221 protein-coding genes, 3 tRNA genes, 2 pseudogenes and 2 riboswitches (2 of these 228 running past the window's edge) are annotated in these 230,686 nt (G+C 56.9%); of the genes and pseudogenes, 93 read left to right on the forward strand and 133 right to left on the reverse strand.

Annotated elements, in window-relative coordinates; translation table 11 throughout:
- A protein-coding gene (gene sigE / locus C5L39_RS08105; RefSeq protein ID WP_425453872.1) for an RNA polymerase sigma factor SigE crosses the window boundary here: on the reverse strand, window positions 1-436 show its 5' portion. It extends 197 nt beyond the left edge of the window; only the first 436 of its 633 coding nucleotides appear in the window; its start codon is at window positions 434-436; its stop codon lies beyond the left edge, outside the window.
- 141 nt (window positions 437-577) lie between these two features.
- On the opposite strand from sigE, the gene C5L39_RS08110 reads away from it, so the two are divergent.
- Entirely contained in the window at window positions 578-1,222 is a 645-nt protein-coding gene (locus tag C5L39_RS08110) for an O-methyltransferase (RefSeq protein ID WP_123048391.1), read from the forward strand.
- Window positions 1,223-1,287: 65 nt separating this feature from the next.
- Here the strand turns inward: C5L39_RS08110 and glgC are convergent, their stop codons facing one another.
- Complete coding sequence (gene glgC / locus C5L39_RS08115) at window positions 1,288-2,505, reverse strand: glucose-1-phosphate adenylyltransferase (protein WP_123048392.1); 1,218 nt, start codon at window positions 2,503-2,505, stop codon at window positions 1,288-1,290.
- Window positions 2,506-2,630: 125 nt separating this feature from the next.
- Here glgC and glgA point away from each other — a divergent pair, with 125 nt between their 5' ends.
- The gene (gene glgA, locus C5L39_RS08120) at window positions 2,631-3,803 is read left to right on the forward strand and encodes a glycogen synthase (RefSeq protein WP_123048393.1); all 1,173 of its coding nucleotides are present in this window, start codon (window positions 2,631-2,633) and stop codon (window positions 3,801-3,803) included.
- A gap of 14 nt (window positions 3,804-3,817) precedes the next feature.
- Entirely contained in the window at window positions 3,818-5,272 is a 1,455-nt protein-coding gene (locus C5L39_RS08125; RefSeq protein ID WP_123048394.1) for a GH32 C-terminal domain-containing protein, read from the forward strand.
- Here C5L39_RS08125 and C5L39_RS08130 read toward each other — a convergent pair.
- The 7 genes from C5L39_RS08130 to dapE are packed head-to-tail and all read right to left on the reverse strand — an operon-like array spanning window position 5,223 to window position 10,220.
- Complete coding sequence (locus tag C5L39_RS08130) at window positions 5,223-6,116, reverse strand: methyltransferase domain-containing protein (RefSeq protein WP_123048395.1); 894 nt, start codon at window positions 6,114-6,116, stop codon at window positions 5,223-5,225. The two genes, C5L39_RS08125 and C5L39_RS08130, sit on opposite strands and share 50 nt — an antisense overlap.
- A 46-nt stretch (window positions 6,117-6,162) precedes the next feature.
- Window positions 6,163-6,330 (reverse strand): DUF3117 domain-containing protein, encoded by a 168-nt coding sequence (locus C5L39_RS08135; RefSeq protein ID WP_123048396.1) that lies wholly within the window; start codon window positions 6,328-6,330, stop codon window positions 6,163-6,165.
- A gap of 45 nt (window positions 6,331-6,375) precedes the next feature.
- Window positions 6,376-6,672, reverse strand: coding sequence for a DivIVA domain-containing protein (locus C5L39_RS08140; protein WP_123048397.1), 297 nt, complete (start codon window positions 6,670-6,672; stop codon window positions 6,376-6,378).
- A gap of 33 nt (window positions 6,673-6,705) precedes the next feature.
- Entirely contained in the window at window positions 6,706-7,443 is a 738-nt protein-coding gene (locus C5L39_RS08145) for a glucosyl-3-phosphoglycerate synthase (protein ID WP_123048398.1), read from the reverse strand.
- Entirely contained in the window at window positions 7,440-8,276 is an 837-nt protein-coding gene (gene folP / locus C5L39_RS08150; protein WP_123048399.1) for a dihydropteroate synthase, read from the reverse strand. The genes C5L39_RS08145 and folP overlap by 4 nt, the downstream gene beginning before the upstream one ends.
- Window positions 8,277-8,302: 26 nt before the next feature.
- Window positions 8,303-9,091 (reverse strand): LOG family protein, encoded by a 789-nt coding sequence (locus C5L39_RS08155; protein WP_123048400.1) that lies wholly within the window; start codon window positions 9,089-9,091, stop codon window positions 8,303-8,305.
- A 43-nt stretch (window positions 9,092-9,134) separates the two neighbouring features.
- Window positions 9,135-10,220 carry a succinyl-diaminopimelate desuccinylase gene (gene dapE / locus C5L39_RS08160; RefSeq protein WP_123048606.1) on the reverse strand — a complete coding sequence of 362 codons (1,086 nt, stop codon included), beginning with the start codon at window positions 10,218-10,220 and terminating at the stop codon, window positions 9,135-9,137.
- A gap of 68 nt (window positions 10,221-10,288) precedes the next feature.
- Here dapE and C5L39_RS08165 point away from each other — a divergent pair, with 68 nt between their 5' ends.
- From C5L39_RS08165 to dapD, 3 genes are all read left to right on the forward strand, one after another.
- The gene (locus C5L39_RS08165) at window positions 10,289-11,215 is read left to right on the forward strand and encodes a DapH/DapD/GlmU-related protein (RefSeq protein ID WP_123048401.1); all 927 of its coding nucleotides are present in this window, start codon (window positions 10,289-10,291) and stop codon (window positions 11,213-11,215) included.
- Window positions 11,216-11,286: 71 nt separating this feature from the next.
- Window positions 11,287-12,681, forward strand: coding sequence for an amino acid permease (locus C5L39_RS08170; protein WP_123048607.1), 1,395 nt, complete (start codon window positions 11,287-11,289; stop codon window positions 12,679-12,681).
- Entirely contained in the window at window positions 12,678-13,652 is a 975-nt protein-coding gene (dapD, locus tag C5L39_RS08175; RefSeq protein WP_123048402.1) for a 2,3,4,5-tetrahydropyridine-2,6-dicarboxylate N-succinyltransferase, read from the forward strand. Before C5L39_RS08170 ends, dapD begins: the two co-directional genes overlap by 4 nt.
- A gap of 38 nt (window positions 13,653-13,690) precedes the next feature.
- Here dapD and C5L39_RS08180 read toward each other — a convergent pair whose 3' ends face one another.
- The 8 genes from C5L39_RS08180 to typA all read right to left on the reverse strand — a co-directional run bounded on the left by C5L39_RS08180 (window position 13,691) and on the right by typA (window position 21,572).
- A complete protein-coding gene (locus C5L39_RS08180; protein ID WP_123048608.1) occupies window positions 13,691-14,257 on the reverse strand; it encodes a GtrA family protein in 567 nt (188 codons plus the stop codon).
- Window positions 14,258-14,302: 45 nt separating this feature from the next.
- Complete coding sequence (locus C5L39_RS08185; RefSeq protein ID WP_245974940.1) at window positions 14,303-15,136, reverse strand: pseudouridine synthase; 834 nt, start codon at window positions 15,134-15,136, stop codon at window positions 14,303-14,305.
- Window positions 15,129-16,241 (reverse strand): succinyldiaminopimelate transaminase, encoded by a 1,113-nt coding sequence (gene dapC / locus C5L39_RS08190; protein WP_123048404.1) that lies wholly within the window; start codon window positions 16,239-16,241, stop codon window positions 15,129-15,131. The genes C5L39_RS08185 and dapC overlap by 8 nt, the downstream gene beginning before the upstream one ends.
- Window positions 16,242-16,256: 15 nt before the next feature.
- A complete protein-coding gene (fdxA, locus tag C5L39_RS08195) occupies window positions 16,257-16,580 on the reverse strand; it encodes a ferredoxin (RefSeq protein ID WP_123048405.1) in 324 nt (107 codons plus the stop codon).
- A gap of 47 nt (window positions 16,581-16,627) precedes the next feature.
- On the reverse strand, window positions 16,628-17,020 hold the full coding sequence (locus C5L39_RS08200) for a hypothetical protein (protein WP_123048406.1): 393 nt from the start codon (window positions 17,018-17,020) through the stop codon (window positions 16,628-16,630).
- On the reverse strand, window positions 17,017-17,916 hold the full coding sequence (gene mshB / locus C5L39_RS08205) for an N-acetyl-1-D-myo-inositol-2-amino-2-deoxy-alpha-D-glucopyranoside deacetylase (RefSeq protein WP_123048407.1): 900 nt from the start codon (window positions 17,914-17,916) through the stop codon (window positions 17,017-17,019). Before mshB ends, C5L39_RS08200 begins: the two co-directional genes overlap by 4 nt.
- The gene (locus tag C5L39_RS08210; protein ID WP_245974941.1) at window positions 17,913-19,511 is read right to left on the reverse strand and encodes an ABC transporter family substrate-binding protein; all 1,599 of its coding nucleotides are present in this window, start codon (window positions 19,509-19,511) and stop codon (window positions 17,913-17,915) included. The genes mshB and C5L39_RS08210 overlap by 4 nt, the downstream gene beginning before the upstream one ends.
- Before the next feature lie 150 nt (window positions 19,512-19,661).
- Window positions 19,662-21,572, reverse strand: coding sequence for a translational GTPase TypA (typA, locus tag C5L39_RS08215; RefSeq protein WP_123048408.1), 1,911 nt, complete (start codon window positions 21,570-21,572; stop codon window positions 19,662-19,664).
- Between the two features lie 337 nt (window positions 21,573-21,909).
- Here typA and C5L39_RS08220 point away from each other — a divergent pair, with 337 nt between their 5' ends.
- From C5L39_RS08220 to C5L39_RS10735, 3 genes are all read left to right on the forward strand, one after another.
- The gene (locus tag C5L39_RS08220) at window positions 21,910-22,668 is read left to right on the forward strand and encodes an Rv1157c family protein (protein ID WP_245974942.1); all 759 of its coding nucleotides are present in this window, start codon (window positions 21,910-21,912) and stop codon (window positions 22,666-22,668) included.
- A gap of 5 nt (window positions 22,669-22,673) precedes the next feature.
- The gene (locus C5L39_RS08225; RefSeq protein ID WP_123048409.1) at window positions 22,674-23,210 is read left to right on the forward strand and encodes a ribonuclease FAU-1 family protein; all 537 of its coding nucleotides are present in this window, start codon (window positions 22,674-22,676) and stop codon (window positions 23,208-23,210) included.
- 97 nt (window positions 23,211-23,307) lie between these two features.
- Entirely contained in the window at window positions 23,308-23,475 is a 168-nt protein-coding gene (locus C5L39_RS10735; RefSeq protein ID WP_165858016.1) for a hypothetical protein, read from the forward strand.
- A gap of 177 nt (window positions 23,476-23,652) precedes the next feature.
- Here the strand turns inward: C5L39_RS10735 and C5L39_RS08230 are convergent, their stop codons facing one another.
- From C5L39_RS08230 to C5L39_RS08275, 10 genes are all read right to left on the reverse strand, one after another.
- Complete coding sequence (locus tag C5L39_RS08230) at window positions 23,653-25,371, reverse strand: ABC transporter ATP-binding protein (RefSeq protein ID WP_123048410.1); 1,719 nt, start codon at window positions 25,369-25,371, stop codon at window positions 23,653-23,655.
- Window positions 25,368-26,354, reverse strand: coding sequence for an ABC transporter permease (locus C5L39_RS08235; protein WP_245974958.1), 987 nt, complete (start codon window positions 26,352-26,354; stop codon window positions 25,368-25,370). The genes C5L39_RS08230 and C5L39_RS08235 overlap by 4 nt, the downstream gene beginning before the upstream one ends.
- A gap of 1 nt (window position 26,355) precedes the next feature.
- Window positions 26,356-27,282, reverse strand: a complete 927-nt coding sequence (locus tag C5L39_RS08240) for an ABC transporter permease (protein WP_123048412.1) — start codon at window positions 27,280-27,282, stop codon at window positions 26,356-26,358.
- A 117-nt stretch (window positions 27,283-27,399) separates the two neighbouring features.
- Window positions 27,400-28,998, reverse strand: coding sequence for a peptide ABC transporter substrate-binding protein (locus tag C5L39_RS08245; RefSeq protein WP_123048413.1), 1,599 nt, complete (start codon window positions 28,996-28,998; stop codon window positions 27,400-27,402).
- Window positions 28,999-29,220: 222 nt separating this feature from the next.
- On the reverse strand, window positions 29,221-29,694 hold the full coding sequence (locus C5L39_RS08250) for a nucleoside/nucleotide kinase family protein (protein ID WP_197714733.1): 474 nt from the start codon (window positions 29,692-29,694) through the stop codon (window positions 29,221-29,223).
- Entirely contained in the window at window positions 29,695-30,459 is a 765-nt protein-coding gene (locus C5L39_RS08255) for an energy-coupling factor transporter transmembrane component T family protein (RefSeq protein WP_123048414.1), read from the reverse strand.
- Window positions 30,456-31,772 carry an ABC transporter ATP-binding protein gene (locus C5L39_RS08260; RefSeq protein WP_123048415.1) on the reverse strand — a complete coding sequence of 439 codons (1,317 nt, stop codon included), beginning with the start codon at window positions 31,770-31,772 and terminating at the stop codon, window positions 30,456-30,458. The genes C5L39_RS08255 and C5L39_RS08260 overlap by 4 nt, the downstream gene beginning before the upstream one ends.
- Window positions 31,772-32,362, reverse strand: coding sequence for an ECF transporter S component (locus C5L39_RS08265; RefSeq protein WP_123048416.1), 591 nt, complete (start codon window positions 32,360-32,362; stop codon window positions 31,772-31,774). Before C5L39_RS08265 ends, C5L39_RS08260 begins: the two co-directional genes overlap by 1 nt.
- Window positions 32,356-32,464: riboswitch (TPP riboswitch) on the reverse strand. (Overlaps the previous gene by 7 nt.)
- 30 nt (window positions 32,465-32,494) lie before the next feature.
- Entirely contained in the window at window positions 32,495-32,830 is a 336-nt protein-coding gene (locus C5L39_RS08270) for a DUF2218 domain-containing protein (protein WP_123048417.1), read from the reverse strand.
- 9 nt (window positions 32,831-32,839) lie between these two features.
- The gene (locus C5L39_RS08275) at window positions 32,840-33,718 is read right to left on the reverse strand and encodes a 2-dehydropantoate 2-reductase (RefSeq protein WP_123048418.1); all 879 of its coding nucleotides are present in this window, start codon (window positions 33,716-33,718) and stop codon (window positions 32,840-32,842) included.
- Between the two features lie 90 nt (window positions 33,719-33,808).
- On the opposite strand from C5L39_RS08275, the gene C5L39_RS08280 reads away from it, so the two are divergent.
- Both C5L39_RS08280 and C5L39_RS08285 read left to right on the forward strand, forming a co-directional pair.
- On the forward strand, window positions 33,809-34,741 hold the full coding sequence (locus C5L39_RS08280) for a DUF808 domain-containing protein (protein WP_123048419.1): 933 nt from the start codon (window positions 33,809-33,811) through the stop codon (window positions 34,739-34,741).
- Between the two features lie 11 nt (window positions 34,742-34,752).
- On the forward strand, window positions 34,753-35,940 hold the full coding sequence (locus C5L39_RS08285) for a chloride channel protein (protein WP_123048420.1): 1,188 nt from the start codon (window positions 34,753-34,755) through the stop codon (window positions 35,938-35,940).
- Window positions 35,941-35,974: 34 nt separating this feature from the next.
- On the opposite strand, the gene C5L39_RS08290 is transcribed toward C5L39_RS08285, so the two are convergent.
- A complete protein-coding gene (locus tag C5L39_RS08290; protein WP_123048421.1) occupies window positions 35,975-36,874 on the reverse strand; it encodes an SDR family oxidoreductase in 900 nt (299 codons plus the stop codon).
- Between the two features lie 318 nt (window positions 36,875-37,192).
- Window positions 37,193-37,999: a zinc transporter ZupT gene (zupT, locus tag C5L39_RS08295; RefSeq protein WP_123048422.1), complete on the reverse strand. Its 807-nt coding sequence runs from the start codon at window positions 37,997-37,999 to the stop codon at window positions 37,193-37,195.
- 76 nt (window positions 38,000-38,075) lie between these two features.
- Here zupT and lplB point away from each other — a divergent pair, with 76 nt between their 5' ends.
- Both lplB and C5L39_RS08305 read left to right on the forward strand, forming a co-directional pair.
- Complete coding sequence (lplB, locus tag C5L39_RS08300; RefSeq protein WP_123048612.1) at window positions 38,076-39,134, forward strand: lipoate-protein ligase small subunit; 1,059 nt, start codon at window positions 38,076-38,078, stop codon at window positions 39,132-39,134.
- Window positions 39,135-39,214: 80 nt separating this feature from the next.
- Entirely contained in the window at window positions 39,215-41,581 is a 2,367-nt protein-coding gene (locus tag C5L39_RS08305; RefSeq protein WP_123048613.1) for an ATP-binding cassette domain-containing protein, read from the forward strand.
- A 21-nt stretch (window positions 41,582-41,602) separates the two neighbouring features.
- On the opposite strand, the gene C5L39_RS08310 is transcribed toward C5L39_RS08305, so the two are convergent.
- A complete protein-coding gene (locus C5L39_RS08310; RefSeq protein WP_123048614.1) occupies window positions 41,603-43,402 on the reverse strand; it encodes a BCCT family transporter in 1,800 nt (599 codons plus the stop codon).
- A 386-nt stretch (window positions 43,403-43,788) separates the two neighbouring features.
- On the opposite strand from C5L39_RS08310, the gene C5L39_RS08315 reads away from it, so the two are divergent.
- Together C5L39_RS08315 and C5L39_RS08320 are read left to right on the forward strand one after the other, a co-directional pair.
- On the forward strand, window positions 43,789-44,607 hold the full coding sequence (locus C5L39_RS08315) for a hypothetical protein (protein WP_123048423.1): 819 nt from the start codon (window positions 43,789-43,791) through the stop codon (window positions 44,605-44,607).
- Window positions 44,608-44,690: 83 nt separating this feature from the next.
- A complete protein-coding gene (locus C5L39_RS08320; protein ID WP_123048424.1) occupies window positions 44,691-45,953 on the forward strand; it encodes a flavin monoamine oxidase family protein in 1,263 nt (420 codons plus the stop codon).
- A gap of 35 nt (window positions 45,954-45,988) precedes the next feature.
- Here the strand turns inward: C5L39_RS08320 and C5L39_RS08325 are convergent, their stop codons facing one another.
- Both C5L39_RS08325 and C5L39_RS08330 read right to left on the reverse strand, forming a co-directional pair.
- Window positions 45,989-46,408, reverse strand: coding sequence for an SRPBCC family protein (locus tag C5L39_RS08325; protein WP_123048425.1), 420 nt, complete (start codon window positions 46,406-46,408; stop codon window positions 45,989-45,991).
- A gap of 57 nt (window positions 46,409-46,465) precedes the next feature.
- Window positions 46,466-47,563, reverse strand: coding sequence for an alkene reductase (locus C5L39_RS08330; RefSeq protein WP_123048615.1), 1,098 nt, complete (start codon window positions 47,561-47,563; stop codon window positions 46,466-46,468).
- A 138-nt stretch (window positions 47,564-47,701) separates the two neighbouring features.
- On the opposite strand from C5L39_RS08330, the gene C5L39_RS08335 reads away from it, so the two are divergent.
- Window positions 47,702-48,763: a tocopherol cyclase family protein gene (locus tag C5L39_RS08335; RefSeq protein WP_123048426.1), complete on the forward strand. Its 1,062-nt coding sequence runs from the start codon at window positions 47,702-47,704 to the stop codon at window positions 48,761-48,763.
- Between the two features lie 131 nt (window positions 48,764-48,894).
- Entirely contained in the window at window positions 48,895-49,119 is a 225-nt protein-coding gene (locus C5L39_RS08340; RefSeq protein ID WP_126268747.1) for a hypothetical protein, read from the forward strand.
- 91 nt (window positions 49,120-49,210) lie between these two features.
- Here C5L39_RS08340 and C5L39_RS08345 read toward each other — a convergent pair whose 3' ends face one another.
- On the reverse strand, window positions 49,211-50,956 hold the full coding sequence (locus C5L39_RS08345) for a SulP family inorganic anion transporter (RefSeq protein WP_425453874.1): 1,746 nt from the start codon (window positions 50,954-50,956) through the stop codon (window positions 49,211-49,213).
- Window positions 50,957-50,994: 38 nt separating this feature from the next.
- Window positions 50,995-52,896 carry an alkyl/aryl-sulfatase gene (locus tag C5L39_RS08350; protein WP_123048428.1) on the reverse strand — a complete coding sequence of 634 codons (1,902 nt, stop codon included), beginning with the start codon at window positions 52,894-52,896 and terminating at the stop codon, window positions 50,995-50,997.
- 314 nt (window positions 52,897-53,210) lie between these two features.
- On the opposite strand from C5L39_RS08350, the gene C5L39_RS08355 reads away from it, so the two are divergent.
- Window positions 53,211-53,672, forward strand: a complete 462-nt coding sequence (locus tag C5L39_RS08355; RefSeq protein WP_123048429.1) for a hypothetical protein — start codon at window positions 53,211-53,213, stop codon at window positions 53,670-53,672.
- A gap of 91 nt (window positions 53,673-53,763) precedes the next feature.
- Here C5L39_RS08355 and C5L39_RS08360 read toward each other — a convergent pair whose 3' ends face one another.
- Together C5L39_RS08360 and C5L39_RS08365 are read right to left on the reverse strand one after the other, a co-directional pair.
- Window positions 53,764-54,384, reverse strand: a complete 621-nt coding sequence (locus C5L39_RS08360; RefSeq protein ID WP_123048430.1) for a hypothetical protein — start codon at window positions 54,382-54,384, stop codon at window positions 53,764-53,766.
- Between the two features lie 201 nt (window positions 54,385-54,585).
- Window positions 54,586-55,881 (reverse strand): annotated as a pseudogene (locus tag C5L39_RS08365) (condensation domain-containing protein); the annotation flags it as partial.
- 57 nt (window positions 55,882-55,938) lie between these two features.
- Here C5L39_RS08365 and C5L39_RS08370 point away from each other — a divergent pair.
- Complete coding sequence (locus C5L39_RS08370; protein ID WP_123048432.1) at window positions 55,939-56,715, forward strand: alpha/beta fold hydrolase; 777 nt, start codon at window positions 55,939-55,941, stop codon at window positions 56,713-56,715.
- Between the two features lie 184 nt (window positions 56,716-56,899).
- Here the strand turns inward: C5L39_RS08370 and ychF are convergent, their stop codons facing one another.
- On the reverse strand, window positions 56,900-57,985 hold the full coding sequence (ychF, locus tag C5L39_RS08375) for a redox-regulated ATPase YchF (protein ID WP_123048433.1): 1,086 nt from the start codon (window positions 57,983-57,985) through the stop codon (window positions 56,900-56,902).
- 204 nt (window positions 57,986-58,189) lie between these two features.
- On the opposite strand from ychF, the gene C5L39_RS08380 reads away from it, so the two are divergent.
- From C5L39_RS08380 to C5L39_RS08395, 4 genes are all read left to right on the forward strand, one after another.
- Window positions 58,190-59,836 (forward strand): sodium-dependent transporter, encoded by a 1,647-nt coding sequence (locus C5L39_RS08380; RefSeq protein WP_123048434.1) that lies wholly within the window; start codon window positions 58,190-58,192, stop codon window positions 59,834-59,836.
- Entirely contained in the window at window positions 59,833-60,000 is a 168-nt protein-coding gene (gene metS / locus C5L39_RS08385; RefSeq protein ID WP_123048435.1) for a methionine/alanine import NSS transporter subunit MetS, read from the forward strand. The genes C5L39_RS08380 and metS overlap by 4 nt, the downstream gene beginning before the upstream one ends.
- An 84-nt stretch (window positions 60,001-60,084) precedes the next feature.
- Complete coding sequence (locus tag C5L39_RS08390) at window positions 60,085-61,533, forward strand: AI-2E family transporter (protein ID WP_123048436.1); 1,449 nt, start codon at window positions 60,085-60,087, stop codon at window positions 61,531-61,533.
- A 61-nt stretch (window positions 61,534-61,594) separates the two neighbouring features.
- The gene (locus tag C5L39_RS08395; RefSeq protein WP_123048437.1) at window positions 61,595-62,311 is read left to right on the forward strand and encodes a DUF6542 domain-containing protein; all 717 of its coding nucleotides are present in this window, start codon (window positions 61,595-61,597) and stop codon (window positions 62,309-62,311) included.
- A 15-nt stretch (window positions 62,312-62,326) separates the two neighbouring features.
- On the opposite strand, the gene C5L39_RS08400 is transcribed toward C5L39_RS08395, so the two are convergent.
- Entirely contained in the window at window positions 62,327-63,280 is a 954-nt protein-coding gene (locus C5L39_RS08400; protein ID WP_123048438.1) for a 4-hydroxy-3-methylbut-2-enyl diphosphate reductase, read from the reverse strand.
- A 96-nt stretch (window positions 63,281-63,376) separates the two neighbouring features.
- Between C5L39_RS08400 and xseA the strand changes: the two genes are divergently transcribed.
- Window positions 63,377-64,618 (forward strand): exodeoxyribonuclease VII large subunit, encoded by a 1,242-nt coding sequence (gene xseA, locus C5L39_RS08405; protein ID WP_123048439.1) that lies wholly within the window; start codon window positions 63,377-63,379, stop codon window positions 64,616-64,618.
- Between the two features lie 40 nt (window positions 64,619-64,658).
- Window positions 64,659-64,904 carry an exodeoxyribonuclease VII small subunit gene (locus C5L39_RS08410; RefSeq protein WP_123048440.1) on the forward strand — a complete coding sequence of 82 codons (246 nt, stop codon included), beginning with the start codon at window positions 64,659-64,661 and terminating at the stop codon, window positions 64,902-64,904.
- Between the two features lie 2 nt (window positions 64,905-64,906).
- Here the strand turns inward: C5L39_RS08410 and C5L39_RS08415 are convergent, their stop codons facing one another.
- Window positions 64,907-65,482 carry a DUF4245 domain-containing protein gene (locus C5L39_RS08415; protein ID WP_123048617.1) on the reverse strand — a complete coding sequence of 192 codons (576 nt, stop codon included), beginning with the start codon at window positions 65,480-65,482 and terminating at the stop codon, window positions 64,907-64,909.
- Between the two features lie 205 nt (window positions 65,483-65,687).
- Here C5L39_RS08415 and glpX point away from each other — a divergent pair, with 205 nt between their 5' ends.
- Together glpX and C5L39_RS08425 are read left to right on the forward strand one after the other, a co-directional pair.
- Window positions 65,688-66,701, forward strand: coding sequence for a class II fructose-bisphosphatase (gene glpX, locus C5L39_RS08420; RefSeq protein ID WP_123048441.1), 1,014 nt, complete (start codon window positions 65,688-65,690; stop codon window positions 66,699-66,701).
- A gap of 118 nt (window positions 66,702-66,819) precedes the next feature.
- The gene (locus tag C5L39_RS08425; protein WP_123048442.1) at window positions 66,820-68,223 is read left to right on the forward strand and encodes a class II fumarate hydratase; all 1,404 of its coding nucleotides are present in this window, start codon (window positions 66,820-66,822) and stop codon (window positions 68,221-68,223) included.
- A gap of 86 nt (window positions 68,224-68,309) precedes the next feature.
- Here the strand turns inward: C5L39_RS08425 and C5L39_RS08430 are convergent, their stop codons facing one another.
- Window positions 68,310-69,341 (reverse strand): hypothetical protein, encoded by a 1,032-nt coding sequence (locus tag C5L39_RS08430; protein WP_245974943.1) that lies wholly within the window; start codon window positions 69,339-69,341, stop codon window positions 68,310-68,312.
- A 74-nt stretch (window positions 69,342-69,415) separates the two neighbouring features.
- Here C5L39_RS08430 and C5L39_RS08435 point away from each other — a divergent pair, with 74 nt between their 5' ends.
- Complete coding sequence (locus C5L39_RS08435) at window positions 69,416-70,075, forward strand: TetR/AcrR family transcriptional regulator (protein WP_165858017.1); 660 nt, start codon at window positions 69,416-69,418, stop codon at window positions 70,073-70,075.
- Complete coding sequence (locus C5L39_RS08440) at window positions 70,069-71,631, forward strand: MDR family MFS transporter (protein ID WP_123048445.1); 1,563 nt, start codon at window positions 70,069-70,071, stop codon at window positions 71,629-71,631. Before C5L39_RS08435 ends, C5L39_RS08440 begins: the two co-directional genes overlap by 7 nt.
- A gap of 80 nt (window positions 71,632-71,711) precedes the next feature.
- On the opposite strand, the gene C5L39_RS08445 is transcribed toward C5L39_RS08440, so the two are convergent.
- The 6 genes from C5L39_RS08445 to C5L39_RS08470 all read right to left on the reverse strand — a co-directional run bounded on the left by C5L39_RS08445 (window position 71,712) and on the right by C5L39_RS08470 (window position 77,838).
- The gene (locus tag C5L39_RS08445; RefSeq protein WP_123048446.1) at window positions 71,712-72,764 is read right to left on the reverse strand and encodes a S66 family peptidase; all 1,053 of its coding nucleotides are present in this window, start codon (window positions 72,762-72,764) and stop codon (window positions 71,712-71,714) included.
- A gap of 206 nt (window positions 72,765-72,970) precedes the next feature.
- Complete coding sequence (locus tag C5L39_RS08450; RefSeq protein WP_165858018.1) at window positions 72,971-73,642, reverse strand: GAP family protein; 672 nt, start codon at window positions 73,640-73,642, stop codon at window positions 72,971-72,973.
- Between the two features lie 18 nt (window positions 73,643-73,660).
- Complete coding sequence (locus C5L39_RS08455) at window positions 73,661-74,626, reverse strand: DUF1254 domain-containing protein (RefSeq protein ID WP_123048448.1); 966 nt, start codon at window positions 74,624-74,626, stop codon at window positions 73,661-73,663.
- Window positions 74,627-74,917: 291 nt separating this feature from the next.
- The gene (locus C5L39_RS08460; RefSeq protein ID WP_197714734.1) at window positions 74,918-75,454 is read right to left on the reverse strand and encodes a GNAT family N-acetyltransferase; all 537 of its coding nucleotides are present in this window, start codon (window positions 75,452-75,454) and stop codon (window positions 74,918-74,920) included.
- A gap of 58 nt (window positions 75,455-75,512) precedes the next feature.
- Window positions 75,513-76,886, reverse strand: coding sequence for an RNA 5'-3' helicase PhoH2 (gene phoH2, locus C5L39_RS08465; protein ID WP_123048450.1), 1,374 nt, complete (start codon window positions 76,884-76,886; stop codon window positions 75,513-75,515).
- 247 nt (window positions 76,887-77,133) lie between these two features.
- Window positions 77,134-77,838 carry a LysR family transcriptional regulator substrate-binding protein gene (locus C5L39_RS08470; RefSeq protein WP_123048451.1) on the reverse strand — a complete coding sequence of 235 codons (705 nt, stop codon included), beginning with the start codon at window positions 77,836-77,838 and terminating at the stop codon, window positions 77,134-77,136.
- Window positions 77,839-77,901: 63 nt separating this feature from the next.
- Between C5L39_RS08470 and C5L39_RS08475 the strand changes: the two genes are divergently transcribed.
- Window positions 77,902-78,246 (forward strand): DUF5997 family protein, encoded by a 345-nt coding sequence (locus C5L39_RS08475; protein WP_123048618.1) that lies wholly within the window; start codon window positions 77,902-77,904, stop codon window positions 78,244-78,246.
- Between the two features lie 112 nt (window positions 78,247-78,358).
- On the opposite strand, the gene C5L39_RS08480 is transcribed toward C5L39_RS08475, so the two are convergent.
- On the reverse strand, window positions 78,359-79,561 hold the full coding sequence (locus C5L39_RS08480) for an alpha-amylase family glycosyl hydrolase (RefSeq protein WP_123048452.1): 1,203 nt from the start codon (window positions 79,559-79,561) through the stop codon (window positions 78,359-78,361).
- Between the two features lie 72 nt (window positions 79,562-79,633).
- On the opposite strand from C5L39_RS08480, the gene C5L39_RS08485 reads away from it, so the two are divergent.
- Window positions 79,634-80,236, forward strand: coding sequence for a TetR/AcrR family transcriptional regulator (locus tag C5L39_RS08485; RefSeq protein WP_245974944.1), 603 nt, complete (start codon window positions 79,634-79,636; stop codon window positions 80,234-80,236).
- A 41-nt stretch (window positions 80,237-80,277) separates the two neighbouring features.
- On the opposite strand, the gene C5L39_RS08490 is transcribed toward C5L39_RS08485, so the two are convergent.
- Genes C5L39_RS08490 through C5L39_RS08500 form a run of 3 tightly spaced genes read right to left on the reverse strand, consistent with a single transcriptional unit; the run spans window position 80,278 to window position 82,192 of the window.
- A complete protein-coding gene (locus tag C5L39_RS08490; RefSeq protein ID WP_123048454.1) occupies window positions 80,278-81,264 on the reverse strand; it encodes a M56 family metallopeptidase in 987 nt (328 codons plus the stop codon).
- Window positions 81,261-81,632, reverse strand: coding sequence for a BlaI/MecI/CopY family transcriptional regulator (locus C5L39_RS08495; RefSeq protein ID WP_281270228.1), 372 nt, complete (start codon window positions 81,630-81,632; stop codon window positions 81,261-81,263). Before C5L39_RS08495 ends, C5L39_RS08490 begins: the two co-directional genes overlap by 4 nt.
- Window positions 81,629-82,192: a hypothetical protein gene (locus C5L39_RS08500; RefSeq protein ID WP_123048455.1), complete on the reverse strand. Its 564-nt coding sequence runs from the start codon at window positions 82,190-82,192 to the stop codon at window positions 81,629-81,631. Before C5L39_RS08500 ends, C5L39_RS08495 begins: the two co-directional genes overlap by 4 nt.
- A gap of 125 nt (window positions 82,193-82,317) precedes the next feature.
- On the opposite strand from C5L39_RS08500, the gene C5L39_RS08505 reads away from it, so the two are divergent.
- Window positions 82,318-83,079, forward strand: coding sequence for a DsbA family protein (locus tag C5L39_RS08505; RefSeq protein WP_123048456.1), 762 nt, complete (start codon window positions 82,318-82,320; stop codon window positions 83,077-83,079).
- Between the two features lie 2 nt (window positions 83,080-83,081).
- Window positions 83,082-84,011 (forward strand): cytochrome c biogenesis CcdA family protein, encoded by a 930-nt coding sequence (locus C5L39_RS08510; RefSeq protein WP_123048457.1) that lies wholly within the window; start codon window positions 83,082-83,084, stop codon window positions 84,009-84,011.
- Window positions 84,012-84,027: 16 nt separating this feature from the next.
- On the opposite strand, the gene C5L39_RS08515 is transcribed toward C5L39_RS08510, so the two are convergent.
- From C5L39_RS08515 to glyA, 3 genes are all read right to left on the reverse strand, one after another.
- Window positions 84,028-84,756 carry an aminotransferase class IV gene (locus C5L39_RS08515; protein WP_123048458.1) on the reverse strand — a complete coding sequence of 243 codons (729 nt, stop codon included), beginning with the start codon at window positions 84,754-84,756 and terminating at the stop codon, window positions 84,028-84,030.
- Window positions 84,753-86,708: an aminodeoxychorismate synthase component I gene (gene pabB / locus C5L39_RS08520; protein ID WP_123048459.1), complete on the reverse strand. Its 1,956-nt coding sequence runs from the start codon at window positions 86,706-86,708 to the stop codon at window positions 84,753-84,755. Before pabB ends, C5L39_RS08515 begins: the two co-directional genes overlap by 4 nt.
- 149 nt (window positions 86,709-86,857) lie before the next feature.
- The gene (gene glyA, locus C5L39_RS08525) at window positions 86,858-88,156 is read right to left on the reverse strand and encodes a serine hydroxymethyltransferase (protein WP_123048620.1); all 1,299 of its coding nucleotides are present in this window, start codon (window positions 88,154-88,156) and stop codon (window positions 86,858-86,860) included.
- A 120-nt stretch (window positions 88,157-88,276) separates the two neighbouring features.
- Between glyA and coaA the strand changes: the two genes are divergently transcribed.
- Window positions 88,277-89,203 (forward strand): type I pantothenate kinase, encoded by a 927-nt coding sequence (coaA, locus tag C5L39_RS08530; protein WP_123048460.1) that lies wholly within the window; start codon window positions 88,277-88,279, stop codon window positions 89,201-89,203.
- On the opposite strand, the gene C5L39_RS08535 is transcribed toward coaA, so the two are convergent.
- From C5L39_RS08535 to mca, 5 genes are all read right to left on the reverse strand, one after another.
- Window positions 89,200-89,727 (reverse strand): flavodoxin domain-containing protein, encoded by a 528-nt coding sequence (locus C5L39_RS08535; RefSeq protein WP_123048461.1) that lies wholly within the window; start codon window positions 89,725-89,727, stop codon window positions 89,200-89,202. The two genes, coaA and C5L39_RS08535, sit on opposite strands and share 4 nt — an antisense overlap.
- A gap of 46 nt (window positions 89,728-89,773) precedes the next feature.
- The gene (locus tag C5L39_RS08540; protein ID WP_123048462.1) at window positions 89,774-90,538 is read right to left on the reverse strand and encodes an isoprenyl transferase; all 765 of its coding nucleotides are present in this window, start codon (window positions 90,536-90,538) and stop codon (window positions 89,774-89,776) included.
- Between the two features lie 12 nt (window positions 90,539-90,550).
- Window positions 90,551-91,663 carry a 3-deoxy-7-phosphoheptulonate synthase gene (locus C5L39_RS08545; protein WP_123048463.1) on the reverse strand — a complete coding sequence of 371 codons (1,113 nt, stop codon included), beginning with the start codon at window positions 91,661-91,663 and terminating at the stop codon, window positions 90,551-90,553.
- Between the two features lie 243 nt (window positions 91,664-91,906).
- A complete protein-coding gene (locus C5L39_RS08550; protein ID WP_123048621.1) occupies window positions 91,907-92,167 on the reverse strand; it encodes a hypothetical protein in 261 nt (86 codons plus the stop codon).
- A gap of 72 nt (window positions 92,168-92,239) precedes the next feature.
- Window positions 92,240-93,142: a mycothiol conjugate amidase Mca gene (gene mca / locus C5L39_RS08555; RefSeq protein WP_123048464.1), complete on the reverse strand. Its 903-nt coding sequence runs from the start codon at window positions 93,140-93,142 to the stop codon at window positions 92,240-92,242.
- A gap of 137 nt (window positions 93,143-93,279) precedes the next feature.
- On the opposite strand from mca, the gene C5L39_RS08560 reads away from it, so the two are divergent.
- The 4 genes from C5L39_RS08560 (at window position 93,280) to C5L39_RS08575 (ending at window position 95,139) form a co-directional block, all read left to right on the forward strand.
- Complete coding sequence (locus C5L39_RS08560; protein WP_123048465.1) at window positions 93,280-93,732, forward strand: DUF4307 domain-containing protein; 453 nt, start codon at window positions 93,280-93,282, stop codon at window positions 93,730-93,732.
- Window positions 93,733-93,871: 139 nt separating this feature from the next.
- The gene (gene greA, locus C5L39_RS08565; protein WP_123048622.1) at window positions 93,872-94,390 is read left to right on the forward strand and encodes a transcription elongation factor GreA; all 519 of its coding nucleotides are present in this window, start codon (window positions 93,872-93,874) and stop codon (window positions 94,388-94,390) included.
- A gap of 48 nt (window positions 94,391-94,438) precedes the next feature.
- Entirely contained in the window at window positions 94,439-94,690 is a 252-nt protein-coding gene (locus C5L39_RS08570; RefSeq protein WP_123048466.1) for a hypothetical protein, read from the forward strand.
- An 8-nt stretch (window positions 94,691-94,698) separates the two neighbouring features.
- Complete coding sequence (locus tag C5L39_RS08575; RefSeq protein WP_123048467.1) at window positions 94,699-95,139, forward strand: hypothetical protein; 441 nt, start codon at window positions 94,699-94,701, stop codon at window positions 95,137-95,139.
- 91 nt (window positions 95,140-95,230) lie between these two features.
- Here the strand turns inward: C5L39_RS08575 and C5L39_RS08580 are convergent, their stop codons facing one another.
- Window positions 95,231-96,046 carry a Bax inhibitor-1/YccA family protein gene (locus C5L39_RS08580; RefSeq protein ID WP_123048468.1) on the reverse strand — a complete coding sequence of 272 codons (816 nt, stop codon included), beginning with the start codon at window positions 96,044-96,046 and terminating at the stop codon, window positions 95,231-95,233.
- 223 nt (window positions 96,047-96,269) lie between these two features.
- Between C5L39_RS08580 and C5L39_RS08585 the strand changes: the two genes are divergently transcribed.
- Window positions 96,270-97,631 carry a hemolysin family protein gene (locus tag C5L39_RS08585; protein WP_123048469.1) on the forward strand — a complete coding sequence of 454 codons (1,362 nt, stop codon included), beginning with the start codon at window positions 96,270-96,272 and terminating at the stop codon, window positions 97,629-97,631.
- Window positions 97,628-98,695 carry a CNNM domain-containing protein gene (locus C5L39_RS08590; RefSeq protein WP_123048470.1) on the forward strand — a complete coding sequence of 356 codons (1,068 nt, stop codon included), beginning with the start codon at window positions 97,628-97,630 and terminating at the stop codon, window positions 98,693-98,695. Before C5L39_RS08585 ends, C5L39_RS08590 begins: the two co-directional genes overlap by 4 nt.
- Before the next feature lie 10 nt (window positions 98,696-98,705).
- Here the strand turns inward: C5L39_RS08590 and C5L39_RS08595 are convergent, their stop codons facing one another.
- From C5L39_RS08595 to C5L39_RS08630, 8 genes are all read right to left on the reverse strand, one after another.
- Entirely contained in the window at window positions 98,706-99,602 is an 897-nt protein-coding gene (locus C5L39_RS08595; protein WP_123048471.1) for a quinone oxidoreductase family protein, read from the reverse strand.
- 1,109 nt (window positions 99,603-100,711) lie between these two features.
- Window positions 100,712-101,236 carry a hypothetical protein gene (locus tag C5L39_RS08600; RefSeq protein WP_123048472.1) on the reverse strand — a complete coding sequence of 175 codons (525 nt, stop codon included), beginning with the start codon at window positions 101,234-101,236 and terminating at the stop codon, window positions 100,712-100,714.
- A gap of 443 nt (window positions 101,237-101,679) precedes the next feature.
- A tRNA-Leu gene (locus C5L39_RS08605) sits at window positions 101,680-101,752 on the reverse strand.
- A gap of 56 nt (window positions 101,753-101,808) precedes the next feature.
- Window positions 101,809-102,768: a Ppx/GppA phosphatase family protein gene (locus C5L39_RS08610; protein ID WP_123048473.1), complete on the reverse strand. Its 960-nt coding sequence runs from the start codon at window positions 102,766-102,768 to the stop codon at window positions 101,809-101,811.
- Window positions 102,765-103,322 carry a DUF501 domain-containing protein gene (locus C5L39_RS08615; protein ID WP_123048623.1) on the reverse strand — a complete coding sequence of 186 codons (558 nt, stop codon included), beginning with the start codon at window positions 103,320-103,322 and terminating at the stop codon, window positions 102,765-102,767. Before C5L39_RS08615 ends, C5L39_RS08610 begins: the two co-directional genes overlap by 4 nt.
- 5 nt (window positions 103,323-103,327) lie before the next feature.
- Window positions 103,328-103,846 (reverse strand): septum formation initiator family protein, encoded by a 519-nt coding sequence (locus C5L39_RS08620; RefSeq protein ID WP_245974945.1) that lies wholly within the window; start codon window positions 103,844-103,846, stop codon window positions 103,328-103,330.
- Between the two features lie 81 nt (window positions 103,847-103,927).
- Window positions 103,928-105,205 (reverse strand): phosphopyruvate hydratase, encoded by a 1,278-nt coding sequence (gene eno / locus C5L39_RS08625; protein ID WP_123048474.1) that lies wholly within the window; start codon window positions 105,203-105,205, stop codon window positions 103,928-103,930.
- Between the two features lie 166 nt (window positions 105,206-105,371).
- A complete protein-coding gene (locus C5L39_RS08630) occupies window positions 105,372-106,160 on the reverse strand; it encodes a lytic transglycosylase domain-containing protein (RefSeq protein ID WP_245974946.1) in 789 nt (262 codons plus the stop codon).
- A 203-nt stretch (window positions 106,161-106,363) separates the two neighbouring features.
- Between C5L39_RS08630 and C5L39_RS08635 the strand changes: the two genes are divergently transcribed.
- Window positions 106,364-106,918, forward strand: coding sequence for a hypothetical protein (locus C5L39_RS08635; protein WP_165858020.1), 555 nt, complete (start codon window positions 106,364-106,366; stop codon window positions 106,916-106,918).
- Window position 106,919: 1 nt separating this feature from the next.
- Here the strand turns inward: C5L39_RS08635 and C5L39_RS08640 are convergent, their stop codons facing one another.
- Window positions 106,920-107,549: a MazG nucleotide pyrophosphohydrolase domain-containing protein gene (locus tag C5L39_RS08640; RefSeq protein ID WP_123048477.1), complete on the reverse strand. Its 630-nt coding sequence runs from the start codon at window positions 107,547-107,549 to the stop codon at window positions 106,920-106,922.
- A gap of 64 nt (window positions 107,550-107,613) precedes the next feature.
- Between C5L39_RS08640 and C5L39_RS08645 the strand changes: the two genes are divergently transcribed.
- Complete coding sequence (locus C5L39_RS08645) at window positions 107,614-109,080, forward strand: amino acid permease (protein ID WP_123048478.1); 1,467 nt, start codon at window positions 107,614-107,616, stop codon at window positions 109,078-109,080.
- 86 nt (window positions 109,081-109,166) lie between these two features.
- A complete protein-coding gene (gene nadA / locus C5L39_RS08650; protein ID WP_123048479.1) occupies window positions 109,167-110,210 on the forward strand; it encodes a quinolinate synthase NadA in 1,044 nt (347 codons plus the stop codon).
- Window positions 110,211-110,231: 21 nt separating this feature from the next.
- Here the strand turns inward: nadA and mfd are convergent, their stop codons facing one another.
- From mfd to C5L39_RS08670, 3 genes are all read right to left on the reverse strand, one after another.
- Window positions 110,232-113,819 (reverse strand): transcription-repair coupling factor, encoded by a 3,588-nt coding sequence (mfd, locus tag C5L39_RS08655; protein WP_123048625.1) that lies wholly within the window; start codon window positions 113,817-113,819, stop codon window positions 110,232-110,234.
- 80 nt (window positions 113,820-113,899) lie between these two features.
- Window positions 113,900-114,532, reverse strand: a complete 633-nt coding sequence (locus C5L39_RS08660) for a TetR/AcrR family transcriptional regulator (RefSeq protein WP_123048480.1) — start codon at window positions 114,530-114,532, stop codon at window positions 113,900-113,902.
- 197 nt (window positions 114,533-114,729) lie between these two features.
- A complete protein-coding gene (locus C5L39_RS08670) occupies window positions 114,730-115,749 on the reverse strand; it encodes an isopenicillin N synthase family dioxygenase (RefSeq protein WP_123048481.1) in 1,020 nt (339 codons plus the stop codon).
- Between the two features lie 144 nt (window positions 115,750-115,893).
- On the opposite strand from C5L39_RS08670, the gene C5L39_RS08675 reads away from it, so the two are divergent.
- The 8 genes from C5L39_RS08675 (at window position 115,894) to C5L39_RS08710 (ending at window position 123,634) form a co-directional block, all read left to right on the forward strand.
- On the forward strand, window positions 115,894-117,132 hold the full coding sequence (locus C5L39_RS08675; RefSeq protein ID WP_123048482.1) for a DUF6637 family protein: 1,239 nt from the start codon (window positions 115,894-115,896) through the stop codon (window positions 117,130-117,132).
- 53 nt (window positions 117,133-117,185) lie between these two features.
- Window positions 117,186-118,658 carry a bifunctional UDP-N-acetylglucosamine diphosphorylase/glucosamine-1-phosphate N-acetyltransferase GlmU gene (glmU, locus tag C5L39_RS08680; protein WP_123048483.1) on the forward strand — a complete coding sequence of 491 codons (1,473 nt, stop codon included), beginning with the start codon at window positions 117,186-117,188 and terminating at the stop codon, window positions 118,656-118,658.
- A gap of 10 nt (window positions 118,659-118,668) precedes the next feature.
- Complete coding sequence (locus C5L39_RS08685) at window positions 118,669-119,646, forward strand: ribose-phosphate diphosphokinase (protein ID WP_123048484.1); 978 nt, start codon at window positions 118,669-118,671, stop codon at window positions 119,644-119,646.
- Between the two features lie 94 nt (window positions 119,647-119,740).
- Entirely contained in the window at window positions 119,741-120,412 is a 672-nt protein-coding gene (locus tag C5L39_RS08690; protein WP_123048485.1) for a DNA alkylation repair protein, read from the forward strand.
- A 203-nt stretch (window positions 120,413-120,615) separates the two neighbouring features.
- On the forward strand, window positions 120,616-121,227 hold the full coding sequence (locus C5L39_RS08695; RefSeq protein ID WP_123048486.1) for a 50S ribosomal protein L25/general stress protein Ctc: 612 nt from the start codon (window positions 120,616-120,618) through the stop codon (window positions 121,225-121,227).
- A gap of 90 nt (window positions 121,228-121,317) precedes the next feature.
- Window positions 121,318-121,875, forward strand: a complete 558-nt coding sequence (gene pth / locus C5L39_RS08700; RefSeq protein ID WP_123048487.1) for an aminoacyl-tRNA hydrolase — start codon at window positions 121,318-121,320, stop codon at window positions 121,873-121,875.
- A 200-nt stretch (window positions 121,876-122,075) separates the two neighbouring features.
- Window positions 122,076-122,906 carry a fumarylacetoacetate hydrolase family protein gene (locus C5L39_RS08705; protein WP_123048488.1) on the forward strand — a complete coding sequence of 277 codons (831 nt, stop codon included), beginning with the start codon at window positions 122,076-122,078 and terminating at the stop codon, window positions 122,904-122,906.
- Complete coding sequence (locus C5L39_RS08710; protein ID WP_123048489.1) at window positions 122,903-123,634, forward strand: maleylpyruvate isomerase family mycothiol-dependent enzyme; 732 nt, start codon at window positions 122,903-122,905, stop codon at window positions 123,632-123,634. Before C5L39_RS08705 ends, C5L39_RS08710 begins: the two co-directional genes overlap by 4 nt.
- Window positions 123,635-123,733: 99 nt before the next feature.
- Here the strand turns inward: C5L39_RS08710 and C5L39_RS08715 are convergent, their stop codons facing one another.
- Entirely contained in the window at window positions 123,734-125,200 is a 1,467-nt protein-coding gene (locus C5L39_RS08715; protein WP_281270229.1) for a glyceraldehyde-3-phosphate dehydrogenase, read from the reverse strand.
- A 52-nt stretch (window positions 125,201-125,252) separates the two neighbouring features.
- On the reverse strand, window positions 125,253-126,224 hold the full coding sequence (locus C5L39_RS08720) for a nitronate monooxygenase (protein ID WP_123048491.1): 972 nt from the start codon (window positions 126,222-126,224) through the stop codon (window positions 125,253-125,255).
- Between the two features lie 30 nt (window positions 126,225-126,254).
- Between C5L39_RS08720 and pth (C5L39_RS08725) the strand changes: the two genes are divergently transcribed.
- From pth (C5L39_RS08725) to C5L39_RS08740, 4 genes are all read left to right on the forward strand, one after another.
- Complete coding sequence (gene pth / locus C5L39_RS08725) at window positions 126,255-126,884, forward strand: aminoacyl-tRNA hydrolase (RefSeq protein ID WP_245974947.1); 630 nt, start codon at window positions 126,255-126,257, stop codon at window positions 126,882-126,884.
- Between the two features lie 89 nt (window positions 126,885-126,973).
- Entirely contained in the window at window positions 126,974-127,804 is an 831-nt protein-coding gene (locus C5L39_RS08730; protein ID WP_197714735.1) for an SDR family NAD(P)-dependent oxidoreductase, read from the forward strand.
- 62 nt (window positions 127,805-127,866) lie between these two features.
- A complete protein-coding gene (locus C5L39_RS08735; RefSeq protein WP_123048494.1) occupies window positions 127,867-129,498 on the forward strand; it encodes a peptide chain release factor 3 in 1,632 nt (543 codons plus the stop codon).
- Window positions 129,498-129,863: a hypothetical protein gene (locus tag C5L39_RS08740; protein ID WP_123048495.1), complete on the forward strand. Its 366-nt coding sequence runs from the start codon at window positions 129,498-129,500 to the stop codon at window positions 129,861-129,863. The genes C5L39_RS08735 and C5L39_RS08740 overlap by 1 nt, the downstream gene beginning before the upstream one ends.
- Window positions 129,864-129,980: 117 nt before the next feature.
- Here the strand turns inward: C5L39_RS08740 and rraA are convergent, their stop codons facing one another.
- Together rraA and aceA are read right to left on the reverse strand one after the other, a co-directional pair.
- Entirely contained in the window at window positions 129,981-130,478 is a 498-nt protein-coding gene (gene rraA / locus C5L39_RS08745; protein WP_123048496.1) for a ribonuclease E activity regulator RraA, read from the reverse strand.
- A 113-nt stretch (window positions 130,479-130,591) separates the two neighbouring features.
- Window positions 130,592-131,887, reverse strand: coding sequence for an isocitrate lyase (gene aceA / locus C5L39_RS08750; RefSeq protein ID WP_123048497.1), 1,296 nt, complete (start codon window positions 131,885-131,887; stop codon window positions 130,592-130,594).
- A gap of 465 nt (window positions 131,888-132,352) precedes the next feature.
- Here aceA and glcB point away from each other — a divergent pair, with 465 nt between their 5' ends.
- Window positions 132,353-134,551, forward strand: a complete 2,199-nt coding sequence (glcB, locus tag C5L39_RS08755; protein ID WP_123048498.1) for a malate synthase G — start codon at window positions 132,353-132,355, stop codon at window positions 134,549-134,551.
- A 254-nt stretch (window positions 134,552-134,805) separates the two neighbouring features.
- Window positions 134,806-135,912, forward strand: coding sequence for a DUF6882 domain-containing protein (locus C5L39_RS08760; RefSeq protein ID WP_126268748.1), 1,107 nt, complete (start codon window positions 134,806-134,808; stop codon window positions 135,910-135,912).
- On the opposite strand, the gene C5L39_RS08765 is transcribed toward C5L39_RS08760, so the two are convergent.
- Complete coding sequence (locus tag C5L39_RS08765) at window positions 135,905-136,924, reverse strand: 3-hydroxyisobutyryl-CoA hydrolase (RefSeq protein ID WP_123048500.1); 1,020 nt, start codon at window positions 136,922-136,924, stop codon at window positions 135,905-135,907. The genes C5L39_RS08760 and C5L39_RS08765 overlap by 8 nt on opposite strands.
- A gap of 32 nt (window positions 136,925-136,956) precedes the next feature.
- Here C5L39_RS08765 and C5L39_RS08770 point away from each other — a divergent pair, with 32 nt between their 5' ends.
- Window positions 136,957-137,742 (forward strand): HAD family hydrolase, encoded by a 786-nt coding sequence (locus C5L39_RS08770; protein ID WP_123048501.1) that lies wholly within the window; start codon window positions 136,957-136,959, stop codon window positions 137,740-137,742.
- Here the strand turns inward: C5L39_RS08770 and C5L39_RS08775 are convergent.
- The 4 genes from C5L39_RS08775 to C5L39_RS08790 are packed head-to-tail and all read right to left on the reverse strand — an operon-like array spanning window position 137,739 to window position 141,261.
- Window positions 137,739-138,461, reverse strand: a complete 723-nt coding sequence (locus C5L39_RS08775) for a DUF1648 domain-containing protein (RefSeq protein WP_123048502.1) — start codon at window positions 138,459-138,461, stop codon at window positions 137,739-137,741. The genes C5L39_RS08770 and C5L39_RS08775 overlap by 4 nt on opposite strands.
- A gap of 6 nt (window positions 138,462-138,467) precedes the next feature.
- Window positions 138,468-139,358 (reverse strand): polyphosphate kinase 2, encoded by an 891-nt coding sequence (gene ppk2 / locus C5L39_RS08780; RefSeq protein ID WP_123048503.1) that lies wholly within the window; start codon window positions 139,356-139,358, stop codon window positions 138,468-138,470.
- Window positions 139,359-139,380: 22 nt separating this feature from the next.
- Window positions 139,381-139,704: a putative quinol monooxygenase gene (locus C5L39_RS08785; protein ID WP_123048504.1), complete on the reverse strand. Its 324-nt coding sequence runs from the start codon at window positions 139,702-139,704 to the stop codon at window positions 139,381-139,383.
- Window positions 139,705-139,713: 9 nt separating this feature from the next.
- Window positions 139,714-141,261 (reverse strand): PucR family transcriptional regulator, encoded by a 1,548-nt coding sequence (locus C5L39_RS08790; protein ID WP_123048505.1) that lies wholly within the window; start codon window positions 141,259-141,261, stop codon window positions 139,714-139,716.
- Window positions 141,262-141,389: 128 nt separating this feature from the next.
- Between C5L39_RS08790 and gabT the strand changes: the two genes are divergently transcribed.
- Genes gabT through C5L39_RS08805 form a run of 3 tightly spaced genes read left to right on the forward strand, consistent with a single transcriptional unit; the run spans window position 141,390 to window position 145,492 of the window.
- Window positions 141,390-142,718 (forward strand): 4-aminobutyrate--2-oxoglutarate transaminase, encoded by a 1,329-nt coding sequence (gene gabT, locus C5L39_RS08795; protein WP_123048506.1) that lies wholly within the window; start codon window positions 141,390-141,392, stop codon window positions 142,716-142,718.
- A gap of 31 nt (window positions 142,719-142,749) precedes the next feature.
- Window positions 142,750-144,216, forward strand: a complete 1,467-nt coding sequence (locus tag C5L39_RS08800; protein WP_123048507.1) for an NAD-dependent succinate-semialdehyde dehydrogenase — start codon at window positions 142,750-142,752, stop codon at window positions 144,214-144,216.
- A 52-nt stretch (window positions 144,217-144,268) separates the two neighbouring features.
- Window positions 144,269-145,492 carry an aromatic amino acid transport family protein gene (locus C5L39_RS08805; protein ID WP_123048508.1) on the forward strand — a complete coding sequence of 408 codons (1,224 nt, stop codon included), beginning with the start codon at window positions 144,269-144,271 and terminating at the stop codon, window positions 145,490-145,492.
- A gap of 33 nt (window positions 145,493-145,525) precedes the next feature.
- Here C5L39_RS08805 and C5L39_RS08810 read toward each other — a convergent pair whose 3' ends face one another.
- The 5 genes from C5L39_RS08810 to C5L39_RS08830 form a co-directional block, all read right to left on the reverse strand.
- A complete protein-coding gene (locus tag C5L39_RS08810; RefSeq protein WP_123048509.1) occupies window positions 145,526-147,328 on the reverse strand; it encodes an ABC-F family ATP-binding cassette domain-containing protein in 1,803 nt (600 codons plus the stop codon).
- A 17-nt stretch (window positions 147,329-147,345) separates the two neighbouring features.
- Entirely contained in the window at window positions 147,346-148,317 is a 972-nt protein-coding gene (locus C5L39_RS08815) for a 4-(cytidine 5'-diphospho)-2-C-methyl-D-erythritol kinase (protein WP_123048510.1), read from the reverse strand.
- Window positions 148,314-149,198: a 16S rRNA (adenine(1518)-N(6)/adenine(1519)-N(6))-dimethyltransferase RsmA gene (gene rsmA / locus C5L39_RS08820; protein WP_123048511.1), complete on the reverse strand. Its 885-nt coding sequence runs from the start codon at window positions 149,196-149,198 to the stop codon at window positions 148,314-148,316. The genes C5L39_RS08815 and rsmA overlap by 4 nt, the downstream gene beginning before the upstream one ends.
- 179 nt (window positions 149,199-149,377) lie before the next feature.
- Window positions 149,378-150,526 (reverse strand): resuscitation-promoting factor, encoded by a 1,149-nt coding sequence (locus C5L39_RS08825; RefSeq protein ID WP_123048512.1) that lies wholly within the window; start codon window positions 150,524-150,526, stop codon window positions 149,378-149,380.
- A gap of 167 nt (window positions 150,527-150,693) precedes the next feature.
- Complete coding sequence (locus C5L39_RS08830; protein ID WP_123048513.1) at window positions 150,694-151,536, reverse strand: TatD family hydrolase; 843 nt, start codon at window positions 151,534-151,536, stop codon at window positions 150,694-150,696.
- Window positions 151,537-151,578: 42 nt separating this feature from the next.
- On the opposite strand from C5L39_RS08830, the gene C5L39_RS08835 reads away from it, so the two are divergent.
- Complete coding sequence (locus C5L39_RS08835) at window positions 151,579-152,313, forward strand: cyclase family protein (protein WP_123048514.1); 735 nt, start codon at window positions 151,579-151,581, stop codon at window positions 152,311-152,313.
- A gap of 75 nt (window positions 152,314-152,388) precedes the next feature.
- Window positions 152,389-154,176, forward strand: coding sequence for a hypothetical protein (locus C5L39_RS08840; protein ID WP_123048515.1), 1,788 nt, complete (start codon window positions 152,389-152,391; stop codon window positions 154,174-154,176).
- Between the two features lie 23 nt (window positions 154,177-154,199).
- Here C5L39_RS08840 and C5L39_RS08845 read toward each other — a convergent pair whose 3' ends face one another.
- From C5L39_RS08845 to rsmI, 4 genes are all read right to left on the reverse strand, one after another.
- Window positions 154,200-156,287, reverse strand: coding sequence for a RecQ family ATP-dependent DNA helicase (locus C5L39_RS08845; protein ID WP_123048516.1), 2,088 nt, complete (start codon window positions 156,285-156,287; stop codon window positions 154,200-154,202).
- Window positions 156,288-156,357: 70 nt separating this feature from the next.
- Window positions 156,358-158,190 carry a methionine--tRNA ligase gene (gene metG, locus C5L39_RS08850; RefSeq protein WP_123048517.1) on the reverse strand — a complete coding sequence of 611 codons (1,833 nt, stop codon included), beginning with the start codon at window positions 158,188-158,190 and terminating at the stop codon, window positions 156,358-156,360.
- Window positions 158,191-158,200: 10 nt separating this feature from the next.
- Window positions 158,201-159,952, reverse strand: coding sequence for a BCCT family transporter (locus C5L39_RS08855; protein ID WP_123048518.1), 1,752 nt, complete (start codon window positions 159,950-159,952; stop codon window positions 158,201-158,203).
- Window positions 159,953-160,125: 173 nt separating this feature from the next.
- Complete coding sequence (gene rsmI / locus C5L39_RS08860) at window positions 160,126-160,968, reverse strand: 16S rRNA (cytidine(1402)-2'-O)-methyltransferase (RefSeq protein WP_123048519.1); 843 nt, start codon at window positions 160,966-160,968, stop codon at window positions 160,126-160,128.
- A gap of 24 nt (window positions 160,969-160,992) precedes the next feature.
- Between rsmI and C5L39_RS08865 the strand changes: the two genes are divergently transcribed.
- Entirely contained in the window at window positions 160,993-162,576 is a 1,584-nt protein-coding gene (locus C5L39_RS08865) for a dolichyl-phosphate-mannose--protein mannosyltransferase (protein WP_245974948.1), read from the forward strand.
- A 15-nt stretch (window positions 162,577-162,591) separates the two neighbouring features.
- Here the strand turns inward: C5L39_RS08865 and C5L39_RS08870 are convergent, their stop codons facing one another.
- From C5L39_RS08870 to C5L39_RS08875, 3 genes and pseudogenes are all read right to left on the reverse strand, one after another.
- Complete coding sequence (locus C5L39_RS08870; protein ID WP_245974961.1) at window positions 162,592-163,113, reverse strand: hypothetical protein; 522 nt, start codon at window positions 163,111-163,113, stop codon at window positions 162,592-162,594.
- Between the two features lie 78 nt (window positions 163,114-163,191).
- Window positions 163,192-163,308: pseudogene (locus C5L39_RS10890) on the reverse strand (zf-HC2 domain-containing protein); the annotation flags it as partial.
- Window positions 163,286-163,693, reverse strand: coding sequence for a DoxX family protein (locus C5L39_RS08875; protein ID WP_123048522.1), 408 nt, complete (start codon window positions 163,691-163,693; stop codon window positions 163,286-163,288). The gene C5L39_RS08875 and the pseudogene C5L39_RS10890, both read right to left, overlap by 23 nt.
- 42 nt (window positions 163,694-163,735) lie before the next feature.
- Here C5L39_RS08875 and C5L39_RS08880 point away from each other — a divergent pair, with 42 nt between their 5' ends.
- Both C5L39_RS08880 and C5L39_RS08885 read left to right on the forward strand, forming a co-directional pair.
- Window positions 163,736-164,203, forward strand: coding sequence for a methylated-DNA--[protein]-cysteine S-methyltransferase (locus C5L39_RS08880; RefSeq protein WP_245974949.1), 468 nt, complete (start codon window positions 163,736-163,738; stop codon window positions 164,201-164,203).
- Between the two features lie 16 nt (window positions 164,204-164,219).
- Window positions 164,220-164,822 carry a DNA-3-methyladenine glycosylase I gene (locus C5L39_RS08885; RefSeq protein WP_123048627.1) on the forward strand — a complete coding sequence of 201 codons (603 nt, stop codon included), beginning with the start codon at window positions 164,220-164,222 and terminating at the stop codon, window positions 164,820-164,822.
- 63 nt (window positions 164,823-164,885) lie between these two features.
- Here C5L39_RS08885 and C5L39_RS08890 read toward each other — a convergent pair whose 3' ends face one another.
- From C5L39_RS08890 to C5L39_RS08930, 9 genes are all read right to left on the reverse strand, one after another.
- The gene (locus tag C5L39_RS08890; protein ID WP_123048523.1) at window positions 164,886-165,509 is read right to left on the reverse strand and encodes a response regulator transcription factor; all 624 of its coding nucleotides are present in this window, start codon (window positions 165,507-165,509) and stop codon (window positions 164,886-164,888) included.
- Window positions 165,506-166,696 carry a sensor histidine kinase gene (locus C5L39_RS08895; RefSeq protein WP_123048524.1) on the reverse strand — a complete coding sequence of 397 codons (1,191 nt, stop codon included), beginning with the start codon at window positions 166,694-166,696 and terminating at the stop codon, window positions 165,506-165,508. The genes C5L39_RS08890 and C5L39_RS08895 overlap by 4 nt, the downstream gene beginning before the upstream one ends.
- Before the next feature lie 12 nt (window positions 166,697-166,708).
- A complete protein-coding gene (locus C5L39_RS08900) occupies window positions 166,709-167,524 on the reverse strand; it encodes an ABC transporter permease (protein ID WP_123048525.1) in 816 nt (271 codons plus the stop codon).
- Between the two features lie 27 nt (window positions 167,525-167,551).
- On the reverse strand, window positions 167,552-168,481 hold the full coding sequence (locus tag C5L39_RS08905; protein WP_123048526.1) for an ABC transporter ATP-binding protein: 930 nt from the start codon (window positions 168,479-168,481) through the stop codon (window positions 167,552-167,554).
- A gap of 462 nt (window positions 168,482-168,943) precedes the next feature.
- Window positions 168,944-169,016: transfer RNA gene (locus tag C5L39_RS08910), tRNA-Ala, on the reverse strand.
- Window positions 169,017-169,092: 76 nt separating this feature from the next.
- The gene (sepX, locus tag C5L39_RS08915) at window positions 169,093-170,208 is read right to left on the reverse strand and encodes a divisome protein SepX/GlpR (protein ID WP_123048527.1); all 1,116 of its coding nucleotides are present in this window, start codon (window positions 170,206-170,208) and stop codon (window positions 169,093-169,095) included.
- 117 nt (window positions 170,209-170,325) lie between these two features.
- On the reverse strand, window positions 170,326-171,018 hold the full coding sequence (locus tag C5L39_RS08920) for a GNAT family N-acetyltransferase (RefSeq protein ID WP_123048528.1): 693 nt from the start codon (window positions 171,016-171,018) through the stop codon (window positions 170,326-170,328).
- Window positions 171,019-172,293: a molybdotransferase-like divisome protein Glp gene (gene glp, locus C5L39_RS08925; RefSeq protein ID WP_123048529.1), complete on the reverse strand. Its 1,275-nt coding sequence runs from the start codon at window positions 172,291-172,293 to the stop codon at window positions 171,019-171,021. It abuts the gene before it with no gap.
- Window positions 172,294-172,312: 19 nt separating this feature from the next.
- Complete coding sequence (locus C5L39_RS08930; protein WP_123048530.1) at window positions 172,313-173,266, reverse strand: UTP--glucose-1-phosphate uridylyltransferase; 954 nt, start codon at window positions 173,264-173,266, stop codon at window positions 172,313-172,315.
- 65 nt (window positions 173,267-173,331) lie between these two features.
- Here C5L39_RS08930 and C5L39_RS08935 point away from each other — a divergent pair, with 65 nt between their 5' ends.
- From C5L39_RS08935 to mscL, 3 genes are read left to right on the forward strand one after another with little or no spacing between them, the layout of a single operon-like run.
- Window positions 173,332-173,925, forward strand: coding sequence for a 5-formyltetrahydrofolate cyclo-ligase (locus C5L39_RS08935; RefSeq protein WP_123048531.1), 594 nt, complete (start codon window positions 173,332-173,334; stop codon window positions 173,923-173,925).
- A 38-nt stretch (window positions 173,926-173,963) separates the two neighbouring features.
- Window positions 173,964-174,593 carry an SAF domain-containing protein gene (locus tag C5L39_RS08940; protein ID WP_123048532.1) on the forward strand — a complete coding sequence of 210 codons (630 nt, stop codon included), beginning with the start codon at window positions 173,964-173,966 and terminating at the stop codon, window positions 174,591-174,593.
- Window positions 174,594-174,646: 53 nt separating this feature from the next.
- Entirely contained in the window at window positions 174,647-175,048 is a 402-nt protein-coding gene (gene mscL / locus C5L39_RS08945; protein ID WP_123048533.1) for a large conductance mechanosensitive channel protein MscL, read from the forward strand.
- Window positions 175,049-175,054: 6 nt separating this feature from the next.
- Here mscL and C5L39_RS08950 read toward each other — a convergent pair whose 3' ends face one another.
- From C5L39_RS08950 to C5L39_RS08980, 7 genes are all read right to left on the reverse strand, one after another.
- A complete protein-coding gene (locus tag C5L39_RS08950) occupies window positions 175,055-175,270 on the reverse strand; it encodes a hypothetical protein (RefSeq protein WP_123048534.1) in 216 nt (71 codons plus the stop codon).
- Entirely contained in the window at window positions 175,263-175,841 is a 579-nt protein-coding gene (locus tag C5L39_RS08955; RefSeq protein WP_245974950.1) for a MogA/MoaB family molybdenum cofactor biosynthesis protein, read from the reverse strand. The genes C5L39_RS08950 and C5L39_RS08955 overlap by 8 nt, the downstream gene beginning before the upstream one ends.
- A gap of 54 nt (window positions 175,842-175,895) precedes the next feature.
- Entirely contained in the window at window positions 175,896-177,131 is a 1,236-nt protein-coding gene (locus C5L39_RS08960) for a S1C family serine protease (RefSeq protein WP_123048536.1), read from the reverse strand.
- A 66-nt stretch (window positions 177,132-177,197) separates the two neighbouring features.
- A complete protein-coding gene (locus C5L39_RS08965) occupies window positions 177,198-178,649 on the reverse strand; it encodes a sensor histidine kinase (RefSeq protein WP_123048537.1) in 1,452 nt (483 codons plus the stop codon).
- Complete coding sequence (locus tag C5L39_RS08970) at window positions 178,646-179,341, reverse strand: response regulator transcription factor (RefSeq protein ID WP_123048628.1); 696 nt, start codon at window positions 179,339-179,341, stop codon at window positions 178,646-178,648. Before C5L39_RS08970 ends, C5L39_RS08965 begins: the two co-directional genes overlap by 4 nt.
- A gap of 100 nt (window positions 179,342-179,441) precedes the next feature.
- Complete coding sequence (rpmF, locus tag C5L39_RS08975; RefSeq protein WP_123048538.1) at window positions 179,442-179,615, reverse strand: 50S ribosomal protein L32; 174 nt, start codon at window positions 179,613-179,615, stop codon at window positions 179,442-179,444.
- A gap of 11 nt (window positions 179,616-179,626) precedes the next feature.
- Window positions 179,627-179,893, reverse strand: coding sequence for a type B 50S ribosomal protein L31 (locus tag C5L39_RS08980; RefSeq protein WP_123048539.1), 267 nt, complete (start codon window positions 179,891-179,893; stop codon window positions 179,627-179,629).
- 380 nt (window positions 179,894-180,273) lie between these two features.
- Here C5L39_RS08980 and rpmB point away from each other — a divergent pair, with 380 nt between their 5' ends.
- From rpmB to C5L39_RS09010, 6 genes are all read left to right on the forward strand, one after another.
- Complete coding sequence (gene rpmB, locus C5L39_RS08985) at window positions 180,274-180,513, forward strand: 50S ribosomal protein L28 (protein ID WP_123048540.1); 240 nt, start codon at window positions 180,274-180,276, stop codon at window positions 180,511-180,513.
- Window positions 180,513-180,677, forward strand: coding sequence for a 50S ribosomal protein L33 (rpmG, locus tag C5L39_RS08990; protein WP_123048541.1), 165 nt, complete (start codon window positions 180,513-180,515; stop codon window positions 180,675-180,677). The genes rpmB and rpmG overlap by 1 nt, the downstream gene beginning before the upstream one ends.
- 3 nt (window positions 180,678-180,680) lie before the next feature.
- Window positions 180,681-180,986, forward strand: a complete 306-nt coding sequence (gene rpsN / locus C5L39_RS08995) for a 30S ribosomal protein S14 (protein ID WP_123048542.1) — start codon at window positions 180,681-180,683, stop codon at window positions 180,984-180,986.
- Window positions 180,987-181,001: 15 nt separating this feature from the next.
- A complete protein-coding gene (rpsR, locus tag C5L39_RS09000; RefSeq protein ID WP_123048543.1) occupies window positions 181,002-181,253 on the forward strand; it encodes a 30S ribosomal protein S18 in 252 nt (83 codons plus the stop codon).
- Between the two features lie 178 nt (window positions 181,254-181,431).
- Entirely contained in the window at window positions 181,432-182,322 is an 891-nt protein-coding gene (locus tag C5L39_RS09005; protein WP_165858021.1) for a putative nucleotidyltransferase substrate binding domain-containing protein, read from the forward strand.
- A 107-nt stretch (window positions 182,323-182,429) separates the two neighbouring features.
- Window positions 182,430-183,107 carry a TetR/AcrR family transcriptional regulator gene (locus C5L39_RS09010; protein ID WP_123048545.1) on the forward strand — a complete coding sequence of 226 codons (678 nt, stop codon included), beginning with the start codon at window positions 182,430-182,432 and terminating at the stop codon, window positions 183,105-183,107.
- 144 nt (window positions 183,108-183,251) lie between these two features.
- Here the strand turns inward: C5L39_RS09010 and purH are convergent, their stop codons facing one another.
- From purH to C5L39_RS09025, 3 genes are read right to left on the reverse strand one after another with little or no spacing between them, the layout of a single operon-like run.
- Window positions 183,252-184,826, reverse strand: coding sequence for a bifunctional phosphoribosylaminoimidazolecarboxamide formyltransferase/IMP cyclohydrolase (purH, locus tag C5L39_RS09015; RefSeq protein WP_123048546.1), 1,575 nt, complete (start codon window positions 184,824-184,826; stop codon window positions 183,252-183,254).
- Window positions 184,819-185,427: a phosphoribosylglycinamide formyltransferase gene (gene purN, locus C5L39_RS09020; protein ID WP_245974952.1), complete on the reverse strand. Its 609-nt coding sequence runs from the start codon at window positions 185,425-185,427 to the stop codon at window positions 184,819-184,821. Before purN ends, purH begins: the two co-directional genes overlap by 8 nt.
- Before the next feature lie 10 nt (window positions 185,428-185,437).
- Window positions 185,438-186,952 carry a cell division protein PerM gene (locus C5L39_RS09025; protein ID WP_126268749.1) on the reverse strand — a complete coding sequence of 505 codons (1,515 nt, stop codon included), beginning with the start codon at window positions 186,950-186,952 and terminating at the stop codon, window positions 185,438-185,440.
- A 211-nt stretch (window positions 186,953-187,163) separates the two neighbouring features.
- Between C5L39_RS09025 and C5L39_RS09030 the strand changes: the two genes are divergently transcribed.
- Window positions 187,164-187,943 (forward strand): M23 family metallopeptidase, encoded by a 780-nt coding sequence (locus tag C5L39_RS09030; RefSeq protein WP_123048549.1) that lies wholly within the window; start codon window positions 187,164-187,166, stop codon window positions 187,941-187,943.
- A 197-nt stretch (window positions 187,944-188,140) separates the two neighbouring features.
- On the opposite strand, the gene pcrA is transcribed toward C5L39_RS09030, so the two are convergent.
- Entirely contained in the window at window positions 188,141-190,537 is a 2,397-nt protein-coding gene (gene pcrA / locus C5L39_RS09035) for a DNA helicase PcrA (RefSeq protein WP_123048550.1), read from the reverse strand.
- 57 nt (window positions 190,538-190,594) lie between these two features.
- Here pcrA and C5L39_RS09040 point away from each other — a divergent pair, with 57 nt between their 5' ends.
- The gene (locus tag C5L39_RS09040) at window positions 190,595-190,903 is read left to right on the forward strand and encodes a chorismate mutase (protein ID WP_123048551.1); all 309 of its coding nucleotides are present in this window, start codon (window positions 190,595-190,597) and stop codon (window positions 190,901-190,903) included.
- Window positions 190,904-190,957: 54 nt separating this feature from the next.
- Here the strand turns inward: C5L39_RS09040 and C5L39_RS09045 are convergent, their stop codons facing one another.
- Together C5L39_RS09045 and C5L39_RS09050 are read right to left on the reverse strand one after the other, a co-directional pair.
- Window positions 190,958-192,427: an NAD-dependent succinate-semialdehyde dehydrogenase gene (locus tag C5L39_RS09045; RefSeq protein WP_123048552.1), complete on the reverse strand. Its 1,470-nt coding sequence runs from the start codon at window positions 192,425-192,427 to the stop codon at window positions 190,958-190,960.
- 17 nt (window positions 192,428-192,444) lie between these two features.
- Window positions 192,445-192,756 (reverse strand): antibiotic biosynthesis monooxygenase family protein, encoded by a 312-nt coding sequence (locus C5L39_RS09050; protein ID WP_123048629.1) that lies wholly within the window; start codon window positions 192,754-192,756, stop codon window positions 192,445-192,447.
- 98 nt (window positions 192,757-192,854) lie between these two features.
- On the opposite strand from C5L39_RS09050, the gene pgi reads away from it, so the two are divergent.
- Both pgi and C5L39_RS09060 read left to right on the forward strand, forming a co-directional pair.
- A complete protein-coding gene (pgi, locus tag C5L39_RS09055; RefSeq protein ID WP_123048553.1) occupies window positions 192,855-194,492 on the forward strand; it encodes a glucose-6-phosphate isomerase in 1,638 nt (545 codons plus the stop codon).
- 60 nt (window positions 194,493-194,552) lie between these two features.
- A complete protein-coding gene (locus tag C5L39_RS09060; RefSeq protein WP_123048554.1) occupies window positions 194,553-196,043 on the forward strand; it encodes a glutamate-cysteine ligase family protein in 1,491 nt (496 codons plus the stop codon).
- A gap of 85 nt (window positions 196,044-196,128) precedes the next feature.
- Here C5L39_RS09060 and C5L39_RS09065 read toward each other — a convergent pair whose 3' ends face one another.
- Window positions 196,129-196,752, reverse strand: a complete 624-nt coding sequence (locus tag C5L39_RS09065; RefSeq protein WP_123048555.1) for a TetR/AcrR family transcriptional regulator — start codon at window positions 196,750-196,752, stop codon at window positions 196,129-196,131.
- A gap of 164 nt (window positions 196,753-196,916) precedes the next feature.
- The gene (locus tag C5L39_RS09070; RefSeq protein WP_123048556.1) at window positions 196,917-197,330 is read right to left on the reverse strand and encodes a YccF domain-containing protein; all 414 of its coding nucleotides are present in this window, start codon (window positions 197,328-197,330) and stop codon (window positions 196,917-196,919) included.
- Between the two features lie 54 nt (window positions 197,331-197,384).
- On the opposite strand from C5L39_RS09070, the gene C5L39_RS09075 reads away from it, so the two are divergent.
- A complete protein-coding gene (locus C5L39_RS09075; RefSeq protein ID WP_123048557.1) occupies window positions 197,385-197,858 on the forward strand; it encodes a DUF1707 SHOCT-like domain-containing protein in 474 nt (157 codons plus the stop codon).
- Between the two features lie 177 nt (window positions 197,859-198,035).
- Here C5L39_RS09075 and C5L39_RS09080 read toward each other — a convergent pair whose 3' ends face one another.
- Both C5L39_RS09080 and C5L39_RS09085 read right to left on the reverse strand, forming a co-directional pair.
- Complete coding sequence (locus tag C5L39_RS09080) at window positions 198,036-198,842, reverse strand: DNA-formamidopyrimidine glycosylase family protein (protein WP_123048558.1); 807 nt, start codon at window positions 198,840-198,842, stop codon at window positions 198,036-198,038.
- A gap of 256 nt (window positions 198,843-199,098) precedes the next feature.
- On the reverse strand, window positions 199,099-203,760 hold the full coding sequence (locus C5L39_RS09085) for an ATP-dependent helicase (RefSeq protein ID WP_123048559.1): 4,662 nt from the start codon (window positions 203,758-203,760) through the stop codon (window positions 199,099-199,101).
- A 34-nt stretch (window positions 203,761-203,794) separates the two neighbouring features.
- On the opposite strand from C5L39_RS09085, the gene C5L39_RS09090 reads away from it, so the two are divergent.
- From C5L39_RS09090 to C5L39_RS09105, 4 genes are all read left to right on the forward strand, one after another.
- Window positions 203,795-204,553, forward strand: a complete 759-nt coding sequence (locus C5L39_RS09090) for a 3'(2'),5'-bisphosphate nucleotidase CysQ (RefSeq protein ID WP_123048630.1) — start codon at window positions 203,795-203,797, stop codon at window positions 204,551-204,553.
- Window positions 204,554-204,720: 167 nt separating this feature from the next.
- Window positions 204,721-205,530 carry a thymidylate synthase gene (locus tag C5L39_RS09095; protein ID WP_123048631.1) on the forward strand — a complete coding sequence of 270 codons (810 nt, stop codon included), beginning with the start codon at window positions 204,721-204,723 and terminating at the stop codon, window positions 205,528-205,530.
- The gene (locus C5L39_RS09100) at window positions 205,530-206,081 is read left to right on the forward strand and encodes a dihydrofolate reductase (RefSeq protein WP_123048560.1); all 552 of its coding nucleotides are present in this window, start codon (window positions 205,530-205,532) and stop codon (window positions 206,079-206,081) included. The genes C5L39_RS09095 and C5L39_RS09100 overlap by 1 nt, the downstream gene beginning before the upstream one ends.
- Window positions 206,078-206,350 carry a mycoredoxin gene (locus tag C5L39_RS09105; RefSeq protein WP_123048561.1) on the forward strand — a complete coding sequence of 91 codons (273 nt, stop codon included), beginning with the start codon at window positions 206,078-206,080 and terminating at the stop codon, window positions 206,348-206,350. The genes C5L39_RS09100 and C5L39_RS09105 overlap by 4 nt, the downstream gene beginning before the upstream one ends.
- Window positions 206,351-206,365: 15 nt before the next feature.
- Here the strand turns inward: C5L39_RS09105 and C5L39_RS09110 are convergent, their stop codons facing one another.
- Window positions 206,366-206,644 carry a cg0963 family protein gene (locus C5L39_RS09110; protein ID WP_245974953.1) on the reverse strand — a complete coding sequence of 93 codons (279 nt, stop codon included), beginning with the start codon at window positions 206,642-206,644 and terminating at the stop codon, window positions 206,366-206,368.
- Window positions 206,645-206,762: 118 nt separating this feature from the next.
- Here C5L39_RS09110 and C5L39_RS09115 point away from each other — a divergent pair.
- A tRNA-Arg gene (locus C5L39_RS09115) sits at window positions 206,763-206,835 on the forward strand.
- A gap of 459 nt (window positions 206,836-207,294) precedes the next feature.
- Here C5L39_RS09115 and C5L39_RS09120 read toward each other — a convergent pair.
- From C5L39_RS09120 to C5L39_RS09135, 4 genes are all read right to left on the reverse strand, one after another.
- Complete coding sequence (locus C5L39_RS09120) at window positions 207,295-208,395, reverse strand: hypothetical protein (RefSeq protein WP_126268750.1); 1,101 nt, start codon at window positions 208,393-208,395, stop codon at window positions 207,295-207,297.
- Window positions 208,396-208,947: 552 nt separating this feature from the next.
- Complete coding sequence (locus C5L39_RS09125) at window positions 208,948-209,781, reverse strand: hypothetical protein (RefSeq protein WP_126268751.1); 834 nt, start codon at window positions 209,779-209,781, stop codon at window positions 208,948-208,950.
- A gap of 972 nt (window positions 209,782-210,753) precedes the next feature.
- Window positions 210,754-211,506, reverse strand: a complete 753-nt coding sequence (locus C5L39_RS09130; RefSeq protein WP_126268752.1) for a hypothetical protein — start codon at window positions 211,504-211,506, stop codon at window positions 210,754-210,756.
- 663 nt (window positions 211,507-212,169) lie between these two features.
- A complete protein-coding gene (locus C5L39_RS09135; protein ID WP_123048566.1) occupies window positions 212,170-212,751 on the reverse strand; it encodes a hypothetical protein in 582 nt (193 codons plus the stop codon).
- A 370-nt stretch (window positions 212,752-213,121) separates the two neighbouring features.
- On the opposite strand from C5L39_RS09135, the gene C5L39_RS09140 reads away from it, so the two are divergent.
- Window positions 213,122-213,991 carry a DUF1906 domain-containing protein gene (locus C5L39_RS09140; RefSeq protein ID WP_123048632.1) on the forward strand — a complete coding sequence of 290 codons (870 nt, stop codon included), beginning with the start codon at window positions 213,122-213,124 and terminating at the stop codon, window positions 213,989-213,991.
- Here the strand turns inward: C5L39_RS09140 and C5L39_RS09145 are convergent.
- From C5L39_RS09145 to C5L39_RS09160, 4 genes are all read right to left on the reverse strand, one after another.
- Window positions 213,988-214,845, reverse strand: a complete 858-nt coding sequence (locus tag C5L39_RS09145) for a hypothetical protein (protein ID WP_425453877.1) — start codon at window positions 214,843-214,845, stop codon at window positions 213,988-213,990. The genes C5L39_RS09140 and C5L39_RS09145 overlap by 4 nt on opposite strands.
- Before the next feature lie 82 nt (window positions 214,846-214,927).
- Entirely contained in the window at window positions 214,928-216,571 is a 1,644-nt protein-coding gene (locus tag C5L39_RS09150; protein ID WP_123048567.1) for a solute symporter family protein, read from the reverse strand.
- Window positions 216,572-216,574: 3 nt separating this feature from the next.
- Window positions 216,575-216,856, reverse strand: coding sequence for a DUF485 domain-containing protein (locus C5L39_RS09155; protein WP_123048634.1), 282 nt, complete (start codon window positions 216,854-216,856; stop codon window positions 216,575-216,577).
- 412 nt (window positions 216,857-217,268) lie between these two features.
- Window positions 217,269-218,123, reverse strand: coding sequence for an aldo/keto reductase (locus C5L39_RS09160; RefSeq protein WP_123048568.1), 855 nt, complete (start codon window positions 218,121-218,123; stop codon window positions 217,269-217,271).
- Between the two features lie 71 nt (window positions 218,124-218,194).
- On the opposite strand from C5L39_RS09160, the gene C5L39_RS09165 reads away from it, so the two are divergent.
- Window positions 218,195-219,376 (forward strand): NAD(P)-dependent malic enzyme, encoded by a 1,182-nt coding sequence (locus C5L39_RS09165; protein ID WP_123048569.1) that lies wholly within the window; start codon window positions 218,195-218,197, stop codon window positions 219,374-219,376.
- 3 nt (window positions 219,377-219,379) lie between these two features.
- On the opposite strand, the gene C5L39_RS09170 is transcribed toward C5L39_RS09165, so the two are convergent.
- Together C5L39_RS09170 and C5L39_RS09175 are read right to left on the reverse strand one after the other, a co-directional pair.
- Window positions 219,380-219,748, reverse strand: a complete 369-nt coding sequence (locus C5L39_RS09170) for an FKBP-type peptidyl-prolyl cis-trans isomerase (protein WP_123048570.1) — start codon at window positions 219,746-219,748, stop codon at window positions 219,380-219,382.
- A gap of 110 nt (window positions 219,749-219,858) precedes the next feature.
- Window positions 219,859-221,151 carry a citrate synthase gene (locus tag C5L39_RS09175; protein WP_123048571.1) on the reverse strand — a complete coding sequence of 431 codons (1,293 nt, stop codon included), beginning with the start codon at window positions 221,149-221,151 and terminating at the stop codon, window positions 219,859-219,861.
- A 506-nt stretch (window positions 221,152-221,657) separates the two neighbouring features.
- Between C5L39_RS09175 and serC the strand changes: the two genes are divergently transcribed.
- The 3 genes from serC to C5L39_RS09190 all read left to right on the forward strand — a co-directional run bounded on the left by serC (window position 221,658) and on the right by C5L39_RS09190 (window position 224,678).
- A complete protein-coding gene (gene serC, locus C5L39_RS09180; protein ID WP_123048572.1) occupies window positions 221,658-222,788 on the forward strand; it encodes a phosphoserine transaminase in 1,131 nt (376 codons plus the stop codon).
- A 100-nt stretch (window positions 222,789-222,888) separates the two neighbouring features.
- Complete coding sequence (sepH, locus tag C5L39_RS09185) at window positions 222,889-223,806, forward strand: septation protein SepH (RefSeq protein WP_123048573.1); 918 nt, start codon at window positions 222,889-222,891, stop codon at window positions 223,804-223,806.
- Window positions 223,807-223,817: 11 nt separating this feature from the next.
- Window positions 223,818-224,678, forward strand: coding sequence for a DUF6928 family protein (locus tag C5L39_RS09190; RefSeq protein ID WP_123048574.1), 861 nt, complete (start codon window positions 223,818-223,820; stop codon window positions 224,676-224,678).
- On the opposite strand, the gene C5L39_RS09195 is transcribed toward C5L39_RS09190, so the two are convergent.
- Window positions 224,675-225,508, reverse strand: a complete 834-nt coding sequence (locus C5L39_RS09195) for a TrmH family RNA methyltransferase (RefSeq protein WP_123048575.1) — start codon at window positions 225,506-225,508, stop codon at window positions 224,675-224,677. The two genes, C5L39_RS09190 and C5L39_RS09195, sit on opposite strands and share 4 nt — an antisense overlap.
- Before the next feature lie 4 nt (window positions 225,509-225,512).
- Entirely contained in the window at window positions 225,513-226,976 is a 1,464-nt protein-coding gene (locus C5L39_RS09200) for an NCS2 family permease (RefSeq protein WP_123048576.1), read from the reverse strand.
- Between the two features lie 119 nt (window positions 226,977-227,095).
- Between C5L39_RS09200 and C5L39_RS09205 the strand changes: the two genes are divergently transcribed.
- On the forward strand, window positions 227,096-227,800 hold the full coding sequence (locus C5L39_RS09205; protein WP_165858022.1) for an aminotransferase class IV: 705 nt from the start codon (window positions 227,096-227,098) through the stop codon (window positions 227,798-227,800).
- Here C5L39_RS09205 and C5L39_RS09210 read toward each other — a convergent pair.
- Window positions 227,797-228,525 carry a DUF3027 domain-containing protein gene (locus C5L39_RS09210; protein ID WP_123048578.1) on the reverse strand — a complete coding sequence of 243 codons (729 nt, stop codon included), beginning with the start codon at window positions 228,523-228,525 and terminating at the stop codon, window positions 227,797-227,799. The two genes, C5L39_RS09205 and C5L39_RS09210, sit on opposite strands and share 4 nt — an antisense overlap.
- A gap of 18 nt (window positions 228,526-228,543) precedes the next feature.
- Between C5L39_RS09210 and C5L39_RS09215 the strand changes: the two genes are divergently transcribed.
- Window positions 228,544-229,335 (forward strand): glutaminyl-peptide cyclotransferase, encoded by a 792-nt coding sequence (locus C5L39_RS09215; RefSeq protein WP_123048635.1) that lies wholly within the window; start codon window positions 228,544-228,546, stop codon window positions 229,333-229,335.
- A 10-nt stretch (window positions 229,336-229,345) separates the two neighbouring features.
- Window positions 229,346-229,870 carry a DUF2771 domain-containing protein gene (locus tag C5L39_RS09220; protein ID WP_123048579.1) on the forward strand — a complete coding sequence of 175 codons (525 nt, stop codon included), beginning with the start codon at window positions 229,346-229,348 and terminating at the stop codon, window positions 229,868-229,870.
- 13 nt (window positions 229,871-229,883) lie between these two features.
- On the opposite strand, the gene C5L39_RS09225 is transcribed toward C5L39_RS09220, so the two are convergent.
- Entirely contained in the window at window positions 229,884-230,273 is a 390-nt protein-coding gene (locus C5L39_RS09225) for a cold-shock protein (RefSeq protein ID WP_123048636.1), read from the reverse strand.
- 341 nt (window positions 230,274-230,614) lie between these two features.
- Window positions 230,615-230,686, forward strand: a riboswitch (cyclic di-AMP (ydaO/yuaA leader) (it continues 122 nt past the right edge of the window).

Raw genomic sequence — 230,686 nt, forward strand, 5'->3', positions numbered from 1 at the left:
GATCATCCAATGCGACCTGGAGCGCCGGATCTAGATTGGCGATGTTATAAGCCTGTTCCGGAGTCATATCCGTGCCAGGAACACGCTCATAGTCCTCGGGCAACGCTTCCATCCGGATTTTACTGCGATGACGCACCATATCCAGGAATAAGTTGGTGGTAATTCGATGCAGCCAACCCTGGAAAGTTCCTGCTCGATAGTGCTTGAGGGAACGGAACACGCGCATAAAGGTCTCTTGCGTCAGGTCCTCTGCGTCATGTGGATTTCCCGAGAGGCGGAAGGCCAAGCGATAGACGCTATCGGCATGCTCTGCGACCAGCTCCCCCCAGGAAGGCATGTCCCCGCTGCCCGCGTCAAAAGCAGCGGTTCCGGCCAGTTCTTCCATAGACGGGACCTCGGTGCCTGCGGCGCTCAAGCTCTTCTTCATGATGATCATTGTGCTATAGGAAGCTCCATAACTCTACCCAGCACTCTGGCAAATACCTGTGAAAAATGCCCCTCTAGTAACATTTGCCCCATTTACCCCATCCGCGCGTGTCCGCTCCACCACATCCAAAGGAGATCTAGAATCAATTAGGTGACTGACACGGTTTATGATGCACTGCGCTCCTACATCGAAGCTACCTCGGAGATTCCTGAGGCATTGGCGGCCGCGCGCCGCGATGCCGAGGAGTTTGGCCTGACTGTCCCTGATGAGGTGACCGGCCAACTGCTGGCCACCTTGGTGGCAAACTCGGCTAATCCGAAATCTACGGGCGCCGTAGCAATCACTCCGGCTGCTGGCGTGGTTGGCCTCTATTTACTCCGCGGACTTGGCAAGCAAGGAACTTTGACCTGCATTGACCCAGAGGCCGAGCACCAATCTCAAGCACGCTCTGCTTTCCGCGCAGCCGGGTATGCACCCTCCCGAGTGCGCTTTTTACCTTCCCGACCACTCGATGTCATGGGACGCCTAGCCAGCGGATCTTATCAGCTGGTCTACGCGGAGGTCTCCCCCATCGAGCTAACTGCCGCGATCAACACTGCATGGCCCCTGCTGACCTCTGGCGGCACGTTGGTGCTAGCCGATTCGCTCCTCGAAGGCACCCTCAGCGATCAATCACGCAAGGACCGCGCCACAGCGGCAGCCAGGGAAGCTGACGAGCTTGCCCGGACATTGGACAATGCCCTGGTGACCCGACTACCCCTGGGAGCTGGTCTAACCCTCATAACTCGCCTCTAGTTGCGAAGGTTTCTCAAAAAAAAGAAACCCTTACCTTCCACTAGCTAGAAGGTAAGGGTTTCTACTTAGAGGACTTCGTTTTTGCCTACCGCAACAACGCCGCCTGCAGAGACCTTGAAGCGAGCTTCATCACGAACCCGGTCAACGCCGATGATCTCGCCTTCGCGAACATAGACGTTCTTATCCAAGATCGCGTGGCGAACAACTGCGCCCTTGCCCACTCGGACACCTGGCATGAGCACCGAACCTTCCACAGTCGCACCCTCTCCAACATGAACATCACTGGCTAGGACAGAGTTACGGACGGTACCTCCAGAAACGATCGACCCTGGGGCCACGATTGAGGACTGTGCGATACCACCTTGGGTGAACTTCGCCGGCGGGAAGTTTTGGTCATCGGTGGAGTGGATGGGCCAACGGCGGTTATAGAGGTTAAACACCGGATGGACCGAAATCAGGTCCATATGAGCCTCGTAGAAAGCGTCGATGGTGCCAACGTCGCGCCAGTATCCCTGGTCGCGATCAGTCGAACCGGGGACCTCGTTGGCAGAGAAGTCATAGACGTGAGCGTCATCCCTGTTGACGAAATAAGGGATAATGTCGCCGCCCATATCGTGCTCGGAATTATCGTCTTGTTCATCTTCCAACAGGGCCTTGATGAGCGCGTTCGTGGTGAACACGTAATTGCCCATCGACGCGAAGGTCATGTCAGGGTCATCTGGAGTACTCGGAGGATTGGCTGGCTTCTCCAAGAATTCAGTGATGTTTCCCTCATCATCGGCCTGAATACAACCAAACTCCGAAGCTTCAAAGCGGGGTACTCGAAGACCGGCAACAGAGCAGGACTTGCCTGAGGCGATGTGCTCTTCCACCATCTGGGAGGGGTCCATGCGGTAGACATGGTCTGCACCGAATACTAAGACATAATCCGGGCTCTCGTCATAAATGAGATTGAGGGACTGGACGATAGCATCGGCAGAACCGGTGTACCAACGCTTACCGCGGCGCTGCTGCGCCGGCACCGAAGCGATGTACTGGCTGGTAGGACCATGCAGCGACCATGCTTGAGAGATGTGCCGGTCGAGAGAGTGCGACTTGTACTGCGTCAACACGGCAATCTTGAGATAGCCGGCATTGACCAGATTCGATAGAACGAAGTCGATGAGACGATAAGTTCCGCCGAACGGGACAGCAGGCTTTGCGCGGTCCTCGGTGAGCGGGAACAGTCGCTTACCCTCGCCGCCGGCGAGAACAATGGCTAGTACATTCGGCTGAGTTTTCACATCTTCCAATCTATGTCGCCAGCGATCTTTTTGCGCGAGAAGTACCCGATCGTTTCCACTCGGACTGCCCCTTTACCCCCGAAACCCCCTGCATCGGGGGATCGACGTCGCTAGGCTGGACAGACATGAGAGTCGGAATGATGACGAAAGAATATCCCCCGGAGGTCTACGGAGGCGCGGGTGTCCACGTCACGGAGTTGACCAGATTCATGCGTGAAATCACGGAGGTAGATGTCCACTGCATGGGCGCCCCTCGAGATCTCCCAGGAGTCTATGTTCACGGCGTTGACCCTGCATTGGACGAGGCTAACCCCGCAATCAAGACTCTCTCCACCGGCCTAAGGATGGCTACTGCTGCATCTAACGTCGATGTCGTGCATTCGCACACTTGGTACGCCGGATTTGGTGGCCATTTGGCTGCCAAACTCCACGGCATTCCGCATGTTGCTACTGCGCATTCGCTCGAGCCCCATCGCCCGTGGAAACGCGAGCAGCTCGGCGGCGGCTATGAGGTTTCTTCCTGGTCAGAGCAAAATGCCATGGAATACGCCGACGCTGTCATCGCTGTTTCGGCACGCATGCGGGATTCAATCCTTGAGGCCTACCCCCGAATCGAACCAGATCGAGTGCATGTGGTGCTCAACGGTATCGACACCGAGCTCTGGCAGCCCCGCCCGACCTTCGATGACGCTGAAGATTCAGTCCTGACCGAGCTGGGGGTAGATCCCAACCGTCCGATCGTGGCCTTCGTTGGCCGTATCACTCTACAAAAGGGGGTAGAACACCTTGTAAAGGCTGCCCGACACTTTGACGAGGGAGTTCAGTTGGTCTTGTGTGCTGGTGCCCCCGATACCCCGGAGATTGCCGCTCGCACCACCGCTCTAGTTGAGGACTTGCAGGCGCAGCGAGATGGCATCTTCTGGGTGCAGAATATGCTGGATAAGCAGAAGATCCAGGAGATTCTCACCGCTGCTGATGCTTTCGTCTGTCCCTCCATCTACGAGCCACTAGGCATCGTCAACCTCGAGGCCATGGCCTGCGGAACGGCTGTCGTGGCCTCCGATGTAGGCGGAATTCCTGAGGTGGTAGTCGACGGTGTCACGGGCACTCTTGTCCACTATGACGAGAATGATTCGGACGCCTTCGAACGTGATATTGCCGCCGGAGTCAACGACATGGTCGCCGATTCTGCGAAATGCCGTACGTTCGGTGAAGCAGGCCGTAACCGAGCCGTCAATGATTTCTCTTGGACGGCTATCGCCCAGCAAACGGTCGACATCTATAAATCCTTGGTCTAGGAGGACACCCACCCGTGAGCATCCGCTCTTATCGGCCGGAACTACACATCACTGCTGAGTCGGGGGTCCTTGAGGCCCCGGCTGGGGTGTTGTTGGACGGCGACACTTGGCACCTGTTCTACCAGTACCGCCCCACCCCAGATAGTCCTTCCCGTTGGGCCCATGTCATCTCCGAAGATGGCCCCTTCGACTGGGAGGTCTGTGAGGATGCAATCGCTCCGACTGATCAGGAGTTAGAGCTACGGGCTGGCTCGGTGGTTTCCGCCGAAGACGGATTAGATCTCTATTTCACCTCTATTACCAGCACTGGGGCCTCCATTCAGGTGGCTCACCTGGCAGATCTTTCCTCCCCATATTTGCTCTCCGAAGATGAACTGGCAGTTGACCCGCGGGTTAGTCGAGTCGGTGAGGTGGTCAATGATCAAGCTGGCCATATTCGGTTCCGTTCTCCGTGTGTGGTTCCCGACTGGGAATCACCGGATAACCGTGACGCTGGTTACGACGGTTGGCTCATGCTGGCGGTTACTGGCCCCAGTGGCCAACCATCTCCGATGGTTCTCAGCAGCGACAATGGTCGTGATTGGGATTTGGTAGGCCCGTTGACCTACGAAGGTGATCCAGGCTTTGAGGCTGCATCTATAGTCGTCGGTCCACGTCTGATTCATCTACGCGATGAAGTCGACGAACAGATTTACGACGTCCTCTTGGTCACTCTGGAGACTTCTGGGCTCGATGTCTCCGGATATCTGGTCGGCACGCTGACCGGAGCAACCTTCAAGGTTCGCACTGGGTTTAATCGCATTGATTACGGCCATGATTTCACTCGCCCACGCAATACCAATGTCACCCCAGACACGATTAACGTCGAGCAGCACCACCGACACGCCACCTTATTTGGGTTGCTCAACGGTATCGGCCGGTTGGATTCACCTGATCAGCATCTTTCCTTCCGTACAGAAGGTTGGAGCAATATTTTATCGCTGCCACGAGTAGCCACTTTGCAGGGCGGCTTACTCTTCCAGACTCCGCCGGCGGGGCTTCCAGAAGCAATAACTCGCACCCAAGGTGCTTGCTCTTGGACTGGACTGTGTGAGGTAGACGATGGCTCACGCCTCACGGCCGAGATTATCGATGGAACTGGCCAGATCGGGGCCGTCATCACCCATTCCGGTACTCATCTCAATCTTGACCGTTCGATGAACCCTCACCATGCCGGAGACTTAGCCAGTAGCGTCAAGCTTGTCGAAGCAGATACTGACTCCCTCTCCATCTTCGTCGATGGCTCGGCAGTGGAAGTTTTCGCCGACGGTGGTGCAGTGACTATGGCCAGCCGTGTCTATCTTGAGAGCGGCTGCCGAGAGATCCGAGTAACTACCACCGGTAACGCGGAGGTCATCCGCTCCTGGGAGCGGAAACCACTCAGTTCTGCGGGACTTCCTGATTTTGGGGAGCCTTCGCCAGACGAGTAACTCGGGCCCGAGCGGTGACAATCATCGACTCGGGAAGCTCTGCCACTCGCTGAGCTAAGAGTTCCGCACCAATATGCCGAGCGGAGGGACTCATCCCGATCTGAGCTGCGATAGATTTCTTATCTAGGTTCATCGGGAACTCCACCACCTCAGCCTCCCCTACCTGCTGAAGGTAACCACTGAATTGCTCCAGCAGCCGCTCAACTTTTCCATCTTCAACGTCGATGATCCCCAGCGGATCACGGAGTTCAGAGAGATGGCCACGGTCAGCCGTGAGAATCACTGCTTGCCCGCCGGGGACCAACACACGAGCGAACTCGGCGGGATTACGCGGGGCAAATACAACGGTTATGGCATCGACCGATTCATCCGCTAACGGCAGCCGTTCCCAAGCATCAGCGACCACGGAGCCAGCCCGAGGATGACAACGGGCTAGGTGCTTAGCGGCATAAACGGAGACATCTAGGCCTACCCCCCGCGAGCCATCAACGTCATCAAGGGTGTGTGAAAGGTAATAGCCAGTTCCGGCCCCAATTTCCGCAATGACGGGGCGCGCCTCAAGGGGAAGAGCATTATCTTCCAGCGCTTGATGTACCCCCGCCGTCACCGCCTCAACAAACGGGGCGAAATGACCTCCGGAGAGAAATGTCTCACGGGCCAAAACCATTTCCATGCTGTCGCCGGAGTGGCGCAGTCCTCGGCCGCCAGCGAGAGTGACATAGCCCTGTCTGGCTATGTCATAGGAATGGCCGGAGCTGGAAACCAAGCGAGAAAAATCATCCACGCCAGACAGCGATGAGCCGTCTACGGGATCAGCGAGCACGTCGATGATGTCTGAAAGCATATAGATAGACTACCTGCCCGACAGATCAAACGAAGATCCCAGTAGGTTAGTTTGCTGCGGCGATGAGCAGCTCACCGAGCTCAGCAGCCTCTTCCTTGGTCAACTCAACGACGAGACGTCCGCCGCCATCAGAGGGAATACGCATGACGATCTTTCGACTCTCCTCGACCGCTTCCATGGGACCGTTGCCGGTACGCGGCTTCATTGCTGCCATGTTGAATGGGCTCCTTGCTACTGGGATGGAAATACCCTGACCAGTTTAGTCTTTTTCTGGCAGAGACAGGCTTTCAATCCTCATGTGGGCTTGCTCGATCTGCCAGGACAAGTGCGCAATCACATCATCGACCTGCTCTGGCCGATACCCCCGTGGTACCACCTCGAACCGAACTGAGTCGAGATCCCCCGTAGCGATCGATTCACGATTGTTCTCGATCAACTTCTGCTGATCCTCGATCGGGGGGAGGACTTCCGCCCTGCCAAACACTCGGCCCCAAAACCATGTGCCCAGCACGACGAAGGCTGCCAGCACCACGATGAGCAGAATCCAGGTGAGCACAGCATGCCTTTCGATAGCGGGAAGTAATCAAGTTCAAAGGATACTGGAGAGTGCCGGACGCTCGAGCACGTCCATCCCTTCTATCCCAGATCGCTGCAGGAGGGTAGCAACAACCACCTCTGCCATCGGAGCTAGCTCCGAAAGCGGACGGTTTCGATGTCGACGAACCCCTAGATCGACCTGAGTGATCGACGCTGCACCATGGGAATTAGCGACGTCGACAAGCAATCCAGCTTCTACCCCATATCCAGCGACGAAGGGCAGGTCCATTGCCGTGGCCCGGCGGATGGCGTACTCGCCGGCCAATGGCTGACGGATATGCGCCAGGGCGGGGAAAAGCTGAAGCAACAAAGGCCGGGCACTGAGCTCGGTAACTCGCCCGCCTCCGGTCGGTTGTCCGTTGAGGGTTCGCTGATAGTTGGCCTTCACTAGATGCACATCAGGATCGACAAAAGGACTGGCTAAGGCGGTGACCATCCCAGGTTGCGGGGCGATCAAATCGGCGTCGATAAACACCACGATCTCACCCTTAGCAGCCCATACCCCGCGCCACAAGGACTCGCCCTTGCCAGGCTGGGTCGGAATCTCTGGAAAGATCTCCCGCCAATTGAGCACCTCAGCCCCAGCCTGCAGCGCACGCCGTGCAGTGTCATCGGTGGAGTCAGCGTCGATGACCAGAATTTGATCAGGGTGGTCCTTGGCTACTGCCTTGATGACCTCAACAATCGTGTCTTGCTCGTTGAGCGCTGGGATGACCACAGTTACTCTCATGCCAGTCCTCGAATAGTATTCAGCGGAGCAACTTGACCTTGGATAGCTGCAGTCATCCGCAAAACATCGACAGTTTCAGCTACCTCATGGACACGGAAAGCAGCTACTCCCCGGGCTGCTGACCACGCAGTCGCTGCCAACGTGCCAGCTACCCGTTGACCCACCGGGCGGTCGAGGGTCTCGCCGATGAAGTCTTTATTACTCAACGCCATCAATACTGGCCAGCCGGTGGCCACCAATTCATCGACTCTGCGTAGCAGTTCCAATCCATGAAAGGTGTTTTTCCCAAAATCATGGGTCGGATCAATAAATACCTGCTGCTCTGGCACCCCGCAATTGACCGCGTGCTCTGCCATTCGAGTGGTTTCGGCGATCACTTCTGCAATCACGTCATCGAAATGGACCCGATGCGGACGTGTCCGCGGTACTACTCCCCCGGTATGGGAGCAGACATAACCCACTCGGTGCTCGCCCGCGACCTCCACTAACTCAGGATCATGCCCAGCCCACGTGTCATTGACCAGTCGTGCGCCAGCCCGAATCGCCTCATCCGCGACCTCAGCCCGCCAGGTATCTACTGAGATGATGACCTCTGGATGGCGGGTGGCTACAGCTGCGATCGTGGGCACCACCCGTCTGATTTCTTCCGCGACATCCACCTTCGCTCCCGGTCCGGCTTTAACCCCACCGATATCGACGATCCCGGCTCCCTGAGCGACGACCTCATCGCAGCGAAGCAGCGCATCTTGGTCGGCGAACGTGCTCCCTTTATCGTAGAAGGAATCGGGAGTTCGGTTAACGATCGCCATGACGATCGGGAGCTGAAAGCTCATCGTGTAATCCTCAATCTTTTTCAGGCCTAAGCGTCCCGTTGTGTGCCCAGATGAGTTTCGACCAAGGCGCGGTGAGCCTCAAAGATATGTTCAACAGCCTCGTCGACGGAATCAGTCACCAAGAAGAGATCTAGGTCCTCAGGAGAGATCAGTCCATCAGCCAGCAGACGCTCCTTGATCCAATCGAGCAGACCTCCCCAGAACTGTGTTCCCAAGAGCACAATCGGGAAATGGGTCACCTTCCGGGTTTGAACCATGCACAAGACCTCGAAAAGTTCATCGAGGGTGCCAAATCCGCCCGGCAAACAGACGAAAGCCTGAGAATACTTCAAAAACATCGTCTTGCGAACAAAAAAGTAACGGAAGTTCAGTCCAAGGTCGACCCAGTTGTTGAGGCTTTGCTCATGTGGAAGTTCAATGCCCAGTCCCACTGACAACCCTCCGGCATCGTGAGCGCCGCGGTTAGGAGCTTCCATCAGGCCAGGCCCGCCACCGGTGATCACGGCGTAATCGGCCTCTGCGAGTTTGGTTCCTAGTTCACAGCCCATCTCATACCAAGGATGTCCCTCTTGGATTCGGGCGGAGCCAAATACGGTGACCGCCTTGCGCATATGCGCAAGTGCATCAAACCCGGAGACGAATTCACCTTGGATTCGAAGGATCCGCCAGGGATCGGCGTGCAACCAATCATGGTCAGCACCAAGCTCAAGGAGTCTCTGGTCATAAGTGGAGTCTTGTTCGCCATTGGTACGCAAGAGCATCGGACCGCGAAGCATGCGTGCTTTGTCCGGGTCAGGAGTGATATGGGGTGCCATGCTTAAAAGAGAACCTATCTAATCGGGGAAAGGACTCATCTGGTCACTCAGGCTGGGAGACCAGGAATTTATGCAATTGATCGGAGACGAGACCAACTTGATCGACGGGAAGCTGTTCGTCGCGTTTGTGGGCAAACCCAGGATCTCCGGGGCCGAAGTTGACCGCGGGAATCCCCAGTTCTGCGAAACGGGAAACATCGGTCCAACCGAACTTGGCCCGAACATTTCCGCCGACTGCTTTTACTAAAGCAGCAGCGGCAGGCTGATGCAGCCCGGGCAATGCCGCCAGCGCAAGATCATCGACTTCTAGGGTCATATCCGCACCCAGATCAAGGACCTCCTGCAGATGCTGCTGCGCATCAGGTCCAGTGCGATCCGGTGCGAAACGGTAGTTGACCAACATGCTGGCTTCATCCGGAATGGAGTTGGTGGCAACGAAAGACTCAAGCTTGACCACGTTGATGCCCTCTCGATAGAGACAGCCATCAATGTCGACCTCGCGCGGTTGGTAGTCGGCAATCCGCCCGATGACCGCGGCAAGCTTATGTGCCGCGTTATCTCCCAGCCAGCTGCGAGCAGAATGTGCTCTGACACCAGTAGCAGTCACACGCACCCGCAAAGATCCCTGACAACCAGCCTCGATCATCGCTCCGGAAGGTTCTCCTAGCAGTGCTAGATCGCCATGTACCCATTCAGGGTGAGCCGCAGCAAGTTGACCGAGGCCGTTGAAACGACCATCAACCTCCTCACAGTCATAGGCGATCACGGTGAGATCATGGGCCAGCTCAGGTGATTGCGCAAGTACTGCGAAATTGTGGAGGTAGACCGCCATCCCTGATTTCATGTCGACGGTTCCACAGCCATGCATCACGCCTTCGCTGAGGCGGTGCGGGAGATTATCAGCCACGGGCACAGTATCGGTGTGACCCGCGAGAATGACTCGGGAACCTAGCCCACGGTTAGTCCGAGCAGCGACCGTGTTGCCATGTCGAATTACCTCAACACCGGATAGGCCATGCAAAGCGTGCTCTACGGTATCGGCGATCTCCTGTTCATGATGAGAGGGACTAGGAATATCAACCAACGCAGCGGTCAGGTCGACGGGATCTGAAGTCAAGTCAAGTCGTATCACCTCGCCTACAGTACCGGCGTCTCCCCGGTGTGTGGGACTCACCGGCGCACCGTAAGATTGATCCTATGAAGACTCAGGGAGCGATCGCCGTCGGGATCGCAAACATTGCCATGGACGGAACTATTCTTGATACCTGGTATCCCGAACCGGAACTGATCGACGGTGACGATCTAGTCCCCGGCACCGAGCGTCTAGGCGCCCAGGATCTTCCAGCCAACCTGCTCAAACTCGTGCTTCTCGACGAGGACCGCATGGTCGAACAAGTTGCTGTACGCACCACCATCGCCGATTTACATGCCTCTCCGATCGATGCCCATGATGTTTACCTCCGGCTTCATCTATTATCGCACCGGATAGTTCGGCCGCTAGAGATGAACATGGACGGTGCGATGCGCCGCTTGTCCACCGTGGTCTGGACCAACAAGGGGCCGTGTACCCCTGACAACTTCGAGTTCGTTCGCACGACCTTGCGTTCACGAGGATTGATCCATGTTTATGGCATCGAGAAGCTTCCTCGGATGGTCGATTTCGTTGTACCCTCCGGAATCAGTATCGCGGAGGCCGAGCGAGTGCGGCTGGGTGCTTACCTAGCCCCAGGCACTCGAGTGCTGCGTGAGGGATATGTCTCCTATAATTCCGGCTCACTAGGTGCCTCCCGTATTGAGGGCCGGATGTCATCCGCTGTCGTCATAGGCGAGGGCACCGACGTTGGACTCTCCGCCTCGATCATGGCTCAGCGCCGATCCGATGGAATGCGCGAGCCCATCTCCATCGGAGATAACTGCGTCTTCGGTGTTTCTTCCGGAGTGGTGGGAATCCGTCTCGGCAACAATTGTTCCATCGGTGCCAATATCGTGCTGGAGCCGGAATCACAGATCTTCGACTATGACACCGGTCAACATATCGAGGCCATCAGGCTCAATGGAGAATCCGATTGGCAGGTCCGTCAAGAGCGTGGCTATTCCGAGCCAGTTCTGCGCCGCACGTGGTAGCCGTTTCAATTCAGTTGCTCTGCTGACCCTGGCGATAGGTAGCCACTGGCCCGGGCACTATCGTCATGGGCATGGATAATGCGCACACTCGGCAGAGCGCCACTTCTCTTGGCACTGGATTAAAGACTCGCCATCTGACCATGATGGGGCTTGGTTCGGCTATCGGCGCTGGCTTGTTCTTGGGCACTGGTGTTGGAATTCGTGCAGCTGGGCCGGCAGTCCTGCTCGCCTATCTCGCGGCCGGCTTGATCGTGGTCATGGTCATGCAAATGCTCGGCGAAATGGCCGCTGCTCGCCCATCCTCAGGATCGTTTTCTACCTATGCCAAGGACGCTTTCGGCCACTGGGCCGGTTTCTCCCTTGGTTGGTTGTATTGGTTCATGCTGGTGATGGTCATGGGCGCAGAGATGACCGGTGCCGCCGCCATTTTGAGTTCTTGGTTCGGGGTTGATCCATGGATCCCAGCGCTGTGTGCCGTGGTGTTTTTCGCGGTGGTCAACTTCGCCAAAGTCCGAGGCTTTGGCGAATTCGAGTTCTGGTTCGCGTTCATCAAGGTCGCAGTGATCATTGGCTTTTTGATCGTGGGCTCCCTCTTGGTCTTTGGTCTGCTTCCTGGAACCACCTTCATCGGGACGAGCAATTTCATCGGCCAAGACGGCTTCATGCCCAATGGTTGGCCGGGGATGGCCGCAGGCTTGCTGGCTGTCGCCTTCGCCTTCGGCGGTATCGAGTTAGTCACCATTGCCGCCGCGGAGTCGGAAGACCCAAAGTCCGCTATTTCTACGGCCGTGCGTGCCGTGATCTGGCGCATCTCGGTGTTCTACCTTGGCTCGGTCTTGGTTATCACCTTCTTGCTGCCCTACCAGCAGCTCGGCAGCGCTTCCACCGCTGCTGAGTCCCCCTTCACCGCGGTGTTGGCTATGGCCAATCTTCCCGGAGTCGTCGGATTCATGGAAGCCGTTATTGTCTTGGCATTGCTATCAGCCTTCAACGCACAGATCTATGGCACCTCCCGGCTAGTTCACAACCTGGCAGTGGCCGGGGACGCACCAAGAATATTTGCGGTGACCAACCGGGAAAGCGTTCCGATCAATGCGGTGGTGCTGTCGATGTTCTTTGCAGTGGTCTCGGTAGGACTGCAGTATTGGAATCCCGAGGGTTTGCTTACTTTCCTACTCAATGCCGTCGGTGGCTGTTTGATCGTCGTCTGGATCATGATTACGGCTTCCTATTTGAAGCTTCATCCGGAGCTGGTAGCCAATGGCGAGATCTCGACCGTAAAGATGTGGGGTTGGCCATGGTTGGCGTGGCTGACGATGGCTGCATTGTGGGGCTTGGTCATTCTCATGCTTTTCGACACCGCCGCACGCTCCCAGGTTTTCGCCGTCGTGGTGGTAGTGACCGTGTTGTTCGTGTTGTCTATTGTCACGAATCGGACTCGTGGTCAGGTAGTGTCTGGCACATGACTTCAGCTACAGCTCGTGGACTTGCCACCATCACACATGACGGAACCATCCTGGATGCTTGGTTCCCCTCTCCTTCGTTAAGCCAAGAAGAACTCTCTGCTGGCACGGAACAGCTCGCAGAGGTGCCCCAGCAGTTCGCTGCTATGGCTGGCCCGGATGAAGACCGTGGCGTGGCTCGGGTGCCCATCCGTACTTCGATTGCTTCTCTTGAAGACGCACCGATCGATGCCTACGATGCCTACCTGCGCTTGCACCTGCTCTCCCACCGCTTGGTCAAGCCCCACGGACTCAACCTTGATGGTGTGTTCGGCCTGCTGGCTAATGTCGTTTGGACCAACTACGGCCCCTGTGCGGTGGCTGATTTCCAGATGGTCCGTGGCCGTCTCAACGCCCGCGGCCCAGTCACGGTGTTCTCGGTGGACAAGTTCCCCCGGATGGTGGATTACATCGTTCCTACCGGAGTACGCATCGCTGATGGTGACCGCGTCCGACTCGGTGCCCACTTGGCTGAGGGCACGACCGTCATGCATGAGGGCTTCGTGAACTTCAACGCTGGCACTCTGGGAAACTCGATGGTCGAAGGCCGAATCTCCGCCGGAGTTGTCGTAGGCGAAGGCTCCGACGTCGGTGGCGGCGCCTCGATCATGGGCACTCTCTCCGGTGGTGGCCAGCAGGTTATCTCCATCGGTCAGCGTTGCTTGCTAGGCGCGAACTCCGGAATTGGTATCTCGCTGGGCAATGACTGTGTGGTCGAAGCCGGTCTTTATGTCACTGCTGGTACCAAGGTCACGGTCTTGGGCAGCGTTGCAGTAGCTTCCGAGGTCGCTGAAGGCTCTCAGATCAAGGCTGGCACGCTTTCCGGTGCCAATGGGGTGCTCTTTAGGCGCAACTCCATCACAGGCGCTGTAGAGGCCACCGCCTATGCCAAAGCACAGGGTGTAGAGCTCAACGCTGCGCTGCACAACAACTGATCTATCAGCAGGCGGTCTAGCACCTTGCGGGGAAGGTGCTAGACGGGCTCCTGCTCAGAAATCACTGTGCTCTTCCAACGGGAGCCTTTAAACGCCCAGAGCTTATTGATGATGAAGTTAATCGGCATCGCTACCAGAATCGAAATCGCTGATGCCCAATAAAGTCGGGTCCGCAGACCTGTCGAATCATCGAAGATATCGATGGGCAACGCCAGTGGAGAACTCGGGTTCATCAGCAGTGTCGCTACTATCTGGCTGACGACGAAGGCTCCGATGCCAGCCATCAGGAAGGGGAAGAATCCCCGCCACCAACTGCGTTGCTCGTAGCCACGGAAAGTCCAGCTTCTATTGAGCTGGTAGTTCCAGGTGTTGGCGACCAAAAACGCCACCATCAAGATGATATTGAACCACCGGATATTGAACTCCGTGCCGAATAGGTTCATAAATACGTCATGCTCAGAGATCTCTGAAGTATTCTCCAAGACCTTATTGAACAAAAAAACCACCAGGAGATTAACCAGGGTGCCTGAGCCACCAACGAGTCCGAACTTGAAAAACTGTCGGAGGTTATTGACTAGGCGCTCGCTACGCCGGGTCGATGCGATGGTCACAGTCTTGCCCTCATTTCCTGGACTATTAACTCCTCAACTCTACCGGGGCAATGGCCTGCGACTATAAAAAACCCGGTGATCTCCACTGAATGGATCATTTAATGACACCTTCGTAGCCCATAGATGTAGCGGAGTAGAGAAGTCATAGAGGGCCAGACCTCGGTCCACAGGATAGGTATCATCCCCCACAATCGGAGCACCCAGGTGGTTGAGTACCGCACGAATCTGGTGGGTATGACCGGTCAGGGGCTCAACTTCCACGAGGTTTTTACCTACCGGCCGAAAGCTAGTTACCGTTGGTTTGCCCTGTCCATTGGCAACTACCTGCACGTCTCTTCTCCCAGGAATCTTGTGTAAATCGAGCTTTGCCTGCCCTTCAGGAGGTGTGCCATGAACCTGGGCGAGGTAGGTCTTATGCACCGCGCGTTCTTGGAAGAGACGTTGATAAGCACCACGAGTAGCCGCTCGCCTAGAACAGATCAAAACCCCACTGGTCAGCCGATCCAATCGGTGGAGAGCGACGATCTCATCTTGGCCAAAATGCAGGCGCAAACGGGTTTGGACGGTCTCCCGCACGATCCTTCCATTGGAGGTAGAAGGCAGGAAATGTGGCTTATCCACTACGACCAGGTCGTCATCGATGTGGATTAGCTCATAGTTAAAGGGAATCTCGGGCTCAGCTGGAACTTCGGGATGAAACCACGCAGGGATTGCCTGTTGCAACACCGTGCCAGGCAGCAATCGCTGGCCCGGTGGAAAAGGGCTATCGCCTGCCTGGCCGGCGAATAGTTCCGGAGTCTCCGGCACCACCCCACGGAGGATGACCCGCTGCGGGGAAATCCCGGCTTGGGCCGGGATTGGTGGTCTAGGCAAGCGCAGTAAGACGGGCCACGGCGGCGTCGATACGCTCATCGGTGCCGGTCAGCGCCATTCGGATATAGGCAACTGCGCGGGGACCATAGAAATCACCGGGGGCCACAAGAATGCCCAAAGAAGCGAGGAAATTGACGGTGTCCCGGCAGTTCTCACCGCGAGTAGCCCAGAGGTAGAGACCTGCCTCGGAGTTATCGACGGTGAATCCAGCCTCTAATAACGCGCGCATGAGCTTCGCCCGCCGGACTCCATAGCGACTCTTTTGAGCAGCTTCTTGATCATCATCTTCTAGCGCCGCGATCATCGCTGCTTGAATAGGCCCAGGCACCATCAGCCCGGCGTGCTTGCGCACCTCAAGTAGTTCAGAAATCAGTGCCTGGTCACCGGCCAAGTAGCCTGCCCGATAGCTAGCCAAGTTCGAGGTCTTCGACAGGGAATGAATAGCCAGCAAACCAGTATGATCGCCATCGCAGACCCGCGGATCCAAGATGGAGACTGGTTCATTCTCATCGTCCCAGCCCAACCCCAAGTAGCACTCATCAGAGGCAATAATGACTCCGCGTTGCCTAGCCCAGCCGACTACCTTGCGTAGGTGCTCGACGCCTAGGACTTTGCCAGTGGGGTTGCCTGGGGAATTGATGAAGACCAGATCCGGGGTCTCCGGCCCGAGTTTCAACAACGAATCAGACCGTAACACCCGATTATCGGCCAACAGTGCACCCACCTCATAGGTGGGATATGCGACCTCTGGAATGACCACCAGACCGCCACGAATACCCAGCAAGGTAGGCAACCAGGCAATAGCTTCTTTGGTACCTACCACCGGCAGCACCGCATCCGGGCTCAGGCCCGTCATCGAATACCGACGAGCCAAGGCAGCGACAATGGCATCCCGCAACTCTGGGGTACCCGCAGTCTGCGGATAGCCGGGAGTCGCTGCAGCTTCTGCCAATGCGAGCTGGATGCCCGGAGCAACCGGATCAACCGGAGTGCCCACAGAGAGATTGACGATGCCCTCTGGGTGCGCTGCTGCGCGTTGTTTCGCCTCTTGGAGGGAGTCCCAGGGAAAATCGGGCAAGTGGGTACCGAGCGGGGTGCGTGTCATCGTGGGAAACCGAACCTATTCCTGAGTCTGAGGGGGCAACACAGCAATGAGCTTGGCATCAAAGTCCTGCGGACCCAGCTTGGCAGCGCCACCTGGTGAGCCAAGATCATCAAAGAAGGCAGCGTTTGCGTCGTTGTACTCAAGCCATTCATCGGGGACATCGTCCTCATAGAAAATGGCCTCAACGGGGCAAGCTGGCTCGCAAGCACCACAGTCGACGCATTCGTCGGGGTGGATGTAGAGCATCCGCTTTCCCTCGTAGATGCAATCGACTGGGCATTCTTCAACGCAAGCTCGGTCGAGCAAGTCAACACATGGCTGGGCAATGGTGTAGGTCATCGAAACTCCGGCGCTCCTGAACTTAACGAAAATTTGCTATCAGTATGTCACTTACCTCTGGCCAGTGGCCAGAAGCCTCCAGCAATTCCAGCTAGCAGCAACCCGATGGTTCTAAAGCTGGACAAAATCAGCTGGTCTCCGGTGATCTCAACTCCGAACATGAGCAGGAAAAACCCAGCAATCCACGCATATAACGGGATGAGCGCAGTACCCGGACTATCGGTCCATAGCCGGGCAGTTCGGGTCAAAACCATGTTGAAAAGAAATGCCAGAACAATGGTGTAGGGGAACGCAATCTGGGTTCCGCCGGGCAAGCTTATCCACGTGCCGAGATAGACCACTTGAAGCAATAAGCCAAACAAGGATCCTACAGACAGCCAGACAAGAGCGCTGATAGCTTCACCGCGGGTGAAATCAGCATTGACGATTCGCTGTGTCACTGCTTTTCCCCCACAAAATCGCGGTCAATGTCGCTGAGCAGGCTGCCGGATAACGGCTGCCCCGCTCCGAGCTGGTAATGCTCTCGGCGCAGCAATGGCTGGGCTAATAGATTCGATAGCGAAAATACTGGGTCGGGCCCAGATCCCAGAGCAACGTCCGGATTAGTCACTGAGGATTGCCCATCAGCGAACCAAATCTGGGTGGCGTGGGCACGCATGGCTCTCGCTTTGGCCTGAAAATCCGGTTCTGCCAAATCAATCGCCAGATCAGAATCTACTACCCCAGCATTGCGGAGATAGTCTTCATCCGGGCGCGACCAACCCTGCGGGATGGTCTCGATATTACCCACTCCAGCGACCGTTTCTCCCAGGTGATTAACTGCCCAGAGAATCCGCGGAATAGCGACCTGTTGTGCTGCCGCATGAGTGATGTGATGGGCACGAATATGGTCAGGATGCCCATATCCCCCATCTGGCCCATAAGTAATGACCAGATGTGGACGCAACTCCTGGAAAATCTCGACCAACAGCGCCACGGCATGTTCCCCAGAATTGACGAAGGCTCGAGGATTCTCGTGTGCCGGGCTCCCCATCATTCCGGAATCGCGGAAGGCTCCCGCCCCACCCAAAAATGCCCCGTTGACGTTCAACGCTGCCAAGGAATCTTGCAGCTCACGGATTCGAAAACCACCGAGTTGATCAGCCTCATCAGCCACTAACCCCTGAAAAGGTTCTCCGATGACCTCACCTTCTTCACCCAGGGTGCAGGTCACTACCGTGACGTGGGCACCGCGCCGGGCTAGGTTGGCCAGCGCGCCGCCCGTCCAGATCGCCTCATCATCGGGGTGCGCGTGGACCGCGATGACACGGTATCCACTCAGGTCAGGCGAGCTCATTGCATCCTCCAGGTAGCGACTGTCGAGAGTCCGGCAGTCCAATTCTCCAGATCCGGGTCCGGACCAACGATACCCTCTCCTAAGACCATCACTCGACGTTCGCCCAACAGGGGGACAACCAGATGCTCACTGGCATTGATCTCTCTAAATTGCTCGGCGGCGGTTTCTTGGTCGACCTCCCCTGCCAATAGTTCCGCAGCCAAGGTATCGCTTTCTGGAGTGCAATAGCCCGAGAGGTTTCCCGAGCGCAAGGAGGTCTCTTGAGACGGGCAAAGCCAATCACTAGCAAGCGTGATCGACCCTTCATCCGATTCATCCCAAGAAATCACCGCATCTATCTCGCCATCAGGCAGCAGCTGACCAGTAATGCGGTCTAAGTCATCGCTCACCATCTCCGCGGCCACTCCGTAGTTGGCGAGCATATCGACGATCGTTCGAGCAGCTGCGACCGCCGTATCATCGCCGGGATCAACCCCCAGCGTCAACGGACTATCCGTAGTTGCTTGGATCAATAATTCGGGCGGCTCATCGTCTAGACCTCGAGCAGGTGCGTATTCGGGAATGCTCAGATCAGAGCTGCGCCCGGCGGCAAGACGGGCGACCAACGGGACGTCGATAAGCGAATGCAACTGCTCACGAGCAGCTTGCTCCATAAGAATCGGAGAGTTCACTGACATGGTCAGCTGTAGCTCTCGAGGATCTTCAACGGTGCGCACTTGGGTGCCCTGCATCAAAGAGTAGGCATCGACGGAAGTCTCTGTGGGAATGATATCGAGAAAACTCATCTGCCCAGTACGAAGCTGCTGTACGCCTTGGGTCTCAGAGCGGATCTCTTGGAAGGAGACTTGGTCAATCTGGGCTGGATCCTCGCCCCAGAAGCGGTCATTGCGATTGATCACGATCACGCCACGCGCATGATCAATGGAGCTGACTTTATAGCGGCCAGCAGAAGCCGGAACGCTATCACTCATGGCATTGGCAAAATCAGTGGCTCCAGATCCCAAGAGATGACTGGGCAACAGGTTGTCGAACATGTCCCGCCATTCAGCTACCGGCTGCTCGAAATCGACGTCCACGGTCCGACCATCAGCTGATACCTGGATATCCGAAATGGCACGATAGCCTGCTGGGTCAATCACTCCGGGTGTAGTGGACATCCCCAGCCACAAATAGCGAAAGTCTGCGCCGGTAATTGGGGTGCCATCTGACCATTGAGCAGAAGGGGAAATGAGATAGCGCAATGACTGCGCCACTTCCGAATCCTCCGACTCAATCATCGAAGCCGATTCGAGGACATCAGTGTCCATAACTCCATCACGGAATGCGCTGGGCAGCACCAACGAGGCCAGAGAATTCACAAAATAGGAAGAATCTGCAATCAAATGTGGGTTCAAGCCCTCATTTTGAACCCCAATTCCGACGCTAATAACTTCTTCCGAGAGAATCGGTGTTGAGGTAGCTTCCGCTGAGGTCTCGGTGCTAGAGAGATTGGTTTCTTCCGTTACCGGATCCTCGACGGGAGCTGGTCCTGGGTTGGCGGAGCAGGAGGTCAACGTCACCGCGACAACGATGGCTAACAGCGGACTGATTTTCACAAGCCTAAGTATGTCAGGTTCAAAGCCCTCGGATGTCACAGTGCCCAGCTGTGGCCCCTAACCAACGCAAGGAAATACTAAAGGGGCAGCCCCGCCGGCTGCGTGTAATACGCGTTCTCCGGCGGGGCTGCCCCTTTTACTGAAGCGAGCTTACTTGTTCATGGCTTTCGCCTTGGAACGAGCACGGTTGCGCTCAGTAGCGTTGAGCAAGAGCTTGCGCACGCGCAGAACGTTCGGGGTGACCTCGACGCACTCGTCCTGGCCACAGAACTCCATTGCCTCGTCCAGAGACAGTGCCCGAGCCTTGGCCAGGGTAACGGTGGTGTCGGCGCTGGCGGCACGCATGTTGGTGAGCTTCTTCTCACGCGTGATGTTGATGTCCATGTCCTCGTCGCGGTTGTTCGCGCCAACGACCATGCCCTCGTAAGCATCGGTGCCGGGCTCGACGAAGAAGGAACCACGGTCCGTCAAGATCTGCAGAGCATAGGCAGTGATCTGACCGGTACGGTCGGCGATCAAAGAACCAGAGGCGCGACCCTTGATTTCGCCGGCCCACGGCTGCAAGCCTAGAGAGTAGCTGTTGGCGATGCCGGTACCGCGGGTATCGGTCATGAAGGTGGTACGGAAGCCGATCAGGCCACGTGCTGGGACGTCGAATTCCATCCGAACCCAGTCGCCTGCACCGGTAGCCATGCTGGTCATCTGACCCTTACGGGCAGCCAACAGCTGGGTAACGGAACCCTGGTGCTCGCTAGGAACATCGATGATCATGTGCTCGAAGGGCTCGTGGATCTTGCCATCAACCAACTGAGTAACAACCTGTGGCTTGCCGACGGTGAGCTCGAAGCCTTCACGGCGCATGGTCTCAACCAAGATGGACAGTGCCATCTCACCACGGCCCTGAACCTCCCACGTGTCGGGGCGCTCTGTAGGCAGCACGCGCAGGGAGACGTTACCAATCAATTCCTGATCCAAGCGAGCCTTAAGCACACGTGCGGTGAGCTTGTCGCCGCCACCGCGTCCGGCCAGCGGCGAGGTGTTAACACCAATGGTCATGGAGATTGCGGGCTCATCGACGGTAATCCGCGGCAGTGCCATCGGGTTTTCAACGTCAGCAAGAGTATCGCCGATCATGATCTGATCAATGCCGGAGATCGCCGCAATGTCGCCAGCGATAACTTCCGAGGCAGCCACACGGGTCACACCAACGGTACGCAGCAGCTCAGCGATCTTGACGGTCTTGGTGTGCTGGACGCCTTCATCGTCGTAATGGATCCAAGCAACCTGCTGACCCTTCTTCAAGGTGCCAGCGTGGACACGGACCAGACCGATACGACCCAAGAAGGAAGACGAGTCAAGGTTGGTCACGTGAGCCTGCAGCGGGGCATCAATTTCTGCGGAGGGCTCAGGAAGAACCTCGTAGATAACATCGAATAGAGCCTGCAGGTCTTCGGCCTCAGGGGCCTTGCCGTTGCCGGGGTTCTCAGTGGAGGCTTTGCCTTCACGGCCGGAGGCGTAGAGCACCGGCAGATCAAGGAGACGCTCGGCGGCCTCTGCGGCCTCCGGGTCCTCAAGGGAAGCGGCCAACTCCAGGAGCAGGTCCTGAGAATCTTCGACGACCTCGTCGATGCGGGCGTCATGGCGGTCAGTTTTGTTAACCAGAATGATGACCGGCATTTTGGCCGCCAGTGCCTTGCCAAGCACGAAGCGAGTCTGCGGGAGCGGGCCCTCAGAAGCATCGACGAGCAAGACGACGCCGTCGACCATGGACAGTGCGCGCTCAACCTCGCCACCGAAGTCGGCGTGGCCGGGGGTGTCGATGACGTTGATGATCAGGTCATTGCCATCTTTACCGGCAGCTTTACGGCGAATAGCAGTGTTCTTAGCCAGGATGGTGATGCCTTTTTCGCGCTCCAGGTCGCCGGAGTCCATCACCCGGTCGGTGATCTCGCCGTGGTCGCTGAATACGCCGGATTGCTCCAGCATGGCGTTGACGAGGGTGGTCTTGCCGTGGTCGACGTGCGCGACAATGGCGACGTTACGGAACTCGGGGTGGGACACGGGTGGGCTACTCCTAGCGCAAGAGACTTCGGGCCCACTAGGGCCACGATGGTGAACAGCAGCCAAGAATACTCCCGATGTCCACTATCTGCAGCATTGACCGTCCCGACCGGCGATTCAGTGCTCAGTTTCGCTTAGTTGAAGGCCTTCCAGTGGTGTTTTCCATTCACCAACTGAACTCCCCGATGTGACTAGGACGAAGGTCGCCTCTACGATCATCTCCGAGCTCTTTGTAACGAAATGATCACTGTCACCGAAACCATTAATAGATCTTCACATCGTGTTGACAGGGTCATTCAAGTGAATATTGATTCTCAAGTAAACTACTGTGACTATTGTGACTCGCCCGAAATGTCCGGAAAGGTTCCCCGTGGGACTACTTAACAGCCAGGCCAGGAATGGCTTTGCCACTGCGGCTATGGCCGCTGCCGTGGCCGCTGCCGCACTCAGCATGAGTGTGCTAGCAACCCCGACAGCTGCGGCTAGCTCGATAGCTCCGGAGTCTTCTGAATCATCACTACCTCCCTCCCCTGTTGACGAACTCGGCCGCCCCACCCCGGAGACCGTTGAACGAGTTGAAGATCTAGCAGCACAGCCATGGATGCCCGAGCAGGCCAGCAACGCAATCCTCTCAGCCTTAGCCTTTTCCACTGGCATGGGCGAGTCTGAGTCTGGCGTTGATCTTCCGGAAGACGGCCCGGGTTTCACTCAGTTCATCTGGCCGACGGTCTCTGGAAACTGCATTGGCGGCGAGTCCGACTCGGTGGCCTCGGCTATCGCGGTACCCGGCCCAGCTGAGATTCCCTTTCCCGGAGCCGAAGCCGGACAAACTACGTTCCTCTTCACTGCACTAGGCACTGCACCCGCTGCCGCTGAGCAGGGCGGAATGTACGTCCACTGGTTCAATCTTGACTCCTTTGAACATGGCATAACTTCCCTAGAAAACAACAACATCAATCCGGATGGCCCAGCCACCATTTCAGGCACCGGCGACACCGGAAACGGCACTCTCGTAGCCGTCGCTTCCGGCGAAGTCCGCACCCTAGATGCCAATTGTTCCTTCCTGCCCACGGCAGCCATCATCGACGCTAGGTAACCTCTGTGACCACTGACCTTCACCCAGTGAAAAACGAGACCTTCGACATCCCCGGTCGAGTTAATCTCGATCCCAAGGGATTTCGACGGGATGTCGATTCCTATCAGGAAACCGACTTCGGCCTCTACATGGCCCGCGGTGCTGACCACCCCCGATTCGGATATCTCGAATCATGGCTGCTTCCGGAACACCTGCTACGCGTTAATATTTTCCACTTCCGGGACGGCATCAATGAACGGCAAGACTTCTACATCGATATTGCCGATATCACTGTCCAAGACGAAGTCTGGTCCACCCGCGACCTCTACGTGGATTTGGTTTCTATCACCGGCGAACCGCTGTCCATCCTTGATATTGATGAACTAGCAGCAGCTACTTCTGCCGGCCTGATCACTGCCGCAGATGCAGAGCGTGCCATTGATGCCACTCTGGCCGCAGTAGAAGGGATTACCCGCCACGGCGATGACGTCTCAGCCTGGTTAGAAACTCTCGGCATCGATCTGACGTGGGCAGAATCAGTGGAGCTTAGCCCCTCAGAGTAGGGGTTAAAGGCGATGTCCTAGAACACATTGTACGGGTAGGCTCGGGTTTATCACTCGGGAACTTCCCGAGGTTGCTTCACCGTTGAGAGGACACACCATGACTGACACGCCTAAGCCGATCAGCTGGGAATTCCCAGACGATAAGCCCTTCACTCACAACCATCCTGACACCCCTGGCAAGGACACCGCTGAACAAGAAGGTGAACTAGTCGAGGAATGGGGACAAGAGTCTTTCCCAGCTAGTGATCCCCCGGCAAATTACTGATCCGCCGTCGTCGTTGCTAGCTTAGGAAGCCAAACTGAACTGGCATCCGGTATAGCTAGAAAATCTGCCGGGCCCCATTGTCACGGGGCCCGGCAGATCTCATGTTCCGAACTTTTTCTAGACCCAAGCGACTCAACCGAGAGATACTCGGAGACGCTTGGGGCTCACACACCAAAATTATCTAGGCTGAGTCCCTGTGTCGGGGACGAAAGCTTCACCGGTGCCCAGTTCAATATTCAAACCCGGAACCGAGTCGATGAGATCACGAGTGTAGGCCTCTGCCGGATGAGCGAAGACCTGGTCCGCACTCCCATGTTCGACTACCTTGCCCTGCTGCATCACTACGATCTCATCGGCGGTCTGTCTCACCACCGCTAGGTCGTGGGTAATAAACAGGTAGGTCAGGCCCAAATCTTCCTGAAGCTGAGATAGCAACTGAATAATCTGATTCTGCACCAGCACGTCCAAAGCAGAGACCGCTTCATCCAGCACTAAAACCTCGGGTTTAAGCGCCAAAGCACGGGCGATCGCAATACGCTGGCGCTGACCGCCAGAGAGCTCATTGGGGTAGCGACGCATTGCGGAACGCGGCATAGAGACGATATCGAGCAGCTCAGCTACTCGCTCCTCACGCTCCTTACGGCTTCCGACCTTATGCAGTGCCAACGGTTCTTCAATGCATCGGAAGATCGAATACATCGGGTCGAGCGAGCCATAGGGGTTTTGGAATACCACCTGCATCTTGCGACGCATATCAAACAGATCCCGCCCTTTGAGGGTGGACAAATCCGTCCCCTTGTAATAGATGAAGCCACTCGTGGGATCCAATAGGTTCAGCACCATATTGGCCACCGTCGACTTACCGGAGCCGGATTCACCCACCAGCGCCATGGTCCGTCCCTTTTTGAGGGTAAAACTCACATCATCTACGGCGCGGAGGAGCTTCTTATCGCCGCGGGAGCCGCGGACGTCGAATTCCTTGGTGAGGTTTTCAACGCGGATGACTTCCTCAGTGCTGCTTTGATCCCCCTTGGCAATCAGCTCCTGAGATTTCGCCCCAGCTGCCTTAGCCGACTGGATACGAGAAGAAGCTAATGACGGCGCAGCCGTAACCAAACGCTTGGTATAGGGGTGCTGTGGGTTTCGGAGAATTTCCAGGCTAGGCCCAGATTCCACAATGCGTCCACGGTGCATCACTACCAAGTGGTCTGCTCGCTCAGCAGCTAGCCCCAAATCGTGGGTAATAAACAGCACAGCGGTGCCTAGTTCACGGGTCAATCCACCCAGGTGATCAAGGATGCGCTTTTGCACCGTCACGTCCAACGCCGAGGTCGGTTCATCGGCGATCAACAGGCGAGGTCGAGCCGCCAGCCCAATCGCGATCAGCGCGCGCTGGCGCATACCACCGGAGAACTCATGCGGATACTGGCGCGCACGACGAGCGGCATCTGGGAGACCAGCCTCGCCGAGGAGCTCGTTGACCCGGTTATCAACCTCGGATCCAGGCACCACATTATTGGCCTTCAGCGATTCCGCGACCTGGGTGCCGATCCGCCATACGGGGTTGAGGTTAGACATTGGATCCTGTGGCACGAGACCAATATCCGAACCACGGTAGTGGCGCATTTCTTTCTCAGAAAGCTTAGTAAGGTCCTCACCATCGAAGAGGATCTCGCCCTCAGTTACTTTGCCTGTTCCTGGAAGCAGGCCCAGAATCGACATTGCCGCAGTCGATTTTCCTGAACCGGATTCGCCCACGATCGCGACTGACTGTCCTGGGTAAATGGTTAGGTCGATGCCGCGGACGGCTTCAACCACACCGGTGGAGGACGTGAAGGCGATTTTGACGCCCTTCATATCCAACAACGGCTTTTCGGATGTCTGTGCGTCGGTCATCGTTTCCTCGCTTTCGGGTCCAGCGCGTCGCGTACGACATCGCCCATCATGATGAAGCTGAGCACCGTCAGTGCCAAAGCCGTAGCCGGGTAGAACAACACTTCTGGACGAGTACGCAGGCTGGCCTGGGCGCTAGAGATATCGCCACCCCAGCTAACGATTGAGGGTGGGAGACCAATACCCAAGAAGGACAACGTCGCTTCTGCGACGATGAAGGTACCCAGGGCGACTGTGGCATAAACAATGATTGGTGCCGCAGCATTGGGAAGAATATGACTGGAGAGAATCTTCCACTTCGAAGCTCCCACTGCTCGAGCAGCGGTGACGAATTCCTCGTTTTTGACTCCCAGCACTGCTCCACGAGTAATACGCGCAATGTTGGTCCAGCCAAATAGTGCCAAGACCAACACCACGGTAGCCACGGTGCGGTAATCCTTGAATACCTGCATGACCACAATGGCAGCCAGAACCAGCGGGACCGCAAAGAAGATATCGGTCAAGCGTGACAGCAACGTGTCAAGGATACCGCCAAAGAAGCCGGCCAATGCGCCGATAGCGGTACCGATCAAGACCACCAGAATCGTGGTCAGCACACCAACAGCCACTGAAGCCCGCGCACCGTAGATGGTGCGGGCATAAATGTCACAGCCCTGCCGGTCAAAACCAAAGATATGGCCGGGTTCTGGCTCGCCGAGGGAATCTGATAGCTGACACATCCGAGGGTCAACGGAGGTAAACAGCTGCGGGAGCAAAGCGATGAGCACTGCAAAAATGATCAGCGTTCCAGAGACCCAAAACAGTGGTCGCTTGCGAAGGTAATTCCAGGCCTCTCGCCACTGGGATGAGGGGGCGGATTCATCTGAAACAGCATCGACTGCCCCAAGGCCTGCTTCGTCGGTCTCAGCGATGAAATGTTCCTGGCCCGGTCGAATGGTGGCCGGAAGGCCTTCTTCGCCGGCCGGATTGGATACGTTTTGGTTCATGTCAGGCATAGCGAATCCTCGGGTCGAGAACGGCGTAAATCAAGTCAACAAGAAGGTTGGCAATGATGTACACGATGACGAGCACGGTGGTAAATGACACAACCGTCGTCGGCTCACCCTTAATGATGGCCTGATAGATAGTGCCACCCACGCCGTTGATGGCGAAGATGCCCTCGGTGACAATGGCTCCACCCATTAACGCGCCGAGATCGGCGCCCAAGAAGGTAACCACCGGGATCAAAGAGTTACGCAGAACGTGTCGCCCCATCACCCGGTTATTGGTCAGTCCCTTGGCACGCGAGGTACGCACATAGTCTGCCTGCAGATTCTCGCTGACTGACTGACGAGTCAATCGGAGCACATAGGCAAAAGACACTGCGCCCAACACGACCGCAGGCATCAGTAGCGCTGTGAAACTCTCATTTGAACCAACGGTAACTGGTAATAACCCCCATTTGACGCCAATGACGAATTGGAGAACAAAACCGATAACGAAGGAAGGCACGGCGATGACCACCAGAGAGACCACCAAGACGGTGGAATCGAAAATTCCGCCACGACGGATACCGGCAATAACGCCGAAGCCGATACCGAATATCGCTTCAAAGACTAGGGCCATGGCCGCTAATTTGATGGTCACGGGGAAGGCTGCGGCCATGACCTCAGAAACCGGCTGACCAGAAAATGTCGTACCAAAATCGAGGGTAAAGATGCCCTTGATGTAGAGCAAGTACTGGATTATAAAGGGTTTATCCAGGTTATATTCAGCCTCGATACGGGCGCGGGCGGCCTCGGTCAGGCCGCGATCACCGCCCAGGGCCTCGACGGGATCGCCGGGCATGAGGAAAACGAGTGCATAGATGAGCAGCGTGGCTCCGAAGAACACGGGGATCATCTGGAGCAGCCGTCGCCCGATATAGCGCAACATAGCTATTCCTTAAACTTGTTCCGGTCGCGGATATGTCCACACCCCGCGCAGAGTGTCTCTCACGCGGGGTGTGGACTTAAAGTGACTCCACGATAGTGGTCGGTTGAGTCGGTACTGCTACTGCTTGGTGATTTCGTAGTACACAGGGACAGACTTCCAAGAGAATACGACGTTGTCGACGTTTTCGCTAAAGCCGCCAGCAACGTTGGAGTACCACAGCGGAGTAGCTGGCAGATCGCTCAGCAGGATCTCCTGGGACTCGTTGAAGATGCGGGAAGACTCTTCAGTGGAAGATGCGCTGTTGGCTTCAGAGAGCTTGGCGTCGAACTCGGGGTTGGAGTAGTCACCGTCGTTGGAGCCGGCACCGGTGCCGTAGAGCGGGCCGAGGAAGTTACCCTGGGAGGGGTAGTCTGCCTGCCAGCCGGTACGGAAGGCGCCTTCGATGGTGCGGTTAGTCACATCATCGCGCAGGGACTTGAAGTCCGGGTAGGGATTGCCGATGGCTTCAATACCCAAGGTGTTCTTGATGGAGTTGGTTACTGCGTTAACCCACGCATCGTGGCCACCATCAGCGTTGTAGGACAGGGTGAACTCGCCGCTCCAAGGATCAATCTCGTCAGCCTGTGCCCACAGCTCATTGGCCAGCTCGGGATCGTAGTCAAGGACTTCACTGCCGGGGATCTCATCATCAAAGCCGGGCAGAACCGGAGTGGTGAATTCGCTAGCCGGGGTGCGGGTGTCCTGGAAGATCGTCTCAGTGATCTCCTCACGGTTGATTGCCAGTGAGAGCGCCTGACGACGAAGCTGGCCCTCTTCGCCGCTGAAGTGCTCGGCCTCCATCGGAATGGTGAAGGACTGGAAGACGGCAGCGGGCTGGTTAACTGCCCGGTCGCCGAGTTCTTCATTGAAGGTGGCAAAGGCGCTGTCCGGAATGGCATCCAGCGTATCCAAGTTGCCAGCGAGCAGGTCGTTATAAGCTGCGTCCTGCTGAGCGTAGAAGACAAACTTCACGCCGTCATTCTGCGGGGTGCGCTGACCTTCGTAGGTCTCAGAGGGGACGATGGTGGCGTCCTGGTTGTGGTTCCACTCGGACAGCTTGTAGGGGCCGTTACCGTTCGGGGTCTCACCGAAAGCAGCCATGTCATCGAAGGCTTCCTCCGGCAACGGGTAGAAAGCGGAGTAACCCAAGCGCGTCGGGAAGTCAGCCTGGGGCTCAATCAGCTCGATGGTGAAGGTCGTGTCATCAATGACGGTCAGACCTTCCATGGACTCCACGCCCTCTTCGTAGCCGAGGATCGGCTCGAAGAAGTAGGAGGAGAGCTGGGAGTTTGCCACGGCGTAGTTCCACGCATTGACGAAGCTGTCAGCGGTAACTGCAGATCCATCGTTGAAGGTCCAGCCATCCTGCAGAACTACTCGGTAGGTCTTATCGCCTTCGAGTTCAATCGACTCAGCGACCTCATTATGGATTTCACCATCAGCGTCGTAGTAGACCAAGCCGGAGAAGATCAGGTCAATGATATTTCCGCCGCCCACCTCATTGGTGTTTGCTGGGATGAGCGGGTTCTGCGGCTCGGAACCATTGGCGAGGACATAGTTGCCGCCATCGGAACCATCGCCAGTGGCGCTTGAATCGCCTTCGGAATCGGAGCAGGCGACGAGGCTCAGTGCCAGGGTGGTGGCAGTCAGAACCCCTAGCGTCTTTCTGTAAGTCATTGAGGTGGACCTCCAGGTAGGTGGATGTTGATAACCACCTTAAACTGTGACCCCTGCGACATAGAATGGCAAGAACGCGAAATATTACTTTCTTTCCCAAACATAATACTGGCCACGCAGCGTACATTTTCTGTTTACCTGCAGAAAGCCTGCCTAGCCCCTCAAGGAAAGCTGGAAGAAAATGATCACCCCCACTCACCCCCACTGGTGAGACGAATGCGGTTATATCACCGATACGTTGATAGAAATTCTTCCGTTGTCAGCAAAAAACTCCGCCTCCTGAGCCGCCCACATATTCCACCACGGCTCATAATTGGGATCCCGAATCAGTGCGCGCCGTCGACGAATGCTCACGGGGGCATTAATCCGCACTGTGAGCACTTGCCCTCGCCGCTTTGCTGCTGCGACAGAAGCCTCGGTGATCGCCCCAACGCCCTCAATAATTAGGTTTTCCCGAGGATCAAGAGCCACCCAATCGGCAGCCTGATTCTGCTCCCAATCCCAGCGGCGAAACCCAGGAGAGCTCGGATGTAGAACGTCCTCGGTCACCATCACCGCAGCCTGCGCTAATCCACCCCAACCTGGATAGAAATCTTCTAGGTGAACCACTGAAAAGCCGGTATGCCGAGACAAAGCCTCAGCGTAGGATGTCTTTCCGGCTCCCGAAGGGCCATCGATAAGCACGGTAAACACCATCTAAACCACTCCCAGAAACCGGAACGAGCCCACTGCCACAGCCACGACGATGGCAGCTGTAGAAGCACTCAAACAAACCGACATGACCACCCAATCGCGGAGGGAAAGAGTCGACTCGCGGGCCCACGTCCTACCATGTTCGGCAACTCGGTTAAAACCCCTAGCCTCCATCGCTGTGGCCAGTTTCGAACCACGGCGCAACGACAACACCAACAGTCCAAAGGCCAGCGTCAGCAGATGCCGAATCCGACCTTGATCGGCGATGCCTCTAGACCGCCGCGCCCGCCGCATAGATGCCAGATCATCTTGAAATAACGACACCAATCGCGCCGCTGCAACCGCACCAAGAACGAAACGCTCGGGCAGTCGGAGTACCTGGGCCAAACCATCTCCCAAGTCGGTGGGATCAACATCGGCAGAAAGGACAATGACTGGCAAGCCCACCGCCAGCACACGGACGAAGATTGCTGCCGCCAATTGCAGAGAATTATCCGTCACGTGTGCAAAGAGAAATTCCAGATATACCTGCCCCTCCGGACGCCCATACAGTGCCATCGGAATCGCAGCCAAGGGCGCCGCCAACATAATGGGCCATCCGCGACGCAGCAGTCGCGACCAACTGACTCCACACAGTGGCGCCACCAGCACGGTAAAGGCCAAGGCCACGCTGGCCGAGACCACATCGACAGAGAGCAAGAGTGGTGTAGTTAGCAATATCAACGCCAGGATGCGGGTTACCGGGTTGATGCCTTCTAGAAGATTCACCGCAATTCCACCTCATGATCGCCGAGGGAACCGATGAACACCTCATCATGAGTAATAGAGGCCACGGTCACCCCTTGATCAGTCAATTCGCGCAGGAGCTGCACCAACTCCACAAAAGTGGTGGTGTCCTGACCAAAAGTGGGTTCATCAAGAACCAACAGCCTAGGGGTATTGACTAAGGCAGTAGCCACCGAAAGCCGACGTTTCTCTCCACCGGAGAGAGTAAAGGGATTGGCCTCCACGAGATGCTGCAATCTCAGACGTTCAAGGAGTTCATCGATCCGGCTTGGACTACCACCTGAGACCGCCATTTCTTCGGCAACCGTACGGGCCACAAATTGGTGCTCTGGATCTTGAAAAACAAATCCGATGCGCTGCGCAAGCTCCTTCGAGCGCCAGCGATGTGGCGGCGTGGACAGACCCGCACGCAGTTCTGCGGAATAGAGCAATTGTCCACCTTCTGGTTCCACCAGACCTGCCAAGGTCAGCGCCAACGTTGATTTTCCGCACCCATTGGGTCCAGTAATCACCGTTGAAGCACCTTCCGGCAGATCCAGCGTCCGCGGCGGGCCCCAGATGGTTTGTAGCTCACGGGCAGAAACCAGCGCGACCTGATCAGGAGATACTGCGTGAGCAGGCGGCAAGTCTGGCGCTGCTGGCAACTGTTCTACGCTGATCTCCATCATTCCAGCGGAATCAAGATGCAAAAATCGATCGACGATCGGGGCCCAGAGCTGCGGGCGATGCTCGACTACCAACAGTGTCGCGCCAGTCTCAGCCACAACTTTGTCCACGGCCTCGATCACATCCCGCTGCCCTTCCGGGTCCAGGTTGGCGGTTGGTTCATCGAGCAAGATCAGCTCCGCGCCCATAGCGATGACTCCAGCCAGCGCTAGACGTTGCTTTTGCCCGCCAGAGAGATACCTAGTGGGATGATCTAGCGGCATGTTCAGTCCAACTAGGTCCAAAGCTCTTCTGACCCTGGGCCAGATCTCCTCGCGAGGAATGGAGAGATTCTCGCAGCCAAAGGCCACATCATCGCCGATGCGAGAAGCGATGACCTGAGAATCAGGATCTTGCAACACCAATCCGACGGTCGCGTGCACTGCAAGGCTGCCGGTGAGTTCACCGTCTTCCTCATCACCGAGTACTCCGGCTAAAGCAGCGAGCAGGGTGGATTTTCCAGCACCAGAATCGCCCACCAGTAGAGCTCGCCCCCCTGGTTCCAAACTGAGGTCGACACCGCTCAACGCCGGCTGAAGACGTGAAGCATGCCGCCAGCCGAGGCCCGATGCCTCGACTACCGCTGGCATCAGACGCGCTTTCTACCTGCAGCGAAACGGTCAAGTGCACCAGTTTTTGCCAATGCTTGAACCAACCAATGGCCCAGGAATCCAGCCAGCAATACTCCCGAGATGATCAGGGTGCTCAGGTAGATGGAATTGAAGGTGAGAGATTTAGCGAAGTTGGCGCTGGTAAAGAGCTCCAATACGAATGCACCGATAGCGGCACCTGCGCCAGCGAGCATTGCCACCGGCAAAGTGAAACGTCGGTAGCCGAAAGCGGCGAAAACCAATTCTGCGCCGAGACCTTGGGCGAGCCCGGAATACAGGGTCTCAATCCCCCACTGGTTTCCCAATAGTGCAGAGACAACGGCTGCCAGCACCTCAACAAACAGGGCCGCACCTGGTTTACGGATGACCAGACCACCGATGACACCACCGATGAGCCACACTCCGACGGCTAGACCGCCGAAACCTGGAGTGAAAGCTTCCATCGCGGTCCACCACGCGTAGCCGATGGAGTTCCACAGCCAGAAGATTAAGCCGCAGGCCACGCCCAAAACGGAGGCAATGATGATGTCGATGACGCGCCAAGACGTGCGCGAAGACGTAGTGTTCACGAGAAGATTCTCCCTATCGCCGGTACTAACCGGATCAGGTTCAACGGTCCGCCATTTCGACGTCTCAGCCCAGAGTTTCACTGGGTACCCGTGGATTAAGTTTGGATGTTCGGTGATCTAGTCTAGCCCTACCTAGGCACGCGCTGTCCACCGAGTGCCATCAGTGCCACCTGCGCGACGCCATTGGACGTGGAGTTCTTCTTTGTCGCCGATTTCTACGACGGCGATGCCGATGATGGCCTCAAGCTGCTCTACTTGTTGGACTGGGCACTCCAAATGCAACAAGAGGACACCGTCCCCAGCGATCATGTCTACTTCTACTTCTTTACCCCAAGCGAACATGAGCGATCCTCGGCCCTGTTGCTTATTCCATTCCGTGCGTGCGGAGCGGGCAAATCTCTCGGTCAAGAACTTGGCGTAACGGCCCGGTTCCGCGCAGCGGATGCGGGCGGTGGATGAGGCACTCATAATCCCACGCTACCCCAGCACCGACAGCAATAAATTGTGCAACCGAAGATCCACATCACGGGAGGCACCCATCCGACACAGAGCACCTACCTGCGAGTCCAGCTCGTGCGAGCGACCGTCGATAAGATCGCGTTGCATGGAGCTGGTGGCATCCGCGGGCATCCGATCTGCGAAGTAGAGCGCCCGTTGCACGGCGTTATCTGGCAATGCCACCCCACTGGCCAAAGCTGCCTCATAGACCTCACGCATGAGTGCCTCAAGTGAGCCGCGGTGCCGGGTGCGCAGCACTCCGAGCGGGCTCTGAGTCAGTGCGCCGAGGGCTCCGGTGGTGGTAACAAACATCGCCTTTTCCCACACGTCAACAAAGATCTCTGGGTGAACAGTAGAATCCACACCCGCTTCCACCAACGCAGCAGAAAAGCGCTCAGCTAAGTCATTCGTGGAGCCATCCCAGGTGCCGAACGTATAAGAGGTAGGGCCGCCATGAAACTCCACTCGAGCAGGCCCGGTGTGGTGGAAATAGCCGCGCACGACCCCCGGCCACGTTCGATCTTTACCTACTACCTCAGCCACCGACCACGGGACCTCAACGGAGTTTTGAGTTACTGCCACCGGAACATCGGTGGGCAGGCCTCCTAACAGAGAGGTGAGGTCGCTCTCATTGGTCACTTTCACGGCGAGGAAGACAACATCTACCTGTCCGACCTGAGATACCGAGTCCACAGCGGTGACGGGGATCGGTGGTGAGTCATTCAGTCGCAGGCCTTCGCTAGCCAAGACCTCCAGGGTTTTTCCCCTGGCAACAAAGACCACCTCATGGCCTGCCTCAATTAAGCCCCCGCCGAACCAGCCACCCACAGCCCCTGCACCAATAATCGCAATTCTCATGCCCGCCGAGTATAGGTGCGCGCCACCAGTTCAGCGCGTAAGATTCCTCATTTCAACGACTCTGTTTTAGCCAATAGTGAGGTATTGACCATGGCCGGTGGCCTGATCGCTCTTCTCGACGACGTCGCTCTGATTGCCCGCAACGCCGCCGCCAGCCTTGATGATGTCACTGCCGCCGCAGCGAAGACCTCGGCCAAGGCTGCCGGAGTAGTAGTCGATGATGCTGCCGTGACCCCGCGTTATCTCCACGGAGTAACCCCGGCGCGCGAATTGCCCATGATCTGGCGGATCACCAAAGGCTCGCTGGTTAACAAGCTGGTGATCATCCTGCCGATCATCTTGCTGTTGAGCCAGTTCGCTCCGTGGGCGCTGACCCCGATTCTCATGGCTGGCGGAACCTACTTGTGTTTCGAGGGCGCAGAGAAGGTCCTGGGAAAACTCCTCGGCCATTCTAAGAAGGAACAAGCACACTCAGCCAAGACTGCCAACGATGAAGATCAGCTGGTCAAAGGGGCAATCACCACTGACTTGATTCTCTCCGCGGAGATTATGGTTATCTCCCTCAACGAGGTCGCCGATGAAACCTTGGCGATGCGCACGGCCGTGTTGATCATGGTGGGCGTTGGCATCACCGCCCTAGTCTATGGCGCGGTTGCCCTGTTGGTGAAGATGGATGACCTAGGGCTGCGGATCGCTGAGCGCGGCGGAGCAAGCGCTGGTTTTGGCCGCGGCATGGTCACCGCCATGCCCAAGGTCCTATCAGCCATCGCGGTCATCGGCACCTTCGCCATGCTTTGGGTTGGTGGCCACATCATGGTCGCCGGTCTCGATGAATTCGGCTTGAGCTGGCCTTATGAGAGCATCCATGCCATGGAGATGGCCGTCGGTGGCGGCTTCATAGGTTGGTTGGTCAATACCTTCTTCTCACTAGTAATCGGTTTGATCTGGGGCATGTTTGTGGTCCTGATCGTCGAAGGTGTGCGGAAAGTTACCGGCCGCTCCACAGCGTCAGCTAGCCACTAGAATCAAAAGATGTGTTTCCACGCAGTCTGGTCTTTCCCGCCCTCGTGGTCCTCGGTGGCCTATGCGCTGGAGTCATCGGCGGATCTATGGCTTGGTTGGTTCATCAGATCCAACACCTAGCCACAGGCTTGGGTCTGGTCTCTCCGATTATCGTTGCTGGTCTCGGCGGAGTTCTCGCCGGTTTAGGCTGGTGGTGGCTACGCCGTCAGGGACCAGTCCGCCATGTGGAAGAGGCCCTACTGACTGATCACCAGCGGCTGCCACTAGGAAGAACCACCGTTGATGGTCTCCTTCAGCTGTTGGTGGTTGGTTCTGGCGCCTCCCTCGGTCGGGAGCAAGCGCCTCGTCAGGTTGCTGCAGCAGCAATCGACGCGCTCTCTGCGCGTTGGCACACCAGTCAGGAACAACGTCGCAGGCTCATCGCCGCCGCGGCTGGGGCAGGATTGGCCGCGGTCTACAACGTCCCCCTAGCTGGGATTCTCTTTAGCATCGAGGTGCTGCCTGCTCGTCGCGATTGGCGCACCGTGGTGGCAGCAATCACCATGTCGATTATCGCCACCGTCACCGCGTGGCCGATCGTAGGCAACCAGCCGATCTATCAGTTCCCCTCTCCAGATTTCCGCTTATCGACGCTCGCTTGGGTCCTGCTCGCCATCCCCCTTGCGGTCGGCGCAGGCCGCCTATTTACCGCGATGATCGAACTGGCTCAACGCCGAAGCATCCAGGACCCTAGGTGGCTACCAGTGACGGTAGGTGCGGCCACCGCACTTGTCGTCGCTGTGTCTACCGCACTTCCCGGAGTTACTGGCAACGGTGAGGAGATTCTGCGCGGGGCGTTTGCCCCGGAGTCCGCACTCTGGGTATTTGGTGCCCTGTTGCTAGCCAAGCCACTGCTCACGGCATTCTCGCTGGGTGCGGGCGCGGTGGGTGGAACCATGACCCCGGCGCTAGCGATCGGCGCAGCCCTAGGAGCGATGGCTGGGCTGATGCTGGGAATCGATCCAGATCTGGTGGCTGTCTTCGCGTTGATTGGTGCCGCCGGGGTGCTCGCGGTAGTCCAACATGCCCCTATCTTCGCCGCGATTATCGCTTGGGAGCTGACTGGCTCGCCACTGTGGACCTTGCCGCTACTACTAATGGTCACCGGTGGTGCTTGGCTGATAACCAAAGCAATCAAGGCCAGAGGCGAGCCTTCCTAGCTTGAGAGCAACAGCCCGCCTTGCGCAGGATCTACTAAGGGGTCGGGCTGCTGCCACCATTGACGTTCAAGGTCTCGCCTACGACGTAGCTGGATTCAGCCGAAGTGAGGAATACGTAGGCAGGTGCGAGTTCAGTAGGTTGCCCAGCACGCCCCAGTGCCGTGTGCTTGCCAAACTTCGGCAAGGCATCCTTAGGCTGTCCGTCGGAGACTTGCAACGGGGTCCAGATGGGGCCAGGTGCCACGGCGTTTACTCGGATCCCGCGGGGAGCAAGCTGCTGACTAAGGCCCTTGGTGAAGTTGTTGATCGCGGCCTTGGTCGAGGCGTAGTCGATGAGATGTGATGACGGAGCATAAGCCTGAATCGAGGTTGAGTTCACGATCGTGGCACCTGGTGTTAGATGAGGCAGTGCTGCCTTGGTGACTCGGTAGATGGCCCGGACATTTGCATCAAAGGTCGCTTCCCACTGCTGATCATCGAGATCTTCAATGCTCTCGACCGCGATCTGGCGACCTGCGTTGTTGACCACTGCGTCGAGTCCACCCAGTTGCGAGACTGCGTCCTCGACCAGGCTGGTGCAGTAGTCCGCATCTCGGAGGTCACCTGGGATCAGAAATGCTCTACGACCGGAGGCCTCGATGATCCGGCTGATTTCCTGGGCATCTTCTTCTTCCTCAGGCAGATAAGCCAACGCGACGTCCGCGCCCTCTCGGGCGAATGCGATCGCGACCGCTGCACCAATGCCTGAATCTGCGCCAGTGATGAGCGCTCGGCGGCCCTCAAGCCGGCCAGTGCCCCGGTAAGATTCCTCCCCGCGATCCGTCTGGGGGATGAGGTCGGCATCAAGCCCAGGTTCAGCTTGGTCCTGCTTCGGCGGGGTGATATCGGGGAACCGATGGACGGGATCCTGAAAAGTCAGCTGGTTATTCGTCATAATCAATCCTCTCGTCGTTCCGGAAAAGGGGTGAGACGAGCCGCACATAAATCACGACGTCGTCGTGGCCCCGGGGCCCGCCAACGTAGCAGGATCAGAACTATTGGGCCACCGTTCCTAACAAATTTTGGCCGCTCCCACTCCCGAGACTCCAGCTACTCCGGTGAGAAAACACCGACATTGATTGGTGCAGCACGCAGCTCGTCACCGCAACTAGAGCCACGCAACGCACAAGGCGGGATCCCTGTGATTCGGGCCAGGTTCCCCCCGAGAAAGTTCACAGCTCATCGGCTTCTAAGAAGCGCCCTGTAGTTAGTTTTAAATAAATAGCAACAAAGAAATCGCCATCACGGCCATTCCCAAGATCAGCCCGTAGACCGCAGTGTGGTGGCGACCAGTGGCCTGCGCGGTGGGAAGCAGCTCATCCAAGCAAATAAACACCATGATTCCAACGATGACGGCAAAGGAAAGGCCCAGGGTCGCCGGGCCCATAAATGGCATGAGTAGTAAGAATCCGATCAGCGCACCGGCCGGTTCTGCCAAACCAGACAGCGTCGACCATTTCAGAGCTTTTGCGCGAGAGCCAGTGGCCTGCCGGATGGGCACCGCTACTGCCACTCCCTCGGGAATGTTGTGAATGGCAATAGCCACCGCCACCGGAATAGCGATGGTGGCGTCTTCTAAACCGGCAATGAAGGTGGCAAAGCCCTCTGGAAAATTGTGGAACGCGATCGCCCCGGCGGTGAACATGCCCGTCTTCATCAAATTGCGGCGTTCAGCATCCAGGTGTGGATCCGACCCAATGCCGCGTTCATGCGGATTGATCGGCTCAGGAACCAACGCATCGATGACTGCGATGAGTGCGATACCAGCGAAAAATGCTCCCACCGCAGCCCAATTACCGATGGAATCGCCCCAAGCCTCAGAGAGATTATCGATGCTCTTAGGCAAAATCTCCATGAAGGAGACATAAAGCATAACTCCGGCAGAAAACCCGAGGGCGCCAGCCATAAAGCGATCGCCGGGGTCCTTTTTCAACACGGCGATTAATCCACCAATACCCGTGGCCAATCCCGCGAATACGGTCAGCCCGAGCGCGAAGAGCACGGTGGAGAGATCATACATGGGTGGAAATGCTACCGGAGAGCGCTTTCTCACGCTGAGCGGCCTGGTTGGATTTCTCCGGGTAGTCTCGTCGATTATGAATCATCATTTCGAGATCAAGGTACCTGGCGGCAAGCTCGTCGTCGTCGACGTCGAGACCAATGACTCCGTTATCACTGCCGCGCAGGTGTCCGGGGATTTCTTCCTCGAACCCGACGAGGCCTTCCATGCACTGGGCCCGGCGCTAGTGGGCGCTTCTTTGAGCGAAGACGCCGAAGCGTTGACCAAGCGTATCGACGCTGCGCTCGCCCCCATCGAAGACCTTGCACTACATGGCTTTTCTTCCCATGATGTCGCCGTCGCCGTGCGCCGTGCAGTAACCGGAGCGACCGATTTCACCGACCACCAGTGGGAGATTATCAACCCAGGTCCCCTGCCTACCCCGGTCAATGTTGCGCTCGATCAGGTCCTGCTGGATCAGGTAGCAGACGGCACGCGCAAACCCACCCTGCGGTTTTGGGAGTGGGAAGACAAGGCGACGGTGATTGGTTCCTACCAGTCCTATGTCAACGAGGTGGAGCCGGCGGGCGTCGAAAAGCACGGGATCACCGTGGTCCGCCGTATCTCCGGTGGCGGAGCGATGTTCATGGAGGGCGGCAACTGCATTACCTACTCGCTCTACGTCCCCGATTCCCTGGTCGCTGGCCTGAAATACGAGTCATCCTATGAATACTTGGACCAGTGGGTACTGGCCGCCCTTGGCCGCCATGGCGTCAACGCCTGGTACGAACCGATCAACGACATCACCTCTGATGGTGGCAAAATCGGCGGGGCAGCGCAGAAGCGTCGCCGTGGCGCAGTACTGCATCACGCGACCATGAGCTACGACATTGACGCCAACAAGATGATGGAAGTGCTGCGCGTAGGCAAGGTCAAGCTGGCATCGAAGGGACTGCGTTCAGCTAATAAGCGCGTCGACCCCTTGCGCCGGCAGACCGGAGCGCCGCGCTCCGAGGTCATTGACACCATGGTGACCGAGTTCGCCAACCGCTATGGCGCTCAACTAGCCCAGCTCAGCGACGAAGATCTCGCTACTGCCCAGGAACTGGTGGACCAGAAGTTCGGCACCGAAGCCTGGACCCACCACGTGCCCTGAGCCACTGTGCTTGTGCCCCTCCGGTGAGGGAACTCGTGGGTTTTCTGTCAACTACTGCAAACACCAATTGCGAGGATCCCATGACTATCCCCACCGCTGATTCACATGATGTCATCCGAGTCTTTGGCGCCCGAGTAAACAACCTCCGAGATGTTTGCGTAGAGATCCCTAAACGCCGGATAACGGTGTTTACTGGGGTCTCCGGCTCGGGAAAATCCTCGCTGGTGTTCGATACCATCGCCGCGGAATCTCAGCGACTGATCAATGAGACCTATTCCGCTTTCGTCCAAGGTTTTATGCCTACTTTGGCGCGTCCTGATGTCGATCATCTGGCAGGCATCAGCACGGCAATTATCGTCGATCAAGAGCCCATGGGGGCAAATACTCGCTCCACGTTTGGCACCGCCACCGATGCCACCGCTCTGCTACGGATTCTGTTTTCTCGCATCGCGGAGCCTTGCGCTGGTGGTCCCGGTGCCTATTCATTCAATGTGCCTAGTGTCAGTGCTTCGGGAGCGATGGCGGTAGGTAACCGTAAACGAGAACGCACGGATTTCACTCGCACCGGCGGGCAGTGTCCTACCTGCGAAGGGATGGGCAGGGTTTCCGAGATTGAGCTCAACAAGCTGGTCGATGAATCCCTTTCCTTGGACCAAGGCGCCATCTTGATCCCTGGGTACAAGGTGGGGTCGTGGAGCATGCGCAGTTATGCCGAGTCCGGGCTTTATCCGGCGGAGATTCCGGTGGCAGATTTCTCCGAGGAACAAAAGCACGCTCTTTATTATTCAGAGCCCATCAAGATCAAGTTCTCCGGGTTCAACGCCACCTATGAGGGTTTGGTGCCGAAGATTGAAAAATCGATGCTCTCCAAGGACCGAGCGGCGATGCAAAAACACATCGGTGCCTTCGTTGATCAGGCTGTGGTCTTCGTGGAATGCCCCGATTGTGGCGGTACTCGGCTGGCACGTCACGCCCTGGAATCTACGATCAATGGCCGAAATATCGCCGAGCTCTGTGCCTTGGAGGTTCGGGATTTGCAGGAGTGGATCACAGGTGTGGAGGCAGGCGCTATCTCTCCACTGCTGGATGCGATCCAAGACTCTTTGGACAAGACCGTCGACATTGGATTGGGCTATCTCACTCTCGACCGTCCTACCGGCACCCTCTCCGGTGGTGAGGCTCAACGAACGAAAATGATTCGACATCTCGGCTCAGCACTGACCGATATCACTTATATCTTCGATGAACCCACTGCCGGGTTACATCCCTATGACATCACCCGCATGAATCGTCTCTTGTGCGAATTACGCGACAAGGGAAATACCGTGCTGGTAGTCGAGCACAAGCCAGAAACCATCGCCATCGCCGACCATGTCATTGATCTTGGGCCAGGTGCCGGACGGCATGGAGGTCGAGTCCAATTCGAGGGTGACGTCTCCGGTCTGGCAGACTCCGAGACGATAACCGGCAGTCACTTGAACGATCGCGCCCAGCTCAAACAAGCGGTGCGGGTCAGTCACGGAGCACTTGAAATCCGTGGTGCCAGCCGCAATAACTTGCAGGGAATCGACGTCGATATCCCGCTGGGCGTGCTCAGCACCATCACCGGGGTAGCCGGATCAGGAAAATCCTCATTGGTGGCGTCCTTGCCACCCCAGGCAGATCTGGTCGTGATCAACCAAACCCCCATCCGAGGTTCCCGCCGCTCCAATCCGGCAACTTATACCGGAGCGTTGCAACCGATTCGGAAGGCTTTCGCCAAGGCTAACCAGGTCACTCCCTCGCTCTTTTCCGCCAATTCCGAGGGTGCTTGCCCGCAATGCAAAGGCACCGGGATAGTGAGCATGGAGCTAGGCATCATGTCCGGAATTGAGCAAGTTTGTGAGGTCTGCCAAGGACAGCGGTTCGACGCCACCGTCTTGGGCTATCACTTCGGCGGCCTGAATATAGCCCAAGTCTTAGCCCTGCCGGCCACAGAGGCTGCCGATTTCTTCACCACTGTTGAGTCAAAAGTCCCAGCAGCGGCCAAAATCTGCGCCCGCCTAGTCGATGTTGGGTTGGGTTATCTCACCCTCGGACAGCCCTTGAGCACGCTGTCTGGAGGGGAACGCCAACGCCTTAAGCTTGCGGCTCAACTGGCAGAGCAGGCCAACGTGTTCATACTCGATGAACCGACCACTGGCTTGCATTTAGCGGATGTCACAACGCTGCTTAATCTCTTGGATCGTTTGGTCGATTCCGGCAAGACTGTGGTCTGCGTCGAGCACCACTTGGCGGTGCTGGCGCATGCCGATTGGGTCATTGATCTCGGGCCAGGGGCAGGCACCGACGGCGGGCAGATCGCCTTTATCGGCACCCCAGCGGAGATGGTTGCTGATGCCACCACCCTCACTGGCAGGTACCTGGCGGAGTATGTCACCGCTGCCCCTGACATTGGTGCAATCTAGCCTTGGTCAGTCAGAGTGAGATCAGGCTGAACCTTGTGGACGCTCGGTATCCGAATCTTGCTTGTCGGTTCCGGGCTCACTGATTTCGTCAGGATGCTGCTTGGCGTATTCCTCCATAGCCGCTCCGACTACTGCTGGGCTAATCAGCGTGGAGTCATCCTCCTCATCGGGGATGTGGTGAATCGGGCCGATCGGTTCTGGCGAGGGGGACTCCTCATTGCGTTCCCAATCCTCGGGAGTATCGGCGGAATCCCATTGCCGGCTGACCGTAGGTACTGGCTCTCCAAGGTCGTTTTTCAACGCAACTCCGAGGCTGAACATCATGATAAAGCCCATGATGAAGAAGGGCAGACCAATAACGATGATGGTCTCCTGAAGCGCGGCAAGCCCTCCCCCGCCACTGGCACCGAGAAGCACTGCGGCCACCGCACCCATCAAGCCCGTCCAAATCAGCTTCTGGTGGGTGGGGGCAAGTGCCGGCTCTTGACCTGAAGCGATCATGTCGGTGACCATGGCCGCCGAGTCAACAGAAGTGGTGAAGAACAGCACGACGATGACAATTGCCAGCCCAGAAAGGAAGGTCGCTGCTGGGTAGTGTGAAAGGAACTCAAAGAGCGCACCTGGGATATCTCCGTCGACGGCGACCGCTTGGACCAGTCCGCCACCCTCATTTTGTTCAATGTTGAAGGCAGAGGTGCCAAAGGCTCCGAACCAGATCAGCGAGAAAGCAACTGGGAGTCCAAGCACGCCGGTAACGAATTGGCGGATCGTGCGGCCACGGCTAATCCGGGCGATAAAGATGCCCACGAACGGCGACCACGTGATGGTCCAAGCCCAGTAGAACACGGTCCAGGTGTTTTGCCAGGTTGCGTTATCCGGCGAATTGGGCACGGTATTGTTCCAGAAAGCCAGCTCTGGCAGTTCACCAAAATAGATACCGATTGACTCGATAGTGCCTTTAAGCACGAGCACAGTCGGGCCAGCGATGATAATGAAAACCAACAGGCCAATAGCCATGAGGATATTCAGGTTAGACAGGAATTTAATTCCCCGGTCTAGGCCCAAGGCAACAGACACGCTGGCGATGCTGGTGACCACGACAATGATCAAGATCTGGACGGTCGGGTTCACATCTACCCCGAATAGTTCCGCCAGGCCCGCGTTGATCTGCAAAGTGCCCAGACCCACCGAGGTAGCGACACCGAAAATCGTTCCGATCAAGGCAACGATGTCAATAGTCTTGCCGATCGGGCCATAGACCCGAGTTCCCAGCAACGGAGAAAAGATCGAGCTAACGCGCGGGGGCATCTTGCGCTTGTAGATGAAGTAGGCAAAACACAGAGCGGGCAGGGCGAAGATGGTCCAGGTGTGCAGTCCGAAGTGATAATGCGTAATCGCCATTGCCTCGCGGGCTGCCTCCGCGCTTTCAGGAGCCATATCCCCGATGGGCGGGTTGGCATAGTGCGAGATCGGCTCTGCCACTCCCCAGAACATCAAGATGGTTCCGATTCCAGCGGCGAAGAGCATGCCGAACCATGCCCTAGTGGAGTATTCGGGACGTTCGTCATCCCCACCTAGGCGAACATGCCCATAGCGGCTAAAAGCAACGAAGATCAGGAAGAACAAAAAGACAGTGACGCCGAGAATATAGAACCAACCCAGATCAGACAGGATCCAGGTGGAGGCAGTGCCAAAGATCTCGCTGACCGAATCACCAAACAAGATGGTGATAATAACGAAAGCCAGCACAATACCGACGGTGGCGAAATAGACCGGAGGATCAGTTTTCAAGCGGAGTAATCTAGCCAGGCGTTCAGTCAAGGAAGGCTCCTTGCTAATAGAGGTATTTGAATAACAAAACATTTCCAACGTATCGCCGAACTGCACTCGGCGGTGGGCAGCTACGGCAGGTGAACACGCCCTAGGGGGTGCCTGATTTAGAGGTTCACCTGCTCTGATTGGATACATCACAATCGGCTAACGAATGGCTACATCACCCTTATCGGCATGCTATCTCCCCCACCTGGGTGGTCCCTACAGCAAGAGAATTATCTACGGATTAGAAAACCTCAGGGGGTTGCGCTTGGATTCATCAGTGCTTTGACTCCGCTGAGGTTTGTTGAGATTTGCTGAACACATCTGAGCAAGTTCACTATGAGTACCGCAGCTTTACCGCTTGTCTTGAATCTGCGAACTAGGCTGGCACTATGCCCGATTCCACCTATCCCCTGGCGCTGCCACCCGCTGGCACCGATGTCCACTCGATGCCCATCGAGCGAGTCAACCAGGCGATTTTATTTTCTCAACTGCGCACCGCGGAACTCATCGCCCCGACTGGAACGCTCATTGACGTCACTTTGGTCCCCAACCTGGCTGATGGTGGCTGGCGGGTGCGATGGGGCTATGGCACGATCGGGGCGCTACCTGCCGGAATCCGTAGCATTTTTTCCGACATCGACCGAGTCAACGCCATCCATTCTCAGCCAGAGACCAAAGCGCGGGTGTGGATGGACAAAGAGGTTGGACTGCTACGCGTTGCTGTTGAGCTACCTGCTCCAGAATTGGTCATGCCACTGACTTCTGCACCCGATGGCACTTTAATACTGCCCCAGGGTGAGCTGATAAAAATTGACGCTGACCTGCCCAAAGGTCAATATCTCGTGTTCCTGCGCGCTATTGAAAACCACGTAGAGCTGCTTATCGACGGCCAGGTGATCGCCGTCCTCACTGGCTCGGACGTAGCACTAGTGCGCGCACGCTTATTCGGCATTGATCTGCCCGGCGCGCGGGTGTTCTCTCTCGGTGACCAGGGCGAGCAGGTAGTGCTCGATGTAGGTCCAGGTAGTGCCATCGCGGTGCCTGCACTGCCGGCTCCCCTTCAGCCACCTGAGTCCAAGCCAGTTCCGGAGCCTGCCTCAGTGATCACTAGTGATTCTTGGGCGGTGACTATGTCTGGCGAGCAGCTGGCTGAACCTGCACCTTCAGGTACCCGGCCGATCAGCTTGCCCAAGGCTGACTTGAGCTGACTAACTGTCTGGATGAAGAGCTCATCTGATCCGTCCAGTAGGCAAAGCCCGCTACACTCGCGATTCCGAGACGAGGAGAATCCATGGATGCAGATGTCATCATCATCGGAGCTGGGTTAGCCGGGCTACAGGCTGCGCGCAGACTGCAAGACAGCGGATTAAGCGTCATCGTGTTAGAAGCATCTGATGCAGTCGGTGGCCGCGTGCGGACCGATCGAGTCGATGGGTTCCTCCTCGATCGAGGATTCCAGCTTCTCAATCCCGCTTATCCGGCCGTGCGTGAGTGGATCGATATCGAGGCGTTGCGGCTGCAGCATTTCGGTGTAGGTGCTCTCATCCGCAATGGCGAAAGTCTCACGAGGCTGGCGCATCCACTCCGGCACCCGCAGTATCTGCCGGAAGCTCTCCGCAGTGGCTATCTCCAGCCCAGAGAAGTGTTTGCGTTGTTGAAATGGCTAGCTCCCACACTGATCCGCGAAACAGCCTCATCACGGGCTCAGCAGGATATGACGCTGGCTAGCTCACTAGATTCGGCTGGAGTCACCGGTCCTTTGCGCACCAGCGTCATCGATACTTTCCTCAGCGGTGTGCTTGCCGACGCTAGTGGTACCACCTCAGCTAATTTCGTACGTCTACTACTTCGTAGCTTCGCCTTTGGCGTTCCTGGGCTGCCAGAGCAAGGTATGCAAGCGCTACCTGAGCTCATGGCGGCAGAGTTGGTTCACAAGCCACAAACTCAGATCCGGGTCACCTCAGTAGCCGAAACCACCGTGGGCGTCGAAGTTGGAACCGACACCGGTTTCTTGCGCGCACAGATGGCAATTGTCGCAGCAGGACCACCGGAGGCCGCCGAATTAACGGAAACCGCGGAACCAAAGATGAATGGTCTTTCGACATGGTGGTTTGCCACGGATCATTCCCCCTTGAAGGAGAAGTTCCTAGTGCTGGATGCCTCAGGGCCAGCCGGCAAAGCTGCCGGTCCAGTAGTCCACGCTGCGGTCGTCTCCGAGGTGGCACCTTCCTATGCCCCGGCAGGAAAACACTTAGTAGAAGCCACGACACTGTTGAGCGCAACGGGCAACAACCCTGATGAGGCGAGTGTCCGAAGAGATCTCGAGCGGATGTATGCCACGTCGGTGAACGACTGGGAACTCATTGCCCGCCACGAGCTCCCGCATACTCTGCCTGCGCAACCTCCTCCGCTCAATCAGCATCGCTCGCAACGCATCAATGACCGAGTCTTTATCGCAGGCGATCACCTCGATACTGCTTCGATCAATGGGGCGTTGTTGTCAGGAGACCGAGCAGCCAGATCGGTTGTCGAAGCCCTTTCGCATCGTAACTAGCCCCGCATATCCGCACGAGGTTAGAGAAACGAGACCTAGTGTTCTGGGACTATTGCTGGTCGAAGCAACCTACCCATCGCCATGCGCATGAGTGGCCGGTAGGCCACTAAAACTAGCCAGGGGCCGGCCAGCTCGATGCGCGCGAGTGTGCCCGAATCGGCATGATCATGAGGCTGGCTACTCAGGTAGTGATCTAAAACTAGCTTGCTAAATCCCAGCTGCACTGTCCATGACCACGAGAGCGATGGCGCATTGACGCTCACTACTTCAAAGTGAGCTCGGATGATCCCCAGCGCAGTCACGGTGCCATGAGTACCGGGCTGGAGCGTAGACGTAGAGGAAGTCACACCACTGATATGCGGTGCCCACCGGCTCCACTGCGCTGGGTAGAAGTAGCGCTCCCAGGCAAGATCTGGCGATGCGGGTCCGCTCACTTCTACGATCACTGAGCTCATAAAACTCTCCTTGTCATAGAGCCTTTAGGCCCAGCGACCGCTGGTGTCCGCGTGTACCTAGCTGTATTGGAGCACCGGATAATCCGTGTAGCCCTTCGCACCGCCAACGTAGAAGGTCTCCGGGTTGGGTTCGTTGAGCGGAGCTTGTTCCTGCCAGCGCTGCGCTAGATCCGGGTTGGCTAGTGCCAACCTACCCACAGATACGGCATCCGCGACGGAATTTTCGATCAGGCCCAGAGCAACCTCACGGTTGCTGAAACGGGTGAAACCGGTGTTGAGGATAACCGGGGCGTCGATTAGCTTTCGCATCCCTTGGACGAGGTCGCCATCTGGTTCATGGTGGACGATCTCCACATGACCTAGTTTCAAGCCCGAGATCCCTTCAGCCAGTGCGAAATAGGTGGCCAGCGCATCCTCATGATCGGATTCAACAGCACCTTGAATATTGTGCTCTGGGGAGAACCGCACACCGGTCTTGTCTGCGCCGATCGCCTCGGCCACCGCGGTGATCACCTCGATGGCAAAACGCGCCCGGTTTTCTGGACTGCCACCATAGGAATCAGTGCGGGTATTCGCGCTCGGTGCCAAGAACTCATGGATAAGGTAGCCGTTGGCACCATGGACCTGCACGCCATCCATGCCGGCGGCCATCGCGTTGCGGGCAGCGGTCACGAACTGCTCGATAATCTCCGGGATTTCCTCCTGTGTCAGCACGTGAGGAACCGGGGCATTCACTTTTCCGGTGGAGATCCGAATTGGGTTCGGGCTAGGGATAGCGCTGGGAGCAACGATCCGGCCGGTGCCGGAGAGCTCCGGATGCGAGATCCGACCGCCGTGCATAATCTGCATGACCATCTTTCCGCCCCGGGCATGTACCTCATCGGTGATCTCTCGCCAGCCATCGATGTGCTGCTGGGTCGCTATTCCGGGCTGAGTATCCCAGGTGCGACCTTCCTGAATCGGCCAGGTGCCCTCAGTGATGATCAGACCAAAGGAAGCACGCTGAGCGTAGTACTCCTTCATCAGCTCATTCGGGGTGCCATCGGTCTCTGCTCGAATCCGAGTCAAAGGTGCCATAACCAGGCGGTTGCTCAGTTCTAGTTCACCAAGCTGAGCTGGGGCGAAAAGAGCAGGTACGGACTTATGTTCACTCATTTTTTCTAGGATCTCTTTCATGCCAGTTGCCGAATGTTGCTGGTCCACTCCCTTGCAACGACGAACCGGGTAGTTTTCTTCCTTACCCCATTTTCTTCTACCTCAGGAAGGCCTAGCCTCCTGTGCTCTACTTGGTCTATGAACTTCCTTCAGCGATACCGTGCCACCGGAGCTGACCCGATCTTTGGCTCTCCTACCCACGCCCACCCGGGAGTGGCGATGGAGGGCTACTTTTGGCGGATCACCGATCCGGAATCTGGCCGAGTCATCATCGCGTTATGCGGTGCCAATCAAGGTCCAGAAGGATCGTGGGCCACCATTGGGCTGGCCGCTTGGCCGAGCGGTTTTCTGCGCACTGAAGCACTCGATGGAGCATGGACAGATCCAGCTGGATTGGGAGTTAAGGGCGGAACTGCTGACAGGCAGGACTCGCCTGCCTTCCGAGGTGGGAAGGACCGACTACAGGTCGACCTAGGCGCAGATGCTCAGCTAGATCTGACATTCCACGACCGCGCTGCCTGGCCACACCGCGCAGTAGGCGGCTCGAGTGGATTCCAGATGGTGCCCAAGCTGAATCAATACTGGCATCCGTGGTTGCTCGGTGGGCGAGCCTCAGGGTCGGCCACCCTCGGAGACCAAACGTGGGAGTTTAACAATGCGCAGGTCTACGCAGAGAAAAACTGGGGAAGTGAGGGATTTCCAGATTCTTGGTGGTGGGGCCAAGCCCAAGGGTTCGACGAGCCAGAAGCCTGTGTCGCTTTCGCAGGTGGGCTGGTCACCGCTGGCCCCATGAAGGCTGAGGTCACCGGCCTGGTCGTGAAACTTCCCGATGGCCGGGTGCTGCGCTTAGGCAATCCCATCATCAGCCCGGTCAATACTCACACCAGTGATGAACACTGGGAGCTTTCCGGCCGTGGATTCGGCTGGCGAGTAAAGATCGCTGCTGCTGCCCCACTCAATCAGGCTTTCGTTTTGCCAGTGCCGCTGCCTAGCGAGCATCGCAATGTCCCAGGCGACCTTGAGCATCTGGTGGGAGACCTTAAGATCACCGTGCATCGCTTCGGAAAACATGTCTGGTCTGGCAAGACTTCGCTTGCGGCATTAGAGCATGGCGGACTCGACCGGGCTAGAGCTGAGCTGCTTCGCCGCGGACTCGATCCAGAACGCACGTCGGCTCCCCCGGTGCTTCCCAGCGAGTAGCTCGTGCTGTTGATAATTCCAGCTCGGTGAGCAGTCAGCTGGATGGATATCGCTATGGCGCTAATAAGAACTAGAGCCAAGGGAATTCTTAGTTTGGTAGCTTGGCAACACATTCGGCTGATTGGCGCACCATGACGATAGGAAATGATGTGTTCTGGATAACTAAACTCACCACACGAATCGAGCAGCTGGAAGCCCAAACCAAGTTTCAAGGGAAGATTATCAACGAGATGGCCCAGCAGTTGGGAGTGCACATTGATCCCGTTGCGCTTGATCCGATGCGGCAGCTAGACGCAGAAGAATTAGAGCTGGTTCGGCTCGGGAAAAACGATCCCGGCGGTCAAACACCACCGTGAGCGCACTGGGTCTTCACTCTTGCAAGCTAAACAAGCTGTCGACAAAGCGAGCATCTCTTAAGTTCTGTTTAACCTGCGGGCACATGCGGAGCTAACGTTTGTCTTTTTCCTGATTCAGATCATGAGCAATAACGTTTGCCTCAGCGCGTGCTACCCGACGCTCCTCCGCTAGCTCGTAGGCATTCGCCAGCGATTCCAACAGCACGGGCGAGGCACCCATGAGTGAATCGCTGAGGCGTTTGCTCACGCCGCCAGTTTCAAACCGCTCCATGAGCTTGTCCGATACTCCGCAGACCACCACTTCGATTCCTTTGTCATGCCATCGATCGAGCAACCGAGTAAAAGACTTGATAAAGGTCGTGGAAGGAATTCCGGCAGATCCGCGCAGGGAGAGCACAATCGCGGCGTCGTGAGTGTGGTGAATTCTTGGCCAGTCTTCTTCCAACCGGTTGACCTCGGCAAAGAAGCCGGAGCCGAGATAGTGCAGCACGGTGGTACGCCCGCTGGGCAAGGTGGTGGGGGCATCCGCGATTTCGAAGCTGCCTTCAGGAGTCGGAATGAACTGTATGAGTCGCCCCTGTTTAGCTGCCTGAATGGTAAACAAAACGATCGACAACCCGGTGCCAAGGAAGATTGCCTGCTGCAGCGGCAACTGGGTGGTCGCAGCAAAGGTCAAGGCCATCGCAGCACTCGAGAGCCACGAGGTGCGAAGAACCAACATGACATCGGCAATTCGACCAGCGATCAGCTCACCGCCAATGACCAACAACAACCCACCGATTACCGCCATGGGGATGGCCCCGGCGAGGGGACCAAGGGTGACCACCAACAAGATCAATGACAGCCCTGCGAAGATTCCTACCCATCGAGTTTGTGCTCCAGCACTGGTGGCCACACCTGTACGAGAAAGTGAGCCACCAGTCGGCAAAGCACCGAAAAAGCTCCCGGCGACGTTAGCTATGCCTTGAGCTTTAAAATCTTGGGAGACGTTCGCGCGAGATCCATCCGGATTGGGCACGGCGGAACTGATTCCGGCGGCCTGCGCCAACGCGATCAACGCAATGGCTAAGCCACCAGAAACCAGAGATGGCATCGCAGCGAAATCAGGCAAGGTAAAGGGAGGCAATGATCGAGGGATCGCCGCAATATCGCTAACGAGTTCCACCTTGGTACCCAAGATCGTTACCACAATCGTGACCGTCAATAGCGCGGCAAGGGTCGCGATCTTTTTAAGTGCAGGTATCCGATGTAGCGCTGCCCATAGCCCGACAGTCGCCACCGCCACCGCTACCGTCGGCCAATCCCAGGATCTGATATGTACGAAGCCTTCGATGAGTTTGGCCACGGTATTCTGCGATTCCGGGCTATAGCCGGTCGCGTCTTTGACCACTCCAGCTACGATTTGCACGGCAATTCCCGCGGTAAAGCCGGTCATCACCGCCGTAGAAACAAAAGACATTGCCGAGCCGAGCTTCAGTAGCCCCAACAGCAACATCCATAAACCAACCATGGCGCTCAGCGCTGCCACGGCACCGAGATCTCCAGGATCGAGACCAGCACTAACCAGAATGCTGTGCGCTGACAGTGCAATGGCGCTGGTCAGCGTGGTGACCATGAGCGCCGTCCGAGAAAACAGCGAGCTGATAACCGTAGGTACGGCGCCCGACCACAAGCCCATCGGCGCAGAAAACCCACCAACGGTGGCATAGGCCATGCCCTCAGGGATGGAAAATAATCCTGTCATGAATCCTGAGACGGCATCGCGCACCGTCGGGCGGCCAAACCCTGATGTGGAGTCTGGCTGCCCTAAGGTGTCCTTCTTGCGTGAGAATCGCACTATCAGCGCCCGTTCGATTAGCTAGATCTAGCGTTGCTTTAAGGAGTGACGATATTGAAGTCGCTATCGCCGGATTCAAGCACCGCGTTGAGCCGAACTAGAGCGTCAGTATCACCGCTAAGCTCCAGCCCGGAGGCAAGAATAACTTCTTTCGAACCAGTAGCCAGGGCCGGCAAAGCGGACTTGTTTCCGGTGATCTTAAGTTCGGCCGGTTCACGTTGCGGCGCCGCACTGTAGGTCAACACACCGTTGGCCAACCGGAGCCGATACTGAACGTCAAGATCGGTGACTACAACATCGATCAAGATCTTCTCATCCCATGCCTTCGGGCCATTGATTTGAATGGCAAGTGCATCGAAAACCATCTCAGGAGTGAGCTGGCGGACGACATCCGGGGAATCCGTCTTGGTCGGAGTACCGAACTTTCCTTCGCGCAATTCGACAGCGCCAGAGAGGTAGAAATCGCGCCACGTTCCGTTTTCCGAGCCATATCCGAGCTGTTCATAAGTATCAGCCAGCACTTCCCGAGCTGCTGCATGATCGGGCTCTGCGAATACGGCGTGATTGCCGATCTCGGCTGCCCAGCGGTAATCACCAGCATCGAAAGCTTCTTTGGCATTGGCAACCAAGCCATCGACCCCGCCAGCTAGGCGTGCGTAGCGCTTAGCGCGCTGTACTGGGGTGTGCTCCCATAGGTGTGCGGGGTTACCGTCGAACCAACCCATGTAGCGCTGATAAATGGCCTTCACGTTGTGGCTGACCGAACCGTAGTAACCGCGAGCGTTCCACGTGTTTTCCAGGATCGGCGGAAGCTCGATTTCTTCGGCAATCTCTGACCCGGTTAATCCGCTGTTGAGCATGCGCAGGGTCTGGTCATGCAGGTAGGCATAGAGGTCGCGCTGAAGCCCTAAGTATTCCACCGAGCGCTCTTGACCCCACGTAGGCCAGTGGTGGGAGGCGAATACCAATTCGAGGTCATCGCCGAACATGTCAATAGTTTGGGTCAAATAGAACGACCAGGCGTGTGGGTCACGCACGACGGCGCCACGCAGCGTCAGCAGGTTGTGCAAGGTATGAGTGGCATCTTCTGCTGCACACAGAGCTTTGAAATCAGGAAAGTAGATGAGCATTTCCGAAGGCGCCTCGGTACCCGGGGCCATCTGGAATACCATCCGCACGCCATCGACTACTTCTTCATGGCCAGTCGTGGAAATGGTGCACGTCGGTGCGATCAAAGTGACCTGACCGGTTGAGGTGGTCTGTCCGAGACCAGCGCCAACTCCACCGCGGGGGCCGCGCTCCAAAGCTGCGCCGTACATGTAGCCAGCGCGACGCCCCATGGCGACACCTGCGTACACATTTTCCGATACGGCATGCTCGACAAAGCCTTCAGGAGCGATGATCTCAACAGCACCGGAGGCCACTTCCTCTTCCGAGACCATACCTTTAACACCGCCGAAGTGATCGACGTGCGAGTGGGTATAAAGGATTGCCTTAACGGGGCGATCTCCACGGTGCTCGCGATAGAGCTCCAGTGCTGCAGCTGCAGTCTCTGCGGAGAGCAAGGGGTCGATCACTACGATGCCCTCGTCGCCTTCGATAAAGGTGACGTTGGAAAGATCGAAGCCACGGACCTGGTAAATGCCCGGGGTTACTTCAAACAATCCCTCAAGAGCGACGAGCTGGGATTGCCGCCACAGGCTTGGGTTGACCGTGTCCGGTGATTCACCTTTGAGGAAATCATAGGTGCTGTTGTCCCAGACCACGGTGCCAGCTTCATTGGTGACCGCGTTTGGATCACGACGGCCGATTAGACCCCTAGTGGCATCTTCAAAATCCTGAGTGTCAGAGAAGGGAAGGCGGTCTCGCACTTCCTGCTGCTGAGCGACGATCGTCGGACTTGCCGGCTGAGGACGCTTAGGCGCTTGCGAACTAGACATTGTGACCTTTCACGGTGGCGGTGGAAATCCACACTATTCATACGAGAACCGCAAAATTTCAAGACAGCTACGTTGAGTAAATGCAGATACTTTAGTTAACACCGTCAAGAATATGTGAGCAAGAGATATATGTAGTTCCTATCTGTGTAATAGAAAGGGGCGCTACGTCGATTTTCCTCACTGACCACGGCTTTCACGCAGCTGACAGAGACCAGACAGGCACCAAATCTGGTGCAAAAACCATTGCTGTCGCCTCTTTCACGCCTTTTGAAGAACCCGTGAGGGATGGAGACTGAGGCTGGTAGCCTGCACCCATGAGACGCCGAATCATGTTTGCCCCGACAATTCTGCTGGCAGCAGCGCTTCTCGCTTCATGCGCCGGCAGCTCCGAGACCGAACAATCCCCGGCCACCGCCGAGTCGAGCAGCAGCACTGGCTCTGCCGATGACGCATCTCAAAGTGCCGATTCTCAAGAGTTTCCCGACGTCATTGATGCCGTTCTCAGCGCCAACGGCGATGAATTCACGGTTGCGGTAACAATCTCGTCCCCGTACGACAGTGCAGAACGCTATGCAGATGGCTGGCGGGTACTCACTACTGACGGTGACGTGCTCGCAGAGCATCAGCTTGGACACGACCATGCCAACGAGCAACCCTTCACACGTACCAGCAGTGCGTTCGCTATCCCTGATGATGTTATGGAAGTCATCGTCGAAGGACGCGACCAAGAATATGGATACGGTGGCGCGACAGTCACGGTCGAGGTTCCGCGTTAGACAGATGACGGCAGTAGAGGGCCAGACGGACACGGCGTAGACAGTTCAGCGCCCAGATCCCACCCTCCTGCCTATTTGCCTACTTCACGCCTCAGAGGAACTCGAATTGGACTTCCACTTGGTCATCGATGCTGTGGATGATGCCCAGGTAGAAAGCCCGAGCCTGGTCTTCGAGGAGATCACGGTTGTCATTAATCTGCTCTGCTTTAGTCTCCGCATTGAGGATACTGGTGATCGTTCGAGCAGTATCGATTTCCGGTGTGGCCCAGCTGAGTGCGCCATTATTCTCGATCGCAGTTTTGAATTGCTCACTGTCATGGCCGATAAAAATGAATTTCGGCACAACAATCAAATATTGGTTATCGTCGGTCTCCGTGACGGTCACCTCGCTGCCTTCGATACCGAATTTAGCGCGGTAGCTGTACTGCAGAAATTGCGTACGCTCAGAGCCGATCAGAGTCCGTCCCAAGAAACTGCGGTTCACGCGCTCTTCGGACAAGCCTTGGACGTTCGTACTCAGCAGTACAAGCTGCTCTTGACGTTCGATGGCGGTGATAATCTTCTCGTCATTCGAGACAACCTCCACCTCAACCAGATCGTCAAGAATCGGCGTATTTTTCAAAGCCCACGCGCTACCACCGAAGAATGCGCCCGCCCCCACGACCGCCATCAACACAATAGCCACCGATATCAACGAGATCCATTTTTTCATTAACTTTTCCTCATTTATGTCGGCAGGCTCAGACTTGGACTGTCAGGACAACTTCAATGACAACCTGAGAAGTATTACACGAAACTAAGTGCCCAACCCTGAACGTGGGTGTGCCGTCACTTCGGTCCGACAACCGAACAATCGAGGAAACTACCAGTGCACTACCGGTTAGACCCCCAAAGCCGAGCAGTCACCAGGAACTCCAACCGCATCCCTAGCCTGAGAATAGAGCTTCAGCATGAGGGCATCGAGCCAACCACCGACGTTGGCTCGGGCTTCCTGAGTATCTGGGTAACGACAGCGCAGATGCAGGCCCGAGTCATCCAGCATGAACCACAGCATGACCCCGTCGGGGTTGATGCCGGCTCCGACATACTGCGCTTGCAGGCTAGCGGTATCCACCTGCACCGGCAGCCTGCGCAGATCAAGCCAAGAGATGGCAAACGTCCCTGGGGCTTCCGGCATGACACCACTAGGCCCGAGCACCTCCCGCAACGGCCAAGATCCAAGCCAGACTGCCTCTTTGATTGCTACCGCACAGGCCTTCGGGTCCGGATCGGCTGATTCCAGCACGGAGTTAGTAATGAACCATCCAACTGAGTCATACCAATTCTTCTCATAGCGACTATGCACCGGGAACACTGCTCGGAGAGGCATGTCCGCTAGGTCTCTGGTCACTTCGGTCATCGCGGATACCACTGCCGACAGCGTGGAAACCCCGTTAGCCTTTGCCCGGGCAGAGAAGGCAGCACTGTCAGTAATGCCCAACACGTCCCGAACTTCCACCCGCTCAGCATGCGGAACCGGCGCCCCCAGCGGCAGCGGGAATCTTGGCATAACCCCGCCGCTGGAGGCAAGGATGTCAGCCCAGCGTTTATGCACCCCACCTGGAGCAGGCGAGCGCTCATCCAAGGCACGGGTGTGGTCAGCGAAGTCTGCCGCATCCATCAGCTGCGGGGTTACTCCACCATCCGAGACACCCAGCGCCACTAAGAGATCTCGGAGCATGACCAACATTGACCACATATCGGTGTGGGAGTGATCCGCTGCAATGATCACCGTGGGACGAAGCACCGTTTCCAAGACACATAACCGATGAGAGGGAGAATTATAGGGAGAGCAAGCCTGATCAAGCACTTTGCGCAGAGCATCATTTACCAATTGTCCGGTAGCAATGGGATGATCCACCCAACCTCCGGGAGAAATCTTTACTTCCTCCAAGATCGGCTCTCCGTCTGCGCCAGGGGAAAATACTGAACGAAGTGTTCCGTGTCGGTTAATGACTTCCAGCCAGGCAGCAGCCAGAAGCTCAGAGTCAACGGGCTTAGACAACGTAAAGCAAAGGGCCATCCAAGACCCTGGTCGGTCACCTTCTTTGACATGCCTTCGCTGGTCAAAGGAGATGGGTAGGTGGACTCCGGTGGGCTCGACCGCGACATCGTATCCCCGCAGTCGCCCAAAGGGCAGATTCAGGTGCGCAACATGGGTCAGTCTCATGTCCGATATTCTATAGTATGATAGGTATTTCCGCGAGAAAAATTATGAGGTGCAGCAATGACTACTTTCCAGGTTCCAGGTGCTCAGATCGCTTTGGAATATAGTGATGAGCAGGGCCATCCAGTAGTTCAGCTGCACGGACTAACCTCCAGTCGGGCACGTGATCGCCAGCTAGATCTCGACTTGGGCCGTGGCCTCCACGGGACCAGACTGCTGCGCTACGATGCCCGCGGCCACGGACAGTCCACTGGCCGTACCGTGGCAGAAGACTACCGCTGGGAGAACCTGGCACATGATCTTCTCCTGCTGCTCGACGAATGGTTCCCCGGCGAGCAAGTCCACGGAGTAGGCCCGTCAATGGGCTGTGGCACACTCCTACACGCTGCATGTCTAGAGCCGGACCGATTCAGCGGCCTGACGTTGATGCTCCCAGCTACTGCGTGGGAGACCAGAGTGGCCAAGTCAGTGAACTATCTGGCCGCTGCGGATCTCATCGAGCAACAAGGTGTCGGCGCTTTTCTTAAGTCGGATAAGGATCTGCCCACTCCCCCAGCCACCGCGGGCACGCCTGACACCCTCCCCGATGTCTCTGCCGAGTTGCTGCCCTGGGCATTCCGAGGCGCGGCACTCAGTGACCTTCCTGCCCCTGAACTTCTGCGCAAGCTCGATATTCCCACCACTATCTTGGCGTGGATCGATGATCCCGCTCATCCGATCTCCACTGCACAGGCGCTAGTGGAATATCTACCGCATGCCACCCTCCAAGTGGCCAGCACTCGCACAGAAGTCAAGCGGTGGCCGCTTACCTTGGCAAAAGACGTTGCCAGAGATTAAATATCCTTAGACGACGCCGCTCCCGAATCAGCCTAGGTCAAGGCTCGGGAGCAGCGTCCATTCGGATACAAAGGAACTAAAAGCTCACTCGTTGCAGGTGAAGTTCCCCCAAGCTGCGAGCGGTACCCCCCCCCGTCTTCATATACCCAATTCCCCCTGCCTAAAACGCAGAGTGCCACGGGCACTAGACGTTGAACTTGAAGTCCACCACGTCGCCATCAACCATGACGTAGTCCTTGCCCTCTTGACGGACCTTGCCCTGGGACTTCGCCTCACTCATCGAACCGGCAGCATCCAGATCATCAAAGGAGACAATCTCGGCCTTAATAAAGCCACGCTCGAAGTCGGTGTGAATGACACCGGCAGCCTGCGGAGCAGTGGCACCCTGCGGAATGGTCCACGCACGAGACTCCTTAGGACCTGCAGTCAGGTAAGTCTGTAGACCAAGGGTGGCAAAACCAGCCTTCGCCAAAGAATGCAGACCCGGCTCATGCTGGCCGACCGACTCCAACAATTCAGCAGCTTCATCTGCTTCTAGTTCAAGCAACTCGGTCTCGGTCTTGGCATCTAAGAACACGCAATCCGCCGGGGCGACTAGTGCGCGCAGCTCATCCTTCTTGGCCTCGTCAGTTAGTACTTCCTCATCGGCGTTAAAGACGTAGAGGAACGGCTTGGCCGTCATCAGGTGCAACTCACGCAGGACAGCTAGATCAATCTCGCCGCTCTTGGCCGCAGAGAACAACGTGCGGTCGTCTTCCAGCACAACCAGTGCCTTCTTAACTTCAGCGACCGTCTCAGCCAAGGATTTATCCTTGCGAGCATCCTTTTCCAGACGCGGCAGGGCTTTTTCAATGGTCTGAAGGTCGGCCAGGATCAGCTCGGTGTTAATCACCGAGATATCGGTAGAGGGTTCAACCCGCCCATCGACGTGGATGACGTTCTCATCAGAGAAGGCACGCACGACCTGACAGATTGCCTCTGCCTGACGGATATTGGCAAGGAAGGCATTGCCCATACCTTCACCTTCTGAAGCTCCCTTAACGATGCCGGCGATGTCGACGAAGGACACCGTGGCCGGAAGGATGCGCTGGGAGCCGAAGATCTCCGCAAGGCGACCCAGACGGGCATCGGGAAGCTCGACCAAACCAACGTTGGGCTCAATAGTTGCGAACGGATAGTTCGCAGCAAGCACATCGTTGCGGGTCAGGGCGTTGAACAGGGTGGACTTGCCAACATTGGGCAGACCGACGATTCCAAGAGTAAGGCTCACGGCCGTTTATTCTATCAGCCCGCCATGACCTAAAGCACTCATGCTTCTGTGGATCGTCTGGCAGTTATAGGGGTATGATTTTCAAACCACCGACAGGTATAGCCCAGATTTGGCTATCACCCCGTGGCGTTGTCATCATTTTGACAATAGATAACTGAAGTACTCCTTCAAGGACAGCTCCTCAAACCAGACAGGTTGATTCTCATGTCTACTAAAACTCCCCAGTCCGGGCAGGGCCAGCGACGTGAGGTGTTTTCCTCTCGCTGGGTCTTTTTGCTCGCCGCAGTCGGCTCGGCCGTCGGCCTCGGCAACATCTGGCGGTTCCCCTATGTCGCTTATGAAAATGGCGGCGGCGCCTTCCTCATTCCTTACCTCATCGCATTGCTCACGGCGGGTATCCCGCTGCTGTTTTTGGACTATGCGCTGGGACACCGTTACCGCGGTTCCGCTCCCTTGGTTTTCCGCCGGATCAAAAGCTGGGCTGAGCCAGTCGGTTGGGTCCAGGTCGGTATCGCCTTTTTCATCACGATTTACTACGCCGCGATCATCGCTTGGTCTGGTCTCTATGCCGTGAAATCCCTCAATAAGGCTTGGGGCAGCGATCCCGATACCTACTTCTTCTCTGATTTCCTGCAGTTCGATGCCACCTCGACCTTCTCCACGAGCTTCGTCCCACAGATCGCTCTGGCGCTTGCCATCGTGTGGATCGCAGCAATCGTCGTCCTAGCCATGGGCGTGGACCGCGGCATCGGCCGAGTGGCCAAGCTCTTCGTCCCGTTGCTTACGGTGCTGTTCATCATTGTTGTCATCCAGGCGCTCCTGCTGCCGGGAGCTTCTACCGGCCTCAATGCACTGTTTACTCCGGAATGGTCGGCGCTGACTGACGCAGGTGTCTGGATCGCCGCCTACGGACAGATTTTCTTCTCCCTGTCCATCAGCTTCGGCATCATGCTCACCTATTCTTCTTATCTGCGCCCGCGCTCCAACCTCACCGGCACCGGCCTGACAACAGCCTTTGCCAACTCTTCTTTCGAGGTCTTGGCTGGTCTTGGTGTGTTCGCTGCTCTCGGCTTCATGGCCGTCCAGCAGTCGGTACCAGTCGACGAGGTCGCTACCTCCGGCATCGGCCTAGCCTTCGTGGCCTTCCCCGCGATCATCAACGAGATGGCTTTCGGCCCGATCTTCGGCTTCCTTTTCTTCAGCTCCTTGACCATCGCAGGCTTTACCTCGCTGTTCTCACTGCTGGAGGTCGTGGTCTCTGCGGTTCGCGAGAAGCTCGACCTGCCACGCAAGAACGTCGCCATTGGCGTCGGCGTGGTCATGGCGTTGCTGTCGTTGGGACTGTTTTCCACGACTTCCGGGCTAATGGCCTTGGACATCATGGATAAGTTCACCAACAACATCGGTATTGTCGCCATCGCTTTGATCGCCGTCATCGTCTTGGACTGGATCTTGCGCCGGATTGACGAGTTCTCCTCGCACCTCAACGCCGTTTCTTCCTTCCGAGTAGGCACCATTTGGCGCATTAGCGTGGTTAACGTCACCAGCTTGGTGCTTGGTTTCACACTGATTCAAGAACTCATCAGCTTGGTCCAAGAGCCTTATGGTGGATACACCACCACCCAGATTGCGCTCTATGGCTGGGGAGTCCTCGCCTTCATCGTCCTGGCAGCCCTTGGCCTGTCGCTGATGCCTTGGCGTGGAAAGCTCCCGCTAGACGGACCTCCTGGCTCTGACTTCGGCGTCGATCCCTACCTAAGCCGTACGTTGCGCGAACCTCGCAGGTTCGCCGACCAGCCGGTCGCAGCAGCACCCGCAGTCGACACTAAGAAGAATGGAGAAAGCGCATGAGTGGCATCGCAATCATGATGATGGTCCTGTTCATGGTGGTCATCTGGGGAGGGCTGCTAATCAGCGCCCTGCACCTTCGAAAGAACCCCGATGAGCGCTCTGGCGAGCTGGGAACTTCCGTCTACGCCAGCGACGATCTGCTCACTGAGCAGGAAAGCGCTTAAGACTCTGTTAATACCTTGCAAGGCACTCGGGATTTTTCCGAGTGCCTTGCCCCGTTTACGACTGCTTAAGGCAAGATAGGTCCCATGAATGAGCACCAGGGCGACACAGCGCCCTCCGCCTCTCCCACCGAGGCTAGTGGGCTTAATCAGCCACCAACCCAGGTTCCAGAGCACGCTGAGCCTCTAGATCAAATCGACCGCTCCATTGTTATGGCAGAGTCCATCAAGACTTTCGCTATGTGGGCGCTACGGTTGTTGGTCATCGCAGCCTTTGTGTACATGACCTGGCAGCTGCTCAAGCAGGTGGGACAAGGTGTCCTGCCGATCGCTTTCGCCATCATCGTATGTACCGTTCTAGCGCCGCCCACCTCATGGATGCGCCACAAGGGTTTACCCAATGCCTTGGCTGCATTGATCTCAATCCTGGGATTCTTCGGCGCTTTCGGCACCTTGATCTGGTTAATCGCTCCAAATATCGCCAGCCAGTCCCAGGTTCTCTACTTGCAGGCTTTCGAAGGCGTGCAGCATATGCGTCTGTGGGCGCAAGGCCCGCCGCTGAATTTGGAGAGCCAGACGCTCGATAACATGCTCAATGAGTTTGCTACTTGGCTGCAAAATCAAGCCGGAGCCATCGCTGGTGGGATCGTCTCCGGTGTCAGTACCGCGACTTCCTTCGTGATCACACTCTCGATCATCTTGGTCCTGACCTTTTTCTTCCTCAAAGACGGTCACCGCTTCCTCCCCTGGGGCCGCAAAGTGGCGGGCCGGCGCTTGGGTTGGCACATGACCGAGAGCCTGACCCGAGGTTGGAATACCCTCGGTGGCTATATCCGCGCCCAGGCGTTGGTCTCGCTTATCGACGCCTTCTTCATCACCGCCGGTCTACTCATCCTCGATGTCCCCATCGCACTGGCACTTGGTGTGATTACGTTCATGGCAGGATTTATTCCCTATGTCGGAGCTATCGTCGCCGGTGCGCTCTCGGTGCTGGTCGCGCTAGTTTCACTCGGGTTCACCGAGGCAATGATCGTGCTAGCTATTGTGCTTGCGGTCCAGCAGCTAGAGGGCAACGTCCTCTCCCCTTGGTTGCAGTCGAAAGCCATGAGCTTGCACCCAGTCATCATCTTGGTATCGGTGATCATCGGTGGCGGTCTATTCGGCCTGGTTGGTTCCTTCCTCGCGGTTCCGGTTGCTGCAATGATTGCCATCGGACTGCGTTATCTCCTGGATATGACTTCGCTACGCGCCGGGGAGAAGTTGGCCTCGGAGATAGAATTCGTCACTCCTGAGGGCAAGATGATCGGCAAAATCGCTGAGGACGAGGGACGCCTATTGCGAGAACAGTGGCGTAATTCTGTGGTCTATGTTGAAGACCCCGATGAACAAGATCTCGAGGACAAAACCCCTGACAACAAGAAACACGATACTGATGACTCAGACAAGGAAGCTCCGCCACAAGCCTCCCGGGCTAAAACCCGAGGTTGGAATAACCCGAACTTCGAGCAGCTATTGACTCGTTTCGGCCGCCGTTAGAACGGCTCTCGCATTACCGCGAGCTTCAGCGTTGCATCTGCCCCGACTAAGATAGGTACTCGTGTCCAATTCGTCGCCCAAGAATAAAAGCGCACAGGCCACCTCCGGTTTCGCCGGATTGCCGACGTGGTCTGGCATCGCCATCGTCATTGCGGCGTTGACCACCGGCCTATTGCTGAGCATCAACGCCCAGCAAATCAGCTGGCCCTATCTGCTCTTTTTCGCGGTAGCGGGTATCGCGGTGGCCTTGCTGACCGAGGTTCGTGGACTATTTCTTACGATCGCTTCGATGCCTCTGTTGTTCGCCATCATGACGCTGTTAACTTCGTGGTCGATTGGGCGAAGCCTCTCTGCTGAAGGTAGCGCAGCCTTTTCAACAACCTCAATAGTCACGGCAATCTATCCCCTGGTGCAGTTTTTCCCCACCCTGATGATTGTCACGTTGATTGCCACCGCACTTGCGGTGCTCAGGGTATGGGTGGCAAAACGTAATGCGGTGGCCCGCGCAAGTGCTGCCACTAGGCACCGGCGCCGAGCAGCAGAGGCAAATCGCCGCAACCGCGACACCACCTCGCGTGCACGTAATAGAGCCAATGAGATCACCGTCGAAGAGCTCTTGGCGCGTAATCGCCGGCGGGAAACCTCTACGGCTGCCCAACCGCCGCGGCCCGAGACCCCACGGGCCCCACGCGCTGAACCTCAGCGATCAGAGCCCCGACGCCCCGACCCTCGCTCCCCAGAGCATCGCCACCGGCTCGACGACGATTTCTATTCCTAGATCTTCCGAGTATTCCTAGGACCGAGCCGGACGCAGGTCACGCGGCAGGGAGAACACGATCTTCTCACTAGCAGTCGTGATCTGTTCCACCGAGGTGAATTCGTGCTGAGCAAGCAATTCTAGGACGTCTCGCACGAGGATCTCAGGCACCGAAGCACCAGAAGTTACTCCCACCGTGGATACGCCTTCGAACCATGCCTCATCGATCTGATCGGCAAAATCCACCAGGTAGGCGGCACCTACCCCCGATTCCAAAGCGACATCGACTAGTCGCTTGGAGTTTGATGAATTCTGCGAGCCCACCACGATCATCAGATCGCAGCGCTCGGAAATAGCCTTGACCGCTACCTGACGGTTCTGAGTGGCATAGCAAATATCGTCGCTGGGCGGATCCTGCAGATGCGGGAAACGTCGTTTGAGGGCGTGTGCGATTTGCATCGTCTCATCCACCGAAAGAGTGGTTTGGGATAGCCACACCAGCGGCTGCTCTTCGAGAAATGCTGGGAGCTTGTCCACACCTTCGAGTCCGTCGATCAGGTGGGTGTCATTGGGGGCCTCCCCCATCGTGCCTTCCACCTCTTCATGGCCTTCATGGCCGATGAACAAAATTTGGTACCCATCACGAACGAACCGCTTGACCTCGTTGTGCACCTTGGTCACCAGCGGACAGGTCGCATCGAGAGTTCGCAGGTTCAGTGTCTCCGCGGAGCGGTGGACGGCTGGGGAGACTCCATGGGCAGAAAAAACCAGGTGTGCCCCCGCAGGAACTTCCTCCGTTTTGTCCACGAATATCGCGCCGCGCTCAGCGAGGGTGTCCACCACGTATCGGTTGTGCACAATTTCCTTACGCACGTACACGGGTGCACCGTATTTATCGAGGGCCTTTTCCACGGTCTCTACGGCACGGTCGACTCCAGCACAGTAACCACGTGGGGCTGCGAGAAGGACCTTCTTTTCTGCTTCGCTCATGGACCCACCCTAACCAAAGCCTACGACTAAAGCCTAGACTTGCGTGGTCATCGTCAACCGGCATCCGACGGCCCGATCACGAAGGTGGACCCAGATATGGCAGCAAGCCCCAACTCTTCAGAGACTCCTTGGCCAGTTCGCACGCTCAATGCCGAGGTCAAAGGCTGGATTCAACGGCTTGGTTCCCTGTGGGTCGAAGGCCAGCTAACCCAGATCAACATCAAACCAACGTGGAAGTTGTCCTACCTAACTCTGCGGGATACCGAATCCGAAGCGTCGGTCCAGTTGACAGCTTCTACCTCCCTGTTGCGCGGGATGGCCACCCCACTGCGCGATGGCGACCGCGTGGTCGTCCAGGCTCGTCCGGCGTTCTACGAAGGCCGTGGCTCCTTTTCCCTCTGGGTCAGCGAGATCCGGCTGCTAGGAATCGGTGAATTACTCGCCCGGATTGAGGCCTTGCGTGGGCAATTGGCGGCCGAAGGCTTGTTTGATCTGGCACGCAAGCGAAAATTGCCCTATCTCCCCAACCGGGTGGGGCTGATCACCGGTCGAGGTTCTGCCGCGGAAAGAGACGTCCTAGCAGTAGCTCGCAGTCGCTGGCCGGAGGTAGATTTCCGAGTCATCAACACCCCAGTGCAAGGCGCCACGGCTGTTACGGAGATCATCTCCGCACTGCAGCTTCTCGACGCCGATGAGAGCGTCGATGTCATCATCATCGCCCGCGGCGGTGGCAGCGTGGAGGACCTGCTGCCCTTTTCTGAGGAATCTCTCCAGCGGGCAGTCGCGGCAGCAGTGACCCCCGTGGTCTCCGCTATCGGTCATGAGCCAGACAATCCGGTGCTGGATAATGTCGCCGATCTGCGCGCAGCTACCCCAACGGATGCCGCTAAGCGGGTCGTCCCAGATGTCGCCGAAGAACGAGCACTAGTAGCCGAGGCTCGTTCGCGGATGGCAGCAGCTCTACGCGGCTGGGTCAGCCGCGAGCGTCAAGGGTTGGCATCGATGCGTTCTCGCCCAGTGTTGGCAGATCCCATGACTCCCATCACGAGAAGGCGTGAAGAAATTGAGCGGGCGCTAGCGATGATGAGGCGCGATATCCGCGTCCTGCTCGAACGCGAGAACGCCAAAACCCAAGCGCTGCGTTCGCAAATATCGGCGCTTGGTCCGGCTGCCACACTCTCGCGAGGCTATGCGGTGGTCCAAGTGGTCCCGCGTGATGGCTCTGCGCCGGAAGTGGTCATGAGCATCGATCAAACCCCACCTGGTAGTCAACTACGCATCCGAGTAGCTGATGGTTCCATCACCGCCGCAGGAATGTCTGCCACCCCGGCAGACTAGTCCAGATCAACCAATACTTGTTTTAGGGAGATAAAGATCAATGAGTGACAACGTCGTAGGAAATGGACAGGCCGGGGACAATGCCCACCCGGGCGTCGATACGCTCAGTTATGAGCAAGCGCGCGATGAGCTGATCGAGACCGTCAAAATCCTCGAGCTCGGGCAGATGGGCCTCGACGAGTCCCTGAAATATTGGGAACGCGGCGAGGCGCTAGCTAGGCGCTGCGAAGAGCATCTCGACGGAGCATCCCGCAGAGTCGAAGATGCCCTCGCCACAGAGCGCTAAAACTAGAGTTCGGAAGGCAGCGGCTCGGAGAGCAGAGTCGCGCTAATGATAGTGCGGAAATCTTCTTCGAAGGCGGCACCGCTAAAGAGCAATCTGCTATCTCCGTGATCGACCACCCAGAGGTCTCGAACATCGGCATATTCAGACTGATAGACCTCGACCTGATATCCCTCCAGATCGAAGGTGCGATCAAGCTCGCGCGGATCAGCGTCAATCTCCTTGACGGCATCTTCCAGCGATTGATCAGTCTGAGTCAGCTGGATATAGCCCTGATCGGCAGTTACCCAGCCGACCACCGGTGCTGGCGTGTCACCAATATAGGAACGACGAGCGGAGTTGGTGACCCATCCTTCCGGGCTCTCGGGAAGATACAACGGGTAATCCGTGGCTCGAGCCTCCAGCCCCATAAAAGACTCAGCGTCTACTTCACGGACGGGACCACCCTCTGGGGTGCCCGGCTCATAGCTACATAATCCGGTCGCGCCGACGGCAACCACCATCGCCACGATGATTACGGCCAAGGACAGTATCATGTCCCAGCCGCCCTGATAGATCCTAGGTTTATCCTCAGCTGCCACGCGCACAAGTATGGCACGAGCCACCCCTTTCCCGGAATACTGGGCCGATCCTGTCGATTAGACGGAATATCCCCCTCTTTCGGGTGGAGATTCTGCGTCGGCGAGCCCTGGAAGGTGCAACAATAAAAGGCAGTGGGTGGAGGATTCATCCACGTCAGTTAAATACTGAGCGCTAAAAACTTTTTGCCTGCAGGAGGCCGATCACATGAATGCACCCCACCTCGAAGTTCCGGACCGTAACTTGGCCATGGAACTCGTCCGTGTCACGGAAGCAGCTGCCCTCGCATCGGGACGCTGGGTCGGTCGCGGTAGGAAAGAGGACGGTGATGGCGCGGCAGTCGACGCCATGCGCCAGCTGATCAACTCCGTGAACATGAACGGTGTGGTCGTCATCGGCGAGGGCGAGAAGGATGAAGCCCCGATGCTGTTCAACGGCGAGCATGTCGGCAACGGCCAAGGCGCTGAGATTGACATCGCAGTTGACCCCGTCGATGGCACCACGTTGATGGCTGAGGGCCGTCCGAACGCTATTTCAGTCATTGCTGCCTCCGAGCGGGGTTCAATGTATGACCCCTCCGCAGTGTTCTACATGGACAAGATTGCCGTTGGCCCGGAAGCTGCTGGCTCCATCGACATCGAAGCTCCTGTCTCCCACAACATCAACGCTGTGGCACGCGTCAAGGGCATCAAGCCCGCTGACGTGACTGTCGTCGTCTTGGATCGCCCCCGCCACAATGAATTGATCGCTGATATCCGCCGCGCAGGCGCCAAGGTTCGTCTCATCTCCGACGGTGACGTGGCCGGCGCTATCGCTGCTGCCCAGGATTCCAACTCCATCGATATCGCCATGGGTGTGGGCGGAACTCCTGAGGGCATCATTACCGCTTGTGCGCTCAAGTGCATGGGCGGAGAGATCCAGGGCAAGCTCGCGCCGATCGATGAAGCTGAAGCCGATCGCGCTCGTGCAGCTGGCCTGGATGTCAATGCTGTCTTAGGTCTCAATGACCTAGTTGCCTCTGATAACTGCTACTTCGCTGCTACCGGCGTGACCAACGGCGATATGCTCCGTGGCGTGTCCTACCGCGCTGACAGCGCAACCACCCGCTCTTTGGTTATGCGTTCAAAGTCCGGCACCGTTCGTTATGTCGAGTCCCGCCACCAGCTGGCCAAGCTGCAGGAATATTCGGTAGTTGACTACTTCAAAGAGCCAACTACCTAATTTAGGCTGATCGGACATACTCGGAGAGGGCGCTTGGCCCCGGTGGCCCCTCTCCGATTGCTTTCTAGCCGGTGGCCCCACTTTTCATTCCCAACAACCGAACACAAGGTGGTTATTCATGACCCAGCAGGAATTCCGCATCGAGCACGACACGATGGGTGAGGTCAAGGTCCCCGTCAACGCACTATGGAGTGCTCAGACCCAGCGTGCCGTGGAGAACTTCCCGATCTCCGATCGCCCGCTCGAAAGCGCCCAGATTCGCGCCATGGGCCTGCTCAAGGCCGCTTGCGCTCAGGTGAATAAGGACCGCGGACTGCTCAATGATGAGCAGGCAGACGCCATCATCACCGCGGCCAAGGAAATCGCCGACGGTAAGCATGACGCTGAGTTCCCCATCGATGTGTTCCAGACCGGTTCCGGTACCTCATCGAACATGAACGCCAATGAGGTCATTGCCTCCATCGCTAAGAAAAACGGCGTGGAGATCCACCCGAATGACCACGTCAACATGGGTCAGTCCTCCAACGACACCTTCCCCACCGCTACTCACGTAGCCGCTACCTTGGCAGCAGTCAACGACCTGGTGCCTAACCTCAAGGTCCTGCAGGCCTCCCTGGCAGCCAAGGCTATCGAGTGGAAGAGCGTCGTCAAGTCCGGCCGTACCCACCTCATGGATGCAGTTCCGGTCACCTTGGGCCAGGAGTTCGGTGGCTACGCACGCCAGATCGAAGCTGGCATCGAGCGCGTCGAAGCTACCTTGCCGCGGCTCGGCGAGCTGCCCATCGGTGGCACCGCCGTGGGCACTGGCCTCAACACCCCGGCTGATTTCGGTGCCAAGGTCACAGCTGAGCTAGTTAAGCTGACCGGTGTCGAGGAACTGGTCGAGGCACGTAACCACTTCGAGGCTCAGGCCAACCGCGATGGCTTGGTGGAGTTCTCTGCAGCCATGCGTGGTGTCGCAATCTCCCTGAACAAGATCGCCAACGACATCCGCTGGATGGGGTCCGGCCCGCTGACCGGACTCGGCGAGATCCACCTGCCGGACCTGCAGCCGGGTTCTTCCATCATGCCGGGCAAGGTCAACCCAGTGTTGGCAGAAACTGCCACTCAGGTTGCCGCCCAGGTCATCGGCAATGACGCCGCCATTGCTTTCGGTGGCGCCAATGGCCACTTCGAGCTCAACGTGTTCATCCCGATGATGGCCCGCAACGTGCTCGAGTCCGCCAAGCTGCTGGCTAATACCTCTCGGGTATTTGCGACCAAGCTGGTCGATGGCATTGAGCCCGACGTCGAGCGCATGCTCACCCTGGCGAAGTCTTCCCCTTCGATTGTCACTCCGCTGAACTCGGCAATTGGCTACGAAAATGCCGCCAAGGTTGCCAAGGCTGCGTTGAAGGAAGGCAAGACCATCCGTCAGACAGTCATCGACATGGGATTCGTCGATGACGAGGCCCTGACCGAAGAAGAACTGGATAAGCGACTCGACGTGCTGGCTATGGCCAACACTGACCGGGATCAGTAGTCTCTAGCCTTCTTCATCTTGCTGTGCCCTCGCTGCTCTAGCCTTATCCGTTTTCTACGGATCACGCAGCGGGGGCATTTGCTATGTCAATCAGTCTGGCCTCTAGTGATCAGTTGTAATAGGTAGGGCGTCGGGATGATCTTTAGCTCTCGGGCTTGTTTATCAAAGGTTGACAGGGTGGTCATCTCCCCCTCATGGAACATATGCAACAACGGCGAGACTGGGTGTGGGCTGTCATCAGCAATATGTGCAGCCACCGGGGCCATCCGTCCTAATGCCTCCAGCAAATCTTCGCCCTCGGTGATCTCTCGGAGCAGGAGGATATGCCGACTGGGCATAGCTACCAGCACTCCCAGGGAGCGATCTAGCTCAGGCGCCCAACTGTCTAGGACTTCCTCCAGCACAATGGGAGCAGAGGAAAGATAGTAATTATCTGACTCGAAGGAATAAAAACGGGCACCGGGATGATCCTCAGAGCCCGGATGCACATGTGATCTAACGTTGGCTTTGTTGAGCTCTGCACGCAGATTATTCCGAGCTGCTCGGACCAGAGTCTCAAGATCATCGATTTTTCGCAGGCGCTCCAGCGGCAGCGTTCGAATCGAGTGCGCAGTATCTAACACCATGGTGACCGCAGTATCACTGGTGAAGCCGCGCACAGTAGCGGAGTTGAGGATATCGGCTTCCTCGGTGACAAGGCCGCCTAGCGGGGCCACCCGCAATCGAAGTCCGGCGTAGAGCTCAGCAGTATCTAATCCTGCAACCCGTTGATCCTCGACCATCGTCTCTATGAAGGATCTGGTCAGTAATTTCACCGCTCGAGGATGCTGGGAACTGGCAATTTCGTCGATCAATCCCTGAAGGTTAAGTGTGATCCGTTCATGGCTCGGATGATCAATGATGCCGCGGTTGCCATCGAATCGGATACTAGCCCCAGATTCTGCCAGCTTCTCGCGCAGCTCAGCGCGTAGCTGATGCGCCTGACGGTGACTGAGCCCCGGGTAGTGCTCATCAGGCTGTGCCGAGAAACGCCGGGAGCGACGATGAAAAAACAAGACAGCTCCCCCTGGTCGGTTATGTGTGGAGCCGACGCTATCACCGGATCCTGCCAGATGCACTCAGCTCAGTATTCACGGAGTCAGTGCAATTTTACACTTGGTGCAAACGTGCACTCGGTGTACTCTTTCCTCTCGTGAGTAATGAGACACCGTTAAGAGAGCTAAAAAGGCAAAAAACTCGGAGGCAGATTGAGGACTCCGCGACACTTTTAGTCTGTGAACATGGCTTTGAGAACGTCACCGTCGAAGACATCTGTAAAGACGCAGAGATCAGCCGGAGAACCTTCTTCAACTATATGGATTGCAAGGATGAAGCCATCCTGGGAATCCCCCAAATGACTATCTCCGAAGACCGGCGAGCCATCTTTATAGACACCCCCAGCGACAACTTGGTCCGGCTAGCGCTCGAGCTCATGCTGGACACGCTCAATGCCGCTGAAAACGAAGACATCGAGCACGGCGCAGACGAAGAGTTCCTAGCGACACTGCGCAACCGACGCCGAGAAATACTCAGTGCCGAGCCTTCAGCAGCATTGATGTCACTCAATCGCTTCCGCGAGCAGGCAAAAATGCTCCACCAGCTCATCGTCGATCACCTCACTGCTCACCCAGGTGATCGCAAACTACCGGATCATTCCATCCCAGTGGAAGCCAGCATCATCAACGGCCTCATCCGTGAATCGGTCTGGCTTCATCTGACTCACACTGCTCACACCCGCCCCTCCGACCGATCCCGACTCCTGCCGGAGGCCGGAGAAACTATCACCACTCTCGCTAAGGAACTGACATGGTAACGACGACTCCCCAGGAGGTGACTAAGACCGCTCCACCGCGCGTCGGCCTCATCTTCGCAGCACTGATCACCACGATGCTCATGAGCTCGCTGGGCCAGATGATCTTCTCCACCGCTCTGCCGACCATTGTCGGCGAACTCGGCGGAGTCTCCCACATGAGCTGGGTTATCTCTGCCTTCCTGGTGACCATGACCATCGCAATGCCGATTTTCGGCAAGCTCGGCGACCTAGTCGGGCGCAAGCCGCTCTACCTATTCGGCATCGCCGTCTTTATTCTGGGATCTGCTCTGGGCGGTTACGCCCAGTCCATCGAGGTTCTCATCATCGCGCGCGCTATCCAGGGATTCGGTGGCGGCGGTATGATGGTCACCTCACAGGCCATCGTCGCAGAAGTTATTCCCGCCCGTCAGCGCGGTAAATTCATGGGCATCATGGGTTCCGTATTTGGCCTGAGTTCGGTACTCGGCCCAGTCCTTGGCGGTTGGTTCACCGATGGACCCGGCTGGCGCTGGGGACTATGGATCAACCTTCCTCTAGGCATCGTCGCTTTCTTGGTCTCCCTAACTGTCCTGAACCTGCGGACCGGCTCGACCAAGGTCAGCCAATTCGACTGGCTAGGCACCACGCTCATGTCAGTGACCACCTTCTCGCTGATCCTGCTCTCTACCTGGGGTGGCACCCAATACGAGTGGGGAGATCCGATCATCTTGTCGCTCATGGCCATCACGGTCTTGGGTGCGATTGCCTTCGTGACCACCGAGCTCAAGGCCAAGGACCCGCTCATCCCCATGTCGCTGTTTAAAAACCGCAACATGGCACTGACCACGGCTGCCGGCACTGTCTTGGGCCTGGCGATGATGGGAGCACTGGGCTATCTCCCGACCTACCTGCAGATGGTCCATGCATTGACTCCCACCAACGCTGGTCTGATGATGATCCCCATGATGATCGGCATGATCGGAACCTCAACCACCGTTGGTTTCATCATCTCGAAATCTGGTCGCTACAAGGTCTACCCAATCGTCGGTATGACAGTGGTAGCGCTAGCTCTATTCCTGCTTTCCAATGTGCAGGTGGAGACCTCACTGACTCAGCTAGGAATGCTGCTATTCCTCTTCGGCTTCGGCCTCGGCCTCGTCATGCAGGTGTTGGTGCTCATCGTCCAGAATTCCTTCCCCGTAACGATGGTCGGTACCGCAACCGCCTCAAACAACTTCTTCCGACAGATCGGTTCGACCTTGGGTGCCTCCCTGGTCGGTTCCATGTTCATCCATAACCTGCAGGACAATCTTGAGATCAACCTGCCTGCAGCGTTCGCCCAAATGGGTGAACAAGGAGCAGCCCTGGCAGAAAGCTTCAGCGCCGGCGGCGACGGGCTCAACTCATTGACCCCCTCAGCTGTTCTCGAGCTACCCGGACCGGTCTATGACGCCGTGCTCTTGAGCTACAACGATGGACTGACACCAGTGTTCTTACTCATGGTGCCACTAGCGATCATCGCCGCGCTCCTGTTGCTGCCCATCCGTGAAGAAAAGCTCAAAGAGACTGTGGATTAATCCACGCTTCACAAAACTGCCCCCACCTGCATGAGGAATCTGTTGTTGCAATTTAGCCAACAGATCTTTTCGCAGGTGGGTTAGCTGTAGTTGGCCGTGACAGTTCTCGTGATGGCATCGAGACAGACAACTCCCCCATGCGGAATAATCCACTGTGGCCGCGTGTGACCAAACGGAATCCCGGCACAGATAACAGCGTCTGGGTTGTACGCGTTTACCTGCTCAATGATCGTCTCGTACTGATCTTGTCTTAGTCGTGCGCGTTCAGCGGTCTCCGGAACCGGTTGCCCCAATGCACTCACGGGTGGACGGGCTACCAATACCCCTGCGGCGGCAGCCAGGATTCCTCGTTCGCCTAAGGCTCTGACCCATCCTTTGACTTGGGCTGCTGAGTTAAGCTCCTCGCTGGTCTCAAAGAGCACGATCGATCCTTCGAGATCACTGATCGTCGGCATTCGGCCAGCTATCGCAATCTGGTCAATAACATCGAGACAACCGCCCCACGTTCTGGCTTCCACCACCGTTTGCGGCCCAGCCCACCTCCAAGGTTCAGTTTCCTCGCGAACACCGAAGTGCGTCAACGCCCGAGGATCAGTCCATTCGATACCAAAGTCCTCCGACTCGCCAGGCTCTGTCAGCCCGATAGTTCCGCCGTCAATGAGTGCAGCACGAAGCGATGACAAGTGCACCTCGTCCACATAGGGCCCTGAACCAAGATGGACTTGAGTAGAACCGCCGTAGTAGCTATTAATACCCAAGCTCCACAGGAAGTTGTGCAAGTTAGTGTTATCGCTATAACCCACAAATGGCTTGGGATTAGCCGCAATGACCTCGGCATCAAGGTGACTAATGACAGTGACCTGGTCGTTGCCACCAATCGTCGCAAGTATGGCCCCGATAGCAGGATCAGCAAAGGCATTCACAATATCAACCGCTCGCGCTTGAGCACTTGCCCCCAGTTCTCGCGTGGTTGGATACTCAACGGGAATCAACCCGGTGGTCTCAGTCAACCGCTTCATCGCCTGCTCATGAACCGCTTCTGACATCGCTGGAGCAGCCACTGCCGGGGACAGAACTGCAACTCGATCACCCGCACGAAGCTTCCTGCTGGCCACCCATTTTTGTGAATTCATCTGGGAATCAAACCATAAAACAGTCTCCGTTATGGCCTGCCATGTCTCGTGCCGAGATCTCAGCAGCACATTGCGATAGGAGCGAGAATCTGCGAAGGCTACCTGATTCCAATCAGATCATAGTGACAGCAGCAGGATCTGTGCACACACTTTCTGCCGCTGTCAGTCCTATCACTGTCAGCTCTGCTACCGAAGTCTCTTCAGTATCAGAGGACGCCAAGACCGGTGAGTGCCTTGATCATGAACCAGGTACCAAAGACGGCACCCAAAATGATCATGATGATCCGGTTGTTGGCACTAAGCCAAGTGGTCATGCGCTCTAGCAGGACATCGGAGCGCTTGGGCATGAGCGTTGCGATGGCGAGAACACTGATATGGGCAATTTCAGATACCACTACAAAGATCAAGAACACTCCGGCTGCTGCTGCAAGGCTGAGCTGAGCATCCGAGATCGCGCTGATGCCGGAGAGGGTGAAAACCCAGAACTTCGCACCAATAATGAGCAATCCAGCGCCGATCAAGAACGCCTTTTTAGGAGTCATCGACGAGACTGCCGACATCCACTTCGGCGGCGGGGCATCCTCATCTTCATGCGTGAGTAGCTGCTTCGCACCAGTGACAAAAAACAGCAATGCCACCACCAGCAACAGCACTGAAGAAACAACTCCAGGGCCGTCGTTGCCGGACTCGGTCTGCGTACTAGCGGTAAAAACTAAACCAAAAAGCACACCTTGAGCAAGGCGAACCGAGGTCATTCCGCCCACCCACGCCATGGCAGTACGAATCCCACCTGGCGTCTTCAGCAGCAAGATCGTGATAATAATCTGGATCGGCACGATGGCGCTGCCGATCATCAACGGCAATAGGGTGGTCCACATATCTAACATTTTTAGCACTTAGCCTATCGGTTTGATGGAAATATTATTGCGCTCGAGTTCATCTAAGTATTCCATTACAGCTTCGAAGGTCTCCGGCAGATACATCCGGAGCACCATGTTCCAGCCCGTAACCGTACTCATATTATTGGGCATCCCTGGAGCATTGAAATGAAACGTGTAAGTGCCATCGTCGTTCGCGCTAGCCGTGCGATGGTTGAGAGCATAATCCTCGGTGGCAATGAATGCATCAGGCCCATAAGTTGTCACCGAGAAGAAACCACCTTCGTCATACCTCAGTGGTGGAAGTTTCACGGTAATGGCAGACGGTTCTAAAGCTGCGGCAGTCGCTGGCGGGACAATTTTGGGATAATAGATGGCATGCTCTTTTGGCAGCCCAGCCCATCCTCCTGCAGAAGCAATCAGGAACGGCCCTGGCTTGACCGTCTCTGCAGTTCCAAAAGCCTCCCAGGTATCTACTGTCGAAGAAAGCAGCAGTAGTTCCATGCGGGTCGCGGCCAGTGATTCCGGATCAAAGCCTTTGGATACATAAGGCTTTGCCGAAGATGCTCGTACCACATAGGCATCTTGGTGACGGTGAGCATCATAGAATCCGGCGCCGTTTTCCGGTCGAACTTCGGTGCGAATGTTCAACCACACGTGATGTCCTCGTGTGACCATATCTGGGGTGATTGTCAGAGATTCACCCGGATATAGGTGCGCAAATGAATACTGATTTTCATCAATAACTTGGATAATCGAGTACCGATCCCAGGCTGGGTTAGCAAGGTATGCGCCTTCTGAGACATCGACAACGGCGTGGCTATAAAGGCAGTCTTTATTCTCGCGGATCACCACTTGGCTCTCAACCGTAGAAAATCCACGTGAATGGCGAATCGTGTTGACTGGATGCTCCTGCAAGTGATTGCGGAAGTAGTGATCCGTCTCAGCTACCGTAAAATTAGAACGATCTACCTTGATAGCCATAAAGTGCCTTCCAATGAGGTTTCTGGATAATATAAATCAGCAATATCTAGCAATCTGGCACAGGCTGTGTCTTAGCCGCTAAATTAGCTCAGTTAACGCTCGCTAGGTGATAGGAAATACTACCCCCCTGATGCTAGTTCAGCAGTGCGCTGAACTAGCAGTTAGACACAGATACACAAATAAAGGCCCAGTAGGGACACTGATCAGTGTCGCTACCGGGCCGGTTGATTATCTTGAAGTGATCATTTTCCATCTGGTACAGCCCTGGTAAGGCGTGCCAGCTGAGAAGTTCTAGTCCAGCTGCTCGTCTGGTTTCGGCAGCAGCTTTTCGTAGATATCGGTATCGCGCCAATGACCAGCCATCTCACCGTAAGTCATTTTGGCGAGGTGGTGATAGGTACCCACTTTCTCGAATCCACGAGATTTATGTAGAGCTGCCGAACCTTGATTTTCGGGGAATACCCACGCGTGGATGCCCCATTTGCCCAACCGCTGGCACGTCTCGATCAGGTGGTCGAGCAATGCGCCGGCGACTCCACGCCCACGGGAATCCGGGTGGGTGTAGATGGAGTTTTCAACCACGCCGTGAAAGACCGAACGCGAGGAAATCGGAGCTGCTGCCACCCAACCCAAAATTTTCTCTGGGTCGTCCTTCTCAACCGCTACATACACCGACTCAAGAATCTTCGAGTTGACAAACTTCTTCCAAGTAGGTGCCTCCGTTTCATAGGTAGCATGCCCGGAGCCTAAGCCCATTTCATAGATTTCACGTACCTGTCCGTAGTCGGTAGAACGGATCGGACGCAACGTGAAGGTCGCTTCTGCCATGCCGGTTATTCTCCCCCACCTTTAGCCCCGCTCGCAAACCCAAGAGCAGAAATAGTCCCTAGCTATTGTCTTCTAACAACTCCGTGACCAGCTCAGCGATAGCTGATCGCTCAGAGCGTTCCAAAGTGATGTGCGCGAATAGTCGATGCCCTTTGAGCTTTTCGATGACCGCCTGTACCCCATCATGGCGACCAACCCTCAGGTTGTCGCGCTGGGCAATATCATGGGTAAGCACCACCCTGGAGCCTCGTCCTAGACGAGAAAGCACCGTCAACAAAACATTGCGCTCTAGGGACTGAGCTTCATCAACAATGACGAAGCAATCATGCAAACTGCGCCCCCGGATATGGGTCAATGGCAAGACTTCAATCAGTTCCCGTTCTTGGATCTCGGCCATAACATTTTCCGATACCAACCCCTCCAGCGTGTCGAATACCGCTTGGGACCAAGGGTTCATCTTCTCGCTTTCCGAGCCTGGTAAAAATCCCAGTTCCTGTCCACCGACTGCGTAGAGCGGACGGAAGACAATAATTCGCCGGTGTTCGTTGCGTTCTAGTACCGCCTCCAGCCCAGCGCACAGCGCCAGCGCTGACTTGCCGGTGCCCGCACGACCGCCGATAGAGATGATTCCCACCTCGCGATCTGCCAATAGATCAAGCCCGACTCTTTGCTCGGCGGATCTGCCCTGCAAACCAAAGGCCTGAGCGTCACCGCGAACCAACTGCACCCCACCATCTGGGCTCACCCGCCCTAGTGCGGACTGAGTGGAGCTAATCAGCTTCATCCCGCAGTGCACCGGCAGCTCAGCCACGTAGTCACCGGTGTCAGTCACGACACTGTCATCGAGCTCTACTGAGCCCTCGCGGTAGAGCGTGTCAATGGTGGCTGAATCGGTATGCACGAGCGCCATTCCGGAATAGCCGGTGAGGATGACATCCTGGGCGTGGTATTCATCAGCAGAGATGCCCACTGCTCCAGCTTTGACCCGCAGCGGCACATCCTTGGTGACCAACGTGGTGTCATGGCCTTCGCGCTGTAGATTCAAAGCGCAGGCCAAGATGCGATGGTCGCCTTCAGTGCCCCGGAAAGCAGCCGGGAGGATTGATTGATCCTGGTGGTTGAGCTCAACGCGGAGGGTGCCGCCCTCGACGTTGGCAGGTACCGGCTGGTCCAGCCCTTCATAGGTCTGACGCAGATCCTCGAGCAACCGCAATGCTTGGCGTGCGAACCAACCTAATTCCGGGTGGTGGCGTTTAGCTTCTAGTTCAGTAATGACCACCACGGGAAGCACCACCGCATGTTCGGCAAATTTTCGCAGCGCCCAAGGGTCCGACAACAGCACAGAAGTGTCGAGGACGTAGGTACGAATGCTGGTATCGCTGCGTTGATCTACTTCACGGTTGGGCAGGTAGTCGGTGGATGAGTCGAACATGCTGGTTGCTCCCCATACCAGCAGTGACCGGGTACCCGAGTCACCGCTGCGGCTGCTCAGCGATCCTAGTAGGCGCGCACCGCCAGCGCCGGTACCAACTTCCAGCGGACGCGAGCCAGGCAGCGGGGTGGTCTTCTAGTGCCGCCCGGTTGCCCACAGACTAGCGTTTCCAAGTGGAAATTACCTGCGTGGAAGATGAACACTAGATGTTCTCCCCCACCGGAGCGGCCCCAGATTAAAAACCAATCTAGCGTGATCGCCTTCTAGGTTGAGAGCCACGCTTTCCACCGGAGCCCTTCTTGCTGCCTGGTTTAGCGCCGTGCTCAGCCGCTTTTTCTGCCCGTCGTTGCTGCTTAGCCAGTGCCTTTTCTCGGGCGGATCGCTTCGGTGCGACCTGCCGAGAAGAATTGGCGGTCCTGCCCTTGGCTATCCCGACAAAATCCTGAATTGCTGCGCTATCGTCTTCCTGATGCCAGACCAGTGCGATCTGGGTGCGCCCGGCATTATCAGCCCGAAAGTCGCGATGCGCGATCTGTTTTCGGGACAGGACTTTGATCAATGGTCGTGGGGCAATGAGCACGCCAACATTGGCGGCGACCACCTGTAACCCGGCGCGCACGGCTTCTACATCGACAAATTCACCGGCAGGCATCCGGTAGTTGATGATTTCTTCGGCGATGTCGTCCTCGCCCAGCGTCTCTAGGAGGGTGAGTTCATGGTCTTTGGGCAGCGCTACTCCCAGCGATTCTTCGTAGAGCTCCACCACATGGAAGCGCTCATCTACGCGCTCATCGGGCAGGCGGACAAGCGCTAGGGAGCAGCGATCGTCGATAAGCGCGGACAGCGGATCATCCGAGTTTTCGGCGAGCAATTTCCCGTGCCGAGTGCGCTCTTGGAAGCGAGCAAACCACTTTCCGGGCTCGGTCCCAGTGGCGAAACTAAAAGACAACATGGAGGTGATGATACCGTTGGCCCTGTGAATGAAGATTCTGCACGTCAGCCGTCCGGTACCGCGATGAAGCCGCAGACCGCGGCAAAGAAGCTGGGTATCTACTTGCCCGCCACCCCGGATCAGTTCCAGACCAACGCCGTCACCCATGTCGAGCTCAAGCAATTGCTAGAGAATCCGCCAGAGTGGCTCAATGAGCTTCGTCGCACCGGCCCGCACCCGCGCCCGGTCGTGGCACAAAAGCTCGGCATTACTATCACTGCGCTCAAGCGCAATGAGCTCGATCAGCCGCTGACCACCGAGGAGATCAAGGCCTTGTTGGCTGATCAACCGGAGTGGCTGCGCGCTGCTCGTACGGCTTTGGCCGAGGGGCGCGACAATGTCGCTGAGGAGACTGCCCCCGAGGCCTAATCCAGGCCACCGTTAACCAGCTAAAGGCACCTGAGTGAGTAATTCTCGCTCAGGTGCCTTTATTTTTGCAGCTGCTAGGAATATCTAGCTTGCTGATAGCCGTTCAAGCGACTCACCAACTATGGCGCAAGCTCTCCCCGTCATCAAAGGTCAGTTCCACTGATACCTCTGGGGCGAGTGAGATTCGTACGTCGAGGCGGTGCTCATTTTCGGTCACCGCATAGTGCAGTGTCTCGTTGGTCTTTTCTAAGGCCTCTACTCGGGCTCTGGTCAGCCAGCCGTGCCGGCGGCGCATCCCGATCAATTCGCGGTGCAGGTCATGCATCCACCCGCCTTGTTCGGCGAGCTGATTGGGGTATTCCGGCAGCGCTGGGCGCAGCGGGTCATCGGTAGCAAAGCCTTCGGCTTTGGCACCTCGGAAGGCTTGTTCATCGCCGTAGTAGATGCTGGGCACACCAGGCAGGGTAAGCAAAATCGTAGCGGCCACTGCAGCACCGGCATCCCCGACGACGCTGGCGATGCGGTCGACGTCGTGGTTTCCCACGAAGGTCTGCATATGACCACCTGCGATAAATTCATCATGCCGGCCGATCGCATGCGCTAATTCCCAGAAGTTGACCTCCTTGATCGAGGACCAGATCGCCTTCCACAGCTCATATTGGGTGACGGTATCCAGGTGTCCATCGTTGATCAGCCCAAGGTAGTCACCGTGGATGATTTCGCCGAGGAATAGTACGTTCGGGTAGTTCTGACGCACCCGATCGGTCACAGCTGCCCAGAAGGCGACGGGTACGGCATAGGCCACATCTAGACGCCAGCCAGCGATGCCACGAGCCAACCAATATTCCATCACTTCAGCCACTAAGTCCACAGTCCGAGGATCGGAATGATCAAGCTCAACTAAGTCGCCGTGTCCTTCCCAACCCACGGGTTGGCCGGCATCGTCGCGTTTAATGGGGCCGTTGTCCGCGACCATCGGGTGATTGATGCTGACGTGGTTGAACACGCCGTCGAGAAGCAGGTTAATGCCGCGGTCACGGCAGGCATCAGCGAGAGCCAGGAAATCTTCCTCATCGCCTAATCGCGGGTCGATGCGGAAATAATCGAGGGTGTCATAGCCATGGGAATCCGAGGAAAAGATCGGCGCGAGCAGCAACGTATCGCAGCCAAGCTCCACGGCGTAGTCCAGCCAGTTAATCAAGCGCGGCAGGCGATGCGCCTGCGCACCCTCGGTACCCTGCCAATCACGAATCGGGGCGCCAGTGGCGCCGAGTGGGTAGACGTGCCAGATAACTGCATGGTCCAAAATGGTCACGATTCCTCCTATTGAGTGTCTATCAATAACTGGTTACTGACTCTAGTTCAATAGCGGCTAGGATTGTCAACCGTGAGTACTCGCAAGCGCCTAAGCACTACCGAACGCCGAGCCGTCATCTTGGAGGCCGCTCGGTCACATTTTTCTGCCGCCGCCTATCCAGAGGTCTCCGTCGCGGCGATCGCGAAAGATTCCGGAAGCTCACAAGCTCTAGTCTTCCACTACTTCGCATCCAAGGCGGGGCTTCAGGCCACCGTCGTCAGCGAATCGCTGGCTCAACTCCGCCAGGCTCAGCTGTTGGCTGACTCTGCGCTTAGTCCGGGCACTTCCGCCCGCGACCGGATAAGAACACTCCTGCTCACCCATCTGGAGCACCTCGCAGCAGATCCCAACCTCATTCCGCGCACCGGCGAGCCCGCCACCACCCATCAGATCCGCGACCAGGCTCGATCCGACTTGGTCGACTGGCTCAGCGAACTATTGGCGGTGACAGACTTCTCCCGCCATACCTGGGCGCTCTGGGGCTGGGCAGGCTTTCTCGAGCTAGTCGCCCGCCGCTGGGCGGAAGCAGGGTGCCCAGCAGATGAGCGTTTCCCGCTTATCGACGCCGCCCTTGGCGCCCTAGAAGGCGCCCTCGGCGATTGGTCGACCACCCCACAGTGGCCTCAAGCTTGATTCCCCCAGTCATGCTCACGCGACGATCATTGCTCCGAGAGCTAAATACAGCCACTCAATAGAGCGTTGGCATAAGAGCTCAACACCACGACGCTAACCACGCTGAGCACCATGAGCTGGATGGTCGCGGCAGCGGCAGGAAGCAGCCCGCATTGACCAATCGCAGGAGAGACCAAATGCGGAATCCGCTCCGGACCCGCGGCGGGAAGCGGGCCCGCAACCATCCCTGAAACACCTGTTGGCAATACCCGTTCACCAAGGATGAGCAGTGCGCGCACCAGTGCGGTAGTGCCCACCTTGGATCGTGCCTGATCATCGGCGGCAATCTCTAGATATGCGGGAATACCTGCGGCGGCTTCTCGGATGAAAGGAACCCAGCGCAATTGCGCAGCGATACTAGCAACCAGGTCAGCGATCAGATGGTGACGCTGTCGAAGATGGGCTTCCTCATGTTCCAAGACTGCTATCAATTCTTGTTTGTCTAGCCGCTCGCAGGCCCCAGTCGATAAAACAATGCCACCCTGGCCGCGGGAAAAGCTCAACGCCCACGTTGCCTCATCTGTGGCCAGCGCTACCTGATAACCGTGGATCCACTGCCGAGAGCTCCCCGCTAGTACCACCCCTGCGAGCTCCCGAGAACGCCGAAGCCGAGAAAAATACTGTGCAGCCACCCCAGCAGTACCCAATGCTCCTGCAATTATCGGAAGCAGAAGGAAAGTCACCGAGGGGATCCCCGTCTCCACTGTGGTCAACGTGAAGGGGTTAGCTGCCGCCACACATTGCTGGCACACCTGGGCCGCGCCCATCGGCAACACATCTGGACCAGTAACCACCCAGGCAAATGCGAGAACTACCGCTACTATCGCAGCTGGCCAGATCAAGACTCCCCCAAAGAGCAACGCAATGGCCAACCGAGGAAACCTAGCTAATACTGGCGCTCCTTTGCGCAGCGGAAGATGCCCAAACCAGCCGACGGCAAGCATTAAGACGCCAGCCAAGAGCACCCCTAGCGCCGCAGTCCCATTCATTGCTGCTGTTCCTGATCATGCAGATACTGCCGAAGTAGCTCGCGATCTTGATCTTCCATGTTGTCCACAAAATGCAGGATCGAGGCTTCTCGATTGCGGCTAGCGCTTAAAGCCTGGTCCATGAGCTCGGCGGTGTAATGTTCACGACTCATCTTGGCTGCGTGCCGGGCAAAGCGTCCATCCTTGATGACCACCACCATGCCTTTGCCTGCCAAGTGACGAAGGACCGTCGCGATCGTCGTATAGGCCGGGTTTCCAGGAAGGTAGTCAATAATCTCCCGAATCATCAGATCACCGTGGTCCCAGAGCAGGTGCATGACCTGCTGTTCTAAGGAACCTAGCGCGGGAATCTGCGAAGAGGCATTCACTGATTATCCCCCTGATTAGCAGCAGATACCGGGCACGAGACTTGTCCGCGCAACCGGAGATAGAGAGCGACGCTGACCAAAGCCAAACCCAGCAACGCCAAATAGGGTTGGACGGGGGCAAACCACGTCAGCGCGCCGGAATAACCCAGCGCCAACAGTGCCAGTTTGTTGCAGACCGGGCAGCCTACCGCGAACCAGGTGAGCACTCCCCCAGCCATCCCCATCCGGCTGGAGGCAACCGCGCCTGCTTCCGGATCGGCGTGATCACCACTTTCTTGCCCTGTGGCTGATTTCCCACCACTGACATAGGTGGCAATCAGCATGCCGGAAAACCCGGAGGTCAGCAGCCAGACCGGATAGTTCCACCACACGGGGGGAATATCCCGGCTAAACACTGGGTTGGGGATGAGGACACTCGAGAGACCAATCAGAGCAGCCACCGCTAAAGAAGCCACGACCGCGACGAGAACATGCCGGGGAGTCCATGCAGACAACGCCGTGAGAATGTCTCGACTCCGACTATTAGGGCGCCGCAGAGCCAGGGCCGTTGATTGTTCCATGTGCCAAGAGTGCCATAGATCGACTATCGAGCATAGTCGACTATGCAAAGTAGTCGACTATGTGCGATAGTCAGCTAAAAGTTCTGTCACCGAACAGCCTCACACGAGGCCACGGAGGAAAGCACATGGCCACAGGATCAAACTCGCGTTCTACCCAACGCAACAAATGGTTGGTCCCGGCGATCATCATTGCCGTAGCGGTGCTGCTCATCGGCATGGTGCTAGCCATGAATGGCGATTCTGACACGGTGGACTCTGCATCAGAACAGAGCACCAGCGAAGCTCAGACCGCTGGAGTAGTCCCCGGACAAGCCACCACCGAGGCTGCGCAACCAGACCTCACGGTGGTAGAGGGCAGAGATGAGTTAGATCCAGAGGCAGTGGGGTCAGTCGATGCTCCCGTGGGCTTGGTGGTCTTTTCTGACTACCAGTGCCACTACTGTGCTTTATGGAGCGCTGACACCCTGCCAGCCATGCTCGAGCACGTAGAAGATGGCAACCTGCGCATCGAATGGCGAAATCTAGCCCTCTTTGGAGATGCTTCGGATCGTGCGGCGCGAGCTTCTTATGCAGCGGGCCTCCAAGGAAGTTTCTTGGAATACCATGAGGCACTATTTTCCAATGGTGAAACTCGATCAGAACAGCAGCTCAGCGATGAGTCTTTGACCACGCTTGCCGGTGAACTGGGGCTCGACACTCAACAATTTGGCACTGATTTTAACTCCCCTGAGACCGCGACCGCAGTGGCTAGTGGTGTCCAGCAGGGTATCGATCTAGGTGTCTACTCCACGCCAGCCTTCATTCTGGGCGGGCAGCCGATCATGGGAGCACAGCCCACCGAGGTATTCGAAAATGCCTTTGAACTCGCACTAGGTGAGCAGGAATAACAATGGACATCGGTCTACTGACCGCCTTTCTAGGCGGCATATTGGCGCTATTGAGCCCGTGTGCTGCATTGCTTCTGCCCGCATTCTTTGCTTCTTCGGTCGGCGCTGGCCCTCGATTACTGCTGCACGGTCTGGTTTTCTACGCTGGCCTTCTGGTCTTGTTAGTCCCCTTGGGCCTGGGCGCTGGGTTCTTAGGCGAGCTCTTTGTTACCCAACGTCAAACCATCATCGTGGTGTCTTCGATCGTGTTGATATTGCTTGGTATCGCACAGATTTTTGGCCTTGGATTCGATACTTCCAAGATGCTGCCCGGCCAAGATAACTTGCAGTCACGCGCCTCAGTATCGACCGGGCTGGGCAAGAGCTTCTTGCTCGGAATGACCAGTAGCGTCGCCGGTTTCTGTGCCGGGCCCATCCTCGGGGCAGTGCTAACTTTGGCAGCCACTAGCGGCAGCCTCATAGCCTCAGTGTTGATCCTCAGCGCCTACGGTGCCGGCATGGTGTTGCCCTTGATCGCCATCGCCGCGCTCTGGTCCAAACTGGGACAACGCGGTCAGCGTGCGCTGCGCGGTAGGGAATTTCACTTCCTCGGACGAGCGTGGCACAGCACCTCGGTCATCAGTGGTTTACTCATCACCGCAGTCGGCATCATCTTCTGGATGACCAACGGCCTCGTGGGAGTTCCAGAATTAGTCCCCGCCGAGACTCAGTCCTGGCTGCAAGATTCTGCTTCGCTACTAGGCAGCCCGATCTTCGATATCTTGGCTATTCTCGCCCTGGCCGCAGTGGCTCTCTATGCCTGGAATAAGCGGCAACGTAGGCAACAAGAGTGGGAACAAGAATCAGAAACTAGCCCTGCTCATAGCGGCTGGGTGATCACTCCTACCCAGGTTGCTAGCCAACGCCACTCGGCCACCGACGAGCAGCCCTAGAATCTGCTGCGTGAAATTAACGCCGCCCGATCAAGTCATTGACCTGGGTGGTGGAATACGGGCAGCGGAAAGTGGCAGGTTGCCACCGGGTGCCTTCTGCGCCAATCCAACCAGTCACGGGGGTCCAGCCATGAAGTGCGCTGCCAACCCACACGGGCAATCCCCCAGAAAGTTCCTCGACGCTGATCGGCCGCGATCCGGTGTCGTTGAGTACCTCACGAGTCGCCGCTACTGTCACTGAAGGCAGTTGATCCGAATGCTCTGGGAACATCAACCGGTCGTCTTCCCACCACGCGATTGCCGCGTGCGCAGCCTCGACAACACGGCCATCGGAACCATAAAGCAGGGCGTCATCGGCGCCGAGCCCCTGAGCGCTCAATCGCAGCTGCGCCAATACTGCTAGATCCGGGCCTTTGGTCTTCGGTCTGCTCCGCGGATCACATTGCTCAGGGATGTGCAGCACAGTCTGGTGGCGAAGCTCTGGTGCCGGGCGCAGCCGGAGAAAAAGCTGCCCGCCGTGGGCCTCTGCCCGGGGAAACCACCGTCCGTGTTCTGGGCATGCCTGATAGGCAGCATCCAAAAACTCCTCGGTATCAATCCCTGGCAGGCTCGCAGCAAAGCGATGACGGTGGTGTGCCCATCCGGCCACCACACCATGCGATACCAACCAGGAATCAATCACCTCCGGAGCCGATTCCGGTTCGATCGACGAGACCAAATCTCGGCCCTCCCAGCGAAGTATCATCCCGGGTAGTCCTGTCCGAGCAAGCGCAGCAGCGGCGCTGATTTAGTGATGATCTCTTCGTACTCGCCTACCGGATCAGACAGCGCGATCACTGCCCCGCCGACGCCATAGGAAATACCAGCGTCATCTGCGACGATGCTGCGAATAACCATCGATAGATCCATCCCACCATCTAGGGAAAAATAGCCCAGCGCACCAGAGTAGACACCCCGCGGGCCTTGCTCTAGACGATCGATGATCTCCATAGTTCGAACTTTTGGCGCCCCCGTCATCGAACCTCCTGGGAAACTAGCTTGGACCGCGTCCACGGCCCCGGCGCCTTCTGCCAACCGGCAGGTAACGGTGCTGACCAACTGGTGAACGGTGGCGTAGCTTTCTACCTGAAAGAGCTCTTGCGCACGCATAGTTCCCGGCGCGGCAACGTGCGTTAAATCATTGCGTACCAAATCGACAATCATCAGATTCTCTGCTCGGTCTTTCTCATCCACTGCCAGGCTGGCGCGCAATCGTGCATCCTCGCCAGGGTCATTGGAGCGAGGTCGAGTGCCTTTGATCGGCCTAGATTCCACCATCCCGGCCCGATCAATGGCCAAAAATCTCTCTGGAGAACTTGAGAGCACGCTCAACCCGCCAATACGCAGCAGTGCTCCGAATGGCGTCGGGTTGGCCGCCCGCAACGCAGCATAGGCGGCTTCGATGTCGAGGTGACCGGCAGCGCGAAGCTGGTTAGTCAAGCACACTTCATAAGTTTCTCCGGCCCTAATTTCGCCCAGGCAGGCTTCCACCAGCTCCAGATATTGTGCTTGATTGTGCCGGGGTATAAGCGTTGAGACCTCACCTAGCGGCCGCTTATCGACGCCGCCCTGAGCCAACCCTGCGATCTGAGTTGCGGTATCCCGACACCAAGCCCGTTGTGCTTGATCATGTTCAGAGCCGATGAGTGCAATCAGATGGGTGCGGTGTCGCAGGTGGTCGATGACCACTGCGCGATCAGCAAAGATCATGGCCAGGTCTGGCTGATCGGAGCGATGGGTGGTGCTGCCACCACATTCGCCCTTGAGCTCGTAGCCCAACCAACCCACCCAGCCCAGTCCAAAGCCGGCTTCATAGTCCCCTGGGTCGAGCGTGTTGTTGGCCAGATCGGTGGCCAATTGCTCCAATAAAGACTCCCCCACTTGACCGATCCAGACTCTGGCCAAGGGCCCGCTGGCATCCCCAAGATAGCTAAACCTGCCGTTGTCCCGATCCGGTGAAGTCGAGTCCAACCAGAAGCTCTCGGCGGAACCGGCAAATAACTCAGCATGAATAGCCGCTGCGTCAACCTCGGTATCAAGGGTTTCTTGGTGCAGCTGCCAGCGGGTGCGGTGGTTGAGATTCCACTGCGCGGCCAGCGCGAGGAAATTCTCAATCATCTGGTGGCCGAATTGTCCGCCAATTGATTCCGGATGGAACTGCACGCCCCACTGCGGAAGCTCTCGGTGCGAAAGCCCCATGATCAGACCGTCTTCGGTGCGGGCGCAGACCTCGAGGGCGGCGGCTGGCTCGGAGACGAGCAAAGAGTGATAGCGCACGACGTCGATACGCTCAGGCAAACTGGCAAATACCCCGGTGCGATCGTGCACCACAGTTGATACCCGGCCATGCACCGGCTCCGGCGCGCGCGTGATGGTTCCACCGTGGGCGTAGGCGATGGCTTGATGTCCCAAACAAACTCCCAAGACGGGTACGCGCGATTGACGGAGAACATCAAGGCAGATGCCGATGTCGCGCGGGTGCTCGGGGCGCCCTGGTCCGGGTGAGATGATCACGGCGTCGAAAAGCGAGACTCGCTCAGGGTCCCACCCAGGTTCGTCATTGCGGATGACGGTGGGCAGGACACCGGTGACGTCTTCGACATAGGAGGCGAGGTTCCAGGTAAAGGAATCGACGTTATCGATAATCAGCGTGCGCACGCTCGCCAGCGTATCCCGACGGCTTGCTCGTTCGGAACTTTTTAGCGCATCCGCCTCATGGCTTTAGCTCAAGGAAAACTAATGCGGCCGCCTGGGAACCTTCAAGGTCTCAGGCGGCCGCATTGATGCTGCTGTAAGGAAAGGAGCTCTTAGTTGAGCTTCCACTCCTCCAGGCCGTCGTAGAGCGGGTACCGCTCGGTCAGCTTGGCCACACGGCCGCGCAGAGCCTCGATGTCGGCGTTGGCACCAGTGGCCAAAGCGGTACCGATGATGTCGGCGACCTCAGTGAAGGCCTGGGCATCGAAGCCACGGGTAGCCAGTGCCGGGGTGCCAATCCGCAGACCGGAGGTGACCATCGGCGGGCGGGGATCATTCGGGACGGCGTTACGGTTAACCGTGATGCCGACCTCATGGAGCAGATCCTCGGCCTGCTGGCCGTCCATCTCGGAGTTGCGCAGATCAGCGAGCACCAGGTGGACGTCGGTGCCTCCGGTGAGCACATCAACGCCAGCTGCTTGGCAATCCTTGGCCATCAGGCGCTCAGCGAGGATCTGTGCGCCCTCGATGGTGCGAGCTTGGCGCTCACGGAAGTCTTCGGTGCCAGCGACCTTCAAGGCCACTGCCTTGGCAGCGATGACATGCATTAAGGGGCCGCCCTGCTGGCCGGGGAAGACTGCGGAGTTGAGCTTTTTAGCCCACTCCTGCTTCGCCAGGATCAAGCCGGAACGCGGGCCGCCGAGCGTCTTATGCACGGTGGTGGAGACAACATCCGAGTACGGCACCGGGGAGGGGTGCAGACCGGCGGCAACCAAGCCGGCGAAATGCGCCATGTCGGTCCACAGCAGGGCCCCGACCTCATCAGCGATGGAACGGAAGGCAGCGAAGTCGATGGTGCGCGAGTATGCAGACCAACCAGCGATGAGCACCTTCGGGCGCTCGATCAGGGCCTGCTCACGCAGACGGTCCATATCGATGCGCATGGTTTCCGGATCAACCTCATAGGCAGCAACTTCGTAGAGCTTGCCGGAGAAGTTGAGCTTCATGCCGTGGGTCAGGTGACCACCATGAGCCAGGGACAGGCCCATGATCTTGTCGCCCGGGCTAGCCAGAGCATGCAGGACAGCGGCGTTGGCCTGGGCACCGGAGTGCGGCTGAACGTTGGCGTACTCAGCGCCAAAGAGCTCCTTGGCACGGTTGCGAGCGAGATCCTCGATGACATCGGCGTTCTCGCAGCCACCGTAGTAGCGGCGCCCCGGGTAGCCCTCCGCATACTTGTTGGTAAATACCGAACCCTGTGCCTGCAGCACAGCGCGCGGTACGAAGTTTTCGGAAGCGATCATCTCAAGGGTGTCTCGCTGACGGTGCACCTCACCGTTGATGGCGGCAGCCACCTCCGGGTCGAGCACGGACAGTTCCTGGTAACGCAGATCATCGGATGCGTAAGTCATTGGCGGGTCAGCTAGCCTTTCGGAAGTATTCACGGCATTCGCCTGTGGAGCTTACCTTCCTCTTTGCCAACCGCACCCCTGAACCCTCAGCTGGTATGTGCCTGGTGCCACAATAGGACTATGGCTCGCCCCAAGGACAGCACCCCTTACGTGGATTTCGATCGTTCATCTTGGCGCGCTCTGCGCAATTCAATGCCTCAGGTTCTCCACGAAGACGAGCTCGCTCAGCTGCGCGGAATCGGTGTCAACATTGATCTCGGCGAAGTCGCAGAAGTCTATCTGCCCCTCTCACGATTGATCCACTTGCAGGTTGCTGCACGTCAGAAGCTTATCGCCGCTACCGAAACCTTCTTAGGCAGCTCTTCTGGGCATGTTCCCTTCATCATCGGCGTTGCCGGTTCCGTGGCAGTAGGAAAATCCACCACGGCCCGATTGCTCCAAGCGCTGCTCCAAGGATGGGAATCTCATCCTCATGTCGATCTGGTGACTACCGACGGATTCCTACTACCCGCGGTAGAGCTCAACGCCCGCGGATTGATGAATCGAAAGGGCTTTCCCGAGTCCTACGACCAACGATCCCTGTTGAGATTTGTCACCGAGGTCAAATCTGGCAGCCCCCACGTTGATGCCCCAGTTTATTCCCATCGACTCTACGACCGAGTGCTCGATGAAGTTCAGACTATCTCCCAGCCGGACATCCTCATTCTCGAAGGGTTGAATGTCCTGCAGACCGGACCGACGCTGATGGTCTCAGATCTATTCGACTTCTCCGTCTATGTCGATGCCCGCACCGCCGATATCGAGCAGTGGTACATCGACCGATTCTTAGAGCTGCGCAGAACGGCTTTTAGGGAACCCGGCGCCCATTTCGGCCACTACGCCGACCTAGGAGAAACAGAAACCCGCGCAGCAGCTCGGGAGATCTGGCAGTCGATCAACCTGCCCAATCTGGTGGAAAATATTCTGCCCACTCGAGTGCGAGCATCATTGGTGCTGCGCAAAGGTGCCGATCATTTAGTTGAACAGGTTCGGATGCGCAAGATTTAACCCCTAGTTGCCGACAGTGCCCAGTCCACGACTGGGTCCAACTCCGCTAGATCCACTCGGTCAATGTCTCGGTCATAGTCAGCGATCATGGCGTGTTCATTGGCTGATTTGTTTGGCTTGAGCCGCAAAGAACCCACGATCGCGCGCATAATATTGCGGTGTTTGCCACTGAGCGTTGAATAGTTCAGTCGGCCTGGCAAATAAAACCTAGTCACTGTGGCCGCTTTGCGTCCCAATAATGAGGCGCAACGATCTTTCGACCGAGCTTCCTCAGCCAAAGTCATACCCACCGCACATACTGCAACTGGCCGGTCACCGAGGTCGTTGTGTTTTAAAAAGTCGGCGGCGGCCATCGAAGGCCCATGCACGGGAGATAACAAAATAAGTGGATCTGTACCACCGATCTCACACTGCGAGGCATCAGCGGGAATCTCCTGCGCGGTGGTGCCCAGACGCTGGGCTAATGCGCGAGCATAATCTCCGGTGGACCCATAAAAGGACTGATAGAAAATCGTGGCGGGCACTGTGGTGGTCTCCTTAAAAGCACCTAAAGACTTCAAGAGTCTCTTGCTATTTACCAAACCTGCGGCTTCGCCCGGAATATTCGCGCAAGGCGCGCAAAAAATCGACCCGGCGAAATGCTGGCCAATAGGTATCAGTGAACCAAATCTCCGAATAGGCAGCCTGCCAGAGCAAGAACCCCGAGAGCCGCTGTTCTCCCGAGGTCCGGATTACTAGATCTGGATCAGGCTGGCCGGAGGTGTAGAGATAGGTGGAAAGCGAATCTACCGTGATCTTCTCCGCGATCTCTTCCACTGCGGTGCCAGCCGCTGCTTCTTCGACAATCAGCGCCCGCATGGCATCGACGATTTCTTGGCGGCCGCCGTATCCCACCGCGATATTGACTGTCACTCCGTCGCAATCTTTCGTCGGCGCAGCCGCAGCTCGCAAACGATCGGCGAAGTGGTCCGGCAAAAGATCCAAATGTCCTACTAGACGAACAGCGCAGTTGTATTCATTGGTTGCTAGCTCATCAACAAGATCACCGATAATCTCGAACAAGTCTTGGAGCTCATGGTCCTCGCGCCGAAGGTTTTCCGTTGACAACAAATACACCGTGACGATCTCGACATCAGTGTCCGCACACCAATTGACCATTTCACTGATCTTCCGTGCACCCGCGAGATGACCCAAACTGATATCGGTGTGCCCGGCCTGTTTGGCCCATCGACGGTTGCCATCAGCCATGATGGCGACATGCTTGGGCTGCCGCGCGCCTTTAAGCTCGCGGAGCAACCGAGCTTCGTACAGAGGATAAAGCAGGCGGGACAGCATCACTCCCCTAGTCTAACCTTGCTGTGCTTGGCGTCGTTCACGCACCGCAGCTGCTAGGTCGGCTAAGAGGTCGGTGGTGGTATCGAAATCCATACAAGCATCGGTCACCGACTGGCCGTAAACCAATCCTTCACCACCGTTGACCTTGAGTTTCTTTGGATCTAGTGGCTGCGCCCCAGCGACTAAGAATGATTCCATCATCACTCCTGCAATAGCGGAGTCACCAGCGGCAACCTGCGCTGAGATATCAGCGATCACTTCTGCCTGACGGTGGTGGTCCTTTCCAGAATTCGCATGCGAGGCATCCACCATCAGCCGTGGTGCCTGTCCACGTTCGCCCAGCTTCTCGACGGCCGCGGCTACCGAAGCGGCATCGAAATTCGGCCCCCCAGTGCCTCCTCGAAGAATGATGTGGCAATTAGAGTTACCTGCGGTCTCCACGACCGAAGGCCGGCCTTGATCCGAGGTGCCGAAGAAGAAATGTGGTTTTGCGGCAGCCGATACTGCATCGAGTGCTACCTGAGTATTTCCATCGGTCCCGTTTTTGAAACCAATCGGCATCGACATCCCCGAGGCCAGCTGCCGGTGCACTTGAGATTCGGTAGTACGCGCTCCGATTGCACCCCAGGACACGGCATCGGCGTAGTACTGCGGGGAATTTGGTTCGAGGAACTCACACGCTGCCGGCAGATCGAGGTTGACGATCTCAGTCAGCACCTTTCGAGCCAACTGCAGGCCGTGATGAACGTCGTAAGTGGCATTGAGGTCAGGATCATTGATGAGCCCTTTCCAACCAACGGTGGTGCGTGGCTTTTCGAAGTACACCCGCATCACTATCTTGAGATCATTCGCCAACAACCTGGCCAACGGGGAAAGTCGGTTAGCGTAGTCAGCCGCTGCTACCGGGTCATGGATGGAGCACGGACCGACCACAACGACCAAGCGATCATCGTCACCAGCGAAGATATCAGCGATTTCCTGCCGATCACGTTCCACCTTCGCTACTTGCTCCGGTGCCAGCGGCAAGTCCGCCTGTACCTGCTCTGGGCTGGGGAGCTCATGGAAAGCACGCACTCGACGGTTCGACGTAGATGGCGAATCAGCTAGGGATACCGGTGTACTCATGGTGTGAGGGCCTTTCTAGGGCGAGGGGGATGAGCTGGAGAAGTTGTCCAACAACGAAAAAGCAGCCCCTCGACCCGATTTCTCGGGGAGGTGCTGCTTCTAGGTTCCGGGGTATGTTCGCCGGTTTAGGTGCTTGGTTTAGGCAGGCACAACGGCGAGGTCATGGTGACTGCGACACAGTCCCGGAACCTCACCAAAATAAAATCGTCTAACGAACATGCCTTTTACTCTAACACGTGTGGTTTAGAGCCAGCCTTCTTTTCTCCGGTCCAACAGCCCAGCCTCGGACATGGCCGCGTCCACTGCTTGTTTATCAAACACATCCAGGCCATGCTCTTCCGCGAAGATCCGGCGACGGTTGTATCGGCTGTAACGACGATGGAACGCCCATCCGAGGAAGATAACAGCCACACCCAATACTGCAAGAATAAGCAGCCCGATCGGAGATGCCTTGCCAAATTCAGGGCCCAAAGGACCGCCGTCTTGTTGCTGGGCAAAGATCATGGCAGATTGCGCATGTAGTGCCACCGCTGAAAGGTGGTCGATGACGGGGAGATACACGAGGGATGACTCTTCCTATTTACCGATGGATTCTTCGGAACTATCAAGATACTCCGGTCCGATACCTGCGAACAGGTCATCTTCCGGCAATGAGGTGGAAACCCGAGTCTTGGCCAATTCAAATTCCTCGGTCGGCCACACTTGCTGCTGGACTTCTACTGGCGTGGCGAGGAAAGCCCCGGCTGGGTCGATCTGCGTGGCATGCGCCAGCAGCGCACTATCTCGATTCGGGAAGAACTCGGCGCACTCCACCTGAGTGGTCACCCTAGCCATGATATCTGCAGGGTTGCGCTCCCAACGCTCCAGCATTGGCCCATAGGGACTGGGTTTTCCTTCAGCTAGCAGTCGCTCATGGAACAAGCGCATGCGCTGACGGACAAAACCGTGGGTGTAGTAGAGCTTCAACGGAGTCCAAGCTTGACCAAGCTCGGGGGCAAACTCAGCATCTCCGGCCTGCTCCCAGGCGATCATCGATGCCTCATGCACCTTCAGGTGGTCCGGGTGCGGGTAACCGCCGTTTTCATCATAAGTAATGATCGCATGCGGGCGGAAGCTCCGGATGACCTTAACAAATTCTCGGGCCACCATCTGACCGTCTTCCAAAGCGAAACAGCCCTGCGGAAGCGGTGGCAACGGGTCCCCTTGGGGAAGCCCAGAATCCATGTGGCCTAGCCATACATGCTCTACCCCCAGGGCTTCGGCGGAAGCAGCCATTTCCTCGCGACGAATTTCCACCATATTTTCCAATACACCAGGGCGATCCATGGCGGGATTGAGAATATCGCCGCGCTCGCCTCCAGTGCAGGTCAACACCATGACACGATTGCCCTCGGCGGCGTACCTGGCGGTAGTGGCCGCCCCTTTGGAGGCCTCGTCGTCGGGGTGGGCGTGGATCGCTAGAAGTCGGAATCCGCTCACAGAACTTCGCTTCCTTCCATCAGGGCACAGGCGGGCATGAACCTCTTCTATCTTAGTAGGTCCACCATGCAGGCGGTGTAATCCGGCCGTCCGTTAGGATGAAGTCATCAGGCCCGTTGATGTCACAGAGGTAAAAGATGAGCACTCCCGCCAATCGCCCGGCTTCCCGCTACGGCACCTCCGAGTCTGCCTCTCCCATCGGGCAACCGAAAGGGATCGCCAGCAAAGTCGTCGCCATCGGCGGAGTCATTCTCATGGTGGCAATAATCATCGCGGTTGGCCGCTACATCATCAACCGCGAAGACCAAGCAGTCTCAATCACCATGGCTTCGCATGAGCGAGTCGACGATTCCACAATGCGTTTGTGGGTGGATGTCACCCGCGATGACACCACCGTGCCGTCCTATTGCATTGTCACCGCAATCGATTACTCCATGGCAGAGGTCGGACGCAGGGAGCTACTGATTCCCACCGGCGGAAATGCTGTGCAGCGCATCCAAGTAGACATCCCTTCCCGTGACCTCCCAGTCTCCGGTGGCGTCTATGGCTGTTCGACCACGATTCCCAGTCATATGCTGTTCAGTGAGTAGCCGACGCTAGTAAGCAATGCCTTTGTGTTAAAATGCCTGATAATCGATCACTCCGGTGGGTCAAGCTCGGGGGCACACGGCTTTCACCGTCGGTAACCGCGCCCTGCTCACCGGACACGCAGGGAAGGCACGCAAACGCATGGCAGAATCCAAGCAGTACATCACTCCGGAGACCAAGGCGAAGCTGGAGTCTGAGCTTCAGGCGCTCATTGACAATCGCTCGGCCGTCGCCGCCGAGATCAACGAACGGCGCGAGGAGGGTGACCTCAAGGAGAACGCTGGCTACGATGCGGCGCGTGAAATGCAGGATCAAGAAGAGGCCCGCATCAAGCGGATCTCCGAGGTCCTCGCCAACGCCACCACCGAGCGTGAGCACATCGTCGAGGGCGTTGCGCTGGTTGGTTCAGTCGTTCACGTCTACTACAACGGTGACAAGAACGATAAGGAGACCTTCTTGATCGGCACCCGTGCCGCAGCCTCCGATAACAAGGACCTAGAGACCTACTCCGAGCAGTCCCCACTGGGAGCTGCACTGTTGGGTGCACATGAGGGCGAGACTCGTGAATACCACGCCCCCAACGGCGCACTGTTGACGGTGACCTTGGAGTCCGCTTCCCCCTATGATTCACAACTTGCTGCTACGCCGCGCGAAGACTAGTAAAATCCACTGCATCTTCCCACGCGATCACCCGGAGGTTTCCTGATTATGACCATCTTCCCTCGCAAGGCCGCCGCTATTGTCGGCACCGCCACTTTGGCGTTGGCCCTGGCTTCCTGCACCCCGCCGAACGAGAATCCTTCCACTCTCAAGGTGGATACGGCGACTGAGTTCGAAGCTCCTACGATGGAAGAGTCTTCTTCCACCAGCGAAACCACGACGAGCGAGGCTAACTCCCTCGTTGTTGAGGACACTCTCGTCGGCTCTGAGCTGGAGCCGACTGTGGACTTCGTCGGCTAAGAACGACTATGCATCTCCACACCACCGCCCAGGTTCTCGTCGCTTTCAGCGCCGTCGGCCTGGGCTTCGGTCTATCTGCGTGCAGCCCGCCGAACGAGAATCCTTCCACTCTCAAGGTGGATACTGCCACAGCGGTTAAAGGCCCCAGCACAACAATGACGAACATAGCCTCCAACATGCCGGGGGTCATCGACTGTGTCGGCACCCCCGAGGTCGCACCAGAGGAGCTGTCTTTGGACTGCACTGATGACAGTGATCGCATCGTAGATATTGAGTGGTCCGAATGGACTGAGGAAATAGCTTCCGGCACCGCGACTAGGCAAAGCAGTGATTCTACTGGTGATGTCGATACCAGCGAGGTCACCGTTGAGCTCTCAGACCCGGCATCCGGTGGCAGCGGGCTGGCTTTTAGCACGCTTTTGGTAGATGGCCAGACGATTATTCTCTAGGTGTTGGGTTCGTTAAATCCCCGCCCGAGAACAAAAAGAAGGACCCACAGATAATGTGGGTCCTTCTTTTTGAGTTCTACAGTGCTGTAAATCAGTTACTGCGGAAGTAGGAGAGCAAGCGCAGGATCTCGGTGTAGAGCCAGACGAGGGTCACAGACAAGCCAAGAGCAACGCCCCAGGCCATCTTGGAGGGTGCACCAGCACGGATCATCTTGTCGGCCATATCAAAGTCAGAGAGGAAGCTAACTGCAGCCAAGCCGATGCAGACGATGGAGAAAATGATGGCCAGAATGCCACCATCACGCAGCGGGTTGGATCCGGTGAACATAGCTAGCAGCAGGTTGCCCACACTGAGGACCAAGACGCCAATGATCGCGCCGGTAACAATCCGGTTGAACTTCGGAGTGACCTTCACTGCACCGGTTTTATAAACAAACAGCATTCCGAGGAATACACCAACGGTGCCCAGGACGGCCTGACCGATCAGTGCACCAGCATCAGAATCGCCGACTAGCATGCCGGAGAACATCACAGAGATGCCGCCGACGAATAACCCTTCAAAAGCAGCGTAAATCAAAGTCACTGCTGCGGAGCCGTACTTCTTGCCGAAGGTAGCTACCAGCACGGTGATCAGACCACCGATGGCACCGACCATGGTCAAGGTCATTGCCAGACCGGGGTTAGACAACGAGATGACAAAGTTGACGATGGCAAAAACCACAATCACGCCGAGCGTGATACCCGTCTTAGTCACCACATCGTCGACGGTCATAGGCCGATCCCCCGCCTGCTGCGCGGGAGTCTGACCATAAGCGGCATACGGGTCTTGATAACCCTGCGGGGTGCCACTCTGCTGACTGTTCGTTGGCGTGGACAGTGAATTCATAACAGGGTTGCTACTGCGCATTTCTTAACCCGGCTCTTTCCCGTGTGTCGGTTTCTCAATCATGCTTATATCCGCTACAACGTACCAAGTTTTAATTTAGTTCCCCGGCTAAGCTCAAAAAACGGTAGTATCGCGTGACCATCTAGACCAAACTCTTCTCCGAAAGCGTAGGTGTTATCTCCACAGTGGAGCCTCCTCAACGATTATCCAATCCCCCTTCAAGAATCGATAGCGGGGGGACGGCATGATCGCCGCAGTATTCTCTCTGATCCTCGGATTGTTGGTTGTCGCCCTGATCATCGTGGCCAACGGCTACTTCGTGGCTCAAGAATTCGCCTACATGTCAGTGGACCGCACAGAGTTGCGGGCATTGGCAGGAAAGGGTGATAAAAGGGCACAATCAGCACTCAAGATCACCAAACGAACCTCATTTATGCTCTCTGGAGCACAGCTAGGCATTACCGTCACTGGCCTATTGGTTGGCTTTATCGCTGAGCCGATGGTCGGGCAAGCTCTCGGCACCCTCCTAGGTGGAGCCGGCATACCAACCGCAGTGTCCGTAGGAATAGGAACTTTCCTCGCCTTAGCTTTCTCCACAGTGGTGCAAATGATCTTCGGTGAGCTTTTCCCCAAGAACTACACGATCGCTGCGCCCTTGCAATCCTCATTGGCCCTGGCACGTTCGATCACCATCTACCTGGCATTATTTGGCTGGCTGATTAAGTTCTTCGATGTCTCCTCCAACACTCTCCTGCGCTTACTGCGCATCGAACCAGTCGAAGACGTCGATTCCACAGCCACTACCGAGGACTTGGAGCATATTGTGGCGTCCTCGCGCGAGAGTGGAGATCTCCCGAACAGCACCTTTTTGGTCCTTGACCGGCTGCTAGATTTCCCCGAGCACGACGTCGAACACGCCATGATTCCGCGTTCGCGAACCGATGTCGTCGATCCTTCGACCACGATCGGTGAGGTACGGGTACTCATGGCTTCCGCGCATACTCGCTACCCCATCATTGACGATGACCACGACCCGATCGGTGTCGTTCATCTTGCGGATGTCTTAACCACGGCGTTGCCTGACGCGACTCCGGTGACCACTCTCATGCGCAAACCGGTAGTGATGTCGGAGCTGATGTCACTTCCAGATGCTGTGGCAGAGCTGCGCGAGCATCAAGAGAAAATGGGCTGTGTTATTGACGAATACGGTGGGTTTGTCGGCATCATCACCGTCGAAGACCTAGCCGAAGAAATTCTCGGCGATGTATCCGATGAACACGATCCGAAAGACTCGGAAGATATCACCGCCATGGATATCGATACCTGGAGCGTAGACGGTGACACCCCGCTAGATGAGGTTGAAAGAGCCATCGGGCATGCCTTGCCCCAAGGCGATTTTGAAACCATCGCTGGGCTGATCATTTCTGAGGCCGGCGGTCTAGTGGATGAGGGTGAGGTCCACGAAGTCGAGCTCGAAGCTGAGCCCGAAGACTATGTCGAAGGTGAGGACTCCCCGATCCGCACCTTGCGGATGAGCATCACAGAGGTCGAACGCCATGTTCCCTCTCAAGTCCGGATCACTTTGCTCGAGGAGGAACGCTCATAATGGATTGGTATATTGCACTGCCGCTGACGGTGCTGATCATTTTAGGATCCGCGTTTTTCGTGGTGGTCGAATTTTCCCTGCTGGCAGCACGGCGTAATCGACTCGAGGAAACCGCCGGCACCTCGGCGTCTTCTCGGGCAGCGTTGCGCAGCCTCAACGAGCTCACTCTCATGCTTGCCGGAGCGCAGCTAGGCATCACTGCCGCTACTTTCGCTCTCGGCGCGATCACCAAGCCTTGGGTGCATCATTTGCTCATGCCGGCCTTCGATGCGCTTAATTTGTCCACCACTGTGGCAGATTCGCTCTCGTTCATTCTGGCGCTGTTTATTGTCACTTTCCTCCATCTGGTGATCGGAGAAATGGCCCCTAAATCATGGGCGATCGCCCACCCGGAATCCGCGATTCGTCTTATCGCGCTTCCTGCCCGCGGTTTCATTACCATCTTCCGACCGTTGTTGACCTGGGTCAATAAGATGGCCAATAGGCTGGTCAAGCGTGCAGGTCAGGAACCGGTAGAAAGCGCCGCGGCCAAGGGCTACGACGCTGATACGCTGCGCCGTTTGGTCGAACACTCTCGCGATACCGGCACCCTGGATGATATTTCGGCCAACCAAATTTCCGGTGTCATCGCCTTGGATTTTGCCACCGTCGGCGACGCGATAACCCCGCGTACGTTACTGCCGGCAGATGCCACGGTCTCGCAAGTCCACCATCGATCCCGCGAGACGGGTGCGATGAGAATTCTTATCGACGCCCCCGTCGATGCCCCAGACCCAGGCCCGCATCTGGTCCATGTCCGGGATACTTTGCTCGCGGATCCCAAAACCCCCGCCAGCCAGTATGCGCGTCCGGCGTTGATGCTGACGCAATCAACCACCATGTCTGAGGCGCTTAATCGGATGCGAAGCAGCAATGAACAGGTAGCCATCGTCATCCCCGAAGATGGTGTGGCTGATCAGCCCGGAGAAGTAGTCGGAGTAGTCACCTGGGACGATATCCTGGGCCGTCTATGGCCGAGTATCGCCGAGGAACTAGATCGCGTCCAAGCTGGTCGGCAGGCTTAAAGCTAAAGCCCTAAAGCCGCACGACCACCTTGGCGGTGGCATGTCCTTGTTCAACCAGCGACACTGCCTCCGCCGCGCGCTCTAGGGGTAGTACCTCACCGATGGTGACTTGTGCTCGGCCATCGGTGAGCAACTGGGCCAGTTTCACATAGGTCTCTCGATCGCGGCGCCGCTCCACCCCCGTGCCACCAAGTTCAACTACCAGAGACCTATCTGCCACCGAGATCAAGGCATCGCTCAGGCTCGATGCTTCTTGCAGCACTGTGCCACCCACCACGTCGAATACAGCAGCTGGGTGCTCGGCGATATCTAGCACTCGCTCCACCCAGCCATCTCCAGAGGCCACTGGACGTCCGCCCAAAGATGAGATCAGTTCGCGTTTTCCCGCACTTGCCACACCAATAACGTCGATCCCGCGAGCCACCGCTAGCGCGGTAATGGCGGTGCCCACTCCCCCGCCAGCGCCAACAACCACGAGACTTTGCCCAGCGTGTAGACCCAGCTGATCTAAGGCATCGTAGGCGGTGCCATAGGCAACCGGAATACACGCTGCCTGAAACAACGGCAGCCCTTCGGGGACCGCGGCGGTAGCGGCGGCGTCGAGAAGCGTGTAGTCAGCGAAACAGCCGTAGCCTGAAGCCGCAGAGCCAAAGACCAGCTCGTCTATCTCGATCCCTTCAACCCCGTGGCCTAAAGCAATTACTCGGCCGGCAGCCTCCCGACCGAAGGCCATGGGAAAGATCACTTCAAACTCGTTGGTGCCTTCCCGAGTCTTGATATCGCCAGGGTTAACTGAGCTTGCTAAGACCTCGATGAGGACCTGGCCTGGGCCTGGGGTGGGCTTTGAGGCATGCAGAAGTGAAGCAACCTCAGGACCGCCATGAGTAGTGAAGCCAAAGATGCGCATGCCACTAACATAGCGATTTCACGGCCATTTTCAGGGAGAACGCACCAAATGAGAGTTAGCACCGCCTGTGACAAGAGCAGAACTCTGCACGGCTTTTCACCAAAAATACAATTCGTACTAGTGACTATTTTCGAACTGGAAATCCTAGTAACTATGTGAGTTTCATGACCGAGAAATAATCCAAGAGAAAACTCATAAACCATGCCACACCCAAGGAGATCATCTCCACAATCTGACAATGCCAGAAAATGAGTTTCACAACTATGGGGCTATGAAATCTTGCCTTGTTGTTCCCTACAAGAGTAGGGAAACTACCCAACAGCTAGATAGACATAGTGATCATCTTGGGCGACAGCAACACCACAGTTCAATCCAGAGAGACACGTTCCTAAAAGCGGATATGTTCGTCCGATAGTCCAATATTTCATCAGATTCTGCCCCTTTCCTATGATCTGCTCATCAATCATGCTGCGGTCATACCTGCGAAGACGAGACATCTGATTGGGCACAGCAATGCCCTCTTCATCGTAGGCGAATTCTACGAGCTCACCAGCAAGGACAGCATCTATGCAGTCTTACGCATGGCTACTATGCTCAGAGGAATGCGCATATTTCCCCTAAGCAATGCCTAAAAATGACAATTAATACGCCTACCGACCCGATGACTAGACCATCGATTAGATACTGCTTCAGACGCGGACACTATGAGCATGTCCCGCCTCGTACACCTAACAGCCGACCCCCGCCGCCCCTCAGCAACGCCTCCACCAAGAGAAGCGACAGCATGGCCATAAGAAAAAACCGCTGCCACGCACCAACATGCCACGACAAACAGGACAACTTGAGAAAACAACACCTCAAACCAAAGGAAGCAACCAGCGACGAGCACATCACACTCAAAATCACTAAGATGCCCTGACCCGAAGCTCATCTAAATTTAGAAATATCCACAACAATCCAAAAGAAGGAAACTACTATGCCAAACCATCAACGTTCAGCACTCAAGGCTCTCGAAAAAACTAAAAGGCTCAGAAAAACTCGAAAAACCCTGAAACACCAGCATCAGGGCATGAGGAACAACTTCACCATCGAGATAATCAAAAACAAACTCAGACGTCTATCTCAGCTTCTGCCTGAACGAGATAGACATAATCATCATCTTGAGCTGCAACCAAAGCGCAGTCCGACTCAGACATGTCTTGTAGTTCGCTTAACTCTTCACCTTGAGCCAAGTCTTCTTCCAGCTCCGCCTCCCTATCGGCCACGTACAATTCCGCCTCAGCAAGCTGTTCAGCAATCTCTACATCAATCGTGCTGCGGTCAAATCTAGTAAAATTAAATCCTCCCAAATAGGCAGTGTCGTCATCTGCACTATCAAAAAGGGAAGCCATGTCATCGTCGTCCTCAAGCAGACGATCAATAACCTCTTGAGTGTAGGCATTCAGCCCTGGAGAAATCCTACATCCCTCCAGTTCAGCATATTTGATCCACGCTTGCCGCAGGGGCTCAGCAGCTGTTACTTCTGGCTCTGGAGAGTCTTCTAGGGAGTCTGTCGAAGACGGTGAACACGCCACCGCAAAAGGAACGACAGACAAGATTGCAGATGCCACCAACACACGAGAAAAAATAGCCATTAACTTAAAATAGCCTAAAAAAATCCAGCATGCGCAGGAATCACTTAGCTCTGATTATTAAGATGTCGAAAAATATGAGCAGATCTGCACAAACATCAAGAAGCCAACGATTATCAATGCCAACCCTGAGTCCAGCGCTAAAGATGATCTCTCCAATTTCGACGAGAATCTAAATTATGTCCTCGCAGTTGTCTCCAGCTCATGAAGAATACTGTGAATTTTTTAGCAGGTAGGCGATTAGCTACGGGCTGCCTACCTAGAGCATTTCCGACTCTGTTCATTGTCCTCAAGAATCTTAAGACAAGGATGGCCGATGCCTAGCATTCTGTATCAGCATTCGCAGCCGACAGTTCCGGCACCCTTAACCCACGTGATCACTAACTAAATATATCGAGGTCCAAACTGTGCTTCGCAATATTTAACAGCACGTTACCTGCTCATTGTGCCCCCAGTCGGACTCGAACCGACACTGTGCCGATTTTAAGTCGGCTGCCTCTGCCATTGGGCTATGGGGGCGATCGGCGGGGATTAACCCGCTTCAAGAAACCTATTCTAGAACATCGCTCTCAGAGTCAGAGATTCAGGCTCTCTGCCAGGCTAGTGATGATCCCATCGAGGATATCTTTCTCACTGATGACGAAGGATTTAGCCGAGGAATTCTCCTCCAACATGCCCATAATTTCCTCCACGATGACGCAGCCACTGCCTAGGACATCGGCACGCCCAGGGTGGACCACTGGGTTGAGCGTACGGGCCTCGGAAGACTGCTTCCGAATCTCTCGAGTCAGGACCCGCAAGGCGGAAAATCTCAGCACGGAAGAGTGGATTTCTACCGGATCGTACTTCTCTAGGCCCTGCGCCAGGGCAGAGAGAGTAGTAAAAGTACCAGCTACTCCGACGACAGTCTTAGCTTTGTTGATCGGAACAGTCTTGACCACATCTACTAGCCGATCCTGAATATAGGAGCGAGCAATCTCCACCTCAGTCTCGGTGGGTGGATCGGCACGCATGATCCGTTCAGTCAGGCGCACACAGCCCATTTGGGTGGAGTGTGCTCCCATGACCTCTCCCTCGGAGCTGCCCACAATGAACTCAGTGGACCCGCCACCCAGATCGATCACACAAAACGGGCCTTGTGCCGGGTCAAGGTCAGTAATCGCTCCGAGGAAAGACAGGTCAGCTTCTTCATCGCCCGAGATAACTTCGGCCTGAGCACCCGGGGTGATCTGACCGAGCAGCTCGGCGGTCATCGCGAAAAATTCGTCGCGGTTGGAAGCATCCCGAGTAGCCGAGGTGGCCACCATTCGGACTGCCTTTACTTCTTCGAACTTCATAATCTGTACGAAGCCTTCAAGCGCCACACGTGTGCGTTCAATGGCCGCTGGGTCTAGCTTTCCGGTTTCATCGACCATCCGGCCCAATCGAACGATCTCCATGGTGCGGTGGATCTCGGTGACGGAATCTCCCCGAACCTCACAGATCAGCAGGCGGATGGAGTTGGTTCCGCAGTCAACAGCAGCAATCCTGGTCATTTCGCGGACTCCTGATAATTTTCATCAAACTGGTGGGCATCAAATCCAAGCTCAGCACAGGTCGGCCAGTCCTGCGGAATCGCGGTTCCGCGCAGGCCGCCACGGTCCGCAGCCAGCGCAACCGCCTCGGTACCCAAACGGACCCGATCAGGGCCTTCAGCTAGGGCGTAGGCGATGAGAACGTGCAGGCATTTGACTCGATCAGGCATCCCGCCACCAGAGAAATCGGTGCCCAGATCCTCCACTGCATTGCGAGAAGCAAGGAAATGCTCATGGGCAGCGCGATAGTCAGCAGCTAGGTCGAGATCCTCTGCCAAGCGTGCTTCCATCCATTTCATTACTTGAGCGACCTCAAGACGAGATGCCTCAGCCGTCAGCCGAGGATCGGTGAGGTAGTAAAGGGTCGGAAAGGGGGTGCCATCCGGTAGGCGCGGGGCTGTCTTAACTACTCCGGGGGCACTATCAGGGCTGCGGTAGGCGATATCCAAGACACCGCGCGGCTTGCGACCAAGTTGCTTTTCGACGGTCGCCAAGTCTGCTTCATTGACACTCATGAAGATCATTCTTCCACGAGGATGTCCTCCGAGTCGACGGTGGGCACAGTGGCGACCGAGTCCCAGAGAATCTCGAACCATGTCCGCTGGGCGGCTAGCTCTTCTTGGGAAGTAGTAGCAGTGTCGTTCTGATCCATCCGCGGATCAATAATTCGGAAAGCGGTCTCCCCCGGCTCAATCAAACCTAGCCGGTTTCGAGCCTGTTCCTGCAGGTAGGAATCATCTTCATATTGTTCGATCTCCCCGAGTAGACGCTCTTTCTCCAATTGTTGGGAAGCGATCGTCTCATTGAGGCGAGTGATTTCGGAACGGCCCTGGAAATAGTTGCGCAGTGGCACTGTAATAGTAAATAGGACAATGATGAGCACCATCACAAGTACGCCCAATTCGACGGTGCCGGGCCGAAGCCTAGCGCTACTGGGGCGCTTTGCGGCCTGCTCTGCGGCGGCTTTCCGGGAAGCCACCGGTACTGTTCGCCGTCTACGCGATGTGGCCGGAGTAGGGGCCTTTTTCTGCTCTGCCATAGGACCTCTAAGTCTAGTCCAAGACACGACGATGCCCCGCTGCCACATGGCAACGGGGCATCAACTAAACCGAATTTCTATTTAGCCCTTGAAACGCGGGAAGGCAGAGCTGCCGGCGAACACAGCTGCGTCGCCGAGTTCCTGCTCAATGCGCAGCAACTGGTTGTACTTGGCCACACGCTCGGAACGAGCCGGGGCACCGGTCTTGATCTGGCCACAGCTCAAAGCAACAGCCAGGTCGGCGATGGTGGTGTCCTCGGTTTCACCGGAACGGTGGGACATCATCGTGCGGTAGCCGTTGTGATGAGCCAGTGCGACAGCATCGAAGGTCTCGGTGAGGGTACCGATCTGGTTGACCTTGACCAGCAGAGCGTTAGCAGCTGCCTCGTCAATGCCCTTCTGCAGACGCGTCGGGTTGGTGACGAAGAAGTCGTCGCCGACGATCTGGACCTTGTCGCCGATAGCGGCGGTCAGAGCGACATAGCCCTCCCAGTCATCTTCCTGCAGCGGATCCTCAATGGAGACGATCGGGTACTCATCGACGAGCTCCGCGTAAACGGTAGCCATCTCTTCAGCGGTGCGCTCTCCACCTTCGAAGTGGTACTTGCCATCCTTGAAGAACTCAGAGGATGCAACGTCCAGGGCCAGAGCAACATCCTTGCCCGGGGTGAAGCCAGCCTTCTTGATGGCCTCAACGATCAGATCCAGAGCAGCCTTGGTGGAGTCGACGGAAGGAGCGAACCCGCCCTCATCGCCGAGGCCGGTGGACAGACCCTTTTCCTTCAGGACGGACTTAAGGGTGTGGTAAACCTCAGCGCCAGTGCGCAGGGCCTCAGAGAAGGACTCCGCACCGATGGGGGCAATCATGAATTCCTGGACATCCACACCGGAATCGGCGTGAGCGCCACCGTTGAGGATGTTCATCATCGGAACCGGAAGCAGGTGAGCGTTGGGGCCGCCGATGTAGCGGTAAAGCGGCAGGTTTGCCGACTCCGCAGCAGCGCGAGCCACAGCCATCGAAACACCAAGAATGGCGTTGGCGCCCAGACGGGACTTGTTCTCGGTGCCGTCGAGGGCGATCATGGCCTGATCGATCAGGCGCTGGTCGTCGGCTTCGAAGCCAGCGAGCTCATCAGCGATTTCCTCGTTGACGAACTCGACTGCCTGCAGAACGCCTTTGCCCTGGTAACGGTCTCCACCGTCACGCAGTTCATGTGCCTCGTGGATGCCGGTAGAAGCACCTGAGGGAACGCCTGCGGTGCCGATCGAACCATCGTCGAGCACGACGCCCGCCTCGACAGTGGGGTTACCGCGAGAATCCATGATCTCTCGGGCGAAAACGTGAATGATGTCAGCCACTTGTGGCCTCCTGTTGCCATCTCGTGTGTGGTCGTCTTATTAACCAAGATTACGCGCCGTCGATCTCCCTTACGGGCACTTAGCACGCCTCCTTGCTCAATTGTTCCAGAAAACTACCGGGCACGCTCCCCAGAGATGGTGTGAGAATGCCCGTTTGTGTGATGTTTCACTGGACCGGCTGACCAAGCGCATAGGAGGCGGCCGCATCTCGGACTTTAATGAGGTAGTCGGTAGAACGGTTATAGGAATAAATAGCCGCAGACCAATCTTCCGGCAGCGAAAGATCACGATTATCAGAGCACAAAAGGTTCGCTGCGCCCAGCGCAGCATCGTCGATCTGATGGGGATCTGGAACACCATCGCCGTTGGCATCTAGGCCATATCGTTCCCAGGATTCAGGAATGAACTGCATGGGACCGACTGCCCGATCATATTCAGCGTCCCCATCGAGCAGACCGCCTTCAGTATCAAGAATCTCTGCTACCCCGGGGCTACCATCGAGCGCAATCCCGATAATCTTCGGTTCCGCAAAACCTTCTTCATTGATCTCACTGCGGTTGAAATAGTCCCCTGAGTAGGTGCCATGACGGGTCTCTACCCAGCCGATTCCGGCCAGAGTATTCCACCGCAGATTACATTCCGGCCACGCATCCCGAGCAATTAATTCGGCGTTGGCGTAAGCGCGTAAAGCCGGCTCAGGAATGCCAGTCTGTTCGGCGATCGGTTCTGCCCAAAAACTCAGTTTATCGCTGGTACGACCCTCCGCATGGACATCAATGCCAGGCACCTCAGCTCCAGCAGCTGGCGGAACATTGTCTGGCACTGGCTGCAGCTGACGAATCGGATTGGAAAAATCAAGTAGCGACAGTGCCCAGCCCACCAGCGAGATAACCATGATCACAGCCAGGACTACCCCTAATCCACAGCCCATGGTCTTTCGCGTTCCGTCGCTCATGGCGTTCGATCGTACCGTGTCCTACGCAGTACTCCGCATTCCCTAGTCGCCCCACCGACCAACGCTATATTCACTGTAAAATATCAGCTTATTCCATGAAAATGTTAAGGTAGACTTCTGCTTAAATCTGAAGCCCTCCATTTACAATTAACTGGGTTAAGGCGATGTTCCTGTCGCTTTCCCCTTCGAAAGGCATTACACCTATGAAGCTCCGTCGCACCGTAGCCACCGCTGCTGCATCCCTCATGGCCGTCGCCGCTCTCGCTCCCGCCGCCTCTGCATCCACTTCCTCTGATGATCTCAATCTCAACCTCGATATCAACTGGGAATGCGCTGCTCTGGGGCTTGTCCTGGACCAGTTCGACCTGCTCAACGACGGCACCACCTACAGCCAGTTGATTGACAACATCAACAACAGCGTGGATTCAACTCTCGCTGGTGTCGCAGCCATTCCGGTTGCAGACCGTGCGCTTGCTTGTGGCCTCATTTCCGAAGACCCGCTGCTCTCCGGAGGTAGCTCCCAGGCCATCCAGGGCTTGAGCTCGGGCTCCAGCCTAGGATCTAGCACTTTGGGGCTACCCGAGATCAGCCCTAACTCGAGCCTAGGCTCGGTTGTTGATCTGCTCTCCGGCTCCAGCCTGCTGGGTCTGAGCTCCGGCGTCAGCTTCGGTTCCACCCTCAGCTCTGATCCGCTCACCAGCTCTGAGATGAGCGACTATGCAGATCTCGTCTCCGACTCCAGCTTGAGCTCCGAGTAATTCACTGCCCCCGGGGTAACTGGCGCTCTTGCGCCTTACCCTGGGCCCACAGCCTTTCTTGCTCTGCTTCCGGCACCATCTGATTGGTGCCGTCGAATAGATAGGGCGAACGAATCCGCAGCTTGTTGACAAAAGATCCCGCTACGTCCGTGAAGTCGAAGCCACCGCGACGCGATGCGATCTCAGCGTGGAAAAACACCTGCAAGAGCACATCACCAAGCTCACCTAGCAGAGCTTGTTCATCACCATCGCGCTCCCAGTCGACTACCGCATCAGCGAATTCCTGGGATTCTTCGGCCAGATAAGGCAGCAATGAGCGGTGCGTCTGCGCTGATTCCCACTCCCCGATGGATCTGGCCCGCGACATTATCTTCACAGCCTCACGCACTGGATCTTGCCGCGAAGGCGCCTCGATAAGCTGCTCGCCGGCATGAAGTCGATTAATAACCTGCGGATCATCTTCATTAGTGCTCACCAAGACACCTGGGCCTTGTGGCGAGACCAGCTCATCAAAGTTCCATCGAACCCGCACGGGCACCTCATCAGTAAATGCGATGGGGCCGGAAAGCGCGTTGAACGCCTCCATGGGGATAAGCGTGGGCCAGCGGTCGTCGAGAAGCAGGACAGTCATGGTCTACATCCTAAAGTGATTGCTCCCGCTGGGGGTGTACTACGCCTAAGGTAAACGCGTGACTATGACCCGTACCCACACCGTGACCATGTGGACCCTAGTAGCCCTGATCATCGGATCCACCGTCGGTTCGGGCATCTTCTCGCTGCCGCAGAATGCCGCCTCAGCAGCAGGACCCGGCGCGAGCTTGATCGCTTGGGTGATCTCGGGCGTCGGCATGCTCTCGATCGCCTTTGTCTTCCAAATCCTGGCGGTGCGCAAACCGCACTTAGAATCCGGAGTATATTCCTACGTCCGGGCGGGCCTAGGTGACTACATCGGTTTCACCTCTGGCTGGGGATATTGGTTAGGTTCAGTGATCGCCCAGGTGGGCTATGCCACCCTGTTTTTCTCCACCTTGGGCCACTACGTACCGTTGTTCTCACCGGATAATCAGTTCATCACTATGATCGCTGCATCGGCGATGACTTGGCTGATTTTTGCTGTGCTCTCCCGGGGAATCCGACAGGCCGCCTTCATGAATGCGGTGACTACGGTGGCCAAGTTGTTGCCCATCGCAGCGTTCATCCTATTAGTGGCCTTCTTAGGCTTCAGCTGGGAGCGATTCACCCTCGATTTTTGGAACACCAATGGCTCGACCGGCTCGATCTTCGAACAAGTCCGGGGCGTGATGCTGTTTACCGTGTGGGTATTTATCGGGGTGGAGGGAGCATCGGTTTATTCCAAGCAGGCTCGTTCGCGTCAAGATGTCGGCCGAGCCACCATCATTGGTTTCCTCGCTGTGCTCTTCCTGTTGGTGAGCGTCTCCACGCTCTCCTACGGTGTCCTTACCCAGGAGGAGTTGGCAGCACTCCCCAATAACTCGATGGGCGCGGTGTTAGAAGCAGTCGTCGGACCTTGGGGTGGTGCCTTTATTTCACTGGGTCTATGCCTATCTGTTCTCGGCGCCTATGTCTCTTGGCAGATGCTCTGCGCCGAGCCGGTCATGCTCATGGCCGTCGATGGTCTACTTCCCAAAAAGCTCGGTGCCACCAACACCAATGGATCGCCTTGGGCCGCGCAGCTGATCTCCACTGTGGTCATTCAACTGACCATCATCATCTTCTTTTTCAGCGAAACCGCTTATATCTCAATGGTCCAGCTGGCCACTGTGCTCTACCTAGTTCCCTACTTGTTCTCTGCGCTTTATCTGGTGTTGTTGACCATCCGCGGTCGCGGGATCACTCACCCCCAGGCTGGTACTCACTTCGATGATTCTGGGCCGGAGATGTCCCAGTCCGACAACCGCCGACATCTTCCCGTGGCCATGCTTGCTTTGGTCTATTCCTGCTGGTTGTTCTATGCCGCGGATCTGACTTTCGTCCTATTTGGGGCACTCGCGGTCGCTCCCGGACTCATCCCCTATGTCTGGACCCGTCTCAAGGCCGGGCAACGTGCCTTCAATTCCTTTGAATGGGTCATCGTCGTGATCATTCTCGCGGCCTCTGTCTTTGCGCTCTGGGGCCTGTCTCAAGGCACGTTGAGCCTCTAAAGATCTATTCGACGCTGCCCCAGTCCCTCGAATCCATCGCTATCTGGGATACTAGGGCCATTATCCACGCCCCCAAGGAGTGCACCGTGTCACAGTTCCTCTCCCCGCTGACTTCCCCGTTGCTCAACAAACTGGTCGACGGCCCCGGTGGTTGGTCCGGCATTGAAGCAGACGCCACCTGGGCAGCTGAGATCAAACGCCTAGCCGCCGAGCGCAACGCTGTCATCTTGGCCCACAATTATCAGCTGCCAGAGATCCAGGACATCGCCGATTACACCGGCGATTCCCTCGGTCTGTCTCGAATCGCCGCTGAGACCGATGCCGATGTCATCATCTTCTGCGGAGTCCACTTCATGGCTGAATCAGCCAAGATCCTTTCTCCCGAAAAGACCGTCCTCATCCCCGACGAGCGCGCTGGCTGTTCGCTGGCAGATTCAATCACCGCCGAGCAGCTGAAGGAATGGAAACTCGAGCACCCCGATGCTTTGGTGGTCAGCTATGTCAACACCACCGCTGAGGTGAAAGCACTCACCGATGTCTGCTGCACATCTTCCAATGCCGTTGATGTGGTGGCATCCCTGCCCGCTGATCGCGAGATCCTCTTTTGCCCCGATCAGTTCCTTGGCGCACACGTCAAGCGAGAAACCGGTCGGGACAATATCTACATCTGGGCTGGCGAATGCCACGTCCACGCTGGTATTAGCGGCCCAGAGCTGACGCGCCAAGCCGAGCAGCACCCAGAGGCAGATCTCTATATCCACCCAGAGTGCGGTTGTGCCAACTCCGCGATCTACCTGGCCGGCGAAGGACTGGTCGCAGCAGATCGAGTACATATGCTCTCCACCGGGCAAATGCTCGACGCAGCCGAGAAATCCACCTCAGGTTCAGTACTGGTGGCCACCGAGATCGGTATGCTCCACCAGCTGCGCAAGGCCGCCCCAGCGGTGGACTTTCAACCGGTCAACAGCCGGGCGTCGTGTAGCTACATGAAGATGATCACCCCTTCTGCCCTGCTGCGTTGCCTAGCGATGGGTGCAGATCAAGTCGATGTTCCCACCGATACGGCCAGCGCAGCTCGCGCCTCCCTCGAGCGAATGATCGCCATTGGTCAGCCCGGCGGCGGGGAGTAGCCCCCGCCGGCCCCGGTGGGGCTATTCGCTGAAGCTGAGCACGGAGGATGCCTTCGCCGGATTCTTTCCTCCGGTGACATCTAGAGTGTCTACGTCGAACATCTTCGATAGGAAGTCCGCCACCCATTGCAACAGCTCCACATCGCGAAGCTTCGGGTCGGTGATATTGCGCCCGGCTTTAGGAAATGGCAGCTGAATGGCCTTGGCCGCAGCCCGGTAGTTAGACCCAGGGAACAGTCGTTTCAGGCGCACCTGCTTCGAATCGGGCAGATCGACTGGGTGGACCTTGATCCGAGTTCCCTGCACGATGATGTCGGCCACCCCGGCGCGCCGGGATTGATGGCGCAGACGAGCCACCGCGAGCAACCTGGAGACTTCTTTGGGCACCGGGCCATAGCGGTCTTCCATTTCTTCGACCGCTAGCTGCAGGTCCGTTTCAGTCGTCGAGGAAGCCAGCTTGCGATAGACCTCCAGGCGCAGGCGCTCGGAATTGATATAGCTTTCCGGGATATGGGCATCAACGGGAAGGTCGATGCGGATCTCCTTCGGGCCGGTATCGGTGGCATCAAGTACTTCGCCCTTGGCCATGGCCTTGAACGTCTCCACGGCTTCGCCTACTAGACGTACATAAAGATCAAAGCCAACGCCTGCGATGTGTCCGGATTGTTCACCGCCGAGGACGTTGCCAGCGCCACGCATCTCTAGATCCTTCATGGCCACGGCCATGCCAGCGCCGAGATCATTGTTCTGGGCGATGGTGGCCAGGCGATCATAAGAATTCTCGGTCAGGGTCGCGCCCTTGGGATGAAGGAAGTAGGCATAGCCACGCTCACGAGAACGACCGACTCGACCGCGCAACTGGTGTAGCTGCGAGAGTCCCATGTGGTGGGCATTTTCCACGATCAAGGTGTTGGCATTGGAGATATCTAAGCCGGTTTCTACGATCGTGGTGCACACGAGGACGTCATATTCGCGGTCCCAGAACCCTTGGACAGTCTGCTCCAGCACTTCCTCTGACATCTGGCCGTGGGCAATAACGATGCGCGCCTCTGGTACTAGTTCTCGGAGCTCCCGGGCTTTCTTTTCGATATCGGCGACTTTGTTGTGGATGAAAAAGACCTGGCCATCTCGCAAAAGTTCGCGGCGGATAGCAGCAGCAACCTGCTTTTCTTCTTGTCCTCCGACATAGGTCAGCACTGGGTGCCGGTCCTCCGGCGGGGTGAGAATAGTAGTCATCTCTCGGATCCCGGCCATCGACATCTCCAGGGTGCGTGGAATCGGGGTGGCTGACATGGTCAGCACATCAACCGCGGTACGCAACGCCTTGATGTGTTCTTTGTGTTCGACGCCGAAGCGTTGTTCTTCATCGACAATGACCAGCCCTAGGTCTTTCCACGACACTGCTGTCTGCAGGAGCCGGTGGGTGCCGACAACAATGTCGATCGAACCATCCGACAGCCCCTTCAACGTCTCCTTGGACTCTTTGGCAGAAGTAAACCTGGAGAGTCCCCGAATGGTGACCGGGAATCCCATCATCCGCTCAGCGAAGGTGGATAGGTGCTGCTGCGCGAGCAGCGTGGTCGGCACCAAAATTGCCACCTGGCGGCCATCTTGAACTGCTTTAAAGGCAGCTCGGACGGCGACCTCGGTCTTGCCATAACCCACATCACCGACAATGACTCGGTCCATAGGGACGGGCTTTTCCATATCCTCCTTGATCGCCTCAATGGCCAGCATCTGGTCCTCGGTCTCGACGAAGGGGAAATTGTCCTCCATCTCCCGCTGCCAGGGACTATCGGGGGCAAACGCGTGGCCCGGCGCGGCTTGGCGCTTGGCATAGAGTTCAACGAGCTCGCCGGCGATTTCCCGGACCGCTGCGCGGGCTTTCTTTTTGGTGTTTTTCCAATCCGACCCACCCATCTTCGACAAGGTGGGTTTTTCACCACCGGAATATTTGCTCAACATGTCGAGTGAATCCATCGGCACCCACAGCTGGTCGGCTGGCTGCCCACGTTTTGCTGCCGCGTATTCCAAGACGATGTACTCGCGCCGGCTGGTCTCATCGCCAGCGTTGATGGTGCGCTCAGCCATCTTGAGGAAACGGCCAATGCCGTGGGTTTCATGAACCACGAAATCACCGGTCTGCAACGCCAGTGGATCGACCTTATTGCGGCGCCTAGCCGGGCGGCGTTTAGCACCAGCAATATCGCCAACGCGGTTGCCCGTCAGGTCGGTCTCGGTAATCACGACCAAGGGCATGGCTGCGGCATCACGATGTTTGCGCACCTTGGGGAAAACCACACCAGCGTGGCTGAATGCTTGGTAGAGGGTGACTTCTCCTGGGGAAGGCTCCCATCCTGGGGTGGCTACTCTGGCGGGAATTCCCTTTTCTGCGAAGCGATCAACCATGCGCTTGATCGCGCCTTGAGCAGGCGCTAAGAAGGCGGCACGGCCGCCAGCAGTGGTATGCGCCAAGAGCAACGACATCATCTCGTCGATAGCGGCGGCGTCGCCACGCGGGGTGGGACCAGATTCAAAGTCGAGCGGAAGAGTGTCTGCTTCAGAGGCTTCGAACATGCCGGGTGGAGCGAAGGTCCACCAGCTCTGACCAGCGTTGCGGACCCCTGTCTCGAGGGATTCATAGGAGCGGTAGGACGAGCCTTCCAGATCCAGGCCCTCCGCGGCGACCGGACCGGAAGCTCCCATTGCCGCGGCTTCCCAACCAGCCGCGAGGAATTCCGCATCGGTGGCGGCCAAATCCGCAATGCGGGTACGGATCTTTCCCGGGGCGATGATCACCACATGAGTGTTGGCAGGCATCAGTTCGGCGAGTGTGCACATCGGGGTGTCCACGAGTGCCGGAATCAACGCCTCCATGCCATCGGCGGGGATAGACGAGGAGATCTTGCTCAGCAATTCCACCAAGGTGGCATTGCCGGGATGTTCAAGCGCGAGTTCTTCCGCTCGGTGCGCAATAGCCTCGGTGATTGGCAGCTCGCGGGCTGGATAGATATCGACGCTGTCGATCTCGGCGTCGGGAATCGTGCGCTGATCAGCCACCGCGAAGGGACGAATATCAGTAACTTCATCGCCCCAAAACTCCACGCGGACAGGATGATCATGGGTGGTGGGAAAAATATCGAGGATTCCACCACGGGTAGCAAACTCGCCGCGCCGGGCCACCATGTCCACATGGGAATAGGCGCGAAACACCAAGTCCTGGGTTACCTGGGCAAATTCGTATTCGTTGCCCTGCACCAAATGAACTGGTTCGCGTCCCTCAGCAGATTCCAGCAGCGGCTGGCAAAAACCACGAGCTGCGGTAACTACTACCTGGATGCGATCGAGCTCATTGAGCACTTTCGCCCGTTGGCCGATGATGTCAGCACCTGGGCTGAGACGCTCATGAGGCAGCGTCTCCCACGAGGGAAAAAGCGCCACCTTATCGCCGAGCATGGCACGAAGTTCAGCCGAAAGATCCTCGGCCTCACGGCCAGTGGCGGTGACCACCAATACCGGAGCATGATGGGCCAGCGTGCCCAACATCCACGGACGAGCTTGGTCGATACCTGTCAGATGCAGGTAGGACTCGCCGAGGTGACTGATCATCCCCTTGAGCTTCGGATCCGTTGCCGCCACTTTAAGTAGCCCGGCGAGTGCTGCCGGAGCCGTGGAACTTTTTTCCGCCACTACTTCTCCCCTGTCATAGTCTCGATGACCTTATCGGAAAGTACTGGATTAGGTTTCATGCCCGCGAGACCGTTCCACGACAGGTTGACGATGTGCGCGGCCACAACCTCTTTAGCCGGCTCTCGTTCATCCAACCACCACTGCGCGGTGGTGGAAACCATGCCTACGAGGGCCTGGCCGTAGAGGATCGCCATATCTGGGTCGAGGCCCTGGCGTTGTAGGGAGTTTCCCAAAATATGGGACACCTGCCCGACCGCGGTGTTGAGCAACGTGGAATAGGACTGATCTTTTCCGGGAACTGAATCCCGGACCAAGATGCGGAAACCATCGGTCTCATCCTCGACATAAGTAAGCAATGCGATGACCGCTTGCTCGATGCGTGCACGGGAGCGTCCCTTCGACAGGGATGAGGTGATGATCTTTTCTAGGGTGATCATCTCTCGGTCCACCACTACTGCGTAGAGGCCTTCCTTGCCGCCGAAGTGCTCATAGACCACCGGTTTTGATACTCCCGCGCGTTGAGCGATCTCCTCCACGCTGGAACCTTCAAAGCCTCGCTCCGCAAAAACGGTGCGTCCAATTGAAATAAGCTGTTCCCGCCGCTGCCTGCCGGTCATCCGCTGTCGAGCCATGTTGCCCAGCCTATATGGACCGCCGTTAGTTCTCTGGGACTGGTATCCGCTACTATATGTCTGCGAGCAATTCACAGTTCCCTGTGGTGTAATCGGCAACACTCTGGTTTTTGGTACCAGCATTTCAGGTTCGAGTCCTGGCAGGGAAGCAATAGCAGTGTTATCGGCGCATTTTGTGCCTGGTTTACCTAGTTCAGTTAGCTCATCGCGGCAGCTAGTTCCGCGTGATAGCGCGCGGTGGTCTCTGGATGTGCGCGCAGACGCGACTTCAAAGTGTTGCGGCCAGAGATATCGAAAATCTCCTGATCATTGAGATCAATTCCTTTACCTGGCGCTTGTTGCGCGAGTTCTGCGGGCAATTCCAGATGCGGGAATCGGGCGTCAAGGTTCGGGGTAAGGAAAAACGGGATGGAATAGCGCGAGGTCCCCGGCGCGGAGGGCAACACTCGGTGAGCAGTGGATACCAGGTAGCCATCAGTAGCGGCTTCCAGCAGCTCGCCGATGTTGACTACGAAATGATCTGCGATCGGTTCGACGTCAATCCACTCGCCTTCGTGGCGTACCTGTAATCCGCTGGAGCCTTCTTCTGGCAGCAGCAAGGTCAACACTCCCGCGTCATGGTGCGCGCCCACTCCTTGGCCTGGCCCGCCGGCTTCGGGCGCCGGGTAGTGCGCCAGTTTCATCATCGGGTGCGGGTGAGTGAAGATTTCGTCGAAATAGTCCGGCGCTTGATCCAAAGACTCGGCCCAAGCCCGCAAGAGATCCAACCCAATATCGGAAAGCTGGGCCAACCAAGAGTCGATGAGCTCTTTCATCTGCGGGATCGCGCTAGGCCAAGGATTCGGTCCTTCGAGCACTCGCCAAGGATGAGTATCTAAGCCCTCGGTCAATGCCGGTCGATCCGCGCCATAGTCGATCTGTTCGCGCCAGTCTGTTTTACCTTGGGTGCGCTCATCGCCGAGTTCTGAGTACCCGCGGTAGTGCGGATTATTGAGGTTGGAAATTTCTTCCTTGGCCTCCTGCGGCAGCGCGAAGAACTCATGGGCGGTAACAAACATTTCTTCCTGGAGCTGTCGGGAGACTCCGTGATCGGCGAGGTAGAAGAAGCCAATCTCATGAGTGACCTGGCGCAGTTTAGCGATTTCTTCAGCACGACCTGGGCCATTGATCAGTCGATCAAGGGAGATAATCGGCAGCGTGGGATCTTGGTGAGACATGTGGGCTCTTTTCCATAAGTGAAACTAGACAGCTTTGTCCATTTACTATAGGTCCTTTGCTCTCTCCTCGCCGATATTTATATTCGCCACAGCAGTACTACGCTCGACTAATCTCCCCACTATCCCCTCGCCAGAAAGCAACCGTTGAGTAGCGCTACCAAGCCATTCGAAGAACACAACGCCCGCCGGTTTATCTGGGCTAACGGGCTCCAAGGCGTCGGCGATCAAATCGTCGCTGCCAAAACCGTCCTACCCTGGCTGCTCCAAGCGGCTGGCACCCCAGGCTTTTTCATCGCACTTTTAGTTCCGATCCGGGAGTCAGGCTCGATGCTCCCCCAGGCGGCATTGACGCCGTGGATAACCACCCAGCCATCGCGCAAAACCATCTGGGTAGCCGGCAGCATCGGCCAAGCCATCACCGCCGCCTTGATCGCCGTATCCGCCTTGCTTTTCGACGCCGCCGTCCTCGGCGTAGCTGTAGTCCTCCTGCTCGCTCTTCTCGCGTTTTCCCGTTCCCTGTGTTCCATCGCTTCCAAAGATGTTCAGGGCCGGACTATTTCCAAAGGTCGCCGAGGTTTGATTACTGGCCGGGCAACTGCGGTAGGTGGGGCCGTAGCTTTATTCGTGGGCCTATTCCTTGAGTGGGTCGGGTCAGATATTCCCGTCTGGATCTTGGCCTGCCTGATCTTTTTGGCAGCAGCAGCATGGGCGGTGGCTGCAATCGTGTTCTCCACTATTAAAGAACCAGAATCTCAAGTTAAAACCCAAGGCGTGCGCCGAGGATGGTGGTCAGATACGTGGGGACTTTTTGCACAGGACCGTGACTTTCGCACCTTCGTCATTGTCCGATCACTGTTGCTCGTAACCGCGCTATCGACGTCCTTCATCGTGATTCTTAGTCATGAGATCGATTCTGGGATCACCGGGCTGGGAGCATTTCTCATTGCCTCCGGACTAGCTGCGGTCCTGGGTGGGCGAATCTCCGGGATCTGGTCGGACTCCTCATCCCGAACAGTAATGAGCCTTGGCGCTCTCGTGGGTTCCTTGACGGTTTTGGCGCTGGTGGCCGCGGCGGACTGGCTATCACCAGAGATCAACGCCTGGGTATTCCCTCTTGGCTTCTTCCTAGTCAACCTTGCCCATACGGCCGTGCGGGTGGCACGGAAGACCTATCTGGTTGATATGGCTGAAGGTGATAATCGCACCCGCTACGTCGGCGCCGCGAACACCATCATCGGAATTGTTCTCTTGGCACTGGGAGTGGTCTCAGGCGCAGTAGCACAATTAAGCTCCTCGGCCGCCCTGATCTTTCTCTCAGTAGTCGGCTTAATCGGCGTCGCTGCTGCCACTCGACTGAGGGAGGTCTCTGCCTCGCCGGCTTAAGCGACGATATGCTGGAACCAACGTCTGTGCCCACAACCTAGGAGATCTCTAACGTGCCCAACTTCACCGATTGTGCCGTCATCGTGCTTGCTGCCGGGGCGGGTACCCGCATGAAGTCCACCAAGCAGAAGACCCTCCACGACATCGGTGGGCGCACTTTGCTCTCCCATGCCCTCCACGCAGCCGCAGGCATAAACCCTCAACATATCGTCGCGGTCGTTGGCCACCAACGCGAACAGGTCTCCCCTGCCGTGGACGCTGTGGCAGCTGAGCTGGGGCTAACTCTCCACCAAGCAATCCAGGAAGAGCAAAATGGCACTGGCCACGCCGTTTTGTGTGGGTTGGAGCCACTCCCCGACTTCGACGGGACCGTCATTGTCACCAATGGTGATGTGCCACTGTTGACCCCAGGCACGCTCAATGAGCTCTTCGCTGCACATACCGCCGCTGAAGCTGCCGTCACGGTATTGAGCATGCAGCTGCCGGATCCGACTGGCTATGGCCGAATCGTGCGAGATGACTCCGATCAGGTCACAGCGATCGTCGAGCAAAAAGACGCCGATGAGGCCACCCTGGACATCGATGAGGTCAACTCCGGCGTCTTCGCCTTTGACGGCCAAGTTTTACGCGAGGCACTCAGCCAGCTCAACCCAGATAATGCCCAGGGCGAGCTCTATCTCACCGATGTCTTGGCAATCGCGCGCGCAGCAGGCCATGCGGTTCGCGCCCACCAGGCCCCCGACGCTAAGGAATTGGCTGGAGTCAATGACCGCGTTCAATTAGCTGCAGCTGGCCGTGAACTCAACCGCCGCACGGTCGAGTCCGCTATGCGGGGCGGGGCCACCATCATCGACCCAGCCACGACCTTTATTGGTGTGGATGTGACCATCGGCCAGGACGTAACTATCCACCCGAACACCCAGCTTTGGGGCTCAACTGCCATCGACGATGGCGCCATCATCGGCCCGGATACCACCCTGACGGATATGACCATCGGACACAACGCTTCTGTGATCCGCACTCAAGGCGAACGCTCGACTATCGGCGATAACGCCACCGTCGGGCCGTTTACCTACATCCGCCCCAATACCGTGGTCGGTGCCCATGGCAAGCTCGGCGGGTTCGTCGAAGCTAAGAATGCTCAGATCGGCAGAGGATCCAAGGTTCCGCACCTGAGCTATATCGGAGACGCTGTAGTCGGGGAAGAATCTAATATCGGGGCGTCCTCCGTTTTCGTCAACTATGACGGGGTAAATAAGCATCAGACTGTTATCGGATCGCATGTCCGCACCGGTTCTGACACCATGTTTATCGCTCCGGTGACCGTAGGTGATGGAGCATACTCTGGGGCGGGTACAGTGATTCGTGAGGACGTCCCCCCGGGAGCCCTCGTCGTCTCCGGCGGCCCACAACGCAATATTGAAGGTTGGGTCGAGAAGAAACGACCGGGGACCCCGGCCGCAGAAGCGGCTCGACGGTCCCGGGAGAACAAAGCGACCACCGACGCAAATAACCAGGAAGGTTAAGCGGCACATAATGACTGCCCACTGGACTGAGAGCCACAAGAATCTGATGCTGTTTTCCGGGCGCGCGCACCCGGAATTGGGCGAGGCAGTAGCCAAGGAACTCGGCTACGATCTCACCCCCACCACCGCTCGTGATTTCGCCAATGGCGAGATTTTCATCCGCTTCGAAGAATCGGTACGAGGTGCGGACTGTTTCGTTATTCAGTCCCACACTCAGCCACTGAACAAATGGCTGATGGAACAGCTGATCATGATCGATGCGCTCAAGCGTGGCTCCGCCAAGCGCATCACCGCGATCCTGCCGTTCTACCCCTACGCACGCCAGGATAAAAAGCACCGCGGACGCGAGCCGATTTCTGCTCGCCTGGTAGCCGATTTGCTCGTTGCCGCTGGTGCAGACCGCATCGTCTCGGTCGACCTGCACACCGATCAGATTCAGGGCTTCTTCGACGGCCCAGTTGATCACATGCATGCCATGCCGATCCTGACGGACTACATCAAGAACAAGTACCCGCTCAACAACCTCTGCGTGGTCTCTCCAGATGCCGGTCGCGTCAAGGTTGCTGAGAAGTGGGCCAACGTCTTCGATGGCGCCCCGATGGCTTTCGTACACAAGACCCGCAGCGTAGATGTGGCCAACGAGGTCACCGCTAACCGCGTCGTCGGTGATGTTGAGGGCAAGGACTGCATCCTGCTCGATGACATGATCGATACCGGTGGCACCATCGCCGGCGCAGTCCGTGTGCTCAAGGAAGCTGGCGCACATTCTGTCGTTATTGCTTGCACCCACGGCGTGTTCTCCGGTCCCGCTCGCGAGCGTTTGAGCGATTGTGGCGCGGAAGAGGTCATCACCACCGATACCCTGCCGCAGTCCACCGAGGGTTGGAAAAACCTTACTGTCCTCTCGATCGCCCCACTCTTGGCTAAGACCATCAGTGAGATCTTCGAGAACGGCTCAGTGACCACCCTGTTCGAGGGCGAGGCTTAAAGCCGTTTTCCGAATCAGCATCACTCGATGCCCCCGACCACTGCTCCTTAGTGGCCGGGGGCATCGGCCATAAAATGGACCTAAACTTGGCTCGGTGACCGATTCTTTCGCGCTTATCCAGACCGCACTACGTCCGCTCGCGGATCCCACCCGCGCGAAAAGTATGTCTGCCTATCTGCGCGGCCGATATGAGTTTTTAGGAATCACCACTCCTGCACGAAGAGCAGCGGTGTCTCCTATTTTGCGCACGTTACGTGCCGCCCCAGACTGGAATGTAGTGACCAACTGCTGGGCCGCCCCAGAGCGCGAATACTGCTACGTAGCTTGTGATCATCTACAACAGGTTCCACTGCAAAATTCTGATCTTCCCCGGTTAAAACGCTTAGTCATCGAGGCTGATTGGTGGGATTGCGTCGATCTCATGATCCGAAAGATCGGCTCCATCGCCACCGCTGAGGACATGCGCAACTGGGCAGCCGATGAGAATAGCTGGGTTCGGCGAGTGGCAATCCTGCATCAACTACGTCTGCGTGAGGCAACCGATCACGTCCTCTTGGCGGAGCTGATTGACATGAATCTGGGTTCCGGAGAGTTCTTCATCGATAAGGCCATCGGCTGGGCTCTGCGTGATTACTCCGGAACCAATCCTGACTGGGTCCGCGAATTCCTCGCCACCACTGAGTTATCAACGCTGTCTCGAAGACAGGCAGCCATAAAGCTCCCACCCGTCATAGAGCCAGGATCGGCAGGCCTTGGATCCTCTTAAACTGACGTGCTAAGGTATCCAGGTCTCGGCGAGGGCCCTATTTTTAGGACCGTTATCGACGCGATTGTGATTCACAAGCTTTTATTTCAGCCTGCGATGAGACTCGGCGAGGACATTTTCCTTCACTACACCAGAGTCGGTCGTAGGCCCTTTTTGTTTTCCTAGGGGCAACGGCCGTGGACATTTAATAGGAGTTTCGCCACATGGCAAAGTACCCCACCCTGACCGCTACCCTCCGCGAAGAGTTCGGCAAGGGCTTCGCCCGTCGCCTGCGTAGCGCCGGCCGCATCCCCGGCGTCATCTACTCCGGCCACACCGAGAATGTTCACTTCTCCGTGGATCGCCTCGAGTACACCGCTGTTATCCGTAACAACGGCGTCAACTCCATCATCGAGTTCGACATCGATGGCGAAAAGCACCTGACCATGGTCAAGCACATCGACCAGAACGTGCTGACCTTCAAGATTGACCACGTCGACATGCTCGCCATCAACCGCAACGAGCGCGTCGAGGTTGACGTCCCGATCCTGCTCGAAGGCGAGCCGGTCTCCGGTGCCATGGTTATCCAGGATGCCGACACCATCTACGTTGAGGCCAACGTCCTCGAAATCCCGGAAGAGATCGTCGTTTCCATCGAGGGCCTCGACTTCGATGCTCGCCTCTACGCCAGCGATGTCGTCCTGCCCGAGGATGTCACCTTGGTTGCAGATCCTGAGTCCATCGTTGTCTCCATTCACCACCCGGAGGCAGAAGAAGAGGAAGAGGCTCCGGCTGAAGAAGCAGCTGCTGAGTCCACCGAGAGCGACGAGAGCTAAAACAACTAGCTTCTCGAGCACACCCTCGCCCACGTCAGTTTTCACTGCGTGGTCGGGGGTTTTCTCGATTCATGTGGGAGACTATTCGATGTGAACGATTCCCCGCTTTTGATCGTCGGTCTGGGCAACCCCGGCCCCCAGTACGCTGCTACCCGCCACAATATTGGCGCTCTGGTGCTCGATGAACTCGCCGCCCGGACATCCCCGTGCCCTGCGCATTTGACGGTGCACAAACGATCCAACGCCGAGATCGCCGAAGCTAGGCTCAATGGCCGCCGAGTCGTGTTGGCACGTACCCGCAGCTTCATGAATCTCTCCGGGGGCCAAGTCAAAGCCCTAGCAAGCTTTTTTCGAACCTCACCGCCGGAGATCATCGTCATTCACGATGAATTGGAGCTCGATTTTGGCCAATTGCGGCTGCGTCTGGGTGGCGGCGACCACGGCCATAACGGTTTACGCTCAGTGACCAAGTCTTTGGGGACAAAGGACTATCAGCGGCTCGCAGTGGGAATTGGCCGCCCGCCTGGACGAATGAATCCAGCTGCCTTCGTGCTCAAACCCTTCAATAAACAAGAAGCTGCAGAACTACCCTTCATCTGTGATTCTGCAGCAGATGAAGTGGAAACTGCGCTAAGCCGCTCTGTATAGAGACCGTCACTGATTATGAATGTGGTGTTCAGCCTGCCAATAATCAGATTTCTGCAGTGAGTTATCGGCGTCACATAGAATTAGTGGAGTAACGCTCTAGAAGAATGCTGCCGGACTGCACTAGTGCAGTCTATTTAAAGCAATCGACATAACTTTTTCTCTACCTCGCCCATTGTCTGGGAAGAAGGACTCACAACACCATGCGTCTTGCCACCATCCGTTCCGAACAGGGCAGTTTCGCAGCCCTCGTCACCTCCGAGACCACGGCGCTCAAGATAGTCGGATACTCCAATGTCGGCGACCTGCTGCAGAATCCACAATGGCGTGAAGTAGCTGAGCACACCACTGGTGAGGAAGTGGTTTTCCGCCACAAAGACCTCGAGGCGGTCGTCCCAGCACCCAAGAAAATCATCTGTGTTGGAATGAACTACACCAACCACATCAAGGAAATGGGCAGGCAGTTACCCAGCCATCCCACCTTGTTCATCAAATTCCCGGATGCGTTGACCGGCCCCTTCGACGATATTTCTATCCCAAGCTACGCCAACTCCACGCTCGATTGGGAGGGAGAAATGGCCGTGGTCATCGGGAAGCGTGCCCGTCGAGTACTCGCCGCAGACGCCGCAGAGTACATCGCGGGTTATGCAGTGATCAATGACTACACCGTGCGTGATTACCAGTACCGCACCATGCAATGGCACCAGGGAAAATCTTTCGAGAAGACCGCTGGTTTCGGACCGTGGCTAACCACCTCGGATTCCTTCGAGTTCGGAGGTCAGCTGGCTACCTATCTCGAGGGCGAGCAGGTTCAGTCCACACCAACCGATGACTTATTGTTTAGTCCCGCGACCTTGATCGAGTATATTTCGCATATTTATCCGCTCGACCCCGGTGATGTCATCGTCACTGGTACTCCAGGCGGAGTGGGACATGCGCGTTCACCGAAGCGCTATATCGGCGATGGCGAGACCGTGAAAATTGAGATCGATGGACTAGGCTACGTGGCCAATAGGACGGTATTTGAGCAATGAGCACTTCCTTCCATGATCTAGCAATCCCCGAGCGTGTGGCGTTGGTGCGCGAAGGCAGCGCTCACTACACCGCCCAGCTGATGAACATCGACGATGCCGATTTCGGCCGAGAGACATTATTGTCTGCCTGGACTGCCGCTGAGTTGGCTGCGCATGTGGCCTATAACGCCGCGGCGCTGGACAATCTCATGCATTGGGCACACACCGGTGACAAGACTCCGATGTATGCCACACCGGAGACCAGAAACCAAGAGATCGCCTACGGAGCTACGTTGCCTCCGGTGGAGATTCGCCAGCTCCACGTCCAAACGTTGGCCAGCTTGGATCAGGCCTGGGATGAGACCTCGGATCAGGCATGGTCGAATGAAGTTATCACTGCCCAAGGTATGACCGTACCGGCAGCTATGACGGTATGGATGCGCACGCGCGAGGTATGGATCCATGCGGTCGATCTCAACGCTGGTGCCAGCTTCGCTGATATCCCTGAGATCATCTTGTCCACCTTGGTCCCAGAAATCGCCGGCAAATGGCGCGACTCAGGCCTCGGTGAGGGCCTAGTGCTGTTCAACACCGACGATGATCAACTTATCGAGGTCTCCCCCGGTCGACAGACCACGCGGGTCCAAGGCTCCTTGGCTGGATTAGCCCAGTGGGTCACCGGTCGCGGCAGCGCTGGAGTTCATACCAGCGATCGTGGAGAAGTCCCCGAGCCACCGCGTTGGCTCTAGGTTGAATAAGCTCCACCCGCGCTAAAGCGCCCGCTGTCCGGATTGTTCTCCGGGCAACGGGCGCTTTAATTGTGCCTATCTTAGAAACTCACCTGCTCACTAGCGCAAAGCGGTAGCATCCTGGCGGCGCGGGTAGATCTGCGGACGAGCGCCTGCGACCTCTTCGATAATGCGCACAACCTGGTTGGAGTAGCCGAATTCATTGTCGTACCAGACATAGACCACCAGGTGCTTGCCGGAGACGATGGTGGCTAGCCCGTCGACGACACCGGCGTGGGTGGAGCCGATGAAGTCGGTAGAGACAATCTCCGGGGAATGGATGTAGCTGATCTGCTGGCGCAGATCAGAGTGCAAAGAGACCTTGCGCAGGAAGTCATTGACCTCGTCGCGGTCAACCTCATTTTCTAGGGTGAGGTTGAGCACCGCCATCGATACATCCGGAGTAGGCACGCGGATGGCGTTGCCGGTGAGCTTGCCTTCAAACTCGGGCAGCGCCTTGGAGACTGCCTTTGCGGCACCTGTCTCAGTAAGAACCATGTTCAGACCGGCAGCGCGGCCACGGCGGGAACCGCTGTGGAAGTTATCGATGAGGTTTTGGTCATTGGTGAAAGAGTGAACCGTCTCGACATGTCCGTGCTCGACGCCATAAGCATCGTTGAGCACCTTGAGTACCGGGGTAATACCGTTGGTAGTACAGGATGCTGCAGTGATGATCTGCTCATCATCGGTGATCTTGTCGTGGTTGATGCCATAGACCACGTTGAGCAGGTCGCCCTTGCCCGGTGCCGTGAGCACCACGCGATCTACGCCCTTGGACTCTAGGTGCTGGGATAGACCCGCGCGATCGCGCCAGCGGCCAGTGTTATCCACCACGATGGCATCGTGGATACCAAACGCGGTGTAGTCGACCTCGGCTGGGGAGTTGGAGTAAATCACCTGGATCTTGGTGCCATTGGCCCAGATGATGTCGTTTTCTTTATCCACGGTGATGGTGCCGTCGAAGGCGCCATGGACGGAGTCACGGCGAAGCAAAGATGCACGCTTAACTAGATCGTCATCACTATTCTTGCGAACCACTACGGCACGCAGGCGGACACCGCCATAGGTGGCTTCACGCGAGATGAGGATGCGCGCCAGCAAGCGGCCAATTCGGCCGAAACCGTAGAGCACGACATCGGTGGGATCAACCTTTTTATGAGTGCCGACGATCTCGGCGAGTTCAGCTTCCAAGTAGGCACTGAGATCATCGCTGTCACTGTCAGCGAAACCGATGGCTAGGCTTCCGATATCGATGGAAGCAGTGCCCAGGTTCATCTCCAGCAACTCCCGCAGAACTGGAAGAGTCTGGGTCAAAGGCAACTCGCGCTCAGTGACTCGGCGAGCGTAGCGGTGCGACTTGATGATGTCGATGTCAGTGGCGCCGACGAGCAGACGCCCGAAAACCGAGACGACGACGTCATTATTGCGATGAAGGCGGCCAATAAGCGGCAACATCTCCTGCGCCAAGGCGATCTTGTCGTTCCACTCATTTGGGTTGTTCTGCTCAGTCTGCGCGTGCGCGATCACTGCGTACCTTTCTATGGCGGGGTGGGTGTACCTCCCCTCCATTCTAGAGTACTTATCCCCTGGTGAGGGCCATTTGGTGCAGAATATCCGCAACGGATCCGGAAGTGAGCTTATCGACGTCCGTCCCCACCAAGCAGTAGGCAATCCCGGCGGGATCAGCCTGCCGCAAAGGTGCCAACATTGGTGCCAGATGAGGGTAAATAGCAGGCATATCCGGATGCTCTCGGACAAATTCGGTCACCAAGCCACGAGCCACCCTGCCAGAAAAGGCTCGACTAGCCACAGACTCGCCACCCTCAGCCAACAGAGTTCGGTTGAACTGGGAGGTGCCGGCCTCATCTGCCAACAAAAACGCCGAGCCACAAGAGACTGCCACTACCCCAGGCAGTGCCAAGGTGGACTCCACATCCGACCGTTCGCGAGTTCCACCAGCAGCCACTAGCGGCAGGTGGATACCGGCGGTGACGATGGCGTCGATAAGCTCGGGCAGTGAGCGAGAATCAGGGTCTTGGTCTACCTCCCACGTGGAACGATGCCCACCGGCTTCCGGTCCCTGCACCACGAGGGCATCCGCGCCAAGATCTGCAGCGGCCAGCGCATCAGCTGGGCAGGTGACCGTGATCCACGCATCAATGCCACGATCATGCAAGGCTGCAATTTCGTCTTTCGTGAAAGGCCCAAACGTCGCGGAGACTACCGCTGGCGGATGCTCAGCAGCCAAGAGTGCGTTGAACTTCGCATCGAAATCACAGCTGTAGTCAACCTCTGGGAGCTGTGCCCCGGGCGCTATCTCCTCAGCCACTTGGCGTAGCTCGGTTAGCGAAGACAAGGGCTGCTGCTTGGTAAATAGGTTAACTCCATAGCGGCAATCTCCAACCTCGCTGAGCCACCCCTCCAGCACATTGGCCGGGCCTTGGCCTGGGGCTAAAAATCCGAGTGAGCCAGCGTTTGCCGCGGCAACTACTAACTCTGGCGTGGAGGGACCTCCAGCCATTGGGGCAACAATGATTGTGGGGATATCCATGTCCAAATCCTATGTGAGAGACTGTTAATTGTGTTTAATATTCGCGCGTTGTTTCGCCGCCGCACTATCGATACTCCCGACCCCCAAGCCGATTGGATCGTGCTTGGGCTAGGAAATCCAGGACCTAAATACGCCAACACCAGACACAATGTTGGCTACTTGGCAGCAGATCAGCTGCTGGCGGACAGTAGTGCGCAGTTTGAACCGCTAGATTCTGTGCCAGCACTAGGCGCAACGATGACTATGGGCGATCAGCAAGTACTGGTATTGCGTTCCACGACTTTTATGAACCTCTCCGGACAAGCCCTGGCCCCGCTGGCGCTGCGCATGGGCATTCCTGCGGAGCGGATCATTGTCATCCATGATGAATTGGACCTGCCAGCAGGCAAGATCCGGCTTAAAAAAGGCGGGAACGAAAATGGCCACAATGGCCTCAAATCCTGCTCAGAGCTATTGGATACTAGGGACTACCTCCGAGTACGCATCGGCATTTCTCGCCCCCCAGCGGGCATGCCAGTTCCTGACTATGTTCTGGGAGCAATCGATGAAGATACCGAAGCCAACGAGCTAGCTAAGACGCTGGAGACTGCCGCGGAGACAGTTCGCTTGGTAGTCACCGAGGGTCTGCCTAAAGCGCAGAATCTTATTCATTCCCGCTAGGTGGATTCTGCAACTGGGGTGTTAGTTTTTCCCCAGGAGTTGGGAGAATCAATGTCTGCCGCTCACCGCTAAGGACGCCTACACTCGTCGTGATGAGCATCATTATTACTGGAGCCTCCGATGGGATCGGCGCGGCCGCCGCCCGTCAGATTCACCGAGAACTACCCGACACTCACCTGGTCCTGGTGGGGCGCAACCCCCAGAAAACTCGTGCGGTAGCCGACGAAATCGGCGCCGACCACCATGTCGCCGATTTTGCTCACCTCGACGAGGTCCGCGATCTTGCTGCTGAGCTGTCCACACTCGAGCACATCGACACCTTGGCTAACAACGCCGGAGGGCTGTTCTCCGGACCCACTCAGACTGTGGACGGCTTCGAGTTGACCTGGCAGGTCAACTACCTAGCTCCCTATCTACTGACTAATCTGCTGATGGATCAGTTGCTCTCCGCGCAAGCATCGGTGGTCTCTACCTCATCGGCGGCATCGGTATTAATGTCGCGCTTTGATGCTGATGACCTCGACAGCTCCAATAATTACAATGCAACTCGCGCCTATGGCAATGCCAAACTCGGCAATGTCTTGTTTACGAAAGCTCTACATGAGCGCTTCCATTCCGCAGGGCTCAATGCTGTTGCCTTCCACCCTGGTGTCATTGCCACCAACTTCGCCGCGGAGACTTCCAGCCCCATGCGTTTCGGCTACCGCACTGGGCTATCGAAAATGCTCACCCCGGCAACCGCAGGTGGAGAAAATCTGGCCTACTTCACTACTGGAGTACCAGGCATTCACTGGGAATCTGGCCGCTATTACAACGACAAACGTCGTCCAGGATTCCAACGTCGATCTGCCCAAAAGCCAGCTTTGGTTGATCGTGTCTTCGATGAGACCGCGAATGCTCTTGGTGTGTCATGGTCGTGATTGGGGGATACTGACGCAACCGGTTCGGGCTCCTGTCCTCACAGCGACTACGCTGGCTAAACATGAGCACCACCGCTGAGGCCTCACGTCGCCGCACATTCGCCGTCATTGCCCACCCCGACGCAGGTAAATCCACCCTGACTGAGGCTTTGGCGCTGCACGCGCACGTGATCAACGAAGCCGGCGCCGTCCACGGAAAAGGCGGCCGTAAAGCAACCGTCTCGGACTGGATGGAGATGGAAAAGGATCGCGGTATCTCCGTGGCCTCCTCCGCCCTGCAATTCGAATACGCGCCCGAAGGCCACAAGGGTCGTCCCTACATGATCAACCTCGTCGACACCCCAGGTCACGCGGATTTCTCCGAGGACACCTACCGCGTCCTCACTGCCGTCGATGCCGCAGTCATGCTCATTGATGCTGCTAAGGGCTTGGAGCCACAAACTCTCAAGCTCTTTCGAGTATGCAAAGCTCGCGGCCTGCCGATCATTACCGTGGTCAACAAGTGGGACCGGCCAGGCCGGGAACCGCTAGAGCTCGTCGATGAGATCGTCTCCGAGATCGGATTGCAGCCCACCCCCATGTTCTGGCCAGTAGGTATCGCCGGAGACTTCCGCGGTCTGGCCCGAGTAAGCGATGAGGGCGAAGCAGAAGAGTACATCCACTTCACTCGCACCGCCGGTGGTTCCACCATCGCACCAGAAGAGATCTACTCCTCTGAGCAGGCGGCGGAAAAAGAAGAACTTGACTGGGAACGCGCTGTCGAAGAGGCCGAACTACTGGCCGCCGATGGAGCTATGCATGATCAAGAGATGTTCGAGCAGTGTGTCACTTCTCCGTTGATCTTTGCCTCCGCCATGCTCAACTTCGGTGTCCACCAAATTTTAGATACCCTGTGCGAGATCGCTCCCTCGCCCTCTCCTCGTGAGAGCGACCCGAAGGTCGTCGAGGCATCGAGCACTGCCATCGACGTGGTTCGTAATGTCAACGATGATTTCTCCGGTGTGGTGTTTAAGGTACAAGCGGGCATGGATCGCAAACACCGAGATTCACTAGCCTTCATGCGGGTGGCTTCCGGGGAATTCGACCGCGGAATGCAGATTACCCATGCCCAGTCTGGGCGTAGTTTCTCTAGTAAATATGCGCTAACGGTGTTTGGTCGTACCCGTGAAACGGTCGAGACCGCTTTCCCCGGAGATATCGTCGGCTTGGTCAACGCTGGCTCCCTAGCCCCAGGCGATACTCTCTACGCTGGCCGCAAATGTCAGTACCCACCGATGCCGCAATTCGCGCCGGAGAACTTCCGTACGCTGCGGGCCAAGTCGCTGGGCAAGTACAAGCAGTTTCGTAAGGCACTCGAACAGCTCGATTCCGAGGGGGTTGTTCAGATCCTGCGCAACGATGCCCGCGGCGATGCCAACCCAGTCATGGCTGCCGTTGGCCCCATGCAGTTCGAGGTGATGCAGGCTCGGATGGACAACGAATACAACGTCGAGACCGTCACCGAGTCGATCCCCTACTCGGTTGCCCGACGCACTGATGCAGAATCCGCCCCGGGGCTCAGCCGCCAGCGCGGAGTGGAGATCTTCACCCGAACTGACGGCGAGCTCATCGCGCTCTTTGGCGATAAGTGGAAGCTTGCCTTCATTGAAAAGGAACATCCCGAGCTGACGATGGATCCGATGGTCGCAGACTAATGGGCATTTTTGGTTTTGGTCGCCGCGAATTAGTCTCTGTCCCGAGCAATATTGCCCAGATATCCGTCTCCGCATTGACAGTAAGCACCGCAGAGAGCCTGGTTATCATTAGTGTCAACGCGGAGACGGCAGCAGTGTTGGTCAAAGCCGCAAGATCACGTCGCCCGCACCTTCTTGTCGGCGATCATTCCAGCGTCAATTTGATCCCGGTCAAAGATGCCCGGCTTTCTCCCGCCTATGACCCGGATGTCGGTTGGATTATCCCGATGCTGCCGGGAGTATCCGATTCTATAGTCGATCTGGTCTCAGATGGACCTGGCGTCTACGAGATCGAGGGCTTAAATCTCGCAGTAGTGGTGGACTAAAGCTAGTCCTAGAAAAAGCTCATCTCCAGGCCGCTTACGCACCAAGACCTGGAGAGGAGCTTTTTGCGTGTGCATTCCAGGAGTATTAACCACTCCTGAACCACACGAGATTGGATATTAGGCAGGAGCGTCCACCGGAGATTCCGTCACGACAATGCCATCGGAATCGGCATAGAGAATCTGACCGGGGACGAATTCCACTCCGCCAAAGGAAACGGTGACATCCTTGTCCCCTACGCCGTCTTTGGCGGACTTACGCGGGTTAGTACCAAGCGCCTTGGCCCCGAATGTCATGGTGCCCACTACAGCAGAATCCCGGATAGCGCCGAGAATGACTACTCCGGCCCAGCCGTTTTCTACCCCGGCAGCGGCGATGAGATCGCCCATCAAAGCGGTGTGGACGGAGCTGTCACCATCTACGACCAGCACTCCCCCTTCGTTGGGCGTGTTGAGCGTCTTTTTCACCAAACCGTTGTCTTGGAAGCACTTGATGGTGGTGATCGGTCCGCAGAATTCGGTGACCCCACCGTAGTTGGTGAACTGGGTATCGCAGGAACGAACGTTCTCGCCGATGATGTCAACCAAATCGGCAGTGGCGATAAATGTGATGGACATAGGAGAGCTTCTTTCTGTAGGTGGCCTGAGTCAGGAAAACAGAAAATGGCATGAACCGTGAGCTATCACGATTCATGCCATTATCAACTAGATGGTCTATCTGTGGCTAGTCCTTAGTGGAACTGGCCTTCCTCGGTGGAGCCCTTGAGGGAGGTGGTGGAGGACTGGGGATCAACGGTGGTGGCGACGGTGTCGAAGTAGCCGGCGCCAACCTCACGCTGGTGCTTGACGGCGGTGAAGCCGCGCTCTTCGGCTGCCTTGAACTCACGGTTCTGCAGGTCAACGAAGGCGGGCATGCCCTCGCGGGCGTAGCCGTAGGCCAGGTCGAACATGCCGTAGTTCAGTGCGTGGAAGCCGGCGAGGGTGATGAACTGGAAGGTGAAGCCCATTGCGCCCAGTTCCTTCTGGAACTTAGCGATCTCGTCTGCATCAAGGTGTGCGGACCAGTTGAAGGACGGGGAGCAGTTGTAGGACAGCAGCTGGTCCGGGAACTCAGCGTGGACGCCGTCGGCGAACTTCTTGGCCAGCTCGAGGTCCGGGGTACCGGTCTCCATCCAGATCATGTCTGCGTAAGGAGCGTAGGACTTGGCGCGAGAGATGCAAGACTCCAGGCCGTTCTTGATCTTGTAGAAGCCCTCAGCGGTGCGCTCACCGGTGATGAAGGGCTTATCGCGATCATCAACGTCGGAGGTGATCAGGGTGGCGGCCTCAGCATCGGTACGAGCGATGACGACGGTCGGGGTGTCGGCGACGTCAGCAGCCAGACGAGCAGAGGTCAGGGTGCGGATGTGCTGCTGGGTCGGGATGAGGACCTTGCCGCCGAGGTGTCCACACTTCTTCTCAGAAGCGAGCTGATCTTCCCAGTGGGTACCGGCAGCGCCGGCAGTGATCATGGACTTCTGCAGCTCGTAGACGTTCAGCGCGCCGCCGAAGCCAGCCTCGCCGTCAGCAACGATCGGAACAAGCCAGTTGTCGACGGAGTCGTCGCCCTCGACGCGGGAGATCTCGTCGGCGCGCAGCAGCGCGTTGTTGATACGACGAACCACGTTGGGGACAGAGTTTGCCGGGTACAGCGACTGGTCCGGGTAGGTCTGACCTGCGAGGTTAGCGTCGCCGGCCACCTGCCAACCGGAGAGGTAAACAGCCTTCAGGCCAGCGCGGACCTGCTGAACTGCCATGTTGCCGGTGAGGGCACCAAGGGAGTTGATGTAGGAACCGTCACGCTTGGAGACGTTTTCCCAGAGGATCTCAGCACCGCGGCGGGCGAGGGTGTTCTCCTCGATGACGTTGCCCTGAAGCTGGGCAACCTGCTCAGCGGTGTAATCGCGGGTGATGCCTTCCCAGCGGGGGTTTTCGTCCCAGTCCTTCTGGATTTCAGCTGCGGTACGTGCCTGGCCGGTAGTGGTCATTGAGGGGACTCACTTTCCTGTCTTCGTGCTCCGGTCGCATAAGGCTTCCGGGCGGGGGTATGGAGGAGGATCCACCGCGGGCTTCTAAAGTCCAAGTTATTCGGTGGCGTGTCTCACAGAATGGTCGATAAAGTGCCCCACGTCAACGACTTTGGCGGTTCAAGTTGTGTGCGGGGGTAGCGGGGGTTTTTGCTAACTTTGCAAAACTCACAACTCTGGCCCGTAGACATTCCGTTTTCCAGCAACCGGCCCAGCCTGCACAAACGAATGGAAATCAAAACCGCAGGTATCGTCGGTATCGATTCAGGAGTCTCCAGAATGTAGGGGTGAGACCGGCCAGACAACAGGGGTAATATGTGGCTAAATCCGCAAAATCATTTACCCCGTGACTGAAATCACTTAGTCTGGGTCTATCGCAAAGACGCGACTGACCATGCATATTCCGTACTTTTCAAGGAGCTTCAGATGACTCAGACTGAGTCCAGGGACACCACCGAGCGCATTGAGATCGCAGGCCTTCAGGTTGCCAAGGTCCTGCATGACTTCCTCGCCGAGGATGTTCTTCCCGCGGTAGGGGTCAGCGCCGACGACTTCTGGCCAGGATTCGCTGAGCTCGTCAAGGATTTCACGCCCCGCAACAAGGAACTGCTGGCTCGTCGCGATGAGCTCCAAGCCAAAATGGATGAGCATTTCCAAGCAAACTCTGGCCAACCCGACCCCGCTGAGCTAGAGGCTTTCCTCCGTGAAATCGGCTATTTGGTCGATGCTCCCGAGGACGGCGAAATCCGCACTCGCGGCATTGATGATGAAATCGCGACCATGGCCGGCCCGCAGCTAGTCGTCCCGATTCTCAACGCTCGCTTTGCATTGAATGCTGCGAACGCACGCTGGGGATCACTCTATGATGCCCTCTACGGCACCAACGCCATCTCCGATGAGGGTGGCGCCGAGAAGGGCCGCGGATACAACCCTGCCCGCGGCCGCAAGGTCATTGATTGGGGCCGTGAATTCCTCGATGCCGCCGTCCCGTTGAAGGGCGCCTCCCACGCTGACGTCGATCGTTACTCCATCACCGATGGATACCTCGCCGCACACATCTCAGGCTCCGAGTACCGGTTGGAAGACAAGAGCGCCTACCGCGGCTTCTCCGGCGTCTTCGGTGATCCGGAGTCCATCCTGCTGCGCAACAACGGCCTGCACATTGAGCTCAAGATCGATCCGACCACCCCGGTGGGCAAGGATGACAAGGCCGGTATCACTGATATCGTCCTCGAATCTGCGATCTCCACCATCATGGACTTCGAAGACTCTGTCACCGCTGTCGACGGCGAGGACAAAACCCTCGGATACCGTAACTGGTTCGGACTCAACACCGGTTCGCTGAAAGAAGAAGTCGCCAAGGGCGACCGGACCATCACTCGTGCGCTGAATCCAGACCGAGAGTTCATCGGCCGTACCGGCACCGATATCCGTCTCCACGGCCGTTCTCTGCTGTTTGTCCGCAATGTTGGACACCTCATGCAGAACCCGGCCATCTTGGTCGACGGCGAGGAGATCTTCGAAGGTCTCATGGATGCAGTCATCACGACCATCTGCGCTATCCCAGGCCTGGATGTCCGTAACCCACTGCGTAACTCCCGCACCGGCTCCATCTACATCGTCAAGCCCAAGCAGCACGGCCCCGACGAAGTTGCTTTCACCAATGACCTATTCGCCCGCGTTGAGGATCTGCTCAGCCTGCCGCGTTACACCCTCAAGGTCGGCGTCATGGATGAGGAGCGTCGCACCTCGGTCAACCTCGACTCCTGCATCATGAACGTCGCTGACCGGTTGGCCTTCATCAACACCGGCTTCCTTGACCGCACCGGCGATGAGATCCACACCTCCATGCAGGCTGGCGCTATGGTCCGCAAGGCTGCCATGCAGACCGCACCGTGGAAGCAAGCCTACGAAGATGCCAACGTCGACGCTGGTCTGGCACGTGGCTTGTCCGGTAAGTCTCAGATCGGCAAGGGCATGTGGGCCATGACTGAGCTGATGGGCGAAATGCTTGAAGCCAAGATCGCTCAGCCCCGCGAAGGTGCAAACACCGCATGGGTCCCCTCCCCGACCGGCGCTACTTTGCACGCCACTCACTACCACCGTGTCGACGTCTTCGCTGTCCAAGAAGAGCTCAAGGCTGCAGGTCGCCGCGACACCTTCTCTCGCCTGCTGACCGTCCCGGTCTCCCCGTCCACCGAGTGGTCGGACGAAGAGAAGAAGGAAGAGCTCGACAACAACTGCCAGTCCATCTTGGGCTATGTTGTTCGCTGGGTTGAGCAGGGTGTTGGTTGCTCCAAGGTCCCCGACATCCACGATGTCGCCTTGATGGAAGACCGCGCTACACTGCGTATTTCCTCCCAGTTGCTGTGCAACTGGTTGGTTCACGGTGTCGTTTCCGAAGAGCAGGTCATCGAGTCCCTCGAACGAATGGCATCAGTCGTCGACCGCCAGAACGAGGGCGATCCGACCTACTTGCCGATGGCCGATGATTTCGACTACTCCATCGCTTTCCAGGCTGCCAAGGAATTGATCTTCAATGGCACCAAGTCCCCCTCCGGCTACACCGAGCCGATCTTGCACGCCAAGCGTCGCGAGTTCAAGCTGCGCCAGGGCATCAAGTAAGGCGTAAATCCTCACAGATTTACTAGGTTATTAAGTAGCCCCGTCCACCTTTAATAGGTGGTCGGGGCTTGCTTTTTGCCTCCGGTATCTTCGCAAACATCGCAAAGCCAGTACCCCCACCGATCCACCACGTCAGCCGGCGATCAATTGACCCGATTATTTTCATCCACAACATAGTGCTTTAACCACGCCCTGACGGTTTCAACCTCTATCTCAATAGCAACGAGTTGGCCCGCGGTACTACCCTTGGGTCCATGGATTTCCCCGCCCCAAGAAATTTGTCCGACCTCATCTCTGATGGAGCACTTACCCAAGCAGGTGTTGACGCCGCTTGGCTCGCTGACATTGGTGAGATCTCCGGGGTGGAATTTAGCGGTGAGCAAGTCCGCGTACACCGATCAGGAAAAGACCCACTGGATCTACCAGGCCGGTTGGTGGCCACGATCCAGAATCAGGAATGGACCTGGGAACAGGACTTCCCGCAACTGGAGCTTCCAGAACTCCATAATGGTGTTCCCGCCAGCGACGCCCTCATTGCGGCTGCCCGCACTCTCAATGGGAATGTCCCTATTCTATTGGCTCCTACCGAGAACCTCACCCGGGCCATCGCTGTCGGATTCCATCCGGCTCCAGGACCGACGCGCCCAGCCCTGATCGCGGGCTTAGCTGCGGTGGTTAACACCAAAAATGGCCACCTTGATATTCACCGCGCGTTGATGGGTTTCGCCGCTGCACGAGGCCTGGGTATCCGCAACGAAGGTGATGTGCTGACTCTTTCCGATGGCACCGAAGTCACGTTGGCGGGTTCTCGAGTCATTGATGTCGCTGGGGGTCTCTCGCTCGCGGATGTTCGGGCCGACGCGCGATTCTTCTCCGCTGAGCACCAGCTCTTCTACGAAGGACGCTGGCCCAACGCTGAGCTCAAAGTCGATCTCAACCGCGGCAAAGCACTGGTAGATCAGCGTCTGCAGGCTAAGGCCATCGTCATCGCCACGATCACTGATCAAGAGTGGACATGGGCTTGGGCCGATCCTCATCTACCACCAAATGAGAGTGCCAATCTTCGTCAATTCGGCCTCGACCATGGAATTCCGGCTCTGTTCCAAGAGCAGTGTCCGCTTCCCGAAGCACTGAAACTAGATCTCACGGATGCGGCTAAACCGATACTTGGCATGTGGACTCATGGGTACTGCCCGCTCAACGCGTACACCACCGCGGTAGTGCTTCTCGACGCCCCGGAGCTGCACCTTCCCGCTCCCACCGAGGCTGCGGTGGCAGCCACGTGGCAAGCGCCGATTGACCCCGAGCTAGATCTTGACCGAGCACAGAGCGCTTACCGAGCTCATCGTCAGATCAGCTGAGCACCTGGCGGAAAAACTCCGCGTCTTGAGCTGGACGAAAGTGCGGGTCGCGGGTTTTATCCACCAACACGGCACGAACGCCTTCCACGAAGTCCGGATGACGGCGTACTAGTTCGCCCAAACGCCGTTCATTATCGAGGCCTGCACGGAGGTCTTTGGCTTGGCGGTTAGCAGCAAAGAGCTCTGCGGTGGCAATTACCGCCGAGGGCGAGGAGGCTGACATCAGTTCTTGAACTAGCTCGCGGAACTCATGGTTGGGGTGCGTTGCCAGTGCGGCGTCGATACGCTCCCATGAGGAGCCATCGAAGGTGGCATTAATGTCTTTTGCTAACTCTGCAAGCCGAGATTGGCTCTGGGAATCGAGGGCATATTCGACAATCGCGGCCTCAATCCCCTCCGCGATGACAGACTCGGCGAACCCAGCTGCATCCGAAACCATATGGGTGGCCGCCCCAGTGTGAATGAGGTCTGCTGGGGTCAAACGGTAGCCGGTGAGTCCAATGAATGCGCCGATGGCCGGGTTAGCGCCCGGAAGCCGTTGTAAGAGATAAGACATACCAACATCAGTGATATAACCGATCGCCATCTCTGGCATCGAAAGCCAGGCTTTGTCCGTGATTATTCGATGTGAGCCATGGAGAGAAATTCCTGATCCTCCGCCCATGACGATGCCATCGATCAACGCGATATAGGGTTTCGGAAAGTTCGAGATGACATGGTTGAGGTCATATTCTTCGGCGAAAAAAGCGTCAATATCGGCTTGTTGCCCGTTGATAATTCCTTCACGAGCGAAACGCACGTCGCCGCCGGAGCAAAATGCTTTCGGAGAATGAGAAACGATCAAGACTTGAGTGATGCGATCATCAGCTACCCAGCTTTCGAGGGCTTCAGCGATAATCGTGATCATGTCATGATTGAGGCTGTTGAGAGCCTTCGGGCGGTTAAGCTCCAGCACGCCGGTAGTCTGGCGAATGGACACCAGCACGGGCGCGTCAGTCGTCGGTGTAATCATGCTCACAAGTCTACGGAGGAAAACAACACCTGATGGAACATCGCCTCATCGCCCTGGATATGGACGGCACGTTACTTGATGGACAGGGAGCTATCCCAGAGGGTTTTTGGGACGTTCTATCCGAAGCCACTTCTCGGGGAATCACGATCGCACCGGCCTCGGGTCGACAATTGGCCACCTTGCGTTCTATGTTCAGCGGACAGCTTGACCCAGGTACTTATATTGCTGAAAACGGCACGTGCGTCTTTCACAACGGATCGGTGGTTTCCACCACTGAGCTAGATCCACTGGCAGTCCATGCCATCATTGATTCCGCTGATGAGTTTGATCTAGTCATCTGTACCCCCGAGATGGCCTATATCCAGCCAGAGCTAGGCCCCGAAACCCGCGCAGAAATCGACAAATACTACTTCTCCACTACGGAAGTCTCCGACTTACATGAGGTGGCCGAGCAAGGGGTCATCAAGGTAGCTGCTTTCACCAATCAGGATGCTGAAGCGATCATCTATCCGGTGATTAAAGCTGCTGCGCCTGATGAAAATGTCGTGGTCTCTGGCGCACATTGGGTAGATGTGATGAGCCCGAACGCAGGCAAGGGACGCGCGTTACTCGCTCTAGCAGACACTCTTGGTATCCCGCAGGCACAAACCCTCGCCTTCGGCGATTATCTCAACGATCTGGAGCTGCTAGAAACAGCTGGTACAGCCTATGCCATGGCCAATGCCCACCCCAAGATCAAGGCCATCGCCGACCACATCGCCCCTGCGAACACCGAATACGGCGTGGTCACGGTATTGAAGGAACTGCTGGCAGACTAGCTGGCCCAGATTGCCAAGCCGACAGTCAGCAGCATGGGAGCAAGGATCGCTGCGAGGATCCACCATGCTGCTGGCTTGGCAAAGTTGAAGGTGAGGTTGGCTCCGGAGAGCTGGTCGACTAGGACCCGCTCATCATCTGGGTTGAAATAGAACATTCCCCAGCGGAGCCGCTCATGATCATTGGCTGGTGGGTACTGCTCATCTAGCTGGCGATTAATGCGTGCGATAGCTCCGAACAAGCCGATACAGCTCAATGCGATAGCGATCAGCATCCACCAGATGCTGAAAGAAAAATCCCCGAAGGCCCCATAGCTTTGGTGGATTCCTAGGGAGATGACCACCAAGATCGTGATCATAAACCACGCCAAGGGACGTTGAATCGCTTGAAAAAGTGCCAGCGTGCGCTTCTGTTGCGAATTGTCTTGGCCTGGAAAATCTCCCTGCGCAATACTCTTTGCCTGTTGGCTGACCAGCGCCGAGCTACCTATTCCCGTGGCCATGAGGATCACCGGACCGAGCAGTTGAACAGTCAAAAAACTCGGCAGTGATTTAGCTGTAAAATCATCACCTTCACCTGCCGCATTAAAATGCACTGGCAGCGGGTCTGGAAGCTGATCGAAATAGGTCAGGGAAAACGCAGTGGAGATCGCGATAAAAATGAGTCCGGCGGAGTACACCGCCCACGGAACTGGGGCAGTGCTCTCCACCGGGGAACTCATTGAGCGCTACTTCTTGTCTTTCTTACTCTTCTTGCTTTTCTTCTTGCCTTCTTGGCGGTCGCGCTCAAGCTTCGCGGCAACATCCGGAACATAGCGGAACTCATCGCGCGGGGGGCGCTGGTAGTTTCCGGAGGGACCTGGACGATCAACGATCTCGGGCAAGGGGCGCTCGATCTTCTCATAAGGAATGGTCGAGAGCAGGTGCGCAATGACGTTGATACGCGAACGCTTCTTGTCTTCGCTTTCCACGGTGAACCACGGTGCGGAGGGAATATCGGTGTGGATAAACATCTCATCCTTAGCGCGGGAGTACTCCTCCCACCGGGTGATCGACTGCAGATCCATCGGTGAGAGCTTCCAGCGACGCAACGGATCTTCCAACCGGGATTGGAAGCGTGCAGCCTGCTCCTCATCGGAGACTGAGAACCAGTATTTACGGATCATGATCCCGTCTTCGACAAGCATGCGTTCAAAGATCGGAGCCTGGTGTAGGAAGCGGCGGTACTCCTGGGAGGAGCAAAAGCCCATCACGCGCTCAACGCCAGCGCGGTTGTACCAGGAGCGGTCAAAGATGACGATCTCACCAGCGGTGGGCAGCTTTTCCACATAGCGCTGGAAGTACCACTGGCCCTGCTCCCGAGAGTTCGGGGCCGGCAGGGCTTCAATACGTGCACTGCGCGGGTTCAGGTACTGAGTGATCCGCTTGATAGCGGAGCCCTTTCCCGCAGCGTCGCGGCCTTCCATGATGATGACCACACGTGCACCGGTTTCAACGACCCACTGCTGAAGGTCAACCAGCTCAGCCTGCAGGCGCTTGAGTTCTTTTTCATAGGCTTGCCGGTTGAGTTTAGCTGGCGAAGGAGTCTTATCTTTGTCCGCTTTGTCCTTTTTTCCCATGTCAAAGAGCCTACCGTTAGAACTAGTCGACGCTGAACTCAGCCATGCGGTCCCACCCAGTTTTACCCGGAATCACAGTGTTGATGATCTGTGGAGTCTCTTTCAGTATGGCTGGGAACATTTCCGTGGCCTTCTGGAAATGGGCCGAACCCACATGAGCCTCAGCAGCATCATCGTCGAAGGCTTCAATGAGAAGGTATTCATTCGGATCATCTGTGTTTCGGAACCAATCAAAGAAAATACAGCCAGGTTCCGCGCGTGTGGCCTCAGTAAACTCTGACACGGTCACGCGGAAGTTCTCAACGTACTCGGGAAGTGGACGGAATCGGACATTAATGAGGATCATGACTCAATTCTAACGGTGCTGGGCAGAATCTCGCCAGGTTCGAGATTCACCCAGTGACAATAGGAGTAGCTCTGCACAAGCCACGGGATCCGAAAGATCGACTTCACAGATCCGCTCAGCGGTGGCTAAGCGGCTGCGGACCGTATGTCGATGGATACCAAGCCGATCTGCAGTGGTCGAGATCTTGCCGCCTGAACGCAAATAGATATCGAGAGTCTGTGCAAGAACGACACCAGATTCTTGGTCATAATCAAAAAGTCGCTGATAGGTCTCATTGAAACGCGTAGCCAATGCGCCCCGGACCGCTGTGTCATCGAGCCAACGTAGAGTACGAGATTCGGGACCCGCATGTTGTCCAGGTTGGAGAGTCTCTGCGACCGCAGCTAGGTCTTCGACGATGCGCATACGGAGATCCTGCCAACGCACAGGATTACCGAGGGAGATTCTGGTGTGTTCGACTCCCTGTCCAAAGAGGGAGATAATCTCTGGCACTGATCTGGAACCCCGAAAGAGCATCAGAGCGGAATTGTCTCCTAGGCTCAGCGCGAACATCTGTCGGCCATCATCCGCCAAGTGATGATCTAGCAGCATATTTGCCCGATTAAAGCTGCGGCTATTATCAGCGCTGACTACTACTGGGCGTACCCGTCCGGCAGAATCACTGGCCGTGGCGAACACATCAGCCATCGCCTGTTGACTATTGTCCGTTCCCAGTAACACGGACATGGCCAAAGTGTTGAGCTCACTGGTAGCACGCCTTAAGGAATCTGGCCGCTGCAAAATGATCGCAGCTAGGCCTGCACAATGCTTGATCACGCTGCGCTCCGGCGATTCGAATGGCCGTGAGCCCACTGCCACGAGTAGGTGATAGCGCTCCCCTTCCCCGATCATGCGATGAATAAGAACGTATCTCCCAGCCATCCGGAAGGCAGAGCTTCGGCCTTTCTCTGCGATCGACTTTTCGACAATACCGGAGAGAAACGTTCGATCATCACCCTGAGAAATATGAGTAACAACTCGGCCATCATTGTCAGTGATCATGATCGACGCGCCAAGGTGCTCAGCCGTGGTGGCGACTAAATCACCAACGCCCCGGTCCACCGCAACTTGGTTCAGCACTTCCTGGACTTCGAGCAAACGCTGCTGACCACGGAGCCGACGCAGTGCTAGCTCCTCCTGTGCCACGGAGAGAATCGAAACAAATGGAGTCTCCCGGGGCACCTCGAACACTGAGAGTCCCTGATGGCGGGCGGCGTCGATTAGCCGGGGTGGAACCCGATCAACGATCATTCCCGTCCCGAATCCAATGGCGACTACTCCGGCGTCGCCGAGCCTGTGGACATAGTCTTCGATGGCGCCTGGCCGATAGTCCAATGCCACTCCGACGGTGAGGATAATCGCACCGGAATGAACGAATTCGACCGTTTCTACCAGTTCACTGGGTTGAACTACCGAGAAGGAATCATATCCACGCAATAGCGGTCGCAGATTAAGGCTTCGTTGTCGGTAGAGCCACGTCAGGCTGAGCTCTTCGGCGGGTACAAATATCTCAGACATAGTTGGCAACTATCCATTCTGGACAATTTTTAGGATTGCTTTCGCCACAGAGTACATGGTCTGTGCTTCCATCCCAGCGCATACTCATCCTCAACAACAATCGATCCCCGAAAATAATTGAGGCTTCCATGAAAGACCTGACCTACCGTCTCCCCCAGCGTCGTGAGCTCACCACCGCATTGCCCGGCCCTAAAAGCCGCGAGTTGAGCGCTCGACGAGAAGCAGCGGTCACCGCAGCCGTCTCCCCCGGACTGCCCGGCTGGGTAGTTGATGCTGATGGCGGCGTGCTACTCGACGCCGACGGCAACTCCTTCATCGACTTTGCCTCTGGCATCGCGGTGACCAGCGTTGGCGCATCCAACGCCAAGGTCGCCGAGGCAGTAGCCGAAGCTGCCAGTCATTTCACCCACACCAGCTTCATGGTCTCGCCTTATGAGTCTTATGTGGCAGTGGCCGAAAAACTCAACGAAATCACTCCCGGAGATCACGCCAAGAAATCAGTCCTTCTCAACTCCGGTGCCGAAGCGGTAGAAAATGCCGTGAAAATCGCGCGTTCCTATACCGGCAAGAACGCAGTGCTCGTTTTTGATAACTCTTACCACGGGCGAACCAACCTGACGATGGCCATGACCGCCAAGAATAAGCCCTATAAGACCGGATTCGGCCCCTTGGCCAGCGAGGTCTACCGCGCGCCGATGTCCTACCCACTACGCGATGGGCTTTCCGGTGCAGAGGCCGCCGCCCGCTCCATCCGGGCCATTGAACAGCAGGTCGGCGCAGAAAACCTCGCCTGCCTGGTCATCGAACCGATCCAGGGCGAGGGTGGATTCATCGAACCAGCCGCAGGCTTCCTGCCCGCACTGAGCCAGTGGTGCACCGAGAACAACGTGGTTTTCGTCGCCGATGAGATCCAGGCAGGTCTCTGCCGCACCGGTTCCTGGTTTGCCTGCGATCAAGAAGGGGTTGTCCCCGACCTGGTCACCACTGCCAAGGGCATTGCTGGTGGCATGCCGTTGTCAGCGGTCACCGGCCGGTCCGAGATCATGGATGCCCCGGTAGTTGGCGGACTCGGAGGCACCTACGGTGGCAACCCCGTCGCCTGCGCCGCGGCAATTGCTGCCATCTCTGAGATGGAAGAACACGATCTCGCTGCTCGGGCGCTTGAGATCGAGGCCATTATCCGTGAGGTCTTCGAACCGCTCAACGGCCAGGACACAGTCGCAGAAATCCGTGGACGTGGAGCGATGGTTGCTCTTGAGCTGGTCGATGCCGAAGGCCACCCCAATGCTGCACTCACCGCTAAGGTCGCCGCCGAATGCAAGGCCCAGGGCATCTTGCTGTTGACCTGCGGCATGGATGGAAACGTCATCCGCCTCTTGCCGCCGCTGGTGATCAGCGAAGAACTACTCCGCGATGGACTTAACGTCCTAGTCAAGTCCATTAACGCCAACTCCTAAAGCTCACGGTCCCCCAAGTCAAGGAACCCAGATGATCCTCTCCCCGCTCCTGCCCCCTGATCTTCCCACCGGCCTTTGGCTGGGAACGAGCAACCGCGCCGCTACCACCGATTCCACCTTCGAGGTCGAGGATCCTGCCACCGGCGAGGTGCTGGCCACCGTGGCCGATGCCGACTCTGCCGATTGGAACGCCGCACTCGATGCCGCGATGACAGCTCAGCAACAGTGGGCACCGGTGACCTCTCGTCGCCGCTCGGAGATGCTCAGCGCTCTATTTTCCGAGCTCACTCGCCGCACTGAGGACTTTGCCCGAGTCATGACCCTCGAGATGGGAAAGCCACTTGCGGAGGCCCGCGGCGAGGTCGCCTACGGTGCTGAGTACTTCCGCTGGTTCGCTGAAGAAGCCGTCCGCATACCTGGCCGCTACGCCACCGCTCCTAGTGGGCTCGGTCAGCTGACGGTCACGCGCACCCCGGTTGGCCCGGTATTGGCCATCACCCCATGGAACTTCCCACTGGCTATGGCCACTCGTAAGATCGCTCCGGCACTCGCTGCTGGTTGCCCGGTGATCGTCAAGCCAGCCGCCGAAACTCCGCTAACCATGCTGTTATTGGGTGAGGTCTTCGCCGAGGTCTTTGGCCGCTTCAATGTCCCCGAAGGTCTGGTCTCGATCATTCCGACCACTCACGCAGCAGAACTATCCGCGGAATTGATGTCCGATCCGCGCTTGCGGAAGGTCACTTTCACTGGTTCCACCCCGGTGGGACGGCAGTTGGTCCGGCAGTCGGCTGAGAATCTCTTGCACACTTCCATGGAGCTAGGCGGCAACGCTCCCTTCGTCGTCGCCGCCGATGCAGATCTTGATCTAGCGATTGAGGGTGCAATCTTCGCCAAGATGCGTAACGGTGGCGAGGCGTGCACCGCGGCCAACCGCATCTATGTCGATCAGTCAGTAGCTAACGAGTTCACTACGCGTCTTGTCGAGCGCATCGCTGGCTACCAGCCCGGACACGGCTTAGATGAGACAACCACACTCGGGCCTATTATCACCGAGCGCCAACTCGATCGCATCGCTGCGCTAGTCGACGCCGCCGTCGAGGCCGGCGCGACAGTGGCCACCGGCGGACACAAGATCGAGGGTGCGGGGAATTTCTTCCAGCCGACGGTGCTCACCGAGGTTCCAGCTGGCCAAGATATCCTCACCCAAGAAATCTTCGGCCCGGTGGTCACCATCACCACCTTCGATGGACTCGAAGAGGGCGTCACATTGGCCAATGACACCGAATTCGGTCTGGCCGCTTATGGGTTTAGTTCTTCCACCCAGGGTGCTGCTTACCTGAGCACCCATCTCCAGGCGGGCATGATCGGAATCAACCGAGCAGCTATCTCCGACCCAGCTGCCCCCTTTGGCGGGATTGGCCAGTCCGGTTTTGGCCGCGAAGGCGGCATCGAAGGCATCGAGGAATACCTCGACGTCAAATACATCGCTACTTCTTAACCCGACGATCCACCCCACCCCCAACAATCCACCAGACAGAAAGGCCCCGGACATGTCCTCCCCCACTGTGTCTACGACACCGGAAACCACTCCTCCAAAGGCCCCCGGCCTGACGTTCTGGCAGGGTGTCGCTCTGATCTTCGGCACCAATATCGGCGCTGGCGTCCTCAGCCTTCCCTTCGCTGCACGCAACGGTGGCTTCTTAGCGCTAGCTATCGCACTGTTGATCGCTGGTACCTTGACTACCATTTCCATGCTCTATGTGGCAGAGGTATCGCTGCGTACCAAAGAACCCCTGCAGCTTTCTGGTCTAGCAGAGAAATACCTGGGCCAATTCGGCCGTTGGCTGGTTTTTGCTGCGATCGTGGTCAATGGCATCGGTGCTTTGATCGCTTACGCCGCAGGATCAGGCATGCTCATCAATAATATCCTCGGGGTTTCTCCGACGATTGGCACCGTAGCCTTCTACGCAATCGGTTCCTTCGTGATGTGGAAAGGCCTGCACGCGACTGGACGAGTCGAGGCCGCCATCACCCTCGGAATGGCCGCAATCATCATCATTCTCGTCAGCTGGACAATCTTCGGGCCGGGCATTGAAGCCGAGAACCTCTTGGTCTTCCGCCCCTATTTCATCATCCCGATCATGAACCTCGCAGTGTTTACCTTCCTGGCACAGTACGTCGTCCCGGAGCTCGCACGCGGCATGGAGCAGACCCCTGCCATGCTGCCGAGAGCCATCGTCGCAGGTATGGCAATTACCGGATTTACCTTGGCATTGGTACCTTTCGCTGCCCTCGGTTTGATGGGCACCGACGTCACTGAAGTAGTAACCATTGCTTGGGGCGAGCAACTTGGCACCGTGGCATATTATCTTGCCAATGTCTTCGCCCTCGCTGCGATGCTGACGTCGTTTTTGGCGATTGGCTTCACCATGATGCGCAATGTGCTCAACATGTTCCACTGGGGTTCTGCCTCCTGGCACGGGTTGGCAGCCCTGCTGGTGACCATCATTCCGCCGTTGAGCATCAATTTCCTCGGGCTTGGCGGATTCGTCTCCGCACTGACCTACGCTGGCGGCTTCGCCGGAGCGATCATGTCGGTCATCCCCGTCTTGTTGCTACATGCCACCCGAAAGTACGGCGACCGAGCACCAGCGTGGACGGTCGGTTGGGCTTCCCACCCGGTTATCCAGGCGACGATCATCATCGTCTACGTCACAGCGTTTATCTACTCGATCATGTCGTTGACCGGCTTCGTACCTGAGGGCTGGGCCTAAATATCAGCCCCAGCCTGTCGTGGTTGAGCAGCTCTAGCTTTCCAGCTGCTCGCCCAGGACTAGCCATTCCATCTCCAGCATCTCCCGGTCATCGGCGGTAGCTTTCAATTTGCCATCGAGCCGGGAGAGCTTATCAGTATCTACAGCCTCAGCTGCAGCAGCCATCTCCACCTGAATCTTGGCCATCTTTTGATCCATCTTGGCAATCTTGCGCTCAAGAGTGTTCATCTGTTTTTGGACTTCGCGCTCCTGCTGAGAACTCATCCCCTGCTTTTCCACGGCCGCCGGGCGGTTCTTCTCCCCGAAGTCCAGCGGGCCAGATCCCTCGGCGGCAGCAGTTTCTCGACGTCGCTCAAGGTACTGTTCAATGCCACCGGGCAGGTTAGTCAAGTTCCCGTCGCCAAACAGTGCCCACGTGGTGTCGGTGACTCTTTCAATGAGGTATCGATCGTGCGAAATAACCACCATCGTGCCGGGCCAAGAATCCAGTAGGGATTCGAGCTCCTGGAGGGTATCGATATCCAGGTCGTTAGTCGGCTCATCGAGCAACAAGACATTGGGTTCTGCCATGAGCACGCAGGTCAGCTGCAGCCGGCGTCGCTCACCGCCGGAGAGATCGCCCACCGGGGTGCGCTGTCGTTTAGCCGAAAAGCCCAGTCGCTCGGCCAGCTTGGATGCGGACATCTCCTTGTTGCCCAGCTGGACATAGGAGGCCACATCTTCCACGGCCTCCAACAGGCGCTTTTTCGGATCCAGATCATCAAGTTCCTGGCGCAACCAACCAAGGCGGACAGTCTGGCCCTCGATGCGTTTGCCGGCAGCCAACTGGTGTTCACCTGCGAGGGTGCGCAGCAAGGTGGTCTTGCCGGAGCCGTTGACTCCGACTAGCCCGATCCGCTCACCGGGGGCAAGCCGCCAAGTCATGTGGTCGACGAGCATGCGTCCATCGGGGGTTTCAATCCGCGCGTCTTCTAATTCAATGACGACCTTGCCCTGGCGCTGCCGAGAAAAGCTGGTCAGCTCGACGGAATCTCGCGGCGCCGGAACATTGGAGATCAATGCCTCGGCGGCCTCAATCCGGTAGCGCGGCTTAGATGTTCTAGCCGGCGCACCGCGACGCAACCAGGCCAGTTCCTTGCGTGCCAAGTTCTGCCGACGCTGCTCGATGGCATCGGCCTGACGTGTGCGTTCGGCCCTAGCGAAAGTCCAGTCGTTGTAGCCGCCCTCATAGGTATCTACTACTCCGTCATGGACTTCCCAGGTGGTGGTAGCGATGGTGTCTAGGAACCAACGATCGTGGGTAACCACCACCAGTGCCATCCGGCGCGAGATCAAGTGCTCGGCCAACCATTGGACGCCCTCGACGTCCAAGTGGTTGGTCGGCTCATCGAGGATGAGCAGATCCAAATCGCGCACTAATGCCGCGGCAAGGTTGACTCGGCGTCGTTCGCCGCCGGAGAGCCCGCCCACCTGAGTTTCTAGACCTAGGTCGGCGACCCCAATCCCACCGAGGACGTCGCGCACGCGGGCATTAGAAGCCCACTCGTAGGTTTCCAATCCCAGTGGGGCTAGAACCACGTCGGCAATAGTGTCGGAGTCATTGAGCTCAGCGCGCTGAGTGACCACAGCAAGCCGCAGGTTAGACACATGCGACACGCGTCCTTGATCGGGCGGTTCGATGCCGGTGAGTACCTCGAGGAGAGTGGTTTTTCCGCCGCCGTTGAGGCCGACGACGCCGACACGATCGCCGGTCTGGACACCGAGGCTGACGCCGTCGAGGAGGGTCTTAAGACCCCAGGTCTTGGAGACGTTCTCGAGATTGATGAGATTGGCCATGCGGGTGGTTGGATTCCTTAGTTGTTGAGGTCGTTGATCAAATGGGCGCCCTTAGCTGGACCGTGCGCAATCGTGCCAGAGAAGAAGCCCTCATCTAGGAGGTCGTCGAGGACGTCCCGGGCATGTAATTCCGAGGAACACAACAGCGCGCAGGTGGGTCCGGAACCGGACACCACCGCAGCTAGTGCTCCCGCGCGTTGTCCCCGTTCAAGAGTACGGGCAATATCGGGGCGCAGGTTGGTCGCTGGCCCCTGCAGGTCATTGATCAGGTGCTTGGCTAGCTCTCCAGCCTGTCCAGTCATCAACGCATGCGCAAGATCGGCAGTCTCAATCGAGGGATCAAGCTGGTGGCCTTGGGTCCGGAGTTCGTCGAGCCGACTAAAAACCTGCGGGGTCGAGAGACCTTCCTTGGAAAACACCAAGGCCCAGTGATACTGCCCACGGGAGAGCATCGGGGTGAGCCTTTCCCCGCGTCCGGTTCCAAGCATGGTGCCGCCACGCAGACTAAAGGGAACGTCTGATCCCAATACCGCCGCCAGATCATCGAGAATCTCCGGCGCCAGGGCGGGCATAGTTTCACTAATGAGCGCATGAGTGGCCACCAGTGCAGCCGCGGCATCCGCGGAACCTCCGGCCATACCACCGGCGGTAGGGATACCCTTGTGAATCCGAATGCGCACCCGGGGAAGATGAGTCAGACCATGAACTCGGCGATAATAATCCACGAGCGTATCGACGCCCCGCCAGGCCAGATTCGTTGCATCCCTTGGCACCGAGGCAGCATCGAGGCCGCTTACGGTCAGCCCGACTACGATGCTGCCTTCAGAAAGCGCTACGAAGTCTTCGTCATCGACCTCCAAGGTGAGTGTGTCTGAAAGACTCAAGGACTGAAAGACCGTGACCAACTCGTGGTAGCCGTCTGGACGAGCGTCGCCGACGCCTAGGTGCAGGTTGACCTTGCCGTGTGCCTTGGCAGAGATCTCTCTCATGAATCGACTCCGGCTAGGTGCACAAAATCAGCAACCGAAAGTCGCTCGCCGCGCAGCTGCGGATCGATGCCCGCGGCAGCGAGTGCTTCCCCAGCCGCAGCTGGGGAACCGTAGTAGCCAGCCAATGCGGCGCGCAGGGTCTTTCGACGCTGGGCGAATGCAGCATCGACGATCGGGAACACACGCGCTCTGGCCTCGGCGTCGATCGGCCACGGCTCAGAGCCGGGGAGGAAACGATCAATACGCACCAAGCCAGATTCAATTTTAGGCGCGGGCCAGAAGACATTGCGTCCGATGGAGCCAGCGCGCCGGACATCACCATAGAAAGCGGCCTTGACGCTGGGTACACCATAAATCTTCGATCCGGGCACGGCAGCAAGACGGTCAGCAACCTCGGCTTGGACCATCACCAACACTCGGCGAATGCTCGGGAAGGTGGCGAGAAAATGCAGCAGCACTGGGACAGAGACGTTATAGGGCAGATTGGCCACCAAGGCGGTGGGCGTATCCAGGTCCTCTGCGCTGATTCGAAGTGCGTCTTTTTCTACTACCCTCAAGCGATCAGCGAATGGCGCTGCTCGGTTTTCTACCGTGGCGGGCAGCTCAGCGGCCAGGCGGGAGTCAATCTCCACGGCAGTGACCCGCTCCACGGTATCGAGTAAGGCCAAGGTCAAGGACCCTAGTCCGGGGCCAATTTCGACAACGTGCTCATCTGGGCTTAAGTCAGCGGCGGCAACGATCCGTCGCACGGTATTGGGGTCATGAACGAAATTCTGGCCGAGCTTTTTGGTCGGCGACACACCGAGCCGCTCTGCCATGGAACGGATCTCCACGGGGCCGAGGAGATCGGCGGAATCGGCTGGGTCAACGCTGGAGGTCATAGCCTCCAATCTAGACCACTAAGGGCGCTATTCCTGATTCCTCGATGGGCAAGGCCTAGAGGTAGTGGCCAATCGATGAGTCAAGCTGACTAGTCAAAATCCGCGCTAGGTTCCGGATTCGGAACCTAGCGCGGACTACTATCTCAACAATTACCAGAGCTGACCTGGCAGGAAGCTGCTTAACGCAGACCCATCTTGGCGGTGCAGGCGGGCCAAGCGCCCCAGCCCTGTCCGGCCTGAACCTTGGAAGCAACAGCAATTTGCTGCTCACGAGTGGCCTGGTAGGCGTAAGGAGCGTAGTCCCCGCCGCCATAAGCGCTCCACGTTGAAGGAGAGAACTGTAGGCCACCATGGAAACCATTGCCGGTGTTGATTGACCAGTTTCCACCGGATTCGCACTGCGCGAGGGTGTCCCACACGCTGCCGCCAGCTACTGAGGCAGCTGCGGCCGCTGCCGGGGCGACCATAGTGCCGCGTGCGATGGTTCCAGCAACCGCCGGAGTGAGCTCAACCTCGGAGATAACCTCGCGGTTGGTCTCAATTCCATTAACCGTGGTGATCCGGTTAGTCAGTTCCTTAGAACCTGGGGCGCCTGCTTCGATGACCGTTTCGGTGCCTTCGAGAGAGTCTGGGTCATCAACGAAAGTCGGTTCAACAGTGAACTCGGCTAGTTCGGTTTCTTCGGTGATGTTGACTCGGTCAACCTGAACCTTGATGTTGTTGACCAGTTTAGTATCCAGCGGCAGGTTGACGGTGTCGTGCTCGCCCAGTTCAATCCCGCGGTCCTCGAGCAAATCACCGACAGTGCTGGCGGCGATCTCGGTGTAGGTAACCTGTCCGCCATCGCTCACGGAGACGATCTTCGGGGTGGTGACGTCAAGGCGCATGCCATCGGTGAGCTTGGTGTCGCCGTCTTCGGCAACGAGTGCTCCCGGGACAACGTCATCGAGCTCGCCGATGAGGTCTTCAACGGTCAGCGCAGTAGAGGTGACATCGGTGGGGGTGCCATCGATAACCACGGCGACCGGCTTGGCGGTACGAACGGTGATCGTGGCGTCATCATCGAGTGATTCGCTGGGAGCTGGGTAGACCAGATCCTGCTCGTCGATGTCAACGCCGGCAGCCTCGAGCGCGCCGTTAACGTCGCCGGAGTAGGTGGCTAGCTCAATGAGCTCGCCATTGACGTCGACAATGACGTCCTTCTGTACACCAACGGCAACAACGCCGCCGATGATCAGGGTGCCAACGACTCCGCCAGCGACCAGGCGCTTGGGAGTAGCTGAGGTGGAGTTGATCCGCTTGTTTCGTGAAGAGGAATTAAGTCCCATAGGGCTGTTTCTGTCTCTGTCTCACTCGGGGATTCGGTTGTCGATCACAATACGATAACAGTAAGACAACGTCCAGAAAACCGGGAATCTTCTCCCTGACCTCCTAGGGGAAGCGGAAAGAGCCCTATGGTCACGGCCATGTTCACCTTTTGGTCATGTGAGCAAGATCACTTGCCGATGGCGTAGACCTCGTCAAACGTGCGGGAAAGTTCCGCAGCTAGCTCGGCGGGCTCCATCCCGCGCGCCTGCGCGACACACAAAGCGGTGTGCCCGATCAAAGACGGTTCATTGCGAGCGCCACGAAATGGCTCTGGCGTCATATAAGGAGCATCAGTTTCGATGAGCAGTTGACCTGGTGGAGCAATGCGCGCAGCCTCCCGCAGCTCTAGGTTTCGTTTAAACGTGACATTCCCAGCAAAGCTGAGCACATAGCCGGCGGCTAGGGCTTCTTGTGCCACCGGCAGCGGCGAGGAAAAGCAGTGGAGGATGGTCTGACGGGGACGCGGGGCGTCGGCAAGCACGCGCATCAGGTCTTCATCTGCCTCGCGATTATGAATCATCAGCGCCTTACCGGAAGACACCGCCAGATCGATGTGCCAGCGCAAAGCCTCTTCTTGGACCGCTAACGGGGCCGTGCGCTCTGGATCATGGGTGATCCAATAACTATCCAACCCAGTCTCCCCCACCGCCACGCACTTCGGATCCGCTGCCATCTCAGTAAGCCGAGTCTTTGCCTGCTCATCCAATTCATGAGCGCGAGTCGGGTGGATCGCACACGCGGCAAATACGCGCTCATGATGATGCGCAGCAGCCAGCGCTTGCTCTGCTTCCGCCAGCCCATCGCCGACGGTGCAGATCTTCTCCACGCCTGCGGCCACCGCGCGCTCCACGATCGCGGCAACTTCTGCTGGGGTTGCCGCACCCGCAGAAGCTAGGTGAGTATGCGCGTCAACGATCCCAGGGATAGTTTCGGCCGGGACAGGAATAGGACGAGGCTTCTTCTTCGACATGGGTGCCCATTCTAGCCTCGATGGCGCTTAGACTGACCTGTCATGAGCCCTGGATTATGGGAGACCGCCGCGCTGCTGCGCACCGCAGAATTCACCGACCTAAGCCACCATTTCGCTCCGGACCAACCGCGATTTCCTGGTGATCCAGATGCCACGCTCACCCGGCTTAGCGACGCCGCGTCTGACGGCTTCACCATCGATCAGCATTGTTTTGTGGGTCCTTGGGGCACCCATGTCGATGCCCCGGCGCATGTCGATCCAGCCGGGCGCACACTCAGCGAGATTTCCCCGAGAGATTCCATCCTGCCGCTGGTGGTACTAGACCTCAGTGCAGAAGCTGCTGCCAACCCAGACGTAGAGCTCTCCCCTACTCATCTGCATTCTTGGGAAGCGATCCACGGCCAGATTCCGGCTGGTTCTTTCGTCGCGCTGCGCACAGATTGGTCCCTACGATGGGATAGCGGACAGATGTATGACACCGATTCCCAAGGCCACCGACATTCCCCTGGGTGGAGTGTGGCTGCGTTGCAGCTTCTGCATCAACGGCAAGTTATTGCCATCGGCCATGAGACTCTCGACGCCGATCCCGGCGCGAGTGTCGAACTAGCGCAGTTTCCTGCCCAGCGCTGGTGGTTAGAACACGATCATTGGCAGATCGAGGCGTTGACCAATCTGGCTGCCTTACCTGCCACCGGAGCGCTGATCATCGCCACGTGGCCAGTTCCCCGCGATGGGGTGGCCTTTCCCGCCCGTGCATGTGCACTTGTGCTTCCTTAAATCGCACTTCCCACCGACTAGAGTGTGGACACCCTCGCAATACCAGCGCCGAATCCCCGGAGGACACCAAGGACCATGCAGCTACGCAGCTCTGCTGAAAGCACCCGAACAAGCGCAGTAATCCTCAGCGCGATTGTGGTCTTTGGCGTGTCCCTGCGTACCGCGGTGGCAGCCCAGGGCTGGTTCTACTGGGATGATCTCACCCTCTATGCCCAAGCCCGCTCCTTCGATTCCCCATCAGTTGAGCTGCTCCTGCGCAACCATGATGGCCACCTCATGCCCGGCGCTTGGCTGATCGAGTGGATCCTGGCAACCTTTGCACCGCTGAACTGGCCGGTAGCAGTGGCAGTGTTGGCGCTGCTCCAACTCAGCGCGGCCGCCTCGGTGGCCTGGCTGAGTTGGGTGCTGTGCGCACGGGCCGGATCAGTCGCTCCTTGGGCAGCACTTCCGTTATCTCTCTACCTACTCACCCCGCTGACGCTGCCCTCGACTACCTGGTTGGCCACCGCGGTCAACACCATGCCCCTGCACGCAGCTATCGCGTTGACCCTTGCTCATTGTGTGCTGGCGCTGCGCAGTCGAACCCCGTGGCGCCACCTCACGATCGCGGCATTGGCGCTGTCTATCGGACTGCTCTTTTCTGAACGAGCGTTATTTGCCGGACCAATCGTGGTGGCGATGCTGGTATGTTTTTGCGCTGCCTCGGCAACGCTACGCTCCCAATTCAGAGCGATTGCCCGCATCGCAGTAGTACTGGCTATCCCGACTGTGACCTGGGCTGGGGTCTATTTCGCCACTATTGGAGATCCCCGGACTAGTGCAGCTGGGGAGAGCACATTTGAGCTTTTCACCAGTGGTTATCTTCGATCTCTCCTGCCTACCGTGGCTGGTGGTCCGTGGCACTGGGAGCGGTGGCATCCTTCTCCACCGTGGGCTGAAGCCCCGGTGGCCGCACTAGTTTTGGGCGCTTTAGCAGTGGTCGGCATTGCTATCTGGACCGCCCGGCGCCGAGTGCGTGATCTCGTGGTGTGGTTGCCGGTCGTGTGCTATCCGGTGATGCCCTTGCTGGCATTGGCACTAGCTCGCAGCGGACCTAGTGCCACCGAAGAAATCACTCAGACCTTGCGACATTTCTCCGAGGTGGCGGTATTGGCAGCGGCGGCGACCGCGTTCCTGCTTTCTCGTCCGACACCGGAAAAGGCCCACCCACTGCCCCGGCCTATCGCGCTATCCCTTGGCTCAGCTGTCGCGGCAGCCTATCTAGTCTCCACTGCGATAAGCACTATCTCCTATGCCCATAGCTGGTCAGAACAACCTGCTCGAGAGTATTTCCACACCCTCCGCGAGGAATTGACGGAACGGGCGGAACAAGAAGAACCCATCCTCGATCAGGCGGTAGCACTCGATGTCTTATTGCCGGTGGTCTACCCGGATAATATGCTCTCCCGTCTGATCGGTGGACTCGATGATGTCCCAGAAATCGGCGATTGGACCACCGATCCGGTGCTCATCGACGGCGAGGGCACGTTGATTCCGTCCGAGTTAATGCCCTTGCGAGCCACGGTCCCTGGTACCCAGCCTGATTGCGGCGTTCTTGTTGGCCCCGAAGGCGAATCAATAGCGCTCGATGGTCCGCTGCTTGGGCGCGATTGGGTTGTACGTTTCAATTATTTCGCTGATCAGGCTGGCACAGTGAGCTTGGCGTTAGACGGCGAGGAAGTAGAAGTGCCAGTTCAGGCTGGGTTGTCTCAGCTTCATGTCCATGTGCTCGGCGGTGGACAAGAGTTGCGGGTAACTCCTGGCGGTGGGATCAACCAATTATGTGTGGGGCGCAGCGAGATCGGACTACTCGCAGCGTCCTAGCTACCGGTCCTGGCTAGCCGGCACTAGCCCCGGCTGGCCAGCGCGAAGGGCAGAACTTGACGACCGGTTACCTCCGCTAGTGCCACTCCGGCAACGGTCACTGACCAGCCGGTATCAACCAGATCGGTGACCAAGAGAATCGGCCCATCGCTGAACTCCGCACCAGTGAACACAGACAAATCCCACTGCCCCAGCAGACCTGCGACTCGGTAGGCAGAGTTTTGAGCTGCGACCTCCTGCGCGCCAGCACGAACTGGCAGCAGTCCGCCAAAATTCATCTGGCCTACACCTGCGATCGCTTCCGCCGTGGCTGCCACTAATTCTGTGGTGGCCGGCTCAGTGGATCCTAGGGCGATGACGGTCCCTGGCCGTTGTGTCCACTCCCACGTGGCCAAGACTTCCACGATGCTCGGCAGCCACGTGTCCTGACGCCAATTGTGGACTGGGCGCCAAGTTTTCTCGGCCAAGAGTTCTCTCAATGCCGGGCCACGGGCGATGTCATTGAGCCGGCCCAACGCCCGCCCGGGCTCCAAGCCCTTGATTTTTCCCCGAACGCTGATGCCTGTTGGCCATTGTTTGCGAGCGGCCAGCTGCACTCCTGGGGCATTGAGGCTTCCAGAAATAGTGTTGGCCATCTGTTCATCGACCAATTCGGTTGGCCGGTTGCCTGTGCAGTTATCGCAACGCCCACAATCGACCATGGCTTCATTGTCATCGAGTTGTCGACGCAGAAAGAGCATTCGGCAGCCAGTAGTGGACTGATAATCCAGCATTGCCTGCTGCTCTTGTTGCCTAGCCTGACGCAGACCTAAGTAGCGCTGAGCGTCATAATGCCATTCGCTGCCAGTGCTTATCCACCCACCTTGAACCCGGCGAACTACTCCGTCAACGTCCAAAACCTTGAGCACCTGTTCAAGGCGAGATCGACTGAGATCCACCTGTGCTTCGAGTCGAACCGTGGATTGTGCTTGGTCGTTGAGTACTCCCAGCAGCTGGCGAACGACGGCTTCTCCGGGAAAAGAGATTGAGGCGAAATACTCCCAAATCTCACGATCCTCCGCACCCGGCAGCAAGATCACCTCTGCCCGATCGGTACCACGCCCGGCGCGACCGATCTGCTGATAGTAGGACACCGGTGAGCCAGGGGCACCGAGGTGGACCACGAACCCCAAGTCGGGTTTATCAAAGCCCATGCCCAGCGCCGAGGTAGCCACGAGCGCTTTGAGCTCATTGCCCAGGAGAGCTTGTTCCAGGCGTGCTCGTTCTTCGGCCTCGGTCCGGCCGGTATAGGCCGCGACATTCCACCCAGCTGATTCCAGCGCCTGAGCTAGATCTTCGGCTGCTGCAACGGTAAGACAGTAGATGATGCCAGAACCGCTCAATTGCGCCAGCTGAGTAGCTAGCCAGGCTGGTCTAGCAGTGGTATCCGGTAGCGAGACTACCGATAGGTGCAGCGATTCTCGGTCGAGCCCACCACGCAGAAGCCCAGTATGAGCACCCAACTGGGATTGCACATCAGCAACGACTCGGTCATTTGCAGTGGCAGTGGTAGCTAAGACGGGAACGCCCTCTCGGAGCCCAGCCAAAAGATCCCTAATCCGGCGATAGTCTGGACGAAAATCATGGCCCCAGTCAGAGATGCAATGCGCCTCATCGACGACGATCATGCCGACAGACTCTGCCAATCTTGGCAATACCTCATCGCGAAAACCTGGGTTATTGAGCCGTTCTGGAGAAATCAGCAGCACGTCAATCTCTCCGGCTGCGACCTGTTGTTGAATCTGCTGCCACTGCGTCATATTCGCACTATTGAGCGTGGCTGCCTTAATACCCGCACGCTCAGCGGCAGCAACCTGGTTGCGCATCAAGGCCAACAATGGAGAAATAATCAGCGATGCCCCGGCTCCGCGTTCCCGCAGTAGCTTGGCGGCAATGAAATAGACGGCTGATTTTCCCCAACCCGTGCGCTGAACAACCAGCATTCGGCGGCGCTGATTAACCAGTGCATCAATAGCGGTCCATTGGTCATCGCGCAGCGAAGCACCTGGACCGGCGATTCCGGCGAGTAGTTGGTCTGCCTGAACTCTGGTGGCCTGATCAACGATATCCATGCCCCCACCTAACACTATGCCCCGGACACCAACAGGTCTCCGGGGCAGATGGATCTAGCGCTATCTCACACTAGCCCTGAACTGGGGCCCATTCTGGGCCCGTCTCGCCTAGTTCAGGATCAAGCTTCTGGATCAACGGCTTCGGCTTGGCTAAGACGGTACCGGGGACGACGTCGATACGCTTCCACGCAGCTTGCTGGGTAGCGTAGTCGCCGGTGATGACAGGGTAGGACACCCCGGCCTCAGGCAGACCGACGCCGACCAGCTCGACGGGCATATCATCGACAACTTCCTTGATCTCTGGGCTAGCAGCCCAAACACCCTCTCGTCCGAGGGTCTCGTGGACCTGTTGAGCGATATGCGGAAGGTAGGGAGTCAGCAAGACATTGCAGTCAGAGACCACCTGCAGAGCCGTCCAGAGGACGGTTCCCAGACGCTCACGCTGCGATTCGTCCTTGGCCAGTTTCCACGGCTCTTGCTCCGCGATATAAGCATTAGCCTCACCCACTACGTGCATGGCCGCGGTGATGCCAGCTTTGAACTTCGACTGTGCCAAGGACTGTCCGACGCTGTCGAAACTTTCGGCCGCGAGATCCAGGATCCGCTGATCAGATTCAGTCAATGCTCCCGGCACTGGGACCTGGCCGAAATTCTTGTATGCCATGGAGACCGTGCGATTGACGAGGTTGCCCCAGCCGTTGGCCAACTCATTGTTGACGCGGCGGACGAACTCATCCCAGGTGAAGTCAGTGTCGGTGTTTTCCGGTCCCGCCACCGCAATGAAGTAGCGCAGCGGGTCAGGTCCAAACTCTGCCAAGAAATCCTTGACGTAGATGACCACGCCTTTGGAAGATGAGAACTTGGAACCAGACATGGTCAAAAACTCGCTGGAGACGACCTCCGTGGGCAAATTGATCTCGCCGTATTTGTGGAGCTGGCCGCCCTTGGCACCCTTGCCCGCGTAGCCGAGCAGCTCGGCCGGCCAAATCTGGGAGTGGAAAGTGATGTTGTCTTTGCCCATGAAGTAATAACCGGCAGCCTCTGGGTCGCACCACCACTTGCGCCAAGCCTCCGGATCACCGGATCGCCAGGCCCACTCGATGGAGGAGGACAGGTAACCAATGACTGCGTCGAACCAGACGTAGAGCTTCTTAGCGTTGTCATCGGCCCAACCATCCACCGGGATGGGCACTCCCCAGTCAATGTCACGAGTCATTGCCCGCGGGCGCAGATCCTCGAGCAGGTTCAGGGAGAACTTCAGTACATTCGGGCGCCAGTCTTCGCGGCCACGCAGCCACTGGCCAAGGGAATCCGCCAGGGAGGGAAGATCAAGCAGGAAGTGCTCAGTCTCCACAAACTTCGGGGTCTCGCCGTTGATCTTGGATACCGGGTTGATCAGATCAGCTGGGTCGAGCTGGTTTCCACAGTTGTCACACTGGTCGCCGCGAGCGCCATCGGCGCCACACAGTGGGCAGGTGCCCTCAATGTAGCGATCGGGCAACGTGCGCCCAGTCGAAGGAGATACCGCACCCATGGTGGTCTCTCGGATCATATAACCGTTGTCATAGAGTCCGGTGAACAATTCCTGGACCACCGAGTAGTGGTTACGAGTGGTGGTACGAGTGAACAAGTCATAAGACAGGCCCAGACCTGCCAGGTCTTCGACGATCTGGCGGTTATAGCGATCTGCTAGTTCCCGAACGGTTACACCCTCTTTGTCCGCCTGCACCAATAGCGGGGTGCCGTGCTCATCGGTCCCGGAGATCATGAGGACCTCACTGCCGATCATTCGCTGATAGCGGGCGAAAACATCGGAGGGAACGCCGAAACCGGCGACATGTCCGATATGACGGGGGCCGTTGGCATACGGCCAGGCAACGGAAACAAGAACAGACTGGGTCATGGGTTACACCTTATTTGATCGGGCCCTGCTGCTTGCGTTCGGCCAAGCGCTCTTTGCGTCGAGTCTTCTGTTCTTCTGCTCGCAGGTGCTCGGAATAGATCCGTCGTTCCCTAGCCAATTGAGTAGCAAATGCCTTCTGGGAACGGTAGTCGACATAGACCACGTCGTCTTTTAGATCTTTGACCAGAGCAAACATGAGACCGATGATCACCAAGAGGAAAGGACTGGCGGCGATAATCGTAATGCTCTGCAGGTTGGGCAACGCAGAATCGCCCGAGATCAGCATCACCATGCCGATGATGGCAGTCAGAAGGCCCCACGTTGCCGAGACAATCGGGGTCGCGTTGGTCCGGCCACCCTGAGAAAGGGTGCCCATAACAGTCGAAGCGGAGTCAGCGGAAGTAATAAAGAAGGTCGAGAGCAAAATCATGGCGAGAATGCCCATGATCGCGCCACCGGGCAGGCTCTGCAGGAGGCTAAACAGCTGAGTCTCAGCGCTACCGTCGCCCCAAATTGAGTCACCGTTTTGTTCGAAGACAATGGCAGTGCCACCAAAAATAGAGAACCAGATAACCGAGACCATGGCAGGAGCGACCAAGACGCCAACAGTGAATTCACGGATTGTACGGCCCCGTGAGATCCGGGCGAGGAACATACCGACGAACGGGGACCAAGAAATCCACCAGGCCCAGTAGAAGATGGTCCATGATCCGAGCCATTCGCCGGCAGTACCATCGGCGGAGATCGCGGTACGGCCAGCCATATCGAAGAACTGGCTAAAGTAGCTGGCCACGGAGCTGGGAAGCAGGTTCAGCACGGAGACGGTCGGACCAAGAATAAACACGAAGATAGCCAAGAGAGCGGCCATCACCATGTTCGCATTCGATACGTACTGGATGCCCTTGCCTACGCCTGAAAGTGCGGAAACTAGGAAAGCGAGAGTAAGTACGCCGACGATGCCGACGATCGTCCACGTACCGGGAGAATCAATAATCCCGGAAGCTGAAAGGCCTGCCCGGATCTGAATAGCTCCCACGCCCAAAGAGGTCGCAGTACCGAATACGGTAGCCACGATGGCCAGAACGTCAATGAGCTTGCCCCAGAAGCCTTCGGCCTTACGCTTACCCAACAGTGGCACGAAAGCCGATGAGATCAACTGACGACGACCCCGACGGAAGGTCGAGTAGGCAATGGCTAGGCCGACGATGGCGTAAATCGCCCACGGATGGAGAGTCCAGTGGAACAGCGCAGAGGCCATCGCGGTTCCGACTTCATTGGGTTCGTGCCCTGGAACCCCATCGCGATAGAACGTCAACGGTTCGCTGGCACCATAGAACATCAGACCGATGCCCATACCGGCGGCGAACATCATCGCGATCCAAGAAACGGTTCTAAACTCAGGTTCCTCGTCATCGCCACCGAGTTTGATACTTCCGAACTTCGTCGTGGCAACAACGATCATGAAGCCAACGAACACAGTTCCAAAGAATACGAACGCCCAACCGAGGTTTTCAATAACGAAAGACAGAGCATTAGCCGCGAAATTCTCGAAACTAGTCGGTGAGGCAATCCCCCAGCCCACAACCGCCAAAATGACCGCAGCTGCGGGAGCCACGATAAACCAGTCGATCTTTGCTTTGCCCCGATCTGCTACCTCAATAGCAGAAGCAGAGGTGTCGTCTACATGCTCACCTATGACGTCGGCATCCGACATCATCGTGGCCAACTGTTCAGTTGCCGAGGAATGTTCAGGATTGGTCATGGAACTAACCTTCACCCATTTTATCCACAAGCAACAAACAGAAAGGCTGCACTTAGCGGGTAACCGCCTTGAGAGACCTCCCCTGTGATTAGCCAGCGCACGGGCTTTGCGCACGTCAAAGAAGTTTCGTTAACCTAAGCTCACGATGTCATAACGATTGTCCATCTTGTGATCTATCTCGCGGATAAGACCGCTTCATAGAGCTCACGATTGGATACTCCCCGACCTGCAGCCGTCTGCCGGCAAGCATCTTTTAGCCGCATACCCTCGGTCACCAATGCTTCCACCGCTGGAACCAAAGACTCTGCATCGACGTCCTCAGGGGTCCCGCCTTCTAGAACTACTGTGATTTCTCCTTTGACCCCTGCTGCAGCCCAATCCGCTAACTCCGGAAGTGTGCCCCGACGTACCTCTTCATAGGTCTTAGTCAATTCTCGGCAGACTGCCGCACGGCGGGTGCTACCCAGAACATCTGCAGCGTCTTTTAACGTATCTGCCAACCGATGTGGGGACTCGAAAAAGCAGGCAGCCCGGGGTTCGGTTCGCAGCGACTCCAACCATTCCCGGCGCGCACCAGACTTGCGGGGCGCGAAACCATCAAAGATGAACCGTCCCACCGGCAACCCAGACAGAGCTAGCGCCGTCGGCACCGCAGAAGGGCCAGGAAGGCAGGTGACGGGAACGCCGTTGTCATGAGCGACGTCGACAAGCGAGAACCCCGGATCAGAGACCAACGGCATTCCGGCATCACTGACCACCAGTACGGTGCCCGTGCGCGCTGCCTCGAGCAGCTGCTGGGCCCGACTTTGTTCGTTGTGATCAAAGTTGGAGACCACCCGCCCGCCGATTTCCACTCCCAAGGCAGTGGCAAGCCCACGTAAACGACGGGTGTCTTCGGCGGCGATGACATCCGCTTCAGCCAATGCTTGGCGCAGACGCGGGGAAGCATCCCCGACATTGCCTAGTGGGGTCGCGGCTAACACCACACCGCGCGGAAGAGAATCGACCTGTGACATGCCTTGTACCCTAGACTCTCTTTCGTGAGCACCGCTATCGACGTCGACGAACGCCAATCTCCGCGATTTGCGGAACAAGTCCGTCCGATTTCCCCTAGAGCACTGGGTTGGACACGCTCAGACACCATCAGCACGCTGGTAATTGCGATTCTCGCGATCTTTACCCGCTTTGTGGGTCTCAGTAGCGTGGTAGCCACCGGCACTCCAGTTTTTGATGAGAAGCACTATGTCCCGCAAGCATGGGATATGGTTCGCTCCCAGATAAATCCACTGATCGGGGGTATCGAATCCAACCCTGGTTATGGTTTGGTCGTTCACCCGCCTTTGGCTAAGCAGATCATCGCATTCGGCGAGTGGCTCTTTGGCTATTCTCCGATGGGCTGGCGGTTTATGACCGCGCTTTTTGGAGCAGCCACCGTCGTGATGACCATGTTATTGGTTCGCCGAATCGCCGGTACCTGGCAGGTCGCCGTTTTCGCGGGACTACTCGCAGTGGTCGACGGAGTGTTGTTGGTAGGTTCCCGCTTCGGCATGCTGGATATTCTCCAGGTATTTTTCATCGTCGCTGCTGCTTTCGCCTTGGCCTGTGACCACGAGCAGATGCGAGCTCGCATCCACCACGCCTATACCGAAGGACTATTGGGCGATTCGGTCTTCGGCCCCCGCTTTGGTTTCCGGTGGTGGCGGTTCATCGCGGGTGTCTCGCTGGGGTTGGCGCTGGGAGTTAAATGGTCTGGCCTGTACTACATCGCCTTTTTTGGCCTGATGAGTGTCTTCCTCGATCTGGCGTTACGACGCCGCTATGGCGTTGACCGTTTCATCACCGGAACGCTAGTCCGTGATGTGCTCCCGGCATTGGCTTCCCTCGTACTGGTGCCAATAATGCTCTACTTGTGGGCATGGCGAGCATGGTTTTCCTCTGAGACCTCTGTCTACCGTCATGCTTTGGCCGACGGGACCATCGAGGCATCCTCTTGGCTACAACGGCTGCCAGAATCCATCGCCGGATTCATTTACTACCATGCCTCGGTGCTGGAATTTCATGCCTCATTGACTACCTCAGGTGGCCATTCCCACCCCTGGGATTCCAAACCATGGTCCTGGCTGGCAGCCACCAGACCAATCCTCTATTTTTCCTCCACCGATTTAGAATGCGGCGCTGATCAGTGCCGTCGGATGGTTTACCTCTTCGGTACCCCCGCGATCTGGTGGCTGACGGTACCCATCTTGGCCTGGGGGATCTGGTGCTTAATCATCCGCAAAGACCGTCGGTTCCTCATCCCAATTGTTGCCTTCGCCGCCGGCTTCTTGCCGTGGTTGGCTGGCTATGACCGCCAGATGTATTTCTTCTATGCCACCGCGTTGGCACCATTTATTATCGCGCTCATCGCGCTTACGCTCGGCCAGTTACATGGCCGAGGTCGGCAAATCAGCCCTGCATGGATCCGTCGTTTGGCCGGTGGCTCAATCACTTGGGGGACCATGGCAGTCATCGTCTACCTATCGTTGGCGGTAGCGATGTTCCTCTATTGGTCACCCATCTTCTACGGATATCTGATCCCGGAGAACTGGTACCAATCATTGATGTGGCTGCCTAGCTGGACCTGATTTGGATTGGCAGGGCTAGACCGGGTTTGCTCCTAGTTCCCGCCATCCTGCACGCAGGCGGGAATACCCATAATCATTCAACCAGGTCCAGCTCAGCGCCATCAAGGTGCCTAGCAGCAGCAGCAGGCCCAAAACCTGTCCTTCTTCCACCGTGCCCACGATGATGTCTCGGACCAAGAATCCGAATTTAAAGGTCCACAATGCCCCCATCATCGGCATGAGACCAGCAACCAATCGAGGCTTCCAGGCAGCAGCCAACAGCGACAACGCTATCGCCAGACGGTAGGCAGCAGCATCAATGAGCAGGTTGGCTGAGGTGGGATCGGCCCCCGGATCAATGGTGGCCCCGTCCGCGGCCTCCGGGACCAAGCCTCCGGCGTCACCGAGTAATTGCACCGCCCAGAACACCCAGATAAAGCTAACCAGCACCAAGACAATTCTGCCCAGCGCCAACCCCAAAGCTCGGGTATTCGCGGTGCGCCGCCATTCTGGTTCTACTCCGGCAATAATGATCTCTGACAGATCAGGAGGGCTCATCCCACTATCTGCGGGTTCCCCAAAACTGAGTGTTCGGCTCAGCATTAGTGAGTTATCCCAGAACCTTCGACACTGCTCGCATTCTGCTAAGTGTGCGTCCACCACATCATCGGGCAGTGGAGAAGGTTCTCGATCTATTCTGGCGGAAAGTGCTGCCTGTACTTGTTCATGATCAACCACGGGACAACACCCCATCTAGGCTTGCTCGACCTGGGCCAAAGACGACGATCATCAGCAAAGCGATGATGATGACTAAGGGGTACTCCACTCCCCCATCGACGACGAAGAAACCCTCACTCAAGTGCACAAACCACACGGCTGCCAGCATCAGTAGAGCCAACGTGGCTGCCACGAAAGTGGTCAGCAGTCCTACGACCAACAAAGCCCCACCAACGAGCTCACTAGCCATGACGAGATAAGCCGATAGCTTTGGCTGCGGGACCCCCCAAGCACTGAACTGACCAGTGGTCTCTGTCAGGCCGGTCAAAAAGGCCTTGTCCCAGCCATGCGCGATGAACACGGTACCTAGGACTAGGCGCAGCAGCAGCAGCGCAGCATCCCTTACGGCCGGTTTATCCATGTCGATTAGACTACCCTGAACGCCGATACCAAGGAGTATGTCGTGTTGATCAATTCACCTCTCGGTCCACTCACCCTCGAGGCCAGCCACATCGGCCTTCGCCGAGTTAGTTTCGGCGGATCCGGCACCGGCTCAAGCCCTCTGCTCGAGGAAGCCGCCAGCCAGCTCGGCGAGTATTTCGCAGGGAAACGTCTCCACTTTGATTTAGCCCTGGATGCTTCCACCCAAGGCTTTCGCGCTGAGGTACAAACTGCGCTGAGCGATATTGGCTACGGGAAAGCCGTGTCTTATTCGCAGCTGGCTGCTACCTGTGGATATGAGCGGGCGGTAAGAGCGGTGGGAAGCGCCTGCGCTAATAATCCCCTATTAATCATCCGCCCTTGTCATCGGGTACTTCGCGCTGATGGCTCTATCGGCGGATACGCCGGAGGGCCCGAGGCCAAACGCTGGTTATTGGAACACGAGCAACGCGTTGCTGGGAACCTCTCGATAGCGGAGACAGTCCAATAGCAGTATGGAGCCCATCATGATTGAAAGCACACCCAATCTCGTCCTCGGCGAAGACGGCTTAGCCCGGCCTCTTTGGGCCAGCACCAACCAGCTGCTGCGTGATTATTATGACCACGAATGGGGCCTGCCGATCTATGACGAAGCCGAGCTATTTGAAAGGCTCAGCCTCGAGGCTTTCCAAGCCGGACTGTCCTGGGAACTGGTATTGCGCAAACGCCCGGCGTTTAGAAGCGCATTCGCAGATTTCGACCCAGACGAGGTAGCCACTTTCGATAATGCGGATATCGAACGATTGTGTTCGGAGCCTGCCATCATCCGCAATCGCCGCAAGATCGAAGCCGTGATCAACAATGCCCGAGCCACCATTGATCTCCGCGAGCATGGAGGTCTTTCACAACTGATCTGGTCGCACCGGCCAGCGGAGACTCCGATGCCAGTTCTCGCCTCCGATATCCCCACTCAATCGCCAGAATCACAGGCCCTGGCCCGAGCGTTGAAAAGCCACGGTTTCACCTTTGTTGGCCCCACCACCATGTTTGCGCTGATGGGGGCCATCGGGGTGGTAGATATCCATCTACTTGGGGCTCATCGCCGCGGTAGCTCTGGGGTGTGGAGATAACTCAATCGATCTGCTGGGAAACAGATCTCCACGGCTCAGAGGCCGAATCCTCTGCCCAGGTCTTTAGAGCCAACCCAGTTCTCGGGCGCGAGTAAATGCTCCAAAACGGTTCTGAGCACCGACCTTATTCATAGCTTGGGAAAGATAATTGCGGGTTGTACCGGGTGCTAGATGTGCAGAAGCTGCGATATCTTCCACACTTTTTCCTTGGCCCGCCAGCTCTAGAAGCTCTTCTTCGCGTTCAGTCAGTGGTGAAGCACCTGCGCTGATGGTCATAGCGGCAAGCTCTGGATCGATGTAGCGCCTCCCCGAGTGAACACCGCGGATAGCGGTAGCAAATTCTTCTGCGGTGGAAGTCTTGGGTAGAAAACCCAAGATGCCATTAGCCAGCGCTCGTTTCAGTTGGCGAGGTCTGGCATAACTGGTCACGATCAGCACCGGGAGGTTTGCACTAAGGTTGCGCAATGCTACCGCGGTATCAATGCCATCAATGCCGCCCAATTTTAGATCTAGGACGCAGACGTCAGCGGTGTTATCTCCTGCTCTCAATCGGCTATTCCACCAGGTGATAATTTCTTCTCCTGAACCACGAGTACAAACCACCTCCAGATCATCTTCCAACCCGAGCAGCGTACTAAGAGAACTGGCGACAAGGGATTCATCATCAGCGATGGCAATAGAGATCATGAGCTAATAGCCCTTTCTGAGATGATTCGAACAGTAAAGTGATCTCCTTCGTGCTCCACAAGCAACGAAGTTCCCGCAGCTTCGGCACGTTGACGCAGTGCGCTCAGACCAGACAAGGTTCCGATGGGGCTTTGTACTCCATTATTTGTCACCCGGACCTCTTTCGCCCCGAGATATAAGTCAACCGTGGTTGCATCAGAATGACGCAACACATTGGTGGTAGCTTCACGCACTAGCCACGCAGACAACGCCCGTTGAGGTCCCAACACTTCAGAGATCTCACCGTGGGTATGCACCGTGATGTGTGCATCGCTGAGCAAACTACGCGCGCCTTCTATCTCCGTAGCCAAGTTGATAGATCGATAGCCATGCACGACTTCTCGCATTTGCGACATAGAGATGCGCGTGAGCTGCTGTAATTCACGCAGTTCGCCTTCAATACGCTTATCTCCTCGCCTGGCTAGCGCGAGTGCAAGCTCAGATTTTAGTGATATAGCAGCGAGATGTTGGCCCAGAGTGTCATGCAACTCCTGGGAAAAGCGCAGGCGTTCCTCGGTAACACGCAAAGATGCTTCCAGCTCGCGGGATCGTTCTACCTCTTTCATAATGTTGACTGTCCATATCGAGAGAGACACTGTGAGAGTCACAAACAGCGGGATCAGCCACCAGATATATAGCTGCGGGGTAGTCAACTGAGCCACGAATCCTACAAGTGCGGTGAGCACAATACTGACTATCCAACGGTAGCTAAACCACGGGATATAGCCCACGGAAAGAGCAAAGAGAGAGACCAACGAGATTGTGATTGCTGATGGTTGATCTATCCAAGAAAAGGCCAGATTCTGCAAGATCAGCGAGCCCACCAAACCAAGCATGGTGACAGCTAATCCAACTCGGAAAATGGGTTCCACCGGACGCTTTACCTCAGTGTTGAGGTCTGGATGATACTGATAAACCAGAATGACGAAAACTAGAATTCCGACCACATAGGAGCTGGTTAGAGCAATATGCCAGCCGAAAACCTGTCGCTCAGCAGCAGCGCGAAGAGAGCCAATAGCCACTGCCACCGGAATGATCTGCAAAGATATCCGCGTATATGAGGCGTATTTAGCTACATTGTCGAGACCCCGCCATCTCCGCAGCGGAGAAATCAGGCCATTGAGCCGAGTGGAGTGGGAATCAATCATCAGAATCCTCTGTTAGCGGTGAGTATCCCAGCGCATGTACTGGCGAGTAACGGCAACAGTTAGCACTGTCCAACCCAGAATTATCAGCAGTGGCTGGACTGAATGTTCCAGCACACCAGCAAAACTCCAAGCCTCTGCGCCAGCTAATGAATCACTGAAAGTAGCTCCCGCCCAACCCAGTTGCACTAGATCACTGATCGCAGCAAATGGGGTGTAGTTGACCATGCTAGCTAGGATGCTGTCACCGAACATCGGCCGAAGAGCTCCCAAACCAAGGATTGCTACCGTGATCACCGGCATAGAGGTTAGCTGTGCGGCTTCAGCATTGCGGGTAAATCCACTCGTAGCAAAGGCCAGTGCACTAGCTAGAATCAGTCCAAGGACCACTGCCAACGCAAGTGGGATGAGATTGACAGGTGCAGGGGCGCCCATGATCATGAGCAGCGGAACGATCACGATGGTGAACACGATGCTCAGCAGTGCCCCGGGAATACAAATTGCGCCAAGGATTTCCCAATCCCGGGCCTCACCCGTGCGCAAGCGTTTGAGTACCCGTTCATCCCGACGAGTGGTCACCATCGATAACACCGTGTAGAACTGCACGAACAATAATGTGTACAACACAAAAATATCGATGGTGTTGGCGGCCTCTACCGCACCCCTTGAGCCGATACTAAACAACACAAGTGGAATGCCCACAGGGAATATGGTGGCCATAAATAGAATGGTTTTGTTCCGACGAAATTGTAACCATTCAGCTGTCCCCAAAGCACGAACACGAGAAAACGCAGTACGTGGTGAGGATCGATCGAGAGTTTCGGTAGTCATATCAAATTCTCCTAAGTCTGTCGCTGGTTAAAACGAAGTGGCGGCAGCGCCTGCAACTTTCATAAACACTGATTCCAGGGTTGCAGGGTGGGCGGCAAAGTCCGGTAGATCAATACTGTTGGCCGCGGACCATTGAAGCAGCTCTAATGTGTGCATTTGGAGTTGCGCAGTGGTGATGACCACGCGGCTATTCTCGTGACTCACCGTTGCCCCAGAAAGCACTGGAAGTTTTGGCATTGGTTGGGTGCCAACGCTAAAGCTAATTTCCGAGCGAACTTGACTCACCAATTCGGAAAGCGTCCCTTCGAGGACGATTTCGCCGGAATTCATAATGGCTAGACGATCAGCTAGAAATTCTGCTTCTTCCAGATAATGAGTGGTCAGGAGCATAGTCACACCACGATTTTTTAAAGCGAGTAGCAACTCCCAGGTCTTTCGGCGTGACTCTGGATCAAGGCCAGTTGTTGGTTCATCGAGAAAGAGAATCGAAGGATCGCCAAGTAACGCGCAGGCTAAGTCAAGCCGGCGTTGCTCTCCGCCCGAAAGCGCGCCAACCCTCACGTCTACGCGGTGGGTGAGATCGACGTCGCTAAGGACGTCGCAAATTCTTCTTGGGTGTGTACAGGTGCCGTGCCACATCTGCATGGTTTCTTGCACAGTCAACTGCGACGGCAGCCCGCCAGATTGCAGCATAATGCCCAATTCAGGACGTAATGCTGCCCGATCGGCGATGGGGTCTAGATCATGGATACGCACTTCGCCGGTTGAGGGACTAGCCAAACCTTCGGCTACTTCAAGGGTGGAGGTTTTACCCGCACCATTGGTGCCCAATAGACCGAAGACTTCCCCACTGTGGACTTGGAAGCTCAAGTTCTTTACGGCCTCATATGTCTTTTTGCCTGTGTCGTAGGTACGCGAGAGGCCGACGACATCGATCGCAGTCTGGGTGTTTGTCATAGCAACAATCCTGCCCTATACGCATCGTTGCTGTTAGAGCCATATGTCAAGACTTGGCCACCGGTCTGTCATACCGAAGAGATGACAAATGTCATCAGCCTTGATCATCTATCGCTTCCCTGCTTCTTAACAGCAGTTACTAGCCCTACCGCGTCGGAGAGAAAGCACACCCCAAGAGATACCAAGCTGAGAGAACACGTGAGTCTGCGCTAGGTCTAGGTCGCGATGACCAGCGCTGACTCGAGTTCTCAGATCTGAGGTGACCCCGGCAGCAGTTATCGGCCATATGTCCTTGAAACAACCTAGGAATCTCCAGTGTTTCTGCCACACCAGATCCGAGGCTGATCGAGCAGATAGTTGCTTTGAGCTTAACCGTGAAGTCAATGAAACCCGCGGGCACAGCGGCCACCATCGTCAGCTTTAATACGAGGGCCTGGGCACCATCAGCGGAAAGAAAAAGAGTGGAGCTATGGGGAATCGAACCCCAGACCTTCGCATTGCGAACGCGACGCTCTACCAACTGAGCTATAGCCCCTTAACCATCTAAGGCACTTTTACACGTTACGCCTACGATCTCGTTCCTAGAAAATCGCAGGCGCTAAAGAGACGCTCTAGCTGGCTCGGCGACTATCTCCGAAGCGACGGCTGCGGATATCAAAGCGGCGATCGACGCGAGGAGGCTCCTGCTCGGTCTCGAAGTGTGCGTCAGTGACCGGGAGGTATTCAAAGTCCGGTGACTCATCATCGAGCTCTAGCACCACTGCACCCGGCCGGCGAAGGTTGCGCGGAATAGCGAGTTCTTCATCGGCGGAATTGCGCACTCCGAGGCGAGCACGACGCAGTTGACGTACTCGACGCAAACGCAGAGCTTCTTCTGCTCGGACCTGATTGCGCAAGGCAACTAGATACATGACGGTAGCCGCCAGTGCGAGTACCGGCAGTGACCAGGCCCAGCCACCGAGGATAAAGCCCAGTGCCACTGTTACCACCGTGGCAACGACTAGACCGATTAAGGTGCGCTGGCGGCGCTGATAACGACTGGTCGAATGCTCTGCGTCGGACACCGGATCCCAGCCGCCACGGCTACTGCGATGTTGGGCAAAGGCCAGCTCATCTTCAGAAAGATCATCGAGAGCTTCTTGGTCGTCTTCGCTTCGAGAAGCCTCGGAATCGGACGCGCTTGGCTCCGGCTGGTCAGCGTCCGAAGCCGGGTACATCAGGTCCGCTGGAGAGGTATAGGAATCGTCATAGTCATAAGTAGACTCCCGATCAAAATCCTCATCGTCGAGAATCTCAAGCTCAGCCGACTGCTCGTCTTCTAGTTCCGAATCAGTGTCGTGGGTGTGCGAAGCGTTGAGTTCGTGGACGATTCCACCATCAATGATCTCCTCGGCCGGCTCCTCAGATTTCCGAGAGAACACACCTTTAATCGCATTTGCGGCGGCGAAGCCACTGGAAGGCTGCGAATCTTCAATCAGGACATCATCTTCCGCGTCAACGACCTCATAGTCATCACTGCGTTCATCGGTAGAGCGATGAACATCTGAGGACGACAACCGCGGGCGTCGACGAACGGGAAGCTCACCGGAGCCACCCTCGTAGAGAACTCGGGTGTCATCGAAGGCTTCGCCAGCCTTACTGATCGGCTTTTGGCCACGAAGCAGTAGCGGAGCGAGGACAAAAAGCCACACCACGATGATCAGGACGATTATCAGGCTTCCGGACACAGGTCGTGCCACCTTCCGGAGACGGGGATGGGAATGGCATCCAGAGTAACTGCCTGTGGTGGATACCTTCTATTCCCACGCCGACCCACCGGGGCTAAATGCCCAATTGAGCAGATTTCAGCGCAGTCTTCCAGCACGGCGCAACCGAGCAGTACAAGACTCGGGGTAATCCTCAACCGTCTGCCCGACATAATGATGATCTTGCCACCGACCATTGATGTGGAGGTTTTTGCGGAGAAAACCCTCATCTCGGAAACCCACCAGTTGGAGAACTCGCCCGGAGGCGGGATTATCGGGCAAATAGGTCGCGGTAACCCGGTGCAGACCAATTCTGCGAAAAGCATGGTCAGTGCCTAATGCACAAGCTGCCGTGGCCACCCCGCGCCCCATATAGGCCGAATGAACCCAGTAGCCAATCCAACAATCTGAGACGCACCCATGCTGGATGCTGCCTAAAGTTACTTGGCCGGCGAAGTGGCCGTCGAGTTCAATGACCAACGCAATCAATTGGCCTTGGGCGGCGGCGTGCCGCAGGCCAAGTAGGTTATTCCACCACGCAGAGGTGGAATGAGCCAGCTCCCAGGTGCCACCGACGGTGGGCTCCACGGGGCGTAGAAAAGACTCATCGAGGATGCGCTGCTCACGCCACGCCTGACCATCGCCACGAACAAGTGGGCGCAGTCGAATACGGCCCCCATCCGCCAAAGTCACGGTGGGAGTAGATTCTGGCCACCCTGGATGAACAAGGTCGCGAGGGCCACTAGCTGGCCTTCTAAAATTGTGGATGGCCTGGCCGAATGGATCGAGCAACTAGGCCCCCTGGGACAAGAACATAACCTCGACTACGTCGCCGGGACGGATCTCAGTGACGTCCTCGGGCACGCGGATCATGGCATTGGCCTCTGCTAAACCTGCCAATAGGTGAGCTGGTGCGCCCGCGGCACCACCAAGGCCTTCGACCAGATAATCGTGGGTTTCAGCATCCCGCATCAGCCGAGCCCGAATAAATCCTCGACGCCCATCCCGAGATGAGATGTGGTTGAGTGCTCGGGCACGAACAACTCGTCGATTAGAATTTCTCTTGCCCAGTGACATCCGGATTAATGGCCGAATAAATACCTCAAAAGTCACCAAGGCAGAGACCGGATTGGCCGGTAACAAAAATACTGGTACTCGTTCCTCGCCTAGCAGCCCGAAACCCTGAACAGAGCCAGGGTGCATGGCCACACGCGAGGTATCGATCTCACCCAATTCTTCCAATACCTGCCGGAAAATCTCAGAGCCGGAACCGCCCACCGCGCCAGCGATAACGATTACTTCGCTGCGCAAGATCTGTGCTTCCACGATTTCGCGGAGTCGGCGAGGTTCGCCTGCAGCGATGCCCACCCGATAAACATCCGCACCAGCTTCACGTCCGGCAGCAGCTAGTGAATAAGAGTTGACGTCAAAGACTTGTCCAAGTCCGGGTTCCCGATCAATATCGACGAGCTCTCGGCCCACCGAAATCACAGACATCCGTGGCCGCGGGTAGACCAGCACCTTACTGCGACCCACCGCAGCCAATAAGCCAATCTGAGCTGGTCCCAACACGGAGCCGGCAGTAACCGCTACATCTCCAGGGCGAATATCGTCCCCGGCACGGCGGGCAAAATCTCCAGAACGAACGACGCGCTGCGCAGTGACCCGGCGTTTGCCGCGATCGGTCCACTCCAACGGCAAGACGGCATCCGCCAACGTCGGCAACGGGGCACCGGTATGAACGCGCACCGCTTGTTTGGGTTGCAGGCGCAGGGGTTGCTGGGAGCCAGCGGCTACTTCTCCGACCACCGGAAGTGAACGCTCAATCGGCTCCACCGGGGCATCTGGGTCAGCAACTGGGCTACCTAGCCCTCGTTCACCGCCAACATCGACGGCACGAACCGCGTAGCCATCAATAGCGGCCTGCGAAAAGCCCGGCAATGCTCGAGTTGCTTGGACTTCCTCGGCACACATCAGGCCCAGTGCGTCCGCGATCGCGATGCGGACCGGCTCTGGGGTCACCGAGGCATCGGCGACCAACGCTAATTGCTGCTCAACGGATCGCACTGCTTCAGCCCCTTTCTGCTCAGCCTTGCTCAGATGCGGCAGCCAGGGCGTCATGCTCCGCGAGAATATCGGTGATGGACTTACGCAATGCCGGGCCATAGACCGGGTGGCTCAACCCGAAATCAACGCAGGCAGGAATATAGCCAGCCGGGTTGCCCAAGTCATGGCGCTTGCCTTCATGGATGACGATGTGGACTGGGTGACCTTCCTTGATCATCAGCTCAATAGCATCTGTCAGCTGCAGCTCACCACCCTTACCTGGTGTGATGCGCCTGAGAGCATCGAAAATGGCTCGATCAAGCAAGTAACGACCCGCTGCTACGAGAGTTGATGGTGCTTCTGATGCCTCTGGCTTTTCCACCATGCCGACGACCCGCTTAACGCTCTCAGCTGGCAAATCAACATCGGCGGAAATCTCTTGGATATCAAATACTCCGTAGTTAAATACTTCCTCCGGAGACACATTGAAGGCGCATAGTACGGAGCCGCCCAGTTCAGCGCGGACCTGCGCCATCTTCTCTAGGACGCCGACGGGAAGGACCAGATCATCTGGAAGCATGACGGCAACGACATCTTCGTCATCGTCCAAGACCTCTTCAGCCAAGCCAACGGCATGTCCTAAGCCCAGTGGCTTGTCTTGCTCTACGGCAACCGGGGTCATCAACTGCCCGGCGCGCTGCACCTTGGACACCTGCTCAAGCTTTCCTCGTTGGGTGAGGGTCTCCACCAGTTCTGGGAACTGACCGAAGTGCCCCAGCACCTCCTGTTTGTTCGGCGCAACGACCACGGCCATTCGGGAAACACCCAGTGCAGCAGCCTCCTCCGCTATCAATTCGATGCCGGGGGTATCTACCACCGGCAGCAACTCCTTAGGCACTGTCTTGGTGGCGGGGAGGAAACGCGTCCCCATCCCTGCAGCAGGGACAATGACAGTCTTCACGCCATGGGGGTGCGCGCTAAATGACAAGCTCATAAAGCCACACCATACCCGTCAACGCTCGGTGGTTGGCTAACCCCCGCCGCGGTTAGGGTGGAGCTATGGACACCCGGAAACGCAAGGCGCAATTGCGGGCACGTATTCAACAGGCCCGCCGCGAGATGACAGCCGATGAGATCCAACATGAAGATTCATCGATCATCGCGCATACTGCAGCACTATTGAGGTCGATGAGCCCCTCCGAGACCTCGGTGGCTGCCTATTCCCCACTCCCCGGCGAACCCGGCGGGCAGCTGCTTCTCGACGCCCTCCATGGTGAGGCATCTTCCCTCCTCCTTCCCATCTGCCTGCCTGGAAATATCCTGGATTGGGCTCAGTACCAGGGAAGATTGGCGCTGAACCCAGGAGTCCTGGGAATCGCAGAACCTGCGAGCCCCCGACTTGGCCCGGAGGCAATCAGCTCCTGCCGGCTCATCCTGATCCCTGCCCTTGGAGTCAGCCCAGAAGGGATCCGAATGGGCAAGGGCGGTGGTTATTACGATCGGGCGCTGGCGCAGCTAACGAAACTGGCTGATCCTCCGCGGACTGCTGTGCTGGTCTACAACGGAGAGATCAGGTCTGATGTACCGACTGAAGACCATGACGCAGCCGTCGACATGGCTATCACTCCCTCTGGGATCCGGACTTTTCATTAGCAGGGAACCTCATGTCGCCTAGTCCAGTCCAATGAGGCATGAGGTTTGAGTCACTGCGACATGTTTTATCCACCCCCGGCTGGCGCCGATCGATGCTTTTGCGGCGCAGTGGTGCCAGTCTGCTCTTGGCCGGCGCGCTAGCGTTAGCTTTGCTCGATAGCTTGGCGCAGGAACCTCAGGCGCTGGTGTTTGAACGCGCATTGGCTGCTGGAGAGACAGCCTCAGAGCAAGACGTTGCCTTAGTTGATGTTCCCGCGCACTTGGTTCCGGCAACGGCACTGATAAATCCGTCCGACGTAGATGGGCAAGTGGTGGTTGCGGCTGCCGCAGTCGGAGAGGTAGCTACCAAGGATCGATTTCTCGACCCCAGTGGCGCACACTTCAGCACCGGAGAGATCACCCATCTCGTGCCGTTGAGGTTGGCTGAGCCGGAGGTCATTCCGCTTTTGCACCACGGAGACACCGTCACCATCGTCTCTCAAGCCCCAGAAGATGGAAGTACCCAGGTAATTGCAACCGGTGGAAGAATCATTTTGGCCTCGGCTCAAGAGCAGCCGGGAACCCTACTTATTGCATTGCCTGCCCACGCAGCAAGCGAGGTAGCCGCGGCTTCGTTGAATACAGCGTTAGCCGTGGTGTTGACCGGCGAACGCGCCACTGGGTCGTAGTGCGTATACGATTCTCTTGTCTAGAGTGACCAATACCTCCGAAGGAGACTCCCATGCTTAAAGGATTCAAAGACTTTATCCTGCGCGGCAATGTTATCGATCTGGCAGTGGCCGTGGTCATTGGCGCTGCATTCACCGCAATCGTCACCGCTTTTTCTAGCAACCTCATCGATCCCCTCATCGCAGCACTAGGCGGCGCTGACGCCGATGGCCTAGGTTTCTACATCATCGCTGGCAATGAAGCTACCTTCATGGACTTCGGTGCTGTGATCACCGCTGCCATCAACTTCCTGATCGTCGCTGCCATCATCTACTTCGTCATCGTTGCTCCGATGAACAAGTTGAAGGAGCTCCAGGACAAGCGTCGCGGAGTCAATTCCGGCGAAGAAGATGTCGCCCCGACCGATGTTGAACTGCTCACCGAGATCCGTGATCTGCTGAAGAAGCAGGCCTAAAAGGACTTACCCGTAGTGGGGAGGACGTTGCTCATCCCAGAAGGCATCGCCTTCTGGGGTGTCTTCGTCTTGTGGATCAAACACGACTTCACGTAATGAATCTGGGGTAGATTCCGTGTTAAATCGCCGGTCTGGGCGATCGACGCTCCGATCAATATTCGGGGCATCGGAATAGCGCACCACCCGTCGGCGCTGCCGCCGACGGGGGTTTTTTTCACTCAACGGTGTATTTCTGCAGTTGGTCAATAACGTGGTGTACCAGCGGGCCGAGAGTAGCCATACCGTCGCGCACCGCCGCGCGGGAGGGCGCCAAGTTAACCACTACCGTTGACCCAGACACCCCGGAAATACCCCGCGAGGTGCACGCATCGACCGCGCCACAGGCTAGTCCCGATGCTCTCAACGCTTGGGCGATGCCTGGCACCATCTGATCGAGCACCACTCGGGTGGCTTCTGGGGTCTTGTCTCGTGGCCCAACGCCAGTTCCGCCAACTGTCAGTACTAAGTCGACTCCGCCAACCACGGCGGTCTCAATAGCCTGACGGATTTGTGATTTCTTCGACTGCACCGAAACCACAGCATCCACGGTGAAGCTATCTTCCACCAATAACTCGGTGACTAGGCGGCCAGTATCTTCTCCAGAGCCAATGGTGTGGTCAGAGATCAGTACAACTAACGCCCGACGACGGGCAGAGAGCCTTTCTTCCCGTTCTGCGGCGAGCAAATACTGCTCATCAGGCTCCGCGACGTCGAGAAAAGCTGAGGTCCGGGGCTGTTCCGGGACGGTATTCATCGTGTAGTCCATCCTGAGTTCTGAGGTGGGTAAACAATCATATATTCGCTAAATCTACTCTGTGGTCAGAGTAACCTCTACCGTCCGCGTCTGTCCGGTATCTGGTTGGCTAATTTCCAAGGTCACAGTCTCCCCGAAGTCCTGGGAACGAACAGCTGCAATGAGTGCATCTGAGTTATCAATAACCCGATCATTGAGGCGGGTGACCACATCACCTTCCACTAGGCCAGCTTGATCGGCAGGACCATCTGCTTCCACACCAGCGATAAGCGCACCGTTGACATCGGTACGGGCTGCAACCTGGACGCCTAGCAACGGTTGGGCGGCCTGACCGTCAGAAATAAGCTGATCTGCAACCCGCTTGGCAAAGTTCGAGGGGATAGCAAAACCCAGTCCGATTGAGCCTGCCTCATCCCCGCTGCTGAGCGAGGCAATAACAGAGTTCATGCCAATGAGATTGCCGTTCATATCTACTAGTGGCCCGCCGGAGTTGCCTGGGTTAATCGCTGCATCCGTCTGAATCGCATCGATCAGCGAGGATTCCCCTCCCCCATCTGAGGCACGCACCGGACGGTTCAACGAGGAGACAATGCCCGAAGTTACCGTGGAGCTTAGTCCCAACGGGGAGCCCACAGCCACAACTTCTTGACCGACATAAATCTCATCGGAGTCGCCAAAACCCATCACTGGCAGACCAGAAACATCGCGAATCTTGATCACTGCGATATCAGTACTCGGATCGGAAGCCACAAAATCAGCCGGCAGCACTTGGCCGTCATTGAGCGTGACCTGAAGGGTTCCTTGCTCCGATCCGGAGACCACATGATGATTGGTCAGCACCATGCCATCCGAAGAAATGATCGATCCGGAGCCGCTGCTGGATCCGAGATTCGTGCTCAGTTCGATAGAGACCACCGTCGGCAACACATCTGCGGCAACTTGTCCCACACCATTGCCCGATGCCTCAGGCACTGGGGCACTGGACTGGTCCAGGGAGCTAACCACGTTGCTCTGTGCGCCGGTATTAGCCACCGCGACACCAACGATTCCACCGGTAGCAACTGAGCCCACGAGCATGAGCGCCAAAGCGGTGCCCAACCCCACCGTCCGTTTGTTCCGCTCCGGAACGGGTTCGGGAGTGACCGCTGGGGCAGGTTCCGGCCTAGCTTCTGGAGTTGATCCAGTCTCTACCCCTGGGTTGGTGGCGTTGCTATCCCAAGATTGATATGGCGAATTAACTGGTTGAAACCCACGGTCATCTGGTGTCGTTTCATCATTCATGCCGTTCATCTTCTACTCCCCCATTGATTCTTAGCTGAATGCTTGCTGTACGTTACCTGGGCAAAAAATCTTCAGCTATGGCTCGTCTGGATAACCCGGCAACTGGACGATCATTTCGGCGCCTCCATCGGCAGATTCCCCAACCTTAATACTCCCCGAATGTCGAAGAACTACCTGTTTAACAATGGCCAATCCGAGACCTGAACCTGGCATCGATCGAGCTTCTGCAGCGCGGTGGAAACGCTCAAATACTTGTTCTCGGTCTTCCACTGGAATCCCCGGTCCGGAGTCAGCTATCGATAGTTCAACCCAAGAATCGCTCAGTTGGAGCATTCGAATTCGAACACATCCGCCTTCAGGGGACCATTTGGCGGCATTGTCTAGCAGGTTAACTGCGGCCCGCCCAAGGGCGAACTCATCTCCTTTGATCAACCACGGGATAGTCTGTACATCAAACTCCACGCTGGGACGCCGACGCCTGACCCGAACTAGCGCAGAACCCACGATGGCATCCAAGGAAACTTCCTCAGATACGGTCTCAGGAACATCTTCGCGAGCAAGATCAACCAGATCACCGATCAGTCTTGATAGCTCCTCCATTTGCGCCAGAACATCATGTTCGAGCTCCTTGCGATCTTGTTCAGAAATCGTGTTGGGAGCACCTGGACGATAGACCATCATCAGCAGCTCAATATTGGTGCGCATGGAAGTCAACGGAGTCTTGAGCTCATGTCCCGCATCTCCAACTAGCTGAGCCTGCCGTTGTCGAGATTCTCCCAACGTGGCAAGCATGGCGTTGAAGGAGTTAGTCAACTGTGCAAGCTCATCATTTCCAATTACGGGAATCGGGCGAAGGTCATCGGTCCTGGTGACGTAATCCACTGCACGCTGCAATCGCCACAGCGGATTAAGCCCAGCGGTAGCCACGACTACTCCGGCTACTGCTGACACTGCAATTCCCAGCGCCATGAATGCCATGAGCATGCTGCCCAACGATGAAGTCAACTGACGCAGTTCAAACATGTCTTGACCTACGACCACCGTAAAGCCAAGATCATCGCGCACAGCGATAACTCGCTCTTGACCGACTGTTCGGATTGTCTGCGCGCTACGATCTCCCGCGTCGATAAAATCTCCGCCGATGGGGATCGGATCTCCGCTGCTAAAAGCCCACCCCGGCGGGGAGATTGACACCCTAGTGAGTGGGTTATAGGACTTGAAGGTCGCGATCTCATCTTCCAGTTCGCTGGGAGTCAGAGATTCGTCTGCTCGCTCCAGCAGAACACTGGCTTGTCGCTCAAGCTGTTGATCCAGGTTTGCGGTTAATGCTGATGAGACTGCTAAATAGGTCACTAACACGACCATCCCCACTGCAATGGCGACCATCAAGGCAGTTAATAATGCCAAGTGCAACCGCAAGGGAATCCGCTTGTACCACGGGACGGATTCGAGGGATTCACCAGCTAGAGGTGTTTTCCTACCATTATCGGATGAGATTTCTCCAGCACTAGGTCGCCGCAGAATCACGTGGTGCTTTCTCGCAGAACGTAGCCTACGCCACGAACAGTACGGATTAGCCGGGTTTCTCCCCCTGCCTCAGTCTTACGGCGCAAGTAGCCGATATAAACCTCTAGCGCGTTGCCCGAAGTCGGGAAATCATAGCCCCAGACTTCCTCTAGAATTGTGGCTCGGGAGAGCACCCTGCGCGGGTTGAGCATCAAAAGCTTGAGCAAGGAAAACTCAGTTCGAGTCAAGCTAAAGGGACGATCGCCGCGACGAACATCTCTGGTATCCGGATCCAGATGAAGGTCTTGGAAGACCAATTCCTGCTGGGATTCGCCGGCTTTGGGGGCATCCACTGCCGCCCGGCGCAAGAGTGATCGCACCCGCGCCAGCAACTCCTCGAGCGCAAACGGCTTGGGCAAGTAGTCATCAGCGCCAGCATCCAATCCAGCAACGCGATCGGCCACCCCATCTCGGGCGGTAAGCGCTAAAACGGGCCGATCATAGCCGGAGCTACGCAGGCTACGACATACTTCCAATCCATCCATTCGGGGCATCATCACATCCAAGATGATGAGATCAGGATTCTCCCTGCCAATGGCTTGGAGCGCTTCGACCCCGTCCTCCGCCATGACTGTGTCGTATCCATTGAACGCCAAAGAGCGGCGCAGAGACTCTCTAACCGCTTGATCGTCGTCCACTACTAATATCTTCATACGAACCATTATGTACTACTAGGAAAATGAAAACACCGACCGCCCTTCGCTGTGAAGCGAAAAGCGGCCGGTGTTCGGTATATCTAGGCTAAAAGAAAACCTAGAACTGTTCGACGTCTACTAGGCCCAACTGAGCAGCCTTGACGAGACGACGGGGGATGCGAACGGTCTGTCCATCAACCTTGACGTCTTGGAGAGCGACATTGTCGGCCTTCCACTGTGAGCGACGAGAATGGGTGTTAGACCGAGACTTCTTGAACTTCGGAACTGCCATGGTTGTGCCTCCTATGCCTTTTTCTTGCGGCGGGCCATGCCACCGAAGCGCTTCTCGAACTTCTCAACGCGGCCAGCGGTGTCCATGACACGCTGTGCGCCGGTCCAGAACGGGTGGGACTCGCTGGTGACGTCAACGACGATCAACGGGTACTCGTTACCGTCTTCCCACGTCACGCTGCGATCGCTGCCGACGGTGGAGCGGGTAAGGAACTGGAAGCCGGTGCCGGCGTCCTGGAAGACCACCGGATGGTAGTCGGGGTGAATATCCTTCTTCATTAACTCTCGATTCCCTCAGGATTGAACATCAGGTCGGTTCCACATAGGAAAACGCGGATCGTGCCTGAGTTGGGTTTGGAGATTGACAACTCGGACCATCCTACAACCTGGACACTGAAATCCTGAAATCGCCCGACATGATAGCTGCCAATGCCCGGCAGATCCAACAACTTCAGAAAACCTCCAGCGACCTCACCTCGCGATTAGGAAATCTACCCAAACGCCTGTAGTGTTGCCCCTTGCTGTTGTCGAAGTATACGTCTACGCCCCGTCAGCCGGCTAAAGACTGCGCCCCGAACCACGCCTTCCAGGCATTTTCATGGATCGGCGCGGCGCTGTGTCAGAAGTTGCGATGTGGGCGGCTAGGAGAAAGAAAGTCCATGTCGGCTATTTGCCAGGTCACGGGACGCAAGCCGCAGTTCGGCAAGTCCGTCTCGCACTCGCACCGCCGCACCTCGCGCCGTTGGAACCCCAACGTGCAGCGTCGTCGGTATTACCTGCCCTCCGAGGGCCGTACCATCACTCTTACCGTTTCCACCAAGGGAATCAAGATCATTGACCGCGACGGCATTGAGTCTGTTGTGTCCAAGATCCGCGCACGTGGGGAGAAGATCAAGTAATGGCACGTAATGACATTCGCCCGATCATCAAGCTGAAGTCTACGGCTGGCACCGGTTACACCTATGTCACCCGTAAGAACAAGCGAAACAACCCCGACCGCATCTCACTGATGAAGTTCGATCCGGTTGCCCGCAAGCACGTCGAATTCCGCGAGGAGCGATAATCTATGGCTAAGAAGTCCAAGATCGCCAAGAATGAGCAGCGCAAGGAGATCGTCGCCCGTTACGCGGAGCGTCGCGCCGAGCTCAAGAAGATCATTAGCAGCCAGGACACCTCTGACGAGGATCGCCTGGAAGCACAGTTCGAGCTGAACCGTCAGCCACGCGACGCCTCTGCAGCTCGCGTTCGTAACCGTGACGCCCATGACGGTCGTCCCCGCGGTTACCTGCGCAAGTTCGGCCTGTCCCGTGTCCGTATGCGCGAGATGGCTCACCGCGGTGAGCTTCCGGGCGTTCGTAAGTCCAGCTGGTAAGGGAGAGTTGCAACCATGAAGCGCACCACGAATCATAAGAAGGCGCGGTTGGAGCAGTCCCGCCGCCCGAAGAAGAACCCCCTCAAGGCTGAGGGAATCGAGAAGGTGGACTACAAGGACGTCAAAACCCTTCGTCTGTTCATCTCCGATCGCCACAAGATCCGTTCACGCCGCGTGACCGGTCTGACGCCGCAGCAGCAGCGCCAGGTCGCCACCGCAGTGAAGAACGCACGCGAAATGGCACTCCTGCCGTTCACCAGCCGCTAAATCGGCTGCAGGGACACAACAGCGCAACTTTTGCCGCTGCCCTTATGTGACACGGTAAAAGTTCAGTAGCCCGCTCTCCCATTTTTTTGGGTAGAGCGGGTTATTGCATTTGTTCAGAGCTGCGCTGGTATTTTTTAACTGTTAGCCAGATTTCACCCATACTTCAGGAGTGCCCGCCGTGTTGCATCCTTCGCTCATTGATCTCGCAGAGCAGGCCCCGTTGTCTTCTACTGCAGCTACCGCTCGTGGAGTCCTCGCAGAATCCCAAGATCTGTTGCGCAACGCTATCGATCATCGGGAACCCGAATCCGAGCTTTCCGCTTGGTACTCCAAGATTATCGCTGACACCCTGCAGTCTCCCGCTGCCCGCGATTTGGTGGGAGACTCCAGGATCCTTCCCACTGGCGGCATTGGCCGGGGCGATGGATTACCTACTGATCCGGTGAGTTGGTTCGCCATCGGACCGACGCCCAATGCAGACCGTTGTTTGCTCCCGTTATTTGAGGGCTCCAGGCTGAGCGTTGCACCAGCCGGCTCAGCATCATTAGAAGACTGGCGAGATCGTGGGCTCAAGGCGCTAGAAGATGGGGATGCCGGAACCGTTGCCATCTTGGCCGATGCCGGACTGCTCACCCGCCCGGGCCAAGTACCCGCATTACTTGAGCGCGCTATCACTCACCGCCCGCCGGCCCTCCAAGTATTTGAAGGCTTGCCGGACCGAAATGTCCTGATCGACATGCAAGCCACGTTGCTCTCTCCCGTCAGCGACGTTGCCCGGTGGGTGGGATTGGCGGTTGGAGCATCCAGCCGCACCACCACTGGCCGTCTCAGCGAAGGCCAGGATTCTGGATTGCTCTCCCCTGCGGAGACGGAGTCGTTGATTCAGGTCTGGGAAACTGGCGTGACTCTCCATCTGCGTCGCTGGCGTGATGATCTCCATGAGCATCCAGTCACCACTGAGGATCTGCCCGCACTAGACCGAACTGCACACGGAGCTGCGGCTCGAATGGCGGCCGGAGTACTACGCTCTCTCGCCGCGCGGTTTGGCATTCCGCTTGCAGAACAATAGCTAGAACAATAGATCCAGTGGGGTAGCAACAATTCCACACCCGCATCGGGCTATACTTTCTTGATCAGTCAATGTTGTATCTACCAAAAAAGGGGAATGAGGGATCTATGGCAGGCGCAGTCGGACGTCCCCGGAAGAACAGCCCCCGTCGGAGTGGATCAACCGCAAGAGAAGAAATCCTCGACGCATCCGCCGAGCTTTTCACCACCAAGGGTTTTGCTACCACTTCGACCCACCAGATCGCCGATGCTGTCGGAATCCGACAAGCATCTCTTTATTACCATTTTCCGTCAAAGACTGAGATCTTCCTGACGCTGCTAACGTCAACGATCGCTCCTTCGACGAAATTAGCCGCAGCACTTGGAGATTCTGAGGTCTCCCCAGCTCTGCGACTATGGTCACTCGTGGCAGCAGAGACCCGTCTTCTACTGTCTACTAGGTGGAATGTTGGCCGTCTTTATCAGCTGCCGATTGCGTCCTCAGAGGAATTTTCCATTTACCATTCCCAGCGCACCGAGTTGAAGGATATTTTCCAATCGCTCACCGCAGCCATCGTCGGCGCCGATGACCCTCGATTGGACCTGCCCTTCCATCTCGCGCTTTCGGTGATTGAGATGCGGCAAAACAATGGCACGGTCCCTTCCCCGCTGAAAGACGATGAATTACCCGCTATCGCAGTGATGCTCGCTGACGCTGCCTTAGATGTGCTGCATGCCCCACTGCCAGAGGACCGGATCACTCGGACGCTCGATCTCATCCGGATCGCTAACGCTGAGAATCAATAGCTGCTTCCTTCCTTTGCTCGATCAGGGAGCTTGCACGAGGAAAGTGCTCAGCTCCCGTCTGACTGCGGCTGGGGCTTTCGATCGGAAACCACAAACGCGGCCAAGANNTCTTGGCCGCGTTTGTGGTTGTGCGCTGAGTTTATCCTAGTGCGCGAAGTGGCGAGCGCCAGTGAAGTACATCGTGACTCCAGCCTTTTCCGCTGCTGCGATGACTTCGTTGTCGCGGATGGAACCACCCGGCTGAACGACAGCCTTAACGCCAGCTTTAGCCAGCACCTCGAAGCCGTCTGCGAAGGGGAAGAACGCATCGGAGGCAGCGACTGCGCCGATAGTGCGCTCAGTATCGCCAGCCAAGGTGTTGGCACGCTCGACAGCCAACTTGGCTGAATCCACGCGGTTGACCTGTCCCATGCCAACGCCCACGGTGGCGCCTTCACGAGAGATCAAGATGGCATTGGACTTAACCGCACGGACCGAGGTCCAGGCGAACTGTAGATCGGCGAGCAGAAGCTCACTGGCTGGCTGGCCAGCAGCCAACGTCCACTGATCAGCAGAGTCGCCCTCAGCCTGAAGCACATCGCGCTCTTGGACAAGGATGCCGCCAGAAATCTGCTTTGACTCTGTACCTGAACGATGCTCGGGGCTGGCCTGCAGCACGCGCAGGTTCTTCTTACGGGCGAGTACGTCAATGGCTCCCGCGCCATAGGAGGGCGCGATAATAACCTCAGTGAAGATATCCGCGACCTGTTCTGCCATCGCGACAGTGACCTCACGGTTAGCTGCAATCACGCCACCGAAGGCGGACATGGGATCGCAGGCATGAGCTCGTCGGTGGGCATCGGCGATGGAGGTATCAGAAACTGCGATGCCACAGGGGTTCGCATGCTTGATAACGGCCACACAGGCGCGCTCGTGGTCCCAGGCAGCACGCCAAGCGGCGTCGGCATCCTGGTAGTTGTTGTAGCTCATTTCCTTGCCATGCAGCTGCGTAGCATTGGCCAGTCCCCCGAGTCCCTTATCGGCATAGAGGGCTGCTGCCTGATGCGGGTTCTCGCCATAACGCAGGGTGGCAGAAAGCTCATGGGAGGAGCCGACCCAAGCCGGGAATTCCCCGCCTTCTGCGGCAGCCTGCTCGCCGAGCCAGGTGGCCACAGCAACGTCATAGGCTGCGGTATGCCGGAAGGCATCCAGAGCCAGGTGGGTGCGCTGTTGGCGGGTGAAGCCACCATCGTTGAGCGCCTCTGCGACATCCACGTAGCGGGAGGGATCGACGACTACTGCGACGGAAGGGTGGTTCTTCGCAGCGGCACGGACCATGGAAGGTCCGCCGATGTCGATCTGCTCGACGCACGCATCAAAGTCGGCGCCTGAGGCGACGGTTTCGGAAAACGGGTAGAGGTTCACCACGACCAGCTGGAAGGGTTCGACTCCCAGCTCTGAGAGCTGAGAGAGATGATCATCTTTGCGGGTATCTGCGAGGATGCCAGCATGGACCTTGGGGTGCAGAGTTTTGACTCGGCCTTCGAGGCATTCCGGGAAACCGGTGAGTTCCTCGACCGGAGTCACTGGGACGCCCTGTGCGGCGATTTTAGCTGCGGTGGATCCGGTGGAGACGATCTCCACTCCAGCCGCATGCAGGGATGCAGCCAGCTGCTCTAGTCCCGTCTTGTCGTAGACGCTAATTAGTGCCCGCTTGATTACCTTGCGATCATCACTCATTGATGAACTCAACCTTCCTGGTGTTCTCGTCGATAGTGGCCGCCCGCAGCACCGACACGATGAGCTGGCGTTCAATTGTCTTAATTCGTTCGTGGAGGGTGCTTTCGGTGTCTTCCGAGGCCACCTCGAGCGCCCGTTGCGCAATGATTGGACCGGTATCCACGCCTGAATCGATGAAATGGACTGTGGAGCCGGTGACCTTAACTCCCGCCGCCAATGCGTCTCGGACCGCGTGTGCGCCTGGGAAAGACGGCAGTAGCGCTGGGTGGGTGTTGATGATTCTGCCGCCGAAGCGGTCGAGGACACCGGAGCCGAGGATTTTCATGAACCCGGCTGAGACGATCAGGTCCGGGTCAGCTTCCGAGATAGTATCCGCGAGCATGACATTCCAGGCCGATCGATCATCACCAAGAGCAACGATGCGCGTATCGACGCCCGCCTTCTCAGCACGCTCGAGTGCTACGCATTCAACATCCGCGATGACACGCGAGATCCGGTAGCTGCCATCTTGCTGATCTAGGAGGGACTGCAGCAACGTACCGCTTCCGGAGACAAGAACAACGACATTTAGCACGGTGGTGGGATCGGTGGGGGAAGTCACTCGACCGATCTTAGTCCGTTGCGGCAGGCTTCTGGGAGTCTGGCTGTTGTTCCTCACTATTTTCGCTGTCTTCAGGCTCTTCTTGGCCTGGCGACTCATCCGCCGGAGCTTCAGAGTCCTCGCCACCGTCGGGCGCTTCCTCTGCTATTTCTTCATCAGATAGCTCTTCTGTGTCCTCTATATCTTCAGCATCTTCAGCATCTTCAGCGATCACCTCACCGTCGATGATCTCCTCTTCCGGCGCTTCTTCCGCTTCTTTCGAATCATCGGCTGCTACAGCGGCGGCATCGGCTTCAGCTTGCGCCAAAGCTCGTTCGCGGGCGGCAACCCGATACTGCATAAACATGCCAAAGACCACCGAGATGATGCCCGCACCGGTGATCCAAATGAATACCATTCCAGCAGTCAGCCAGAGCATAGGACCAGACTCCCCCAGCTCGCCGATTTCCCCAGAGGTGAGATAGCTGGCTAATAATGCGAAAGCTGCAGCGAATACACCGGTGGCAACCGCCTGCGCCAGATTGAGTCGGACACGACTGGCGAATATCGCAGTGATTGCTACTACTGGAACCAGACCCAACACCGCCCAGTCGTGGACAGAACCCGGGATCAGTGCCAGCAACGGCAGCGGAGGAAGCGCCACCAGGTCAATAGAAAATAGCGACACTGAGGCCGCCCCCAGCTGGAATCCAGAGCCGAACAAGACAGCGACAGTCATGATGATGGCGTTAGGAAGATACAGCAGACTCAGCAAGGACACGGCCACGACTGCGCCAGTGCTGTTATAGATCCCAGCTACCTCCACTTGTCGAGGCCAGCTAAAGATCAGCAGCACAGCCAAGGCGAGGACAGCCACCAGAGACATCGCCACGAGGATGCGCATAGCGCTCACCGCGGCGTCGATAAGCCAGCCTGGCGCGCCGAAGCGCCGTGCCAAGGCACGCCAGAGCCTGCTACCCATGCCGATCATGACTGCAGACATATGAAGGAGCAAGGTCCGGGCAACCGCTTCGGCGATCGGTGGCGGCCCCACATCAAATACCCTGCTAGCGTCCCACATCATTGCAGTGGCAATCAGTGTAAGAGCTATGGGAATCAGCAACGCGAAAAGTACGAGCAAGAGCAAATTCGGCAGACTCACTCGTTCTCGGACCGCGACCCGGATTCGATATGAGATCAAGCTCACAAATCCCAGCGCTGGAAGCATAGGCAGGACACCAATGGCGATCCCGTCGGCGTTCACGGGAGCAAGGTGCAACAGCAACCATAGCTGCGCGATCGTTGCCGGCAGCGCGGTCAACGACGTTGAACTGAACATCAGACCGCCGAGAGCCAGCACGATAACGCCCAGGACCGTGACCACGTTGGGCACCGCAATAACCAAGAAAAGGCGACGTAGGTGGCCTGACAGCCTCGGCCCAGACTTAGGTGAGGGTGCGGAACGCTCCGGTTGCGGACTCCCGCCCACGCGAATATTGCGCGAACGTCGACCGGAGCGGGACTGGGGACTTGTTTTCTTGCTCATTGCTTCTCACTGTGCCACGATGCAGAGTCTTGGAATAGATGGCGCGTCCATTATCGGGGGTTCTGTAATGGTTGCTAAGAAATTAGTACAAAGAAAAAACGCCGAATCCGGTTGCTCCATCGGAATCGAGACGCTACTGTTACCGACAGCAGATAACAAGCCGGTCACAATCCCATAACCTGTCGGGTGTGGCGAAACGAAAGAGAGCTCAATGCGAACCACTACTCAGAGGTCAGTGCGAGGCAAGCACCGCAACATCATTTCCTCGCAGACCGCTAAGGGTCGCATTGCCCTAGTTGCAGTCGCAACAGGTGTCGTTTCCACCGCTGGTGTCACCGGTGCAGCTGCCGCATCTTTGCAGGCACCGGCCGATGACTCAGCAGTTGACATTGAGCTGGCCGCTAACACTGGTGATATCTCTTCCAGCGCTCCGCAGATCCTTGCTATCGCGGAATTCAAGCCGGACCTCAACATCGACAATCAGCTCGCCAAAGCTGTTCAGTACAGCGCCGAAAAAGCACAAGAAGACCTCGCTGCCCGAGCTCCTGCCATCGCTGAAGAACTTAGCGGGATCATCAGCACCGTCATGGGTGCCAATGGCGCCTACAACGTGGCAAAGCCGGCCGAAGGTACTCTCACCTCCGGTTACGGTATGCGCTGGGGCACCCTGCACGCTGGCATCGACATCGCCAACTCCATCAACACCCCGATCTTGGCGGTTATGGACGGCGTCGTCATCGACTCCGGCCCGGCATCCGGCTACGGCCAGTGGATTCGTATCCAGCATGATGATGGCTCCATGTCCGTCTACGGCCACATGGAAACTCTCAATGTCAACGTCGGTGATGTCGTCACCGCCGGCCAGAACATTGCCGGAATGGGTAACCGCGGTTTCTCCACCGGTTCCCACCTCCACTTCGAGATCCACCCCACCGGTAGTGGCGCAGTCGATCCCGTCCCGTGGTTGGCAGAACACGGCATCCTAGTTTAAGCACTTCGCCGAAAAACTCGCATAGGCAAGGACCCGACCAGCTTTTTGGTCGGGTCCTTCTTATGTAGCCACAATGTCTCCTCGGCTCTTGGCTCAAGAAGAAGACAAACGTAGCCGCTTAGGTCAGCACAAGAATACAAACGTACTGCCCACCGCAGCTGCAGCATTGGTATCTCTAGCAATGCTGCAGCCGGATGCTAGAGCTTTTCCATCGGTACCCCACCGATAAGCATGAGGCGCACCTTTCCGGATGATCCAAAGTCGATGGTCACGGTTGCTCGCGCCCCCGAACCATCGGCAGCAATGACGGTGCCCAGACCGTATTTATCATGGTTGACACGGTCTCCCACGACCAGCTCTAGGCCGGTGTGGTTCCTCGACTTGGCAGCCTTAGGCAGCGGCTTACGCGCAGTTGAGGATGCTGCCGAACGAGGTTGCGACCAAGAGCTGCCCCCTGCAGAGCCACTACCCTGCCCCCAAGAACTGGAGTAGGAGTATTCCGGCTCTTCCCGCCGCCAATCGATGAGCTGTTCTGGAATCTCGTCCAAGAAGCGGCTGGGCGGATTGTTCACCGCGTTGCCCCAGGAGGAGCGCACCATCGCGCGGCTAATATAAAGCTGCTCACGAGCCCTGGTAATCCCCACATAGGCTAAGCGACGTTCCTCCGAGAGCTCCTTAGGATCTCCCAGCGCACGCAGGTGCGGGAACTGACCGTCCTCCCAGCCGGTGAGAAAGACCACGGGAAACTCCAGCCCCTTGGCGGTGTGGAGGGTCATGAGTGTGACCACGCCGTTGTCATTGTCTGGGATCTGATCGGCATCAGCGACGAGGGAGACCTTTTCCAAAAAAGCCTGCAAAGAGCCGGGTAGCGCTTGGCCCTCTTCTGGCTCGAATTCTCCGCCATCCATCTCCGCGTAGGCGATCTGATTGGCTGCTTCGGTGGAAAACTCTCTAGCCACTGATACCAGCTCATTGAGGTTGTCCAAGCGGGCGCCATCTTGCGGATCATTGCTAGCTTCTAGCTGCGCTAGGTAGCCAGTAATCTCCAGTACCCGAGCGATCAGTTCCCCTAGATCCGGCATCCCGGTGTGTTCATTGATCATGGAGGGCATCTCTTGGCGCAAGGTGGCCATCAGATCGTTGAATTTCACGACTGCGTTGCGCCCCCGCGCACCCAACAGCGCGACCTTATCTTCGGCAGCGTCGACGAGTGCACCTCCAAAGCTCATCGACGAGTTTTCCGCATGCAAAGCGATAAACGCCTGCGCGCGATCCCCGATTCCTCGACGCGGGGTATTGATGATTCGGCGCAAGCTGACCGTGTCATCTGGGTTCTCGAGCACTCTGAGGTAGGCGACGATGTCCCGAATCTCTCGGCGCTCATAAAACCGTGTGCCGCCGACAATCTTGTAGGAGATCCCGGCGCGAATGAAGGCTTCTTCTAAGGCGCGGGAGGCATTGTTGGTGCGGTACATAATGGCGATCTCGGAATAGCTGCGCCCCTTATCGACGATCGCGTCAATCTCCGCAGCGATGAACCTCGCCTCGTCGTATTCATTGTCCGAGACATAACCGATAATCGGCGAACCGGTACCGAGGTCGGTCCAGAGCTTTTTCTCTCGTCTGCCCTCATTGCGGGAAATTACAGAGTTCGCCGCACTCAAGATGGTCTGGGTAGAACGATAGTTTTGCTCCAACAGGATGGTCTTAGCCTGCGGGTAGTCTCGTTCAAACTCCTCGATATTGCGGATATTTGCACCACGGAACGCATAAATCGACTGATCAGAATCGCCCACTACACACAGTTCAGAGGCGCCAGCTCCCTCTCCTACCAACGTGGCAATGAGCCGATACTGGGCATGGTTGGTGTCCTGGTACTCATCGATGAGTACATGGCGGAAGCGGCTGCGGTAGTACTCCGCAACCTGGGGATGTTCGCTGAAAATTCGGACGACCTCGCCGATGAGATCATCGAAGTCAACGGCATTAGATGACCTGAGTCGACGCTGATAGTCAGCGTAGGTTTGTGCCACGGTGATCTCGAAGGGATTCCGGGTGGTTTCTGCCTGCGCCGCCGCTTGTTGCGGAGTGATGAGCTCGTTTTTCAGATTCGAGATCGCATTGGACAACACCCGTGGAGTGAACTTCTTGAGATCTAAGTTGTGGTCTTTGGCGATCATGCTCAGCAGCCGGCGGGAGTCATCCGCATCGTAGATAGTGAAGTTGGCGTTAAGGCCAGGCACTAATTGCGCCTGCTGGCGCAGAATGCGCACGCAGGTTGAGTGGAAGGTAGCCACCCACATTCGTTCGGCAGCTGGTCCTACCAAAGAGGAGACGCGCTCTTTCATCTCGGCGGCTGCCTTGTTGGTAAAAGTAATCGCGAGAATTTGCCACGGTGCCACGCCACGATGCTGCAATAGATAGGCGATGCGGCGGGTAAGCACCGCCGTCTTTCCGGATCCTGCGCCCGCCACGATTAGCAATGGACTACCGGTGTGCTCGACCGCGGCCCGCTGGGGTTCATTGAGCCCCAAGGTCAGATCCCGAGGTTGGTCGAAGTGAGTGTGCTGGGAAGGAGAAAAAGGCGATTCCATGATGACTAACAACCTACTAGTCCAAGCCAACATATCCTCCGTGGCACAATGGTGGCCATGACAGATGCTGCTGATTCCACGTTTGAGATCCGGATGCCCTCAGGCACCGATGACCCGTTGTCCGATGCGGAGATTCAGCAATACCGGCAGGAAATTGACCGCCTAGACCACGTCATCCTCGATGCGGTTAAGCGTCGTACCCAGGTGTCCAAGGCCATTGGTAAAACTCGGATGGGCTCGGGTGGAACTCGACTAGTCCACACCCGCGAGCTGGCGATCATCAACCTGTTTAGGGAAGAACTGGGTGATGAAGGACCCGCACTGGCGGCTATTCTCCTGCAACTAGGCCGCGGACGTCTCGGCTGAGCTGCCGCGCGAAGCTACCAGGCCTTTGATAGAGGCAGTTTTTCCTGGAGCTATTTACCGCGGCAGACTGATGAATTTCGGTTCGAGGAATTCTTGGATGCCCTCGAAACCGCCTTCTCTGCCCAAACCGGATTCCTTGACTCCTCCAAACGGAGCTGCGGTATCTGAGAGTGCGCCCTTGTTGACTGCCACCATTCCGGCTTCAATCTGCTCTGCGATGTCCAGCGCATGAGTTAGATTTTCCGAGAACACATAAGCGGCCAAACCAAAGGGAGTGTCATTAGCCATCGCTACTGCCTGCTCATCTGAGTCGAAGGTGCTCACTGCCACCACGGGACCAAAGATTTCCGTGGTGCGGATCTTCGCGTCTTCCGGAATATCACTCAGTACCGTCGCCGGGTAGTAGAACCCGCTTTCGTTGAGGCCCGTCGGTAGCTTCCCGCCTAGTGGGCGGGCAGCACCGCGAGTAACGGCGTCGTCGACAAGCTCGGTGACCTTCTCTAACTGATCGGCGCCAGAAAGTGGCCCGTAGGTAACCCCCTCATCAGTGCCACGTCCGAGAGTGAACTCTTCCATGATCTCGATCGCACGGCGAATAAACTCATCCTTGATCGAGGAGTGCACGAGGAAACGGTTAGCGGCGATGCAGACCTGACCGGCGCCTCTCATCTTGGCGGTGGCAACCGCTTGCGCCGCGACTTCCATATCAGCGTCAGCGAAGACTACATAGGGGGCATTGCCGCCGAGTTCTAGGGAGACCTTCATCGAGTGCTGCGCGGCCTTGGCTGCGAGCATCTGACCGACTTCGGTGGACCCGGTGAAGGTGAACTTGCGCAGCCGAGCATCATCTAGCAGCGCAGAGACATTGGAGCTCGATCCCGTGGGGACAACGGCGAGCACCCCATCCGGCAGGCCTGCCTGTTTGAGGATCTTGGCCAGATAAAGCATGGTCAACGGAGTCTTCGAAGCAGGCTTGATGATCATGGTGCACCCAGCAGCTAGTGCGGGAGCAATCTTGCGCGCACCCATGGCCAGCGGGAAGTTCCATGGCGTAATCGCCAGACTCGGGCCGACTGGCTGATGGTGGACGATAATGCGGCTGTGTCCGGCCGGTGAATGGCGGTAGTCACCGCGTACTCGTACTGCTTCTTCGGCGAACCAGCGGAAAAACTCGGCTGCGTAGGTTACCTCGCCGCGGGAATCGGGAAGCGCACGTCCCAGTTCTGCAGACTGGATAAGCGCTAGTTCTTCCTGATGCTCGATTAGTAGCTCGAAAGCTGTGCGAAGGATCTCGGAACGATCGCGCGCCGGGGTAGCTGCCCACGTTTTCTGTGCACTACAAATGGAGTCCAAAGCCCGACGAGCATCAGCGGCAGAGGCCGAAGCTACCTCGGCCAACTCGCTGCCATCGGCGGGGTCAATCACTGAAAAAGTGTCTTGGCCTTCAGCATCGACAAATTCTCCATCGATGAAAAGACCTTTGGGGGCATGGTCAATGAGTTGTGACAGCTCGTTATGGTTCATGCCCCCACCTTTACCCCTTAGTCGGCAGTGGAGTCGAGGACTACTTCAAATTCAAGCAGTTCCGCACCCGTAGCTGCAGGCTTGCGATCTCCACTGTTGCCTGCGTGCGAGGCATGCGCAGCTCCATCACGCCAGGCGGCGTAGGAATCTTCATCTGCCCAGCGAGTGACAACGAAATAGCGGCTTTCTCCCTTTACTGGGCGCAACAGCTGGAAGCTTTCAAAACCTGGGGAGGAATCAACGGAGTGCAAACGGGCGGCAAATCGGGCCTCTATTTGCTCGCCAGCGCCTTCTGGAACGGTCAGTGCATTGATCTTCACGATACTCATGACCACCATCATGCCTGTAGGACCGGCACAGCGCGCAGATCTTCACTAGATTTGAAAGGTATAAGCCTTATCCACCTCCAGCGATAGGAATTAAGCACATGGCTGATATAACCACCTCCGCCGAATGGCAGAACCTGGAGTCCGTTTTCGAACGCACCCAGTCCACCACCCTGCGGGAGCTGTTCGCCGCGAACCCGGGACGCGCGGAGCAGCTCACCATCGATGCCGCCGGGCTGCATGTGGATCTGTCCAAGAACTTGCTTGACCAGGAGGTGACAGAGGCTCTGGTAGCGCTGGCAAAAAAGGCCCAGCTCACCGACGCCATTGAGGCAATGTTCACCGGTGCACAACTCAATAACACTGAAGATCGCGCAGTCTTGCACACCGCGCTGCGCATGCCAGTGGACCAGGATCTTTCCGTCGACGGCCAAGATGTCGCCGCCGATGTCCACGAGGTGCTCGGCCGGATGCGCGATTTTGCTGCTGCGCTGCGCTCAGGCTCGTGGCTGGGACATACCGGCCGGACCATCAAGAAGATCGTCAATATCGGCATCGGTGGTTCTGACCTGGGCCCGGCAATGGCTACTTTGGCACTGCGCTCCTATGCCACCGCTGGTATCACTGCGGAGTTTGTCTCCAACGTCGATCCGGCCGATATTTCCGCCACTCTGGAGCACCTCGACCCAGAGTCGACGCTGTTTATTATCGCGTCAAAGACTTTCACTACCCAGGAAACTCTCTCCAATGCTCATGCCGCCAAGCGCTGGCTGGTAGAAGCCTTCGATGGCGATGAATCGGCAGTGGCCAAGCACTTCGTCGCGGTATCCACGAACGCCGAAAAGGTCGCCGCATTCGGCATTGACACCGACAACATGTTCGGCTTTTGGGATTGGGTGGGCGGACGATACTCCGTCGACTCCGCGATCGGTCTATCTCTGATGGCGGTTGTCGGCCCCATGGACTTCATGCGTCTGCTCGACGGCTTCCATTCGATGGATGATCACTTCCGCTCTACCCCCTTCGAGAAGAACCTCCCGGTCCTGATGGGATTGCTGGGTATTTGGTACTCCAATTTCCATAACGCTGACACTCACGCGGTGCTCCCCTACTCCCAGGATTTGGCCCGCTTCCCCGCTTATTTGCAGCAGCTGACCATGGAATCTAATGGTAAATCGGTACGCCGTTCCGGCGAGGCCGTTACTTATGGCACCGGCGAGATCTACTGGGGTGAGCCTGGTACCAACGGCCAGCACGCCTTCTACCAGCTCATGCACCAAGGCACCCGAATCGTGCCCGCCGATTTCATCGGCTTCGCCCGCCCCAAGGATGATCTCCCCACCGCAAGCGGAGCAGGTTCCATGCATGACCTGCTCATGGGCAACCTCTTTGCCCAGGCGAAAGTACTGGCCTTCGGCAAGACTGCCGAAGAGATCATCGCCGAGGGGGTATCGGAAGAACTAGCCGCGCACAAGGTCATGCCGGGTAACCGTCCCTCGACCACGATCCTGGCCGAGGAACTTACTCCGGAGGTCTTGGGCGCTCTTATCGCGCTCTACGAGCACATCACCTTTGTCCAGGGAGTTATCTGGGATATCAACTCCTTCGATCAGTGGGGTGTGGAACTAGGCAAGCAGCAGGCCAGCCAATTGGCTGCGGCGGTTTCCGGCGAGCAGCCAGCTGACTCCGGCGATAGCTCCACCGATGGCCTCATCGGTTGGTACCGCCAGCAAAAGTAGCGCAGGGAAACTCGGTTAATATGGCTTCGCCCGAGCTGGGAATGTGGTTATCTCAGTTTTATGGGCGAAGCCGTTTCATCTGACAAATACACTCCCCAGCAGCGGACGAAATACCGTCAGCGGCTCCGGGAGGATTTAGAGACCTTTGACCAGCATTTACAAACCGCCAAGTTCATCAATCACGGCACCATTGGCCTTGAATTGGAACTCAATCTCGTCGATGAGCAGATGCAACCTGCATTGCTGGCCCGCCAGGTTCTAGACATCATCAAAGATGATGAGTACCAGTCGGAGATTGGTGCTTATAACGTCGAGCTCAATCACCCTCCGCTCAGCGTGTCTGGGGATGGTCTCCGGCGCATGCATGAGGGAATAGCTGACCGCTTTGGCCGCATCCAACAAGCCGCACAAGAGGCCGGTGGGCATGCGCTCATGATCGGCACCCTACCGACCACCACCACCGAGTTTTTGGAAGATCCCGCCTGGATGACTCCAGAGAATCGGTACCGGGCGCTCAACCACACGATCTTGGAAAGCCGCGGTGAGCTCGTCGGCATTGATGTCTCCGGCGATGAGTATTGCCGACAACACTTCACTGATATCGCCCCCGAATCCACCTGTACGTCGATGCAGTTGCACCTACAAGTGGCCCCAAACCGATTCCCGGATGCGTGGAATGCCTCCCAAGCCATCGCTGGGGTGCAGGCCGCATTGGGTGCGAACTCGCCGCTGTTTCTCGGCCGCAAGCTCTGGCACGAGAACCGCGTACCGGTGTTTACCCAGTCCATTGACACTCGTACCCGCGAGCTCGTCGCCCAAGGAGTGCGCCCCAGAGTCTGGTTCGGCGAGCGGTGGATCACCAGTGTCTTCGACCTCTTCGAGGAAAATGTTCGATACTTCTCCCCGCTGATCCCCGAACCAGGAAAAGATCTCGATCCTTTGGTGACCCACAACGGTCCCCCGAAGCTGCATTATCTCAACTTGCACAACGGAACAGTCTGGCGCTGGAATCGACCCATCTACGCCCCCGGTACCGAGTTTGCTCATCTGCGAGTAGAAAACCGACTCCTTCCGGCTGGGCCGACGGTCACCGATATCGTTGCCAACTCTGCCTTCTACTACGGCATGGTGAAATACCTTGCCGGAGAGACCCGCCCGGTGTGGTCCCGACTCACGTTCGCCGATGCCAAACAGAACTTCTTGGCTGGTGCGCGATCGGGTCTATTCGCTCGGATGAACTGGCCAACGCTGGGCCAGATCGATGTCGCGGATTTGGTCAGCGAACACCTGCTGGATCAAGCTCGCTCTGGTCTACGGGAACTCGAAGTCGACGAAGATCTAATCGACTACTACCTCGACATTATCGGCGAACGCGCCCGCACCAGACAAAATGGAGCGACCTGGCAGTTGCGTACTTTAGAGGCGATTCAGACTGGCGGCTCGATCCCGGATTCCCCCGAACGCAAAAAGGCGCTGGCGGAAATGACTAGGCGGTATCTCCGCAATCAAGCTACCGACCAGCCGGTTCATACGTGGGAAGTAACGGGCTAAGGAAGCTAAGAGTGCCCTGCCGGCTGAAAACTCGTGAGAGCTAGAAAATCTATTTCTTTAGCGGTTATAGGTCCACAACCGCTATCTAAGAATCATTCTCGATAATGCGAGGCGGGTGTGCCACCAGCGCGTTGATCACACTTTGATAGTGCAGGTCATGAGTGTAGGTATTTTTGACGCTATACCGATATAGCGTCAAGCCAGCAATACTATCGAGGAGCACATCCGCGTCAACGTCTTGAGGCAGTTCGCCTCTTTCCACTCCGCGAGCAATAATACCTAAGCCTCGTTGATGGCGATCTTGAAAAATTGACTCCCACAGTATTGGGAATACCTCAGGCTCAAGCATTGCATGCAATGCTCGGCCGTGGGCGAAACTAATACCTTCTTGGTTTTGCCGATTTTGCAAGGCATGAGCCAATAGGTCATCACGGACTGACCCAGTATCTGGCTCTTCACCCATCTCGGTGTATTTTTGAAAAACCGCAGCTACTAATTCAGGCTTTCCTGGATAACGGCGATAGATTGCCGCTTTTCCACAGCCCGCATCGCGCGCAACCTGTTCAATGGTGAGCATGGCGTATCCACGTTCATTCAATAAGGCTGCTGCAGAACTGAGAATCCTAGCGGTGAGTTTATTGTCAGAAGGGCGTCCCGCCGTCTGTTTCGGTTGAGGTTTCAGCTGATCTAACTCCACACTATTCGACATAATATTTATGATACGGCACAGCCCGTTACGTTAAGAACGTTATAAGCACCATGCGACTTCCGTATGCCCCAGCCCGCTTGCGCAAATCCACCTATCCCCTCGGCGCTGCCAAGACTGTATCCACTTTTGCACTAGCCGCAGCACCCACACGGTGGAAAAAACGACTAGAGCTTCACCATCGGCTCATAGCCATAGGGAATCCGGTCAGATGAGACGATCTCTTTGCCGAAGGGAAAACACGTCACCGGAATCATCTTGACATTGGCCACAGCCAACGGGATGCCGATGATGGTCACAGCTTGCAATGCAGCGGTGGTGACATGGCCGATGGCTAGCCACACACCAGCAATGACGAACCAAATGACATTGCTGATCGTGCTCAGGCCACCAGAACCGCTAACCGGCTGCACGACTGAACGACCAAAGGGCGCCAGCGCGTAGGAGGCCATGCGGAAAGAGGCGATACCAGCAGGGATAGTCACGATCAGCAGGCAAGCCAGAATGCCAAAGAATACATATCCGATGGCCAAGGCGAAGCCGCCAAAAATGAACCAAGCGACGTTCAATAGGAGATTCATGTCCCCCACGTTATTACATTTCAAGCGCTGAGGTACCGGTGAAACCTCCCTGCGATGAATGAACAATTGCGCCTGTCAGACGATGACAGGATGGAAGCGGTAAATATGCTCACCGCACATTTCACTGCAGGCAGACTTGACCATCTGGAACTAGATGACCGCACGGATGCGGTCCTGCAGTGTGAGACCGCAGGCGAGCTACAGGCCCTTTTCGCTGATCTTCCTCCAAGCTCCGATGAGAGCGACTTACTCACGAGTGACTTCCAGGAAGCAGCAGAAAGCGAAGATGAGCAAGAAGAAAGAGAATTTCATGATCATCTGATACAAGAAATTCTACTTAACGAAAAAGCTAGAAGAAATGCCGAAATAGAAATCCATAACCAGTTAGTACAAGAAGTAAATAATGCCAGAATGTTTAGAGAAGAAGAAGGAGACGAGATTTTTTATGATCGCCTACTACAGGCAATGAAATCTGCCTACCAAACAAGAAATACTGCAAAAAAGAGCTCCGCGAACGAATCCTTGTAGCAGCACAACTCGAAGAAGAAACGCTTTTGTATCCAGAAATTGACTAACCCTTCAGCTTAGAAAACTATTTTAGAACTACTTGCTATAGGGATTATTACCATAATAGAACTGCAAGATAGATGGCTTTCGAAGTAATGGATGCTACTTGCCTCGTCGAGTCTTTCCGCGAAGAAAATCCTATTCCGGCTGGCAGGAAGGACACCACCAAATGATTCTTTCCAGCTCATCGCGCCCGTTGCCTAGCGCCCCCTTGCAGATGGCAGTTCCGCAGCGCCGGCACGCTCGGCGGTTGCGTCCAAAGACATAGGAGTTCTCCCCTACCCGAGCTACTCCAGTAGTCACACGCACTGGTGAATTTCGATTGGCCCACATGAGCTTTCGGGTGACATTGAGGACCTGAGTTAGATCGACTTCCCCCACCGGCGTGGCCGGATGAATGCCGCAGAGAAAGCAAATCTCAGCCCGGTATTCGTTTCCTACTCCGGCTAGGTTGTGTTGGTCGAGCAAGGCAGTGCCAATGCTTCTTTGACTCCGCGCTAATAATCGCCGGCGGGCTTCTTCTCTGCCGGTATCGTCCCACTCATCGCTAAGAACATCCGGGCCAAGATAGCCCATCTTTTGGTGGTAGTCGTCGGTGGCGAAGACCTCCACCAGTCCGAGATTGTGTCCGACTATTTCAATCGGTCGAGGATGCGGGGCTCCGGCTAATTCCAGTACCACTCGGGCGGTGAACCCGGGTTTGCGCCAGCGATCGCCTTTGAGATGCATCGCCCAGGTTCCCTCCATCTTCAGGTGGGTATGCAAGATCCGATCCCCGAATTGCATGAAGAGGTGTTTGCCATAGGGCCAGATGCGCTCGACGCTGTCGCCTGAGAAGTCCACGAGCGCGAAGGAAGGCACCCGCAGCGAACAGGCAAGTACCTCCCGACCGCGGATAAATTGCAGGCGTTGGGATAGTTGGTAGATTGAGTCACCCTCTGGCACCAGCCCCAAAATACACCGGCTATCCCGCCACGACCGCGGCTGGTTGCTTGGGTGCCTATCTGCCTTGATACCCCCCGGTCTCCCCTAAGACGGCAGATCTGCACCTAAGCCAACTGCGACGACGGTCGCGGCGTCGGGGAGCACTCTTTCGCTCCCCTGCGATCATTATCAGCAGCAGCTAGAAATGACACCAACGTAGTCTGGCCAACTTCAGTGGGCGATAGACCTCCACGATCGCAATGATCACTTGGCCCACTTAATCATCGTCGAAGCTCAACTCTCCGATTGCCTGGTGGATACTTCTGCCCCGAGTTGGCGTGCGCGGTGGGCCCGAGTGAGCTCCAATGCGCGCTCCTTTCGGGCTTATCGACGCCCCCGCCTCCCGCAGCTGTGCCAGCAGCGGGGAGGAAAACACGGGCTCTCCGTTGAGTTTTTCCACAGTCAAAGGCTGATCTAGAGCTGCGGCCACCGCACTGATCACCAAATCAAGATGTGGAATATCAAATACACTCAAGCTTCGACCACCACGAGTCAGATGAGCCAAGAGCAGCCCATCGGCGATGACGACCATCGCTCCCGCCGCCCGGCTTGGCCCACTTTCTGGCCAGGGCAATGCGGCACCAAAGGGGTTGGCCGGATCCGCCGCAGCCAGGACATAGACTTCTGGGTGTTGTGTTCCTGAGGGCCACCCACCCACATCGGGGCTATCGCCTAACCCACGGAGTCGATCGATTACCGCCGGAGTAGAAAACTGCGCAGCCCCCAGTCCTTCAATGAGATAGCCACGCATTGATTTTCCGGATTCTTCGAAACCGCTGAGCACTTTATAGGCCAAGGCGAACCCGCCGAGGACGTCCTCGGCCACCACACTTCCGCGGGTAAGCACGCCATAACGATCCAACCAGGTCTCCCCCTGGATGAGTGAACGCGTGGTGGCATCAGCACTAGCGGGCATAGCCAATGCCCAGCGCCCGCCCATGTCATGCGGGGTGGCCTGCCCAGTGCTGCGGGCACGCCCCATGCGCAGCCGCGAGCGGTTGGGCCGACGTTTAGCCCGGTGCGCCGTCGTGCCGCCGCTAGTAGCTAGCCGTGCTCGCAGCGGAGCAAAGCTATCTGGGCTGACCAGCCCGGCATCAACTAATCCCCAGATCCCCTCGCGAAGCTGTTCCGCGGTGACTAAATCAGTGAGTTCTCGTTGCAGATCGGCAAAGAGAAAGCCACCACCGCGTTGCAGGATCTCCAGGATCTGTTCCTGGAGAAAGCTCAGCCCGGTAGTTTCTGGCTGGGTGATGAGATCCGCGGCATAATCCGCGGGTAGCAGCATCACCCACGGATCCCGGGAGGCAGCGCTACCGGCACCATGGATGAGTACCTCTCCGGAAGAGGTCAGCTCGTCGAGCAAGAGTGGCTGGTAATCAGCGACTCTGCGGGGCAGGACCAAAGATTCCCAAGCGCTGGCAGGAAGACGAACACCGGCGAGTTGCTCGATGACGCTAAAAACCCCATCGGCCCCGCGCAACGCGGGTCGGGTGCCCACGGGCGCAACCTGCTGCCACTGCAGCAAAAACCGAGCATACGCAGACTGAGACACTGGTGCGGTGGCCGCCCGAACCATCGCCAGCGAACGTCGGCGCAAGATCGTGAGCACCTCAGTTGAGCAGTACTCCTGCTCTGCTACTTCTTGTACTTCTTGCCGGAAGCGGCCATCCACCAGGCGTTTATCCGCTAACAACGGTTGCAGTGAATTATGCGCAGCGCTGATACCCAAGCCAAAAGCCTCCGCCAGGTCTGTGAGAACGAAAGGACCACGGGTGCGCACCCATCTGGAAACCAGCTGCTCGAGGGCGTCGATAATCTCTGCTACCTGGGCCGGGACGCCTGGCGGGACGGGGATTCCGAGGGCGTCGCGAAGCAGCGGCGCATCCAACACTTGAGCCAGATGTGCGCGCCCACCGATGCGAATCTCCATGACTCGGCCGGTTAACAGCTCACGGGCACTACTGAGTGGATCATCGAATTGGCAGTGCTCGGCTAGTTCTTCCACTGGGATCGGTCCCAAAAGGCGGAGCAGATCTGCCAATTCCTCGACGGTGCGCGCCCGACGCTGGCCTTGGTGTTGAAGCTGCTCGTGTACTTCTTCGAGGATTTCTGGCGCCAAGAGATCGCGTAGTTCCAGAGTGCCTAAGAGTTTGGCCAATAGGCCCGGATCAAGGGCCAGTGCGGCAGCGCGTTTTTCCGCCAGTGGGCTATCGCCCTCATAGACAAAGGAGCCGGTGTAATTAAAAAGCAGCGAGGAGGCAAAGGGGCTGGGTTGATCGGTGGTGACCTCCGCGATGCGGATGCGCCGAGTGTTTAGATCCCGGCACACCTGGGTCAGTGCCGGAAGATCATAAACATCTTGGAGGCACTCCCGCACGGTCTCCAAGATGATAGGGAAACTGGGATACTTACGCGCGACGTCGAGTAGCTGTTCGGCGCGTTGGCGCTGCTGCCACAACGGTGCTCGCTTACCGGGATGCCGCCGCGGAAGCAGTAGGGCGCGTGCCGCACATTCGCGAAACCGGGAGGCAAACAGGGCAGAATTGCCCACCTGCTCGGTGACGATCTCGCTGATATCTTCCGGATCGAAAAGGAAGAGGGCGCTATCTGGTTCGGTCTGACCTTCCGGCAAGCGCAGCACGATGCCATCATCGCCAGCGACTGCTTGGGCATCCATGCCCGTTTCTTCGGCCACCTTAGTGCCCACTGCCAGCGCCCAGGCGGCATTGACGCCCTTGCCAAAGGGGGTGTGCAGGATGAGCCGCCAATCGCCTAGTTCATCCTTGAATCTCTCTAAAACCAGGGTCTTGTCATCCGGGATAATCCCGGTGGCCTCATGTTGTTCGGCGAGAAAGCTAACGAGATTAGTGCGCGCATTGTCATTGAGATCTAAGTCCGCAACCAGAGAGTTCTCCGCATGGATTTCCCGCCGGAACTGACCTAACGCTATGCCTAGTTCATAGGGGCGACCGGCGGAATCGCCTTTCCAAAACGGCAAGCGTCCAGTGTGGCCTGGGGCCGGAAGCACCAGCACCTGATCGCGGGTGATCTCCTCGATCCGCCAACTGCTAGCTCCCAGGGTAAACACGTCTCCGACTCGGGATTCGTAGACCATTTCTTCATCTAGCTCACCGACTCGGCGCGGTGCACTATCGCCGCCGCGCAAAAATACCCCGAACATGCCGCGATCTGGGATCGTGCCGCCGGAGGTCACCGCCACTCGCTGGGCACCAGGCCGCGAAGATAGGACACCACTAACCCGATCAAAGACGACTCGCGGCCGAAGCTCCGCGAAATCAGTAGAGGGATAGACCCCGCTGACTAGATCGATGACGGAATCGAATAGGTCCCGAGATAACTCCCGGTAGGACCATGCACGACGAATACAGCGGTACCACTCCTCAACCTGCCAATCAGCCACTGCGACTGCCGCGATGGTGTGCTGGGCGAGGATATCTAGCGCATTAGTGGGGACCTTAATTTCTTCAATCAAACCGGCGCGCATCCGAGTGACGGTCACCGCAGATTGCACCAGATCCGAGCGGTGCTTGGGATAGAAAGAACCCTTGGACACGGCACCAACGGAGTGCCCCGCTCTACCGACTCGTTGCAGCCCGGAGGCCACACTCGGCGGAGATTCAACCTGAATAACCAGATCGACAGCACCCATGTCGATTCCCAACTCCAATGAGCTGGTAGAGACTACTGCTTTGAGCGCGCCTTCTTTAAGCATCCGTTCGGTAGTGGCTCGCTCATCTTTGGATACGGAGCCATGATGGGCTCGCGCGATCACCGCGGGGGCTTTACCTGCAGTGTCCTGAGGCAACATGACTTGGGCAGGTGGGCGCCGAAGCTCTGGGGAGAGCGAGTCTGGATCATGGATGCTCGCGTAAATCTCGTTGAGCCGGCTGGTGAGCCGTTCGGCAGTACGTCTGGAGTTAACAAAGACCAAGGTGGAGCGGTGCTCCATCACCTGTTCGTAGACGTCCTGCTCGATATAGGGCCAAATCGATTTCTGGGTGGGCAGCGCAGATTCGGCTGGCTGGCTGCCAGAGAGATTGAGCGGATCATCGATCGTCGCCTCCCCGATCGTGGAGCCGACTTCTGGGACCGGCAGGTCAGACATATCCTCGACCCCGACGTGGACCTGGAGATCCCATTGTTTCTGCGAAGGCGGGGCGATGATCTCCACTGGCCGGTCGCCTCCAAGGAAATTGGCCACGGCCTTGAGCGGGCGCACCGTAGCGGAGAGCCCAATGCGTTGGAAATCTCCGCTGATCTTGGCCAGGCGTTCCAGGGTCACTGCTAGGTGCACGCCGCGTTTGGTACCAGCCAATGCGTGGATCTCATCAATGATGACGGTGTCCACGGATTCCAGAATCCCGGCGGCCTTCGAAGTCAGCATGAGATAAGCAGATTCAGGGGTGGTGATGAGGATATCCGGCGGCCGGCGCAGCTGTCGGTTGCGTTCTGCTTGAGGAGTATCCCCGGAGCGCACCCCCACGGAGATCTCCGGTCCATCAAGCCCCAGCCGCTCCGCTACCCGGCTGATTCCGGTGAGCGGGGCACGAAGATTGTTCTCGACATCGACGCCCAGTGCCTTAAGCGGCGATATATAAAGGACTTTCACCCCACCGTGGGAGGTTTTTGTCTCTACCACCGGCAATGCGGTCTGGCCTTCGCGCTCTACTAGCGTATTGACTGCCCATAAGAAGGCAGCCAGAGTTTTACCCGAACCAGTAGGGGCCACCACCAGCGCGTTATCTCCCCTGGCGATCGCCTGCCAGGATTGTTCTTGAACTGCTGTGGGCTCAGCAAAGACTTCTCTAAACCACGTGGCTACCTGAGGTCGGAAGCGCTCAAGGATGTGGTTGGCCATGCCTAACTCTATCCTGCGCGGTAATATCGGTTGTATGACAGCTCAGCTTGACGATGCCCGCCTGACCTATCTGCTCGCACAGGGCACAGGAGAAATCCTCAAGGGTGTGAGAAACGTCGGCGTACTGCGTCGACGCAATCTCGGTGATGCCGGCGATGATCTAGCCCAGAATTGGATCGCCCGAGTCCTCGCTCAGCATCGCCCTGATGATGGTTTCCTCTCTGAAGAGGCTGCCGATAACCCAGACCGATTAACTAAAAGCCGAGTGTGGATCATTGATCCACTCGATGGCACGAAGGAATTTGCCACCGGACGTCAGGACTGGGCAGTCCATATCGCACTGGTAGAAGACGGGGTCCCCACTCACGCAGCAGTCGGGCTGCCCGATCTGAGCGTGGTCTTCCACTCCGCAGAGGCCCGTGCAGTTACCGGCCCTTATTCCAAGAAGATCGCGATCTCGCATAACCGCCCGCCGGAGGTAGCAGTCAAGATTGCTGAGCAGCTCGGGTTTGAGACTGAAGCGCTAGGTTCCGCAGGTGCAAAGGCCATGCATGTCCTCCTCGGCGACCATGACGCCTATATCCACTCCGGTGGCCAGTATGAATGGGATTCCGCAGCCCCAGTAGGCGTAGCCAAGGCCGCTGGCCTGCACTGCTCCCGACTAGATGGCTCGGAGCTGACTTATAACAACCGCGACACCTATCTGCCGGATGTCTTGATCTGTCGCCCTGAGCTGGCCGATGAGATCTTGAGCCTGGCCGCCGCGTTCAAAGAAGAGCACGGGCACTTCTAAAATCGATAAGCTCCTTCTCCCTGCAGCTATCGCTGTGGCCGAGGGTAAGGAGTATGGCGGAAGCACTCACAGCTGCTATTGCTGAGGCATCGGCATAGCTTCGAGCTTAGGGTGGCAGTTGCCAGATCGGTATGGCGTGGCGACTCAGAGGCGGTATGGTGGTCGGCATGATTTCCTCTGCCATCCCTACCCCCTATGAGAACCTATTGCGTGAGATCCTCGAGCAGGGTTCTGCTAAAGGTGACCGCACCGGGACAGGCACGCTCAGCGTATTCGGCAGACAACTGCGCTACGACCTGAGTGACTCTTTTCCGCTCCTGACCACCAAGAAGGTTCATCTTCCTGCCGTGGTCGGTGAGCTGCTGTGGTTTTTGCGCGGTGACTCTAATGTCTCCTGGCTGCAAGACCACAACATCCGCATCTGGAATGAGTGGGCCAATGATGACGGCGAGCTTGGCCCCGTCTATGGCGTGCAATGGCGTTCCTGGCCTACCCCGGATGGCGCCCACATCGACCAGATTGCTGGCGCATTAGAGATGCTGCGCAGCAATCCGGATTCCCGCCGCAATGTCGTCTCGGCATGGAATGTCGCGGAGCTAGACAAGATGGCATTGCTGCCTTGCCATCTGCTCTTTCAGCTCTACGTGGTCGATGGCACTCTATCTATGCAGGTCTACCAGCGCTCAGCAGACATGTTCCTCGGAGTCCCATTCAACATTGCCTCCTACGCGTTACTCACCCACATGTTCGCCCAGCAGGCTGGTCTAGAAGTCGGCGAGCTGATCTGGACCGGCGGGGACTGCCACATCTATGACAACCACCGCGAGCAGGTGGCCGAGCAGATCAGCCGCGAGCCACGGCCCTACCCACAGCTCAAGCTGCGCCAGGCTGATTCTATATTCAGCTATACCTTCGATGACATCGAGGTCACCGGCTATGACCCACACCCGCTGATCAAAGCCCGGGTGTCGGTCTAATGACTCAGCTGGGAGCCATCTGGGCGCAGTCCCTCGACGGGATCATTGGCAATGGCACAGACATGCCCTGGCATGTCCCAGAGGACCTTGCGCACTTTCGGGCGATCACCACCGGCTACCCAGTGATCATGGGCCGACGTACCTGGCTCAGCCTCCCCGAGCGTTTCCGTCCGCTACCTGGACGAGAGAACTTTGTTCTTTCCACCAGAAAAGCCGGCCAATGGTCGCAGGGAGCAACTGTGCTCGACCAGCTTCCCGCAGAAGAAGACCTCGAATCCATAGATCAAGCCTGGATCATGGGTGGCGGCCAAGTCTATTCCTCCACCATCGACCAGGTGGATCTTTTGGAAGTAACCCTCATCGGTGCACACTTAGGTGACTCGCTGGGTGACAGAGCGGTGCTCGCCCCTGAGATCCCGCGAGATTTTGGGTTAGTCGCCGACTCAGACTGGTTGTTTTCCGTCCGTGGACGGCTTGACCTTGGCGAACACCGTCAGGATCTTCCGTTGCGGTACCGTTTCCTCAGTTACCAAAGAAAGGAAGCAGCATGAGCTCCCCCGAAGATTCAGCTAGCAACCACGTCACTATTTTCTCAACCGACTGGTGCCCTTATTGCCGAAATCTGATCAAGCGCCTTGACCGCACCGAAACCCCTTATGCGATGATCAACGTCGATCATGATGCTGAGGCAGCCGCTTGGGTGGAATCTGTTAACAATGGCAACCGGGTAGTACCCACGGTGGCCTATTCCGATGGCACCCACGCCACCAACCCGGAAGCCTCCGCGGTACGCCGCAAGCTCGAGGAACTCACTGCCTGATCTAGTGCAGGTTTATTAGTCCTCATCGTCCTCGCCGAAGATGGCGACCATGTCTGCCGGCGACATCGAGGAGTTTAAGCCAGCAAGTTCTAGGGAGTAGACCTGCTTGAGGTAGTGATCAAGCACATCAGCTAGTTGCTTGGCATCGACCTTGTTCAGCAGCATTAGGCGCTTCGATGATCCTCCTGGCACCTGCTTGTCAATGGATAGCACCGGCAGGTTGTCCTTGGTGACGATTTCGGCGAGGATTTCACGGCGCTGCACATCGGTGAAAGTCGGCTGGTTCTGGGCCACGATGGTGGTCCTTTCTGGGAGGAAATAATGCGTATCCATCCAGGATAGATGGACACCCCTCCGGTTTTCGACACTCCCCCTGCGTGCGGTATCCTAACCACGGACCAGCAATGGTCAGGCCCTAGTAGCTCAGTGGATAGAGCACCGCTCTCCTAAAGCGGGTGTCGGAGGTTCGATTCCTCTCTGGGGCACAATCCACACACCACCCACACCGCATACCTGCAGTGTGGGTGGTGTTTTCAGGTTGAGACCCAATGACCAGTGCGCCGCTACAAAGCCATCACTGCACAGAAACGCCCCTCTTTAGGGCATTCTCAGAGAAGCGCTAGGCTGGCCATACATGGGTTAGCTGGCCGACTGTCCCAGGGCAGGAGTTCTAACGACATCTATAAAGAGTCAAAGCTCGTTACTTAGCCACCCGAATCTAAAAGACATTCATGGGAACCGTTAAACCCTGAGCATCCTGCCCAATCGCAGCTGCTTAAGACGAGGATCATCGCTGCTACTAGCTGGAAAAACAAGCAATACCTAGGAGCGGCTTCGTCAAGAATCACCTAACCAGAAGAAGCAGCGGTTATTAATCCACCGGCTATCTGCCCAACAAAAAACCCTCGACCACCAGGTCGAGGGCATACTAGGCAACAAGTATCCTAGTTAAACAGAATCACTACATAGTAAGACTCACCATCAGTAGATGGCTTAACAGCGACCTCGAAATTCTCCTTATCCATAGGGCTATCGAAGCTCAAGTCAGCAACACTAAGATCGAGTGTCTCTCCGGTTCCATCAAGCTCATCAATGACAGGACTCAACGACGAAGGATCAGTCTCATAACCCGCAATTACACTATCGAGCTCATCAGCTGAAACCTCTTGGAAAAGACCATCTACCCAAGCCTTAGCCCAATAGCCAGTCCAGAGACTTCCGCCACTTTCATAGCTGAGATACGCATCATAACCACCAAGCAGCTTTGAATCAAGGCCCAAGTATGGAGCAATATTGGTATCTCCCAGAACCGGCACATCAACCACGAAATCAGCAAAGCCTACGGTACCGGAACCGCCATCGGCGGCCTTCGTCTCTGCATCCGTGGTGACAGTCGAATTGATGTTCTTAGCTGTGAGCGCACCCTGGACAGCATTCAACAACCGCTCACGATCAGGAAGTACTGGTTCGGGCTCAGTGGTCTCAGTGGTCTCGGTGACAGTACTAGTCGCGGTGGTAGTCGCAATCTCAGTCGTAGTCACGGTCGTGGTTACGGTCGGAGTGGTAGTCGGCTCCGCGGTCTCAGTCACCGTCGGGGTCTCGGACGGCTCAGCGGTCTCAGTCACCGTGCTGGTTTCAGTCACGGTCGGGGTCGTAGTCGGATCCGCGGTCTCAGTCACCGTCGGGGTCTCGGACGGCTCAGCGGTCTCAGTCACCGTGCTGGTTTCAGTCACGGTCGGAGTCACAGACGGCTGAACAGTCTCGGTCACGGTCACCGTCGGAGTCTCGGCCGGCTCCGCGGTCACCGTGGTAGTCGTAGTCACGACCTCGGTAACTACGTTTCCATCAGGAGAGCTAGGGCCAGAGCTGAGACCGTTCGGAATGGGGTCAGAGCTGAGGCTGTTCAAACCAGAGCTGGAGCTATTGAAACTGGAACCCGAGCTGAGCCGACCCAGCGAAGAATCTGCAAAGGAGACAGCCATAGGGGTCATTGACAGGGCCGCAACCGTAGCTGTAGCGATAGAGGCTCGGGAGAATTTAGACATGACGATCATTATTGCCTGTAAATGATTTAAGAACACCATAAGACTTTCAGGCCCACCCCGAATAGGGGCACACTTTCATTCTCATAGGGCTAGTTAATTTAACAGAGGCAGACAACAATAACCCGAATCACGCTCCCAGGCTGCGATACGTCCCAACTAAAGACCCATGGCACAACTGAAGATTGCCACTACCCAATAATGACATGCACGGCATGATACTTCCCCTTATGCCGTATCTGCCAAGTAATCACATGGTTAATGCTGACGAGAGTCCTCGGCACACACGAAGGATTGGGAATATATCCGACAACAGGAAGCCCTTCTTCGTCTTGATCATGCAGAACTAGGATCCTCCGCCCCCCGATAACACACTGAATCTCAAGCACGTTCGAGTAAAAATCACGATACTGTTTGTGAAATCTCAAAGCCTCAATTAATCGGACACCCGCTAATTAATCTATCTCCAAAAGACAAAACTAGTAAAAATCCATCGCCTAACGCAGCAGAAAGCCCTCGACCCCCAGGTCGAGGGCATACTAGGAAACAAGCATCCTAGTTAAAGAGAATCGCTACATAGTAAGACTCACCATCAGCAGATGGCTCAACAGCAACCTCGAAATCTCCAGCCATCTCAACATCGAAGCTCGCCTTAACAGAAGCGACGGTAATAATTCCTCCAGGCTTCCAGCTCTCTTCGCGCGACCACTCAGCATCTGCGAGATTCGTCAGGACCGGGCTCAACGACGAAGGATCAGCCTCATAGCCCGCAATTACACTGTCGAGCTCATCTGCTGAAACCTTCTGGAAAAGACCATCCACCGAAGCAGAAACCCATTGGTTCAAACCGCTTCCGCCACTGGCAGAGTTGAAGTAAGCAGAATAATCACCCAGCAAACCTTTATTTAGGTCTGCAAGATCAGCAAGATCTACGTCTCCAATAATCGGCACATTAACCTTCAAATCATCAAAACCCACCGCGCCGGAACCGCCCTTATCAGCCTCCGCTATCGCAGCATCAGTGACATCCGAACCGATCCCCTCAGCCGTAAGCGCACCTTGGACAGCATTCAACAACCGCTCACGCTCAGGAATTACTGGTTCAGGCTCAGTGGTCTCGGAGGAAGAAGACTCGGAAGTGGTCTCGGAGGAAGAAGACTCGGAAGACTCCGTCGGCGCAACAGATGTGCTCGGCGCAACAGACGTGCTCGGCGCAACAGACGTGGTCGACTCTGGCGCGCCATCGTCACTCGATCCGGAGCTGAGGCTGCTCAATCGGGAGCTAAAATCACCCAAGGATGAGTTGTCAGAGGACGCGAAAGCCATGGGAGCCAAGGACAGTGCAGTGACTGCCGCAGCAGCGATGGAAACTTGAGTAAATTTACGCATGCCGAACATTATGACTTATATGGAACATAGAAACTTCATAACATTTCCCAGACTGTCCAAACGGGGGTACTAGCAAATGTCCAGCACAACGCCGAAATCCCTTAGATTGAAAAACAAACAGCTAAGATTTCCAGCCCCAGGCTGAGAGTACCTAGCGCACACCCACCTCATATGCAGGCAACTAGCTAGAGTCTTAGACTCGAGAAATCAGCCAGCCTGTACTGGCCCCAAACATGCAGCCACTCCAAAACATCTATGCTGCTAGTGCATGGTAAATAGTCCATCTGGCACATATATAAGTGCCCACCTTCTAGCTTCGGAACACCTCGCCTGCACCCCAATCCCCCACCAGTGGTCTCCATCAGACCAGCAGATGGCACCTACGCCGAGGTCTGCGCCAGCCGAGACCGGAAGCGCCGTCGGTAAGCGGGGTTTAAACAAGGAACTATCTCCTGGCTGCCACAAGCTCACTAGTCGCTACCCCGGGAAACCTAGTTTGCCGGCATCCGATGCCTAGCGCACGAGGCTCGCCTTCATGACTGTCTGCTCGTCGTCCGGGACAGGACACGGCTTTCGATCTAACGCAGTCTCGCCAGTATCCACACTACGGAGAGAACAAGACACGGCACTAGGAACCTGTGCTTACTACCAAAGCAATTCTCACTACTGAGATGCTCCGATAAATCCTCACTAGCTGCCCCCTAACTAGTGATAAAACCAGCGAACTATCCATCAGCTCATAGTTAATACTGCCGCGAAGCATGTATCAGTGGCACCCATGATGAGGAACCTATTCCATCTTCCATCATCTTATCGCCGACAGGAATCACAGCGTAGGCACATCTCTCCATCAATTCATCCCATCCGGGCTAAAAATCATCGCACGCTAGCGAGCAAGGCTGCTCATTCCTACCTCGCCCACAAGAAAACCCTCGACCACAAGGTCGAGGGAAAACTAGATAGCAGGAATAATTACCTGTCGTTCTCGTTGAAGAGGATCGCTACATAGTAGGACTCTCCATCTTCAGATTCAGAGACCGCAACTCCGAAATCATCAGCCATATCAATGTCAAAAGTTACCTCAGCACTGACGATATCCCAATCAATGCCCTCTGACTTATGAACATCAGATAATCCATCGAGCGTACCTCCCAATGAACCAGATTCGTAGTCTGCAATTACCTGCTCAAGCTCATCTGCCTCAACCTCGCGGAAAAGCCCGTACATTTCAGCAGAAGCCCAACCGGACAAGAAGTCCCAATCATAATCATAGGCTAAATAGCCGCTATAGACCCCAAGTGCTTCATTAATGAAACCTAGATCAAAAAGATTAACTAGATCAATCTCGTACTCATACAATTCGCCTTCAAAGACAGTGAACTTGAGAGAATCAGCAGACAGCGCGTCGCCAGAAGTTCCTTCTTCTGCCTTCTTGGTAGCCTCTTCCGTAACCCGGGAACCAATACCTTCAGCATCGAGTGCACCCTGGACTGCTGCCAGCAGGTCACTCTCATCAGGTTCAGGTTCAACGATCTCTGGCAGACCTTCAGCACTGGAGCCTGAGCTGAGCGAACCCAAGCTGGAGCCGGAGATGAGATTGCTCAGGGTGGAATCAGAGCTGAGACCTTCCAGGGAAGAGCTCTCATCGGATGCGGCGGCCATCGGGGCCAGGGACAGGGCTGCGACCGTAGCGGCAGCGATGGAAACTCGGGAAATTTTACGCATACCGAGCATTATGACTCATAGAGAACATAAACGCCATTAAGTCAATATCGCAGAATCTATCAGGCGCACTCTAGTATCGACCTAGTTGATATTCGCAATTTCCCAGATCAAAGGCCTAATAACTGCCTTTCCGGTCAGAGCCTCAGACTAAGAAATTTACACTGCTGGTGGGGCATTACACACCTAACTACCCCTAAACGCCCACGCCTACCAAGCCGTGACGGCCCAGCGGCAGTAGAAAATATGGCTGCTCCCTCTCGAAATCGCAACGTGCAGCCTAATCAAGACATCGCGTTGTTCTCCTAACGAAGGTTAGGAAAGAAAATGATGACAGTCGGTTGCCGAGGGAATCTGATCCACCTAGACCACCGCCGTCGTCGTCGATAAGCAGCATGGGGACAGTGCTCCATCTCTGCACTTAGCGGTCGCTGCCGAATTCGCCCATCCCGGCGCATGGACGCACTGTCAGACATCGGGTTGGAATGCTCGCAGCTTGGATGTCACTGAGCCCTAAAGGACATAGAGAAGGACAGTTACCGCCCTAAACCAGTTCAACTCCAAACTAGGAAGTCAGCACAATAGCCATCACAATCTGAGCTACCTTTTTCAAACAGAAAAACCCCCGACCAAATGGTCGAGGGGAATTCAGATAAAACCAGCAGATTAGATGCTGTTGAAAAGAATCACAACGTAGTACTTATCCTCATCCGGATCTGCAGCGACTGAGACGCCGAAATTGTCTTTCTTCATATTTACGCCTAAACCATCGAGCCCTTCTAATCCATCCAGGATGGTATCTGCAGCCGTTGCATATCCGACAGAAGTACTTGCAACGTCATCGCCATCTACAATTTGGAGAAGGCCGTAAGTCTTCCAATTCTTGGTGTAAACAGAAAATGCGTCGCTGCCAATAGCGTCGGAAACTAAGCCCGGCAGATCCTTCGCATCGCCCTCACCCGCAGCCTCCAGAGCTGCCCACTCTTCTGCCTGAGCCTGTGCCTTAGGGCCGATTGTGGCGCCCCATCCGGTCACAGCTTCCTCAACCGCAGTCTGCAGGATTACCTTTTGGGGATCAGTGAGGACCTCACTGGAACCGCCCAGGCTGGAGCCGGAGCTCAAGCTAGAGACAGAACCGAGGTCGCCGAGGCTGGAAGAAGAGGACTGTGCGGAGGCAACGCTCATTGGCGCTAGGGACAAAGCTGCGACTGTAGCGGCAGCGACAAGAGCTCGGGAGGTGATAGACATGGGCTACAGGCTACCTGAGCAATAGCTAAGTACCACATTCTTTGCTCTTATGATCGCCATGGTCGGGGGGAGAGAAAGCGGCGAACCAGCTGGACTCACGCCACTAGGGGCAAGAGTCCGCCGGGCTTCGGAGCCCTCCGCCTGCCCAGCCAGAGCAGAGACCAGATCACTCAAATGGATTAGGACTCTCGGTGGGAGATCATGCGTCCGGCTTTTAGGATTAGCTACCCTGCTCCTTTATATATAAGGACAAGATCAACAGTGACTGCCCCGCCCTAACCGAGCAACTCGCAGCCGAGAAAACTGTCGATACCATTGATATCTCCCCAGAACCGGCATTACTGGTGCGCGTGTTGCTATTGTGACCATTATGAATCCACACTCCACCCCTTTTAGTCGTCGCACACTGCTGCGGACTGCCGCTGTTGCGCTAGCTGCTGGCGGAGTTGGCGCCAGCGGAATTGTCAGCGCACCACGGGCACAGGCCCTCGGTTCCGTCTTGGGCACAGTGCTTGATTACTCCGCTGGAGTCCCCTCAGCCGCTAGTGTCCGAGCAGCCGGCCACAAGGGCGCTGTACGCTATGTCTCCGCTGCCCGTGCCAGCTGGATGGCAGGTAAACCGGTCACTTTGGCAGAGGCCCAAGACTTCGCAAAACAGGGATTGACTACCGCTTCGGTCTATCAATACGGCAATGCAGACACTTCCGATTGGATGGCTGGAGCAGCTGGTGCTGCTGTTCATGCCCCGCAGGCAATCGCACTGCATATCGCAGCTGGTGGCCCCACTGGACGGCCTATCTATGTAGCCATCGATTCCAACCCGACTAGGTCGGAGTACACCACCTACATTCGCCCCTACCTCCAGGCTTTTCAAACTGCCTTGGCGCTGGCTGGCTACAGCACGGGTATCTACGGCAACTACAGCGTCATCGATTGGGCGATTGCAGATGAACTAGGTGAGTTCTTCTGGATGCACGACTGGGGATCTAATGGCCGGATCCACCCGCGCACCACGATCCATCAGCTGCCGCAAAACTTGCAGGCGACTGTCGGCGGCATCGAATGCGACGTCAATAATGTCTATGCCTCGGATTGGGGACAGTGGACGCCCTATCAGGAGGCCACTCCCGCTCCCCCGATATCTTCCCCGGAAACAGAGACCACCCCCAACCTTGGCGGCCAGATCACCCAGGCCCAAATCGACCAAGCAGTAGCGTTGATCGGCACTCTTTCGAGCTAGGAGAGTTCTTCGCCCTCATCGATGGCTTGCTCGACCTCATCGGTGAGCTGGAACTCCACCAGTTCGGTGAGATCATCCGCTGAACCGGTCACGGCAGCGGCGACGATGAAGTTCTCGCCAAAAGATACTGAGGAGTGCAGGCTGCGATCATCTGACCAGCCCCACTTGGATCCCAGGACTCCCGGCAAGACGGCCGTGCCAAAGTCCTGGTCATAGCCATCGGCAGCTACCGACGAGGCCCCAGCCATAGCTACCAGGATGGGGTCAGTGGGATCTTCTTCCATCAGTTGAGCTAGGAAGCTGACCACGTCATAAGTAGAGGTCACTGAATATCCCCACTGCTGTCCGGAACGAGTGGAGAGCAAGTTGTATTCATCCGCAATGGAATCAATGGATTCCGGATAAGCCGCATAGAGTTCTGTCGCTGTCCGATCATCAGATGAGCTGATCATACTGATGGCCTCATAGCCTTCCTCCGTCGTCCCATTATCAAGGACATAGGCCGCGATATAGAGCTTGCTCAGACTCAATGCCGGCCGGGCGAAGCGTTCCGTTGCTGTGCCACTTCGGGAGCCATCAGAGATTTGATAGAAGCTGACCTGGGAACCAGTGGAGTTTTCCACGAACTCAGAATAGTCCGAACCCACCAAGGCCGGACTGGTGGTGGAGACCTCTGAATCTAACGCGGTCTCTTCTACGCCCTCCTGTGCCTGATCATCGGAGCCAGAGAAGCCTAAGTAGGCCACTGCGGGGATAGCCAACAGGGAAACTACTAGGACAACAAGCAGTAGGGCGATGGCTGAGGGAGGCTTTCGGCGGCCCTTGCTCTCCAGAGACTGGCTTTTTTCTGACACGCCTGAACATAGTAGTGCCGCCACCGTGAACAATCACGATGGCGGCACCTAATTTTTTGCTGTGGAACTTGGATCGGTGATCTTAGTGATCGACCGGAGCCTCGACGCCAACTCCGGTGAGGGAGCGGACTTCCATCTCAGAGGAGAGGTGCTCCAAGTTATCCGGCTTGGAGACCAAGGTAACGATGATGCCGGCAGCGAAGGCCAGCGGGATGGAGACCAAGCCCGGGCTGGTCAGCGGGAAGATCGACCAGTCGGCGTTCGGGAACATCGCGGTGGGGACACCGGAGACGGCCGGGGACAGGAAGATCAGGACCAGTGCGGAGCCCACGCCGGTGTACATGGAGGCGACAGCACCTGCGGTGTTGAAGCGCTTCCAGTAGAGGGAGAACAGGATGGTCGGCAGGTTGGCGGAAGCGGCAACTGCGAAGGCCAGGGAGACTAGGAAGGCAACGTTCTGCTCCATGGCGAGGATACCCAGGACAATGGAGATGACACCCAAGACGACAACCGTGATGCGGGAGACGCGGACCTGATCTTCTTCGGAAGCTTCGCCGTTGCGGAGCACACCGTCGTAGACATCGTGTGCCACCGAGGCCGAGGCGGTAATGGCCAGGCCAGCGACCACGGCGAGGACGGTAGCGAAAGCAACTGCGGAGATCAGGGCCATGAAGATAGAGCCACCGAGTTCAAGTGCCAGCAGCGGAGCAGCGGCATTCGCGCCACCGGGTGCTGCAAGGATGCGGTCCGGGCCAACCAGTGCAGCAGCACCGTAGCCGAGAACCAGAGTCATCAGGTAGAAAGCGCCGATGAGGATAATGGCCCAGGTAACAGACTTGCGGGCTTCCTTGGCGGTAGGAACGGTGTAGAAGCGCATGAGCACGTGGGGAAGACCAGCGGTACCCAAGACCAGGGACAAGCCCAAGGAGATGAAGTCAAGCTGCTGGGTGAAGCTGCCGCCGTACTTCAGGCCGGGCTGCATGATCTCCGAAGCCTCGTAGCCCTTTTCTTGGATGTACTCGGAAGAAGCGTGCATCGAGATCGCATCATCGAACAAAGTAGTGAAGCCACCGCGGATGGAGACGAAGACCAGGACGGTCATGATGCTGACGCCGCCGACGAGCAGGACTGCCTTGATCATCTGGACGTAGGTGGTGCCCTTCATGCCGCCGATGAGGACGTAGGCGATCATGACGATACCGACGATGGCGACGACGATGGACTGCTCAAGGCGGCCACTGAGGTTCATCAGGACGGAGACCAGGGAGCCGGCGCCGGCCATCTGAGCGATGAGGTAGAACAGGGAGACTGCGAGGGTACCGATGGCCGCAGCAACGCGGACCGGCTTCTGGCGCAGGCGGAAGGAAAGCACGTCCGCCATGGTGAAGCGACCGACGTTACGCAGCGGTTCTGCCACCAGCAGGAGGGCGACGAGCCAGGCGACGAAGAAGCCGACGGAGTAAAGGAAGCCGTCATAACCGCTGATCGCGATGGAGCCGACGATGCCGAGGAAGGAAGCAGCTGAAAGGTAGTCACCGGCGATGGCAAGGCCATTTTGGGTGCCGGTAAAGGAGGCGCCACCGGTGTAGAAGTCAGAGGCTTCTGAGGTGGACTTGCCGACGCGCATAACCACGGTCATGGTGACCGCGATAAAAATCACGAATACGGCGATGTTGAGGATCGGGTTGCCGGTGTTGGCTTCCTGAGCAAGGTATGCAGTAGTCATGAACTAACCCTCCATTGCTTGACGGATGGCGGCCGCACGCGGCTCGATGTACTTATTGGCGTAGACCACGTAGATCCAAGTAATGGCGAAAGTGGTGACGAACTGCAGGAATCCAAAGAGGATTCCGATGTTGAAGCCGCCACCAATTTCGGTGCCCATCCACTCGGGGAAGAACACTGCGGCGAAGACGTACACAAGGAACCAGACGAAAAAGGCCGCGGACATCGGGAAGGTAAAGGACCGGTAGGTCGAGCGAAGCTCCTTAAATTCGGGGCTCGCCTGCATATCTATGAACTCTTGGGAGGTCGGCTCGCGCCGGCCATCCGATCGGACAACGGGAGTTGCGCTCACTTTTTTCTCTCTTTCGCTCGATTCCCAGCTAATCCGGGATTCACTTGAAGTGCTCTCTGTCACAGGCCCTCTGACCTATGCCAGCCATCACACCGTGTACTGCAAAATAAAGTTACCTGGCTCACATTGCAACGTTTAAACTTAAGAGGAAACTTTTTCCGCCCCCCGGGCGTTCCACCCCCATACAGTCGCTAGACCTGCAGGAAAAATGATCACACTTCCACCCCCAGCCCCCCAAAACTCCCCCATAGCAAAGATTGCTAATACCCAATTAGCAATGCGCACGATCTTCACAAACCTTGCGCGCCCCCTTTTTAGAGTTCTCCGGCTAAACTTTTAGCCCCCGCTATCCGGTGAATACCTGAGGATCCTGGAAGATTCGGCCAAACCCGGCGTGGTCATCCAATGCACTAATAGCCGCCACCTGCTCAGCAGAGAGCTTGAAGGATGCTGACTCCAGGTTCTGACGCAACCTCTTAGGATGTGTGGATTTCGGTACTACGGAACAGCCCAGCTCCATCGCCCAATTGAGCGCGACCTGCGCGGTAGTCTTACCTACTTCTCTAGCGATTGAGTCGAGGACCGGATTCATCAAGAGGATTCCTCGCGCCAAGGGCGACCATGCCTCAGTGACCACACCCAGCTCCTGATGAAGCGCACGCAATGGTTCTTGGGAAAATCCCGGATGCAACTCGACCTGGTTGAGTGCTGGCACTACCCCGGTCTCTTCGACCACCTCGCGCAATACCTCCTCATAGAAGTTGGCCACCCCAATGGACTGGACAAACCCCAGTCCTTGCAGTCTTGTCATCGCTTCAAAACTTTCCAGGTAGAGCCCCTTTTCCTGGCAAGGCCAGTGAACTAGATAGAGGTCGACATATTCCAGCCCCAATCGATCCAAGGAGCGCTGGAACGCGAGGGGAATCTCCGCTGCTCCCTGTTCGTTGTTCCACGCCTTAGTAGTGATGAACAGCTCTTCACGAGTGACGTCCCCAGCAGCAATGGCTTCCGCAATGGCTTGGCCTACGACTTCCTCGTTGGCATAGGCGGAAGCCGTATCAATATGCCGGTAGCCCAACTCGATGGCTGTCCGGATAGCGCGCACCCCTTCTGCTCCCCCAAGCTTCCAGGTCCCCAGGCCAATCCGGGGCATCTCCGTATTGTCGTTGAACGTCAGATTCTCCAGCAGATTGTGAGTCATGCCCCTATTGTGCCCTCATTCACTCATCAATAACACTAAGGAGTGCCTCACATATCTCATAGAATTATTTTATGCCTGAACCCCACGACCCCCAAGCCCATCAGTTCACTGAGCTCTCAGATACAGAGATCTTCTCCGCCCATGAAGGCGGGAAACTAAGGATCACTACTTCTCGCGAGCTCAAGACACAGCGCGACCTCTCTATCGCTTACACTCCCGGAGTTGCCCGCGTGTGCAGTGCAATCGCGGAGAATCCTGCACTGGCCAGCAAATACACCACCGTGGGGCATACCGTGGCTGTGATTTCTGATGGCACTGCGGTACTGGGTCTCGGCGACATCGGCCCCCGTGCCGCTCTGCCGGTTATGGAGGGAAAGGCCCAGCTATTTGATCGGTTTGCGGGCTTAAACGCCATCCCGATCGTGCTCGATGAAACCGATCCGGACGCGCTAGTTCGAACTATCACCGCTCTGGCTCCATCCTTCGGCGCCATCAACCTGGAAGATATTTCTGCCCCTCGGTGCTTTGAGATCGAAAGCCGATTAATTGAGGCGCTAGATATCCCAGTCATGCATGATGACCAGCACGGCACCGCAGTGGTCCTGACTGCAGCTCTCGGCAACGCTTGCCGGCTACTCGGCCGTCAGCTGCCCACATTGAAGGTGGTCATCTCTGGTGCGGGTGCCGCAGGAGTGGCCTGCGCCAAGATGCTTCTCGACGCCGGCATCCCCGACATCATCATGCTGGATTCGCGTGGCATCATTCATGCCAACCGCAATAATCTCGGCGAGGTCAAAACCGAACTGGCGCAGCTGACCAACCCTCGCGGCATATCCGGCGGCATATCCGATGCGCTCGATGGCGCCGATGTCTTCATCGGATTGTCTCGCGGCCATGTCAGCGAAGACGCGCTGCAGAAGATGGCCGAGGCCCCGATGTTGTTTTCGCTAGCCAACCCCAACCCCGAGATCGACCCCGATCTGGCTTATCGCTATGGCGCAGTCGTGGCCACCGGGCGCTCTGACTTGCCTAACCAGATCAACAATGTGCTGGCTTTCCCAGGAATCTTCCATGGGGCGCTCGCCGCTGGGGCCACTGAAATTACTCCAGCGATGAAGCTGGCTGCCTCCCGAGCCATTGCCAAGGTAGCCGAGGAGAACTTGGACGCAGAGCACATTGTGCCCTCCCCCTTTGACGCCCGAGTTGCCCCGGCAGTGAGCCAGGCAGTAGCTGCTGCGTGGAAGAACGCTTAATGATCAACCGACGCTGAGCAGGTCAATCACGAATACTAAGGTGCGGCCGGACAGGGGGTGTCCGCCACCGGCCGGACCATAGGCCTTCTCCGGGGGGATGCTCAGCTGACGACGACCGCCCACTTTCATACCGGGAATGCCTTCCTGCCAGCCGGCGATCAAACCATTGAGTGGGAATTCGATCGCGTCACCGCGATCCCAAGAAGAGTCGAACTCTTGTCCCGACTCAAAATCAACACCGACATAGTGAACCTTCACCATGCCGCCGGCATGCGCTTCTTCGCCTTCGCCGACGATGATGTCCGAGGACACCAGGTCTTTCGGGGCGGGTCCACTCAGGGCTTCAACTTTGGGCTTTTCCGTGTTTTCCATCTTAATTTTCTCCTAAAACGTAGAACGAGCCGGGCACAACGTCACCAGTATAAATTGGTGACGCCGTGCCCGGCTATTCACGACGTGTTGGGCGGTCGCTTATTTCCTAGTTAGCGCTGTTCACGCGGGGTAACCGTGCGCAGGGTCTCTCCGGTGTAAATCTGGCGCGGGCGGTTGATCTTGGTGCTGGTCTTGAGCTGCTCGCGGTAGTGAGCGATCCAGCCCGGCAGGCGACCAATGGCAAACAGGACGGTGAAGAAGTCCGTCGGGAAGCCCATGGCGCGGTAGATCAGGCCGGTGTAGAAGTCCACGTTCGGGTAGAGCTTGCGGGAGATGAAGTACTCATCGCTGAGCGCAATCTCTTCCAGCTTCATGGCCAGGTCCAGCAGGTGGTCATTGCCGAGGTGCTCGAGGATCTCATGAGCAGCCTCCTTGACGATGGCCGCACGCGGGTCATAGTTGCGGTAGACGCGGTGCCCGAAGCCCATGAGGCGGACACCCTGCTCTTTGTTCTTCACGCGGTTCATGAAGTCAGTAGCGTCGCCACCGTTAGCGTCGATCTCCTCGAGCATTTCGAGGACAGCCTGGTTAGCGCCACCATGCAGCGGGCCGGACAGTGCGTTGATGCCGCCAGCGACAGAGACGAACATATTCGCCTGTGCGGAACCGATCATCCGGACAGTGGAGGTCGAACAGTTCTGCTCGTGGTCAGCGTGCAGGATGAGCAGCTTATCCAGAGCCTTGACCATGATCGGATCAATCTCATAGGGCTCAGTCGGGTAACCAAACATCATGCGCAGGAAGTTCTCGCGGGGATTGAGCGAGTTATCCGGGTACATGAAGGGGTTGCCCTTGGATGCACGGTAGGCATAAGCCGCCAGCATCGGAACCTTGGCCATCAGGCGAACAGTCGCCTTGTCCAAGTGCTCTTCGTTCATCGGGTCAAGCTCATCCTGGTAATAGGTAGACAGGATGTTCACCGAGGAGGCCAGCACCGACATCGGGTGGGCGTTACGCGGGAAGACGCTGAACTGGGACTTGAAGTCCTCGTCCAAGAGCGTGTGGCGGCGGATTTCATCGTTGAACTTGTGCAGTTCATCGTTGTTGGGCAGCTCGCCATTGATCAGCAGGTAGGACACCTCGTTGAAGGTGGCGTTTTCTGCCAGATCAGCGATATCGTAGCCGCGGTGGCGGAGAATGCCATTCTCGCCGTCGATGTAGGTGATTGCAGACTCGCAGGAGCCGGTGGAGACATAGCCTGGGTCGTAAGTGACCAAGCCGGTGTCAGCCAGCATCTTGCCGAGAACAACACCGTCATTGCCCTCGGTGGCCTTGATGATGTCGAGTTCGTACTCACCACCCGGGTAGTTAAGTACGGCCTTGCCATTGTTGTCAGTAGCCACTGTGTACCTTTCAGACTTCTCGTGTCGACTTCGCCCCGCATCGGGGTCATCCGCCGAGGTGGGACCATATGTAGGTGTGACGCCCACCGTAGTCCCAACACAAACGGTGAGTCATGTATCAGTTTAGGTGACGCTGTCACGTGAGTGTGACGGTTCTCCAGTCAAAAGCTCCCTCCCCCCATAGGGAGGGCATGACCGACGTTTCGCCGTGATGCGATCACATTCCCACACCAAGACATTTCCGCTGCTCTTACGGAGCCTCAGAACCTTAGCTAAGGTGGATCAAGACACAGTTTAGCAAATATTGTGACGGGTGCAACAAGTTTTAGTCACACAGGTCACACCCGCGATATTTGCGAACCTGCGCCATTAGTTACCCCTTACAACTACCCCCACTATCCGCGTTCCCCAGCTCGACCGGGTCTTGTTTATCCGGTTCCCCGCCGGGGACTAGAGTGAACTTCGCCTGAAGAACCCTCCTCAACCATGAAAGGGACGACACCTCCATGAGTGAGTTCCCCACCCTGCCCGCTGACCTGATTCCCGCCGATGGCCGTTTCGGCTGCGGTCCGTCGAAGGTGCGTCCCGAGCAGATCCAGGCCATCGTAGACGGCGCCCGCGACGTCATTGGCACCTCACACCGCCAGCCTGCAGTGAAAAACGTGGTCGGCTCCGTACGCGAAGGCCTCTCCGACCTCTTCTCCTTGCCTGACGGCTATGAAATCATCATGTCTCTGGGCGGCGCCACTGCTTTCTGGGATGCAGCCACCTTCGGCCTCATCGAGAAAAAATCCGGCAACCTGACCTATGGAGAGTTCTCCTCCAAGTTTGCCAAGGCTTCCAAGCAAGCACCGTGGCTCGATGAGCCCACTGTCATCGAGGCACCGGCCGGCGACGCGCCCGCCCCCCAAGCCATCGAGGGCGCTGACCTTCTCGGCTGGGCCCACAATGAGACCTCTACCGGTGCGATGGTCCCGGCCATCCGCCCGGCAGGATCTGAAGGCTCTTTGATCGCCATCGATGCCACCTCCGGTGCCGGCGGACTGCCTGTCGATATCTCCCAGACGGACGTGTATTACTTCTCCCCGCAGAAGTGCTTCGCCTCCGAGGGTGGAATCTGGCTGGCGGCTATGTCTCCGGCCGCGATTGAGCGAATCGCCAAGATCAAGCAGTCCGGTCGTTTCATTCCGGCCTTCCTCGACCTGCAGACGGCCGTCGATAACTCCCGGAAGAACCAGACCTACAACACCCCGGCCGTCAGCTCTTTGCTGATGCTCGACAATCAGGTCAAGTGGATGAACGACAACGGCGGACTCGCTGGCATGGTTGAGCGCACCACCGCTTCCTCCAGCGCCCTGTACTCCTGGGCTGAAGCCCGCACGGAGACCACCCCGTATGTCACCGACCCAGCCAAGCGCTCCTTGGTCGTCGGCACGATCGACTTCGATGATTCCATCGACGCCGCCGTGGTGGCTAAGGTGCTGCGCGCCAACGGCATCCTCGATGTCGAGCCTTACCGCAAGCTGGGCCGCAACCAGCTGCGCATCGGCATGTTCCCGGCCATTGATTCCACCGACGTGGTGACCTTGACTAAGGCCATCGACCACGTCCTTGATTCAGGCGTAGCCAAGGCTTAACCCGCCACCCCTGATCCCAACATGCGCTGGACCTATCACGGTCCGGCGCATGTCTGCGTTAGGGTGGACCCATTAGTCCAGCAGGCCCAAAGGAGAACCCATGCGAGAGCTGTTCCTCGTCACTGAAGAGTCGACGGTCACCTCTCTGGTGTTACGCGCCGAGGACGGTGAGCAGTTTTTTGTCGCACTAGACCAGCTCAGCGACACTGCCCGTAGCGCCCTTGATGTGCCTAAGTCTCCGCCCGCCCCCGAGGTAACACCAAAGCCGGCTCCCGAGCCGACCCCTCCTCCTGTCCGGGCACAACAGAGTGATCGACATTTGCCCACCCCCGACCCGCTGTTGACTGCTCCGTTAACGATGCGCCCGAGAGATATCCAAGGCCGCATTCGAGGTGGAGCCACCGTCACCGAGCTGGCGGAGGAAATGGGAGTAGCAGAGTCCCGCGTCGAGCCTTTCGCTCATCCGGTCATCCTCGAGCGGGAGAGAATCGCCGACTTAGCCAAACAGTCCCATCCGGTCCGCGAAGACGGTCCGGCCAAATTGACGTTGTGGGAAGTACTCGCGGCTGCTTTCGCTGCCCGAGGAAATTCTGTGGCCGACTCGAGCTGGGATGCCTACCGCGAACCGGGTGGCTCTTGGGTCATTCGGGTCCAATGGAGTGCCGGGCGGAGCGAAAATGAGGCGGAATGGACGCTGATCAACCATGCGTCGTCCTCCGCTACTACTGAGCCTCGCAATGCCATCGCCGCCGATCTGACTGATCCAGACTTTATCCAGCCGGTACGTACTCTGACCTCAGTTGGCCGAGGCAACCGCTACGAAGAAGACTACGACGGTGATGAGTCGGACGATCAGCCCCACGAAGGCGATGGCGAGACTACCGGCGAGGATGCGCAGTCCATCTCTGAGCAGCAGAATCAACCGACGCCAACGAAACGGCGTCGAAAAGCGGTCACTCCCCACTGGGAGGACGTTCTACTAGGTGTGCGGACCAACACCAAGCGTCCGCGTAGTTAAGGGGCTTTCCGGTGGAATCGATTGTCACCTTGTGGTTTGTTACCGCCGCAGACCCGGCGCGAGTGATCGAAGCCGAGCCACGAGCAGATCGCGGATTCGGACGAAAATATTTAGCCCAGTTCAATCCTGCTTGGCCCATCACGCTGATCGGACAGTTCCCACTCAATCGATCAGTCCAGGCGTCAACCGGTGAGTTCTATATCGCGGGTTTTCCAGGGGTTGCCATCGTGCAAACCGTCCTCGAAGACACGCCGTGCCTATCGGAGATCAATCCTCGGCTGCTGACCTCCGTGCCGGCAGCGGAGGTATTTGCCTTCGCTGTCAACGAGGAAACCGGATACGGCGGGCTGGCGCATTGGCGCGGCGGGGTGCTTAAGCGTTCACTCTGTACTGAACGCTTAAGGATTTATGAGGATATTGGCCTACCGGTGCCCTTCGAATCCCCTTATTGGGCGGGCGAACGGGCCGAGCCAATCGGCGGCATCGCGCTGCCCTTCGAACCTATTGATCTGGTCCGTGAAGCGCAGCGATCATGGTTGGGGGTGGATATCTCCCCAGAGGGCCCGGATATCCACGTCGTAGCCTACGCAGTCGATGGACGCCCTGAGCCAAAAATCGACAAGGCTCCGGCGCGCTCTGAGCACTCTCCTACTGAAGGGACCACCGGAAGCACGGAGCTGGCTCTCGATGGGGAGCATGGCTACGACGACTATGAAAACCACTCCCCGACCGATCCGGAGGCCGGGGAATTCGCTCGCGTGGCAGATGCCGCTAGCGCCGCGGCACATCGGATAGGAAAAAAGCTCAGGCGCCGTATAAGCGACACCCGAGCTTATCTAGCCGAACGGCTACGGCACAGCGATCGTGACTAGCGCAGACTGCGCTCGCGCTCATAGAAAGCGATTGCCGCAGAAGTAGCCAGGTTGAGCGAATCAGTGCCCGGCGCCATCGGAATCCGAGCGCGGATATCGGTAGCGCGCATGGCGTGTTCAGTCAATCCTGGTCCCTCCGCACCAACGAGAAATGCGACGCGCTCATAAGCGGCTCCAGTGGGATCGACCAATGCGTCAGCCAAATGGGCAGCGGCAGCGTCAGGGGTGAGCGAAACCAGGTGGAAACCGGCGTCACGGAGCTCGTCGAGGGAACGCTGCCAGGTAGTGCGCGTCCCAGCTAGCTGGGAGAAGGGCGTCCGCAGGACATGCCCCATCGATACGCGGACTACTCGTCGATAAAGCGGGTCGGCGCAGCCGTTGCCAAATAGCACGGCGTCGACGCCCATCCCTGCGGCGTTGCGAAACATCGAGCCAATGTTCTCGTGATCGCCAACGCCTTCCAGCACCACCACGGTCCGAGCTTTTTCCAAGATCTCTGCTACTGGTGGGGCTGGGGCGCGATCCGCACAAGCCAACAACCCACGGTGCATATCAAATCCCGCGACCTTGGCCAGCGTCTCTCTGGTGACCTCATAGATCGGAAGTCCAGCAGGGACCTCGTGCTCGGCTAGGTAGGCATCGATTTTGGCCGGAAATCCGACCAAACAACGCACGGGGAACCGAGACTCCATCAACCGGGAGACCACGAGAGGGCCCTCGGCGATGACCAGCCCACGGCCACCTGGCAGATCTGGACGATTATCCGAGCGGTTGAGATCACGGACGTCATCGAGCCGGGGGTCGGCAGGATCATTGATCGAAATGCGCACGGAATCAGCCCAGTGCGTTCAGGATCGGATCCATCGCGAAAAAGACCACAAATAGAGCGGAAACCAACCACATAATCCAGTGGATTTCCTTAGCTTTACCTGCGGCAACAGCCATGATGGAGAAGGCAATGAAGCCGACGCCAATGCCGTTGGCGATGGAGTAAGTAAAGGGCATAACCACGATGGTCAGGAAGGCCGGCAAAGCAATATGGAAATCGCTCCACTCGATATCAGTGACCTGAGCGATCATCATGGCACCGACGACGACCAGAATCGGCGCGGCGGCTTCGATGGGGACGACCTCATAGAGTGGGGTGAAAAACATTGCCAGGAGGAACAAGCTACCGGTGACAATATTGGCCAGGCCGGTACGAGCACCATCGCCCACGCCTGCGGAAGAGTCCGCATAAACGGTAGCGGAAGAGGAAGAGGTAGCGCCGCCGACGATGGCGCCGAAGCCTTCGACAACCAGTGCCTTTTTCATATCGGGCAAGACGCCGTCTTCGTCAACCAGGTTGCCCTGCTTGCCTAGGGCAGTCATGGTGCCCATCGCATCGAAGAAGTTTGCCAGTACCAGGGTAAATACCAAGAGCGAAGCGGCAAGTACGCCGATTCGAGTGAACGCTCCAAAGATGTCGACAGCGCCCACGATGGACAGGTCCGGCATGCCACCAAAGGTATCGGGAATGGAAGGCACTGCCAGTGACCAGCCGGTGGCGTTCGGTTCGCCGTTTTCGAAGGAGGCTCCGGAGTCGGTGAGTGCTTCGACGATCATGGCGATAATGCTGGTGGACAAGATGCCGATGAACAGTCCGCCGCGGACGCCTCGAACCACGAGTGCGCCACAGATAATCAGGCCGAGCACAAAGGTCAGGGTAGGCCAGGAGGCTAGGGAACCATCGATGCCTAGGCCCACGGGAACGGTGGTTCCAGCGGCATCGGGAATACGGCGCACGAAACCGGCGTCGACTAGACCAATCAGGGCAATGAACATACCGATGCCGACGCCGATGGCGGCCTTCATTGACGGCGGGATAGCCAAAAACACTGCGGTACGGAAGCCGGAGACGGCCAAGACCACGATGACTAGACCATCAAGGACAACCAGACCCATTGCTTCAGGCCAGGTCAGCCCCTCACTGGCAACCAAGGTTACGGCCACGAGGGTGTTGAGGCCCAAGCCTGCAGCGATGCCGAAGGGATACCGGGCGATCAGACCGAAGGCAATGGTCATAACACCGGCGGTCAGTGCGGTGGCAGCAGCCACCTGTGGGATGCCGAGGGTGTCACCGTTGACGTCTTCTACGGTGCCGATAATCAGGGGGTTGAGAATGACGATATAGGCCATCGCGAAGAAGGTGACTACACCAGCACGGATTTCGGTGGCTACGGTGGAACCCCGCTCGGTAATGGAAAAATACCGATCTAGGGCACTACGATCAGGATGCTTCTGCACACCAGTGGTCATGTGGATGGTTTCCTATCGAGAGGCAGATATGAGTGTTTCGTCGCTTAGATTCTCACCTTGACAGCATTTCCACAAAACTTAGGTAGATTTATGGGCGACAACACTAGGAGATGTTCAACGTGTACGCCTCGACTTTCTTGATGCGCGATGGTCGGATCGCAAATCTAGATGCCCACCTCGCACGCCTACGCGACGAGACCTCAATCAGCACCTCTGCAATCGAGGACATCCGCGAAAAGCTGCGCCAAGCCGGCCAAGGGGTGTTTCGTCCGGTTGTTCAAGTCGTCGGTTCCACGGTATCGATCGACCTCCATCCCACCGTCTTGCCGCCAGATGAGGCAATTATTGACGCGGAGGGGATCCGCGATGAACGCCGTCAACCCACTCGGCGAGGCCCTGACCTGGGATGGCAGATGAGCAAACTCCAGCAGATCCGGCGCCGGGGCGCTAACGGCGGCCTGCTTATCGACGATCGCGGTTTCGTCATCTCCGGTATCTTCTCCGCCATTTTGTGCTTGGACCATAGCCAGGCCCATATCTCAGCCCATCCCCGTGCCAGCTCCTCGGTAACCATGGACGCAACCTTGGAGATCTTTGAGCAACAAGGAATCGAACCTGTCGAGCATCCAGATGGGATGAGCATGGCGATGCTGCGCAGCACGGAGACCTGGTTACTGAGCTCCCTGGAGGGAGTAAGGAAGATCACTGGCTGGATGGAATACGGGTCTGTCCTCAACCCCAGTCAGGGAGGCGTGCCCCGGTTGGGCGCACCCACCCACCGAGAGATCAACGACCTGCTGTGGCAGGCAGCCGAATACGTCTAGAAAATAGGACGCTCGTCGTCATAGGCATCCGGAGTCTCATCCGCTAAATCATCATCAGGGGTTCCGGAATGCGCGCCACAACCATAGGTTGCGTGCACGATATGACCATCAGCAGAATACTCATTGACACAGGCCCCAAAGTTCGAGCCAAGGGTCTTTCCTACTGACACGAAAAAAGCGCAGCTTCGACAGGACAAGTTGGCTTTCTCTGCGAATTCGCTAGTCGGCCCATAATCTCCCGTGCGCCAACGCTGGAGCGCCGCGTCTAGACCACGGCGGCTTAGGGTAAGTTCCCCGTCACCAGAGCGATCAAGACGCTCATCGTCGAGCGCCGGAGGCATTAAGTCTCCAGGGCCAAGATCCCCGGGACGCAGGCGATCAGACCACGGCACCCATTCCGGTGCCCGCAGAGCTTCACCACTGGGCGCTGGCATTAGTGCCAACTCGTTGACAGTCACTCGCCGAGAGCCAGAAGCACAGGCAAGGACGACATTCCATTCCCAGCCGCTATAGCCGGGGACATCTGCCGCGAAGCGATGAGTGGCTACGTTTCCTCCGAGGCCTTGGACGCCAAGATGCTCGCCTACCCCTCCCTCGCCTAGTTCCTCCACCGTGGCTCGGGCCAACGAAATCGCACGAGAGTCAAGGAGCGGACTGGATTCCTGGGGAGGTCGGGAGATTTTCCGGCGACGGTTAGAGGTGGACACTATCCCATTATGGGTCATTGAGGCACCATGGTGGTCATGAGCCGTCTAATCACTGTTGTTGCCCTCCTCAGCACTGCCGGACTGATGAGTTCCTGCGCTACTAATCCCGGCGCGTTGGATGAGGTAGAACGCTTAGACGTCGCCATCGTGGACACCCACTCCTTCGATGATTCCAGCTTCACCCAGGGGCTCGAAGTGGAACCGGAGGGCACGCTATTGGTAGGTACGGGGTGGGAAGGTCAATCTCGGATCTATCGCAGCACCGTGGAAGGACAAGAGCTTTCCTCAGTTGACCTGGACCCGGAGTTCTTTGGCGAAGGTCTCACCCGCTACGAAGAAGACATCTGGCAACTGACGTGGCAAGACGGGGTGGCGATGAAGCGCGATGCCACCACTCTCGCCGAGCTCGAACGCATCAGTTATGAAGGTGAGGGATGGGGCCTGTGTTCTTTCGACAACGAGTTGATCATGTCTGATGGCACCAGCCAATTGCGTCGGCTGGATCCGGAGAGTTTTAACGAACGGGAGCGGTTGAGCGTCACCCTGGGCGGTGAGGAGGTGGTCGGCATCAACGAACTCGAGTGCCTTGACGACAGTATCTACGCCAATGTGTTCATGACCACCGATATCCTGCGCATTGACGCCGCCACAGGCACCGTCACCGCAGTCATTGATGCCTCTTCCCTGCCCAATAATGCCGCTGATGACCCAGATAACGTCCTTAACGGTATCGCTCATATTCCAGGTACTGACCGATTCCTCTTGAGTGGGAAACGCTGGCCAGACCTTTATGAGGTCGAGATCGTTGCCACTAGGCAAGCCCAGTAGGATCGGAGCCATGGCCACCCGGAAACAGGCAAGACAAAAGTCGCTGCTGCAGATACTCGCGTTGTTGATCGCTGTGGTGATCGTCATCGTGACGGCGGTACTGATGCAAAACTGGTGGAATGACCGCCCTGGCCCTCAGCCGGAGGAGGTCAGTATTACTGCGACTGTCGGCGAAGAATCAGTAGAGATACTCCCCTACTTAGTCTGCGAACCGGGCACAGACTGTCCGGAGGGCGAGGTTCCCAACCTCAGCGTCGGGGAAGATGACACCCTCGTGCTGCAGATTCCAGAGGAGATCCATGATCACGACTGGCAGATACTCAAAATTTATGACGACCCAGCGGTCAATGATCAGCAGTACCACGGATCTTTTGACACTACTGAGGTAGAAATAGCCGGCTCGGTTGACCCGATCGAGGAGGGAGATCCCCGACCACGGCTGGTGGTAGTGGAAATCTCCTCAGTCATGATCGGGATCAATGACGATGGGGAAGAAAACCCCTACGCCACAATATGGTCCCTAAACACCATTTAGGCCAACAACAAGGTTAGGCGTCGAGTTCCTTCGCTACTGCGCGCAGGATCTCCGCCACCTTGCGACCAACTTTGCGGTCTGGGTAGCGGCCTGCGGCGAGGTCAGGTTGGATCTGGCTTTCCATCAGGGTCAACAAATCCGAGATCATGCCGTTGAGCTCCTCCGGCTTATGCCGATTGCTCAGACTTGGACGACGCTGGGGGGTTTCCAACACCTTCACCCGCAGCGCCTGTGGGCCGCGCCGTCCGGCAGCGAAATCAAACTCGATGCGCTGGCCTTTAACTAGTTCTTCTACGCCCGCGGGCAAAACCTGCTTGCCGACGAAAACATCCTCGGCTCCCGGGTTGGAGACAAAGCCGAAGCCTTTCCCCGCGTCGTACCACTTCACCTTGCCAATCGGCACGATGCTCACCACTTTCCGTACTCAATTTTATGAACTACCTATTATACGCCTGACAGGTGTTTGCCTTTCAGAGACTCCGCTATGAGGATTAGAGACCTTTTGACCGTTATCTCAATGACGCACACGAAAGTGAGATGCACATCACATGTTACTGATGTGGCGTTATCACCTGCGAAAACCATCATGAGTGAGACGTACAGTCAAAAAAGCCATGCCAATCCGTGAGCCTGGCGTGACGTAAACGTTATAAACCGTTACTCTCTCCCACAGGCACTACGACGGTCTGCAAGCCCATCTCCACGCCGAGCCCTGTCCAGGACGGTGGGAGACCGCGTGAAGGGTGCACAACCACACCTGAATATTCAAGTGGACAGGAGCGAGGAAACCACCGCGAGCCAACCAGGTTCGCACCG

It is taken from the genome of Corynebacterium alimapuense, assembly GCF_003716585.1.
GTDB classification, from domain to species: domain Bacteria; phylum Actinomycetota; class Actinomycetes; order Mycobacteriales; family Mycobacteriaceae; genus Corynebacterium; species Corynebacterium alimapuense.

Excerpts from the sequence above, each read along its gene's own strand:
- C5L39_RS08280 (WP_123048419.1), top strand. The coding sequence starts at position 33,809 with ATGGCCGGTGGCCTGATCGCTCTTCTCGACGACGTCGCTCTGATTGCC.
- C5L39_RS08720 (WP_123048491.1), bottom strand. The coding sequence starts at position 126,224 with ATGGATATCCCCACAATCATTGTTGCCCCAATGGCTGGAGGTCCCTCC.
- pgi (WP_123048553.1), top strand. The coding sequence starts at position 192,855 with ATGGCTGATATAACCACCTCCGCCGAATGGCAGAACCTGGAGTCCGTT.
- C5L39_RS08275 (WP_123048418.1), bottom strand. The coding sequence starts at position 33,718 with ATGAGAATTGCGATTATTGGTGCAGGGGCTGTGGGTGGCTGGTTCGGC.
- rsmA (WP_123048511.1), bottom strand. The coding sequence starts at position 149,198 with ATGACCTCCAGCGTTGACCCAGCCGATTCCGCCGATCTCCTCGGCCCC.
- C5L39_RS08695 (WP_123048486.1), top strand. The coding sequence starts at position 120,616 with ATGGCAAAGTACCCCACCCTGACCGCTACCCTCCGCGAAGAGTTCGGC.
- C5L39_RS09045 (WP_123048552.1), bottom strand. The coding sequence starts at position 192,427 with ATGAACCATAACGAGCTGTCACAACTCATTGACCATGCCCCCAAAGGT.
- C5L39_RS08270 (WP_123048417.1), bottom strand. The coding sequence starts at position 32,830 with ATGAGTGCCTCATCCACCGCCCGCATCCGCTGCGCGGAACCGGGCCGT.
- C5L39_RS08960 (WP_123048536.1), bottom strand. The coding sequence starts at position 177,131 with ATGAACGGCATGAATGATGAAACGACACCAGATGACCGTGGGTTTCAA.
- C5L39_RS09085 (WP_123048559.1), bottom strand. The coding sequence starts at position 203,760 with ATGGCCAACCACATCCTTGAGCGCTTCCGACCTCAGGTAGCCACGTGG.
- C5L39_RS08360 (WP_123048430.1), bottom strand. The coding sequence starts at position 54,384 with ATGAAAAAATGGATCTCGTTGATATCGGTGGCTATTGTGTTGATGGCG.
- C5L39_RS08685 (WP_123048484.1), top strand. The coding sequence starts at position 118,669 with ATGACTGCCCACTGGACTGAGAGCCACAAGAATCTGATGCTGTTTTCC.
- C5L39_RS08875 (WP_123048522.1), bottom strand. The coding sequence starts at position 163,693 with ATGGATAAACCGGCCGTAAGGGATGCTGCGCTGCTGCTGCTGCGCCTA.
- C5L39_RS08135 (WP_123048396.1), bottom strand. The coding sequence starts at position 6,330 with ATGGCAGCAATGAAGCCGCGTACCGGCAACGGTCCCATGGAAGCGGTC.
- C5L39_RS08370 (WP_123048432.1), top strand. The coding sequence starts at position 55,939 with ATGACTACTTTCCAGGTTCCAGGTGCTCAGATCGCTTTGGAATATAGT.
- C5L39_RS08885 (WP_123048627.1), top strand. The coding sequence starts at position 164,220 with ATGATTGAAAGCACACCCAATCTCGTCCTCGGCGAAGACGGCTTAGCC.
- C5L39_RS08890 (WP_123048523.1), bottom strand. The coding sequence starts at position 165,509 with ATGATCTCTATTGCCATCGCTGATGATGAATCCCTTGTCGCCAGTTCT.
- C5L39_RS08340 (WP_126268747.1), top strand. The coding sequence starts at position 48,895 with ATGACGATAGGAAATGATGTGTTCTGGATAACTAAACTCACCACACGA.
- gabT (WP_123048506.1), top strand. The coding sequence starts at position 141,390 with ATGAAAGACCTGACCTACCGTCTCCCCCAGCGTCGTGAGCTCACCACC.
- C5L39_RS08330 (WP_123048615.1), bottom strand. The coding sequence starts at position 47,563 with ATGAGTGAACATAAGTCCGTACCTGCTCTTTTCGCCCCAGCTCAGCTT.
- C5L39_RS09040 (WP_123048551.1), top strand. The coding sequence starts at position 190,595 with ATGACAGATGCTGCTGATTCCACGTTTGAGATCCGGATGCCCTCAGGC.
- C5L39_RS08510 (WP_123048457.1), top strand. The coding sequence starts at position 83,082 with ATGGACATCGGTCTACTGACCGCCTTTCTAGGCGGCATATTGGCGCTA.
- C5L39_RS08450 (WP_165858018.1), bottom strand. The coding sequence starts at position 73,642 with ATGTGGACCACCCTATTGCCGTTGATGATCGGCAGCGCCATCGTGCCG.
- C5L39_RS08305 (WP_123048613.1), top strand. The coding sequence starts at position 39,215 with ATGACTATCCCCACCGCTGATTCACATGATGTCATCCGAGTCTTTGGC.
- C5L39_RS08390 (WP_123048436.1), top strand. The coding sequence starts at position 60,085 with ATGAATGAGCACCAGGGCGACACAGCGCCCTCCGCCTCTCCCACCGAG.
- glcB (WP_123048498.1), top strand. The coding sequence starts at position 132,353 with ATGACTCAGACTGAGTCCAGGGACACCACCGAGCGCATTGAGATCGCA.
- C5L39_RS09160 (WP_123048568.1), bottom strand. The coding sequence starts at position 218,123 with ATGACTCACAATCTGCTGGAGAATCTGACGTTCAACGACAATACGGAG.
- C5L39_RS08635 (WP_165858020.1), top strand. The coding sequence starts at position 106,364 with ATGAAGCTCCGTCGCACCGTAGCCACCGCTGCTGCATCCCTCATGGCC.
- C5L39_RS08660 (WP_123048480.1), bottom strand. The coding sequence starts at position 114,532 with ATGGCTCGACAGCGGATGACCGGCAGGCAGCGGCGGGAACAGCTTATT.
- phoH2 (WP_123048450.1), bottom strand. The coding sequence starts at position 76,886 with ATGTTCGACTCATCCACCGACTACCTGCCCAACCGTGAAGTAGATCAA.
- mshB (WP_123048407.1), bottom strand. The coding sequence starts at position 17,916 with ATGAGCTCGCCTGACCTGAGTGGATACCGTGTCATCGCGGTCCACGCG.
- C5L39_RS08980 (WP_123048539.1), bottom strand. The coding sequence starts at position 179,893 with ATGAAGAAGGATATTCACCCCGACTACCATCCGGTGGTCTTCCAGGAC.
- C5L39_RS08570 (WP_123048466.1), top strand. The coding sequence starts at position 94,439 with ATGACCATCTTCCCTCGCAAGGCCGCCGCTATTGTCGGCACCGCCACT.
- C5L39_RS08610 (WP_123048473.1), bottom strand. The coding sequence starts at position 102,768 with ATGACCAGGATTGCTGCTGTTGACTGCGGAACCAACTCCATCCGCCTG.
- C5L39_RS08855 (WP_123048518.1), bottom strand. The coding sequence starts at position 159,952 with ATGACCAATCCTGAACATTCCTCGGCAACTGAACAGTTGGCCACGATG.
- C5L39_RS09010 (WP_123048545.1), top strand. The coding sequence starts at position 182,430 with ATGGCAGGCGCAGTCGGACGTCCCCGGAAGAACAGCCCCCGTCGGAGT.
- C5L39_RS09120 (WP_126268750.1), bottom strand. The coding sequence starts at position 208,395 with ATGTCTAAATTCTCCCGAGCCTCTATCGCTACAGCTACGGTTGCGGCC.
- C5L39_RS09100 (WP_123048560.1), top strand. The coding sequence starts at position 205,530 with ATGACTCAGCTGGGAGCCATCTGGGCGCAGTCCCTCGACGGGATCATT.
- C5L39_RS08440 (WP_123048445.1), top strand. The coding sequence starts at position 70,069 with ATGGTAACGACGACTCCCCAGGAGGTGACTAAGACCGCTCCACCGCGC.
- C5L39_RS08940 (WP_123048532.1), top strand. The coding sequence starts at position 173,964 with ATGAGGTTTGAGTCACTGCGACATGTTTTATCCACCCCCGGCTGGCGC.
- C5L39_RS08355 (WP_123048429.1), top strand. The coding sequence starts at position 53,211 with ATGAGACGCCGAATCATGTTTGCCCCGACAATTCTGCTGGCAGCAGCG.
- C5L39_RS09220 (WP_123048579.1), top strand. The coding sequence starts at position 229,346 with ATGGCCACCCGGAAACAGGCAAGACAAAAGTCGCTGCTGCAGATACTC.
- C5L39_RS09070 (WP_123048556.1), bottom strand. The coding sequence starts at position 197,330 with ATGAATCTCCTATTGAACGTCGCTTGGTTCATTTTTGGCGGCTTCGCC.
- C5L39_RS08620 (WP_245974945.1), bottom strand. The coding sequence starts at position 103,846 with ATGGCAGAGCAGAAAAAGGCCCCTACTCCGGCCACATCGCGTAGACGG.
- C5L39_RS08470 (WP_123048451.1), bottom strand. The coding sequence starts at position 77,838 with ATGTTGTCTTTTAGTTTCGCCACTGGGACCGAGCCCGGAAAGTGGTTT.
- C5L39_RS08870 (WP_245974961.1), bottom strand. The coding sequence starts at position 163,113 with ATGAGCCCTCCTGATCTGTCAGAGATCATTATTGCCGGAGTAGAACCA.
- C5L39_RS08260 (WP_123048415.1), bottom strand. The coding sequence starts at position 31,772 with ATGCCAGCGGTAGTCGAGGCATCGGGCCTCGGCTGGCGGCATGCTTCA.
- folP (WP_123048399.1), bottom strand. The coding sequence starts at position 8,276 with ATGAGCTTTCAGCTCCCGATCGTCATGGCGATCGTTAACCGAACTCCC.
- C5L39_RS08545 (WP_123048463.1), bottom strand. The coding sequence starts at position 91,663 with ATGAGTACACCGGTATCCCTAGCTGATTCGCCATCTACGTCGAACCGT.
- glgA (WP_123048393.1), top strand. The coding sequence starts at position 2,631 with ATGAGAGTCGGAATGATGACGAAAGAATATCCCCCGGAGGTCTACGGA.
- C5L39_RS08790 (WP_123048505.1), bottom strand. The coding sequence starts at position 141,261 with ATGTCTGAGATATTTGTACCCGCCGAAGAGCTCAGCCTGACGTGGCTC.
- C5L39_RS09155 (WP_123048634.1), bottom strand. The coding sequence starts at position 216,856 with ATGCAGGCGAGCCCCGAATTTAAGGAGCTTCGCTCGACCTACCGGTCC.
- C5L39_RS08350 (WP_123048428.1), bottom strand. The coding sequence starts at position 52,896 with ATGTCTAGTTCGCAAGCGCCTAAGCGTCCTCAGCCGGCAAGTCCGACG.
- C5L39_RS09130 (WP_126268752.1), bottom strand. The coding sequence starts at position 211,506 with ATGCGTAAAATTTCCCGAGTTTCCATCGCTGCCGCTACGGTCGCAGCC.
- C5L39_RS08445 (WP_123048446.1), bottom strand. The coding sequence starts at position 72,764 with ATGAATTCACAAAAATGGGTGGCCAGCAGGAAGCTTCGTGCGGGTGAT.
- C5L39_RS08775 (WP_123048502.1), bottom strand. The coding sequence starts at position 138,461 with ATGAGTTCCCCGGTGGAGAGCACTGCCCCAGTTCCGTGGGCGGTGTAC.
- C5L39_RS08475 (WP_123048618.1), top strand. The coding sequence starts at position 77,902 with ATGAAGCCGCAGACCGCGGCAAAGAAGCTGGGTATCTACTTGCCCGCC.
- C5L39_RS08815 (WP_123048510.1), bottom strand. The coding sequence starts at position 148,317 with ATGAGAGAGATCTCTGCCAAGGCACACGGCAAGGTCAACCTGCACCTA.
- C5L39_RS08410 (WP_123048440.1), top strand. The coding sequence starts at position 64,659 with ATGAGTGACAACGTCGTAGGAAATGGACAGGCCGGGGACAATGCCCAC.
- pcrA (WP_123048550.1), bottom strand. The coding sequence starts at position 190,537 with ATGGAATCGCCTTTTTCTCCTTCCCAGCACACTCACTTCGACCAACCT.
- C5L39_RS08835 (WP_123048514.1), top strand. The coding sequence starts at position 151,579 with ATGAGCCCTGGATTATGGGAGACCGCCGCGCTGCTGCGCACCGCAGAA.
- lplB (WP_123048612.1), top strand. The coding sequence starts at position 38,076 with ATGAATCATCATTTCGAGATCAAGGTACCTGGCGGCAAGCTCGTCGTC.
- serC (WP_123048572.1), top strand. The coding sequence starts at position 221,658 with ATGAGTGAGTTCCCCACCCTGCCCGCTGACCTGATTCCCGCCGATGGC.
- C5L39_RS08710 (WP_123048489.1), top strand. The coding sequence starts at position 122,903 with ATGAGCACTTCCTTCCATGATCTAGCAATCCCCGAGCGTGTGGCGTTG.
- C5L39_RS09170 (WP_123048570.1), bottom strand. The coding sequence starts at position 219,748 with ATGGAAAACACGGAAAAGCCCAAAGTTGAAGCCCTGAGTGGACCCGCC.
- C5L39_RS09215 (WP_123048635.1), top strand. The coding sequence starts at position 228,544 with ATGAGCCGTCTAATCACTGTTGTTGCCCTCCTCAGCACTGCCGGACTG.
- C5L39_RS08840 (WP_123048515.1), top strand. The coding sequence starts at position 152,389 with ATGCAGCTACGCAGCTCTGCTGAAAGCACCCGAACAAGCGCAGTAATC.
- C5L39_RS08335 (WP_123048426.1), top strand. The coding sequence starts at position 47,702 with ATGAACTTCCTTCAGCGATACCGTGCCACCGGAGCTGACCCGATCTTT.
- C5L39_RS09065 (WP_123048555.1), bottom strand. The coding sequence starts at position 196,752 with ATGTCGAATAGTGTGGAGTTAGATCAGCTGAAACCTCAACCGAAACAG.
- coaA (WP_123048460.1), top strand. The coding sequence starts at position 88,277 with ATGGCTCGCCCCAAGGACAGCACCCCTTACGTGGATTTCGATCGTTCA.
- mscL (WP_123048533.1), top strand. The coding sequence starts at position 174,647 with ATGCTTAAAGGATTCAAAGACTTTATCCTGCGCGGCAATGTTATCGAT.
- C5L39_RS08640 (WP_123048477.1), bottom strand. The coding sequence starts at position 107,549 with ATGACTGTCCTGCTTCTCGACGACCGCTGGCCCACGCTTATCCCCATG.
- C5L39_RS08170 (WP_123048607.1), top strand. The coding sequence starts at position 11,287 with ATGGATAATGCGCACACTCGGCAGAGCGCCACTTCTCTTGGCACTGGA.
- C5L39_RS08505 (WP_123048456.1), top strand. The coding sequence starts at position 82,318 with ATGGCCACAGGATCAAACTCGCGTTCTACCCAACGCAACAAATGGTTG.
- metS (WP_123048435.1), top strand. The coding sequence starts at position 59,833 with ATGAGTGGCATCGCAATCATGATGATGGTCCTGTTCATGGTGGTCATC.
- C5L39_RS08770 (WP_123048501.1), top strand. The coding sequence starts at position 136,957 with ATGGAACATCGCCTCATCGCCCTGGATATGGACGGCACGTTACTTGAT.
- rpsN (WP_123048542.1), top strand. The coding sequence starts at position 180,681 with ATGGCTAAGAAGTCCAAGATCGCCAAGAATGAGCAGCGCAAGGAGATC.
- C5L39_RS08955 (WP_245974950.1), bottom strand. The coding sequence starts at position 175,841 with ATGAATACCGTCCCGGAACAGCCCCGGACCTCAGCTTTTCTCGACGTC.
- C5L39_RS09050 (WP_123048629.1), bottom strand. The coding sequence starts at position 192,756 with ATGAGTATCGTGAAGATCAATGCACTGACCGTTCCAGAAGGCGCTGGC.
- C5L39_RS08670 (WP_123048481.1), bottom strand. The coding sequence starts at position 115,749 with ATGTCTCACCAAGATCCCACGCTGCCGATTATCTCCCTTGATCGACTG.
- fdxA (WP_123048405.1), bottom strand. The coding sequence starts at position 16,580 with ATGACCTACACCATTGCCCAGCCATGTGTTGACTTGCTCGACCGAGCT.
- C5L39_RS09135 (WP_123048566.1), bottom strand. The coding sequence starts at position 212,751 with ATGTCTATCACCTCCCGAGCTCTTGTCGCTGCCGCTACAGTCGCAGCT.
- C5L39_RS09095 (WP_123048631.1), top strand. The coding sequence starts at position 204,721 with ATGATTTCCTCTGCCATCCCTACCCCCTATGAGAACCTATTGCGTGAG.
- C5L39_RS08705 (WP_123048488.1), top strand. The coding sequence starts at position 122,076 with ATGCGTCTTGCCACCATCCGTTCCGAACAGGGCAGTTTCGCAGCCCTC.
- C5L39_RS08515 (WP_123048458.1), bottom strand. The coding sequence starts at position 84,756 with ATGATACTTCGCTGGGAGGGCCGAGATTTGGTCTCGTCGATCGAACCG.
- C5L39_RS09165 (WP_123048569.1), top strand. The coding sequence starts at position 218,195 with ATGCCTGAACCCCACGACCCCCAAGCCCATCAGTTCACTGAGCTCTCA.
- C5L39_RS08290 (WP_123048421.1), bottom strand. The coding sequence starts at position 36,874 with ATGACGAATAACCAGCTGACTTTTCAGGATCCCGTCCATCGGTTCCCC.
- rraA (WP_123048496.1), bottom strand. The coding sequence starts at position 130,478 with ATGTCCATCACATTTATCGCCACTGCCGATTTGGTTGACATCATCGGC.
- C5L39_RS08760 (WP_126268748.1), top strand. The coding sequence starts at position 134,806 with ATGGATTTCCCCGCCCCAAGAAATTTGTCCGACCTCATCTCTGATGGA.
- C5L39_RS08540 (WP_123048462.1), bottom strand. The coding sequence starts at position 90,538 with ATGCTGTCCCGCCTGCTTTATCCTCTGTACGAAGCTCGGTTGCTCCGC.
- C5L39_RS08165 (WP_123048401.1), top strand. The coding sequence starts at position 10,289 with ATGAAGACTCAGGGAGCGATCGCCGTCGGGATCGCAAACATTGCCATG.
- C5L39_RS08800 (WP_123048507.1), top strand. The coding sequence starts at position 142,750 with ATGATCCTCTCCCCGCTCCTGCCCCCTGATCTTCCCACCGGCCTTTGG.
- C5L39_RS08825 (WP_123048512.1), bottom strand. The coding sequence starts at position 150,526 with ATGGGACTTAATTCCTCTTCACGAAACAAGCGGATCAACTCCACCTCA.
- dapD (WP_123048402.1), top strand. The coding sequence starts at position 12,678 with ATGACTTCAGCTACAGCTCGTGGACTTGCCACCATCACACATGACGGA.
- C5L39_RS09090 (WP_123048630.1), top strand. The coding sequence starts at position 203,795 with ATGACAGCTCAGCTTGACGATGCCCGCCTGACCTATCTGCTCGCACAG.
- C5L39_RS08130 (WP_123048395.1), bottom strand. The coding sequence starts at position 6,116 with ATGCTTTCAGACATCATCGACGTGCTCGCTGATCCCGTAGACGGCTCA.
- greA (WP_123048622.1), top strand. The coding sequence starts at position 93,872 with ATGGCAGAATCCAAGCAGTACATCACTCCGGAGACCAAGGCGAAGCTG.
- C5L39_RS08240 (WP_123048412.1), bottom strand. The coding sequence starts at position 27,282 with ATGTTGCGCTATATCGGGCGACGGCTGCTCCAGATGATCCCCGTGTTC.
- C5L39_RS08630 (WP_245974946.1), bottom strand. The coding sequence starts at position 106,160 with ATGAGCGACGGAACGCGAAAGACCATGGGCTGTGGATTAGGGGTAGTC.
- C5L39_RS08735 (WP_123048494.1), top strand. The coding sequence starts at position 127,867 with ATGAGCACCACCGCTGAGGCCTCACGTCGCCGCACATTCGCCGTCATT.
- C5L39_RS10735 (WP_165858016.1), top strand. The coding sequence starts at position 23,308 with ATGACTGACACGCCTAAGCCGATCAGCTGGGAATTCCCAGACGATAAG.
- C5L39_RS08155 (WP_123048400.1), bottom strand. The coding sequence starts at position 9,091 with ATGGCACCCCATATCACTCCTGACCCGGACAAAGCACGCATGCTTCGC.
- C5L39_RS08400 (WP_123048438.1), bottom strand. The coding sequence starts at position 63,280 with ATGAGCGAAGCAGAAAAGAAGGTCCTTCTCGCAGCCCCACGTGGTTAC.
- C5L39_RS09105 (WP_123048561.1), top strand. The coding sequence starts at position 206,078 with ATGAGCTCCCCCGAAGATTCAGCTAGCAACCACGTCACTATTTTCTCA.
- C5L39_RS08315 (WP_123048423.1), top strand. The coding sequence starts at position 43,789 with ATGCCCGATTCCACCTATCCCCTGGCGCTGCCACCCGCTGGCACCGAT.
- C5L39_RS08740 (WP_123048495.1), top strand. The coding sequence starts at position 129,498 with ATGGGCATTTTTGGTTTTGGTCGCCGCGAATTAGTCTCTGTCCCGAGC.
- sepH (WP_123048573.1), top strand. The coding sequence starts at position 222,889 with ATGCGAGAGCTGTTCCTCGTCACTGAAGAGTCGACGGTCACCTCTCTG.
- aceA (WP_123048497.1), bottom strand. The coding sequence starts at position 131,887 with ATGACCACTACCGGCCAGGCACGTACCGCAGCTGAAATCCAGAAGGAC.
- rpsR (WP_123048543.1), top strand. The coding sequence starts at position 181,002 with ATGAAGCGCACCACGAATCATAAGAAGGCGCGGTTGGAGCAGTCCCGC.
- C5L39_RS08805 (WP_123048508.1), top strand. The coding sequence starts at position 144,269 with ATGTCCTCCCCCACTGTGTCTACGACACCGGAAACCACTCCTCCAAAG.
- C5L39_RS08245 (WP_123048413.1), bottom strand. The coding sequence starts at position 28,998 with ATGACTTACAGAAAGACGCTAGGGGTTCTGACTGCCACCACCCTGGCA.
- C5L39_RS08970 (WP_123048628.1), bottom strand. The coding sequence starts at position 179,341 with ATGAAGATATTAGTAGTGGACGACGATCAAGCGGTTAGAGAGTCTCTG.
- C5L39_RS08935 (WP_123048531.1), top strand. The coding sequence starts at position 173,332 with ATGGACACCCGGAAACGCAAGGCGCAATTGCGGGCACGTATTCAACAG.
- C5L39_RS08230 (WP_123048410.1), bottom strand. The coding sequence starts at position 25,371 with ATGACCGACGCACAGACATCCGAAAAGCCGTTGTTGGATATGAAGGGC.
- C5L39_RS08550 (WP_123048621.1), bottom strand. The coding sequence starts at position 92,167 with ATGATCTTTGCCCAGCAACAAGACGGCGGTCCTTTGGGCCCTGAATTT.
- C5L39_RS08930 (WP_123048530.1), bottom strand. The coding sequence starts at position 173,266 with ATGAGCTTGTCATTTAGCGCGCACCCCCATGGCGTGAAGACTGTCATT.
- C5L39_RS08320 (WP_123048424.1), top strand. The coding sequence starts at position 44,691 with ATGGATGCAGATGTCATCATCATCGGAGCTGGGTTAGCCGGGCTACAG.
- C5L39_RS09075 (WP_123048557.1), top strand. The coding sequence starts at position 197,385 with ATGAATGAACAATTGCGCCTGTCAGACGATGACAGGATGGAAGCGGTA.
- C5L39_RS09025 (WP_126268749.1), bottom strand. The coding sequence starts at position 186,952 with ATGAGCAAGAAAACAAGTCCCCAGTCCCGCTCCGGTCGACGTTCGCGC.
- C5L39_RS08830 (WP_123048513.1), bottom strand. The coding sequence starts at position 151,536 with ATGTCGAAGAAGAAGCCTCGTCCTATTCCTGTCCCGGCCGAAACTATC.
- C5L39_RS08895 (WP_123048524.1), bottom strand. The coding sequence starts at position 166,696 with ATGATTGATTCCCACTCCACTCGGCTCAATGGCCTGATTTCTCCGCTG.
- C5L39_RS08810 (WP_123048509.1), bottom strand. The coding sequence starts at position 147,328 with ATGGCCAATCTCATCAATCTCGAGAACGTCTCCAAGACCTGGGGTCTT.
- C5L39_RS08460 (WP_197714734.1), bottom strand. The coding sequence starts at position 75,454 with ATGGCAGAAGCGACCTTCACGTTGCGTCCGATCCGTTCTACCGACTAC.
- ppk2 (WP_123048503.1), bottom strand. The coding sequence starts at position 139,358 with ATGGGAAAAAAGGACAAAGCGGACAAAGATAAGACTCCTTCGCCAGCT.
- C5L39_RS08765 (WP_123048500.1), bottom strand. The coding sequence starts at position 136,924 with ATGATTACACCGACGACTGACGCGCCCGTGCTGGTGTCCATTCGCCAG.
- glpX (WP_123048441.1), top strand. The coding sequence starts at position 65,688 with ATGAATGCACCCCACCTCGAAGTTCCGGACCGTAACTTGGCCATGGAA.
- C5L39_RS08615 (WP_123048623.1), bottom strand. The coding sequence starts at position 103,322 with ATGAGTGTCAATGAAGCAGACTTGGCGACCGTCGAAAAGCAACTTGGT.
- purH (WP_123048546.1), bottom strand. The coding sequence starts at position 184,826 with ATGAGTGATGATCGCAAGGTAATCAAGCGGGCACTAATTAGCGTCTAC.
- rsmI (WP_123048519.1), bottom strand. The coding sequence starts at position 160,968 with ATGTCACAGGTCGATTCTCTTCCGCGCGGTGTGGTGTTAGCCGCGACC.
- C5L39_RS08560 (WP_123048465.1), top strand. The coding sequence starts at position 93,280 with ATGAGCACTCCCGCCAATCGCCCGGCTTCCCGCTACGGCACCTCCGAG.
- mfd (WP_123048625.1), bottom strand. The coding sequence starts at position 113,819 with ATGATCAGTCACCTCGGCGAGTCCTACCTGCATCTGACAGGTATCGAC.
- C5L39_RS08645 (WP_123048478.1), top strand. The coding sequence starts at position 107,614 with ATGACCCGTACCCACACCGTGACCATGTGGACCCTAGTAGCCCTGATC.
- C5L39_RS08845 (WP_123048516.1), bottom strand. The coding sequence starts at position 156,287 with ATGGATATCGTTGATCAGGCCACCAGAGTTCAGGCAGACCAACTACTC.
- C5L39_RS08580 (WP_123048468.1), bottom strand. The coding sequence starts at position 96,046 with ATGCGCAGTAGCAACCCTGTTATGAATTCACTGTCCACGCCAACGAAC.
- rpmB (WP_123048540.1), top strand. The coding sequence starts at position 180,274 with ATGTCGGCTATTTGCCAGGTCACGGGACGCAAGCCGCAGTTCGGCAAG.
- C5L39_RS09210 (WP_123048578.1), bottom strand. The coding sequence starts at position 228,525 with ATGACCCATAATGGGATAGTGTCCACCTCTAACCGTCGCCGGAAAATC.
- rpmF (WP_123048538.1), bottom strand. The coding sequence starts at position 179,615 with ATGGCAGTTCCGAAGTTCAAGAAGTCTCGGTCTAACACCCATTCTCGT.
- rpmG (WP_123048541.1), top strand. The coding sequence starts at position 180,513 with ATGGCACGTAATGACATTCGCCCGATCATCAAGCTGAAGTCTACGGCT.
- C5L39_RS08900 (WP_123048525.1), bottom strand. The coding sequence starts at position 167,524 with ATGACTACCGAAACTCTCGATCGATCCTCACCACGTACTGCGTTTTCT.
- C5L39_RS08585 (WP_123048469.1), top strand. The coding sequence starts at position 96,270 with ATGATCGCCGCAGTATTCTCTCTGATCCTCGGATTGTTGGTTGTCGCC.
- zupT (WP_123048422.1), bottom strand. The coding sequence starts at position 37,999 with ATGTATGATCTCTCCACCGTGCTCTTCGCGCTCGGGCTGACCGTATTC.
- C5L39_RS09060 (WP_123048554.1), top strand. The coding sequence starts at position 194,553 with ATGGGCGAAGCCGTTTCATCTGACAAATACACTCCCCAGCAGCGGACG.
- C5L39_RS08500 (WP_123048455.1), bottom strand. The coding sequence starts at position 82,192 with ATGGAACAATCAACGGCCCTGGCTCTGCGGCGCCCTAATAGTCGGAGT.
- C5L39_RS09140 (WP_123048632.1), top strand. The coding sequence starts at position 213,122 with ATGAATCCACACTCCACCCCTTTTAGTCGTCGCACACTGCTGCGGACT.
- C5L39_RS09150 (WP_123048567.1), bottom strand. The coding sequence starts at position 216,571 with ATGACTACTGCATACCTTGCTCAGGAAGCCAACACCGGCAACCCGATC.
- C5L39_RS08250 (WP_197714733.1), bottom strand. The coding sequence starts at position 29,694 with ATGGTGTTTACCGTGCTTATCGATGGCCCTTCGGGAGCCGGAAAGACA.
- C5L39_RS08380 (WP_123048434.1), top strand. The coding sequence starts at position 58,190 with ATGTCTACTAAAACTCCCCAGTCCGGGCAGGGCCAGCGACGTGAGGTG.
- C5L39_RS08145 (WP_123048398.1), bottom strand. The coding sequence starts at position 7,443 with ATGAGAGTAACTGTGGTCATCCCAGCGCTCAACGAGCAAGACACGATT.
- C5L39_RS08595 (WP_123048471.1), bottom strand. The coding sequence starts at position 99,602 with ATGCGCATCTTTGGCTTCACTACTCATGGCGGTCCTGAGGTTGCTTCA.
- C5L39_RS08905 (WP_123048526.1), bottom strand. The coding sequence starts at position 168,481 with ATGACAAACACCCAGACTGCGATCGATGTCGTCGGCCTCTCGCGTACC.
- C5L39_RS09200 (WP_123048576.1), bottom strand. The coding sequence starts at position 226,976 with ATGACCACTGGTGTGCAGAAGCATCCTGATCGTAGTGCCCTAGATCGG.
- dapC (WP_123048404.1), bottom strand. The coding sequence starts at position 16,241 with ATGACACGCACCCCGCTCGGTACCCACTTGCCCGATTTTCCCTGGGAC.
- C5L39_RS08425 (WP_123048442.1), top strand. The coding sequence starts at position 66,820 with ATGACCCAGCAGGAATTCCGCATCGAGCACGACACGATGGGTGAGGTC.
- C5L39_RS08490 (WP_123048454.1), bottom strand. The coding sequence starts at position 81,264 with ATGAATGGGACTGCGGCGCTAGGGGTGCTCTTGGCTGGCGTCTTAATG.
- C5L39_RS08785 (WP_123048504.1), bottom strand. The coding sequence starts at position 139,704 with ATGATCCTCATTAATGTCCGATTCCGTCCACTTCCCGAGTACGTTGAG.
- C5L39_RS08325 (WP_123048425.1), bottom strand. The coding sequence starts at position 46,408 with ATGAGCTCAGTGATCGTAGAAGTGAGCGGACCCGCATCGCCAGATCTT.
- metG (WP_123048517.1), bottom strand. The coding sequence starts at position 158,190 with ATGACCCAGTCTGTTCTTGTTTCCGTTGCCTGGCCGTATGCCAACGGC.
- C5L39_RS08600 (WP_123048472.1), bottom strand. The coding sequence starts at position 101,236 with ATGGCTATTTTTTCTCGTGTGTTGGTGGCATCTGCAATCTTGTCTGTC.
- C5L39_RS09125 (WP_126268751.1), bottom strand. The coding sequence starts at position 209,781 with ATGCGTAAATTTACTCAAGTTTCCATCGCTGCTGCGGCAGTCACTGCA.
- C5L39_RS08575 (WP_123048467.1), top strand. The coding sequence starts at position 94,699 with ATGCATCTCCACACCACCGCCCAGGTTCTCGTCGCTTTCAGCGCCGTC.
- C5L39_RS08455 (WP_123048448.1), bottom strand. The coding sequence starts at position 74,626 with ATGGCTATCAAGGTAGATCGTTCTAATTTTACGGTAGCTGAGACGGAT.
- glyA (WP_123048620.1), bottom strand. The coding sequence starts at position 88,156 with ATGACTTACGCATCCGATGATCTGCGTTACCAGGAACTGTCCGTGCTC.
- C5L39_RS09030 (WP_123048549.1), top strand. The coding sequence starts at position 187,164 with ATGCGAACCACTACTCAGAGGTCAGTGCGAGGCAAGCACCGCAACATC.
- C5L39_RS08235 (WP_245974958.1), bottom strand. The coding sequence starts at position 26,354 with ATGAACCAAAACGTATCCAATCCGGCCGGCGAAGAAGGCCTTCCGGCC.
- xseA (WP_123048439.1), top strand. The coding sequence starts at position 63,377 with ATGGCAGCAAGCCCCAACTCTTCAGAGACTCCTTGGCCAGTTCGCACG.